We start from the raw sequence: 167,008 nt of genomic DNA on the forward strand, positions 1-167,008 counted from the left end.
GAATCTAAAAACGGCGTTAGAGACGTGCAAAGTGTGAATGAAAGGGGAAATTTAGGTTTCCATAAAGATCTTAAAAAAGGGGTTGAAACCAACACGCGCATTCAAAAAAATAGCCTTAATCCTCACTATAAACTCAATCTCAATACAAAATCTAGAGTGCGCATTACTCCTCTTGGAGGATTGGGTGAGATAGGCGGGAATATGATGGTAATGGAAACTGAAACTTCTGCAATCATCATTGATGTGGGGATGAGTTTTCCTGAGGAGAATATGCACGGAGTGGATATCTTGATACCTGATTTCAGCTATCTATATGCAATTAAAGATAAAATTGCTGGCGTTGTGATCACTCACGCTCACGAAGATCATATTGGGGCAGTCCCTTATTTGTATAAACAAATGCAATTTCCTTTGTATGGTACTCCTCTTGCGCTTGGAATGATAGGGAATAAGTTTGATGAGCACGGGTTAAAAAAATACCGTTCATTTTTTAAAATTGTCGAAAAACGTCACCCGATAAAAATAGGCGATTTTGAAATAGAATGGATCCATATAACCCACTCTATCATTGACGCCTCTGCTTTGGCAATCAGAACTGAAGCTGGGATTATTATCCATACAGGAGATTTTAAAATCGATCATACCCCGATTGATAATCTCCCAACTGATTTGCACCGATTAGCACATTATGGAGAAGAGGGTGTGATGTTATTGCTTAGTGACTCTACCAATTCTCATAAGCCTGGTGTTACTCCTAGTGAAGCAAGCGTAGGACCTACGTTTGATGCTTTATTTAAAAGTGCAGAAGGCAGAGTGATTATGAGTACTTTTTCTTCTAATATTCATCGTGTTTATCAAGCAATTACTTATGGGATCAAATACAATCGAAAGGTTGCCGTTATTGGGCGTTCGATGGAAAAAAATCTTGATATAGCAAGAGAATTGGGTTATATTGATTTACCTCATAATATATTTATTGAGGCTCACGAAGTGAGTAAATATCCCGATGAAGAAATTCTTATTGTTACAACAGGTTCTCAAGGAGAAACAATGAGCGCGCTTTATCGAATGGCGACTGATGAGCACCGTCATATCAAGATTAAGCCTACGGATATGGTGATTATTTCAGCTAAAGCGATCCCAGGAAATGAAGGTTCGGTTTCAACCGTTTTGAATTTTTTGATGAAATCAGGGGCACGAGTAGCTTATCAAGATTTTAGCGAGATTCACGTTAGTGGTCACGCCGCTCAAGAAGAACAAAAATTGATGTTAAGGCTTATTAAGCCAAAATTTTTCTTACCTGTTCACGGAGAATACAACCACGTTGCTAAACATCGCGATACTGCTATTAAATGTGGGGTACCTGAAAAAAATATTTATTTAATGGAGGATGGGGATCAAATTGAGGTGAATCCGAGCTATATCCGAAAAGTACGTACCATCAAAAGTGGCAAGACCTACATAGATAATCAGGTAAATAGGCAAATTGATAACAATGTTGTTTTAGACAGACAAGGGTTGGCAGAATGCGGTATGGCTGTAGTTACGGCTTTTGTTTCCGCACAAGAGCAAAAACTCCTTAAAGATACCAGAATAATAACCTTAGGGATTGCGAATTTCAAAGAAGAAAAAGAACTTGCCAAAGAAATCGAAAATGCTTTGGAAATGTATATAAAGACAGCTAAAAGAGAAGTTTTGACAAATCAAAAAACTTTAGAAAACGAAGTGAGAAATCTAACTAGAAAGCTTTTGTTTAAAAAACTTAAAAAATATCCGACAATTGTAAGTAATGTGTTTGTATCTTGAGGAGGTGCTATGAAATTTGCGCTTATTGCCAAAGAGGTTCTTGAGATTGAAGCTAAAGAATTGCTTGATGGAGCTTGCCATTGTTTGGAAACAGATTGGGATGGCATTGTTTCGATGATTTTTGAGTCGAAAGGAAAGTTGATTGTTTGTGGCGTAGGGAAAAGCGGGTTAGTGGGAGCTAAAATTGCAGCTACTCTTGCTAGCACGGGAACACCTAGCTTTTTTTTGCACCCTACTGAGGCGATGCACGGGGATTTGGGTATGGTAGAGAAAGAAGATATTGTGCTTGCTATCAGCTATAGCGGGGAAAGTGAAGAGCTTATAGCGATTTTACCTCATTTGAAACGTCTTGGCGCGGGGGTGATTACTATGAGTAAAGATGCACACAGTTCAGTTTCAAGAATGGGCGATTATTTTATTCCTATTAATATTTCTAAAGAAGCTTGCCCATTGGGTATCGCCCCGACAAGTTCAACCACTTTGACTCTTGCACTTGGGGATGCTTTAGCTGTTTGCTTGATGAAGAAAAAAGGATTTTCCAAAAATGATTTTGCCTCTTTTCATCCAGGTGGGAGTTTGGGGAAAAGATTGTTTGTAAAAATAAAAGATTTAATGCAAACAAAAGATTTGCCTTTTATTGAACCTGAAATGAGCCTCAAAGAGGCAGTGATTAAAATGAGTGAAGCAAGACTTGGGAATGCTATTATTGTTAAAGATGGGAAGTTAGTTGGGGTGCTGAGTGATGGAGATTTGCGTCGGGCAATGATGCGCGAAAACTTTAGTTTAAATGATCCTGTTATTTTGTATGCTTCAGAAAATCCAAAGTATTGTGATAATGCGGATTTGCTTGCCATAGATGCGCTTACATTTGTTGAAAACAATAAAATTCAATTGCTTGTGGTTACAGATAAAAACAAGAATGTGCAAGGTGCTCTTCATCTGCATACCCTCATCAGTGCGGGAATCAAATAGGAAAAAAAATGTTTGAAAAGATAGATGAGATTTTTAGAAATATTGAATCCATTAGGGATGAGATTCAAATTTTGCTCAATATGGCAAAGATCACTTTAGTTGATTATATTATGATTAAAAGAGGTTCGCAGGATATGCCTGAAGGTTTGAGTATTGCTTTATTTTCTCAAATCAATGAACAAATCGATGCCCTAAAAAAGCAGATTGATGCTTTAAATAAGCTCAAAAGAGAATTGCTTGTGTTTTGATTAAAACAACCTCTTTATTTCTTTTTTAAATCGGGTATTTTGACTTCATCAGTATTAAAACCACTGCCAAGAGCGTGATAAAGATTGACGAGTGATTCAATATATGCAGCTTTGAGATTGATGATTTGAACTTCAAGCTCTAAAAGCGAGCGTTCCGCATCAACAACTTCAAGATAAGAGGAATAGCCGCTGCTATATCTGCTGTTTGCATATTCCAAAGTTTTTAGTGATGCTTTATGTTCTTCATTTAGGGAAATCTGTTGTTTTGCAATCCATTCAATTCCAGCTTGTGCATCTTTTATTTCTTTGAGAGCATTCAGGACAATTTTTTTATAGGTGTAGGCAGCCTCATCTCTTTGTGCATTTGCTACGGCAAATTCTCCCTTAAGTTTTCCTCCTTCAAAAATAGGTGCTAAAATGCTTGCTCCCAAAGCACCTACAGGAATCAGAGCTGAAGTTCCCGTAAAACTTGAAACCATAAAGGCTCCAATATTGGCAATTAGATTAAAATCGGGTAAAAAATTTGCTCTAGCTTTGGAAAGAGCTGCACTGCTTGCAGCTAGTTCAAATTCTGCATAAGCAATATCAGGTCTGTTTCTCAAGATTGAGGAGGGAATTTTATCAGGCAAGGTAGGCTGATTGATTTGTTTGAGGCTTTGAGCTGTTTTTAAATCCTTTGCACGCACGCCTGTGAGTTCTTCGAGGGCATCTTCAGTTTCGATAATTGCGAGTTGCGTGGGGGCTATTTGAGATTTTGCTGCTTCGTATTGGATTTTTGCTTGTTGGCTGTCATACCCGCTAGTATAACCTGCTATTACTTTGTCTTGAGAGATTTCCAATTGAATTTTTCTTGCTTTCAAGGTATCTTCTAATAGCTTAAGGCGATCTTTAAGTGCGACTAAATTGATGTAGGTTTTTGCCACTATTGCGTCAATGGATAATTTTGTTGCATAATTTTGTGCGATTATAGCTTGTGTCTGATAAAGTTTATTTTTTCGTTCATTGGCATCTCTTTTGAAAAAATCAAAATGATAAGAAATATTCAATGAAGGATCCAAAACTCCAATAGGAGTGGTGAAACCAAAAAGTGGGGTCATAGGATTTTGAGTATATTGAGGGTTTGCACTGAAGCTCAGACTTGGAAATAGGGTTGATTTAGCAATTTTAAGCGCTCCAAGAGCCTGTTGTATATGTGTTTGAGAAATTTGGTTATCGCTGTTGTAGCCTCTTGCTTTCTCTATTAAAAAGAGTAAATCTTTATCTTCAAAGTTTTTCCACCAATCTTTATTGATTTTTTCATTTGCAGTCTCATCAATCTCAATGCTGACTTTAGCATCTTTAGGAATTTCAGGAATTTTTAGGGAACAAGAGCAGAGCAAGATGCCCAGTCCTAAAATCCTAATGATTTGCTTGGAGTGCATTTTAATCCTTTTGCACGTGGATTGTGGCTATGACACTCATACCCGGCTTGAGTCTTTTTGAGAGTGGATTGTTCTCATCAATCCGGATACGAACGGGGATTCTTTGAATGACTTTGATAAAGTTACCTGTGGCGTTATTTACTTTAATCGGACTAAATTCACTTCCAGTTGCGGGAGAAATTCTCTCCACTACTCCTTGCAACACTGCTCCTCCTAGTGCATCGACACTAAAGGTTGCATTCTGTCCTATTTTGACATTTTTCATTTTGGTTTCTTTAAAATTTGCTTGTACCCATTTTAGATTTGGTATTAAAAAGGTTAAAGGGGTGCCTTGTGCGACAAATTGCCCCAATCTTGCCCCAACTTGGCTGAGTTGGCCATCAACAGGCGCTTTAATCAATGAATAACCCAAATCGATTTTGGCTAATTCCAAAAGTGCGCTAGCTCTTTTTACATCGGCTTCAAGAGCAGATTTGCTGATTTGATAAGCTTCTAAATCTTGTACAGCTTTGTTATATTGAGCTTTTGATTCTTCTAGGGCGTATTGCGCTTTTTTGAGAGCTGTTTGAGTATCTTCATATTCTCTTTGGCTTAATGATCCGTTTTTGACGAGTTTTGCCACACGTTCGTTTTGGGCAAAGGCATTATCATAAGTGGCTTCATTGGTGCCAATGATGGCTTTTTTTTCATTCACATTTGCTTGACGCAATTGATAATTTTGCTTATAGCTCATTAGAGCAGCTTCCGTACTTTCAAGATTAGCTTGGGCTTCATTAACCTTTTGAACAAAGATCTGTTTATCGATTTGTAAAATCGGTTCCCCAGCCTTTACCATTTCAAAATCTTTAACATATATTTCAGTCACATAGCCACTCACTCGTGGAGATATGAGCGTTACTTTAGATTGGATATAAGCATCATTAGTACTGATGATGCCTCTAAAAAATGGAGGCAATTCCCAAGCATATAGGATGGCTAAAATTGCACAAATTAAAATAAAAGCAGCGATGATGGCAGTGAATAAAGTCGGTTTTTTTGGTCTCCATGGTTTTGAAAATGGCATAAACTTTCCTTTAAGACTGATTTTTATGCGTTTTAGTTTCCAATTCTTGCATAAAAACTTGTGTTTTTAAATTTTTATTAACACTTCTGCGGGCTAAAATATCTAATTCTCGATCAATCGGCGTTGTTTTTAAAAACATATAGTAGATCCAATGGATTGTCAATAGGACAAATATTGCTCCAGCACTCAAACCTATAATATAAAATAAATCATTATAAGCAAGCACGCCAGCTTGTTTATTTAGCTCTGCAGACAGGTTTGGAATGAGTGTGTTTAATGCACTTGTATCAGGAGAATGGTTGATGAGATTTTGAAGATGCGTTGAGGTTGAAACTTTTATAAAATACCCTATAAGTGCTGAACCTAGCAAGCCAAATACGCTTTGAGAAAAGCCGAATATAACAATAAATGTAATAACATAATTTCCTCCCCGTGGCAGTGAAATAGTCATACCTTCTGAAAATAATGGCCCGATAAAAAATACACTTGAAGCAGCAATTAAAAATTGAGAAAAGTAGAGATTGGAGGGCATAACTGATGGAGAAAGCCCTGTTGAAGCAAATGAGCCGACAATTAGCATAGCAAAAGAAATGACCATAATCAGACCGGTTCGTTTATAACTCATTACAGCAATGCAAGACAGACCTCCAAATAACGCTCCAAGTGTAATGACTCCATAATAAGGTATGAGTTGATAATCCGTATAGCCCAATACATTTTTGAATAAACCTGTGGCACCTGTAGTTTGTTCTGCTAAACACATACGAGCAAATGCAGCAGCTAAACAAAGTCTGAGAACTTGAAATTTACCAATGAAAGAAAAATTAATTAAAGGCTTTTCCCGATAGTGCTCTAGGATAAAAAATAATATGAAGCAGGATATTGCTATACATAAACCATAAGCTATCCAAGGCTGATTCCACCAGATGGTATTACCGATACTGAAAATCAGACAAAGTATTGCAGTTCCAGTTGCATAAAAAAGAATTGAAGGTGCATCTCTTAAAGAAAAGGATTTTCCTGTTTGAGATGGAGGAAGCTCAATGAGCAAATAAGTAACCAAAACAAATAGAGTTGTGCCCATATCGATAAAAATTGCTAGGTGGGCATTTTCATTGATCATTAAGTAGGGTAGCATCCATCTTGCACCAGAAGATCCAACTTGTATTAAGCCGATGCTCAAGCACATTGTAAGGTAACTTTTTTTAGGAGGAAGCATTTGAAGAACATAATAAACACATAAAGTAGTCAGGCTACTGCCCACTAGACCATTTAAAAATCTCGTGATAGCAGCTATATAAAAATCTTCATAAAGGATCTGTATCCCGTGGACTACCACTAAAATCGTGAGGGCAAAACTAAAAAATATTTTCATCCCAAATTGTTGGCGCATTTTAAAAAGAACGACACTCATCCAAGCATATCCCATATAATAGGCAGCTGTGATGATGGTTCCTTGTGCGGGAGTGAGCCCTAAATTTCCCTGAATTTCATAAATATTAGCAATCACCATATTGTTTTGCAGTCCTGCAGCAAAAAGTACAACAATCCATCCGAGTGCATAAACTAAGCGTATTTTAGGAGGTAAATCGGGTTTTGCCAAAGAACCCCAGAACATTGGCATTTCATTTGGTCTAAGAATCTCATTGAGATTTTGAGAGTATTTCATCGTTTTGGTACCTGTTATTTTGCCTTAAAGCTTTATTTATAAGTGCGAAGCTCTGTGAAAATTTCTATACGATCATTAAATCTGTAGTTTGATTTTTCTTAATACCATTATCGGGCAATTTTTATTGACATCATAAAAGCAAACTGACTTCCAACCGGTCTTAAAAGATATTTGAAATTGATTGAGAGTCTTTAAGTTTTGCATTATTATATATTTTTATTGCTAAATAATTGCAAAATATCAGAGATTTTTTAATAGAAATTATATTTATTATTTACAATAAAGATTACAGAGGTATAAAATATATTTTATGGATTATAAGAGAGTTGGCGCTGATTTTATTTTTCTTTTGACAAACCTTGCTGTTTGTTCAAAAAATAAAATTCAGATAGGTTTAAAAAATAATAAACCCAACCTTAATCAAGGCAAACAATAGTCGTTTAAAAGTATCAGATTTCTGTTTTTAACACAGCTCCACAAGAGGCATCGCTGACTAAAAGGGCATATCTTTTTAGCCATTTTCCCTCAATTTCTTTTGTCTTTGGTTTAAAATTTGCCTTTCTGGCTTCGAGAGTTTGTGCATCAAGGAGCAATTCTAAAATCCCATTATCCACGTCAATTTTGATTTTATCGCCATTTTCAATCAATCCGATTTCACCACCTTGGGCAGCTTCTGGACTGATATGCCCTATGCAAGCTCCCCTAGTGGCACCACTGAATCGTCCATCTGTGATCAGTGCTACGCTTTCTCCTAATCCCATACCGCTGATAAGGCTTGTAGGGCTTAGCATTTCAGGCATTCCCGGACCACCTTTTGGACCTTCATAACGGATAACTACAACATTTCCGGCTTTGACTTTTCCATTAGAAATTCCTTTAATGGCCTCTTCTTGGGAGTCAAAAACAATTGCACTTCCTGTAAAATTTTTCATATTTTCAGCCATTGCACCAGCTTTGATAACAGCCCCATCTTTTGCGATATTGCCATAAAGAATTTTTAACCCGCCTGTTTGAGAGAAAGCGTTTTCATTATTGTGAATGATGCTAGGGTCTGTAATTTTAGCATCTTTGATGCGCTCAAGTATCGTTTTTCCCGTAATGGTTAGCGTGTCTTTAATGGTATTTCCTCTCTTATTGACTTCAGCCATTACTGCATCCACTCCGCCTGCGCGGTTAATGTCTTCCATAAAGACATTATTCACTGCAGGGGCGATTTTAGTTAAATGGGAAACATTTTTTGCGATTGCATTGATATCTTTAAGATTGAAATTAACACCAGCTTCTTTGGCGATAGCAAGCATATGCAAGACTGTATTGGTGCTTCCTCCCATTGCCATATCCACAACAAAGGCATTGTTAATGGCATTTTGGTTGATGATATTTTTTATTTTGTATTGTTCGCTTTTTTCTTTATCAAGCGCAATTTCTACAATCTTTTTTGCCGCCTCTCTTAATAGAGCTTCCCTTTCTTTGGTTTGGGCTACAATTGTGCCATTGCCACTGAGTGCAATCCCCATTGCTTCACAAAGTGTATTCATTGAATTTGCCGTAAACATACCACTGCAACTTCCCCCGCTCGGACAAGCTCTGCATTCAATTTCATAAAGTTTGTCCGCACCGATTTTTTTGGCTTCATAAGCGCCGACTGCTTCAAAGACTTGCGACAATCCTATCCTGCTTCCATCTTCTAGTGTGCCAGCAAGCATAGGACCTCCACTTACAAAAATAGTCGGGACATTGACCCGTAATGCTCCCATTATCATACCTGGGACGATTTTGTCGCAGTTGGGAATGCAAATCATTGCATCAAGCTTATGGGCATTCATCACCGTTTCAATACAATCAGCGATGAGTTCTCTGCTTGGTAGGCTGTAAAGCATTCCGCTATGCCCCATTGCAATCCCGTCATCTACGCCAATGGTATTAAATTCAAAGGGGACAGCACCGGCTTTTTTAATTTCCTCTTTGATGATTCTAGCATAATCATTTAGGTAATAATGTCCAGGAATAATGTCAATATAGCTGTTAGCGACTCCGATAAAAGGCTTATCAAAATCTTCATCTTTTAGCCCGACTCCTCTGAGCAAACTCCTGTGTGGGGTTCTTGAAAATCCTTTTTTAATTGTGTCGCTTCTCAATCTTTCGTCTCCTAGGGTGGCTTTGAGTCTTTTAGTTGTTTAAAAATCCATATCTAGATATTATACTTTAAAAATTTGAACCCGTCTTTATTTTGTTATAATTGAACATAAGTTTTGAAATCATTTATAAGGCTTTGAATGTGCGGGATTGTTGGATATATCGGCAAGCAGGAAAAAAAAGAAATTTTAATTAACGGCTTAAAAGAACTTGAATATAGGGGTTATGACAGCGCAGGAATTGCTGTTTTAAAAGACGGAGAATTAACAACTTTTAAGTCTGTGGGAAAGATTTATAATCTTGAAAATAAATGTGCGGATTTTTTTTCAGAGGGTTTTGGTTTAGGCATAGCTCATACAAGATGGGCAACTCATGGTAAGCCCACTGAAATCAATGCCCATCCTCAAAGTGCAGAATTCAGCAATGTTGTTCATAACGGGATCATTGAGAATTATCAAGAAATCAAAAAAGACCTTGAGAAAAAAGGGCATCAATTTTTGAGTCAAACTGACACTGAAGTTATTGTGCGTTTGTTTGAGGAGCATTTAAAAGATACGAAAAATCCTTTCAAAGCGTTTCAAAAGACCATTGCATCTCTTAAGGGTGCTTATGCGATTTTACTCATAAGTAAAGAATCTCCCGATAAGATTTTTTATGCTAAAAGCGGATCGCCACTCATTATCGGAAAAGGTAAAGAAGATGTATTTTTTGCGAGTTCAGATGCCCCTTTGATTGGTTATGCAGATAAAGTGGTTTATCTAGAAGATGGGGCGATGGGGTATATGGATGCTCATAGCTTTGACTTGCTTCAAAATGCCAAGCCTTTAGCTAAAAATAAGGCTTATGCTCAAAAAGAAGGCTTTAGGTATTTTATGGAAAAAGAGATTTATGAACAGCATAAGGTTTTGCTTGAAACAATGATGGGGAGAGTCAGTGAGGAAGGAATTTTTTTAGAGTCGATTGCGCCTGATTTTTTTGAAGGGATTGAAACGATTACAATTTGTGCGTGCGGGACGAGCTATTATGCAGGAATGAGTGCAAAATATTTGCTAGAGCGCTTTGCAAAAGTCAGAACTCAAGTCGTGATTGCTAGTGAATTCAGATATGCTCAACCGGTTATGGGTAAGGGCGAACTTTTTATCGTAATTTCTCAAAGTGGTGAGACTGCTGATACGCTTGAAGCTCTCAAGCTTGCTAAAAAAAATTCACTCAAAACATTAGCAATTTGCAATGTTGATAATTCTTCAATTGTGCGTGAAAGCGATGGAGTGATTTTAACCCGTGCAGGGATTGAAAAAGGTGTGGCTTCCACAAAGGCTTTTGCAACTCAAGTGATGGTACTTTGGATATTGAGTGTTTATTTGGCACATCAAAGAGGACTTTTGGATAAAAACGCTTTAAAAAATCAGATTGCCTCAATGCTCAAAGCTGCCAAAGCTACGGAAGTAAATGCCAAACTTCACGAGAGGCTAAAAAGGCTTTCAAAAAGATATTTGCACGGACACGGATTTTTCTTTATCGGAAGAGATATTTTCTATCCGCTTGCTCTTGAGGGAGCATTGAAGCTCAAAGAAATTAGTTATTTGCACGCTGAGGGTTATCCTAGCGGGGAGATGAAGCACGGACCCATTGCACTTGTAGATTCTTTGCTTTTTACATTTGCACTTTTACCCAAGCATCTTTTGTATGATAAGGCAAAAGGTAATATTGAGGAGCTTAGTGCAAGAGATGCTACCATTTGTGTCATCAGTTCAGAGGATTTTGAGAGTGCTGATGATATGATTTATATCAAGCCTGCTGATGACTATATGGAGGAATTTTTTTCAATGATGGTTGTTTTGCAACTTTTGGCATTAGAAATTGGTATCAAGCTTGGGAATGATGTGGATATGCCTAGAAATTTGGCAAAAAGCGTTACGGTAGAGTGATTTAGAATTTATAGTTATACATCACATAGGGCATAATGCTAGTCTCAAATTTTCTGCTATTGAGGAGTTCTTTGGCAGTTGGAAGTATCTTGAAGCCAAATTCAATGCGGTGTTTGACAAACATACTCAAGGTCACGCCTCCTTCTATCATAATGCCGGCAGTATAAATAGCTTTTTTAAATAAAGAAAAATCTTGATTGTCTGCATAAATTGTGGCACCACCACCAATACCTGCAAAAGCTCCTAAAAAATGCTTATAGGTTTTGCTTAGGGGAAACTCCCCGATAATATCAATGCCCAAAGAAAGCATTGAATAAAATGAGTGGCTTGGATCTTTTATAAAATTATAGTTAATAAATCCTGTTGCAAGGTCTAATCCAAAAAATCCCCTTATAGCGATGTTTTTATTAAAAAATGTTTGAACCCCACCTTTTAAGGATAGGATTGCTGGTAGGCTTATTTGATTTTCTTCTTTGTAGTTTTTTTTAACTTGAAATCCTCCGATTCCAATTCCAATGTATTTGCCACTTTTTTTTCGGATCAACTCTTGTCTTTCTCGGATTTGAGCGATTCCATACTCTTCGTTTTCTTTTTTTGGAATTGAAATATTGACAGATTTAGAGTTGTTCCAAGTATCATCTTGTGCGCTTAAAATGACAGCCAAAAATAATGTGCATAAAAAAAGCTTTTGAAGTTTTTTCATCCTTTTGCCTTACAAGCGACATAGTTGTTATGCAACTCTTTTTTGTTATAATATTTAATAAAAATGTCGAGGAAGGACAATGCCACAAACCTCTTTGAGAATTATACAAGATTCTCAAAAAACAATTGTTTCTCTTGAGGGGAATTGGAATTTTCAGACAAACTCCAAGTATTTGGAGGCGCTTAAAGTTTCTTTAAAAGATGTTAAAAAAACACCTTTGGTGATTGATTTTGGCTCAGTTGTTCATCTTGATTTTGTTTTTGCTGTTTTTTTACTCAATCTTTTAAAATCTTTTTCCCTTCATCCTGAATTGATAAATGTTTCTGACAAGATGGAGAGGATTTTAGAAATCGTTCGTGCTTGGATTTCTAAAGAAAATTTAGATCAAAAAAATTTCAGACCAAATCGATTTGGGAATATTTTTGAAAAGATGGGTAAGCATATCGAGAGATTTTACCAGAATTCTTTGGATTTTTTAAATTTTTGTGGGATGACGCTTTATTTTTTTGGTCAATCTTTACGCCATCCATCAAAAATACGCATTGCTCCTTTGTTTTATCACATCAATGAATCTGGTTTTAAGGCTTTGCCAGTAAGTATTTTGACAGCTTTTATCGTAGGTTCTGCTGTTACACTTCAAGGAGCAATGCAACTTCAAGGGATGGGCGTTCCTCTGATGAGTATTGAGACGACTGCTAAACTTTCTTTGCGCGAAATGGGTCCTTTTATTTTGGCTTTAGTGATAGCAGGTAGGAGTGCTTCGAGTTTCACAGCACAAATTGGGGTGATGAGGATTACTGAGGAGCTTGATGCGATGAAAACAATGAGTTTTAATCTTTTTGAGTTTTTGGTTTTACCCCGTGTTCTTGCACTTGTAGTCGCAATGCCTCTGTTGGTATTTTTGGCAGATGCATTTGCTTTGTTTGGCGGAATGGTTGCAATTAAATACCAACTTGGAATTGGTTTTGGTCATTATATTGAACGTTTCTATGAGACGGTGAGTTGGAATCATTTTTGGGTAGGAATGCTGAAGGCTCCTTTTTTTGGTTGGGCAATCGCAATGGTTGGTTGTTTCAGGGGATTTGAAGTTAAGGGCGACACTGAGTCGGTAGGAAAGCTTACGACAATCAGTGTCGTGAATGCTCTTTTTTGGATTATTTTTATTAACGCCGTTTTTTCAGTTATTTTTACAAAGTTAAATATATGAAACCGATTATCCAAGTCAAAAACCTTCATAACGCTTATGGAAATGAAATTATCCACGATGGGATTAGCTTTGATGTCAAACCTGGAGAAATTTTTGCCATTTTGGGCGGGAGCGGGAGTGGAAAAAGCACGCTATTGCGTAGTATGATACTCTTAAATCGTCCAAGTGCAGGAGAAATCAATTTGTTTGGTTATGATATTTGGAATCTGCAAGATAAAGACAGGTATAAGGTTCTCAATCGTTGTGGCGTATTGTTTCAATTTGGAGCCCTCTACAGCTCTTTGAATGTTTTGGAAAATGTTGGCATTATGCTTGAGGAGCATAGCGCTTATCCCCAAGAGAGTATTGAAGAAATTTCAAAGATGTGGTTGGATATGGCAGGATTGGACAAAAAGACCTATTATCTTTATCCCTATGAGCTTAGTGGAGGAATGAAGAAAAGAGTTGGTTTGGCTAGGGCAATGGCATTGGGTCCTGAGATTTTATTTTTGGATGAGCCTACTAGTGGGCTTGATCCTGCAAGTGCAGGTAAATTTGATTCTTTGATTATGAAACTCAAAGAGACTTTGCATTTAACAATTGTAATGATCACACACGATTTAGATTCGATCAAAGACGTTGTGGATCGGTTTATTTTGTTAAAGGATCGCCATATTGATTTTGAGGGAAATTTGGATGAATTTATTTTGGAGGCTCGCCAAAGAGGTCTTCCAAAAGATAATTTATTTAACTCAAAACGAGGAGAAAAATTTTGGAAAGACATATAAACTACACTATCATCGGAGGAATATTTTTTGCCGTGATCGTGTGTATGGTAATTTTTATACTTTGGATAGGACGTATCGGTGTTGATGAAAGTAAATATCGCACTTACTATGTCTATACCGATAAAGAAGTATCTGGAATTGGTCCAGATACGCCGGTGAAATACAAGGGGATAACGATTGGAAGCGTGACTAAAATCGGTTTTGATAAAGATAAGCTTGGAATGGTAAAAATTGATCTTGCCATTAATGCTTCTATCCCTATTCGCAAAGGATCGTCAGTTATGATTGATTCTCAAGGACTTGCGGGTTTGAGCTATCTTTCTCTCAAACAAAGCGATAATCCTGAATTTATTGATGATAAAGATCTGCGAGTATTGGAGTTTAAGCAGAATTTTTTAGGCAGGATAGCTTCCAATGCCGATGAGGTTACTAAAGAACTTTTAATTGTTCTTAAAAATGTTAAAGAACTCACAGATGCTAAAAATGTGCAAAATGTTTCAAATATTATCAAATCGCTAGACTCACTTACAGAGGGACTTGCCAAGACAAAAGATAATATTACAGCGTTATCAAAAAATTCCAATATGTTATTATTGAATCTTAACCATAAAATTGAAAATGGAGATTATGATTTGAAAAAAATCTTAAATCCGGTTGTGATGGAGCTTGAAATGAGTCTAAAAAGTATGGATAGGGTTTTTCAGAAAGGTTCGAATTTGCTTGATAAGTTTGACTCTGACCCTTATAATACAATTTTTGGAGAGAAAAAATGAAAAAAGCAGGAATTGTTGTTTTCGCTTTAATTTTAGGGGGATGTGTGAGCTTGAAGATAAAGTCAGAGTCGCCTAAAATTGAAGAGTATGATTTAAATGGTAAATTTCAGACCTCTATAAAATGCGAAAAGTATAAAAATCTTGCTTTAATTGGAGTTGATAGTGCTCCAAGTTATGATACAAAAAATATTTTAAAACGCTTTGATGATGGTAAGATAGAGGCTTTAGAGGGAAAAAAATGGATTGATTTGCCTAAAAATATGTTTGTAAATTTATTGGTTCAAGAGGCTTCAAAACATTGTGTGTTGGTTTCTTTACCACCTTTTGGAGTTTATAATCCGCAAAAAATACTTAAAGTTAATATTTTAGCTTTTGATGTCAGTGGGAGCGAAGCACCTAAAGCAAGGATTGCTTTGAGTTATGAGTTTTTTGTATCAGGGAAGAAAATAGAAGGTATTTTAGCAGATCAAGAAGCGATAAAAGGGAATGATATTAAAGCATTACAAGAGGTTTCAAAACGCGTTGCAGATAATTTAGTAGAATTATTCGGATTTTGAAAATGAAAATATTTATTTATTGCTTGATTTTATTATTTATTGCTTGTTCTGATAAGCAAAGTAGTGATGTTGGTGAAAAGGAGCTAAACGAAAATTTTAAAGGGGATTTTGTAAATTCCAAATATGTGATGAATCTAGGCGATGCTGCTTGGGAAGCATTGTATTTGCAAAGACTTAAAAATGGGAAATATGTTTTGACTTTTAGCATCATTACTCCCAATCAAAGCAAAGATTGCATACTTGAGGGCGAAGGAAGACAAAAAGGGAATCGATTTTATTTTAAAAGCTCTCCAAATTCTTTAGAAATTTTGCTCATCCAAAAAGATGAGGAACTTGTAATCAGTGGAGATAAAGTCAAAATAAGTCAAGTTTGCGGGAAAGATCATCACGCATTAGGAACTTATGAGCTTGCACAATAATTTAGATGCCAAGATATTCTTTAACTTCAGAAAGAATTTTGGCATCTGTTCGCATATCAAAAAATTCAAACTCTGCCCCGCTTTGTCTCTCACCATTGATTAAATCTCCGCTATTGCGGTATTTAAGATCGATTTCGGCGATGTCAAATCCACTTAGATTTTTACAAAATTCTTCCAAACGCTTGGATTCTTTTAAATTGGTGTATAAAAAACAATAACCTTTTAATCCGTTTCGACTCACTCTGCCACGTAATTGATGGAGTGTGGCAAGGCCGAGTCTTTCAGGAGCAACGATAACTATCGTAGAAAGTCTTGGTAATGAAATACCCACTTCTATGAGTGTTGTGGCTAAAAGAATGCTTCCCTTATCTCTAAAATTTTCTAAAACTTGCTCTTTGTCTTTGTCCTTACCTGAAGTGACATAGACATTTTTAAAATGTTTTTGCCAAAATTCCTGCCCCTCTTTTAGGGAGAGATAATCAAAATTTTCGCTTTCTTCTACCAATGGATAAACGACAACAACTTGCCTGTTTTGAGCGACTTCGTTTTGAATATGGTAGATGAGATTAGGAAATTTTGATTTGTTGATGATTGTGGTTGTAATATTTTTTTTGAATGGAAGATCTCTAATGAAACTAAAGTCAATCAAGCTTGAATTCAGCATTGCCATTGTTCGAGGTATGGGGGTGGCAGAAAACTGCAATACGTGAGGTTTTTTTGTGGAATTTGAGGTTTTTTCTTCGGTAAGCTTTTCAAGCTGATGGCGTTGTTTGGTGCCAAAGCGATGTTGTTCATCTGTCATAATGAGGGCAAAATCTTGAGTTTTAAATTCTCGGTAGAGTAATACCTGAGTTCCGATGATAAAATGTTCCTCTTCTTTAAAGAACCCTTCTTCTGCTTCTTCTTTGGAATTCCCGATAATGAGTTTGGTGCGGATATGTTTGGGGAGGAATTTTTGTGCTTCTTCATAAAGTTGTTTGGCTAAAATTGTTGTGGGTGCCATCAATAAGGATTTATAGGGATATGCCATTGTGACTGCACTTAGAATTACAATTGTTTTGCCACAACCCACATCGCCCATAATGAGACGTTTAGCTGCTACAGATTTTTTAAGATCGGATGCGATGGTTTCTATTGCTTTGGTTTGAGCATTTGTAAGCTTAAAGGGCAAGGAATCAATAAAGGGTTTATAATCGCTTTTGCAGATATATTTGCTTTCAAAATATCTTCTTTTTTTTGAGAGGCGTTTCAAATATGAATAAATTTCAATCCATTTGAGAGCCTTTAAATGAGGCGCAGGTAAGGAGGCATTTTTTTGATATTCTAAAAGAAATTTTTTGGAAGGATTGAAAATCTCTTCAATAAGAATTGCAATTTTTTGAGGTAATCCCTCTGCGATGAGGTTTTCTTGAATTAAGAGTTTTTGGGCAAGTTCAGAAATGCTTGAAGATTTTATTGCCGTGCTTTTGAAATTCAGAATGATTTGACCTTGCGTTTGAATTATTTTTGGTTGGTTCATAAAGTATTTGCCAAATTTTTGTTCAATTTTTCCCAATACAAAAAGCTCTTTGTTTGTTGTATAAATAGTTTTATGGAAACTTTTGGCGTTAAAAATCATTATTTGAAGCGGTTTTTGAAATTTGACCATCCAAGCTTGCAGTTTAAGAATATTTTTTCCTCTAATAAAATCAACCTGATTGATTTGTATTTCAACTGCGCCTTCAAAAGGGGAATTTAAAGATTCTATCAGGGAGGTATCAGTGTAAGATTTTGGAATATAAGTGGCGAAAGAGAGGAGGTCTGGACGACCTAATTTTTGTAACTTCGCATAATCGGCATCAGATATTTTCATAGGCGCATTTTATTATAAAATTTGTATAATCACAAATTATAGGAGAAAGAAATGGACAAAAATAAATTAAGTCTTTTGGGAAATCAAAACGTTGCATATGATTTTAATTATAATCCTGATATTTTAGAAGTCTTTGAAAACAAACATCTTGAAAATGATTATTTTGTCAAATTTAATTGTCCGGAATTTACAAGCCTTTGCCCAATAACTTCCCAGCCTGATTTTGCTACTCTTTATATCAGCTATATCCCCCAACTTAAAATGGTCGAATCTAAATCTTTGAAACTTTATTTGTTTAGTTTCCGTAATCACGGGGATTTTCACGAGGATTGTATGAATATAATTTTGAAAGATTTAGTAAGAGTAATGGAGCCTAAATATATTGAAGTTTGGGGAAAATTTACCCCAAGAGGAGGGATCAGCATTGATCCTTATGTAAATTACGGCATTATGGGTACAAAATATGAAAAAATGGCAGAGTATCGCCTTTTAAATCACGATCTTTATCCTGAAAAAATTGACAATCGTTAAGTTCGAAAAATATCAGATAGATTGCAAATAAATGAAGAAATAGCATTTTTTATTTCGTATTTTTTTAAATCATCATAAAATATTTATTTTATAAAATATTTTATGATGATAAGAATTTTATTTTTAATATTTATTTCCTATTGTCTTCTTAAAGCTTTTTCATCTGTTGCAACATCAGATAGAATAAATGCACAAGAAAAACCCTTATGCTTTCTGATCAAGCAGATTGATTTTATTCTCTTAGGTGCTGGTACGTCAGATATTAAGAAAATACTAAAAAAATTTTCTTTTACACGTTCTGTTTCCAAGCCTTATGTAAATACCTGTATGGATTCTAAACAAATCAAAACAATGAAACAAGCAGCCTTATCAAGAGAAAGAAAATGATAAAAGTAATCAGAGAAATAAACAAAAAGATAAATAAAATCAATCCAATAAAGATGTTTATAAACAAAATAATTCTAAGATAGCTAAAACGCAAGAAGATAGTCAAACGAAATCAGCACTCAAAAAAGAGGGACCCCAAGAGAAAGGCAAGAAAATTTGGAGAAAAAAAGAGGGAAAAACAACCGACTTCAGAAGATCGGGCTAAATGGATGGCAAATGAGTTTGGCAAGACAAAAGGAAAAGATGCTCAACGAAAAGCACACGATAAAAAGTTTGGCAGGAAAGATAGAACTAAAAAAAGAACTGAAAGAAGATTATAATCCCAATGATTACTGATAATCAACTTAAAAATTCACTATGCAACAATGATATAGAATTCTTAGAGACATATAAAGACCAATACAACATCAATCATTGTTTTATTGATGAAGATGAAGATTCCTTGCTTTTGTATGCTATTAGTGATGGAGGTTCTGAAGTTTATCAATATCTTTTAGATAGAGGAGCAGATATTTTTTATAAGAATATTTTAGGAGAGAATATCTTGCACGCAGTTGTTTTTAGTAATGATATTTTGAGATTAAATTATTTATTGCAGAAATATCCCGATGTAATTTCACTGCTAAATATTCCAGATAATAATGGAACTACCCCTTTATTTTACTCCATTATGATGAAAAAAAAGTATTTTTTGAGAAATTTTTAGAACTTGGAGCTGATATTCATTTGACCGATAAAGATGACAATACACCTTTACATATGGCGTGTTGGGTTTTATTTGATGATCCGAAAGATAATCTGATGATTGTAAATGCCTTGATAAAAGCAGGAGCAAATCCAAGACTAAAGAGTAAAAGAAGAAATTATCCTTTGGCTTTAGCTGTTAATGCCGACTTAGATGATGTTGTCCGTTATTTATTTCATATTATGTATGGCTATCCAACAGGAAAACCAGGTTTAAGACCTGAAACCCATATTCCATTGCCTGAAATTAAGGAAAAAAATGAATAGTAATTTTTCAGCCATTGAAACTGATTTTTCAAATATAGATACTCATCAAATTAGCATCACTTCGATAAAAATCGAAAAAGAATATAATTATAGTATTCTTTTTCGATACGGGTGCTTATGATTGTCTATGCTCTTATTCTCCTATCATTTATCATTATTTTTGATTCTAATCAAAACTACATTGATACTCTCCATTATGCAAGCAAGTCGGAAAATTTTGATTTTCTTCAAAACAAAATGCTCCACAAATCAAAAAATTGATGTTAGTAATCCCTATTTTGTAAAGATCTTTTTGCAAGATTTTATTTTTTATTATTCCCGTAGAAGTCAGCTTCTACGAAAGTTTAAATATTGAAATAGGAGGAAATGTATAGATTTTTAGTTTTGATTTGATTGAAAAAAAGAATGAGATTATTGATCTGAAATGAAAAGATCTATTTTTATCTTTGCCTTGATTGCTTCTATATTTGTAAATTTTATATTCATCTTGATTGTAATTTTTAAGGCACCTTTTGTGATCTTTATATTTATTCTTTGTTGTCTGAAAAAAATAATCATAGATATAAATAAGATTTACAAATAAACACTAAAAGTAATCAGAAAAATAATATAGATAGATAAGCAAAATCAATCCGATAAAGATGTTTATAAACAAAATGATTCTAAGATAACTAAATCACAAGAAGATAGTCAAACAGAAATCAGCACTCAAAAAAAGAGGAGCCCCAAGAGAGAGGCAAGAGAAGGATCAAAAGAGGCAGACAAACAAAGAAAAGGAACTCCTAAAAATAATCAAGATCAAAATCAACAAGTCGATCACATAACTAATAAATTAGGATTATCAAAAGAGCAAAGAAGACAATTACATGATTACATTAGAAAAGAAGGAACACAATCAACCTATCAAGAATTACTAGACACCGCCAAAGGACTTTTTAATAAATGAATCAAATAACAAATATTCTCATCAATCAAAAATTAAATAACATCAAGAGAGTAGCTGCAATGCTTTGTTTAGGATATGGAGGCTTTATTTTAGATAAAGACAAAGATAAAATTCCTCTTTATTCTTTTCATATTCAATGCCCTTATAGATTTATTTTAAATAATAAAATCATTCTGGCAAGCTATGATATATCTAAGAGATTTCAAAAAAATTTTGATGATGCCGCAGAAAATACAATATTTGATGAAATCGTCAAAAAGATTTTCTTACCATTGCTTCCTCTAAAAATTATCCATATAAAAATAAGTAATTTTGGAGACATAGAAATTATATTTGAAAATAAAATGATTTTTCAAACTTTTATTGATTCGAGTCAGGAAGTAGAGCATTGGAGATTTATAGATTCTCTAGAACAAAAACATATTGTATTTTAGAGAAAATTTAAAATGATTTCCATTAATGCTATAATTAATAAAAATTTAACTGATATTTATTATTATAAAAATATATTTTGTTTAAATTTTGGTTTAAATGTAATATCAAAATATGATAATAATTGTGAAATGTTCTCTAAATATTCATTAGATATTCAATGCCCTTATAGATTTATTTTAAATAATAAAATCATTCTGGCAAGCTATGATATATCTAAGAGATTTCAAAAAAATTTTGATGATGCCGCAGAAAATACAATATTTGATGAAATCGTCAAAAAGATTTTCTTACCATTGCTTCCTCTAAAAATTATCCATATAAAAATAAGTAATTTTGGAGACATAGAAATTATATTTGAAAATAAAATGATTTTTCAAACTTTTATTGATTCGAGTCAGGAAGTAGAGCATTGGAGGCTTTCTGATGAAACAAAAGATTTTAAAGAGGATTTAGTTTTCTTTAAAGAAGAAAAAAAATTTGCGGAAAAATCAAAAAATTACACTTGGATAGAAGCTCATCTGCCAAGAAACTTGTAATATAAACCCTATGCAGTCTTCCTTATTCTTCTTTATATTCCGAATTTTTACCTACAATTTTCAATTTGTGTCTTGTTAAAAATAAATATTTTATGCCTCATTAATAGTTTTTATCTGCTCAGCCTATTTTTTGGCTTTTTCGAATTTATTTGATTATTGCAATCTTCAAATTCTGCTTGATATTTGCCTCTCCCATCATATTTTTTCATCTTGAAATGCCTACAATATTTTATAATCCATTTTATCTATATTATAACTGACATTGAATAGTAGTTGGGGTCAAATTATTTATTATTAAGAGTCGGCTTAAAAATAATCTCTTCTTGAAGTATTCCATAATTGTAGTTCATAATACTCTTTAGGTACTCATCTTGATTAAATATTTTTTGAATACCGTACTTGATAGAAGTTTCTTTAATAAAACATTCTTCAATTATTTCTCCATCTCGAAATATTTAGTGGCAGATTGCGTCATAATGTTTCTTGTTGGAATGATAAAATAATTCAATTTTATCCATACAAATATCCACAATACCCCTTTTCCACCATAAGTACAAAAATAATAATTGCAATTGATTTTAATATTTGGGGATAACATTTTATTTATCACATCCATTCATCTTGAAATATAAATTTAAAGGGCTTAATAATCATAAACCTGAAGGGATTGAGAGTCCAAATAGTTCATTGGGATTCGTGATATTAATAACAGCAACGCCGCTATCTGTTTTATCTAAGGAAGGAGCATATTGAGGGAGGGAAGTATCTGCAATAAGTGGAAGTTCAATAACTTCACTTGCAAAAATGCTTTGAGAAAAAATCAAGCAAAAACAAATCAAAAAATGGAGTAAATATTGATTCAATTTGATTTTATATTGCATCAAATACCTAAAAAATTATTTTTAATAAATAGTGATTTTATAATAAATAATTTTAATTAAATATTAAATTTAGCAATTAATACCTAAGGAAAAAAATAAATTTTGCGTGGGGGCGGGGGTTAAATGAAAAACTTTGAAAGCAAATCAGTTTTTAGTTACTACATTTCCATTGATATAAAGAATCTTTACTTTTTTGGAATGGAGTAGGAATTGTAAGGGTGCTTGAGTGCTTTGGGAAATTTCAGGGCATTCAAAGACGCTGATATCTGCCCATTTGCCTGCTTCAAGTATGCCGTTATTGAGTCCTAGTGCTTTGGCAGGATAAAAACTTGCTCCCAAAATAAGCATTTTACTCAAGGCTTCTATTTCAATATCAGGGTAAGAAAAAAGTGCGCACCTGAGTTCATCAAGTAGGTCAAGGTTGTTGTTAGAGCTTTTTCCATCGGTAGCAAAAATTGGTTTTAATCCCACAGAGCCCAAGAGATTCAAGTTAAGATATGTCCCGCATAGCAAGCGATTTGAACGAGGACAAGAAACGACATTGCTATTCTTAGCGATTTTGGTAAGATCGTGTTGATTTGCAAAAAGACAATGTGTGAATAAAGTTTGCAACCCTTCAAAGAGGTCTAGAAATTCCTCAATAGTATAAAGTGGCTTAGGGGAATTGACTTTTAAAATTTCTTGATAAAATTTTTTGAACCAACCTTGAGAATTTTGAAGCCATTCCCGCTCAGCGTTTGATTCCAAAAAATGAGTTGAAACAATGCATTGGTCTTTTCGAGCGATTTCTAAGATTTTTTTTGCCAATATGTGATGAACCGAATAGGGCGAATGTAAAGCAATTGCAGGGGTAAATTTATGCGATTTGAGGGCTTTAGAAGCGTGGTATCTGACAAGAAAATTATTGTATAAAAAATCTAGTGCTGTAGGTGCAGAACCGATTGCTTCATTGAAATATATGACGCGCAATGGGGAATTTGCCAAGATAGGCATATCTTCACCATAGCTGCTGATTGCTCCCACGCTTCCTACCCCGCTTTGCAACTGTTCATTGATGGAAGATTTGACTGAAGATGTTATATCTGAGAGAACATCATCACGCTTTTCCATCACGCTTTTAAGCCATTTTTCAAATCCTCCGTAAGCAAAACTTGAAATATTGTTTCCAAATTCGAAGTGAATATGGGCATTAATGAAAGCGGGAAGGATGATTGCATTTTCATAAAAAATTGCGTTTGAATATTTGTTTTTTAAAATTTCATATTTTCCTACTTCAATGATTTTATTTTGGTCGTTTTGAGAGGTTTCAAAAGCTATCGCTCCATTTGAGAGGATTTCAAATGTTTCGTTACAGACAAAAACCTTGCTGGCTCCAATAAGTTTGACATTTTGACTCATTGATTTCCTTCAAATCGGGTTAAAAAAGTGATATCAAGCTTTTGAGGAGGTATTTCGATTGCAGCCTCATCAAGGGCTTCTTTAGTTTTTTCTATCAGTTCGCTTCGGAGAGCAAAGACATTATCCTCTATTTTTGCCCATACTCTGATCGTGAAATTTAATGAATTGGATCCAAAATCTGTAACACCGACAAATGGTGCGATTTTTGAATCTATTTTTTCCATTTTTGCAATAACATTTTTTAAAATCCGACGAACTTTTTGTATATCGCTGCTGTATTTGATTCCAAAAATCCACTCTATTCTTCTTTTATCGCTGTTGGTACAATTGATGATATTAGCATTGACGACATTACGGTTTGGCAATATGACAAGTTTATCATCGGGCATTCGAATCATTGTATTAAACAGATTGATGGCTTCGACATTTCCACTTATATTCCCAATTTCTATGGTGTCATTTTTTTTAAAAGGTCTTAAGATAATTAGAACAATACCTCCAGCAATGCTTGAAAGCGAATCTTTCAAAGCTAAAGCAATTGCTACCCCTGCAGTTCCTAAAACCGTGAGGATAGAAGTGGTTTGCACCCCAATATTCCCAAGCATTGTTACAATAGCAATGATAAGAATCCCAATGAATACAATTTGAGAGACAAAATTCCCTAGAATTTCATCTTTTTTACTGATAATCTTGTTGATTTTGGTTTGCGTAAATTTTGCAAGATAAAAACCGATAATCAAAATAACTATCGCTTTAAATAGTGTCAAAGAGGTTTCTTGAAGGAAAGGAAAGATTTTTTCAAAAAAATTTGAGAATTTATCCATAAATTTTCCCATTGATAATGATATGTTCTATTTTTGAATCTAGTGTTTGCCCGCAATAAGGAGAAAAACTATCCGTTATGAGCATATGAGCATTTGGATCGATAATCATCAAATCAGCATCTTTTTCTATTGCAATCTCGCCTTTATTTAAAGAGAGAAAATCGGATTGATTTTTAGAGGCGAGGCGCAAAAAATCTTCCATATGCAGATGAGAGGGTTTGATTAAATAGGTATAAGCAAGTGCGAAGTAATGACCGATCGAATCAATTCCAAAGCTTGCCAACTCAAAAACTTGATCTTTTTTGGAATTGTAATCAGCGCATTGAAGGCTTGTAAGCATATCTATTTCCCCTCTTTTGAGTGCTTCTAAAAGCTTTTCTTTAGAAAAACAATCTTTTAGGGGTGGATTGAGCTTGGCTTTTGTGTTGTAATGATCGCAAGCATTTTCATCTAAAATAAGATGATGGATTGGGGTTTGTGCAACTATGGGGGTATTTTTGGATTTAAAATAGCCAATAATTTCAAGTGCTTGTGGTTCTGTCACTGCATTGAAAAGGATTTTTGCTTTAGTGTGCCTAGAAGTTTCGGAAAATTTAGCTATTTCTTTGGTTTGTGATAATGGCGAAATACTTGGAAGCCCTAAGACAGAGGCCAACTCTCCTTCATTGATAACCCCTTTTCCAAGCTCTATATCTTGAGCGAAGCAAATAACAGGAATTTGAAGCATCAAGGCGTATTGCATAATTCGTAAAAGATTGTTTCCATCAGTTGTGCTGTCGATATAGATAACTCTTCCGCCTTGAGCACACAGGATGGAAATATTATTGATTTTATTTTCAGAATTTGTGGGCTTAATGCTTGGAATGAGAGTAATTTCAGTTGTAGAATCAATACTTTTGATTAATTCTATCATTGCTTCATTTTCACAAGCTGGTATCGTATCGGGCAAAATCAAAGCAGTTCCTACCCCTCCTGTGAGAGCTTTTTTAGATAAAGAGGCAAGGGTTTTTTGCGAAAGAGATTTGCTTTTGGGATAAACATTTAGGTCAATCAAAGCTGGGGCAATGATTTTATCTTTGCAATCTATTTCTTCCTCTTGTTGTCTGATGGAAAGTTTTGGTGCAATTTCTGTGATTTGTCCATTTTGGATTCGAATATCTGCTCTTATAGTCTGGGAATAATCGCAGACAAGCCCGTTTTTTAGTAACATTTTTGTCCTTTTAAGCTGACATTTCTATTTGTAATTGGACTTTTTTGAATTGTAGCAAACTCCTTGTAAAAATTTGCTTGCCTAATTGTTTGATTTTTGACTTTCTAAAGAAGAATTTAAGAATGCTTTCAAATCTTTTAGATTTTTATTTTCTTTGATAGCATTTGTTTCAGGAGTAACGGGATGGTTATCACAAAATTCTCCTTCTAGCTTGCCTTTTTTGAGAAAACTTCCCTTTAAGGCATTGCCTGATTTTTCTTGTTCATTGCAAGCCTGAACAGATAATTCTTGCGCATTTAAAAAAATTCCCACAATTAGTATTGCTAAAGTCAGTTTCATCCGATTCCTCCAAGGTTTTGCAATAAGAATGCACTCACTCCTCTCATTGAGCCACTAATGATAATAATCCCGATTAGAATCAACAATAAGCCAGATATGATTTCAATAATGCGAGTATATTTTTTGATTTTATTGAGTATGCCTAAGGCTTGATTCAGCATAATTGCTACTATGAGGAAGGGTATCCCAAGCCCTAGTGTATAGACGATCATCAGGCTTATTCCATAGCCTTCCTGTGTGCCACTTAGCATAACGATGCTTGTAAAAATTGGTCCGATGCAAGGTGTCCAGCCTAGAGAGAAGCTTACGCCTAAAATAAAAGGAGCAAGAAAGCTTAAGAATTTATTGGTAGGCTTGAGGGCAAAGTTACTTTTTTTGCTTTTATATAAAAAATTGATTCTAAAAATGCCTAAAAAATGTAAGCCAAAAACAATAATAATACCCCCAGCGATATAATTGAGCCAACTGCTTGCTAGATAATCTTGAATGAGTTTGGCCATTGAAGCGCCTAAAAGAATAAAAATAATTCCAAAGCCCAAAATAAATAGAAGGGATTTTATAATAACAGACATTTTACTAGCTTGACCTGATTTGATATCCTCTAAAGAAACTCCTGAAATATAAGACATATACGCTGGAATTAAAGGTAGAATACACGGACTTAAGAAGGTTAAAATTCCTGCTAGAAGAGAAGCCGTTAAGGGTGCGGAAGAGAAAATTTGCATTAAAGCATTATCAAACATAAAAAATCCTCAAATATTTTTTTATTCTTACAGTTTTATAAAAATCCATAATAAAATCTATAAAGACCAAAGTAAAACATAAAAATTTAAATCAACAGATATCCCTGAAAGCATTCTACTCAAATCAAGCTTTATTTTAACCCCTCGCTTGTGAAAAAATAAATCCCAAATACTCTGTTATAATACGAATAGCAAAAAGTCTGATTGAAAGATTTTTGGCTTTTTGCAATTTAAAATATTAAAGTGAGCAAAAATGCCAAAAGAAAAATCAGATTATCAGCCAAGTCAGGAAGAGAAAGGTTTTGATCAGCTTGGATTGAAATCTCAAGTTCTCAAAGGGGTTATTGAAGCAGGATTTACTTCTCCAAGCCCGATACAAATCAAAGCCATACCTGCTGTTTTAGAGGGTAGAGATGTGATTGCTCAAGCCCAAACAGGAACAGGGAAGACAGCTGCATTTGCCTTGCCTATTATCAATATGCTTAAAAATGATAAAACGATTGAAGCTTTAATCATTACACCTACAAGAGAGCTTGCGATACAAATCAGCGATGAAGTTTTTAAGCTTGGAAAGTTTGCAAAGACTAAGACGGTGTGTGTTTATGGCGGTCAAAGTATCAAAAGACAATGTGAATTTATGCAAAAAATGCCACAAGTGATGATTGCAACACCCGGACGACTTCTTGATCATCTCAAAAATAACAGAATTGAAAATTTTGTCCCCAAAGTGGTTGTTTTAGATGAAAGCGATGAAATGCTAGATATGGGTTTTTTAGATGATATAGAAGAAATTTTTAGCTATTTGCCTAGCAATGCCCAAGTTTTGCTTTTTTCAGCTACGATGCCTGAACAGATACGATCTTTGGCAGATAAGATTTTGCAAGATCCCATCAATATCAAAATCACGCCTACAAACATTACAAATGTAGATATTTCTCAAAGATTTTATGTGATCAATGATTCTGAAAGAAATGATGCGATAATGAGATTGCTTGATACCCAATCGCCCTTAAAAAGCATTATTTTTACACGGATGAAAAAAGAGGCTGATGAACTCAATGGAATTCTTAAAGCTAAAGCTTATAAATCCGTAGCTTTGCACGGAGATATGGAGCAGAGAGAAAGGAGGGAAGCAGTCAATGCTTTTAAGGCAGGTAAGGCAGATATTTTGGTTGCCACTGATGTAGCTAGCAGAGGCCTTGATATCAGTGATGTCAGCCATGTTTTTAATTACCATATTCCTTTAAACCCTGAAAGCTACGTTCATCGTATCGGAAGAACCGGCAGGGCAGGAAAGAAAGGGATTGCCATCACGCTTGTAACACCTTTGGAGTATAAAGAGCTCCAAAGAATCCAAAAAGATATTGGTTCTAAACTTGAGCTTTATGAAATCCCAATGGCAAGTACTAATGGGGATAAAATGCTTGAAAGTATTTTAAAGGCTAAAGTAACCGATGAGGTTGTTAGTCTTTATGAGAGTCTTAAAGATAAGATTGAACTTTCCCAACTCTCACTCAAGCTTTTGGCTCTGCAGTTCAAATCAGGTAAGATTGGTTTGAGCAAGCAAGAAATTCTCAAAATGGAGCAACAAAAATCTGAAAAAGAAAGTAGATCAAATACAAAAAGACCCCTTAGAACAAATAAAAAATATTCCAAACCTCAAACGGGATCACGGGGGAAATCTTTTTCAAGCTCTAAGTCTAGGGGAAGTAGGCAAAGGTAGCTGTTGTGATTAAATCAGCTTTGATAGAATACTTTTGATTTTATTTAAGAAATGGAGTTTTAATGATAAAAGAAGCACAATATATTTGGAAAGATGGGAAGCTTATTCCTTGGAAAGAAGCCACAACACATATTTTGAGTCATACACTGCATTATGGAAATGCGGCATTTGAAGGCACGCGTGCTTATGCGACAAAAAAAGGTTTAGCGATTTTTCGTTTGAGTGATCACGTCAAAAGATTGCTTAATTCTGCCAAAATTGTGGCAATAAAGTCTCCTTATGATCAAAAAGAGCTTGAAAAAGCCCATATAGAGCTTTTGAAAGCGAATGTTTATAATGGCAATGTATATATTCGCCCAATCATTTTTTTGGGTTATGGGGTGATGGGTGTCAGTCACGTTCAAGCTCCTGTGAATGTTGCTATCGCAGCTTGGGAATGGGGAGCTTATCTTGGCGAAGAGGGGATTTTAAATGGTATTAAGGTTAAAACAAGTTCTTTTGCTAGAAATTCCGTAAAATCAACGATGGGAAAAGCCAAAATTGCTGCGAATTACTTAAACTCTCAAATGGCAAAACACGAAGCTTTGGAATGCGGATGTGAAGAAGCTTTATTGCTTGATGAGAGTGGATTTGTTGCCGAAGGTAGTGGGGAGTGTTTTTTTATTGTCCGAGATGGAGTATTGATCACCCCTTCTTATGATAATTCTTTGGAATCAATTACTCAAGCCACAGTTATTGAACTTGCCAAAGATCTTGGAATTGAAGTCGTTCAAAGACGCATTACTCGTGATGAAGTTTATATTGCTGAAGAAGCTTTTTTTACAGGAACGGCAGCTGAGATCACGCCGGTTAAAGAATTGGATTTTAGAATGATTGGAGCGGGAAAAGCAGGACCTGTAACTCAAAGACTTCAGAAAGAATTTTTCAATCTTGTAATGGGAGAAAATCCTAAATATAGTCATTATTTGACTTACATTGGCTAAAAAGGAGAAATATGCCGATTGATTTGAATGAGCATTTAAAAAGAAAAAATCAGCAGCTTGGAAAAGATGAACCTCCTAAAGGGAATGATGAAAAACCAAACAGGAATACGAGATTTCGACCTCCAAATATTCCGCAGAATTTTTTTACAAACAAAAAAATTTCCACTTTAATTGGTGTGATTGTTATTGTCGTTATTATTTTGCTTGCTAAACCTTTTGTTGTCATTAATTCTGGGGAAGTTGGTATCAAGGTAACTGCGGGTAAATATGACAATACCCCTTTGCAGCCTGGAATTCACTTTTTTGTTCCCATCATTCAAGATATTATAGTTGTGGATACGCGTGTCAGGACAATCAACTTTTCTCGCACTGAAGATATGGGGGTTGTGGGTAAAAATCAGGGAATTTTCAGAAATGATGCGATCAATGTTATGGATTCTAGAGGATTGACTGTTTCAATTGAATTGACGGTTCAATATAGACTCAACCCTCAGACTGCCCCACAAACTATCGCAACTTATGGTCTCAGTTGGGAGCAAAAAATTATCAATCCTGTTGTAAGAGATGTGGTGAGAAGTGTTGTAGGGCGCTATCCGGCTGAAGATCTTCCAACAAAACGAAATGAAATTGCTACGCTTATCAGTTCTGATATCAGTAAAGAAATGTCGAAATTTCCCAATTCTCCTGTTGAACTCAGCTCAGTCCAACTTAGGGAAATCGTTCTTCCTCAAAACATTAAAGAACAGATTGAAAAAGTTCAGATTGCTAGGCAGGAATCAGAGCGTGTGAGATATGAGGTTGAGCGTTCAAAACAGGAGGCTGAAAAGGTTGCTGCATTGGCCAAAGGCGAAGCAGATGCCAATCGTATTAAAGCCAAAGGGGTTGCTGATGCGATTGTGATTGAGGCAAAAGCAAAGTCTGAAGCAAACAAAAGTATCGGACAGAGTTTGACAGATAAACTTTTGCAGTTGCGTCAAATAGAGACTCAAAGCAAATTTAATGAAGCGCTTAAAGAAAATAAGGATGCTCAAATTTTCTTGACTCCAGGTGGAGCTGTGCCAAATATTTGGGTCGATTCTAAAAGCAAACAAAAGAGTACTTCAGCTAATGGAAAATAAATGAATCCGACTCAAAGACAAGCATTGATTAAGAAGCTTGATTGGGATAAATCCCCCTTAATCCCTGCTATTATCCAACAATATAGTGATAATCGTGTTTTGATGTTGGGGTTTATGAATCAAGAAGCGCTAAATCTTACTTTAGAGACGGGTTTGGTTCATTATTTTTCCCGCACGCGCGGACGCATATGGAAAAAGGGTGAAACAAGCGGTCATATTCAAAAATTAATCGAAATGTTTCTAGATTGCGATAATGATACGTTGCTTTTGAAAGTGGAGCAGGAGGGAAATGTTTGTCATACAGGCGCACAGAGTTGTTTTTTTCAACGAATAGATATCGATCCTGTCAATACCTTAAGAGAAACAAGTGATTTTGATATTCAATTTAGCGTTATAGATACTTTGTACCGCACTTTGCAAGAAAGAAAAACCCAACTTCCGGACAAATCTTATACCGCTTCTTTGTATGCGAAAGGTGAAAATGAGATTTGCAAAAAAATTATAGAAGAGGCGGGAGAATTTGCTTTTGCAATCAAAGATAGTGAAGAAAAACAGATTGTTTATGAATGTGCGGATTTAATTTATCATATTCTTGTCGGACTGAGTTATAAAAATATCACCCCTGATCTCATCAAGCGCGAGCTTAAAAGAAGATTTGGAATGAGCGGGATTGAAGAGAAAAATAATCGAAAATGATAGGCATAATACAGGAAATAAAAGCCTTATTTTTAACGGTATTCCATCGTTTGGGTCCTATCGAAATAGTTTTATTTCTTAGTATATTTGTCGTTTTTATTTTTGTTTTTACACTGGGATTGATTTGGCATTCCAAGAGGCTGTTTGCACAATTTTGTTTTTTACTATCTTTTGTGATTTTGTTCTCTTCCCCTTTTTTGATTAAATATTTGATGCAGGAAAAAATCTATAAAATCCAAATTTCTTATTATCGCTCTTCACCATTGCAGTATGCCGATACTTTTTTGGTTGATATGGACATAAAGAATCTAGGAAAAAAAGATATCAATAAGTGCATAGTCAAAGTGGATATTTTTAGAAAAGGAACGGATTTTATGAACCGTTTAAAGAATATTTTTTATCCTGAAAAAAGTTTTACGCATTTGATTGAAGAAAAAATTCGCATCAACCAAACGCATCATTTTTTGATTATGATTGATGATTTTTATTATAAAACAGCCCCTTATAAGGTCGGCACAGATTGTTTTTAACTTGCAGCACCAGCAAGAATTAAAGCAGCACATTCGCTTTTGAGTGTAAAATTTTCGTTTATGCTATAAATGTCTGAATTTTTAAACATCTCTTTTTCCTGCGGATCAAATCCCCCTTCAGGTCCGATAAAAATACCCTCTTTGAGACTTGGAAAATTTTGATATATATTTTTGCCTCCAAAATCAAATACACAGGATTTTGGGTAGCATTTTAAGGCTTCTTGTGTATTTGGAATCATCTCTATACACATTAAGGAACTTCTGCCACATTGTTCGCACGAGCAGATCAAGATTTTTTTCAATCTCTCCAGAAGGATTTTTTCATTTTTCTGACTTCGATTGGCATAAAAAAAAGTGATTTTTGCGACTCCCATTTGATTGAGATAAGGCAAAGTTTTCTCAATGATTTTATTTTCGATAATAGCCCAAATGAGATGGATTTCTTTCTTGGGAATAACGGGTTCAAAGAAACTTTCACATAGTTTGAGTTCAGAATGATTGCGGGAAATTTTGGTTTGTTCATAGGTATAAAGATTGCCATCCATAAGGTTTCTAAAGAAAAGTTTTTTTTCAATTTTTGTGCGTCTTGATTGATAGATATGGTTATACAAGCTCCCTTCTATTTTTAAAAACTCTTCTCCTGCATTTGGGGAATAAGTAAAACGCATCAGAATTTACCCATTAAAATGATTAAGATACATAAAATTAAATCAGCACCATAGAGGATTTTGCAGAATTTTAAATAACCTTGCATTAATTTTTCATTCGTCTTTGAGATTTTGAGTTTTTTGATTCTGATGATTTCACCGACAAAGATAAAAAGTGTTGTAACAATCATTAAAATGATCTTTGCATTGATGTGGAAATGTTGCATTGCCATTACGAATATACCGCTAAAAAATGCAACGGCAACTAGAAAAAATATCATTGGCATTACAAACCAAATTTTGCGATTGATTTGTGTGTAGTTTTTTTTGGCAAAAAGCGTATAAAGGTTGATGAGAAAAGGAATTGGCATAAAATACATAAAAAAGGAATGAAAAAATACCGAATCATTGAAAGCTTTGGCAACCATATCTATTTCTTGCATATTAAACTCCTTTTCAAAGTGATGTGGAAATTTTAGCATTATTAACTTTATTTCAATATTATAAGCCAGCATATCAACTAGACAAAGGATCACGAATAAAAACATCCAAAGAGGCTGTAATGCTATTGAATATGGGGGGGCCAAGTAATCTTTATGAGATAGAAGTATTTTTGAACAATATGTTTAATGATCCCTATATTCTGCCTATAAAAACTGCGTTTTTAAGGAAATTAGCAAGCAATTTTATCGTATCTAGAAGAATTGAAAAATCAAAAGAGATTTATTCTGCTATCGGCGGAAAATCTCCAATGACAGAGCTTACCTTTTCTTTGATTCAAAAATTAAATCAGGCTGATCCGACAAGGTTATACACTTATGCAATGAGATATACCCCTCCTTACGCTCGACTCGTTTTGGAGGATATTCAAAAGCAAGGTGTTGATTCCATTATTTTATTCAGTATGTATCCGCAATATTCGACTACAACCACTCTTTCTTCTTTGAATGAAGTTTATAGCTTATTGAAAGAATTGAATTATAAACCTACCCTTAAAACAATAGAGAGATTTTATCAGAATAAGACGTTTAATCTTGCCGTTGTTTCTGAGATCAAGCGTTCGATTCAAGGTCTTGATCCAAAAGATTTTATTTTGATATTTTCTGCACACGGTCTTCCTCAAAGTGTTATCGAAAAAGGAGATCCTTATCAAAAAGAATGTGAGGAAAATGTCGAGATTTTAAAAGAGATTATCCATCAAGAAGGTCTTGATTTTGAAAAAATCGTTTTGTCTTATCAATCAAAAGTTGGTCCTTTAAAATGGATAGGTCCAAATACTTGTGATATTGTGGCAAAATATAGGAATAAAAAAATCATTATTTATCCATTAAGTTTTACGATTGACAATTCTGAAACAAAATATGAGCTTTGCATTCAGTATAAAGAGTTGGCTTTGAAAGCGGGCGTTAAAGATTATATCGTATGCCCTTGTTTAAATGATTCTCAAGGATTTGTGGAAACAATTTTAGAACTTGTAAATTCTTTGAAAGGATGATGAATGAAAAGAATATTTTTATTTTTGATGTTTTTTGTAACTTCTCTCATTGTGGGAATAGGGGTTTCTGGGTGTAAGAGTGACAATAAAATTGATTCGAGTTTGATTTCAACAGGGACAAATATATCTCAAGAGGTTCAAAACGAGAATGACAATATGGATAAAAAAAGCTATGCAGGTTTGGAGGATGTTTTTAAAGATACAAAGGTAATCACTCCTGATGGTAAATATATGATGATTGTTTTTGGATCAAATGGATGTCCATATTGTGAAATGCTTAAAAAAGACATTAAAAATACTCCAGAGCTTAAAAGCTATATTCAAAATCATTTTAGTGCTTATTATGTGAATTTAAGTTATTCAAAAATTCACGATTTTAAAGTGGGTACCAAAGCAGATTTAAAAGAAGTAAAAATTCCTACTGCCCAACTTGCCCAAATGTATGATGTTCGTCCTACTCCAACGATTGTACTTACCGATACTACAGGCAAACCGATTCTTGTATTTCCGGGTTATATGCCTGAGAAACAGTTTATGGCTATGCTTGAATTTATTGGGAATGGGGAATGGAAAAAGGCAAAAGATCAAAAAGAAGTCAATAAACTCCTTCGTAATTTTATTTTAAATCAAACTAAATCCTAAGGGTATTGATGAAAATTTTTAAATTATTTTTCTGTTCTTTTTGGGCAGCAATTCCTTTGCTTCTTTTGTATGCCATTGCTTGTGCAGTCGCTACTTTTATTGAAAATGACTATGGAACCTCTGCTGCAAGAGCAATGATTTATAATACTTGGTGGTTTGATGCTTTGCATCTTTACTTGCTGGTCGTTTTGATTGGAACTTTGGTGGTTTCAAAGGCGTGGCAAAGAAAGAAATATGCAAGTATCTTATTTCACGCTTCTTTGGTGGTGATTATCTTAGGAGCAGGAATCACAAGATTTTTTGGTTTTGAAGGCATGATGCATATTCGAGAGGGTGAGAGCAGTTATTCAATTACGACTGCTGAGAGCTTTCTTAATATTACTGCAGTTTCATCTGATGGTAAGGTTCAAAAAGAGTTTATTTCAAGCCCTCTTTCTCCTTTTTCGCATTATCGACTTAAAAAAAGTATTGAGATTTTTAACAAACCTTTAAAATTGGAGTCTCTTGAAGTTTATAAAAAGGATTTGAATAAAAATAGTAACACTTCTTTTTTGGTTTTGAATGCAGTTTATGATGGCATTGAACGCGTATATAACATCACAGGAGGACCTGGAGTTCAAAGTGCAAATGTTGAAGCCGAATTTAATGGGGTGCGAATTTTCATTAACTGGGGGGTAAGAAAAATAATGCTTCCTTTTGGTCTTAAGTTGGAAAAATTTGATTTGCAACGTTATCCAGGTTCAATGAGTCCTTCTTCTTATGCTTCTGAAGTGGAGGTTTTAGATTTGGATGGAAAAGTTATAGAACCTTATAGAATTTATATGAACCATGTTCTTGATTATAGAGGATACAGATTTTTTCAATCTTCTTATGATGCTGATGAGCAAGGCACGATTCTTTCAGTCAATAAAGATCCTGGAAAAATTCCCACTTATATCGGGTATGCGATGTTGATTTTGGGAGCAATTTGGTTGTTGTTTGCCAAAAAAGGAAGATTTAACAAACTTGCTAATTTTTTAAGATCCCAAAAAATCGCAGGTTTGATTTTTGTTATAGCATTTAGTTCTAGTATATGGCACGTTGCTTACGCTGAAGAAGGAAAAATAGATACTCATGGTCCTGCAAAAGAGCAGACGGTTCCTGAAGGTTCAAATCCGCATATTGATAATGTAATGCCCACAAGCTCCAATGAGGAAATCATTCAGAGAATGAAAAATCTGAAAAAGAATTCCAAAAAACATATCAAGAAGTTTTCTCAACTCCAGCTTCAGGATTTTGGGGGTCGTATAAAGCCTTTGGATACAATGGCAATGGATGTTGTCCATAAAATCACAAAAGAAGATGATTTTAAGGGATTGAGTAATGATCAGGTATTTTTAGGAATGATACTTTATCCAAATGATTGGAGAGATATTAAAATCATTTATACTGCAACCCCAAAATTAAGAGAAATTTTGGGAGTTCCTAAAGATCAAAAGAGAATCGCTTTTTCAGACGCGTTTAGTCCCAATGGTTATAAACTCCAAAATTACGTTGAGGAAGCTAATCGTAAAAAGCCCAATGAAAGAGGAACCTTTGATAAAGATGTTTTGAATGTCGATGAAAGACTCAATCTTACTTTTATGGTTTTTACTGGGCAAATATTGAGAATTTTTCCTGATGAGAATTCTAATATTTGGTTTGCGCCTAGTGATGCATTGGAAAATGCAACACCAGCTAGAGACAAAGAAATTCGAACAATTTTAGACGATTTTTTTAAAGGTTTTGATATAGGCATTACTTATAATCATTGGGATCAAGCCGATGAAGCTTTGGATAAGCTTGGTGATTATCAAAAATTGCACGGAAAAAGCCTATATTTGTCAAAGTCAAAAATAGATTCTGAAATTTTTCTGAATCATATCAATTTTTTTGATCAATTGACCTTGCCTTATATTTTATTGGGTTTAATTCTTTTTATTGCCGTTCTTGTGAGTATTTTACGTGATAGAGTGGTAAATGTTTGGTTTGGAAGAAGCATTTATGCACTGATTCTTCTATGTGTTCTTGTCCATACGATAGGACTTGCGTTGCGTTGGTATGTCAGCGGGCATTCTCCTTGGAGTAATGCTTATGAATCAATGCTTTATATTGCTTGGGCTGCAGGGGTAGCAGGGGTAGTATTTTTCAGGAAATCCAATCTTGCTTTGTGTGCTGCAAGCTTTTTGGCAGGTATAGCACTTTTTGTAGCCCATCTTGGTTTTATGGATCCCCAAATTGGTAATCTTGTTCCTGTCCTCAAATCTTATTGGCTTAATATTCATGTCTCTGTAATTACTGCAAGTTACGGATTTTTAGGGTTGTGTTTTATTGTAGGGGTTATCACTTTGGTAATGTTTATTTTCAGGAATCCAAATCGACCCAATATTGATCATACGATCCTTTCTTTGAGTGCTATTAATGAAATGAGTATGATTTTAGGGCTTTTAATGCTCACAGTCGGTAATTTTCTTGGAGGAGTCTGGGCAAATGAATCGTGGGGGCGTTATTGGGGTTGGGATCCCAAAGAAACTTGGGCGTTAATTTCGATTGGCGTGTATGCAGTGATTTTGCATTTGAGGTTTATGAACTTTGCTTTTATGCCTTATATTTTTGCAAGTGCAAGCGTGGTAGGATTTTATTCGATTTTGATGACTTATTTTGGTGTGAATTATTATTTATCCGGAATGCATAGTTATGCCGCAGGCGATCCTTTGCCCATCCCTGTTTTCTTGTATTATTTTGTTGCTTTTAGCGTGATTTTGATTGTATTGGCGGGCTTGAAGCGAAAATTGGAGATGCCTAAACTTTAGTTACAGGGAAATGAAGTGAAAAAGATTATGCTTTGGTTTATTGGAGTTTTGATTATTTTATTGGCATTGATTTATATTTTGTTATTCACTCAAATAGGAAATAACCTTTTAAAGCCATTAGTTCAATCTGAAATCAATAAATATTCTCCTATTGAATTAGAGGTTCAAAAATTTTCCTTAAGGCCTTCTAATTTTAATATTTCTTTAAAACATAAAGATGTCATTTTTGCTCGTTTAAACGGTATTTTCTCTCTTTTTTCACAGAGAATTGATGCGAAATTAAATATTGCATTTAATGATTTGTCTGTTTTAAATAAGAGCGTTGAAATGCCTCTTAAGGGAGCATTTAAAATAAATTCCAGTATTCAGGGTAAGTTTCAAGATTTTCTTTTCCAAGCTAAAAGCAATATAGCAGATTCAAAAACCAAAATTGAAGCAAGATTAGTGAAATTTTCTCTTGCAGGATTTAAGGCTGATATTCAAGATTTGGAGCTTCAAAATTTATTGCCGATAATAGGTCAAAAATCTTATGCAAATGGTTTTCTTAAAATAAGAGCAGACATAAAAGAAAATGCGAGCAAAGGATATGATGGAAAAATTGTGGCTGTTATTCAAGATGGAACTATCAACCAAAATTTGATAAAAAATGATTTTAAAATCGTAATTCCAAAAACAAATTTTTTATTTAATTTACAGGCTGATTTCAAAGATAAATTGATTGAAAACCATTTGAGTTTGACTTCAGATGCTGGAAGTTTGATTTCAAGTGGAACGATTCAAATTCCAGACTTAAATATTGAAAATATATATAAATTAAGTTTTTCTGATTTAACCCCCTTAACCCCTCTTTTAAAAATACCTCTTAGGGGCACACTAGAATCTGAGGGGAAAATCAAAGGCGACAAAAAATTCTTTGCGATTGAAGGGAAAAGCAACATAGCAAATTCTCAAAGTCTTTATAGAGTAAGCTTGAAAAATTTTGAGCTTGAAAAGGTTGATTTTGATGTCAAAAAACTTTCTGCTAACAAGATATTGTGGATGTTTTATCAACCTGAATATGCCAAAGGATATGCGGATTTTAAAGGAAATATTGATGATTTTAAAAATGCTCCTTCTCTAAAGGTAATGGGAAAAATCAATGGGGTAATCTTAAATGCTCCGATTAAAAAATATTTTGGTCTTAATATGCCCGATACAAATTTTGATGCTAAAATTGGAATTTTTTCAAAAAATGGTGCAGGCAAATTGGATTTTGACTTTGATTCTCCTTTAGGATGGATTAAGTTTAAGCAAGCTGATTTTAAGATTTCAGAGCCTTTTTTTGATGGAAATTACGTTGTTTCTTTGCCTGATTTAAAAAAGTTGAAATTTATTACCGGAGTCGATCTTGCAGGACATTTTGATTTTAATGGTCAAATCCGATATTCTAAAAACTTGCATTTAGATTTTTATTCAGATACTTTTGGGGGTGATATCCGAGGTCTTCTTGAGAATACTCAATTGAAGGGTGATTTTAAGGGAATTGAGATTAAGAGAATATTTGGTTTATTTGAAATGCCACAAGTTTTTGATACTATGGCTTCAGGGAATTTTAATTATGATTTTTTTAGTCAGAAAGGGAAAATTTTTGCTTCTTTTGAAAAAGGAGCGATTGTCCCTAATGATTTTACAAATATGCTTAAAAAGTATGCTAAATTTGATATTACTCATCAGGTTTTTGAAACAGGGAATTTTTCAAGCTCTATTGAGAAAAAAGTTTTGAATGCAAAATTCAATATGCAGAGCAAGCAAGTTCATATTGATTCTGAACATACAAAGATAGATTTAGGAAAAAATAAGATTTCTTCAAAAATCAAGCTTTCTCTTAAAGATGATTATGTCAATGTGAATTTAAATGGAAATTTAAATTCACCCCAGATTCAAATCGATGCAGGTGCGTTGCTAAAGAAACAAGCAATTCAATCTATTGATAAAGGTGCAAAGGATGTAATTAGAAAATATATCCCTAAGAAAGATCAAGAAAATGCTAAAAGGCTTCTTGAAGGGGTTTTAAAAAATTTCTAATTTAACTTTATTTTAAGATTTGCAATGAGTAATGTTGCAATCATTTCGATCTCTAGAGTGACACTTATATTAACTTTTCTTTGAGTAGTTCATTAACTCGATTGGGATTTGCGCCTTTTACATTTTTCATTATTTGCCCTACAAAAAAGCCAAACATTTTTTCTTTTCCATTTTTGTATTCTGCCACTTTATCTGCATTGGTATCTAAAACATTCTGAATTGCCTCTAAAATTGCGCCATCATCATTGACTTGAGCAAGTCCTAAAGATTGTATCAGAGAATCAACATCGCCCCCTTTTTGTTCCACCAATACATCTAAGATTTCTTTAGCACTTTTTCCGCTAATTTTTCCCTCTTCAATTCGTTTTACTAGAGTACTTAAAGTTTGGGCAGGTATGCCACAATTTTGAAGATTTATTTCTCCTTTGAGTCTTCCGAGTAATTCAACGCTTAACCAAGTCACACTACCTTTAGGGCTTGCTCCATTCTCAATCATTGTTTCAAAATATGTTGCCATTTCCAAATCATTTGTAAGGACAATTGCATCGCTTTCTTTGATCATTAACTCTTCTGCATATCGCTTTCTTTTTTCATCCGGGAGCTCTGCAATCTTGCGCCCTTCTTCAAAGAGTGCTGCATCAATATGCACAGGCAAAAGATCAGGATCGGGGAAATATCGATAATCTGCTGCCTCTTCCTTGCCTCTCATTGAACGTGTGATACCTTTTTCAGTGTCAAAAAGCCTTGTTTCTTGGACGACTTCTTGATCATATTGTTTGTCTTCCCACGCTTGAACTTGGCGATCGACTTCATATTCAATGGCTTTTTGGATAAATTTGAAACTATTGAGATTTTTGATTTCAACCCTTGTGTAGAGCTTTGTATCTCCTTGTGGTCTGATGGAGACATTGGCATCGCATCGGAAACTTCCTTCTTGCATATTCGCATCTGAAATCCCAATGAAGCGAACGATTGAATGGAGTTTTTTTAAATACGCGATAGCTTCATCACTGCTTCGCATATCAGGTTCAGAAACGATTTCAAGCAAAGGTGTGCAGGCACGATTGAGATCGACTTTGGAATATTCATTTTCGTGAATATTTTTTCCCGCATCTTCTTCCATATGTGCCCGCGTAATGCCGATGGATTTTTTTTGACCATCAATTTCTATATCAAGCTTTCCTTTGCCTACAATAGGGATTTCAAATTGAGAGATTTGATAGGCTTTGGGTAAATCGGGATAGAAATAGTTTTTTCTTGCAAAGATAGAATCTTGATTAATTTGGGCTTGAATCGCAGTTCCAAATTGAATGGCTTTTTTAACTACTTCTTTATTGAGTACTGGGAGAGCTCCGGGCAATCCCAAACAAGTTGGGCATACATTGGTATTGGGCGATTCTCCAAAACTCGTCGGACAAGAACAAAAAATTTTTGTTTTAGTATTGAGTTGGACATGGACTTCAAGTCCAATAATCGTTTCAAACTGACTCATTTAGCCCCCTTTTTTGTCACAATGCTAAAGCTGAGATTTTTGATTTCGGGATGAGATTTGATATATTCATTGAGTTCTTTGAGCGTAAGATTTTTAATCTGTTCAAGTTGGATTTTGTCAAAATCCAGAGGCAACCCCAAATAGAAATTATAAAATTTTGCATATAAGCGTCCTGAGAGTGTTTCGTTTCGGAGTGGTTCTGATCCCAATAAGAAATTTTTTGCACCATTTAGTTCATCTTGTGTCACGCCTTTTTCTACAAAATCTTGCACTACTTTTTTTATCAGTTCAATACTTTGAGTTTGATTTTGAAGTTGGGTTTGCAAATAGCCTGTGGTATAACTAGCAATGTTGCCTGTAACAATTCTCATATATGCTGAATATGCCAACCCTCTTTTGACGCGAATTTCTTCCATAAGGCGAGAGCCAAATCCACTTGAACCAAGTATAAAAGCCATTACTTTGGCTTTATAAGCATCTTTTTCAAAATTGTTGATATTAAAAGGGGAGCCAAAATAAATATAGGCTTGCTGCGTATCTTTATAGAGGATTTTTTCCTGTGGCTTGGGGTTTGCATTATAATGGTGCATTTCTGTTTTTTTACCTGTTTGCAACATAGATAATATGGGCTTGAGGGCAGCGAGGGTTTTATCTGTGTTGATGTCTCCTCCCATAATGATCACAAGTCTAGAAAGTGAAAGATTTTTTTCCAAGTACGCTTTGATATCGGCAAGTTTAATGTTTTCTACACTTTTAATAGTACCTAAAGGAGGGTAGGCTAATGGAGTATTTTTAAATAACAGACTCGAAAGAGTTGTGCTAGCAATATAATCAAAGTCTGTTTCTTTGTTTAAAAGACTGGCTATGGCTTTGGTTTGAATTTTTTTTAAAGCATTTTGGGTAAGATTGGGCGATTTGAGTAAATCACCAAGGAAATTGATTGCATCTTTTTCCTGATCTTTGAGATAATTTAATTCGATATTTAAGGTCTCTAGTCCTGAACTTGCACTGATATCAATGGCTTTTTGTTCAAGTTTTTCAGAGAATTTTGTAGCCCCAAGTTCTTTTGTACCCTCATTTAAAATGCTTGCCCCAAGCCTAGAAAGTCCATTTTTATCACCATCATTGATACTTCCTCCGCCTATAAATACAAGCTGTATGGAACCTATTGGCAAAAGATTGGATTCTTCATAAATAACAGGAATTTTAATATTATTTACTTCATAAAATTTAATGGGTTCTTTAGATGAATTTGCGTTCATATGGACTCCTAAAAATAATAGTAATAGTGCGATTAGATTTTTCATTCAATACCTTTTGAGGATTTCATAAGCGGTGTTTCGTTTTGCAGGGTATTCACCGATATCTTTGATGAGTTTTATCATTTCACTTTCATTCATAGAATGGCTTGCCCCAGCTGCTGAAACGACATTTTCTTCCATCATCGTGCTACCCAAATCGTTGGCTCCAAAAAGAAGCGCTAATTGTCCGATGTGGGAACCTTGTGTGACCCAAGAACTTTGAATATTTTGGATGTTATCCAAATAAAGACGACTGCAGGCCAAAAGTCTTAAATAGCGATTGCTAGAAGCTTTTTTGATCTCAGGCATTTCTTTTTGGAGAGGGGTGTTATCGGGCTGAAAACTCCATAAGATAAAAGCCCTAAAACCACCTGTTTCATCTTGGAGAGACCGAATTCTTTCCCAATGTTCGATGACATCTTCATCTTTATCAACACTTCCAAACATCATTGTTGCTGTACTTTTGATATCTAATTTATGAGCTTGTCTATGAACTTCTATCCATTCATCAGAATCTAATTTTTTTGGTGCAATGATATCTCTAACCCGATCGCTTAAAATTTCTGCTCCAGCTCCAGGTATAGAACTTAGTCCCGCATTTTTAAGCCTTTGAAGAACTTCAGGAAGACTGAGCTTTGAAATTTTAGCAATATAATTGATTTCTATGGCAGAAAATCCGTGTATTGTAATATTTGGATATTTTTGACGGATATGGGCTACTAAGTCTTCATAATAGTCGATTTTGAGTTTTGGATGCACGCCTCCTTGAAAGAGTATCTGTGTGCCTCCTATAGCAATGAGCTCATCAATTTTTCTATCAATTTCTTCAAAACTCAAGATATATTCGCCTGCTTCATTGAGTCGTCTTTTAAATGCGCAAAATTTGCAATCTACCCAACAGATGTTGGTATAGTTGATATTGCGATCAACGATAAAAGTTGTGATTTTATCAGGATGAAGCTCTTGTTTTTTTTTATTTGCCATTTCTCCCAATTCTTTGAGAGAGGCATTTTTCATCAAATCAAGTATTTCATTGTTACTCATTCGTTCCATTTCTAATCCTTTAGAATCTTGTGCCCATTGTGAATTCGAAATTTGAAGTGTAATCGCCGGGCTGCTTATTGAAAACCTTGATAGGGAATACTAACACAATCGGACCAATAGGGGAAACCCATTCTAATGCTACGCCAGTAGCTGCCCTCCATTCAAGCATTTCTTTGCCGTGAGAAGGGATACCGTAATTGATAAAATCAGCTTGTTTTGGATTGGAAGATAAACCTTTATAAGTGATAAAGCCATAATCAAAATAAGCAGAAACTCTCATTTTCGCCGCTTCTAAAAGCCCATAGCTGAGTTCGACGGAGTTGGTAAAAAGTCCATCACCTCCAACCCATAATCCAAATTGATCCCTTGGAGAGACAGAACCGCTTTGGAAACCTCTGATGGTAGTTACGCCTCCCATATAAAAAGTACTATTGATGGCTAAAAAATCTTGAGGATTGTAACGGAATATATATCCTCCTTGAGCTTTGTATCTAGCAATCAAATCAAGCCCGATAAGATTTTTTAGGTGATAGTAACCTGCGAACTTTGCATAAAGCTTTGCATTTTTGACATTTCCGCCAATGCCATTAAATTGGGCATAAGCTGAAGCGATAATGCCATTTTTGGGGAAATAGTAGTCATCTGTATTGTCAAAACTAATGCTTGGAGTGATGGAACTTGCAACAGGGATATGATGGTCTGTGTTCCAAATCCCATAAACAGGTGTTCCAGCCTCTGTGGTACCTATAACTTGGGTGTTAGAAGCATAATATCTTTCATAAAGAGGAGAGGAAAAATTAAAAGTTTTTGTTACATTGATATCATATCCTAAACTTGCTCGGAGCGTATTGGTAAGGAGTCGTCCCACTGTAAATCCAAAGCCCCCAGATTGCTCAACATATTGATAATTTACGTAGTAATTGGCATATAGGTTGGCCGAAGTGCTGTATCGGCTGTCAAAAATTCTAGGATTGCTCAAAGAAATATTGCCCGAAAATTGTCGTCCGCTGTTCCTAATTCCATTATAACTTTGTCCTGTTCCGGTTGAAATATTGGCATAAATACTTCCATTTTGCCCCGTTCCAAATAGGTTTCTTTCGCTTACTGAGCCATTAATCATCAATCCTCCATAGCTCCCATATCCAAGTCCGAATTGAAGTTGCCCCGTCCTGCCTTCTTGAACATTTACAAGCAGATCCATTGAATCTGCACTGACACGTCTTTCTTCGATTTTGACATTGTCAAAAAAGCCAAGCCTCCTAAGGGCATTTTCAGAATTGGCAACTTCGCTAAGGCTGTATTGATCCCCAGGAGCAAGAAGAATTTCTCGGCGGATAATACGATCACTTGTACGCGTGTTGCCTGAAATAATAACGTCGTTAATATGGACTTTTTCACCGACTTGAATATGGTAGATGACTTTGACTGTTCCTTTAGCCTCATTTTTATCAAGATCTGGTTTTACAACTGCAAAAGCATAGCCCTTATCGGCTATTTCACGCTTGAGTATTTGAGTATCGGCACGTAGATTTTCGATATTAAAAATATCTTTTTTACGTACCTTGATTGTCTTGAGGAGCTTAGAGACTGGCACGACTTCATTATCAATATCGATTTCTATGCCTGAGACTTTATATTGTATTCCTTCGATAATTTTGTAATAAAGATTTGCGGTATAAGTCGAAAAATTGGCGTCCAAGAAAGGTGAAGAAATATTTGCATCTAAGAAACCGTGCCTCATATAAACATCTTGAATTCTTAAGCTATCGTATTCGAGTTCGTTTAGATGGAGTTTGCCATCGTTCAATCCCCACATCCAACCCATAAAATCACGTTCTTTATTTGCACTTAGAGATTCAATATCTTTGACCTTAAGTTTTTCCCTGCCATCATAAGAGGCTTTTTTGATGATGATATTATCTCCGCGATTGACGTTGAGAATGATGGCGTAAGCCCCATCGGAACTAACTGGAGTAATATCGGTTTCCACTACTGTGCCGTAATAGCCTTGGTATTCAAGGACGGTCTTTAGGATAGTTTTTGCTTTTTCAAGTTTTTGTTCATCAAAAGTGTCGCCTTTTTTGATGCCCATTTGAGTATAAAGAGTTTCTTTTTCTTGTTCGGTTCCATAGCCTTTGATCTCAATACTTGCCACTCGTGGCTTTTCGGTGAAATGAAATGTCAATACGCCTGAATCAAATGTGGCATAAACATCTTTGAAATACCCTTGATTATAGAGTGCAAGTATTGCTTTATTCAGTTTGGCCGCATCTAGCTGATCGCCTTCTTGAATATTGGTAACTTCACCAGCTAGCATTGGAGACATATATAGAAGACCATCGTATTGAATGGAAAGGATCTTTTCTGCATAAAGAACAGAAGATCCTAAAAATAGGAATAAAATTATGAGTTTTTTGATATACAACTTCTCAATGCCCTTAGAAAATTTATATTTTTAGCAAAATAATTTAAATCTACGCTATTAGATTATACTCTGATTTGTCTTAAAATAAAATATTCTGAAATATTTTTAAACTATTGAATATTTAAAGGAATTAAAAATTTTCAAAATTATTAATTGATTAGTTAAATCAAAATTTTCATTTTATTACCATTCTTTCAATTCATTATAAAGACTATCTCTTTCTATGGCTCTAAAACCTGCATTTTTGATTTGAAAAACCATATCGTCTTTTTCCATTCCTGATTTGCTTTTAGCTCCTCCTGCAGATTGTATGGATTCAGCTTGGATTGTTCCATCCATATCATCGGCTCCAAATTCTTGAGCGACTAGTGCAAGATTCATACTCAATGTTGCCCAATATGCTTTAATATGAGGAACATTTTGCAAAATGATTCTAGCAATGCTGATAGTTTTGAGAATTTCTTGACCGCTGGGAAAATCATCGACTTTTAAATAATTGTTTTGTTTTTGATAAAGCAGGGGAATGAAAGCATTAAAACCACCTTTTTTGGCTTCAACAATGTTAAAATCCTGTTGAGCATTTTTGATTCTTAGCATATGATCAATTCTGTTTTCACGATTTTCAATATGCCCAAAAAGCATTGTACAATTGCTCATTTTTCCCAATGAATGCCAATATTGATGAATTTCGATCCATCTTTGAGAGCTTACTTTTCCATTGCAGATGTGCTTTCTGACTTTTTCATCAAAAATCTCAGCCCCGCCTCCGGGCATTGAATTTACTCCTGCCTTTGCCATATCTTCCAAAATTTTTTGATAACCAACACCAAACTTTCTATCCAGATAATCGACTTCTGCTGCTGTCATTGCTTTGAGATGGACATCAGGAAGACTTTTTTTGACTTCGCTAAAAAGTTCTAGATACCAATTGTAGCTCCAATTAGGATTGTGCGCACTTACGATATGGATTTCTTTAGCTCCTCTTTTATATGAACTGATTGCTTGAGAGAGGATTTCATCAATACTCATTTCATAAGGATTTGGATTTTTTCTGCTTGCTGAGAATGCACAAAATTTACATACATCTGCACAAATATTGCTAGGATTAATGTGGCGGTTCATATTGAAGAAAACTTTATTGTCATATTTTTTTCTTCGGATTGTATCGGCTGCTTTACCTAAGGTAAAAATATCATATTCATAGAGCTTTGAAAGTTCATTTGCATTGAGATTGTCTCCTTTGAGGGTTTTGTCTAAGAGATCCATTGCAGTTCCTTCGTTTGTATGTATTGGATTGTATCACAAAAATAGTTAAGCAAAAATTTATCCTCCGGTATAGTAGAATGCCCTTGCAGATATTTCTTCAAGGATACCTTCTTCGTTCCATTGATTTTTTTCAGGTTTGTTTAGAACTGATTGATGCAGGACTTTTTTCATTTCTTCAGGATCTTTGTTTAGCATTGCTTTTTTCGCATCTACGGAATCTTGATAATAAAGGCAAGGACAAATTGTGCCTTCTGAGGTCAATCGAATGCGATTGCAGCTTTTGCAAAAATCGTCGTTATGCGGCGCAATAATACCAAAAGCGTAATTATCTGCTATTTTATAGATTTTGGCAGGTCCAAAATTTTCTTTTTCCAGAAGTTTGGCAGGATATTTTTGATTGATACAATGGAGTATCTCATTTTCTTTAAGACCTATGAGTTGCTGCTTTGCGTGTGTATTTTCCATATATTCGATGTAGCGAATCAAAATACCTTTATTTTTGGCAAATTCAAGCATATCAATAATCTCATCATCATTAATTCCTTTCAAAGGTACCATATTGAGTTTCATTTTCAAGCCGACTTTTAATGCTTCTTCTATTCCTTCTAAAACGGCATCCAAAGCGTCTTTTTTGGAGATTTTCAGAACCCGATCCCTTTTTAAGGAATCTAAAGAGATATTTATGCGTGTAAGTCCTGCTTCTTTGAGTGAGAGGGCATATTTTTTGAGTAAAAAAGCATTTGTTGTAAGAGCGATTTGAATGTTTGGATCGTATTGGTGGATGGAGGCAATAAATGCGCTTAAGTCTTTTCTTAGAAGGGGTTCTCCGCCAGTAATTCGGATTTTTTTGATCCCCTCATCAATGGCAATTTTCAAAAACTCTAAAACGTTTTCTAAAGGAATATAATTTTCGTTTTCAAAAAAGTCTATCGGTGTCTCAGGCATACAATATTGGCATCTGAAATTGCACTGCTTGGTCACAGATACGCGGATATAATCAATAGTTCTTCCAAAACTGTCTTGCAACATCATTTCACCTAGATATAAAAAAATATATAACGCTTTATACTCTGAAATATAAATGAGATTTTAAACATCGCAATCATACAATAAACTTTTAAATCCGATTTTGAAAAGGAATAAAGTGCCTGAAATTGAAGCTGTCCAATGTGTGATTCTTGCAGGAGGAAAAAGCTCAAGAATGGGGGTTAATAAAGCTTTACTTCCATTTGATGGCGAAAAGAGTCTCATTGTTTATCAATATAAAAAAATGAGCAAAATTTTTAAAAATGTTTGCATTTCTTGCAAAAAAGAGGGAGTTTTTGATTTGGACGCAGTTTTTTTATATGAAAAAAGTGATATTTTTTCACCTCTCATAGGGATTGAAAATGCTTTTAACACGCTTGGAGCGTCCAAAATATTTTTTGTCAGTGTGGATACCCCTTTTTTAAAATCGGTCACGATTGAAAAATTATGTGATGTTTGGAGCGGATATGATATTGTTTATCCTAAAACAAAGGAAAAATCTCATTATCTCATTGGCTTATGGGATCAAAATGTGTGCAAGGCTTTAAGTCAAGCCATTCAGAACAAGGAATACAAAGTGGGCAGAATGATTTCAAGATTAAACTCTTTTGGTATAGAGTTTCAGGATAATAAAGAGTTTAGCAACCTTAACACATATGGAGATTATCTCAAAGCATTAGAGATGATAAGGAAACAAAATGGCTGAAGAACAAGAGAAAACCGAAGCTCCTTCCTCGCATAAAATTCAAAAAGCTAGAGAGGAGGGAAATGTTGCTAAAAGTCCTGAAATAGTAGGTTTTAGTGGGCTTTTAATTGGATTATTAAGTATTTTTGTTATTTTTCCTTTTTGGCTCAAGCATTTTGAAGAGATTTATAAGCAGGCTTTAGAATGGATGCGAATGGATTTTACAACGGAGAATGTTTTCAATCTTTTTTTAGGATTATTGGGAAATATTTTGATGATGATTTTGCCTGTATTTTTAGTTTTAATAATTGCTGGGATTGTCGGCAATATTGCTCAATTCGGATTTTTGCTCAGTACAAAAGCAATTGTTCCAAAATTGAGCAAAATCAATCCTATCACTGGGATGAAGAATCTTTTTTCTGTTAAAAAGCTTTTGGATGGAATGATGATCACTCTAAAGGTTTTTGTGGCTTTTGGGGTTGGGTTTTTTGTCTTTGCGGGATTTTTGGGAGATTTAGAGCATATTGCTCTTTTTAATTTGTTTGACCAAATGCTTTGGTTTCGAAATAAAGCACTGATTCTCATTGCTGTATTGCTTTTTTTGTTTTTTGTGATGGCAATGGCGGATTTTATCATCAAAAGACGCCAATATATCAAATCTTTGAGGATGAGCAAACAAGAGGTAAAAGATGAATACAAACAACAAGAGGGGAATCCGGAAGTACGTGCAAAAATTCGTCAAATGATGCTAAAAAATTCAATGAGCAAAATGATGGGTGCCATACCAAGTGCAAATGTTGTGGTCACAAACCCAACGCATTATGCCATTGCTCTCCGTTTTAAAGAGACCGATCCTGCACCTGTAGTTGTAGCTAAAGGGATTGATCATTTAGCCATTAGGATCAAAGGCATTGCAAGGGAACACGATATTGAAATCATCGAAAATCCTAAACTTGCTAGAGAACTTTATAAGGAAGTTGATATTGATGCACCTATCCCGAAAATTTTGTTTGAAGCTGTTGCAATTGTGTTTGCACAGGTGGCAAAAATCCAACAGACAAAAGGAAAAAAGTTTTTATAAATTGATTTTTGATTGGCTTTGATTGTGGGTGATTATTACGATGGGATTTAAAATTATCCATAAAACTATAAATTTTTATCTTTGAGCCATTGGAATGTAAAATCAAGATACTCCATCTTAAGCGGTTCATTAAAAATTTCATGCCGTGCGTCCTGAAAGATTTTCAGACTAGTATTGTTATAACCTTGAGATAAAAGATGATTATAGGCTTTTTGAACCCCTTTACCAAAATTACCGCAAACATCTTCTGAACCGCTTATAAACAATATGGGCAATTCAGGTTTGGCAGGCTTATGCGGGTAGGGGGAAAATACCTTTTTCATTCCTTCAAACAGATTGGCAAAGCTGTTTAGAGTGAAGCGGAATCGGCATTTGGGATCTTCCAAATAAGCTTTCACAACGTTTTCATCACTACACGACCAATAGTTTTTTAAAGGATTATTTTTATTTTTGTAGAGCGCTTTAAATTTTGCATTGAAAGAAAATAAATCCCCAATTTTTGGGCTTGAGCGCACGCCAAGTTTATCCATTATCCTAAAAAGAACCACTCCAAATCCCAAAAAAGGATTGGGAGTGGGTGTGCCTGAGAGGATTAGAGCATCGATTTTATCCTCATAAAGTTGAAGGAATCTTCTTGAGAGCAATGATCCCATACTATGCCCAAGTAGTACAAGTTTATAGGAAGGAAGTTCTTTGCTGATAATCATACGCAAATCCAACATATCTTTAACAGCTTTTTCAAAACCATTTTGACCCATTTCTCCCCAAGTGACTTCACCTAGGATACTTTCCCCGTGCCCGCGATGATCATTGATAAAAACGTGATAACCCGCTTGGGCAAAAGATTTGCACAGCCATTCATATCTTTCTTTGTGCTCAATCATTCCGTGGGCAATTTGTATTACAACCCCTTTGGGAGTGTCGGGAATATATTTATCATAAGCAATACAACCAAAATCACTTTTGAAAGTTAAATTTTTTATCGTTTTCATTTTTTAGTCCGAATTTGATACACTATTTGAAAGTCTGTAATTATAACAAAGGATTTATGATGAAAATTCTTACTTTTAAACAAACTTTAAATGCTCGCCAACAAGTCGGAATTTTGAACCTTGATGGAGAAAAAATTATCCCCTTAGAGGATTTGGGTTTGAGGATTGATTGTGTGGAAGATTTAATCAAACATTGGGATAAATCTTTGGAAGAGAGGCTTAAAAAAACCCTTATTTCTTATAAAGATGGTTTTTGGCTTGAAGATGTTTTTAAGCTTGCCCCGATACCTCATCCCTCTCAAGAGATCATTTGTTTAGGCATTAATTATCTTGATCACGCCAAAGAATCAGCAAAGTTCAAAAAAGAGGAGTTTGGAGGCAAAAGAGAAGAGGCTGTCTATTTTGGCAAACGGGTGAGCGAAGCTACTCCTGATGGGGGAATCATCCCCTCTCACGCTCATTTGACTCAAAAGTTGGATTATGAGGTCGAATTGGGTGTGATTATAGGCAAAGATGCTCGAAATGTGAAAAAAGAGAATGCCTTTGATTATGTTTTTGGCTATACGATTATCAATGATATCAGTGCTAGAGATATTCAATTGAAACATAAACAATGGTATTTTGGTAAAAGCTTGGAAGGCTCTGCGCCAATGGGTCCTTGGATAGTTACAAAAGATGAGTTTTCTTGCCCGTTAGCGTTAGAAATTTCAAGCTATGTTAATGGCGAACTTCGTCAGAAAAGTTCTACGGACTTGATGATTTTTGATATTGCTTATGTGATTGAAGAGTTGAGCGCAGGAATGCTTTTAAGGGCTGGGAGTATTTTATCAATGGGAACGCCTTCAGGCGTAGGAATGGGGTTTGAACCCCCAAAATTTCTTAAAAGTGGTGACAGAGTGGAATGCCATATTGAAGGAATTGGCAGTTTGAAAAATACAATTGGGGAATGAAGATTATCCTTCAATTGCCTTTGATAAATCTGCAATCAGATCTTGTGCATTTTCTAATCCGACACTCAATCGAATTGTATTGGGCAAGATGCCTACCTCTTTAAGCTGTTTTTCATTCAGTTGGGAATGCGTTGTTGAGGCAGGATGGACAATTAAAGATTTAGTATCTCCGATATTGACCACAACGCTAAAGATTTTTGTGCTATCACAAATTTTTTTAGCCCGCTTTAAATCCCCTCGAATTTCAAAACTTACAAGACCGCTACACAATCCTTCTTTGAAATATTTTTTGGACAATTCGTGATAGGCATTATTTGGCAATCCTGGATAATTAACAGACAAGACTTCTTGATGGGATGAGAGGAATTTTGCAATTTTGAGTGCATTGGCACTATGTTCATAAATGCGAACCTTAAGTGTTTCAAGTCCTTGTAAAACCAACCACGCATTGAATGGGCTTAATGTCGCCCCGATATCGCGTAATAGAGCTGTTCGAATTCTGAGGTTGAAGATAGGAAGCGGAACATCAGCATAGATCAATCCGTGATAACTAGGATCGGGTGTATTAAATTGAGGGTATCGTGGATTTTCTTTGATGAGGTCATTAAGCCCTTCTCTATCAATAATTCCGCCCGATATTGTACTTCCTTGACCACTGGCGTATTTGCTCAGGCTATGTACTACAACATCTACACCCCATTTTATTGGATTGAAAAGTATCGGAGTGGCGACGGTATTATCACAGATTGTGACAATGCTATATTTTTTGGCAATTGCAGTAATTTTTTCTATAGGAGCGATGGCAATTTGAGGATTACTTAAGCTTTCAAAAAAAATCGCTTTAGTTTTAGAATCAATCAGAGGTTCTAAAGTGTCAGGATTATCAATGGAGAAAACCCTTGCTTCTATCCCAAAATTTTTTAGCGTATGAAGAAATAAATTAGCTGAACCACCATAAATTTTGTCTGCTACGGCGATATTATCACCAGAACTCGCGAGGTTGGTAATTGCATAAAAGATCGCAGCACTTCCGCTTGATGTAACAAGCCCGCTTGCCCCACCTTCTAAAGAAGCGAGACGCTTTTCAAGAACATCGTTGGTTGGGTTAGTCAATCGGGAATATATGTTCCCGAGTTCTTGGAGTGCAAAACGCGCTCCGGCCTGATCGGAATTTTCAAACGCATAGGCAGTAGTTTGGTAAATAGGTACGCTCATTGTTTGTTGAAAATCTTTGGTATAGCCTTTATGAATTGCTAAAGTTTCTTGGTGAAATGATGTGTTTGGCATTTTTTATCCTTTATAGAGTTATTTTCATCATCGAGAAGAACTTTATCAAATTTAAAACAAACACGATATGTGTTTATCATAAATAAATATATAAAATAATTGAAATGTTACTATAATAAACACATATCGTGTTTATTATAAATTTAAGAATAGTCAATAGCTTTTGATTGTCGTATTTAAACAGCAGCATATAAGCCAAATAATTTTTCATTTGACTTATGAGCTCTTAGTTTATGCTCATAAGATTAGAGTAATAATGGTTGTTGTTAGGATTCAAGATGTTTTAAATCTTTGTTTAGATTGAGATAAAGGCTGTGTTTGCTTGATCTTTATTTTGGTTTTTAATCATTGTTTTTAAGTATTTCTTCTGCTTTTTTTAAAATATATCTCCCAATCGGAATACTTGAGGTTGCTGCAGGAGATGGCGCGTTGCAAACATTGATGGTTCTTTGTGTGCAAACAAACAGAAAATCCTCAATTAACTCTCCCTCATTACTTACAGCTTGGGCTCTTACACCTGCAGGATAGGGAAATAAATCTTGGGTTTGGAGTTGCGGACAGTATTTTTGAATCAAATGCAAATAACCTTTTTTAAAAAAGGAGTTTTTCATTTCACGCACACCGGTTGTAAAATTTTTTTTGATGACTTTTAAAATTCCTTTATGTGTGAGCATTTCAAACAGATCTTTGAAATTTATATCCGTTTTTTTATACCCTTCGCGCTTGAAAGCTAAAACTGCGTTGGGTCCAACCGTAACATACCCATCAATCATTTTTGTCAGATGGACGCCCAAAAATGGTACGTCAGGTTCTGGTATCGGATAAATCAAATGTTGCACAATATCATTGCAGGAGTCTGCAAGTTGGTAATATTCTCCCCTGAAAGGGCAGATCACAAAATCTCTTTTTGCCCCTATCATTGAAACGATTTTATCAGAATATAACCCTGCGCATGAGATCATATATTTTGTTTCAAATTTTTCAGAACGGGTATGAAGGGTTACTCCTGAAGAGTTTTCTGCAATCTGAACGACTTCACTTTTATAAAAGATTTGTCCGCCATTATTTTGAAAAATTTTTGCCATTGCATAAGCAACCTCAGAATAATTTGTAATGCCACTAGCGGGGAAAAATATGCCTCCAAGACCTGTGATCTTTGATTCTTTTTCCTTTAGTTCTTTTTCATCTAGCCAGTATCTTTCTAGTCCGTTGGCTTGAGTTCTATCCCACAAGGCTTTCATTCGCTGCATTTCAAGTTCAGTGGTAGCGACAAGTATTTTGCCACAAACATCAAATTTGATTTGATTTTGAGTACAGAATTCTTTGATCAATCTGTTACCCTCAAAACAAAATTGAGCCTTCAGACTTCCAGGCGTATAATAAACTCCGGCGTGAATGACGCCACTGTTATGACCGGTTTGGTGTCGGGCTAAAGCGTCTTCTTTTTCCAATAGAGCAACTTTTAATCTAGGATATTTTTCTAAAAGCTGCATAGCTGTAGAAACGCCTATGATACCCCCTCCGACAATGATAAAATCATACATTTTAAATTCCTTTAACTTCTAGTAGCAGACTTAAATGGATTGGTGGCAAAATTGAAATAACCTCTTTGCCTCATTAGTTCTCTTCTGAGGTTTGGATGGGGTTCAAATTTTTCTCTACCATGGAGCCAAAAAAGATTATTTATCAATAAAAAGCTTCCTATGGGAACAGGAAAAGAAAGTTTTGCCTTGCTATTCTCAAGACTTTCTCCCATATCAGCTAAATAAATGCCCTCTTCATAATCTTTTGGTTGAACAAATTGATCAATATAAAGCATAACGGGTCTTCCTTGGGTATCAGTCTCAAAAACGGGGTGGAAAATAGTTTTGGGGACATTTTTGCTAGGGGGTGATTGCCATTTCATTGTTCTTTTGGCTAAATGGTGGTTAAAAAATTTCTCCAATTCTTCCCAATCATCCAAGTGCAAAAGTGTAGAATTTCCTCCAACCATATTTTGTTCATCAATTTTATACATCAACACATAGTCTGTTATTTCATCGACATATGTTCCGTCGTTATGAAGCTCTAAAGGTTTATGAGGTTTTCTGAGGTAACTGTCGGAATTGTCTGTGTTAACTACTGCCCATCTGGCGTAAAATTGACCACTCATTGAGTCAAAATTTGATCTACCCACAAGATGCACAAAAGCTGTAGCGATTTTGACCATATCATCAGCTTGTTCTACTTTGTTAATCCCTTCAGGATTTACCAATAAGGCTCCTGTCTGTCTGTCAGAGAGGCAGTCTTGAATGGCTTGTTTTAATTTTTGATCGCATAAATCGTTCAGGATTTGGGCAGCACGAAATCTTAGAAAAGATTTGTATTCGAGTGCTTGAATCGGGTAGATTTCCATTACTTTTAAGAATTCAAAAATAATGTTTTCATTTAAACATACATCAAGAAGGCGAGGGGAATATTTAGATGGTGTGAAACTAAAATTTTTGCCTTTGGTTGTTGTGATTTTTTTCATTCTATCTCCTTTGTTGTGAATATGGCTAATATGATGGTATTTAATAAATTAAATCAAACTTAAAAATAATTTTAATCATTTCAAATATAAATTTGATTATATTAACCAAAATAAAAAATAATTATTTACTTTTTTAGGCTATAAATTGACAATAAATTGAAAAATTATTGATTAAAAATTGAAAAATATGCTTGATTTTAGTTGAAGTAAAATAAAAAATATTTTTTTTGATTTTTAGGATATTTTAGAATATCATAAAGGGAAACAGCTTAAAACTTAAAGGAGATTTGATTATGTTTGGTTGGAATAGAAAACAGTTTTTTACTGCTTCTGCCTGTTTTGGCGCTTGGACATTAGATGCGTTTGATTTTTTTATTCTAGTATTTGTTTTAAGCTATGTTGCCAAAGATTTTAACGTAGAGATTTCGCTTGTAAGTTATGCTTTGGTTTTAACACTTGTTTTTCGATCTTTGGGAGCTTATTTGTTTGGAAAATATGCAGAATCACACGGTAGAAAACCTGTTTTAATGATTAATATTTTAGTATTTTCAATCATTGAAATTTTAAGTGGTTTTACCCCGAATTTAACTATTTTCTTTGTGCTTCGGGCATTGTATGGGATTGCGATGGGAGGGGTTTGGGGCGTTTCCTCATCATTGGCGATGGAGAGTGTCCCTGATAAAGCTAGAGGATTTATATCTGGAGTTTTTCAAGCTGGGTATCCTTTTGGATATTTGATTGCAGGCGTGGTATATGGGTATTTTTTTGAGTATTTGGGTTGGAGAGGAATGTTTTTTGTAGGGGCAATTCCTATTTTGCTTATTCCTTATATTTATTTTCTTGTTGAAGAATCCCCTGTATGGAGAGCAAACAAAAACCAAAACAAGAAATTTGATTTTTTAGGCAGTATCAAAACGCATTATAAACTTGTTATTTATTTGGTTGTTTTGATGGTAGTTTTTAATTTTTTGAGTCACGGTTCTCAAGATTTGTACCCGACTTTTTTGAAAGAAGAAAAACATTTTGATACAAAGACGATCGGAAATATTGCGATTGCTTATAACATAGCTGCAATATTAGGAGGTATTTTCTTTGGAAGCTTGTCAGAAAAAATAGGGCGAAAAAAAGCAATCTTGATTGCTTGTTTTTTAGTGATTCCTGCGACCTATCTGTGGGCATATGGGGATACAGTTATTTCTCTTACAATTGGGGCTTGTATTATGCAGATTATGGTGCAGGGGGCTTGGGGCGTTATTCCGACTTATTTGAATGAAAATGTTCCTTCTCATACTCGCTCTACCCTTCCGGGATTGGTTTATCAGTTAGGAAATCTTATTGCTTCGGTAAATGCTCCCATACAGACCAAAACAGCAGAGTCAATGGGAAATAATTATGCAGTTGTTATGTCTGTAATAATGGTCGTTGTTGCCATTGCTATCATCATTTTGATTCCTTTTGGGAAAGAGACAAAGGGAACGGATTTGCATTGATCTAAAATCAATGCATTTTTAAGAGTTTTTCATTCTATTTTTAATTTCTTTAACAATCTCATGTCCGTGATTTAAAGCTGTTGCAATTGAGCCTCCGGATTTAAATAGAATATCTCCGGCTACGAATAAATTTTTTACAGAACTTTCAAGTTTATCTGTAATGATAGGAATATTGTTTTCATCTAGTTTTATATGACATTTTTTGAGAAAATCAACAGGTGCCAAACCCCCAATGGCATAAACAATTCTGTCAAAAATATCAGTGCTTCCATCTGTAAAAAGCACTTTAATTTTTCCTTCGAAATCTTCAAGTCCTGTGATGTCAATACCAAATTTTGTTTTAAGTTGTTTATTTTGAATGACTTCCTTCAGATTATGGGCATTTGAGTCATTGATACGTGTGAATTCGTTTCGCCTGTAATTAAGGGTCGTGTCTCCAACAGTGGCTAAATAACACGCATATTCTACTGCTGAATTCCCGCCTCCAACAACAAGAATTTTTTCATCCTCTTTACAATCGTTGATATTGTAATTGACTTTTTTTAATAATGTGATGGGGATTTTGTAGGAAGGCTTATTGGGTTGTCCCATTTTTCCGATGGAGACGATGATGTATTTGGCCTGATAGATTTGATTATCAGTTGTGGTAAGTGTAAAGATGTCTTCAGATTTTTTAATGGATTCAATTTCTGTTTTGAAGCAGGTGTGTATGTTGTGGTTTTTTAGGATTTCATCAAATAGTTCTAAAGTGCTTTCTTTGGTGCCATCATCAAAGAAAATATTCCCGTTAAGTTCAACTTTTTGACCCTTATAATCTTTATCAACGCGCTTGTTGTCTTTATAGAATTTTCTGATAGTAGTGGAATGCTCTTCCCCTTTTTCAAACAGGATAGTTTTTTCAATGCCGATGGTAACGCTTTCGATGGCAGATGCTATTCCTCCAGGACCTGCCCCGATAATAGCTACGTCATAGATTTTGTTCATCTTTGCTCCTTTGGATATTCTTTTGTTTTTCTTCTTTTTTTGCCGCTTCGTTTAAATCATCAATACCATCAAATAAAACCCCTTGCATCATTTTTTTTTCATCATCAAATTGTCCTGTTTTTAGCCCCCATAGAAAAGCCACAAGTCCAAGAAAGCCTATCATAATTGAAACAATCAGCATTACAATCAAAATGCTTGTGTTCATATTATCTCTAAAAAAGGTAAAATTTTTTCCACAGAAAGTCCCATAGCGGTGCTTTCAAGACCAATTTGGGATTTTATGTAACTTTTGTGAAATCCTTCAACCATCACACAACCTGCTTTGCCAATCCATTCTTGAGAATCTAAATAATCGTTTAAATTCTTTGGGTTAAAAGCACTAAATTGATATTTAGTCGATGAGATGTCTATAAATTCAAGTTTGGAAGATTGGTACATCATACAAGTAAAGATTTCAATTGCGTGATTGCTTTGTGATTGTAAAAACGATTCGGCTTCGAGTTTGTTTTGTGCTTTTCGCTGTAATACCCCTGACACACTGACTACAGTATCTGCAGCCAAAACAGGTTCTTGGAGTCCAAAATTTTCCAATGCATTTTTAAACTTTCCTATTGTTGCTTGGAAGACAAATTCTTTAGGATCAGTTGCTTGAATGGAGTCTTCATCAAAATTTAGAGGTTTTTGGGTAAATTTAATCCCGAATTTTTCCAATAGTCTTGCTCGGACAGGAGAAGCAGATGCTAAAATAATCAAAAATTCTCCTCAATCTTTTTCTGGACAAAGTTTTGTGCAAATTCCAGTGCTTGAGGGATTTTTGAGGGATTTTTGCCTCCGGCAGTGGCAAAATCGCTTCGTCCCCCACCCCCACCTTCAACTATTTTCGCGACTTCTTTAATCCACCCATTTGCTTGGATTGGGGCATTTTTAACCCCGCACGCCAAATAGAGGTTTTGATTGTCTTCACAGATCAGTAAGATAGCGATTTTCTCATACTTATTTTTGGCATTATCGATGATTTCTTTGATATTGTTTGTATCTATTTTTTGGATAATGATTGTGATATCTTTAAGGGTTTGATTTACTTTTAGATCACTGCTTGAAGTGGTTTTTGAAAGCTTATCTTTGAGTTCTTTGATTTGACTTTTGAGTTTTGAAATCCCTGATGCAATGTCTTGATTTTTGAGTAGTTCTTTGGTTTGAAAAAGGGTTTCAAGAGCATTTTTGCCGTATTCATAAGCAGCTCTTCCACATACTGCTTCAATTCTACGTACGCCACTGCTTACCCCAGATTCTTTAGTGATGTAAAAACTTCCGATAAGTCCGGTATTTTCCACGTGAATTCCCCCGCAAAGTTCGCAGGATTCGTCTGCAAAATTTACCACTCGCACAATGTCACCGTATTTTTCCCCAAAAAGTGCCATTGCACCTTTTTCTTTGGCTTCTTGGATAGGTAAATGTGTGATGGTAGCAGGAATATTTTTTAATATGATGGCATTGACTTCTTCTTCGATGGTTTGGATTTCTTTTTGACTTAAGGCTTTGGGGTGAGAGAAGTCAAACCTTAGGCGTGTAGGTTCTACAAGGCTTCCAGCTTGTGCAATGTGTGTTCCTAAAATTTTTCTTAAAACTGAATGCAACAGGTGAGTGGCGCTATGGTGTTTGATGGTTTCAATGCGATTGGGATTAACCAGTATTTTTAAAATGTCGCCGACTTTGATGGTCTCAAAAGGGTGAATGAGAGAAATATTGAGCCCGAAATATTTTTTTGTATCTATCACTTCAGCGATTTTTCTCTCCCCTTGATACAATTCCCCGCTATCACCTATAGCGCCTCCGGATTCTGGATACAATGGCGTGGTGTCAAAAACTATAAAGCCTTCTTCAGATAGACTCTCAACCTTTTGATAAGAACTATCTAGTAGAGCAATAACCTTGCTTGTGAAAGCATTGTACTCATAGCCATTGAATGTATTTTCTCCAAATGTGTTTAATATTTCTAAGAAATCCCCGCTTTTAATCTCATCCCCACTTCCTTTCCAAGAGGCTTTAGCACGAACTTTTTGCTCTTGCATACAAGTTTGAAATGCCTCCATATCAATTGCTATCCCTTGATCTCTAAGCATATCTTGAGTGAGATCTAAGGGGAAGCCATAAGTATCATAAAGCTTAAAGGCTGTTTGACCACTAAAAGGCACTCCTTTTTTTAGAGACAGAAGTTCTTTTTTAAACATCTCCATCCCTGATTCTAAGGTTTGAAAAAATCTTTCTTCTTCAGCTCGACATTGTTCCATCAAGGTTATTTTTTTCTCAATGAGATAGGGATAATGCGCACCCATTTGCTCACAGACTTTTTGAACAATTTTATATAAAAAAGGTTCATTCATTCCCAGTAAATACCCGTGACGAATGGCGCGTCTTAAAATTCTTCTAAGCACATAACCTCTGCCTTCTTTATCAAAATTTACGCCTTGTGCCAATAAAAAAGCCACTGCCCTTGCGTGGTCAGCAATGACGCGAAAACTTGCCCCGCTATCATAAGTATAAGGCTTTTGAGTAATTTTAGAGACTTCTTCTATTAGGGGCATAAAGATAGAAGAATCAAAATTATTTCTTTTACCCTCTAGCAACGCTTGCACTCTTTCTAAACCCATTCCTGTATCAATGCTTGGTTTGGGCAAAGGAGAGAGTGAGCCATCAGCATTCCGTTCATATTGCATAAAAACAAGATTCCAAATTTCTAAAAACCTATCGCCTTCGCCGCCGAAATAATCTTCCTTGGAATGAAAGAATTCCTCGCCTTGATCCACAAATATTTCGCTACAAGGTCCGCAAGGTCCTGTGTCTCCCATCTGCCAGAAGTTATCTTTGTCGCCCATTCTTTTGATTCTATCAGGTTCAATGTAATTACACCAAATTTCAAAAGCTTCATCATCTTTTTCGTGGATGCTTACATAAAGTGAATTTTTTGGAAATCCAAGCTCTTTGGTCACAAATTCCCACGCATAAGCAATTGCTTCTTTTTTGAAATAATCCCCAAAAGAAAAGTTACCCAGCATTTCAAAAAGAGTGTGGTGCCTAGCAGTGTAACCGACATTTTCAAGGTCATTATGCTTGCCCCCAGCACGGATACAAAGTTGGGATGATGTGGCTTTTTTTACAATCGGAGCAGGAATCTTACCTGTAAAAATATCTTTGAATTGCACCATTCCTGCGTTTGTAAAAAGTAGGCTTGGGTCATTCGGGACTAAGGGCATACTTTCATAGATTTGATGTCCTTTGGACTTGAAAAAATTCAGAAATTTTGTTCGGATATCAATATTCATTCAGATCCCTAGTTTGCCAGATGATGTTTTGGCAGTTAATCAGGTCAAAATTCTATCTAAAATGTCTTTATGAATCTAGACAAAACGTGATATTTTCAAGTAAATTTTTAAAATATTTTAAAACCAAAGTGTTATAATTAGTACAAATTTGTCAAAAAGGTGCTAGATGTTTTCGAAGCTATTATTAAAACTTGCATTGAAAAAATGGAAAATCGGAGATTATATGGTGAAATTTTGGGATGGAGATACTTACCAAAATGGGTCAAATCCCCCTAAATTTACTATCAAAATCAATCGTCCCTTGAAATTGAGTGATTTGAAAAAAGATATGTCTTTAACAATTGCAGAAGCTTATATGGATGAGGTAATTGACATTGAAGGTTCTATGGATGAGGTCGCTAGAGTATTGTATCTACATACTAATTACGAAGATTTGCATAAGCACGATAATGCTACGCCGATGCAAAGTAGTGCAAAGGAGAAGTCGAATATTTCAAGCCATTACGATTTGGGAAATGATTTTTATTCTATTTGGCTTGATGAGACTTGGAGTTATTCGTGTGCTTATTTCAAGACCCCTCAAGATTCTCTCTATCAAGCCCAAATTCAAAAGCTTGATCATACTCTTAAAAAACTTGATTTGAAAAGTGGTGAAAAACTTTTAGATATCGGTTGTGGTTGGGGATGGTTGTCTATACGTGCGGCTCAGACTTATGGGGTGAATGTGACAGGTGTAACTATCAGTGAGGAGCAGTATAAGGCTGCCACACAGCGGGTTAAAGAAGCAAAACTTGAAGATAAGGTAAGTATCAAGCTGTTAAACTATCAGGATTTAGATGGCAAACAATATCAATTCGATAAAGTGGTAAGTGTAGGGATGTTTGAGCACGTTGGAAAGGCAAATATCCCGCTTTATTTTAAAAAGGTAAAAGAGGTTCTCAAGCCTGGGGGGATGTTTTTGTTGCATTCAATTATGTGTTGTTTTGAAGGCGATACAAATGCGTGGATAGATAAATATATTTTTCCTGGTGGCTATTTGCCTTCTTTAAGAGAAGTGATTTCGATTATGTGTGAATCAGATTTTCATCTTTTGACGGCTGAAAGCTTGCGAATTCATTATGCTAAGACCCTTGATATATGGTATGAGAATTTTAATCGCAATATGGACAAAATTCCTCAAAAATATAGGGATGACAAAAGATTTATTCGTATGTGGGGTCTTTATTTGAATAGTTGTGCCTCTGCATTTAGAGTTGGTAGTGTAGATTTGTTTCAGTTACTTTTGACAAATAGTGTGAATAACGATTTACCATTGACAAAAGATTATATTTATTGCTAAAAGTAGAATTGAATATTTTTATGTTTAGATGTCTCTTGAGCTTGTATCACTATTAAAGAGACTTAAAGAAAGCCCAAAAAGGGATTTTATCTCTCGATAACTTTCCAAGGTAATCCTTGTTTATTTAATTCTTCCATAAAAGGATCGGGATCAAGTTCTTCCATATTAAAAACTCCCGAACCTATAGAATTGATTCCCCATTTGTCTTCACAGATAAGCTTTGCGCCTATCATCGCAGGTACGCCTGTGGTGTAGCTGATAGCTTGAGAATTGACTTCTTGATAGCATTTTTCGTGATCGCATACATTATATATATATATCGTTTTTTCTTGCCCGTTTTTAGTTCCTTGAATATAGCAACCTATGTTGGTTTTGCCTTTTGTTCTGCCTGCAAGACTTGCAGGGTCGGGTAAAAGTGTTTTAAGGAATTGAATGGGGATAATTTTTGTTCCATTATGCTCTACTTCATCAATTCTAAGCATCCCAACATTTTCAAGGCATCGCATATGGTTCAGATAATTTTGTGAAAATGTCATAAAAAATCGGATGCGACGCAGACCTTTGATGTTTTTTACTAACGATTCAAGTTCTTCGTGATAAAGCAAGTAAGAATCTTTTTCCCCAATTTCAGGATATGCCCATACTTGCATAATTTCCATTGGTTCGGTTTCTATCCACTTGCCATTTTCCCAGTATCTACCTTTGGAGCTAACTTCTCTGAGATTGATTTCAGGATTAAAGTTTGTTGCAAAAGGGTAGCCGTGATCCCCTGCGTTACAGTCTAAAATATCAATCGAGTAGATTTCATCAAAATAATGTTTTTGAGCGTAGGCACAAAATACATTAGTCACACCCGGATCAAAACCCGACCCCAAAAGACCAAAAATTCCGGCTTCTTTGTAGGATTTCCCAAACGCCCATTGTTCTTTGTATTGAAATTTTGCTGTGTCAGGGTGTTCATAATTGGCAGTATCAAGGTAGTGGGTTTTAGTCTGAAGACAGGCTTCCATAATGGTGAGATCTTGATAAGGTAGGGCAACATTGATGACGACCTTGGGTTTGTATCGGTTGATCAACTCAATCAGTGCTGCAACATTGTCTGCATCCACACTTTCACAGATAATATCTCCATAACCCTTTGAATGAACGCTTTGAGCAATTTCTTGGCATTTTTTAAGTGTTCTACTTGCTAAAATAATTTTTGCAAAGACCTCTCGATTCATTGCAAGCTTATGGGAAACAACTCCGCCTACGCCACCTGCTCCTATTTGTAAGACTGTATTCATAATATTAACTCCTGAATATTGAATAATTTTTGTAATTATAAGATTAAAATGCTTGAATCTAAGTAACTTTTTATTTGAAAGAAAATTTTATGTAGTTTAAGCTAAAGTTTCATAGAATTAAGATCAATTTTAGTTTATGGTGAAGAAGGAAAAATAATGCAGATAATGAATTTTAATGTTTATGCGACTTTAGTATGTATGGTAGCAGTGTTGCTTTTAGGACGCTTGATTATTAAAAAGGTCAAGTTTTTGCGCGATTATGACATTCCTGAACCTGTGGTTGGGGGCGTTGTGGCAGCACTTCTTGTATTGGTTTTTTATAAGTTTTGTCATTTTGAATTAAAATTTGATTCTTCTCTAAAAGATCCGTTGATGTTGGCATTTTTCACCTCTATTGGCCTGAGCGCTGATTTTGCTTCTTTAAAAAAAGGTGGCAGGATGTTGGCGGTATTTTTAGTTATTGTTGTAGGGCTTTTATTTTTGCAAAACATCATTGGCGTGGCAGTGGCTGAAGCAATGGGTGTGAATCCTTTGATGGGAATGCTTGGAGGCTCTATCACAATGAGCGGAGGTCACGGAACCGGAGCAGCTTGGGCAGAGGTATTTAAAGCAGCTCCTTACAATTTTTCTCCGGCAATGGAGGTGGCAATGGCGTGCGCGACTTTTGGACTTATCAGCGGAGGAATTATTGGCGGACCAGTAGCAAGATATTTGATTAAAAGATATCATTTAAAGACTCCTGGAAATTCTGAAGCTGATGGGAAAGAAGACGTCCATCCAGTTGGATTTGAGTCGCCTAAAAAAGAACGCTTAATAACAGCTTCGAGTTTTGTGGAGTCTTTAGCATTGATTGCAGTCGCATTGCTTTTAGGGACAACTATTTCTGAATGGGTCAAAAATTATTCGAGTTTTACATTGCCAACTTTTGTTTGGTGTCTTTTCGTGGGGGTTATTCTAAGAAATATGCTTTCTGCTCTCAATATTCATAAGGTTTTTGATCGTGAGGTTGCTGTGCTTGGGAATGTGAGTTTGTCTTTATTTTTAGCATTTGCATTGATGACTATCAATCTTTGGGAACTTGTGGCTTTGGCATTACCAATGGTGGTAATTTTGGTATGTCAAGTGATTGTAATGGTTCTTTATGCGGTGTTTGTAACTTTTAGATTTTGTGGCAAAGATTATGATGCAGCTGTTTTTGCAGCCGGACATTGCGGATTTGGGCTTGGAGCGACGCCTACAGCTATGGTAAATATGCAGACTATCACCAATCATTATGGGTATTCTCACGTAGCTTTTATTGTCGTGCCTTTGGTAGGGGCATTTTTTATCGATCTAGTCAATGCTTTGGTTATTAACGGATTTTTATATCTTCCTTTTTTTACTCACTGAATTTGATAGTGTTTTAGAATGCTCTAGATGTATTCAGTCTAGAGCGACTTTATAATCAGGGTCATCAAGTTCATAAGTGCAGTATTTTTGCGCTAAATGCAAGGTTTTTTTACAATCTTGGCTTAAATGGCGAAGCTTAAGTTTTTTGCCTTCTAAAATGTATTTTTTTGCGACTTTATCAATCGCTTCAACCCCGCTGCTATCCATTACTCTAGTTTTACCAAAATCAATCACGACGTTTTGAGGGTCATTTTTAGGGTCAAAAAGATCATTTGCAAAACCTGTGCTTGAGCCAAAAAATAGAGGACCTTCAAGCTCATATACTTTTGTCCCATCTTCTTGAATCTTACACACAGATCTGATTTTTGCGTTTTGATAAGCAAACACAAGTGCAGAAATAATGACCCCGATAATCACAGCAATAGCCAAATCGGCAAAAATAGTGATGATGGTGACGGCAATAAGCACAAAAGCATCAGGTTTGCCCATTGTTTTTAACCTAGAGAGGCTTGCCCATTCAAAAGTTTTGATTGAGACCATAAACATAATTCCTACCAAAACACCAATAGGAATTTTGCCAATAATTCCAGGAATGCTGACTACAAAGACAATCAGTAAAATTGCTGCTGTAATTGAGGAAAGCTTGGTTGTTCCCCCAGAAGTAGAATTGATAATGCTTTGACCGATCATTGCACATCCTGCCATCGCGCCAAAAAACCCGCAAGTTGTATTCCCTATACCTTGTGCAATGCATTCTTGATTGCTGTTTCCTCGTTTGCCTCCAAGTTCATCAAGGACTGAGAGTGTCAATAGCGCTTCAATCAATCCGACTAATGCCAAAATAATCGAATAGGGCAAGATGATTTTAAGGGTTTCCCAATTAAGTGGAGCTTGCGGGATTCCAAAATGCGGGAGTGTGCCACTCATATTCCCTAAATCTGCAACACTTTTAGTATCTAAATGTAAAAAATAAGAAATCAATCCCAACCCGACAATTGCAACCAATCCTGCTGGAATGATTTTGCTGAAGCGTGGAAGAATAAACATTATTGCCATTGTAATTCCAACTAGCACATACATAGATATGCCTTCTCCTTTAAAAAACTGCAATTGACTCATTGCAATGATGATGGCTAATCCATTTACAAATCCAAAAATTGCGGGTTGGGGGACAAAACGGATGAATTTACCCAGTCGAAAAATACCGATGAGGATTTGAAAAATACCTGCTAAAATGCTTGCCCACAAGACATATTGCAACCCGTGGCTGAGCGAAAGGCTTGCTATAACAACAACCATAGAGCCTGCAGCCCCGCTAATCATTCCAGGCTTACCACCAAGAATAGCTGTGATAAGTCCCAAAATAAAAGCCGTATAAAGCCCTATGATGGGATCAAAATTTGCCACAAGAGCAAATCCGATGGCTTCAGGGATGAGGGCAACGGCTACGACTGCTCCGGAGAGCATATCGTTTTTTGTTCGGATCAATCGATAATGCATTTATCTTCCTCTCAGATTTTAAATTTGTCATAATTGATAATTCGAGTGGGAATTTGCTGAATAACCACGTGAAGAAATTTTAAAGGCGGTATTATATCACGATTCAAAAATGTAAAAAGTTTATTTTTCTTTTTTGAATTCAAAAATCCAAACCTCTGCAATCCATAGGGGAGTTTATGATAAAATTATTTTATCGAAGGAGATGAATGTTTGGTGATGAACGGTTGATGTCAATATGCCTTGAAGAAGCTTGGAAATATCAGACTCTTACGCTTCCTAATCCTGCTGTAGGTGCAATGGTAGTCGAAAAAAATACCGAAGTGCTTTCAGTTTGTGCTCATACCAAAAGCGGTACGGCTCACGCTGAAGTGAATGCCTTAAAAGTCGCCTATGAAAAATTGAGCAATCAAGTTTGTCCCGCCAAAACTTCAAATGATATTCATTATTTTTTGGCGAAAAATCATCGGGGTATTTTTAAAGATTGTAGTCTTTATGTTACGCTTGAGCCGTGCAATCATTATGGAAAAACGCCTCCGTGTGCAGAACTTTTAGAAATTATCAGACCCAAAAGAGTCATCGTGGGTGCTATGGAGAGACAGGCGGAGGCATTTGGAGGTGCTAAAAGGCTTTTAAATGCTGGTATTGAAGTGAGACTAGGGATTTTAGAAAAGGAATGCAATGCAATGCTTTATCCTTTTTTGTGCCAGAAAGAAAATGGGCGTTTTAATCTTTTTAAAATTGCTCAACGTCTTAATGGGGATTACAAAAGCGGGATCATTTCAGGATTGAGTTCTAGGGAATTCACTCACAATCAACGCAGTGTAGCAAATGCATTGATAGTTTCTGGAGCAACGCTTAGAGAGGACAGACCGACTTTGGATTCAAGATATGCACTAAAAGATTATGGAAAAAAGGCGCCTAATGTGCGGATTTTAACCTCTCAATCTGAGTTTGATCTTGATATCCCACTTTTTAGTGTTCCTGATCGTGAAGTAAAAATATGCCATAGCATATCGGATTTGGGATTGGAATCTGGTTTTAATATTATTGAGGGCGGTTGGAGGCTTTTTAAAAGTTTAAATTCGCAAATAGATATGGTTTTGGTGCATTTTTCCCCGACCTTAAAAATGGGTGTGCATTCAGCGGGTTTTGAATGGGGAGGGGAACTTCTTTATACTCAAAAATTGGAAAATGATGCATTGTTATGGATAAAAAGATGCTGAAAATTTATCAGCTCCACGATGGGTATTGCTACAATAGTGACAGTTTGTTTTTGTATGATTTTGCTAGAGGTTTTTTGAAAAAATCTTTTTGTATTTTGGAGATAGGATCAGGAAGCGGGGTTATTGGATTGCTTTGTGCGAAAGAAAGTGGGGCTAGCCTTGTGATGGTGGAAGCTGATGAGGCGAGTGCTAGTTTATCTCAAATCAATGCAAAAAGTGCAGGGGTAGAAGCAAGAGTTATTTGTGAGGATTTTTTGCAATATAAAACTTCTGAAAAATTTGATGTTGTAATATCTAATCCTCCATTTTATAGAGCTGGTGTAGTGGCGCCAAAAAATCCTCGGATTCAGATGGCTAGAAATGAAGAATTTTTACCTTTTGAAAAACTTTGCAAGCAGGTAAAAAGAGTTTTAAAACCCAATGGAAGCTTTATATTTTGTTACGATGCTAAGGAGTCTCATCGGGTTTTTTATACTTTGAAAGCAGTGGGATTTAATGCTGAAGTGATGCGGTTTATACATCCCCGTCTTGATAAAGGGGCAAGTTTGATGTTATGTAGAGCTCGTATAAATACAAAATCAAGCTTGAAGGTTCTACCGCCTTTATTTACGCATAATTCCGCACTCCAAACAGACAACACCAAAGAGGTTAAGGAGATTTATCAGAGAGCAAATACGCATAGCATTAAGGTATATTCTAGGGATTTACCGCAAAATTTGAGCGGAAAAATTCAATGAAACGTTGCTCACATTGTCATTTAGAATATCCTGATAGCGCATTAAAGCATTCCAAGATCGGGGAAGAAGATTTGTATTTTTGTTGCAATGGATGTGAAAGCGTGTATTTTTTGCTCAAACAAAGTGGTTTTGATGGGTTTTATGACAAGTTGGGACAAAATACGCTTGCGCCTGTAGGGGAAAAAGCTCAAAGGGAAGATTTGACTTCTTTTGATACTCCTGCTTTTGCAAAAAAATATATTTACACAAAAGATGGACTTTCTAGAATTTCTTTAATTTTGGAAGGCATTCATTGTGCAGCTTGTGTTTGGCTCAATGAAAAAATTCTGAATGCCCAAGAGGGTGTTTATGATGCAAGCGTTCATTATACAAACAATCGAGTGAAAATTACTTTTGATCCTTCAAAAATAACTCCTTCAAAAATTATATCTCTCATTCGTTCTATCGGTTATGATGCCTATGCATATGATCCTAAGATTCAAGAAATCAAATCTAAAAAAGAACGCAGGCGTTATTATATTGCTCTCATTGTAGCGATTTTTTGCACGATGAATATTATGTGGATAGCTGTAGCCCAATATGCGGGGTATTTTTTAGGTATTACCCAAGAGATGAAAAATGCTTTGAACTTAGTTTCTTTTTTTCTTAGCACACCGGTGTTGTTTTATACGGGCAAGGTTTTTTTTGTCGGGGCGTATTATGGTTTGAAAAATCGTTTTGTTGGGATGGATTTGCTGGTATGTGTGGGGGCGAGTTTGACTTATTTTTATTCTGTTTATGCAGCATTAAGCGGGATTGGTGAAACGTATTTTGAATCAGTGGCGATGATTATTACCATTGTGTTTGCGGGAAAATTTTTAGAAATCAAATCCAAAAGAGCTGCTGGAGATGCTTTAGACAAACTCAATTCAAAAATACCAAATAGCGTGATTATCCTAGAAGATTCTCAAAGGATTGCTAAAATGCCTCAAGAGGTAAAAGTGGGAGATATTGTTGAGGTATTGCCTGGAGAATCTTTGGCACTAGATGGATATTTAATAGGGGAAGAGGTATTTTTAGATACGAGGGCTTTAAATGGAGAATCGTTGCCTCTGAAAGTACAAGCTGGAGAGGAAATTTTTTCGGGTTATGTAAATACAGATAAAAGTTTTATTTACAGGGTTTCTAAACCATTTGAGGATTCTTTAATGAGTCGTTTAGTAAGGCTTTTAGAAGATTGTATTGCTCATAAGCCTCATATCCAAACACTTGCGAATTCGCTTTCGCAGCATTTTTCAAAAGCTGTTTTAGGTATAGGTGCATTGAGTTTTCTTGGTTGGCATTATCTTGGAGGTGCTTCGTTTGAGCATTCTTTGATCATAGCAATTTCTGTTATTGTGATTTCGTGTCCCTGTGCTCTTGCTTTGGCTACTCCGATAGCTACAGTTGTAGGTCTTGGGGAGGCTTATAAAAAAGGCTTGGTATTTAAAGAAGCCTCTTTTTTGGAAAGTATGGCAAAGGCACATAAGGTTCTTTTGGACAAAACAGGCACTCTGAGTGCAGGAGAACCCGGTGTTGTTAATATTTTAGGATTTAAGGCATTTGACAAAAAGCTTTTGAGTGCTTTTGTATCTCAAAGCAAACACCCTATTTCTCAAAGTATCGCTAAATTTTTGGGGAAGTCAGATTGTTCAATCAATGATTTTTCTCAAAGTTGTGCAAGGGGGATTCAAGGGATTAGCGGAGGAAAAAGACTATATGGCGGGAGTTTGGAATATCTACATTCAGAGGGTGTGAAAATTCCTAAAATCGATGGACTTGATGAAAATATGGTGTTTGGATACGCCATTGAAAGAGAGTTGATGGCAGTATTTTTACTTCGGGATGAATTGAAAAAGGGAGCCAAAGATTTTATTGATGCATTAAAAAAGCTTGGAGTGGGAATTGAGATACTCAGCGGAGATAGGGAAGCGGTTGTAAAAAAGGTTTCTAGAGAACTTGGAATTGAAAATTATCAAGCTTCTTTAAAGCCTGAAGAAAAAGGTCAGGTTGTGGATAACTGCCATCAGAAAGGGGAAATCGTGATAATGGTTGGAGATGGTATTAATGATACTTTGGCTTTAGGTAAAAGTGATGTAGGGATTTCTATGGGGGCGGGCAGTGATATTGCCATTGCCTCTTCAGATGTTGTTGTGCTTGATGATAAACTTTCCACACTTTTAGAAGCGTTTAAAATTTCCAAAAGAACTTACAAGATCATTAAACAGAATATTGCTTTAAGTATTATTTATAATGCATTGATGATTCCTTTGGCAATAGCGGGATTTGTGATTCCTCTTATTGCTGCACTCAGTATGAGTGCGAGCTCTTTTTTGGTTGTTTTAAACAGTTTGCGCATTCGAAAATAGATTTTTTAATTAATAAAATGATAATAATTACTATTTTTTATATTTATTTAAGTTAAGATGATTTATAATTCTTCAATTTAAAAACAAACGTTAAAGTATCGGTCATTAAAAACCGAAGGAGAAAAAATGGAATTCCAAAGTGTGATTAATCATATGAATGACCATCATCAGTCAGAATTAGTAGGACTTTTAAAAAAATTTGGTCAGATTACCGATCCGAAAAATACCAAGCTTTTAAACGTTGATGCTATGGGTATGGACATTGGTTATGATGATGGTAAAAGTTTCAGGGTTGAATTCCCTCAAAAAGTTTCTGATATGAAAGAGGGTTTGAGAAATGCCATCATAGAGCTTTGTCAAAGTGTTCCAAAAACACTTGATATTGCTTCTGTAAAAAAAGAAATTGAAGCATTTATAGATGGTTTTGGTTCAGTTGTGATTTCAAGTCTTCATCCTTCAGGCAAGGTAGTCTGTTCTTATGCTCCTCTTTTGAAGAATAATGGAAAATATTATATTTATATCAGCGAAGTGAGCGAACATTATGAGAGTTTAAAAGCAAATCCAAAAAATGTTGAGGTGATGTTTCTTGAAGATGAATCCAAAGCAAAATCCGTTATTTTAAGAAAACGCTTGCGTTATAAAACAGAAGTGAGTTTTGTTGCACGCGGTGAAGAATTTGAAAAAGTTTTTGATAGCTTTGTTGCAGATACCGGCGGAGCCGGAGGCATTAAAACAATCAGAAATATGATGGATTTTCATCTTGTCGCTCTTCATTTTGGGAACGGCAGGTTTGTCAAAGGATTTGGACAAGCCTATGATATTCTTGATGGTAAAATTTGCTATATAGGAGGTGAAGGTAACCCACATAAATTTAAAAAATAATTCTTAATTGTTTAGTTGTTTCGTTAAAAATTAAAGGAGAGTAGGTGTGGTTGTGGTGAGGGTCTCCTTTAGTTTGGTTGTTTAGTTTGTAAATCGTGATTTTAGTTAGAGCAATGTCTCCCATTGCTTTAACTTCGCATTATCTTCCTTTTAATAAATGCCAGGCTTCTTCTACCTGAGCATTTATTTTTATTTCCGCTATAAATATTGATGAAATATGATGAAATTTTAGCTAAGTTTTTTCTTCAAAATATTTAAAAATAGACTAAAATTTTAAGGCTCAAAAATAAAAAAATGTTTTATACTTTGAATAGTTTTTTTCAAGGATAGTGATGAAATATTCCCAAACCAGTCTAGGGATTTTTTATATGGCGGCATCATCGTTTAGTTTTGCTTTGATGAACGCTTTTGTCAAGGTTTTATCTCCCCAACTTTCGCCGATGGAAAATATCTTTTTTCGATCTTTTGTGATGGTAATTTTTGTACTTGGAATTTTTAGTGTTTCTCCCCCGAACAATAAAGGAAAGAAAAAAGGCGGATGGGGAAAGTTAATATTTCGTGCCGTTATTGGGGGTTTGAGTATGCTTGCTTTGTTTTATAACATCGCTACCATTCCTTTGGGAACAGCTACGGCATTTGCTCAAAGTGTCCCTATTTATACGGTAATTTTTTCAATTATTTTTTTAAAGGAGCGACCCAAGATTGGGGTAATATTTGCCACAATTATTGGTTTTATTGGGGTAATCTGTATTTCTAATCCAAGCGTTGGAGGGTTAGAAGCCAAAAATATATTTGCAGGAATTTTTAGTGGCGTGAGTGCAGCTTTGGCATTTATCACATTAAGAAGTTTAAGAGATTATTTTGATGAAAAAAGCGTTGTATTTGCCTTTGGGATTACGATGACTTTGATTGGAGGTGTGGGTATTTTTATCAATATCCCTCATCTCTCAAATGGTTGGAGTTCTCCAAGTGGGTTAGAATGGATTTATATTGTAGCAATGGGATTGGCAGGTACATTTGGGCAGCAGTTTTTAACGCGTGCTTATATGCTTGCACCAGCTGGAATTGTGGCGCCGATTGATTATAGTCGTATTGTTTGGGGGGTATTATTGGGATTATTTTTAGGAGATCGTTTTCCAGACTTGATGAGCGGGATTGGAATAATTTTGATTTTAATCTCAGGAGTTTTAATTGCTCTTCCGGTGTTTTTGCGCGATATCAAAAGGATAAAAAATGTTTGATATGAAATCAATCTTAGAAGAAACCAAAAAAATTGCAATTATTGGTTTGAGTCCTAATGAAACCAAAGACAGCCATCAGGTAGGAAAATATCTCTTGGAAGCAAATTATTGCATTGTTCCAATTTATCCCAAAGAAGAAATGATTTTAGGGCAGAAAGTTTATAGAGAGATTAGCTTGGCTTTAAATGAAGAGAAACCAGATATGGGTTGTCGTGTTTCGAAAAAGCGAGTCGTGTGTTCAAATTGCACGCGAAATTTTAATATCGGGATTTTTGCCAAAGATCTTTTGGATGCAGTTAGGAATTTCAAATCAAGAAGCAAAAGATATGCTAGAATCCGAAAGTATCAGTGTGGTCGAAAACAAATGCATTAAAATTGAACACCAAAGATTAGTAGGAGGCAAAATATGATCCCTTTAGAAAAAATCAAACAAGCTCGCTCAAGAATAGAGTCCGTTATTGAGGCTATCCCGCTTTCTTTTGCTCCTCGATTGAGTCAAGAAGTCGGCGCTCAGATTTATTTAAAAAAGGAAAATCTTCAGCGAACAGGTGCATTTAAGATACGTGGCGCATTCAATAAAATAGCAAGTATGTCCAAACAGGATCGTGAAAAGGGTGTCATTGCTTCATCTGCGGGAAATCACGCTCAAGGCGTGGCCTATTCTGCGGGTTATTTTGATATTCGATCTGTCATTGTTATGCCTGAAGCCACTCCGTTGCTTAAGGTCATTGCAACAAAGAGATTGGGCGCAGAGGTTATTTTGGCTGGCGATAATTATGATGAAGCCTATGCTTATGCACTCAAGTTATCTCAAGAACAAAAGCTTCAGTTTATCCATCCGTTTGCTGATGATGAAGTGATGGCAGGTCAAGGAAGTATTGCCCTTGAGATGATGGAAGAGGAGGCTGAACTCAATATGATTTTAGTCCCTATTGGAGGCGGAGGGTTGATAGGAGGTATTGCAAGTGCTTATAAAGCGTTGAAACCTGATGTTAAAGTGATTGGTGTTACAGCAAAGGGCGCTCCAGCAATGAGGGAGAGCTTCAAACAACGAAATATTCAAAAGACAGATTTTGTCCGTACAATTGCTGATGGAATAGCTGTAAGAGATGTGAATGAAAAAAATTTTCACTATATTTGCGATGGAGTGAGTGATATTCTTGAAGTCGATGATGAGGAAATAGCTAGTGGCATTTTATATCTGCTCGAAAATCAAAAATTAGTCGTAGAAGGTGCAGGGGCTGCGTCTGTTGCAGCTCTTTTGCACAAAAAGATTGATCTCAAGCCGACAGATAAAATCGGCGTAGTGCTTAGCGGGGGAAACATTGATGTAACGATGTTGAATCTGATCATTGAAAAAGGATTGTTGAAATCAGATCGCAAGATGAAATTTAAAGTGATTTTAATTGATAAACCCGGCAGTCTTCAGAAACTCACAGATATTTTGACCCAAGTGGGAGCAAATATTGTTCAAATTGATTATGATCGAGTGAGTACCAATTTAGATTATGGAGATGCGAGTGTAACGATGGCTTTAGAGACAAAAGGAAGAGAACATAAGGAGCAAATTCGATTCAAGCTTTTGGAATGTGGGTATAAATTTAACGAGATTTTTTGATGGGTTCAGAAACGCTTCAACGGATTGTTTTGTATTTGAGATTTTGGCTAGAGAGGCACAGTCAAACCAAACGTGCTTTTGATATTGTTGATATTTTCTTTTTAGTGATTGCTTTTTGCAGTGTTTGTCTGCAATTTTTGATGATCAGCCAAATGTCTGTGAGTTATAAGGAAGCTTACGGGTTTTTTTATGAAAAAAATTTTGTTTTTGATTTGGTCAGGCTGAGTACGGGGATTTTTGGACAAAATGATTATGCCTTAAGAGGACCTTTTGTTGTTATCCATTTTTTAAATATGCTTCTAGTTTATGCCATCAGTAGAAATTATCTTAAAAAGCCTACTGATAGCCTTTTTGCTGTTTTGGTTTATGCAATGCTTCCTGGAATCAACTTCAGTGCGGTTTTATTGGTAAAAAGCGGTTTGATTATTTTTGTTTCGCTTTTGATTTGCTATATCAATATCAGATATAAAAAAATCCCCTATATTCTATTATTTGTGAGTATTTTTACAGATAGCAGTTCAAGTGTATTATTTTTGGCAGTGACATTTTATGCCATAAAAAATAAAATGCCAAAGACAATTATTTATTGCTTGTGCGGATTTGCTATCAATATGCATTTGTTTGATTTGGATATCAGAGGTAGGCCGCAGGGTCATTTTTTAGATATTTTGGGTGAAATGGCAATGCTTTTCTCTCCTTTTTTGTTTGTTTATTATAATTACACGCTTTATTGGGCCATTACCAAACATCAAAATAATTTGATGACTTATATCAGTGTGACAAGTTTGATGTTTGCTTTGTTGCTTTCGATTCGCCAAAATATTGATTCTGAGATTTTTGTTCCTATGAGTGTCGTGGGGCTACCTGTTATGATTAAAAGTTTTTTTAATGATATGAGGATTCGTTTGCCTCGTTTTCGAACACGCTATAAGATGAGATTTTTTCTAGTCTTTGCGGTTTTGCTTTTGGAAACGCTTTTTTTGTTTGGAAATAAATGGAGTTATTTTTTTAGTGCCAAAGATAACTTTGCTTCTAGCTATTATGTGGTTAAAGAGCTTGCGAATGCATTAAAAAAATACGGGATCAATGCTATTTATACAAAAGATGAAAGACTTGCGCTTCGACTCCAATTTTATGGTATTAATAAGGGCAAGGAATTGAGGTTGATTAAGATTCCAAATGGCGCTAAAGGAGATATTGGGATAGAGTATATGGGAAGAAATATCCGTTCATATAATATTATCAAGATAAATAAATGAGGGCAGCGTTTAGTTTGCTTGAAATTATGGTTGTTTTATTATTGGCAAGCATTCTTGCTTTTTTTGCTTTTCCAAAAACAGATGCAACGCTTTTGATGGCTGCAAATTCTTTGCTTGAGCATATATCTTATACCCGTCATTTGGCTTTAAATGATAATTTGATTTATACCCATATCAAGCAGACTCATTCGCTTGTAAGCCGATTTAGAAGTATTAATCCCAATGCTTTGATACAAAAAAATCCGATGTGGCAGATACAATTTCATTTGAGTGGGAAATATACTTTCATTAGTTACAGTATTTATGTGGATACCCCACGCTTTGCTCCCACTACTGATTATGATGGGAGACCTATGGATGGAGATATTATAGCGATTGGAGGCGGGGATAGAAAATGTTTGAGCGGCTATAATAATACGAATATTTCAGATGAATGTAAAAATAATTCGAGTGTTTTTGTTCGGCTTCACGAGGTCTATGGGTTGGAAAATTTGCGCATAGAATCAGATGGTTTTTGCAAAGAAAAAAGAGGAGCCAGAATTTATTTTGATCGTTTTGGAATCCCTTATTGCAACAAGGAAAGAATAAGATTGGCACATTCTTTCAAAATTATTTTAGAAAAGAGAGGGAAAAGTAAGTCTATTTGTGTTTTGCCAAGCGGGTATGCTTTTTTGCTTCAAAAAGGAAATGATTGTGAAACGAAAAATAGCTATTCTTTGTGATTTTGATGTGATGAAGCGTCCTAGACCATTTCGACTTGTCCAAATGTTGCAAGAAAAGTATGAAATTTTTTGTATTGCTAAAGAATGTGCAACAATAAAAGGCGTCAAGTGTTTTTCTTTCCCAGCATCCAAAACATCTAAAGAACGCACTAAAGAAGAGAATGAGGCGATTTTAAATCATTGCCGAAATAAAAATTTTGATGCATTGATTGATACCTCTAATCGCAAGATCATTACAGAAATTTTGGCGAACTTGCCCGATCTTGATTTGATTGTGGTTGAAGATATTCCGCTCTTGCCTTTTGCAACGCGGTATGTTCATAGGCATTCAAATACTAAGATTTTGGTTGATTTGCGGGAGTATTACCCGCTTGAATACCAAAATGATGCTTTATGGATGGAAACTTTTGGGGTATTTTTTGCTCATTTATGTGAAGAGTATTTGCCAAAAGTTGATTATGCAATCAGTGTGAATGAAAGAATCGCTAAAAAGTATCAAGAAGTGTTTGGAATTTCTTGCGAAGCGTTTTACTCTCTCCCACCTTTTTATCCTCTTTTGCCTTCTAAAACCTCTCATAAGATTCAGATTATTTATCACGGATTTTTAAGTTTTGATAGAAATTCGGAGAATTTACTTGAAATTGCTAAAAGATTGGATCCAAAATTTTGTTTAAATATAATGGGGCTTAGCAACCAAAAAGGTTTTTTGGAGAGTCTTCAAACTGAAGCGAAAAAATTACCCAATGTGAATTTTTTACCGCCTGTAGCAATGGAGGATATCATTCCTTTTTGCAATCGTTTTGATATTGGTATTATTACTTTGCCCCCAAACGGCTTTAATAATATTAATGCTTTGCCCAATAAATTTTTTGAATATATCCAATCCCGATTGTGCGTGGTTTCCTACCCATCACCTGAAATCAAAGCTTTGATTTCAGATAAAGGGATTGGGAAGAGTGCCTTAGATTTTGACCCTCAAAGCATAGCAAGCGTTTTAAATGCGATGGACAAAAAAAGTATTTGGAATTACAAACTTGCTTCTTCTCAAAGTGCTTTAGAGTTAAGTTTGCAGACCAATAAGCCTAAAATAATTAGGATTATCGAATCTGTTTTAGGGATTTAGGATCAAATGATTGAACAATAAAGTTTTTGTTATAATTTAAAACCTAAAAATTTCCGAAGGAAAAGAATGAAGACGTTTATCTCCACGCCGATCTATTATGTCAATGATGTCCCGCATATAGGACACGCTTATACGACTTTGATCGGGGATATGTTGAAAAAATACCATCAACTTTTAGGGGAAGAAGTATTTTTTCTCACAGGAACAGATGAACACGGTCAAAAAATTGAGCAATCTGCTCTTGCGAAAGGAAAAACACCAAAAGAATACGCCGATGAAATTAGTGCCAAATTTAAAAATCTTTGGGATGAGTTTGGGATTGATTATGATTGTTTTATTCGAACTACTGATGATTATCATTGTCAAAGCGTTCAAAAAGCATTTGAAAAAATGTATCAGAAAGGTGATATTTACAAAGGTGAATATGAAGGTCGTTATTGTGTGAGTTGTGAAAGTTTTTTTACAGAAACTCAAGCAGTGCAAGGAAAATGCCCTGATTGTGGAAAAGATACGATTATATTGCGAGAAGAAAGTTATTTTTTTGCTCTTAGCAAGTATCAGGAAAAATTGCTTCAGTGGTATGAGGATAATCCTGATTGTATCTTGCCTTTGCATAAAAAAAACGAAGTGGTGCGTTTTGTGGAAAATGGACTCAATGATCTTTCTATTACAAGAACAAGCTTTGAATGGGGCATTAAATTACCTGAGAGTATTGGGGATTTTAAACACGTGATGTATGTTTGGTTGGACGCTTTGCTGAACTATGTGAGTGCTTTGGGTTATGGGGGCGATGAGAAAAAAATGGATTTTTGGAAAAACCCAATTCATATTGTAGGAAAAGATATCTTAAGGTTTCACGCTGTTTATTGGCCTGCTTTTTTGATGAGTTTGGGATTAGATTTGCCTAAACATATCTATACGCACGGGTGGTGGACTAGAGATGGCGTGAAAATGAGTAAAAGTATCGGTAATGTGATTGATCCTAAAGAGGTGGCACAAGCTTATGGGGTTGAAGTTTTGAGGTATTTTTTGATGCGAGAAGTTCCTTTCGGGCAAGATGGTGATTTTTCGCAAAAAGCCCTTGTTGATCGGATTAATTCTGATTTGAGCAATGATTTGGGAAATCTTGTGAATCGTCTCATAGGAATGAGTGAAAAATATTTTAATTTAAAAATCTCTTTAGCTGATACTACCAAATACTATCAGGCCGAACTCAAATTTTTAAACGATATTTTGGGAAAACTACCTCCTTTGATGGAACAAATGCAGCTTAGTAGGTATCTTGAAGAACTTTGGAGAGCGTTTGTGCTTGCTAATGGGGTAATCAGTAAATACGAACCTTGGAGTCTTATCAAGCAAAATAGAGAAGAAGAATGTTTGGCACTTTTGGGATTGGTGGCTACTATTCTTGGGAAGGCAAGCCTCTGTCTTTATCCGATAATGCCTGCTACAGCTCTTAAAATTGCCCATTGTTTGAAAATAGAAATTTCACATCAAAGTTATCAAAAATTGATTTTAAATCAAGAATTGCCACAAGATTTTACCATTGAAAAAATCGATCCCTTATTTCCAAAAATTGATTCTTTTAAGATGGAAGAGGCCAAGATTGAAAAGTCAAAAACAATAGATGTGCAGACTTTAATTAACATAGAGGATTTTTCTAAGCTTGATATCCGGATAGGAACTATTATAGAAGCTACCAAGATTGCCAAAAGCGATAAGCTTCTCAAACTTCAAGTTGATTTAGGTGAGGGTAGGCTTAGACAGATTGTTTCAGGCATTGCTAAATTTTATGCGCCACACGATTTGATTGGTACTCAAGTGTGTGTGCTTGCCAATCTTAAAAGTGTTAAGCTGATGGGTGAAATGAGTGAGGGAATGGTACTTGCTACTAAAGATGAGAAAGGGCTTTCCCTTCTTTGTACATCAGATAAAAAAACGAACGGGAGTAAGGTGAGTTAGTGAGAGTCAATGAAGCCGTCGAAATAATCAATGGAGAATTGGCAACTACGCCTGCGATCAGTTCTTTTAATGGCGTAGCGACAAAAATTTCAGAAGTCAAAAGAGGTTGTTTGTTTATCGCCAAAAATCCTGATGAGATTGATGGTGCTATTGCTTTGGGGGCTTATGGAGTTGTTTATGACAAATATGTCCAGATGGTTGATGGGGAGATTGCTTGGATTAAGGTGAGTTCTATTCAGGATGCGATAGTTCGCTTGATCCGCTATCGATTTTTAAGCGACAAAATAGAAGTTTTTTTCGTTTCTGAAATTGAATATGAGATCGCTTTTCAAATCGTTACGGATACTTCAATTGATTTTTTCGATGGTGATTTGGAAGGACTTTTGAGTCTTGTAGGTAGTAATTCTAATTTGAGAGGCATTGTGATTAGAAATGAAGCCTTTTTGGGATTATTGTTCCAATACACGCAGACGGTTTTACCTCAAGAACAACCTTTTAAGGTAGTTGTGGCGACTTTGTTTGATACCAAAATCAATTATAAGCTTGCACAATATGATTTGAAGCTTCCAAGTTTATTTTTACCCGAACTCAGTAGCGTCATTGAAATGTGTGCGATTCATAAAATAGCCTTTGAATTAAAAAATTTCTCTTCCATATCTTATATGCAACCTAATTTTATCAATGCCCGTGCTAAATTGGTTGCTTATGGTCAAACTGATCGTGTTGTGATTGCTGAAAATGATATTGAGAAATTTAAAAAATATGTCGCTTATATTGCGCTTAATGCAAAATGGGGAAAAATGATTTTGTTTTTGCCAAAAGGTTATGAAGGGGTTTTTGATGTGATGGCTCAAAATGAAATTTACCACGAACAAGCTGAGCTTAGTGATTTACTTAGGATGCAAAATTATAATTTTGCTCTTATTTTGGGGTTAAATAAAGCCGATTTGCAAGAGATTTTAACGGCACCTCATATTGACCCTGTATTGCCCTTGTTCTAAAGAAAATCCAATGCTTGGGCTTGCTAAAGAAAATGCTTCTAAACTCCTTTTTTCAAAAACCATTGCTCCCATCATTCAAAAAATTTATTCTTTATCCAAGAAACTCCCTCAAGATCAAATGTCTTATACTTGCAAAGAGGGAATTAGAATTGATTTAAGTGTGCTAAATTCAGTGGAGACTTGTGCTTTTATCAGAGAAATTGCACTTGATTTAAAGCCTTGGCGAAAAGGACCTTTTTATTTGGGGGATCTTTTTATTGATGCGGAATGGAAAAGTTATATCAAATGGAATCTGCTCACCCCTTTTGTGGATTTGAAGGATAAAGATGTCGCTGATATCGGATGCAATAATGGGTATTATTTGTTTGAAATGGCTAAATTTTCTCCAAAAACCCTTGTTGGCTTTGATCCTAGTGGTCTTTATAAAACCCAATTTGATTTCATCAATCTTTTTTTGAAGCAAAATATTGTTTATGAACTTTTGGGGATTGAACATCTTAGGATTTATGATAAGAAATTTGATGTTATATTTTGTTTGGGTGTTTTGTATCATCGCAGCGATCCTATTTTTGCCTTAAAATCTCTTTTTATGGGTCTAAAAGAAGGAGGAGAGCTAATTTTGGATACTTTGATTATAGATTCTGAGCTTGAAATCGCACTTTGCCCTAAGAAATCTTATGCGAAAATGCCTAATGTGTATTTTATCCCCTCTATACCAACGCTAAGAGGTTGGTGCGAAAGAGCAGGATTTACGCAAATGGAGATTTTGACCATCTCTGAAACAAGTGTGAATGAACAAAGAAAAACTGAATGGATAGAAGGACTGAGTTTGGAGTCTTTTCTTGACCCCAAAGATCCCAAAAGAACTATTGAGGGTTATAATGCTCCTAAAAGAGGATATTTTAGATTAAAAAGGATGAAAAATGGATGAGCAAACCAAGCAAAATGAACAAGAACCTATAAATGGTGAAGAACTCATTATTTGCAATAAAATTGACAGCTCAATATGCGGGGAATTACTTACTTTATCCCAAAACAAAGCCGAGATATTTTTTGTCCCCACAGAATCAATGGTTTGTGATGAGGAATTCATTCACGCAGGCTTTGTTTTTAATGCCGCAGCTTATGCTGCACTCTGTGCCATTAATAAGAAGAATAGCATTATCATTGGTTCAGAAACGAAGTTTTTAGCTCCGATTGAATTGGGGTATGAATTGGTCTTTAAGGCAAATGCTTTACAGAGTGAAGCAAAAAAATGCGAAGTAAAAGTAGAAGGTTTTTTGTTTGATATTAAGGTATTTGATAGCATTTTTTATGTGGCGATTTTTGACAGAAAACTTTTTAAACTCAAACTCAAAGATGAAAAAGGTTCTTAAATGATTATAACTCTTGTGATAGATAGTTTTGCTGATAAGAGCAATGGGACATCAATGACAGCCTTTAGATTTGCAAATGCTTTGCGTGAGAGAGGACATCAAGTGCGCGTCGTAGCACCTTATGTGCAAGGAGAGGGGTATTATCCTGTTCCTGAGCGCTATATTCCTTTGGTCACTGAAATTTCTCGCAAACAGCATATGATTTTTGGGAAACCTGTTGAAAAAACTCTCAGAGAGGCTTTTAAGGGTGCAGATATTGTCCATTTGTTTTTGCCTTTTAAACTTGAAATAAGGGCGATTAAAGTTGCCAAGGAGATGAATATCCCTTATATGGGTGCCTTTCATCTTCAGCCTGAACATATTACCTATAATGTTGGATTGGAATCGTGGAGTTTTTTAAATCGTTTTATTTTTTGGCTTTTTAAATTTCGTTTTTATCGCCATATTTTTCATATCCATTGCCCCTCTGCCCTGATTGAGCGTGAGATTGTAAAAAATGGTTATGAAGGCAAAAAATACGTAATTTCCAATGGGTTTGACAAGCTTTATTCCCCTCCTGTATCCAAACCCTTGAGTGATGGTTTTATTCATATCGCAATGGTAGGGCGTTATTCGAATGAAAAACGTCAAGATGTTTTGATTGAAGCCATTAAGATTAGTAAATATGCTTCTAAAATCAAGCTCCATCTAAAGGGTATCGGTCCGACACAAAAAAGACTCAAAAAGATGGCAGAGACTTTGGAAAATGAAGTTGATTTTGGATTTGCACAACCTCAAGATTTGCTTAAAATTTTACATATGACTGATATCTATGTCCATACTGCAGATGTTGAGGGTGAAGCCATTGCTTGTTTGGAAGCCATTTCTTGCGGTGTTGTGCCTATAATCTCTAATAGTAGGATATCAGCTACGGGTCAATTTGCCCTTGATGATCGTTCTTTGTTTGAGGCAGGAAGCCCAAAAGATTTGGCTTTAAAGATTGATTATTGGATAGAAAATCCTGATGAGCGTGAGCGTATGGGGAAACTTTATGCTCAAAGTGCATTCAATTATACGTTGGAGAGTTCCATAAAAAAAGCCGAAGAGATGTATTTGGAAGTCATCAAGGATTTTGGCCATCAGAGTCAATGACTCAAAGTGCTAAAGTGTCGTATTGAATGATTTAAGATAAAATATTTTTTTAAAATTGTACTTATTTTTAACATTTTAATTAAAATAAAATATTATAAATTTGGATCTTTATTTAAAGTGTATTCTATTAGGAATGTATTTTTTATTGTATAATTTTTAAATTATACAATTTGAAAGGAACCTATCTAATATGGATACAAAAAATTACACAACTGACATTGATTATACTTATGATTATTGTCAAGAATTGAGTTCTTTAAGGTTTAAATTTGCCTGTTTGCTTCAAGGAATCAAGCCACCCAAAATAGAGAGGGCTTGCGAACTTGGATATGGTAATGGGATAAGCATAAATATCAATGCTGCTACTTCAGGTGTGGAGTGGTGGGGGACTGATTTTAATGTTTCACACGCTAATTTTGCATCAGATTTAGCTTTAGAATCAGGGAATGGAGCTAAGTTATATGCAGATTCTTTTGAAGATTTTTTAAATCGTTCGGATTTACCTGATTTTGATTTTATTGTTTTTCACGGCATTTATAGTTGGGTTGATCAAAATAATCGGGATTTACTCTTAAAGTTTGTTGATAAAAAACTCAAGATAGGTGGAGGGGTTTATGCAAGCTATAATATTTACCCTGGTTTTTCAGAGTTAGTTCCTTTTAGAAATCTTTTAAAAAAAGTTTCTGATTATCTGCTTCCAAAAACAACTGATCCTATCAATAAAATTGATTCGGGTTTTGAGCTTTTTGATAAGCTTGCAAGTGCGCAAGCACGATTTATCCATCAAAATCCAAATTTGACACCTAGGGTTGAGGAACTCAAAAAATTATCTAAAACGTATTTGATTCACGAATTTTTGAATGATACTTGGGAAATTATGGATTTTATGGATATTTCTAAATCGTTTAGCGAGGCAAGATTGAAATTTGTTTCTTCTGCAGATGTTTTTTCTGTATTGAGTGATGTTGCTTATACGCCCGAACAAAAGGCTCTTTTAAATTCAGGTTCTAGCGTCTTTTTTAGAGAATATATGAAAGATTTGATCGGCAACAATTCATTTCGTAGAGACTATTGGATAAAAGGGTCACAAAAACTTAGTATATGGGAATCAGAGAAATTGCTCAAGGAAATGAAAGTAGTTTTGATAATTCCTAAAAGTGAAGTTAAATTTTCTATAAGTTTGGGTTTTGGAACCATCAATCTCTCAAAAGAATTTTATAGTATTTTAATTGATATTTTGGGTGATAACGAACCTAGAACCATTGGGCAAATCCAAGAAGAAGCAAAAGGCAAATTTAAGGAATTGGGGGAGCTTGTTGAAGGCATTGCCATTTTATATATGATGGGGGCTTTGTATGAAGTTCAAGATGAAGTAACCATCAGGAACATTTTGCAAAAAACCCACCAGCTTAACAAACAGATTTTAGAAAAAGTTAAGGCGGGTGTTCAAATTCCAATACTTGGAAGTGCTCTTATAGGTAAGGGGATTGCAATGGGGCGTTTTAAACAACTTTTTTTCATCAGTCGTTTGGAGGGAAAAACAAGTCCTGAAGATTATGCTAAAGATGCTTTAGAGATTCTTGAGCGTAGAAATGAAAAGATTATTAAAGATGGAAAAATTCTTGAAACTAAAGAAGAAAATTTCAAAGAGCTTCAAACTCAAGCCATTGAGTTTGAAAAGAATTTAAGCTTTTATAGAAATTTAAAATTTTTTCAAGGGATTTAAATTTTTACTCTCGGATTATTCTTCGATGATAACCCGATTATTGCTTGGCTGAAGAGGTCTGTTATTTGTTCCTCCGATAATCTTTTTAAATTTTTCTAGTTGGGCTTTTGAAATTTCAAGAGGTTTTTTAAGCACAATCCAAGTTACACCCTCAGTGCAAGGAGGAGTTGTAAGAGAGCCGTTGAAGTGATAAAAATAAGTTTTTTTAGGTATCAAATCTTGCAGGGCGATTTTTTTAGGGTAGGAAGTTTCACCTGATTTTTCAGGCATTGCTTCCCATATAGGGGCTAGAATTTTATTTTCTTTACCGATTTTGAATTCTATGCCTACAACAACAAGTTGTTTATTTTTATCTTGATGGACAAGATGCATTGCGAGAGGATATTGTTTATCGTTGATACGGAATTCAGCTGGTGCGTGAAAATGAAATTGTAGCAATTCATATTCTTGATTGCCGATTTTGATATAATTTTGGGTTCCGGTATTGAAATTCACTTGAATGGTGTGTCCGTTATTAATTTCGGATTTGATATCTTGTCCGTAATGGAAAGTTATTTTTTCGGGATTTTTTACTTTGAGATAGCTTGTGATATTGATGGGAGATTGATTTTTGCCTGTTTGACAAGTTGAAAATTCTTGAGCGATTCTGCCCCAATTTTCAGGAGAATTTTCACCTTTATAACTCCATTTGGCATCATTAGCCAATAATGCGTTTAAAATCAGACTGCAGACCAAAAAAGATAATGTTGCAAGTTTCATCGTTTTGTTTCCTTATGTTTAAAATTTTGTAATTATATATATCTTGGGAACAAATGATAATCAATTTTTATTGATCAATTTTCTTTTATATTTTTTAATTTTAGAGACGTTTTGGTGCATTATTGTATAATATTTGCTTATGAATTCTTAAAAAATTGGAGAAAGAAATGTTACTTTTTACACCTGGGCCTACTCCCGTTCCTGAAAATATCAGGATGGAGATGGCAAAGCCGACCATTCATCATCGAACCCCTGAATTTGAAGCTTGCTTTATGCACGCAAGAGAGGAATTAAAAAAAATACTTGAGATGCCTGAAGTTTTAATGCTTGCAAGTAGTGGTAGTGGGGCAATGGAAGCTTGCGTGAGGACATTTTGTTCCAAGAAGCTTTTGAGTATTAATAGTGGTAAATTTGGAGAAAGATTTGGAAAAATCGCAAAAGCTTACAATATACCGAATTTGGAAATAAAAAATGATTGGGATACACCTGTAAGCGTTGAAGAGATTATCAATGCGCTTAAAGCACAACCTGATATTGATGCGGTGTGCCTACAAGTTTGTGAGTCTTCAGGCGGTTTGCGTCATCCTGTTGAAAAGATAGCCCAAGCCATCAAACATTTGAATTCAGAAATTGTCGTCATTGCTGATGCGATTACGGCAATGGGGGTGGAAAGTATTGATATAAGCCATATTGATGTTCTTATTGGAGGCAGTCAAAAAGCATTTATGCTTCCTCCGGGGATGAGTGTTATTGGGTTGAGTCAAAAAGCAGTTTCATTGGCTGAAGAAAGAAATATCGGGTTTTATTTCAATCTGAAGACTGAACTTAAGAATCAAAGAAACAATACGACTGCTTGGACTGCACCCACGACGATCATTATCGGGCTTGTGAAATATTTTGAGGAAGTCAGAGCTTTAGGAGGTATCCAAGAAGTCTATCGACAGACTCATCAAAGAGCTTTGGCTACACAGAATGCTCTAGGTGCTATTGGGCTTAAAATTTATCCAAAAACCCCTGCTTTAGCGATGACAACCATTATTGATGAGGTGAATGCACTCAATATTCGTAAAATCTTAAAAGATGATTTTAAGCTGCATTTAGCTGGTGGTCAAGATCAACTAAAAACTTCAATTTTTCGTATCAATCATATGGGTATCATTCCTATTAATGAATCTTTATGGGTGGTGAATGCTATTGAGTTGGCTTTGGAAAAATTGGGGTTGAGGAAGTTTGATGGGAGTGCAAATAAAATATTTTTACAAAACTATTACGCTTAGGAGGGCGGATGTATTATTCTTATAATGATTTTTTGGGCGATTTGAAAGAACTTCGCGCTAAGATTGAGGAAAAAATCAGTGTTCCAGATGCGATTGTTTGTATTGCTAGAGGCGGAATGGTGATGAGCCATATGCTCGCATTGGCTTGGAATTTGAGAGCTGTTTATACACTCAATGCAATTTCTTATAGCGATTGTAATGTCCAAAGTTCTTTGATCATTGAAAATATGCCTCATATTAGAGGGGAATACCAAAAAATCTTAGTCGTTGATGAAATTGTTGATAGTGGGAAAAGCTTGGAAGTGATTATGCAAAAGTTTCGATCGGCTCATCCTGAAAAATCTTTTTATTCCGCAGTTATTTTTCAAAAACCCACAGCAAAGGTATATGCTGATTTTTATCTCAAGCACGCGGTTGAATGGATCGACTTCTTTTGGGAAGTGGATATGTTGGAGAAAAAATCTTGAGTAAAAAACTCCATTTGATCTCTTTGGGATGTACTAAAAATCTTGTAGATTCTGAAGTAATGTTAGGGAAACTTAGGGATTATGAGATAACAGAAAGTCCTGAACTTGCCGATGTGATTATCATCAATACGTGCGGGTTTATCCAATCAGCTAAAGAAGAGAGCATTCAAACCATTTTGGAAGTATCAGAACGTAGAAAACAAGGAGCTTTACTTGTGGCAAGCGGGTGTTTGAGCCAGCGCTATAAAAATGAGCTTCAAGAGCTTATACCTGAAATTGACATTATTACAGGTGTGGGAGATTATGACAAAATTGATTCGATGATTGCTCTTAAAAATGGGAAGCTTTCTTCAGAGGTGTTTTTAGCCGATGAAAGGGTCAAAAGAGTAATCACAGGTTCAAAAATTCACGCTTATATAAAAATTTCTGAAGGATGCAATCAAAATTGCAGTTTTTGCGCTATCCCAAGCTTTAAGGGTAGGCTTCAAAGCAGGTCGATTGATTCGATTTTGCAAGAAATACAAGATTTAAGTGAGCAGGGCTTTTGTGATTTTACTTTTATTGCTCAAGATTCAAGTTCTTATTTGTACGACAAAAAGCAAAAAGATGGGTTAGTATCTCTTATAGATGCCATTGATAAGCAAAATATTGCTAAGAGTGCGCGGATTTTATATCTCTATCCTTCAAGTACAACTTTGGCGTTGATAGAAAAAATCGCAAATTCCAAAATTTTTCAAAATTATTTTGATATGCCCATCCAGCATATCAGCGATACAATGCTTAAAAAAATGCGACGAGGTGCCAATAAGGCTAAGCACATCGAACTTTTAGAAGCAATGCGTAAGGTACCTAATAGTTTTATAAGAAGCACTGTGATTATTGGACACCCACAAGAAACTCAGGAAGAATTTGAAGAACTTTGTATGTTTTTAGAAGAATTTTGTTTTGATAGGCTTAATATCTTCGCATTTTCTTCAGAAGAAGGCACAATTGCTCAAAAAATGGAGGAAAAGATACCGACCCAAATCATCAATAAGCGAATGAGTGCGCTTAATAAAATCGTTTTGAGCCAGCAAAAATGTCTTTATAAACAAATGCTTTCCAACCCTTATCTGATTATTTTGGAGGGCAAAAGTCAAATAAGCGAATATTTTTACAGTGCTAGGGATATCAGATGGGCTCCTGAAGTCGATGGAGAGATATTGATTAATGATAGCGATTTAGATGATTTGATTCTTGAGACAGGCTATTATGAAGCAGTCCTTAGCGAATTTAAAGATAAGCTTTTGTTTGGAAAAGTCACAAGAAAACTTTAATGCTAAAGCTTGAGTTTTTAGGCGAACTTAGAAATCGAAAAAATCTTTTAGGATTTTCGGGGGGTTCTGATTCTGTAGCGTTGTTTTATGCCTTGATTCAAAATGAAGTTTATTTTGATATTGCAATTGTGGATTATGGGATTAGGGAATCTTCAAAAGATGAGGTTTCTTATGCTTTGGATTTAGCTCATCAGTACCAAAAAAAATGTTTTGTATTCAAAGCACCACAGATTGCATCAAATTTTGAAGCAAAGGCGCGTGAAATTCGCTATGGATTTTTTGAGAGAATCATTGATTTGAAAGGGTATGAAAATTTAGTGTTGGCTCACCAGCTCAATGATAGGTTGGAATGGTTTTTAATGCAGTTATCCAAAGGCTGTTCATTGGCGACACTTTTAGGCTTTGATGGCATAGAAATCAGGGAGAATTATCGAATTATCCGCCCGTTAATCAACACTCCTAAAAAACTTATTTATGCTTATTGCCATTCTTATAAATTTTTTGAAGACAGCAGCAATCAGGATATGTCTTATAAACGCAACGAATTTCGCCTCAAATACACTCAAGAATTGGTAGAAAAATATTGTACGGGGATTGCAAAGTCTTTTGAATATTTGAGGGAAGAGAAGTCTTTTCTTTATCCGAATGTTGCAGTTTTGCGTTTGGGAGAAATTCGTTTTTTTGAGCGTGGCGGGAGTCTTTCAGATATTTATCAGACAGATAAAATCCTTAAAACGATGGGCTATGTACTTTCAGCTTCACAGAGGCAAGAAATATTTAAGATGGATTTTTCTTTGGAAATCGGGCAAAAATATATTATTGAGAGTAATGAAGAATATATTTTTGTATCAAAATCATATAGTTTTCCTTTTGCGATGCCAAAAAAATTTAAAAACATTGCCAGAATTCTCAAAATTCCCAGAAGAATTCGCCCTCAAATTCATTTTTATCTAGATAGCAGGGGAATGAAACCAGAAGAAATGATGGCTTATTTGAGAAAAAAACTTTGCAAATGTGAATAGATCGTCAATATTTGATTCATTTTTTATTATTTTGGCCGTATTTTTAAGTTATAAATCAACGAAAAAGGTTAAAATTAAACTATTGCTTCTAAAAAAAGAAGAAATAGCAAAATAAGGAGAAAAAATGCGCAATGATGCTACTTTGGAGTACGATTACTCTATTGCCAAGTTGTTTTTGTATTCAACGATGGCATTTGGGTTTATAGGAATGCTGATCGGTGTTGTGTTGGCATTTCAATTGGCTTTTCCGGATTTGAATTATATTGCGGGGGAATACAGTATATTTGGAAGGTTGAGACCTCTTCATACTAATGGCGTTATTTACGGCTTTACTTTGAGCGGTATATGGGCGGCTTGGTATTATTTGGGGCAAAGGGTGCTTAAAATTACTTATTACCAGCACCCTTTTTTGAAGTTTATCGGGTATTTGCATTTTTGGCTTTATATTGTTTTGCTTGTGTTGGCCGTTGTGAGTTTATTTGCCGGTCTTACTCAGTCAAAGGAATATGCGGAATTGATTTGGCCTCTAGATCTTTTAGTTGTTGTTGTATGGGTACTTTGGGGAATTAGTATGTTTGGAAGTATGGGGGTTAGACGAGAAAAAACCATTTATATTTCTTTGTGGTATTTTATTGCTACATTTACAGCGATAGCAGTTTTATATATATTCAATAATCTTGCCATTCCGACTTATTTGGTTTCTGGTGTAGGGAGTATATGGCATTCCATTTCAATGTTTTCAGGTAGCAATGATGCGATGATTCAATGGTGGTGGGGGCATAATGCAGTTGCATTTGTTTTTACTTCTGGGATTATTGGGATTATTTATTATTTCTTGCCCAAAGAATCAGGACAACCTATATTTTCCTATAAACTGACATTATTTTCCTTTTGGAGTTTGATGTTTGTTTATATTTGGGCAGGCGGGCATCACGTGATTTATTCAACCGTTCCAGATTGGGTTCAAACACTTGGATCGGTTTTTTCAGTTATCTTGATTTTGCCTTCTTGGGGAACGGCTATCAATATGTTGCTTACAATGCGCGGTCAATGGCATCAACTTAAGGAATCTCCACTCATTAAATTCCTTGTACTGGCTTCTACATTCTATATGCTTGCGACACTTGAAGGTCCAATTCAGGCAATTAAATCCGTAAATGCTTTGGCTCACTTTACTGATTGGATTATCGGTCACGTTCATGATGGCGTTCTTGGATGGGTTGGATTTACAATCATTGCAGCTTGCTATCATATGCTTCCTAGAATGTATAAGAGAGAGATTTACTCTAGAAAGATTATGGATATTCAGTTTTGGATTATGACTATTGGCATTGTGCTTTATTTCTCTAGTATGTGGATATCAGGTATCACACAAGGGATGATGTGGAGAGATGTTGATCAATATGGCAATCTTACTTATCAATTTATCGACACCGTCAGAGTGTTGTTCCCTTATTATGTGATTCGAGGAATCGGGGGTTTGATGTATCTGATAGGATTTATTCTGTTTATTTACAATGTTGTGATGACCATCACCGCGGCAAAAGAGCTAGAGCGAGAGTCAAACTATGCTTCGCCTATGGCTGCTTGATAAGGGGGTAGTTTATGTTTAGTTGGTTAGAAAAAAATCCGTTCTTTTTTACAGTGGCATTTTTGGTTGTCTTTTCCATCGCTGGACTTGTGGAGCTTTTGCCAGACTTTATTAAGTCCTCTAGACCGATTGAGGGTCTTCGCCCTTATACTGTGCTTGAGACTGCAGGTAGGCAGATTTATATCAATGAGGGATGCTATAACTGCCATTCCCAGCTCATCCGTCCTTTTCAGGCTGAGACTGATCGTTATGGAGCCTATAGTCTGAGTGGAGAATACGCTTATGATAGACCTTTTCTATGGGGTTCTAAACGAACTGGTCCGGATTTACACAGAGTGGGGGATAGCAGGACTACAGATTGGCACGAAAATCATATGTGGGAACCTACTAGCGTAGTTCCTGATTCAATTATGCCTGCTTATCATCATTTGTTTAAAAAAGATGCCGACTTTGATACTGCTTATGCGGAAGCCTATACACAGAAAGTAGTTTTTGGTGTTCCCTATGATACTCAAGGTGGAGTTTCTCTAGGCAATATAGAAGATGCCAAAAAAGCTTATATGCAAGAAGCTGGTGAGATTGTCAATAATATGAAAAACCAGAAAATTAAAGATGCTTTTGAGAAAGGAGAAGTCAAAGAAATTGTTGCTTTGATTGCTTATCTCAATAGTTTGGGTCAATCTAGAATGACCAAATAATAAGGAGCAAAATTATGAATCTTGAATCTTTAGAATCAATCAGGGCGATTGCTTATATCGTCACTACTATTTTGCTTGTGATATTTTTATATACATACATCGCAAGTATGTATATAAAACAAAAAAAAGGCATTGTTGATTATGAAAAATATGCAAACTTAGCTTTGAAGGACAACTTAGATGATGAGATTATTGAGTCTAGAGAAAGCAAACAAAACAAATGAAAGGAGAGAGTATGGGATGGTTGAGTGATAATATAAACTTATTCGGCCTGATCGCCGCAATAGTTATTTTGGTATTGACGGTGTATGTGGCAGGGGTTTTAATTAAAAAAATGCGTGATGCCAAAGCAGATGGCGAACTAACCGATCATAAATGGGATGGTATAGCTGAATTTAGGAATAATTTACCCATTGGTTGGGTTGTAAGTTTTTTGGTGTTGATCTTGTGGGGATTCTGGTATTTATTTTTTGGCTATCCAATGGATGCTTATTCCCAAATTGGCGATTACAACCAACAAGTTCAAGTTCATAATAAAAAGTTTGAGGAAAAATGGAAAAGTCTTAGTAGTGAAGATATGATCAATATGGGGCAAGGAATATTTTTGGTTCAATGCTCTCAATGTCACGGTATCACTGCTGAAGGGATGCACGGAAAGGCACAGAATCTAACGCGGTGGGGCAAGGAAGAAGGAATTATGGATACCGTTGAGCACGGTAGTGTTGGATTGGGGTATGATGGGGGAGAAATGCCTCCTTTAGGCTTAAGCAAAGAAGATGCTAAGGCTGTAGCTTCTTATGTTATGGCAGATATTTCAGATCTCAAGCATACAAAATACCCCGCTGATGTCCAAAAGGGTAAGGAAGTTTATAATAATGCAGGGTGTGCAGGATGCCACGGTCCTGATGGAAAAGGAATGCCAGGAATGGATAATTTTGCTCCAGATTTGAGCAAATATGGCACTTATGATTTCCTTAAAAGGGTTTTAGATCACGGCAAGAAAGGACACATTGGACAAATGCCTTCTTTTGCTTACAGAAATTTTAATGATACTCAAATCAAGGCGCTTGCAGAATATATAGGTTCTTTGCAGCCTTTGAGTGAGGATTAAGGAGTAAATGATGAATGGACTATTTGGAATCAACGGATTATTAGGATATTTGATTGCAGTTCTTTTGGTTGTTGGAGCTGCAATACTTTTTAGTATCGCAGCTATCAATATACAAAAAACTCAAGCTGTCAGTTATTATAAGATTGATAATCAAGATGCTATCAAAATGAAAAGTATCGGAAATGAGAAACATTACGAATTAATGCAGGAAAAATAAAGGAGAAATTATGCGATTCACTACGCTTGAAAAAGTTTTGGCATTTTTTATTGTTTTAACCATTATTATGACGATTGTGATCCCTTTTATTCCTAATCTCTTTTTGTTTTTGGTATAAAATGGTTTTTTGTTTTAAGAGGTTGGTTTTTTGCCTCTTTCTGCCTATATTATTGTTGGCAGATTCTTTTGTTTTGGATAATCAAAGCGGTCTTTTGATTCCCAAAAGTGCTGCATTTGTACAAAGAGTTTCAAGCGAACTTAAATATAAAACAGGTTTTTCATTTTATGTTGATGTTGTAGATAAGGCTTCTTTGAATTCCAAACAAGAGCGAAAGGATTACAAGAACAACGTTATTTCAAAGTTTTCTCCTCCTTATGGGGTTTTGTTTTTTTTCAGACAGGCTAAGAAAATTGATATTGTCTTGAGCGAAGATTCTAAAGATCTTTTTAATACAGACCAAATATTTTTTGACTATATAGCCCCTCTCTTGCCTGAAAAAGACGTCGATTTAACTCCTCAAAGAATTTCGGCCATTATTTTGAATGGTTATTCTGAAATTGCCGATAGAATTGCGGATAAATATGGCGTTAATTTAGAAAATAATTTTCCTTCCGAAAATCAAAATTTGTTTGTGCGGGTAATTTTATACCTGATGTTGTTTAGTTTGGTGGGATTATTTATCGTAGTTTATTTTTTTAAAAGGCATAGAAGATGAAAAAAAATAGGAATTTTTGGCCATTAGGTATTTTAAGCATTATCATTATTGGGATTATTTTGTTATTTTTGCTTGTAAAGTTGTCTATGATGAATCCGATTATTGACGATAATGCTTATTTTGAAAAATACAGTGAAGTTGATAAAGATATCAATAAGATTATTAAAAATACAGAAGAATTTGAAAATTACTATACGCTTTATATTGGTGCTAATCAAAAACCTCTTAAGAATTCTCTTTCTCGACCATTGTCTCCTTATTTTGTAAAAGGACATCGGGATAAGCTTAAAGAGGAGCCAAAAATTGAGCTTTTTACCAATGCACCTAATTATATTTATGTCACAATCGTTCCAAAAACCCTATCCTCTCCCATATCGGATTTAAATATCAAGCTTTTTATGACGCGTTATCATATGAATACAGAACATTTAGATCTTGGAAGTTTGCAATGTTCAACCGAAGATTTTTGTTCGAGTCCTAAGTTTGAATTAAATATTAAAGGCAGATGGAAAGCAATTTTACAAGTTGAATACACTCAAAACAATGAGCATAAAAAAATATTTTTTGAAAAAGAATTTTTTGCTTCTAGGCTTCCATAAAGGTTTTGCCAGCGTTGAATTATTAATGGCGCTTGTGATTATGATGGGGGCATTTAAGATTTTTTGGAAAATTTATGAAGAGAATGAGCGTTATCGTTTTTTCTCTCAAGAAAATCAAAAAATATTTCTTGCTCAAAAACATATCAGTGAAAAAATTTATTTTAATAGCACTCAAGAAACTTCCAAAGGTTTTTTTGTATTGTCTCAAAAAGGTTTTAGTTACGATGGCAAACTATTGGAAGACTATAGTGAAGAAGGGTTGGGGTACCATTATTTTTACCCCCAAAAGATAAGGAAAAATGAAGAATAGAAATGCTTTTGTTTTGCTTGATTTTATTATTGCCATATCGGTGATGGCAGCAATAGGAGTGTTGGGAATAAAAATGCTTTTGAATCTTCAAAGTCAAAATTACCTCAAAGCAAAGCATACTCAAATCTCTTTGGAAGTTCAAAATGCTCTTGATATGATAGAAAACTATGTATTGGAGGCACAGAGAGATTCAATTGTTTTTGAGCAGAATGTTCTATCGTGGCGTATGTTGGAGGGGGATCAAAAAATCCATCAAGTGGTTTTAAAAAACAAGGCATTGTATCTAGATGGATTGATGGTTTTAAATGGAGTGAATGATTTTTTTGTCCATAGAGATAGAGAAAAATTTGAAGTTTCTCTTTGCACTAGGGGTAAAAATTCGTCTTGTTATCAGAAATTAATATGGATAATAAAAGTTTGATGAGAGGTGCTTATATTTTTCTTTCTGCTTTGATTGTGTTTTTAGGAATTGTCTATATTGTGATGAATACTCTACGCCACAACGAAACAGAGCTTGATCGGATCAGTAATTCGCATTTAAAATTCCAATCCTTGCTTGATGCTCGCAGCATTTTAGAAATGGCGAGGTTATGCTTACAAAAATACGGCGTTCAAGCGTGCGATTTTGATGAATTTATGCTTGGAGATTCTTTAGGGGGCTATCATTTGATGGAAGATAAAAATGGTGACTATTGGATTGATATTTATGTGGAGAGAAAAAATTTAAGAACCTCTCAAATTTTAAGAAATCGAATCAAGGTGCTTTGGGAGAGCAAGAATGATCAATAAAAAAAATATATTTAAAACTCTTTTATCTAAGGCTTTGGAAAAAAATGCTTCAGATTTACATATTTTGGGTGGTGGTGAGGTATTTTTCAGGGTTGGCAAAAAGATTGTTCCTTCTGAATTTGTCTTGGATAATGAAATGATTTTAGCATTGGAAAAAGAAATTTTTGATGATGGGCGTGTAAAAAAATACGTTGCAGAGACTGAGATAGACATTTCTTCAGATATTGAAGGCGTTCGTTTGCGACTGCATTGTTATTTAACCCGTTCGTTAAGGTCTTTCAGCATTCGAATATTGTCTCAGATTATCCCGAGTATGGAGGAATTGGGTCTTCCTCAGATATTGAAGGATATTTTTATTCAAAATGATGGGTTGATTTTGGTCAGCGGTCCTACAGGGAGTGGAAAATCAACGACGATTGCAGCAGCTTTGGAATATATCAATCAAAATTTTGGCAAGCATATTGTTTGCATTGAAGATCCGATAGAATATCTCCATAAGAATAACAAAAGCTTTTTTTCTTACCGCGAGGTCGGGAAAGATACCCTAAGTTTTAATGCTGCAATACAAGCAAGCTTACGAGAAGATCCTGATATTGTTTTTATCGGAGAGCTTCGGAGTCTTGATTCAATAAAGTCGGCTCTTTTGTGTGCTCAAACAGGGCATTTGGTAGTAGCAAGTACGCACGCTAAAGATGCGGCTGCTACTGTAGCAAGGATCGTTTATAGTGCGGGAAATGATAGAAGTGAGATTGCAGCCGAATTAGCTTTTTGCTTACGTGCAATCATCTCTCAAGAGCTTCTTTGCGTGAATGAAACGGATCTAAGAGGTATTTATGAAGTTTTGGTTGCTACCCCTGCTGTTAAAACTCTGATTCGTGAGCAAAAATTTCATCAAATTCCATCTCAGATTGCAATGGGAAAGGAATTTGGAATGATTAGTTTTGAACAAAGCAGGGCTGCTTTGAAATGATAAAAGTTTGTTTTAGCTATTTTTTGTATTTTTTCTACTATGACATATTATTAAAACAATGAATGCAAAGAGAAATTATTTAAGTTCTGCCCAATTATTTCCCGTTGTAACCCCACACTTCAATGGTACATTAAGCGTATAAATGCCATTCATCATCACTTCGATTTCTTTTGAGGCTTGAGGTAGCAGTTCTTTAGGAAGTTCAAATATCAATTCATCGTGGACTTGGAGCAGCATTTTGACTGCAGAGTTTTTAAAATGGTGGTGAATTTTAAGCATTGCCAATTTGATTAAATCCGCAGCACTCCCTTGAAATATAGAGTTGATACCTTCCCTTAGATAGTTGGCTTTCATAAAATCTGTAGCAGTGCTGAAATCAAAATATCTTCGATGTCCTAAAAGGGTTTGAGCATAGCCATTTGCTAAAATCTCTTCTTCTTTTGATTTTAGAAAATTTTTTACCGTCGGGAAGGATTCGAAATAACTTTCAATATAACCTTTTGCTTCTTTTGGAGAGATTTTGAGGGTTTTGGCGAGTTTTCTTGACCCCATTCCATAGATCAGCCCGAAATTAATAGATTTTGCAATGGCACGCTTTTCTTTAGCGGAGTCAGAACCAAAAATTCTAATGGCGGTTTCGGTATGAATGTCTTTATCTTGCACAAAAGATTCTACTAAATTTTTATCCATACAGAAGTGCGCAAGCAAGCGGAGTTCTATTTGGGAGTAATCAACGCTCAAAAGTGTATTTTTTTTGTCGCTGATGATAAAACCTTCTCGTATTTGTTTGCCTGCTTCGGTGCGAACAGGGATATTTTGGAGATTGGGAGATTTGGAGCTGAGTCTGCCTGTGGCTGTACCGGTTTGTAAGAATGAAGTGTGGATTTTATTTTCTTGATTGTGGAGTTTTAATAGAGGTTCAATGTAGGTATTTTTAAGCTTGAAAGTTTCGCGATATTCCATTATTTCAGGGATGACAGGGTGGGCGTCAATCAGGCTTTCAAGCGTCTGCTCATCAGTGCTGTAGCCGCCTTTGATTTGTCTTACTGCTTTTAATCCTAGTCTTGTAAATAAGACTTCAGCAAGCTGTTTTGGGGAGTTGAGATTGAAGTCATAACCTATGTGCTTATAGATTCTGTTTTGGATTTGAGCGAGTTTAATAGAAAGCTCTTCTTTAAGTTTTTCAAACCACGACACGCTGATTGTTATGCCGTTGCTTTCCATATCTTTAAGGACTTCAATTAAAGGAAATTCAAGTTCTTCAGCGATTTTTATCACAGAATCCAAACCCTTACTTTTAAGTTCTTCAATCAGGCGCCAATATAAATTTATACTTGCTACTGCGTCTTCAGCAGCATATTTAGCAGCAATTTCAAGATTGACATTGGAAAAATTTTGATTTTTAGGAACAATATCTTCAAATGCAATCATTTTATGTCCAAACCATCTTTCCATTTGGCTATCTAATCCCACGCTCATCACACTATCTAGTAACCAAGCAAGAACCATCGAATCTTTGATAGTTTTTTGGGGGGAAAGACCAAAATTGTTTTGCGCAATGAGAATATCAAATTTGAGGTTATGCCCAATCAGGGGATGAGAAAAGATTTTTTCAATTGCCTTTTTTGCGTTTTCGTGAGATATTTGCGGCTCAATTCCTAGATAGTTGTGGGCAATAGGGACATAATAGCCATTTTCTCTATCGACACAAAAGCTAAAGCCTACCATCAAAGCATTAGCAACATCAAGAGAATTTGTCTCACAATCATAAGCGATTTCTTGATCGGGTGCTAAGGAGTCAAGAATTTTAAAGAGTGTTGCTGCATCGTTTAGAAGATGAGAGATGCATTTGAATTGGGATTTTGAGGAGGCATTCAATCCGCCCAATCCCTTGGATTTAGACTTAAAGGTTTTGGCAGGTTGGCTCATTGGCATACCTTTGAGTCTTTGAGCTATTTTAATGAATTCATATCGTTCTAGTTCATCTACGATAGTTGAAAGAGGATTTTGAACGGGCATTTTGCACGATTGTAAGTCAAAATCTTGCAATAAATCTGTTTTTAGGGTCACAAGATCTTTGCTCAAATAAGCCGATTCTTTTCCAGCGATAATTAAATTGCAAATTCGAGGGCTTGTGATTTCAGAGATTTTATCAAGATTGGCATAAATATTATCCAAGCTCCCAAAAGTTTCAATGAGTTTTTGAGCTGTTTTGGCACCTATGCCCTTAATGCCAGGTACATTGTCGCTACTATCTCCCACTAAACTTTGATAGTCAGTAAATGCACTAGGAGGAATGCCATATTTATCAATGCATTCTTTTTCTCGGATATCTTTTTTGTTGATCGGATCATAAAGGTAGGTGTTTCCATCAATTAATTGATAAAGATCTTTGTCGTGGCTGATGATTCGGACATCGACATTATTTTTGTTGGCGACCTTATTTAAAGAAGCGATGGCGTCATCGGCCTCATAGCCTTCAAAGCTCAAATTTAAAAAGCCCATTTTTTTTATCCACTCAATCGCAATAGGAAGTTGCATTAGCAAATCTTGAGGGGCTTGGACTCGTGTCGCTTTATAGGCGGGATAAAATTCTTTTCTTTTGTTTAATCCTTGACCTTCTAAGGCAAAGACAATATAGTCAGAAATCCCTTCTTTATGTAGATTCATAATTAAGTTTGCAAAGCCCATCAAAAGACCTGTGGGGAAACCTTCTGCGTTTTTTAGTGGGGGGAGGGCGTAAAAACTGCGAAAAAAGAATCCGAACGTATCAACAATCGTTAGGGTTTGCATCGCTGTCCTTATTTTTTTCATAGGGTTGGGTGATTTTTTCTTCAAAAATAAATCGGTGCTCCTGAGGTAGGGCTTCATAAATGCTGTGAGCAAGTTTTTGGATCTCCCAAAGGGCGGCTCTAGAGGTGCGTAGTTCTAAAAAGTTTTGAAGGCTTCTAGCGTTGATACTCCAATGAAGTTCAGTTTTATAAGATTCGGGCATCGCATATTTGGCGATATCATTGTGAGTGTTTTCGCATAGAATTTCGCGGAGATTTTCAAGAGCTTTGAGTGAGGCAATATTGACATTTTTATTCGAGGTAAAGACGAGATATTTTTCTGCTCTGTTTAGGTTTGCTTCATTTGGAGGTAAAAAAGTGGCTTCCTGCTTGATTTCTTTGAGCGTGTAGCGGGAGGATTTGACACTATAGCTTGCCATTCGATGTCTAGCAAGTTCTTGGAGGCAAGCTCTACTGATGCCTTGGATATAAAAATTGTAATATAAATGTTCGAGCGTACTAGAATGTTTGAATTTATTGCCGACACGATCAATGAGGGCAAGGTCTTTTTCGCCCCCGTTATCAGATTTTTCAAAGCTTTGCCAACAGGTGCGAATCGCCATTGAGCAGACTTCAAGAGGGGTAAAATGTTTTAATGTCACTTTCATTGTCGGGATCCTTTATAGGAATTTTACAAGTTTGTGGATTAGATTTTTATTAAATTTTCAAACGAGTCTAGAAATGATGTAACGATAAGACCAAAGCCATCTGTAAAATCATCGAGATTTTTTTGTTTGTGGGGGGGGGGGTGTGAATTTATTGCTTGAAATATCTTGAGAGCTTGGTGTATATTCGCCTATATCTTTGAATGTTTCATATCGTTTTTTTGAGTAAAGATAAGATTTCTTCATACTGAAAACCCAACATCACGCGTTTATAAAGTTCAGGCTTATTTTTGCGCCAATTTCTCAAGGTTTTAGGGTCAATATGAAGCTTTGTAGCTATGTCTTGTTGGGTGAGTTTCATTTATATTTCCGAATATATTTTTTTAAGATAGTTTAATGAAAAAATATTTTAAAACAAATTGAGCAATAATTACTTTTATAAAACTATTTTTAAGCAAATATTACCTAAAATTGAATGAAATTAATTTTAACATAGGAGTAATGGAATGATTGAAAGAGAAGTGACAAATATCGTTCGTAAAGAATTGGACAAGATGATAAAAAACTTCGCAGAGATTATAGAGGCTCAGATCAAAAAGAGTAAAGATGAGATTATAAGAGAGGTTGAGAGGAAGATAAAAAAATGAATCGAAAATATACAGATGAAGAGCTCAAAGAAATCCTTATAAAAGTCTTGAAAGAAGCCTCAAAGCCGTTAAGAAAAGTAACAATTGCAGAAAAATCCGAAGAAATGGGATTAAGAGATAAAAATCAAAACGACAGTTTTTACAATAGAATAGCTGGGATTGCCAAAAGCGATACAGAAACTTTTATCGTTTATGGGGAGAAGAGAATAAAATCTTATTGGCTTAAAAGCAGGGGGGAATATCAAAAAGGGGAATATCAAAAAACCTTTGATAAAGATGTTGAAAATACTTTAGAGGACGGATCTTTCAAGAGAAAGATAGAGGAATTGGCAAGTAAGATCAATGATGAGAAACTTGTAGAAATAGTAAAAACAAATGAAGCCCAGACGAGAAGTTCTTTGATCGATGTGTTTTTAGGTGCTTTAGGTTATGACGTCTCAGATATTAATAAATGTAAGGTTGAAGATAGGGCGGGTTCAAATAATCGGGGTGGCAAAAAAGTGGATTATACGTTATTGAAAAATGATAACCCTGTTCTTATCGTGGAAGCGAAAAATTATCAAGCTTCTTTGGATGGATCTACGGAGCAACTTAGTACTTATTTTACTAATAAAGCTGGTAAAACTGGTGAAAAATGTTATCTTGCTTTGCTGAGTAATGGGCATAAGTATTTGTTTTTTTCTGATTTGGATGATGACAATAAGATAGATAAGGATTCATTTTTTACTTTTGATCTCAAAAATTATAACGATGAAGATTTAAAAAAACTTGAAAAATTTTCTTATAACAAAATCGATGTCGATCATATCAAAAAATGGGGGAAGAAAGAGAAGAATTATCAAAAAATATTAACCGCACTTAAAGCAGAAATTAATGAGCCAAACGCATTAATTTATCATTTCGGTCAAGTATTGAAAGATAAGAATAAACAAATAACCTCAGCTATCAAAACAGAATGCAAGGAGCATCTCAAAAGAGCTTTTAGAGAGCTTTGTAGTTCTTCAAAAGAGTCAAATTCTAATGAAAGAACCCCTTTTTCTGCAAACACTCAAGATTCTACAAAAATAAATAAATCTAGTAGTTCGATTCGCAATGAATTTAAAGATTTGATTCGTAAGGTCTTACAAACTGCACAAACTTCTTTGGATAAGCACGAAATCTATAACATTGCCGAGCAGAAAGGATGGCTCCAAGATTTATCTTCAAAAAGCAAGGACATTAAAAAAAAGCTGTCTGAAGTTGCAATGTATGAAATGAAAGATGAGATCATTGTGGAGAGAAGTGGCGGTAAAAACGGAGCCAAATATTGTCTCAAATCAAAAAGATAATATTTTATTAAGATTTCTTTTCATACGGACTTTTGGGGTAGATTTGGGTTATTTTTTCTTCGTTTTGTAGTTGATTTTTTTGCATAACGGGTTGGAAAGCTCACAAAATATTTTAGGATTAGATGAAAAATCTTTTGGTGAAATGCGTAATATTGTGGCTTGAGAGTGTGATTTAGCCAAAATAGTCAGATTTTGAGGATTAAATCTTAAAAAACATTCATTTGTTCCATCTTTGTCCAACGCGCCTAGAAGTGCAAAAATTTCGGATCGATTGATTTTTTGGTCGGACAAATGTGCTTTAGTAAAAAGAAGTGAGATTTTGCTTTGGAGTATGCCGAGTTTAGAGCTGAGTGCAAGTTCGCAGATTTTGGAGTCTGAAGAGAGTCTTGGGATTGCCACTGAAACAAGAATACCAAGAATCACAATCCCAAATACAATCTCAATCAGGCTGAAAGCCTTAGAAATTGATAGAGCCATTGCTTAGAGGTATGGAAATTTTTTTCGTATAGATTTTGGCAAGCTTTTTGCAAAGGGGAGAGGTGATGGCTGGGTTAATGGAAAAATGAAGCGAAGAGTCGGCTGAAAAATCAATGATAACGCAATTATTGAGCGTGTCTATAGCCCCATTTTTAGCCAATCGAACGCCATTTGGCGTAGGGATCCATTTGGTAGGGTTTAACCCTGCTGTTTCCATAATGAAATCCCCATTTAAATCCGAAGGGGCGATCTCTTCAGTGAGGCTTTTGGCTTGAATAGAGCTTAAGATTGTCTGTATGTCACTTTGAACGGCGACATATTGCGCATCGCCTCTAGTGATGGAAAGCCTAGGTATAGCGATGGCAGCGATGATTCCTATGATAACAATAACAAATACTAATTCAATCATACTGAATGCATTTCTCATAAATTATCCTGTTGCAATAGAGTATCCACCATATTTTTGACAAAATTTGCTGATATTCTCGCAGAAGAATCTAAGAATTCATCAAAGCTTACATCTGCTTGACCATCTGCACTATCGCTGATGGAACGGAATATGCAAAAAGGTACTTGCAGCAGATCGCATACTACTGCCACTGAAGCCCCTTCCATTTCAACCGCATCGGCATTAAATTTTTCAATCAGCCATTGTTTTTTTTCAGCGTTGTTAATGAATTGATCACCTGAGGCAATGATCCCTTCTTTGAGGTCAAATTCATATCGTTTGGCTACAGATTTTGCGATTTCATTAAGCTTGGGATCGGATTGGATATAAATTTTGCTTTCAGGTATGAACCCTAAGGGATGCCCAAAAGCACTAATATCCACATCGTGTTGGCAAAGCTTTGTGGCAATCATCAAATCCCCTACTTTCAGATCTTGTCTCAAACCTCCAGCAACACCACTGAATATGATTTTTTCACATTTGAAGTATAAAATCATACTTGAAGCCGTCAGGGCGGAATGAACCTTACCTATTTTGCTATAAGCGATATAAATTTCTGAGTCTTTATAAGAGACACAATAAAAAATATTGCCTCCTAAAGAAATTTCTTCATATTTCCCAAAAATCTCAAGCAAGGGAATAATTTCTTCGCGCATAGCGCCAATGATGCCGATTTTCATTTGATTTTCCTTTATTTTTGAATTTGTGAAATTGTTTCGCCTAAAGAAGAAAGATTTGCGATATTGTAAGTGGGTTTTTCGCTTAGGCGTTTATTGAGTCCTTTTAAAACCCCACCGTGACCAAATTCAATGAATCCATCGACTTTGTCTTCAAGTTTTTGAATGGATTGTTTATATAAGACAGGTTTTACAAGTTGTTCAGTGAGCAATAAAATTGCGTCTTGCTTTGTATTATAGGGTTGTAAGGTTGCATTTGAAAGGATACTGATGGAAAATTTTTCTCCGATTAATCCTGCTACAAGTTCTTTGAATTCTTCACAAATTCCTTGAAGCATCGGACAATGGCTTGCTACTGACATAGGTAACAAAAGTGCGCGTTTTGCGCCCATTGCTTTGATTTGCTCTTGAGCTTCTGAAAGGTCAGTTTTTTTTCCTGCAATCACAATTTGCCCTTCGGCATTGTAATTGGCACACCAAAGGCTTTTACCTTTTTCACGTTTTTCTTCGCAAAAATCTTGAAGTTTATTATCTTCCAACCCGACAACAACCATCATACCGGCATCTTTGCCTTCACAAGCTTTTTGCATAAGTTCGCCTCTTTTGTGTGTGAGAATCATTGCATTTTCAAAAGAAAGCGCTCCTGCGATACTTAAAGCTGTGATTTCTCCGAGTGAATGTCCAAGTGCAATTTCGGGGAGCAATGGGGATTCTTCTTGGAAAATATTATGGGCAATGTAGCTGATTAGAAAGATTGCTGGCTGGGTGTATCGGGTTTGATGGATTTGATCGTTTTCTTCAAAAAGCAATTGCTTCATATCGGTTTTAATGGCTTCGCTTGCTTTTTCAAAAAGTTCTTTGGCGGTACTGAAATTATCGTAAAATTCTTTTCCCATACCAATGCTTTGGGATCCTTGCCCAGGAAAAATAAAAGCATATTTCATAGATAAACCTTTAGTTTGTAGTAGTTTTTGCGTTATAAAAGTGGGATTTTAACATATTTTAAGCTGATTTTTCAGGGCGTTAAGTTGTAATTTATGATTTTTAATTTACAATACACTTTCCATTTTGGAAGTAATAAGGACCGGTGGGTGAGTTGGCTTAAACCACGTCCCTGCTAAGGACGCGTAGTCGCAAGATTACCGAGGGTTCGAATCCCTCCCTGTCCGCCATATTTTTAAATCTGCAGTTTTGATAATCCTTTTTAAAAATTACTTTATAATCGATATTTTATAGACCTAATTTGTTTTGCAAAAACCATCATAAAATTATAAAAATAACAATGTAAAAAATTTACTTAAACCGCAGGAATAGCAGAGTCTGTAAGCGTTGGTGATTATGATAAACTAAAAAGAGCATAAATAATAAAATAAAAAATCAAAGAGATAAACAATTACTATGATGGGATATCTAGCATATTGGGTTTTTCAATGATTGTGATATAACCTTGAGAAGAAACATTAATCAATCAGGGTTTGGAGACAATCCATCGTCCATCAAAAAGAATAGATCCGATTGAAAATCTAATTTTTAATACATCGAATGTAGTTTTCATAGAGGTGTTGCAATTCGGTTTCTTCCTCTGTAGTTTTTGGATTGGCTTGTATGGATTGTTCGATGAGACTGATTTTTTTGATCAGATATCTAAAAAGTTCTTTGTCAATATCGGGAAGTTTTTGGATCGGGATATTTTCTTCTTTGGATTTTTCTTTGTCGATCACGCGTGCAGGAATTCCCACGGCAGTTGCATCAGGGGGAACATTTTTAACAACAACAGAGTTTGCACCGATTTTTGCATTTTCTCCGATAGTGATATTGCCTAATATTTTTGCACCTGCTCCTACGACAACTCCTTTTTTTAGAGTCGGGTGGCGTTTGATTTTTTCTAGACTTACCCCGCCTAAACTCACTCCTTGATAAATTGTAACATTATCGCCTATTTCAGCTGTTTCCCCAATAACGACGCCAATTCCGTGATCAATAAAGACCCTGCGACCGATTTTGCAAGCAGGGTGGATGTCGATATTTGTGAGGAATTGCGTAAATCCCATCAAAATTCGTGCAATCACTTTAAATCCGAGCAAATGAAGCTTGTGGGCAATGCGATAATGCACGATGGCAACGACTCCAGGATAATTAAAGAAAAGCTCTATTTTTGAATTAATGGCAGGATCTTTTTGAAAAGGAACACTGAAATCTTCTTTTATAAGGCTAAAAAACCCGATTTGTTTTGTTTCCATAATCTAGTTTTTCTCACTGCTTGCAATCGTTCGGAGATAGCCATTTTCACTTAGCATAACATAGAGTTGCCCCAACACTTCTTTTTTGGTCTCTTCATCAATATCTTGATTATCTTCAATTCTTTGTTTTAAAATACGCTCAATTTCTTTGGTGTCATAATCCAAATCATCGAGCACATCCAAGATAGTTTGGGCTTCCAAAAGATTTTGAATTTCATAACCTTTATTGAGATCATCATCAAATACGACACTAAATTCAGTCGGGTGAGTGAAAAGATTGTGGCGCATTCCAAGTACCTCTTGATAAGCTCCTACAAGGAAAAATCCTAAAAAATATTCTTCTTTGGTTACATCTACATCGTGCAAAAACAAAGGCTTATTGGAATCAAAAGCGATCTCTCCATCACTATCGCAGGTAATATCCCATAGACTCGCACTTCTTGTGGGGCGTCTGTTGAGTCTATCTAGAGGCATTACAGGAAAGTTTTGCCCCAATCCCCAGTAGTCAGGGAGGCTTTGGAAAAATGAGCAATTTAACAGATATCTTTCTTGCACTTGTTCTTGGATGCGGATAATGTCGTTATGGTTTTTGTATTTGAGGAGTTTGATGACTTTTTTGATGATGAGATGAACCAAAACTTCCGTATTACTCCTGTCTTGCAGGTCGATATAACCCAAATCAAAAAGAGTAAGTAGGGATTCCATATGATCAAAACTATCGTGCAGGTATTCAATGGCATTCTTTTCGCTCATACTTTGATAGAGATCGATCATTTCTTCAATCAATGGAGGATTTTTTTCTTTGAGTTTGAGAGCTTTTTCATCATATTCTTGTGAAAATAATTCCAAAACAGGTGCTATCAATACGGCGTGATTGGCTGAGATATAGCGTCCTGATTCGATGAAAATATCAGGTTCGAGTTCTTTTTTATTTTTAACAATTTCTTTGAGCAAAAATACCACATCCCCGCTGAATTCGCTCAAGGTATAATTGCGGTTGTTGCTTCCTTCGTGTTGGGTATATTCCACTGCTAATCCCCCGCCGATATTGACGCAAGTGAGATTGTTTGCCCCCATTTTCCTAAGTTCTGCATAAATGTTGCCAACCTCGCGAATCGCTTTTTTTAAAGGAGAAATATCGCTGATTTGGCTCCCAATATGGAAATGAATCATACTAAATTGCCCCAGTAGTTTTGAATCTTCTAGCAGTTTGATGGCTTCAAGTAATTCTGTACTTGTAAGTCCGAATTTAGAATTGATTCCCCCGCTTTTTGCCCATATGCCTATTCCGGTGCTATGCAATCGAATGCGAAGTCCAATTTTGGGATAGGGGGCACCCATTTCTTTGGCGACTTCGATAATGGTTTCAAGTTCATTGAGACCCTCAATGGTAAGTGTGATATCGTGTCCCATATTGGCAGCAATGAAGCCAAGACTGATCATTTCTTTGTCTTTGAAGCCATTGACAGTGATAGGTGAATGTTTATTTGTGTAAGCCATTGCCACGATAAGTTCAGATTTGCTCCCTGCTTCCAAGCCATAGCATTGATCTTGGCTACAGGCCACCAAGGGAAGAACAAAATTGGGCATTTGATTGACCTTGAGAGGAAAAACAGCTTTAAATTTGCCTTTGTATTTGTATTCTTGAATCGAATTTTTGAAAGTGGAGAATATTTTTTCGATCTGTTTTTGAATCAGATGAGGAAAACGAATCAATAGAGGACCTTTGTAACCTTTTTCTCTAACTTCATTGACAATATCAATAATGGCAGGCTTGTTCTTGTGGTTGACTTTGACTACGCCATCATCAATGATAAAATCGTCGTTTGACCAGAATTTGATTCCATAATCAACCATAAAAGTAATCCTTAGATAATTTTGCTTTTTTTGGGGAAAATTATATCACTTATTTAGATTTTAACACGTAATTTGTATAATCGAAGAAATCAAATCAGGAAGAATGTAAAGAATGTTAGAGATCAGCAATGAAACAGATGATATTTTTGAATATGAACTCTTCAATAAAATAGCTGATTTTCTAAGCCCTAGAAATGTCGAGCTTATACTTACTTATGATGAAGAACTTTTGGACTTAAACCTTAAATTTCGTTCTCAAAATAAAACGACAGATGTTTTGAGTTTTCCTTTTGGAGATATGGGAATTGTTGGGGTAGATTTGCCTTTAGGGAGTGTGGTGATCAATGTTGATATGGCAAAAAGAGTCGCAAAGGAATTGGGGCATTCTATAGATTTTGAGATTGCTTTATTATTGGCACACGGAATTTTGCATCTTTTGGGTTATGATCACGAAATTGATAATGGCGAACATCGTTGTAAAGAAGAAGAAGTAATGCATTTTTTCGGATTGCCAAAAAGTTTGATTGTCAGAAATGATCCGTAATTACATTTTATTTTTAATCTTTAAATGCAATTTGTACTAATAATGTTACTTTTTTACAATGAATTCACTATTTTTCCATATAATTTATATGGTTTTTTAGTAAATCATTAACATAATGAGAAATAATCTAGAAATTTTAATAATTTCGCACGAGGTAAAGAATGGAAGTAGCACAATCCGTATTAGACATCATTGGCAATACACCCCTTTTAAAATTGCAAAGAATTTCTGCAAAATATGGGGCAAACATTTTTGGTAAATGCGAATTTATGAATCCCAATAGTTCTGTGAAAGACAGGATTGCTTTGAATATGATTAAAAAAGCTTTGGATGAAAAAAAGATCACTTTAAATACAACGCTGATTGAGCCTACAAGTGGGAACACAGGTATCGGACTTGCTTCTGTTTGTGCTTCTTTGGGGATCAAGCTCATTCTTACAATGCCAAGTTCTATGAGTATAGAACGTCGCAAGCTAATGCAGGCATTAGGTGCCCAACTTGAATTGACTGCTCCTGAAAAAGGAATGAATGGGGCTGTAAAAAGAGCATTTGAGCTTTCTGATGAAATTGAGGATTCGTTTATTTTACAGCAGTTTGAAAATCCAGATAATCCTGAAGCGCATCGACAAACGACTGCGAAAGAAATTATTGAGGCATTGGATGGAGAAATTGATGTTTTTGTCGCAGGCATTGGTACAGGCGGAACTTTTACGGGCGTAGGTGAGGTGCTTAGAGAAAGAAATCCAGATGTGAAGCTTTTTGTCCTTGAACCCTCTTTATCTCCTGTTCTTTCTGGTGGGAATGCAGGACCACATAAGATTCAAGGAATCGGCGCAGGTTTTATCCCTAAGAATCTAAACACAAACCTTTATGATGGGATTATGCAGGTTGAAACTCAAGACGCCTACAGATTTGTTTTAGAAGCTGCTAAGAGTGAAGGTATTTTGGTGGGTATTTCTTCAGGGGCAAATCTTTGGGCAGCTACCCAATTGGCTAAAAAATTTCCGGGTAAAAATATCGTTACAATGCTGTGTGATACTGCAGAAAGGTATCTAAGCACTGAATTATTTGAATTTGAAAATTAAATTGATTTTAGGGGGTTGGCAATCATAATAGAGATTCTTCAAAAAGTTGTGCCATTTTGCACAAAACTTGAAGGGAAGAAATGCAAACCTTAAATATCTTTGATGGGGTTTGATTCACTCAGGCAAACTCCAATCAAGCGGCTCTTTGCCAAATTTTTTAAGCGCTTCTTGGGCTTTAATAAACACTCCGCTCCCCACAAATCCTTGTGCAAGAGGGCTTGGATGGGGAGCAGTGATAATTGCGTGTTTATTGGGGTCAATAAGAGAAGCTTTCTTTTTGGCATAATTTCCCCAGAGCATAAAAACGATATTTTGGTAATGATTGGAAACGCTTTGGATGATTGCATCGCTAAAATTTTCCCAGCCAAAATAAACGTGCGAACCTGCCTTTCCTTTTTCTACACTAAAAATTGCATTTAGAAGTAAAACACCCCTTTGGCACCAAACGGACAAATCGCCGTGATTTGGAATGCTAATACCAAGAGATTGATGGAGTTCTTTATAGATATTTTTGAGGCTTGGTGGGATGGGTACTTTTTTGGGTACAGAGAAACTTAAACCCATCGCTTGAGGAATTTCTACGCCATTATGCAGAAATCTTCCGTGATAGGGATCTTGCCCTAGAATCACTACTTTTACCTTTGAAGGAGGTGTCAGATTGAGGGCGTTAAAAGTGAGTTTACCTGGGGGATAGATACACACACCTTTCTTTTTTGCCTCCAAATAATAAGATTTGATGGAAGAAAAATAAGGTTTTTCAAACTCTTCTTTGAGCAATTCTTTCCATTCGGGAATGATTTTGATCGTATCATAATTCATTGTTGTCTCCCTATTTATTTTTGATTTGATGCTGTAACATTTTATATTTATACAGGCAATTATTGACTTAAGTAGTTCGAATAATTATGATTTTGAAATGATTTCAAGGGCTTGAATCACTCTTAGAGTATGCTCTTTTTGATTTAAATCGGGTGCTTTGTTTTTTATATTTGTAAAAAATGCAGCAATTGAAGCATCTAATGCCATAAAATTTTCTAAAATGGGGATTTCTTCTTGAGCAAGCTTGTATGCAACCATCTTTTGATACAAGCTGTTTTTATCAAATTCGTCCTTGATGATGACGCCGGTGTCAAAAAGTGTGATTTTGTCTCTCTTTGTGTCATCATAGACAGCAGTTTTTTTCTCCCCGCCAATGATCATTTCCCGCACTTTTACAGGAGAGAGCCAAGAAACATTAATAGTGATAATGATCCCGTTATGTAATTCTAGGTTAATATTGGCAAGAGCATCGTTGGGATAATTTTGATATTTTTTAGAAAATGTTTTTGATTGTTTGATGTCTAGCCCGACTAGATAATCAATGATGGAGAGATCGTGAATGGCCAGATCCCAGATCACATCGACATTGCTTTGAAAAAGCCCTAGATTGATACGGCGAGAATTGATATAGACGATATTGCCAAATGAAGCAATGTTTTGCTTGAGCCATTTGAGCGCAGGAGAATATAAAAAAGTATGATCGCAGTGTAAAACACATTGATTTTTGGTTGCAATTTCATAAAGTGCATAAGCTTCTTTGAGGTTTGTGGTGAGAGGTTTTTCAACAAATGTGTGTTTTTTGGCTTCTAAAGAGCGTTTGGCAAGATTGAAATGCGTGTGGGGTGGGGTGATGATAAAAACAGCTTGAATTTCTTGATCATCAAGAATGGCTTCAAAATCTTTATAAGAAGTAAAGTCATAGAGCTTGTGAGCCTCTTCAATGCGTTCTTTATCTTCATCAAAAATGGTTTTTATGCTGAAATTCAGACTTTTTTGGAGGCTTTTGGCGATATTGATACCCCAATATCCATAACCGATAATTGCACTTTTCATTAAAGGTTTTAAAGGGATCGTAGTTTTTTAGCAGGGTTACCCGCATAAATTCCAGATTCTGTGATATCTTTGGTAACCACGCTTCCAGCTCCAATCACGACATTATCACAAATCTTTACTGGAAGAATGGTGGCATTACTCCCGATAGAGACATTATTGCCAATGAGTGTGCTTTTCCATTCTTTTTCATTCAAAGACGGGTATCCTTTCTCAAAAAGATCGTTAATGAACATCACACCATGAGCAATAAAGCAGTCTTTCCCGATATTTACCAAAGAACAGATGAAGCTATGGCTTTGAATTCGTGTGTTTTCCCCGATAAAAACATCTTTCTGAATTTCTGTGAAAGGTCCGATAAAGACATTGTTAGACAGCGTGCAACCATAGAGGTTGCAAGGAGTGATGACACGAACATTTTCTCCATAAATAACGTTTTTGATACCAGATGAGATAGTTGTCATTTTAAGACCCTTTCAGATTTTTTATTTTATTTTCAATCATTTCGAGTTCTTTGCCCAATTTTTCGAGGGTGGTGAATATTTTTTTGGAGTCCTTGCTGTAATCTTTAGGAATATTGAGGCGGTAAAGGTTTTCAATATTAACCGTGTTTTCCCCGCTTTGTTCATAGATTTTTTTCAAAGCAGTTTCCCCAGCAGAGCGGAAAAAATAGCAATAAAGGGCGATGGCTGTTTGTTTATTTTTAGCTCTTAGGGTAATGATACCTGCATTAGCAACGCAACGGCTTTTGACTTCTCCTAACAAGGCAATTTTTGGTGAGATTCCTCTAAGAGAAAGCAAAATATCATAAGACTGCAAGGCGTATTTTTTAATTTTTACCTTGTCGCCGCGATTTTTTTTATTTTCAAAAATTTGGGTTATTCCATAGGGTTTAAAGTCTGCAATGCCCACGTCATAATATTCTATCGACTCATCTTTGGGACTGCCATAGACTCTTTGTCCTCTAAAAATTTCAACCCCTAAAGATTGAAGCGTATCGCTATGGGTTAAGGGAGAGTTTCTATTTACATAGCTTTGGGCTCTGAGGTCGTGAATTTGGATCTGCTCTAAAGGAGTAAGGGTAGAATAAGGGGTTTTAAGTTTTTTCTTGAAAATATTTGCAAGTTCTTCAATATGGATAAGTCGATTGTATTTCCCATCTTTTTGATAGAAATGTTCATTATTGGCATTGATATGTAAAATATCTTCGTTTTGCGGTGAAATCACAAGAATGGAAAATTCGTGATTTTGATGGGGAAAGATATTTTTTGGCAATTCAATGATGGCTTCAATCATTTTTTCTTTGCAAAGTCTTTCGCGCAGTTTTTCTTCCAAAGAAGATTTTTGAAGCGTTTGATTGCGGATGATAAAAACTCCTCTTTTTTTCAAGTGAGCTAGAGCGTGGGTTAAAAACACAAGTTCGGGATAGTTTTTTACCAAGATTCCCATCTTGCCAAAACGTTCATCTTCTTTCAGGTATTCGATTCCCATATGTGCATATAAAGGCGGATTACACAATACTTTGTCAAATTTTTCAAAGCCATTTTTTGATTTAAAAATAGGTTGTTTTAAAATATCATTCACGCAAAGCTTGGTATCTTTTATTTGAGCAACTTGAGCAATGAGATGAGCAATGTTTGAGAGTTTTTCATCTAGCTCTTCGCCATAAAGCTTGATGTCTTTTGTTGCATTCCCTATGCTTAAAAATACGCTTCCAATGCCATAGCACGGGTTGTAAATTTCATCTCCAGGCACTATTTCTAAAAGTGAGATTAAAAGCTGGTTGATTTCTGAAGGAGTGGAATAATAATAGAGCTTATTGGAGGTCTTTTTTTGGGTAATGGTGTGAAGAAATTGTTCAATGATTTGATTGCCCAAGGGGGTTTGATCAATGATTTTTAGGACTTTTAAAATATTGACATTGGGATTTATTTTCACATAAAAAGAGGGTTTGATGAGACTTTGGATAAGAGTTTCGAGTTCTTGATAAATTAAATTTTTTTTCATTTCGTTTTGAATCAGAGATCGAAGAGCTTTTAGCTTTTGGCTTTTGAGAATAAAAAATTCTAGCATAATGCTGATTGTGTCAAGTACATCAATATGATAGCGTTTTAAGTATTCAAAACAATCTAGTAATTTTTTCATTTAGAATCCTAATTTCCAATTCTAAGGAGGTTTATGACCATATGTCAAAATTTTATCATAATCTCTTTGAAAAATGCTTTTTGAAATTATGCTGGGCTTTCTAAATATGTTATGTGGTAGAATTTTGGACAGACTAAAGGGTAAAAATAAAATAGGGTTGGATTTGAAATGTTAGAGATATTCCCTGCAATTGATTTGAAAGAAGGTAAGGCTGTCAGGCTTTATAAAGGAGAGATGGCAAGTGCGAAAATTTATGGAAGTGCTAGAGATTTTGCTAAAAAGTTTGAAGATTTAGGAGCTAGGTGGATTCATATCGTAGATCTTGATGGGGCGTTTTGTGGTGAGCCTAAGAATCTGAATGAAATAGAAAATATCCGCAAATCCTGTAATCTTAAAATCCAACTCGGGGGCGGAATACGCAATGAGGAAATAATAAAAACCTATAGCCAAATCGGAATAGATCGTTTGATATTAGGTTCAGTAGCGATGAAAAATCCTGTTTTTGTCAAAGAGATGGCAAAAAAATATAAAATCGCAGTCGGCATTGATTCTAAAAATGGAAAAATCGCTGTTGATGGGTGGTCAAAGACAGGAGAAATAGAAGATGTCGATTTGGCAGCAGAGTTTAAAAACAGCTCTATTGATGCAATTATTTGTACTGATATCAGCAGAGATGGCGCTTTGAGTGGGGTTAATGTTGAATTTACCTTGAAAATTGCGCAAAAAAGCGGGTGTTTTTGCATTGCTAGCGGTGGGGTTAAAGATGAAAACGATTTGCATATCTTAGCGCAGGAGTTCCAAGAAAAACATATCAGTGGAGGTGTTATTGTCGGAAAGGCATATTATGAAGGACACATTGACTTGGGATTAGTTTTAAAAAGATTTGCATAAGAATGATTGGAATTTTTTCTTAGTGATTTATAATCGAAATGTGTTATCATTCTAAAAGCATCTTTTCTAAAGAAAGTCTTATGTTGAAGTATTATTATAAATTATGTATTTATTTTTCGAGGAGTAAAAATTGAAACTGCTAGTAGTAGATGATAGTTCCACGATGAGAAGGATTATAAAAAATACACTTCAACGATTAGGTTATGAAGATATTTTGGAAGCTGAGCACGGCGTAGAGGCGTGGGGACTTTTAGATTCGACTGAAGATATCAAAGTCTTGATAACTGATTGGAATATGCCTGAAATGAATGGTCTTGAGCTTGTTAAAAAAGTCCGTGCAGATCAAAGATATACCGATATACCGATTATAATGGTTACGACTGAGGGAGGAAAGGCCGAAGTCATCACAGCCTTAAAAGCGGGAGTGAATAATTATATCGTTAAGCCTTTCACGCCTCAGGTTTTGAAAGAAAAGCTTGAAGTTGTTTTAGGTATGAATGATTAAAGGTTTTTATGCAGGAGCATTATTTTGAAACAATCATAATTCCGAGTGATTGCGAGGAAGTTTTTGCTGATTTTTTGCTTGAAACTACTCAGAATGCGATTGAAGAGAGAAATATTGATCTAGATATTTCAAAGATTATTAACAACCCGTTGTATTTAAACGCTGGCGGGACTTTTTCCTCTGCAAAAGCATTTGTAGTTTATTCTTCCAATGACACTCAAGACACTTTAATACCTTTTTTGAAAGATTTTTGTACTGAGCTTTCAGATCGGTTGGAACAAACTATAAGCGTTGCTTATCAAATAAAGCGCTATAAAAATCAAGATTGGATACAAAATTATAAAGACAGTGTTACTCCTGTAAAATGTGGAAAATTTTATATTCGACCCAGTTGGTATGAAAGTGTAGAAGGATCAATTGATATTTTGATCAATCCTGCTTTAGCTTTTGGTTCAGGACATCACGCCAGCACGGCGATGTGCTTGCAAATGCTTTCAGATATGTCTTTAGAGGGCAAAGATGTGCTTGATGTAGGTTGTGGCAGTGGGATTTTATCAATTGCAGCTAAAAAATCAGGTGGAAATGTCCATTTATGCGATACAGATCCTTTAGCAGTCAATGAAAGTCGAAAAAATTTTGCTTTAAATGCTTTGAAAGTCGATAAAATTTGGGAGGGTTCCATTGATAAAGCCCCTCAAAAATACGATGTCATTATTGCTAATATCCTTGCTGAGGTGATAAAAATGCTTTATCAGGATTTTATCAAGGCTCTCAAACCCCATTCAGTACTGATTTTATCAGGAATTTTGGAAGATTATTACCAATCAGTTTTAGAGACCTTTAAGGGTTTTCAAATTCTTGAGATTTTACACAAAGACGAGTGGGTAGGAATAAAACTTACTCAAAAAGAATATAATTGATTCAAAAATTCAAAAAACGAGGAAAAAATGGCACAAAATAACAACCAGAATCCAAATAATCCAAATAATAAAAAACCATTCACTCAAAATCCGGTGATATTGTTTATTATCTTTATCGTGGTTGCTTTGGTTGCCTTTCGTATTATGAGTTCTGAAGAAGGTGGAATTGCCGATCGTTTTGGAACAAGTAGTACGAAAAATATTAATTATTATGAATTCAAAGAACTCATTAAAAATAAAGAAGTCAGTTCTGTCAGTATCGGTCAGACCATTGTTAAGGCTGTGGGCAAAGGAGAAAACGGGCAAAAGATAATTTATGTTGCCAAAAAAGTTCAAGATCCCTCTTTGGTCCCTTTATTGGATGAGGAGAAAATTGATTATAGCGGCTTCAGTGAATCTAATTTTTTTACTGAGATTTTGAGTTGGTTGCTTCCTGTGTTTATCATTTTGGGATTATGGATGTTTATGGCCAATCGAATGCAAAAAAATATGGGTGGGGGCATTTTTGGAATGGGAAGTTCTAAAAAACTTGTCAATGCCGAGAAGCCCAAAGTTAAATTTGATGATATGGCAGGAAATGAAGAGGCTAAAGAAGAGGTTGTTGAGATTGTAGATTTTCTGAAATATCCTGACAGATATGCTTCTTTGGGGGCTAAGATTCCTAAAGGTGTTTTGCTTGTAGGTCCTCCAGGAACAGGTAAAACTCTTTTGGCAAAGGCAGTGGCAGGAGAGGCAAATGTCCCATTCTTTTCAATGAGTGGGAGTAGTTTTATTGAAATGTTTGTAGGTCTTGGAGCTAGTAGAGTCAGGGATTTATTTGAAATGGCCAAAAAAGAAGCACCTAGCATCATATTTATTGATGAAATTGATGCTATCGGAAAGTCACGGGCGGCAGGGGGTATGATCAGTGGGAATGATGAACGTGAGCAGACGCTCAATCAGCTTTTGGCTGAAATGGATGGATTTGGTTCAGAAAATGCCCCTGTAATTGTTTTGGCTGCTACAAATAGACCCGAAGTTTTAGATCCTGCACTCCTTAGACCAGGTAGATTTGATAGACAAGTGCTTGTAGATAAGCCTGATTTCAACGGGAGAGTGGAAATTTTAAAAGTCCATATCAAATCAGTAAAATTAGCTAGAGATGTTGATTTGCAAGAAATTGCCAAACTCACTGCAGGGCTTGCGGGTGCTGACTTGGCAAACATCATCAATGAGGCGGCTTTGCTTGCAGGGAGAGCCAATCAAAAAGAGGTCAGTCAAAAACATCTTAAAGAAGCTGTAGAGCGTGGAATTGCAGGATTAGAGAAAAAATCTCGTAGAATTTCCCCCAAAGAAAAGAAGATTGTTGCTTATCACGAAAGTGGGCACGCCGTTATTTCTGAAATGACTGAGGGTTCAGCAAGGGTTAATAAAGTATCCATTATTCCAAGAGGGATGGCAGCTTTGGGCTATACTCTCAATACTCCTGAAGAGAACAAATATTTAATGCAAAAACACGAATTGATTGCTGAAGTCGATGTTTTACTCGGGGGACGTGCGGCGGAGGAAGTTTTCTTAGGAGAAATTTCTACAGGCGCAAGCAATGATTTGGAGAGAGCTACTGATATCATCAAGTCGATGGTCAGTTATTATGGAATGACTGATGTAAGTGGTTTAATGGTGTTGGAGAAACCTAGAAATGCATTTTTAGGTGGAGGCTTAGGCAGTGCGCGTGAATTTAGTGAAAAGACAGCAGAAAATATGGATAATTTCATTAAAAATATGCTCAATGAGCGCTATATTCACGTAAAACAAACATTGAGCGACTATAAAGAAGCAATCGAAAAAATGGTTCAAGAGTTGTTTGAAAAAGAAGTGATTGATGGGGCAAGGGTTAGGAAGATCATAGAAGATTATGAGATTGAAAATAATCTTCCTACGAGATTGGTAAGTACTGAAGAGAGCTAAGAATGACAAGCACGCAATTTATCGCAAAAGAGGGTTATAAAGGCCTCATTGTTATCATCATTTGCGTTTTGTTTTTTTTATGGCTTGGTTGGGGATTTCTGATTTTTTTGTCTTTTCTATCTGCAGCTTTATGGCTTTTTGCATTTAGAAATCCCGAAAGACTTCCTGAGGATCGTTTGAATTCGATTGTTCTTGCCCCCATTGATGGAAGGATTATAGGGATTGATGCACAAGGGGATTTTATCTGTATTATGATTGAAGTTGATTGGCTTGATGTAGGAATTTTAAGGGCTCCTGTGGATGTTTTGAGTTCTGAAACTTCAAAAAAGAACGGACTTTTTCTAAAATTTTCTAAAGAAAGCATTAAAAATATTTTAAATACAAAGATAACATTTTCTTCCAAGTCGAATTATTCTTTTAATATAGAACTTTTTCCAGAGATTTTTTCTTCAGCAAGTATCTATGAAAAAACTGATTTTTGCGCCAATGACAGGATGGGATTTATGAAACTTGGACGTCTTGATTTTAAATTCCCATCTAAATTTTTAGATCTAAAAATCGACGTCGGTGATAAAATCAAAGGCGGACAAACTTTAATAGGATATATCAAATGAATATCAATCCCTTATATGCACTTCCAAATCTTTTTACGGCAGGAAGTATTTTTTTAGGCGTTGTGAGCATAATGTTTTCTTCCAATGCAATGTTTGAGTGGTCTTGTTGGTTGATTGTAGCTTCAATGGTCTTGGACGGATTAGATGGGCGTGTTGCTAGGATCACGCATACTTCTAGCAAGTTTGGCGTGGAGTTCGATTCGCTTGCTGATGTAGTCTCCTTTGGAGTTGCCCCCGCAATGCTTTTATATTTTTACATAGGTGGGGAGTACGGCAGGTATGGAATTGTTGTATCAGCTATATTTGTTATTTTTGGAGCCATTAGGTTAGCACGATTTAATGTTGCTACAGCCGACACTGAGCCTAATTCTTTCATCGGTCTGCCTATACCCTCAGCTGCCGTTTTGGTAGTGCTTTGGATACTTGTGGATATTAAATATGGCATTTTTGGAATTGAATACGGCTATATGATACTCATAGCTACTTTTGTTTTAAGCGTTTTGATGGTTAGTAATATCCGCTATCCAAGTTTTAAGAAAATCAAGTGGAATCTTAAATCGTTTGTTGTACTTTTGATATTTTTGGCTGTTGCATTTCTCAGGCCTAGAGAAGTTTTGAGTATTTGTATGACATTTTATGCGCTTTATGGCATTTTGCGGTGGGTATTTTTAGTTGGCAGAATGTTTATTAAAAAAATTTGAATTTTTGTTTTAAACTTTAAAGCCATTTTTAAGAAAATAAAAGATAGACTTAAAAAATACAGGAGTGTTGAATGAGGATATTTATACAGATCACCTATCATTGCAGCAAAAAAATTCACTCCAATCTTCTTCTGAGTTTTTAACAGCTTTACACAATCAATACACATCGAGTTAATTTATCGGTAATAAAATGCAAACTAAAGGATATGCAATGTCTGAAATGATTAAAATTTTTGATACAACTTTAAGAGATGGAGAACAAAGTCCGGGCGCCTCAATGAATATTGAGGAAAAAATAAAAATAGCAAAGCAACTTGAAAAATTGGGCGTAGATATCATTGAAGCAGGTTTTGCCGCTTCAAGTCCGGGAGATTTTGAAGCTATTGAGCGGATTTCTCAAGTTGTGCGAAAAAGCACGATTTGTTCTTTGTGTCGTGCGGTTGAAAAGGATATTTTGAGTGCCAGCGAGGCTTTAAAATCTGCTGATTCTAAGCGAATCCATACATTTATAGCCACTTCAGCAATTCATATGGAATATAAATTGAAAATGAAGCCTGATGAGGTAATCAAAAGAGCAGTGAATGCAGTGGCTTATGCTAAAAGCTTGGTTGGTGATGTGCAATTTAGTTGCGAAGATGCCTCTAGGAGCGACATAGGATTTTTGAAAGAAATCCTAGCAGCTGTGATTGAAGCAGGTGCTACAACACTAAATCTTCCTGATACGGTTGGCTATGCGTTGCCTGAAGAAATGGGAAAAATAATCGCCGAACTTTCTTATTTTGCTAAAAATGGGATTGTTTTATCGGTGCATTGCCATAATGATTTAGGTTTGGCGGTTGCAAATTCAATATATGGAGTTCAAAATGGCGCCAGACAAGTTGAATGCACGATCAACGGACTTGGAGAGAGGGCGGGGAATACAGCACTTGAAGAAATTGTTATGGTTTTAAAAACCAGAAAAGAGCTTTTTAAGGGATTAGATACTCAAATCAAAACTCAAGAAATTTATTCTTCATCTAAATTGGTAGCTGATATTACAGGTATTAGACCCCAGCCCAATAAGGCCATTGTGGGGCAAAATGCCTTTGCCCACGAAAGCGGTATCCATCAAGATGGAATGCTTAAAAATCCTGAAACTTATGAAATCATCAAACCCGCAGACGTAGGAATTTTCGAAAACAATGCGTTAGTTCTTGGAAAGCATTCTGGAAGAGCGGCTTTTAGGGATAAAATCAAATCATTAGGGTTTAGTGTAAGTGAAGAGGAGCTAAATAAAGCATTTGAAAGCTTTAAAGTTCTTTGTGATAGTAAAAAACAAGTTTTTGATGAGGATATTCGAGCGATTTTGAATGAAGAGACCACGCATATCCCGCAAGTCTTTACTCTTGAGCTTACCCAAATTAGTGCCAGCTCTTCAGGAAAGTATTGTGCGGCTTTGAGTATTATGCGTGATGGTATTGAATATAGCGATTGTGCTTTAGGTAATGGAAGCGTGGATAGTATTCTTAAGAGCATTGATCGTATCAGTGGTATCAAGGGGAACTTGAAAGATTATCGGGTTGAGGCTATCAGTAGCGGAAAAGACGCTTTGGCAAAAGTAGTCGTAAAAGTCGAATTTGAAGCAGGAAAACCCGCCATTATTGGTCACGGAATCCATCTTGATACAATGAGTGCGACTGCTAAGGCCTATGTTTCTGCTTTAAATAGCTATTTGAGTATGAAAGATTTAATGACAAACAAAATGGGCGCAATGTGTTTGTAAAAATTTATTGAGAGTTATAATGAAAACAGAAAGATTTTATATTGAAGGTATGACTTGCACTGCGTGTTCAAGCGGTATTGAACGCTCACTTAAAAGAAAAGAATTTGTATCTGATATTGAGGTAAATTTGCTCACAAAAACAGCAAAAATTACTTATGATGAAAGTAAGGGTAGTTTGGAAGATGCTTTTGCTCAGGTTAAAAAATTGGGCTATATTCCAAGTTTGAAAAGTCAAGAGAAGCGAGAAAAAATATTTTTAACACCCAAAAGAAAGATGATTTTAGCGATTGTTTTTACACTTGCAACTCTTTATCTTTCAATGTTTGCGATGTTTTTTCACTCTTTGGTTCCGGAGTTCTTGCTTGAACCTAGAATCAATGGGATTTTGCAGTTACTTTTTACGCTTGTAGTGATGCATATGGGGAGGACTTTTTATTTTAGAGGTATCGGTACGCTGATTCACGCCCACCCCAATATGGATACTTTGATAGCCATTGGAACGGGCAGTGCCTTTATTTATAGCTTTTATCTTGTAGTTAAGGTGTTTATGGGATTAGAAGTTGAGGGGCTTTATTTTGAGAGCGTGTGCGTAATCATTGTGTTTGTGTTATTGGGAAAAATGATTGAGGATCGTTCTAAAGTAAATGCTACTGATGCGATTAAAAGATTGATTTCTCACGTGAGCAAAACTGCTTTAAAAGTAGAAAATAATCAAGAAGTAGAAATCAGTATCGATGCAATTGTTTCAGGCGATGTAATCAAAGTGCTTCCAGGAAGTCATATTCCAGTTGATGGTGTGATTGTTGAGGGGGAGGCTAATATTGATGAGTCGATGCTTTCAGGCGAAGTATTATCGGTTTTTAAACGTTTTGGTCAAGAAGTTTATTCTGGTACCATCAATACAGATAGGGCATTTTTGATGCGAGCTTCCAAATCAACTCAAGACAGCACATTAAATCAAATTATCCGACTTATTCAAAGTGCTCAAGAAAGCAAAGCACCGATTGCAAGGATTGCTGATAAGGTTTCTGCGATTTTTGTGCCTATTGTGATTATGATCGCTATTTTGGCAGGAGTTTTTTGGTGGGTTTATCAGGGGAATTTTGGATTTGGATTGGAGATTTTTGTTTCGGTATTAGTGATCTCTTGCCCTTGTGCGCTTGGTCTTGCAACGCCTATGTCAATAATGATAGGCGGGGGCAGAGCAGCATATGGAGGGATATTTTTCAAGAATGCAAAATCTTTAGAAAATGCTCAAAAAGTCACTGCAGTAGTTTTTGATAAAACGGGGACTTTGAGCGTTGGGAAGCCTTTGGTGCAAGAAGTTTTGATTTTTGATGAAGATAAAAATGAAGAAGAAATCATTGCGCTTGCAAGTGGTGTCGAACTCGGGAGCGAACACATAATTGCCAAGTCCATCATTGGATATGCCAAAGAGAACCATATCCAACCCAAAATAGCTAAAGATTTTAAGGCTAAAGCGGGTTATGGGATCACTGCAGTGATTGGAGAAAAGATAATCAAGCTTGGGAATGAAGAAAATTTTCGCACAAAAAAAGCACTCAATTTACCTCAAAATAATGGTATTGTCGTTTTGGTTGGAGAAGAAGGGCAGACCCAAGATAAGATTTTAGGAGCCATTATTTTAAAAGACGAGCTTAAACCTAACGTCAAAAAATACGTCGCCGATCTTAAAGAGATGGGGATAAAAACCATTCTTTTGAGTGGCGATAATCTATCAAGCGTGCAAGCTATTGCTGAAGAACTTGAAATTGATGAGGCGATTGCTCAAGCCAAACCTGATGATAAACTTGAAAAAATCAAATCCTTAAAAAATCAAAACGAGATTGTAATGATGGTGGGAGATGGAATGAATGATGCCCCTGCATTGGCTTTAGCTGATGTTTCTTTAGTAATGGGGAAAGGGAGCGATGTGAGTATTCAAGCTGCTGATATTGTTGCTTTTAGTGATGATGTTAAATCTGTCATCAATGCAATTTTTCTAAGCGGGGCGACCATTAAAAATATCAAAGAGAATCTGTTTTGGGCTTTTTGCTATAATGTAGTCTTTATACCTTTAGCGTGTGGGGTTGCTTATGGGGAGGGCATTTTGCTCAATCCAATGATAGCTTCTTTAGCAATGAGTTTGAGTAGTTTGAGCGTTGTGCTAAATGCCCAAAGGCTTAGGAATTTTAAATTTAAGGAGTAACGATGAAAAAAGAATTCAAAGTTTCAGGGATAACCTGTTCTCATTGTGTGGATAAGATAGAAAAATTTGTCGGTGAGATTGATGGTGTGAATCAAATCGATGTGGATTTAGACAAAAAAATTGTAAGTGTTGCATTTGAATCCCCTGCTAATGAGAAGGAAATCGTTGAAGCGATTTGTGATGCGGGATATGAAGTGGATTGATGAAAAGGTTTTGGAAAAGATTTTCGCCCTATATTAAAGATTACTACGTTTATTTTTTTATCGCCCTTTTGGCGACTGCTTTAACAGCTGCTTGCACGGCTTGGGGGACCTATTTGGTAAAGCCCGTTTTAGATGATATTTTCATCAAAAAAGATACTCAAATGCTTGTAGTATTACCATTTTTGGTTGTCGCTGCTTATTTGGGAAAAAGTTTGGGGATGTATGTTCAGGCTTATTTTATGAGTTATATCGGTTTGGATATTGTCAGAAAAATTCGTGATCAGATGCTTTTCCATCTTTTAAGATTGGAAATGGAGTTTTTCAACAAAATACGTAGTGGTGAGCTGATTGCTCGGATTACTAATGATATTGGTTTGATTCGGGCAAGTGTGTCTAACTATTTGGCTGAATTTGTACGCGAACTTCTTACAGTTGTGGGTTTGATTGGGGTTGTTATTTATCAAAGTCCCAAACTTGCATTAGTGGGGCTTGTAATTATGCCTTTAGCGATTTATCCCCTTGCTAAGATCATAAAAAAGATCAAAAAAATATCCCGATTAAATCAGGAAAAAAATTCCGATATCACCGCAAAACTTTCTGAAATATTTAATAATATTGAAATTATCAAAGCCAGCAATGGTGAAAAATTGGAAACTGAAAATTTCAAGGAAGAAAATCACAGATTTTTTAAGCTTGGGCTTAAAAATACGATAATTGGGCAACTTTCTTCACCTTTGATGGAGTTTTTGGGTTCGATTGCGATTGCCTTTGTGATTTATTTGGGTGGCAGTGAGGTGATCAATGGAAAAATGACTGCGGGAGCTTTTTTTTCTTTTATCACCGCTCTTTTTATGCTTTATACTCCAATCAAGCGTTTAGTGGGAATCACTTCTTCTTGGCAGGAAGCCTTAGTTGCAGGGGATAGAATCTTTGAGATTCTTGATAGAGCCCCCCGCATCAAAGATGGCAAACAAAACCTAACCCCCCCGATTGAAAATATTTCTATTGACAATATTTTTCTTAATTATGGGGATACACAGGCTTTAAACGGAGTAAGCCTTGAAGTTTGCAAGAATCAAATCATCGCACTTGTAGGCAAAAGCGGTAGCGGTAAAAGTTCTTTGGTGAATTTAATATTGAGGCTTTATGAGCCTTCAAGGGGGAGCATTCGAATAAATGGGATCGATCTAAATGATTACACTCAAGAAAGTGTGCGGGATAATGTGGCTATTGTGACTCAAAGAATTTTTATTTTTAATGATAGCATTGCTGCAAATGTTGCTTATGGCAAGGAGATTGACGAAGAAAAGGTGATTATTAGTCTTAAAAAAGCTCAAGCTTGGGATTTTGTTTCTTCATTGCCGCAAGGCATACATACTATTTTAGATGAATTTGGAGCAAATTTAAGTGGGGGACAACGCCAAAGAATTGCGATTGCTAGAGCGATTTATAAAAATCCTGATGTCCTTATTTTGGATGAGGCAACTTCGGCTTTAGATGCTAAAACCGAAGAAGCTATTAAAAATACAATCGAAAATATCAAAGAAAATAAAATCATTATTTTGATTGCCCATCGTCCCAGCACGATTGAACTTGCAGACAAAGTTTATCATTTTGATAATGGGAAAATAATCCAAGCCCTTTAAAAGGCTTTAACCCATCCTATCTTGTAAAATCATTCAAGTGACTCAAAAGGAATTTGATGAAAAATATGAAATTGCTGAATTTTTTATTAGCTTTTGCGTGTGGCGCGATGGTTGCTAATCTTTATTATACCCAACCTATTTTGGCCAATATCGCTGATTCTTTAAATATTCCTATCAAAGACATTGCAATGATCACTACAATCACTCAAATCGGGTATGCGTTGGGGATGTTTTTTGTTGTGCCTTTGCTAGATGTTTTAGAAAATAAAAAACTGATTATTTTTGTGATGATTTTGTGTATAGTTTCATATAAAATAGAAGTGAGAAAAAATTTAGAAAAAGAGTTTAGAAGTGCCTAAGGGATATTGATTGATCGTTATGAGTGATAAATCTAAGTGAGAATTGAAACTGCACATCATCTATAATTTTACTGCATTTTCGCTACAAACATACTGCAGATCGCCTACAATTTAAACGCTAGAGCTTCGATTTTAAAGGGTTTTAAAGACTCTCAAATTCTTAGCCTTTAAATTTTAAAAGTTGTCTCCCAATCTAATTTTGAGAGGCTAGAAGCCCGCATTCATCGTTTAAGGTTTGAGGCGATTGGGAGACACTAAGGACAAACTAAGGACAATATTGGGAGACACTAAGGACACAATAATAGGTTAAAAAATATAGTTAAGCGTTATCTATTTATAAAGAGTTTTTTAATTGTCCAACTACAGCACCTATAAATTCAAAATCATCGTTCTTATCAATAATAATAGGATCATAATCTTTGTTATCGCTGATTAGTTTTATTTTAGGTCTCTTCTGAAGTCTTTTTACATAATATTCATCTCCAATTCTCGCTACACAGATCTGATTTTCTCTAGCTTCTCGTTTTTGAACTAAAAGCTGACATCTTGTGGGAATGGTTGGAGACATAGAATCGCCATTTGAATTAACGATAAAAAGGTCTTTCGTTGTAATGAGTCCAAAATATTTTTTTAAAAAAGAATCTTCAAGCTCAATATGACCAACTGCGACATCTTGGTTATTTGAGTTAATAAGTCCGTGTCCTGCAGATACATCCAAATCAAAAATAAGAATCTTTGATTTTTGCGTGTTTTGAGAGCCATTGCAGAAACTCTCTTCTTTTTCTAACAAGAAGCCTATATCCACGTCAAGCGTTTGTGCGATTTTTGTCAATTTTGAGATCTTGATGTCAGGGCTTTCGCCATTTTCCCACCTCTGTATTGTCCTATAAGGAACTTCTATTTTATCGCCAAGCTCTGTTTGGCTCAATCCTCGTTCTTCTCTGAGCTTTTTTATTCTATAACCAACGTTTTTGATTTGTTCCATTTTTGACGTATTCCTCTTGACAATATGATAAAAATGTCGTATAATTCTATCAATTTCATTAGAATTATTGCATATAAAAAATAATTGCTAACTGAATTTACGTTTTTTGACTTTCTGGCGGCGAGACTTCCAAGCCGTTTTTAAATTTCTATCGCCAAGCAGGCGGGCTTTCTCCGATATGAGTTACCTCATAGAAGACTTGAGTCTGCCAGCCGTTGCGAAGCTGTCAATTGGGACAGAAGCGGGATAGAAAAACAAAAATTCCCTTAGCAGAGGGGGTTGTATATCATTACTGCAGTTTCTCCTTATTTGTATGCCAACCCTCTCTTTTAAGGGAATAAAACACTAAAACAAAGGAGTAAAATGAAACAAAACAAGAATAAAAAAGAAACTCCTATTAGCAACACCTTTGAAAAAAAAGGAATGCGGCTGGCAACTTGGGCGAGAGCAAAAGGCTTATCTGAGGAGGATGTTCAGATTATTCGAAATATGAGCTTTGGACAAACTAAAGGCAAGAGAGGCAGAGCAAAAGAACTCAAAGAGCTCTTGATAAAAGAGAATCTTTGGTGGGGAGTGGCGTGATGAGAGAGTGGTTAAACGCAGAAAATTTTTTAAAAAATCTAAAAAAATTTAATCCTAAATACGACATAAATATCGTATCAATAAGAACGATAAGAAGAAAAGCAAAAGAATCTAGTTCTTCTTTTTTTGTCTTAAATGGTGATTTTTTTTATTTTCGTTATATTAAAGGTATCGGACGTGGCGGCAAAGTCCTCCAAATTTGGAGCGAACCCATCGATCCTGCTGATTTAGAGGCCTTTGAAAACAACATTATTAATACAAATACAGGAGAAAGCAATGAAAGAAATACTCATCGCAATGTTATTTGCGCTCATTCCCACAGCTACGCTGATGATAGGCTTGTGGAAAGCCCAACGACTCTATCAGGACGTAATCGACACATTCGAGGAGGAGGAAGAAGAGAACCCCACCCCCAGCCAAAAAGACAAGGAGTAGAAAATGGAGATGTTTCTTATCTTCTTCCTGATACTTGCAACGATGATTTATGGCTTTCTAGTCCTAGCAGTAGAGTTTTGGGATTAAAAGTAAAAAATAACCAAAATAAAAACGACCTCCCCCTCACCCCCTTTGCCAAAGCAAGTATTCAAGTCCAAGAAAAGGCGATGTTGCGGGCTAGAGTCGTGAAAGAATGGGAATCTGCTAAGGTTAAAGGTATCAAGGAAGGCGATTTTATTCAGAGTATTAACAGCTCTCGGCTCTACTCTTTCATACTCACCCCTGCCAAACTCTATAGCTGGCAGAGGGCTTACAGGGACTTTGGCATTGATGGCCTCATTGATGAGCGGGGCAAACACAGGGAAAACGCAGGCATTATTCAAAGCAACCCCACAATTCAAGACTTGGTTGTTCGCTTGATTTTGGCTTCTAAGGCAAGGTTCAATCTCGCCCTGATCTATGAGAGCGCTCATTTTAATCTTTGGAAGATGGGCTTGTTTGAGGATCTAGAGGGTTTTTTAAAGAAACAATCCTATCTATTTTCTTATAACACCCTTAAGAGATTCATTGACTCCTATCTGGGCGACCACAGAGAGGTCAAGCTCTTAGTGGAGGGCGGGGAAACAAGATTAGATTCTCAGATGTTGCCTGCAGTTGGAGATGCCTCTTGGGCTGCAAGCTCTATTAATGAGATCGTCGAAATTGACGCCTCTCCGATTGATGTGATACTGGACGTGCCTCGCCTCTGTCGTGATTATAACTACGATATCGACACGATGGAAATGGTTCAGGCTAGATACAGCCTCATTTCTTTGATTGACGTGTATTCAAGAGTTTGTATCTTTCACGTCTGTGAGAGTGAAAACTCACTAGGGGTTGCACGGGCGATTGCTAAATACATTTTGACCTATGGGAAACCCAAGACAATCAAGGGAGACAACGGCAGGGCTTTCAAGAGCAAATACGTGCAGGAAGTCTGTCTAAAACTAGGCATCGACTTTACCCACACCGCTCCTTATAGCGGTTGGCTAAAGCCCTACGTGGAGAGTAACTTCAAAAAGCTCCAGCACAAGGCCGTTGAATTGATGGCAGGTTATATCGGGCATAACGTGGGGCAGAGAAAGTCTATTGAAGAATTTAATAGTCGTAAGGAACGCAGGCTTTTAAAGGGCGAAAAAACGCATCTTAAAGGACTTTTGACCCTACAAGAGTTTGAAGGACAGATTGAGGTCTATAACAAGATTGCGCTGAGTAAAATCAACGCCAAGCTCGGTGACTCCCCGATTAATGTTTATAACCAAAGGAGCCACGAAGCAGTCGGAATGAGTGAATATGAACTCACGTTCTACCTCTCTCATCTAGAAGAAAGACGCGTTGGCAAGGGCGGGGTGATGCTAAACAACACCCTTTATCAACTCCCTGAGCTTTATGAACACTCTAGAGTGTTTGCGGGAATCAATATTAACAACGTGGCTCAAGCCTTTATCTACGACAAAGACAAGAAATTCTTAGACGTTGCTTTAGCACAAGGCACATATGAGGATACGCTGGAGGTTGCCAAACAAAGCCGTAAGGTCTTTGAAAGGGCTAAGAAAAAGGTCAAAGAAGAGATTGTTAAGGCAAGAGCAAAAGTAGAGAGCGAAACTCCTGAACTTTATAAAGAAGTTGCAAGCAAGCTCACTTCTGTTAAAAAACCCAAAGTCACCCCCATTAACTCAGAGCTGGAGCATTCAAGAATCAGATCTGAAGTTAAGAGAGCAGCAGGGAGTGAGTATATGGAGTTAATGATTTCAAAAAAGGAGAAGAAAAAAGAAAAAAAAAAAAAAAACAAAAAAGAGTTAAAAAAGCTCACTTGGGAACAGATTGCAGGGATCAAAACATAAAAAAACCCGCCACCTTGATTCAAAAAGGGCGGGTTAATGAATCAAAATAAAAAAACAGAGAAGGAATTATATGAAAAAAGAATTTGAAAATCAAGGAATAAAGGAACTCAAAGAAATGAAAAAAGTCCAAGAGATAAAAACACTAGCAAATAACGACAATTTGGAAGTCTTAGAACTCAACGAGTTACTAAAACTCCCCGCTAGAGAGCAAGAGTTTTATGTTCAAAAAATTAGAAGTTTGACAGAGGACTTTCTAAAAAAAGAAAGAATCTCACAATCTGCTCTTGGCAAAGCCATCGGCAAGCGTGATGGTTCGGCACTTTCAAGCTTCAGGAAGGGCGAATATAAGGGCAAAAATTTAGAACTCGCTCACGATTTGGAGCTTTATATTAAAAATTATCTTGTGAAAAAACAAATTAAGGGCAAGGTTACAACAGAGCAAGCAGAGACAGGAAGCGTATTTGCAAGCAAGGACAAAAAGATGGCAGAACTTGTCATTGATATCGCTGTGGATGAAAAAGAAATGGGCATTGTCTATGGCAGTCCCGGAACAGGCAAGAGTGTGATTGCTAGCGAATACACCAAGAGTCACCCCAACGCTATTTTGATTGAAGCCACGCTCCACACCACAGCTAAAACGCTTTTGGGAATATTGAGCGAGAAATTGAGACTTCAAAAGAGTTCCAATTTAGATGAAAACGTGCGACTGATTGCAAAAGAGCTTTTTAAAAGAGACGCTGTGCTCCTCATTGATGAGGGGGAACACCTGCCTATTAAGGCGTTGGAGGATTTGAGACGAATTCAAGATTTCAGTAGTGTGCCTGTCATTTTATTTGGCACGCAGATCTTGATGAAAAATTTGCTCGGAAAAAATGGCGAACTCGCCCAACTCAGCTCTAGAATCGGCAGTCGCTATGAAATGCGGGGATTAGATGAGGCTGAGTGTCAGAGTTTTTTTGGTGAGCATATTTTTACTTTCACCAAAGGCAATTTTAGAAAGTCTGCCAAACTCAAAAAAAGAGTCGCAAAGCTTGCGCTTCATGGGGGCGATCCTAGAGATAGAGAGAGCGTGATGGAGGCGGCCAAGATGATGTTCTTATAAAGGAGAAAGTGATGGAATACAACGATTTTTTGATAACTTGTCCCTATTGTAGGAGCGAGTGGGAATTCAAAAAAGATTTTTGTTTTTATGTGCGGCATTTTTTTAATTCGAGAAAGAAGAGCTACTACAGCGTTCCTAAGAACTGCTTGTATTGTAAAAAAGCCCTGATTATCACATTCAGACAAGAAATTAGAATTCAGAATGTTGCGATAGATGAGCGTTTTTAACTTAAAAAGGAGCAAACAATGAAAAAAACTAAAAAAACAGCTAATTTTCGCCTGATTGGCACAAGCGGCATTTCTTATGATTCAAGATTCTATTTTGAAGATAGAGGATTGATTAGGAGCAAGGTCAAGGTTGGAACAAAGAGAGTTAAAGGCGTGTTGTCGCCTTTTATAGAGAGCTTGCATAGAGTTGAAATTATTAAATAAGGAGTAAAAATATGATTGATTTTTTAGGAAATATCGTTTCAGTCGTCGTTATCTTCACGCTCATTAGCTGGGTGGTGACTTGGTTCTTAATGTGGAATGAAATGAAAAAAGTAATGAATCTCTGAGAACTAAGGTGGAAGAGTTGCAAGATAGGGTCAAGGGCCTAGAAGCCCACAAAGAGGTTGAACGCTTAGAGATGGTCATCAAGATGGCCAAATCTGTAGGAGCGGAAATTGAAGTTAGGAATAAAGAGGAGGTCAGACAATGATAGTGGATGCAAAAGTTGAAGTCACTTTAGAAGATGTGCTTGAAGAGGAAGACTACTACTTTCAGGACGCACTTGAGATTCTCTGCAATCATTATGACAGGGAAGATGTTCTAAAACTTGTTGCGCTCAAAGAAGACAGGAGTCTTGAGGCGATAGCAGGAGAGCTGAATGAGCTTATAAACGAAGTTTTAATTCTTCACACCAAAGCTAAGGAAATCGTTTTAAAAAACTTGGATTTTGAAAAATTTAAAGCCTTCAGCAGTGTTTTTGAAGGTTTGAAAGAGAGCAGTCAATGAGAACTTTTTGCTACGTTGCCTCACCTTATGCGAGTGTCAGGCGAGCACTAGAGCCGATGGATTGGGTCAGTATTGTAAGGGGCTACGCACTCAAAGGAGCCAGACACGCCAAGATGATGGGTTTTATCCCCATATCCCCGATTCTGTGCTTTGATGGGGTGTATAACGAAGAGAGCGAACGCTTGGAAGTCTTGGCAGACGGGTTGGAATTTTTAAGAAACTGCCAGAGCATCATAGAAATTAAAACTCCCTATTCAAATAATTCTGAGGGAATGAAAAAAGAGTTGGCTCTAGCAAAGAGTCTAGGGCTTTCGCATTATTGCATTGAAATCAAATAAAAAATAAATAAAAACAAGGAGTAAAAAAAATGAATATCAAGAATTATGACGATGTCGATATGGCGTTAAAAAGAGTTTGTGAGTGTGAGGTGGGCATCGCTCAAATTGAAGGTGAAGTGACTCTGAAGTGCAATCAGATCAAAGAAGAGGCAAAACCCCAAATCACTGAGTTGCAAAACGAACGCAACTTCTTAGAGCAAGAGATTGAAAATTTCTGTAGCGCTAACAAGGCTGATTTTGCAGAAAAAAGAAGCAAAGATTTGGTCTTTGGAACGATTGGGTATCGACTTTCAAAAAGCGTGAGTCTGCCAAGAGCGAAAGCAAAGATAGAGAGCTTGATTGGAGCGATTAAGAAATTTGGTTTTAAGGACTGCATTGTGTATGAAGAAAAGCCCAACAAAGAAGCCTTGTGCGAACTTGATGACAGCGCTTTGGTGAAGCTAGGAATCACAAGAGTTGTCAAAGATAACTTTAGGGTTGAGCCTAAGATTGAAAGTTTGCAGAGCGTCTCTTAAGAGATTCTCTGAGCGTTTAATTCTTTTTGAAAGTCGTTTAAAGATTCTTTAAAGGGCTTTGAAACAGGGTTTAAAAGTTTTAAAAAGGGTATGAGGCTTCGCCTTATTAGAGGGGATAAAGGCTTGTAAAAGCCAAAGCCTCTAAAAACAAACTCTACAAGGGCAGATATTTAAAAGGAGCAAAAATGACAAAAAAACAAGCGTTTTTAAGAAAGCAACTGATTATAAAAATCCATACCCACCCCCGATACAAAGAAATCAAAGCAAACGGGGCTTGGGAAGATTGGCTCTATCTGCGTTATAATGAAAAAAGCTCCGCCCTCCTTTCTATCACTGAACTTCAAGAGGTTGTTTCTATCCTTGATGACATCGGCAGAGATAGAGACTTTGCTCTAATCGACCCTGATAGAAAACTCTATGTTAGAAAGACTGCTCTTTCTTACGCCCAAAAACAAAAGATAAAAAGACTGCAAGAAGAGTTAGGTTGGAGTGGTGAAGATTTGAGCGGGTTCATTCAAAGACAAATTAAAGCCTCTAGAAAAGTCCCTGACCTCACCTCCAAAGAAGCCACTAAAGTGATTACAGGGCTAGAGCGCACGCTGAGCTACAATCTCAAGCAACTCAAAAGCTCTGAAATCTACAGCAGAGCTTTTAAAACAGCAAATAATCCAAATTACAAACAATAAAAGAGGTCACAATGACAAAGCACAAGCTGCACAAGATTTGCGAAGATTATAAAGCGGGGATGAGCTTTGAGAAGATCTGCAAGAAATATGGAGGATTAAGAGTCTATATCCCTCAAGTCATTCCTGATGTGAGGGAGCGAATCACTGAGGAATTTAACGGCTATAATTATGAACTTTTAGCGACTAAATTCAACCTCTCTGTAGAGAAAGTCAGAGAGATCATTCGAGAGCACAAAAGAAAACAACAAGAACTTCCCTTGTTTGCAGAAAAACCAGCAAAAGACTCGAAAACAGAGAGTTCAAATGATTAAAAATATCAACGGCAGACTCAAAAAAATCAATACAGATACCACCCCATTATTCTTCAAAACCCCCGCTCAAGTCTTGCGCAAAAAGACAGGGGAGGCAAGCGGCATAGACCTACTTGGCGAAGAGTTAGCCTTGAGGGCTGCTCTAAAGAATTACGTTAAAAAAAGCTTGGGCGAGGAATTGGCTAGACACGTTACCTACTGCTCTATCAAGAATAATACGCTCTTTATTGTCTTGAACCATATCTCTGCTCTCAGTCTTTATAGACTCAAAGAAAAAGAACTCTTAGATAATCTAAGAAAATGGTATAGGGATCTTAAGAAAGAAGCCCCTAAGGCTTATTGGACAAGAGTGAAAGTCCAGCTAGAAAATGATTTTAAGATATTCTCCAAAAAGCCGCCATTGATAGAAGAGAACACCTTTGAAGAAGTCTCAAGCGGGGAGTTTGAAATCGAATGTCAAGACCCTAAACTCAGGGAGAGTTTTGAAAGAATCAGAAAAAGCATCAAAGCAAACATCAATAAGAATCACGACAAAAGCCCAGAGAGCACCAATGGCTCTGAAGTGGTGGTGATGGGGGAGTTAGGGATTTTTGAAGACTGATTCTTTGATTAAGTTAAAATGATTTCTTTGTCTTTAAATTAAAAACAAAGATTTATTTTCTATAATTTTTAGATTTTTATAATAAGGCAGAAGAATGAAAAATTTGGCTTTTTTTCTGATCGTTTTAATTTTTACAGGATGTTATGTGAATCCTCAAATAGCTACATTGGGAAATTTTTACAATGGCGAGAAAAAGACTGGCTATGAACTCATTGAAGGAAAACATCTTGTCGCAATTCCTAGAGGCTTGGCGGGTCATTTTGAGAGGGGTATCAAGATGAATATGCCTACTTCAATAAAGGAAAAAGATCCTGCAGATAAGACTTTAGTTATTGAGTATTTCTTTACAAAATTCAACAAGGGAAATCACGCTGCACGATTTTGGAAATGGTGGTTTGCAGATCAAGATGAGCGGGGGTTTATAGAAATAAAAATTTTATTCAAAGACAAAAACGGCAAAATTCTGGAAACTACTTATTTTTCCATCCCAGCTACCAGAGGTTTTTTTGGAGGAAGCGTGACGTCAAGTTCTTATTTGCTGGGAGAAAGCGTTTCTTCTTATATGAGAAATTATTTCTTTTCTAATCAACCTTATAAAGAAAATCAATGTACTGCTATCTTTTGCCCTAAACACCCAAATACTTCCAAATAAAACCCTCTATCTGTTTCTCTAAGACTTGAGGCAATTCTCCTTTGTCATTGATAGGCAGATAAGGGCGAGCGGGTATTTTTACTTTTTTGTTTTTGCCTGCGTAGCCCCCAAATTGATGGATAGCTGCATACCCCTTAGAAACATTGGTGCCTAGTATCACAGAGTTGCTTGTTGTCTTAGTCCCGATAGAGCGTCTTAAATGCCCACTGACTTGCAAGATATCGCTTTGGCTAAGCTTTCTTTCTCTTAAAAGTTTAAGTTTAGTCGCAGGAGCTCTGTCTTTCCAAGCTTCTCCAAAAGGACTCTTTTTATTTTCAAAGCTTTCATCAGATACAGATTCTAATGTTTGAGCAGTAGTTTTTAAAAGCTTTGCCATCGCTTCAGACTTTTTAAAGTCTTGCAGGGCTTTGATATCCTTGATAAGTTTTTGGAATTCTTTGAGATTTGGCATTAAAATCCTTTATTATTTAATAATGATATGGTAGAATGATACCAACGTTTGAATGCCATTTGTGCGAGGCATAGGCGAAGTCTTGGGGCTAAGATGGAAAGGTAAAAGTGGGAGTTTTCGCACCCCACACATTCAAACAAGGGGCTAGCCCACCCCTAACCATCTATCTCTTCTTTTGAACTTTTTAGTTTTCTTATCTGTGCTTCAAAATCCTTATCATCCCTGCTATATTTAACCAAACTGGTTACATAAATCTCATTTCTATCTCTTGTCACCTTATAAACAATACGATACCTTCCGCCTAGCTTCTCTACAAACACCACGCTATAATCCCTATCTTTAAACTTATATAAAGGCTTGTTTCCCATATGGGCAATTAAATAATAATCGAATGCTCCTAATTCAGGGTGTTTGTTTTTTTGCTTTCTTATTGTATATGCAGACAAAAGAATATTTTTTGATTGTGTTTGCAAAAAAGAGCTTAATATATCGCTTGTCTGGGCAATTACAATACTTCTATCTTTGCTCGGATCTTCATACAACCCCTTTATCTCCTTCCATCTCCTTCTATTTTCTAAAATACTTTGATAATCACTAAAGATTAGGGACTTTAACAACTTAGAAGGCTCATTAATTCCAATGATTCTCTTTGCTTTTTCTAGATAGATTTTATCTAGCTCTTTATCTTGGTTCTCTAAAATATTACCCCTAAAACTTTTATCAGCAATATCAGGAAGCTCCCCCTGATGCTCGCTCCACCCTCTTTGCTCCAACTGCTCTCTTGTATAGGCAAACACTCGACATTGGCAGTTGTAGCCGTTTGGCGGGTAATTCTCTTTCCAGAACGGGTCATCTCGGTGTTTGATAATCCCGTGTAAAACCTTGTGATTTTCTCGCCTGTTGCCATAGAGCAAACTCACATAACGCAGATAGACCGCGTCGTTATCAGGGTCAAACTGGGCTTGCTTCTTGCCTTTGGCATAAGCGCTTGCCATATTGGTTTCAAATATCGTCTTAAGGCGTGAAGAGCCGATGACTATATTCTTGATTTCGCCTGTTTTTGGGTTTGTGATTTGCTTTTCGCCCCACCAACCCTGCTTCTGCAATCTCGGCACAATCCCTGCCTGCCACTGCTCAAATCCCTCTCCTTTGGCTTGAGCTTTTATGAGGCTTGCTTGGATATCTGCCAATAAATCAATTTGCATCATCTTTGCTACACTAAAAGCTCTTTGGTGGGCTTGAAATTTCAGTTCATCAAAGTTAAAACTGATTTTGGGTTTCTTGGCTAAGAGATAAGCGATATTCTCTTCTAGGGGAAGATTAAAGTCAATTTTAATCATTAAAACTCTCCCTCACTGCTCCCCTCTAGCTCTCCTTTAAGTGTTGCATTGCTGATGAGCTCAAACAGAACATCTTCAGCCATATTAAAATCTGCCCCTTTAAAGACTCTTAAAATCTTATTATAAGCCCCTTCAAAACTTCTAGACTTTTTAGTAATCGCTAAAACTTGAGTTTTAATAGTTTCTGTTTGAGATTGAAGCTTTTTATCACTCAGTGCTAAATCACTCAACGGCTTATCTAGGGCATAGGTTTTAAGAGTTTTATTGAGAGCTCCCTCTTCTGTATCACTTCTTGAGTTTAGAGCAAGATTCTCACTGCTGCCACCATAGTCATCACTAAAGCTCTGCGAGCGTTGCAAACCTTTGATCTTAAAGGTTTGCTCCAGATGCTCAATCGGCACATCGACACCGATTTGTTTGAGTTTAACAAAGACGTCCATCTGCTCGTTCTCATCCGTTTCCGTGTTTGTATCCATCTCAAAGCTAAAGGCGGCGGGCGTAGCAAAATTAAATTTTAAAGCTTTTTCTAAAAGACCTTTGATACTCTCCGATAGCAAAGCAGCATCGTATTCCTCAGTATTCTTCCGTATCTTATCGTGAATATTCCCTAGTGCCTGCGTGCCATTTTGCGTGGAGTTGCCTGCTAGGACTTGTCCTGTGATAACTTTAGAGATCGCCTCATCGCAATATTGAATAAAATCCAAAAATGTGCCTTTATCCACATTCCCGCTTAAAAGCTCAAACACAGAGTTTTTATCAAAGATTCCGATGCTATTACTCCTGAGGTTGAAGAGCATTTCCATCATCTTCTCAACGTCTTTTTCACTGTTGATGTCTTCTGTTTTGACCACTAGCGGAGGAATGGAAAGAGAGTCTAGATAGTTCATATATTTGGAGAGGGCGATATACTTGAGGGAAGCGATGGAAATCACTTTGTAAAACAAGCCTTGCTGGATGAGTTCGCCGCTATCAGTCGGGTGAAAATGCACCCAAACATCTTCCCTCTCACCTAAAAAGACTTGGCTAGAACCCATTGAGATAAAGAGTCTGTCTTCTTTAGAAGAGATGAATTTGGTAGAGATGTAAGAGAGGGAGGGAAAGACTTGATTCTCTCTTAAGTCCCAGTTTAATATAAAAGGGGCAAAGCCATAGGCAATCGCTGAGCTCGCATCAAATAAGAATCGTCTGAAGTTGGGTTGAGAGCAAAGTTTCTCCAAGAACTCTTGCTGGGTCTTATCCTCGCTCTCCACCATAAAAGGGAGGCGAGAGAGGGATATGCGGCGTTTTTGAAATTCGCTTGAGATTTGAGCATCAAACCTGAGAAAATGAGAATAGATGCCAAGCAGGTCAGCGATATTGTCGCTTTGCAACGCTCCTTTAATGCGTTCATACGGCACAATGGCGGGGATTGCGTTTTTATAACGAGGATTCAGGTCTAAGTTTGAGAGCTTGGGGGGTTTGGGGTTTTTTTGGTTCATTGGTAATCTCCTTTTGTTTTAATTTTTTTAATATCTTATTGTCTGCCCTTGCGGGGTTTGTTTTAAGTGAGGCTTCGCCTTTTAAGGGATAAGGGGGCTTAAATTGCGAAGACTGCCCCCTTATGTCCCTTAACAACCCTTTATCCCCCGTCACGCTTTCTAAAACGGAGAGCGATTTGAGTTTTAAAGACTTTTTAAAAGCCATTTAAAACCTCTGCTTGAGGCTTTTGAACTTCGAGCCGCTCCTGCCCATTGCCTTAAGGGCTAAAGAGTAATCGAGTCTTGCTCCCCCTCTTGCAATGCGCACGGCAAACTCCACGCTGTCCAATAAGTCGTCGTATTTGCTTTTTGGGTAAGTGTCTAGCTCCAGTATGAGTTCGTGGCAACTGCCATCAATCACCAAGACTTCTTCAGAGAGCAAGGGAGCGAGCGTGTCCAGACGCAATTCTTTGTTCTGTGTATTCTTCAACTCAATGACAGGAATGAGCCCCAAGCCTCTTTCTCTTGCTGTTCTCATTAAAATCTGTTTAAAAAACTGCTGGTAAGCTACGACCTCAATGGCCAAAGTGACAAAGGGGCAGATGGTGAGATTCTTGAGATAGGTTTCTAAAATCACTTCAATCATCACTTCAGGATTGACTTGATAACCCGTTGCTTTGGCATAGTATTTTTGATTTTCTTTAGAATGATAGAGAGAGCAGACGCCAAACAAATCGCCTCTAGTTTTGCCAAGCGAGGGGTCGATCCCCATATAGATGGCATCAATCTTTGCAGGCAGAATCTCAAAAGTTCTATACCTTGAAAGGGGTGCGTTCTCTTTGGAGAGCGGGGTGTTTTGGTATTCGGAAAAGAAGGAGTCTTTATCTTCTAAAAACTCTAAAAGCACGCTCTTTTTATCTAAGCTCTCATCATCAAGAATCATTATCTGATAAGGTTTCTCTCCATTCTCTTCAATCGCCACTAAAGATTGCTTGGACAAGCCTTCAATCTTACTGCCAAAATCAAGCACAAGCGGAAAATTGAAACTCTTCACATCGCTGCGCTCTTCCAGTCTGGCTAACAGCGAGTCGTGATGCAGGGTTGTGCCAACAATCAGAATGTTATAGCTCTGCGTCCTCGCAGGGAGTTTTAACACAGCCTTTAAAAACCACGAATGCAGCTTATCCCTTTGATTTTTACTCTGAATATTCTCATCATTTTCAATGTCGTCACACACAATCCAATCAGGGCGTTTGCCTAAAAAATTCGTGCCTCTAATCTTTTTCGCTGCTCCAAAAGCTTTCACCTTTACAGAGGCCTCCCCAACCTTTAAGATAAACTCTTCCGCACTCCAGACTGACCCTATACTCAAACTAAAATCTGCGATCAGATTGGCATTGTCTTCGCACTCGACTTTTAAGGTTTCAATGCTCTCCTTAGCAATATCTAGAGTGGATGAAATGATGAGGGCGTAGCTCTTTTGATTGGAGAGTAAGAGCCAAAGGGTGAGAAGGCGAGAGAGAATCGTTGTTTTTGCTGCTCCTCTGTAAGCTTTAAATAAGAGAAGCTTGTGTTCTTGTAATAGCCCTCTGATATTATCATAAACAAAGTTTCGAAAGATTGAGGTTTCAGGCTCTTGGATATAGTGAGCAAAATAGGTTTTCACAAAGAATCTAAAGTCCTTCTTAGCTCTCTCTATCCTTGCTTCTCTGTCTGTATCACTGAGCGCTGGGAGGGATTTTAAGAATGTGCGGAGTTCATTAAAAGCTTGGGGCTTCATTTGACCCCCATTTTATAACATAGAAACAAGCTGTTCTTTTTATTAGGAGGGGGCGGGGTTCTACTTGCGAAGCGTCGCCCGCCCCCTCCCTTAGACCTACCCCCACCCACTGCACGCTTTTTAAAGAAACTAAAGTTTTAAAAAGTCGAAGCAAACAAAAAAATACCCCAAAAATTAAACCCTTTACCCCCTTTGAAAAACCCTTTAAAACCCCTTTAAAAATCTTTAAATTTTTTTGGGAGTAGGAAGATGGCTTAAAGATAAAAAAATAGCTTAAAAGGCTTAAAAATGAGTTTTTGTTTTTTTGAGAGATTTCAAACATTTTAAACCCTCTTTTTTAAGATGGTCTCTATTAATAGATCAGCATTTTCAGAAAGGAAGTTAGCCACTTCTTGTTTATTCTGCTCTAGGGCAAGATGAGCAATGGTTGCGATGGTTTCTTCCGCACTCTTTTGAATCAGAAATTTTGCATCAAACGTTTTAGGCGAAACGATCTTATAATAAGCATTGGCGAAATCTTGCAGCAATCTAGGCTCTAACGGTTCCCCTCCTGAGCTTTTAAGAATCTCTTCAAACGCGTCAATCAGTTTTTTTAAAAACAGATCTTTCTTCCTCTCCAAATCGCTCAAGTCTCTCTTATTCTCATTTCTAAGAGCAATCCAATCGACCCCTGCTTCTAGATCTCTCTTTCTATGATAATGAATATTGGAGGGACTCATATCAAAGGCGAGGCAAATATCGCCAATAGACTGACCACTGATATAGGCGTCTTTAATTTCTTCCCTGCTCACCCCTCTTTGAGGTTTTTTAAAAGGTTGTTTTTTAAATTCTTTTTTCACATCTTCCCCGTTATTTTTTTCAAATCTTGCCCAAACCAAGACCTTTTTTTTGACAAAAGTTTTGTCAAAAGAGCCTCTCAGCCTCTTTTATACTTCCTCTCAAATTTCAAAAACAAGGAATTTGGATAATGAAGCTAGAAAAAGAGAATCTCTTTTTAGAACTCAATTTTAGAAATGAGTCTCAAGGAGAATCTGTCAGCAAAGAAGTGAAAATCCTGCCAATCGGAAAAGAAGTCCAAGGCATTGATGGGCGAAAGTTTGAAGTTGATGGGGAAAAAGTCCTAGAGAGTCTAAAAAAAGAGCCTGCAGACTTGATGTTAGATCTCAATCACGACTCTAAGGGTGAAGCGATGGGCTGGTTCAAAAACCCCAAACTTAAAGAAGATGGGATCTATGCAGAGCTTGAAACCACTCCAAAGGGAAAAGAACTCATCGAGAATAAACTCTACCGCTATCTTTCCCCTGCAATCTTTGTGCAAAAAGATGGGGAGATTGCAAAGGCAACCCGCATTCATTCTGTGGGGCTCGTGAATCGTCCTAATCTAGGCGGACTTGCCTTAAACACTCAAGAAGAGTCCAATCCAAATCAAAACAAAGGAAAAAAAATGGCTGAAGAAAAAACTGAAGACAATAAAAAAGAAGAGACAATAAAAGAGGCTCTCAATAAGAAAGAAAAAGAAGTCGCGGATCTTAAAGAGCAGTTGGAAGCCCTTAAAAAAGAGAAAGAGAAGCTCAATAAAGAAAAAGAAAACCTAGAAAAAAATGCCAGAGAAGAGAGAGTGGAGCGAGCCATTATAGCGGGAGAGTTACTTCCCAAAAGAAAACAAGAGGCCTTAGAGCTCAATAGCTCTGATCTGGACAAGCACCTTGAAATCTACAAAATCGAAGCGCAGAACACACTCAAGGCTTCAGAGCTTGAGAAAAATAAAATAGAACTCGCTGCAATAAGCGATTCGGAGCTATCTCTTGAAATCAAACGCCAACTCGGAATCAATGACAATAAATTAGAAACTTCAACACAAAAGGATAAGAAATGAAACTCGACACCACAACGATTGCAGAAATCTCCAAACAACTGAGCACTCTTTTTAATGGAGCTCTTGAAACTCAAAAAGGCGATTGCAATAAGATCGCTATGGAAGTGGTTGCAAAAACCATCAGCGTGGATTATCGCTGGCTTGCCGCTCTCCCGTCTATGAGGGAATGGGTCGGCGACAGAGTTTTAAAAGACATCTCAGGCTATAAATATGAAATCTCTAAGAAGAATTTTGAAAGCACTATCAAGGTTGATAGAGATGTCATCACTTATGATTCTTTAGGAATTGTCGCCCTTCAAATCAAGAATATGGCAGAGCTTGCTGTGCAGCATTATGATGAGCTCGTGTTTCCTCTATTAGAAACCAATGGCATCTGTTATGACGGGCAAAATTTCTTCTCCGATTCTCATATGGTGGGCTCTAAGAAATTCACCAATATCGGCACCAAAGCTTTGAGCCAAGCTTCTTTTATGGAGGCAAGATCGCAAATGCGAGGTGTGGTCAATGAGGAGGGCAAGCCCTTAAGAATCAATCCCTCACTCCTCATCGTTCCGCCCGAACTTGAATACAAAGGAATGGAAATCTTGCAAAAGAGCCCGCTTGCAAACGGCGAAGGAAATATCACCTTTGGAATGGCAGAGCTCTATGTTTGTCCATTCTTGACCGATCCCAAAGCTTGGTATTTGCTGGATACCACCAAGTCGATTAAGCCGTTTTTGGTGCAAAAAAACAAAGAAGTGGAATTCACTGCTCTAGACAAACCTGATTCGGATGCGAATTTTATGAGACGAGAGCTGATTTATGGTATTGACACAGAAGATAATGCGGGGTATGGTCTATGGCAACAAGCCTTCAAATCTGATGGCACAGCGTCTTAAGAGGAGAAAAAGAATGAGAAACAACAGAGATCAAGCCAGAGAACTCAAGACGGAGCTGGAGCTAAAAACAGAAGCTTCTATCGCTCTGCAAAATGAAGAGCATATCAATAAAGTCATAGAAACTCTAGAGAACATTAGGGTTGCAGTGGAGGCTCTGGGAAGAAAAATAGAGTCTTTAGAGCTTAAAACTCAAAGCGAAGATTTTAGAGATAAAACAAAGAGTAAATAATGGATACATTCACTCCTTCTTTGGAAACTTCTAATGAAATAGAAGCGAAACACCCTCTGCTCACAGAGCTTTTAGAGCGAGCCAAAGGGAGTTTGGAGAATGAAGAAGAGGTGAGCGAAGCAGTTGCGACTCGGGCGCTCAAAGAAATGGAAGAAGCAGTTCTGAATAAAAAGGTTCCGAATTTCATCAAGCTGGATTTCGCAATGGTGCGACTCAAACTCTGGCTAAAGATCGGCCTTTCAGAAGAAGATGAAATGCTTTTAAATAAGGCTTTAAAAGCCATTGAAAACGCCCCGCTCATTCAAGAAGAAGGATTAGAGAGCGCGAAGTGCTATCTTGTTAAAGAAAGAGAGTTTTTAATATGAGAGTTGGAGAAATTATTCAAAAATTTGAAGCAACCTTCAAAGGGCTCAAGCCCCTAAGCTCCAGCACTCTGACGCAAAAAGGCAAGTATTACGTCTTAGAGGGGGTTGCAAAGGGGCAAAATCAGGTTTTTGAAGCCGACTTTAAGGTCTTGGTCGCTTTTTATTCTTTGAATAAGGATATCGCCGCAGGCTCTGAGTATCTGGATTTAGAGCTTGAAGAGATTGAAAAGGCTCAAGCCCCTGATGCCCAAACTCGGATTGTTTTTGAGAGCTTAAAGCTCTCCAGCATCAATGAGGGCTTGTTTGTGTATGAAATCGCATTAAAAATGAAGGTGTCTGAATGAAAGAAGCGATTCTAAGAGCAATAACTTTAATTAAAACCCACGAGGGCTTTAGCTCTCAAATTTATTTAGATACTCAAAAAATTCCCACCATTGGGTATGGGAGGAATTTGAACGCCTACCCCTTGAACGAGGCTGAAAAAGAGGCTTTGATAAATGGGGAGTGGAACAAAGAGGAGGCGGAGGCTTGGCTTGTAGATAGGGTCGAGGAGCTCTATGAGCGACTTTTAGGCTTTGGTTGGTTTGCCCATCTAAACGAAGAACGTCAAGCCATCTTACTGGATATGGCTTACAATTTGGGCGTAAAAAAACTCTTGGGTTTTAAAAAGATGATTGAAGCTCTAAAAGCTCACGACTATGAGAATGCGGCCAAAGAGATGAGTGAGAGTCTTTGGGCAAAACAAACTAAAAGTCGAGCGATTAAGCTCTCTGCACTGATGGAATCCAAAGAAGGAGGTTTGAATGTTTGAATACCTGAAATTAAAGTTCTTGATGATTGGTATTTTAGTTCTGCTAGCTCTCTTTGGGCTTGCAGAACTTTATGTGCAGCACCAAATCAAAGTCGGCATCAAAGCGGGCTTGGAGCTAGAAAATCTTAAAAACGCCCTCACTTCTCAAAATCAAGTCCTTTTAAAAAAGAGCTTAGAGACCAAGCAGTATCTGGAGAAGATGGAGACTATGAAAGAGAGAGTTATCACCAAATACAAGACCATTCATATCAAAGATCAAAGCTGTGAGGCGGAGTTGGAAGGAGTAAAAAATGCGCTGGATTTGTTCTATGCTGCCCATCCTGATTCTACTTGAGGGCTGTAGCTACCCTGTCTATCAGAAGGTCTATATTCCCACTCATTGTGAAATCCCCTTGCGGGAGAGACCGCAAAAGAGCGAGGATTTGGTGGAGAGCATTAAGAGTCTCTTGGGGTATGCGGAATTATTGGAAAAAGATTTGCGGTTTTGCACGGGCAATGAGATAAAAAAATAAGGAAGCCTCTTTAGGGCAAAAGAAGAGAGAGATTAGAAAAAAATGGAAAAAGATTTGGTGTTTTTGGGAGTGTCTTTAAGAGAGTATGTTCCTTATTTGTTCATCTTAATTTTAGGGGTGTGCGTGGGTATCTTGTTTGTCTTAAGAACAATCAAAGAAGTCTCTATTGACACTAAAAGCAAGATGATCCAGTATGTGATTTATGGTGTGGGGAGTTCAATGCTCACCACTTGGATCGCCTATGAGCTCCTGAACTATTACACACACTTCCCGCTTTCTCTCTCTTCTGCACTCAGTGGGGGCGTGGGCTTTATCGGGGCTGAAACCGTATCAAGATTGGTTATCAGACTATTTGAAAATAAATTCAATATAAAGGAAAAATAAATGACAACTGGGACAAATAAACAAAAAGAAAACCTCTACTTCAGTGGGGGTCGGGTCGAGATTGAAGTTTTTAACAAGGACGGGAGCCTAGAAGCTCCTTTTAATCTGGGCTGTATTGAACTCACCCTCAATCGTGAAATCACAAAGGCATCTGCCTTTAGTAGAGAGTTTGGCTCTAAGCAAAAGATCGCTGAAGTCATCACTGATGAGAGCGTGACTCTTAAAATGAAATGCAATGACTTCTCTGCTCAAAACTTAGCTTTAGCACTAGGGGCAAAAGTAGAGACTCTAGAAATTAAGGCAGGCGAGTCGCTGCCTTTTAGAGGGAATGCCCTCAAAGATACGACCCTTTCTGTTTTGAAAGCAGGGAGCGTTGGGATTGTCAAAGCAAAAATCACTTTTATCGGAGCCCCTGTCCTCAATAAAAAAGTGGCTGCTGTGATTCACGAAGCCAATATCTCAATGAGCGGCGATCTGCCATTAATGAATGATGGGGATTTTACGACTTTGGAGCTTGAGGGCAGCGCAAACGCAACCGATCAGGGTTATTACACACACTACATCATTGAGGCAGAAAAAGAGAATGCAAAAGCCCCTAAAGCAAACTCAGGAGCAGCAGGCGAAACCACCCCATCAAATTCAGTATCAAGGAGTTAAAAATGGGAAATTTTGTTTATAAAATCAAGCGTAATCACGTCTTTTTCCAAAATGAAAAGGGAATTCTTTTTAAATATTACCAACCTAATCAGAGGCAAGTCTTAGAAATCTCTAAGGCAAATGGCCTAGAAGAAGTGCTCAAAGCCAATGAAAAGTTGCTCAGAGAAAACTTGGAAGCTTGTTTGACCTTAGCTGATGGAAAAACCCACCTCGGTGAGGAAAAAGCCATAGAAGCCAAAGAGAATTTTATCAACGAGCTTTTAGAAAATTCTACCTTAGAGGAATTTTTCTCTGCAATGGCAGAAGAGTTCAATAAAGCAAAGGAATCCAAAAGAAAAAACTAAGGGTGTGGGCAAAGGAGCAGGCATATCTTTCTAAAGATAAAAACTCTGTTCCTTTAGCTCACGAGTTAGAAGACTTGGAAGAAATACTCATCGCTTCTTGTTTTGTGCTTTCTCAAAAGATGAATGGAGGAGGGATGAGTCTATGGAGTGAGATTGATTATTTGATTGTAAAGGACTTTTCTAAGAAATATGATTTAGATTCAATAGAAGTCTATGGAGTCTTAAAAGAAATGAATGCAGAGATGGAAAGGATTAGAGGTGAATAAGGAATTAAGCTTTTTTACTCAATTCAAAATTATAAATGCCGTTGCCTGCATCCGTGATTTTTTGATTTCATAGCCTTCTTGGAGATAAGCCTTTGCCTCTTCATTTTGAAGGAATTTGTTTTTGGCGTCTTCCATAGCTTGCTTGGCTTGTTTTTTTTCTTGCTTAGGGAGTTTAATAAAAAAATAATAAAAAATATAAATCATCACCAAGAAAGAAAAGAAGCCAAAGATACCGCTTGGGGGAGCATAAATCATTTGCAACCTTTAATAATTGATAAGGTCATTATATGACAAAGAATGTAAATGTCGAATTAAAATTTGACGCTCAAGTTGGGAAGCTCAAAAAAGCCAATGAATTATTGGAAGAAACACAAGGAACAACCAGTAAAGCTTCCAGAGGCTTTAATACCCTCAAAGATAAGATTGACGGGTTTGCTCATTCTTTGCAAGCTTCTTCTATCGCCTTATCGGGATTGAAGACTGCTTATAATTTTCTTTCAGCCCCCATCAAAGAATCCATCCATCTCAATTCTGTCCTTGAACAACAAAAGCTCTCTTTAGCTTCTTTGGTGACTCTCAACCATCAAAATGTTGATTCCTTAGGCAATGCCATCAATGCTACAGACAAATGGTCTCTCTCAATGCAAAAGGCAAATGCCATCATCCTTGATATGACAAGAATCCATCAAAGCTCTATCTATGCCGTAGCAGACCTCACTGCAATGTTTAAAAGCTTTTATTCGACTGCTTCTGCTTTTATGAGTTTAGAACAAGCCCAGAATGTTTTTAAAGGCATTGTCTATGCAGCACAAACTTCAGGGGCAAGCGTGGATTCTTTAAAGAATACGCTCGACTCTTTGGGGAGTGGGGTGGCTCAAACTGTAACCGACTTTGGCAGATTTGTTGCAGCGCAAGGCTTAACCACTGAAGCGATGAGCAAGGCTAAAAAAGAGGGGAATCTTTATCAATTAATGCTAGAGAAACTCGGAGTTTTTTCTGAGCTTGCATCTAAATCTGCCACCACTTATGAAGCAGCGCTTTCTTCTTTGCACACTTCCATTGATACGCTTAAACAGAAGGCATTGGAGCCTTATTTTAAGAATTTGACTGCTGCTATCAAAGAGGCGGGGGATTTTATCAACGAGCACACCGATGAAATCTTAGAATATATTGATGTAACAATCGAGGCGGGCAAACACATCGCTCTTTTTGCAGGAGCTTTTATCTTAGCCAAGCCCGCCATCGCAGGAGTGAATGTTGCCATCAGTCTCACTAGAGCTTCTATTGCGATGTTCAGTTCGGGAGTTACAGCAGCGACCATTGCGACTAAAACTTTTGATTTCTCTTTGAAAGCCTTAAAACTGACTTTAAAGAGTTTCGTTGTGCCTGCGATTCTATTTACAATTGCAGAGGTCTTTTTAGCTTGGAAAAGCGATACGGAAGACACCCTTAAAAATCTCAAAAAGATTAGCGACAAAACCCTTGATTCAAGATTAAAAGAAGCCAAAGAGAACTATTTGGAACAAAAAAGAAAATACGAAGAAAAGGACTATACTTTCTCAGAGCGTTTCTTCACCGCAGGGGAAAATCCTCTAATCACCGCTCAAAAAGAATACCAAAGGCTTTTAAGTGAAAAAAGACGCAGAGATAGAGAATTTACAGAGGGAGAAAAAGCCAAAGGTGATCTCATTGCCAATCCCCACCAGCCCAAACTAGATTCCAGCGCGATTTCTAATCTCAACAGAGCCTATCTAGAGCTTGCTCAAGTGGGAATGAGTGAATACGACAAGGAGGTTCTCTCCATTGCTCTTAAAACCCAATCTTGGATTGATGCAGGCGTGAGGGTTAATGACGCCTTGGACGCTCAAAGCTCTCTTTTAGCAGAGCTTGATTCCAAATATCAAACCGCCAATCTCCAAAAATATTTCAAAGCCGAGTTTGAAATCCAAGAAAAGACTCTCTCTTTGATGAAAGAAGGCACTACTCAAAACATTGCCCTAGAAAACCTAAGGTTCGAACAAACCATTCAAAACTTGAATTTAGAACTCGAAGAGAGACTTAAAAATGGTGATCTTAGCCTAGAGCAAGCTAATTGCCTCTATGATACTGAAACAAAGCTGCACCAAAAAAGAATCGCTGATATCAAAGAACAAGCCATCAAAGAGAACGCTTTTTATGCAGAATTCAATAATAACCTCAATACCGCTTTAAATGAACAATTCTTTAACGCCTTAAGCGGGAAATTCACAAACTTACAGAATTGGGTCAGCGATATGAGTAGCTCCCTCTCCACTGCTCTCACCCAAGCCTTCAGCAGAAGTTTGACGCAAGCAGTCTTAAACTCTGCTGTGGGAGAAGCGTTTAAAAGGACGATTGCAGGGAGTTTTGATAAGATTTTTGGCGATGGGAGTTTGTTTGAAAGCTATGGGGAGGACTTTGGAGAGAGTGCGGGGGCAAAAATAGGCGGCGCTTTAGCAGGAGCAGCTGCAGGCATTGCAGCCAGCGGGATTTTTGCTTCAATTTTTGGAGACAGCTCCAATGCTCAAGCCAAAAAAGATATGCAGACAGGCGGGATGATTGGGGCAATTGGGGGAGCAGCATTAGGCTCTTTTGTTCCTGTATTGGGGCCTGTACTAGGAGGAATTATCGGAGGGGTTGGCGGGAGCATATTAGCGGGCTTTAAGACCTACACCGAAAAAACTTCCAAGCAAAGCGTGCAATTATGGAGCGATGCGACCAAAGATGCTGTCAAAGCAAGTAATCGCACCGATTGGACAGAAACGAAAAAGAATGGCTTTGGGATGGAGCTTGGAAACAAAGAGTGGGTGGAATACAGCCAAGCTAACACGCAGGCTTTAAGGGCGCTACAAGAGAACTTAAGATCGTTTAATTATTTGCTTCAAGACATCACGGGAACCACACAAGAAATTAAGGCAAATGCCGGAAAATATAAAGATTTTACAGAAATTACTAACGAAGGTGTAAAAAATTTTATTGAAAAATTTATGGGGCTTTCAGTTGCTTGGAAAATTAAAGGCAATAGTAATGATGAGTTTGCCACCAAAGATCAAGCCTTTGATTGGTTTTATAATTATGCCATCAATCACGGCTACTCTTCAAAAGATAGAGATTGGCTTTATGGTCAAGCTTTTGGTAGAGATTCAATTTATGGAAATAACGATTATTTAAAAGTTGAATCCATTTTTAAAAATTGGAGCGACTACGCAGCTTCAGTTTCTAAAGACACTGCAGAGGCAATGAAAGAAGTACTAGGAAATTACGTCAGCGGGGGAGAGAAGTTTCAAAGTTGGCTCTTTAGTTTTAAAGGCGATGACACGGCAACACTCGCTTATCAAAAGCAACTCGCTGATCAAAATATTCAAAGACTCCAAGAAAGTCTGGGGGTTAATGGCATCACCATTGACAACTATCTTTCTTGGCGTGAAAAGGCGATCAAGAACAGCTTTGACCCCAACACGATCAATACTATTAACAGCTTGGGTGAAGCGTTAAGAAATGGGGCGGAAGCTTCTAAAAAATATGAAGAAGCCTTAAAGAATGAAAATAAGACTAAGTTAAAAATGATCGACCCCTACCTCAAAAAAACAAAGAGCCTGCAAGATCTGAGCGAAGATAAGAACGATGCAAATGAAAGATTAAATTTAGAGAGTCTTAAAACTCTGAAAAGTTTGCTATCTACAATGCAAGAAGTCGCCAACGCTCTTTCAACTCCTTTAAAAACTGCAGGAGCCCTTAAATGAAAATCATCAAACGATCTGACATTGTCATTATCTCTTCAAATTTGACCGATGACACCCCCACCTACAATAAAGATAACACTTATAAAAAAGACGATGTCATTCAAAACAATCACGTGCGCTATAAAAGCCTTTTGGATAATAATCAAGAAAGTCTGGACAAAGAAGCTTATTGGGAAAATCTCGGAGCAACCAACGATTACGCCGCTTTCGACTTCTTTTTAAACACCCAAAGCCAAAAAGAAGAAAAAATTGAGATTGTTTTGAGTGCTAAGGAAAACAATGCTCTGTATTTAGCCAATCTTTGGGGAGAACGCATCAAGGTTGAAGTCATTGAAATTAAGAGCGCAAGAGTCTTAGAAGATAAAGAATGGCTGCTGTTTGGGGAGGAAATCACAGATTGGAGAGAGTATTTCTTTGGGGATTGGCAGGAAAGAAGAAGAAAGGATGTCTATTTTGAAAGAAGCACGCTAGGAAGAGATGCGGCTTATAGAATCACCCTTTTTGCTTCGAACGACACTGCCAAAATCGGGCATATCGTGTGCAGTAAAGCCAGAGAGCTTGGGATCAGTCTTTATAAAAATTCCTTGTCTGCTATTGATTTTTCAAAGATTGAAACCGATGAGCAGGGCAATACGAGTCTGACTAAGGGTAATTATAAGAAAACTAATTCTTTTGATGTTGCAATTCCTAATAACCAGCTTGATTTTTGTGTGAATGCCTTTATTGAACTTAGGGGCGAACCCTGTGTGTTTGTGATTACGCAGGCTTATAAAAGTCTTATCAATTATGCCATCTTGAAAAAATGGGAGGTCTTGTTAGAAAAGAGAAATATGGCGATCGCCTCACTAGAACTGGAGGGGCTTGTATGAGTTTTGAAACGCTTTTTAAAGAGTATTTAAACAGAGTTTTAAAACAAAAATCAAATTTTAATCAAAGGAGAAAAAATGATAGAAATTAAAATCAGCCCGCTGCCCACCCCACCCAGCACAAAAGATGCTTTGAATTTTGCTGAGCGTGCGGACAATTTTGTAGAAGCTCTGCCTCAATTTCAAGAAGAGCTCAATAAGTTTGCAGAGGAGGGCAATGCCTTAAAAGATGAACTCAATGCAGCAACCCAAAGCTTGATTGCAAACTTAAACGACACGAAAGACGCAGGCGTTCAAGAGTTACAGGCTAAGACTCAAAGCTCAAAAACAGAAATAGAGACTAAGCTTTCAGATGTCATTGACACCATTGAAAAAAAAGTAAGCGAGACTCGACTTGATGAGCTTTTGAATGCCTACGATGAAGCCAAAAATAGTTCCATCACAGCCATCAAATCCCAACAAGAAAAATCTGAAGAGAGTTTGGAAGCTTTCAAACAAGAAAGCTTAGAGAGTTTTCAAACCTCAAAAGAGGCGGTTATCGGTGAAATTTTAGCTCAACAAAAAAACCCTCAAGATCTAGAATGGAAACTCCTGACAGCGATTGCATCATTCTTGAGAGAGCAAATCAAGAGCCTTAAAGATGATTTTGAAGAGCGTCAAAGGATTGGCAGAAAAGATTATTTCTTTAGAAATGTTTTGCCTGAAAATTATGTTCCGATGGGCATAAAGCTCAAAGCCCAAGATTATCCGCTGTTGTGGTATTACACGATCGGGACTGCAGGAAATGATAGAAGAAACTATTTTGAAATCCCCAAGTCCAATCAATACTCCAAGGGTACCGATATTACAAAAGAAATAGGGACTTTTGGAATGTGTGGGCTTCCGGAAATTGAAATAAATATCAATGCCCTTTTAGCAGGAGGGAGTGGGAACGCTTTTAAAACCTCTTGGACAAACAACTATATCACAGGAAGCGGGGGAAGTTACCCCGACAACACTCTTGCATTTTCTGCATCCAAAGCTAGCGAGGTTTATGGTAGGAGCTCTGAAGTGGAGGTGAATCGGGTGCATTATCTTGAGGGCGTCTATGCAGGCAAAAAACAAAAGAGTGACCAAAATAAGTTTAGAGATTTTATAGAGCAAATCAGAAAAAAAGACGAACAGAGGCTGGAGCTGCCCGAACAAGAACCTCCCTTGGAGGTAAAACCAGTGTATATAAGAGGGCTTCCGAGTGTTCAATATTAAAAAGGATAAAAAATGACAGAAGATCAATACAGCGAACTAAAAAATAAGTTTGAAGAGCTGCTTTCACTTAAAGGCGCCAACATCACAGAAAATACCCAGATTCTGGGTGAATATACCAATATACTAAAGGGAGACCTCAAGGATTTAGTGAGGGATTTTGAAAGAGCTCACAGCCAAAAGAGTATTCGACTCTTAAAAAACGTGAATGCTTATCGTTCCATCCTTTATCAAGAGGTCTATAAGGACGCTATTGGAAAAATCTCCAGCTATGGGGATATCTTTATCAGCGGCGGGGATATCAATCGCAGCGGTTCGGGCAGGGGGTTGATCCCTTCGGGATTTTCACGTCTTCCCATCCCGCTTGGGGTTGAGATAGAAGATGTGATCGGGGGACATGGGAGCTTTTATGCCAAAGAAAAAGATTCCAGCTCTATGTGGGTGTGGGGCAACAATTCTCAAGGCTGTCTTGGACTTGGGCACAATCTGGTTGTTCCTATCCCCAAAGAGGTGAGCTTCGGCTTTAAAATCAAAAAAATTGTGAGCAAAAGTTACTCAGCTTCTTTTCAGTTCGTCTTGGTACTTTTAGAAGACGGGAGTGTTTGGGGAGCGGGCAGAAACACCGAAGGGCAGCTTGGAATCGGCAACACCATCGATTCCAATCGTTTTGTTCAGATTTCTACTATCAGCAACATTGTGAATATCTGGGCGGGTAGCAACTTTGTGAGCGGGGCTTTTGCGCTTGATAACACAGGCAAACTTTACGCTTGGGGGTGGAATGGGAACGGCTGTCTGGGATTGGGACACAACAGCACTCCCGTGCTCAAACCCACGCTTGTTTCAGGTCTTGAAGATGTAACCGAAGTCTATCACTACACAAAAGACGATTCAGGGTGGCGTGGCAATACCTTTGTGCAAAAAGGAAAAAAAGAGATTTATGGTTGTGGCTATAACGGACAGCGCCAACTCAACCAAGATGATCTTAACGACAGGAGTGCTTTCACTAAAGTCATCGGTTTGGGTGCGGAAATCGCCAAGTTCATCGGGGGAACCTGTTATAACACCTGCTTTATTGTTTCAACCGACGGCTATGTTGTGGCTTGGGGACACGGCAATTATGGCTTTGGGGATAATCGAAGCGGGAATAACCTAAAGAATGGGGATTCCCCAATCAGTATTAAGAATATTGAAACCCAACCCTATAACTATCAAGCCTTTTTTGCGCAAGATTTTTATAACTTTTTTTATAGCTTTGGCTATAACAACAACGCCTTGGGCTTGGGTCATAATAATAATGTAAGAACTTTTGAAAGAATGCAAATCCCTCAAAATATAGAGGACTTTATGCTCGCATCCGTTTGGGAGAGCGAGCGAGCATTTATAGCCACTGATGGGAAGAGACTCTATGCTTGTGGCACTGCCTATGATGGCAACATTAATTACACCACCAGTGTGGCTCAACCCCAACTAATCGCTCAGCTTTGAGTCAAAAAAAATTAAAAAATAAAGGAGTTTTTATGAAAATCTATTGCTTGGAAAATGAAAAGATTACAGAAGTCAGCGGCGAATTCAAGGTGCTCACTCAAGACGCTGATTTTACCTATGTGGGCAGCGAGAATGAACTTCCTGAGCCTTTTAAAGAAGGAGAGTTGCCCCAATCATTTTTAGAAACTCAAGAAAGAGAGCTTACTGAACTTAAAAACAAAAAGATTGAAGAGTTGAATAAAACTTGCGACGCTTCGATTTTAAATTTTACTTCAGATGCTTTGGGGTCTGAGCATATCTATGATGCCAAGCTTGAAGACCAGCTCAACCTCTTGGGGCTTGTGGCAGCAAACATAGACAGCTTTTTTCGCTGTGCTCCCATTGATAACCCACTGGATAAACAGAACCTTCCCCACACCAAAGAACAGCTCAAAGCTGTCTATAACGACGCTCTGAAAATGAAGAGCGAGGCAATTTTTAAGTGTGGGGTTCTTAAGGATAAGGTCAAAAAAGCTTCAGGTAAAGAGGAGGTTTCAAAGATTGTTTGGGGAATAGAGCTTACAGATAAAGAAACAAAAAAACAAACAAAATAGGCAGTCCAAACAAAATCTCAAGCTGAGAACAAAGGAACTCAACAATGACTACTCATATTACTGAAAATAACAATCTTCGCTCCTCTTTAAAGGCTGAAATTTATTGGAGGCACAAGGATGGGATGATGGTCATTCTTTTAGAGCCGATTGAATACGCTGCCAAATCGGGAAAAAACATCGTTGTCCCCAAAGGATTCAGGAGTGATGGGGCAACCATTCCTAAGATTTTTTGGTGGCTGCTCTCCCCATTTGAGGATTACAGCAAGTGCTGCATTCTGCACGATTATTTGTGCGATAAATTCCATCAGGGAGAGCTTAAAAGGAGCTATTGCGACAAAATATTTTTAGAAGCGATGGAGTCTGCAGGGATCAAAAAAAGCACGAGAATCACGTTGTATTTAGCTGTTAGGCTGTATGCAAAAATTAAAAGATATAAATAAAAATAAAGATAAGAGTATCAATAAAGGCTCCAAGAGTGCTCACCTCCCCGTAAGCCACCTTAGAGAAAAGAATTTTAGTTTATTTTGACAAAAAAGCTAAAAATATTATTTTTTATAAGGAGGGGAAATGAACCCAAATCACAAGTCGTTATTTTTGCCTGCAAAACTCAAAGCTCCATTTGGCTGGATTGGAGGCAAGAGCAAACTGGCTAAAACAATTATTGAGAGAATGCCGCAACATCGCTCTTATGTAGAAGTTTTTGCAGGAGCACTCAGCGTTCTTTATGCAAAACCAATTCCTGACAACAAATGCACAGAAACGATCAATGACGCAAATGGCGATCTGATCAATTTGCACCTGATTATTCAAAAACGCCCACAGAGCTTCAGAAATATGCTCCAGCATATGCTTTGTTCCAGAAGGTTGTTTGATTTGATTGCAAAAGGAGTTTTAAAACCCAAAAATGACCTAGAGAGAGCGGTTTTTTATTATTACAGGCTTGTTATGAGCTTTGGCTCAAAGGGGGATAGTTTTGCAATGTCCAAAAAAAGAAAGCCCAAAAATATTTTTAGAGATTATCAGGTCTATAGCGATCGATTGAAGCGAGTCAGTATTGAAAATATGGATTTTAGAAAGCTCATCAAAGAATACGATAGCCCTGAAACTCTTTTTTATGCAGACCCGCCCTATGTGGGGACTGAAAGCTATTATAAGAACACGGGAGGGTTTGGAATAAAAGAACATCAAGATCTTTATGAGTTGCTTTCTTCAATTCAAGGCAAATTTATTCTGAGCTATAATGATTGCGAAAGAGTCAGAGAGCTCTACAAAGGGTTTAGAATCGAAGAAGTTGGGGTGAGATATACGCTAAACCAAGCGCATTCAAAAATTAAGAGCGAGTTACTCATCTTTAATTTTTAAAGATCTTCAATGCTCTTTAAAGGGTCTTTTAACCCTCTTTAAACAGAGGGGAGGCTTAAAAAATCATTGCAAAAATTATCGCCTTCTTCAGAAATCCCACAATAAAACCAAAACGCTTCAGAACCAAAATCAAAAAGCTCATCAAAAATAAAAGGTAGCTCTTCTTGAAGCTCTTTTTTATCCAAAAGTTTTTTTTCTTTGCATCTCTTTTTGAGTTCAGTAAGGATTTTTTTGATTGACTCATCTCTCACATCTTTCATTAGAAAACCGCTCTTGCTTTCTTTTATAAAAAGTCCTAATAGGGCGTCTTTGAAGCTAAAGAAGCTGTTTGCAATCACTCTGAAAAAATCTAAAAACTCCGTTTTATTTTCTGAAAGAATCAGATTGCAAGAAGACATTCTTTTTAAGACTTCAGGGAAATCAGAGCAGGCTTTATAAAGCTCTTCTTGTTTGGCTTGACTTAAAGGCAATCCTTTGATGGTTTTTCTAAATTCATATATGCTCCTTTATTTTTTATAAGATGATGTTAGCTCCACTCAGCTGTGTGTTGGCTGTGGTTGGATTTAATTATTTATAAATAGTAATATTTTTTCTAAAAGAGAGAAAAACTCTTATAATTTGTAAATAAAAAATTAAGGAGCAAAAATGATTTATTTCGAAGCACACGAAATTTTTGAGAAAATAAAAGACATCTTGGCGACTGATGGTATTTTAACCCCTAAAGACGTCGATGTTGCAAAAGCTTTGGGAATCAATGCAAACAGCTTTTATCAAAAAAAGTTTAAAAACTCAATCCCCTATAAGGAAGTGATGAACTTTTTGCACGGCAGGAGAATTTCCATCAACCATTTCTTTTATGGGACTGATCCGAACGATTGTCTTGAATCGTTTGAGCGTTATAAAATATTAAAGCTTTATACGGCAAACGGGAGTTGTGGATATGGAAGCGAAAACGAGAGGATTGAATATAAGGAGCTCCTGTTTGATGAGAGGGCTTTAGAATTGCTGGATTCCAAAGGCTTTAGCGAAATCATTTATGCAGTGGGCGATTCGATGGAGCCTGAAATCAAAGACAGGGGGTTGTGTTTTTTAGACAGAACCGATCGCCATATCAAACAGGGAAAAACCTATGTTATTAGCACCATAGACGGACTTTTTATTAAACGTTGTTTTAAAAGAGAGAAAGAGTTGGAGTTGGTGAGTTTTAATGAAGCTTACGAATCAATGTTCTATGACTTTAAAGACGTTTCGATACTTGGCAGGGTAAAAGGGGTCTTGCAACGAGTGTGAAGAATTTTAGAAATCCATAAGCCGATTCGTTTAGGCAAAATTAAGTTGTAAATTTGCCACATAAAACAAAAGCGGTGGGCGTCACTTTGATTTTAAGCTGCAAATGACTTTTATTTTATGTGGCGTTTTACATTTTGAATGTGGGCGTGTTGTTTTTGATGAGCTTTTCACAAACCTTTCAAGGTCTTTTGATGATGTCGTTGTTGGTCGGGTTGTGTGCATCTGCTATTCAAATGATTGTGCCTTTTGGCGCTTCGATGGCTCCTGAAAATGTTCGTGGGGCAACTATTGGAACAATTATGAGTGGGTTGCTTTTTGGAATTATGCTTGCCCGTCCTTTATCAAGCTTTTTTTCAGGTTTTATCGGTTGGAATGGGGTGTTTCAGATTTCAGGTGGATTGATTTTTGTATTGGCGATTATTTTTTTATTTGCATTGCCTCTAAAATCCCCCTCGGGCAAAATGAGTTATCCTAAATTGCTTGCTTCGATGTTAGGTTTGTTTGTTGCCACACCGATTTTGAGACAAAGGGGATTTTATCATTTTTTAGCTTTTGGAGCATTTTGTTTGTTTTGGATCGTTTCTCCTTTAGTTTTGATAGAAAAATTTGGCTTTGGAGCAAATGCTGTGGCTTTATTTACCCTCGTAGGCGTTACGGGAGCTTTGTGCGCGCCCATTGCAGGCAGGCTTGCGGATGCGGGAAAAAGTCGATGGACGACAAATATTGCACTTTTGTGCGTGGGTTTTTCGATGTTACTGGCTGCTTTGCCGATTCAAAATGCTTGGGGGGCGTTCATTTGGCTTGCAATTTGTGGGATTGTACTTGATTTTGGTGTTTCCTTAAACCTTGTGGTAGGGCAAAGAATGATTTATGCTTTAGCCCAAGAGATTCGAGCTAGACTTAATGCTCTTTATATGGTAATGTTTTTTATAGGCGGGGCTTTAGGGTCTTATTTGGGTGGTTATGTGTATGCTCATTGGGGCTATGAGGCGGCTTTTTGTCTTGGAGGCCTGATGGGCTTGATTGCATTTTTTACGTTTAGGTGGAATTTAAGAAAAAACCATTAAAATATTACAATCTTATTTAAAAGACAAAAATAATGAAGTTTTGCCTAAATATGGATACTTTTGTAATTTCAGACACGCATTTTGGACACAAGGCTATTTTAAAAAAAGAGCCTTTGCGTAAAACCTTTGCCAAAGAAAGAGGCTTCAAGGATTTTGATCTTTGTAGTGTTATGTTATGGAATTCTGCAGTGGGTAAAGATGATTTTGTGCTGCATTTAGGCGATTTGTATTTTAAGGAGGGTTGGCAACATCTTCCAAAACTTGCAGGTAAAAAGAGACTGCTTGTAGGCAATAACGACTTGAAAAAATACGTCCGCTTAAAGAAAATTGAAGATTGGAGCATTTGCAAAAAAGTTAAGCTCAAAATCGAAAATAAGAAAAAGATTTTTAGCAAGCTTGAAGCCAAATGGGGTAAAAGTGCGTTAAAAGATGAATTGCTCAATGCTGTTGTAATTGATTTGGGGGCTGAGAGGATAATGTTCAGCCATTTTCCTGTGATGGATAGAAAGAAAAATGATCGTTATGCTCCCACTAGAGATGTGCTTGATGATTTATATCGACTTTGTGATTGTTCGCTTAATATTCACGGCCACACACATTCTAGAAATACAAAAAACCCTTTTTGCCTGAATATGAGTGGGGAAAACGTAGGTTTTGTTCCTATAAGAATCAGGGATGTACTTTCAATACGCCCTTAAAGCTGATTTTTAACCCATTTTTATCTGCACTTATTTTTGCATTCCCGCCGTTTTTTAGCGTTCCAAACAATATCTCATCACTAAGCTTAATCTTGATTTCATTGTCGATAATTTTACGGATTTCTCTTGCTCCTAGAGCATTTTCAACGCTTCGTGAAGCAATGTTTTGGAGGGCTTTTGAATCGATTTGAAGCAAAATATTTTTTTCTTTGAGTTGGTGGTTGAGTTCTTCGATATATTTTTTGGCGATTTTTTCAAACTCGTTTTTACCAAGAGGGTAAAACGTGATGATGCTATCAAGGCGACTGCGAAATTCGGGGTTAAAAATATTTTTTAAAGCATTTTCGTGTTTGTTTTCATAGACACTGCTAAACCCTAAAGGATTGCTTTCCTTACTCCCAGCATTAGAGGTCATAATCAAAATCACATTTTTAAAATCAGCCTTATTTCCTGCATTGTCGGTTAAAGTTGCACTATCCATTATTTGCAGGAGAATATTGTAAATATCAGGATGGGCTTTTTCAATTTCATCAAGCAATAAAACGCAATGAGGGTGTTTTTTGATCGCATCAATCATCAAGCCCCCTTGTTCAAAGCCCACATATCCTGCTGGAGCACCGATCAGTCTTGAAACGCTGTGACTTTCCATATATTCGCTCATATCAAATTTCTCAAAATGCAATCCCAACGCTTTGGCAAGCTCTTTACTGAGTTCAGTTTTCCCCACCCCGCTAGGTCCCACAAATAAAAAATTTCCAATAGGGCGATGGAGTGCCCCCAAACCGGCTTTGTTGGTTTTGATGGCTTGAGTAAGTGCATCAATAGCTTTATCTTGGGAGAAGATTTTTGCTTTAAGTTTGGAAGCAAGATTTTTTAACAATCCTCTCTCATCGCTACTCACTTGAGATTTTGGGATATTGACGCTTTTTGAGATGATATTTTCTATGTCTTGTTTGCTGATTGTCCTGCTTTTTTTATGAGATGATATTTTTTTGTTCGCCCCGACTTCATCCATCAAATCAATCGCCTTATCAGGTAGGAATTTGTCGCTGATATAGCGTTCTGAAAGATCCACGCACGCCTTGAGGGCTTCAGGAGTATAGGCAATGTCGTGATATTTCTCATAAATGGGAGCCAAACCTTTGATGATTTCATAGCAAGATTCCAAACTCGGCTCATTGACTTCGACTTTTGAAAAACGCCTTGATAATGCCTTGTCTTTGTCAAAGTAGTTTTTGTATTCGCTAAATGTGGTTGCTCCAATACATCGAAGCGTTCCGTTTGCAAGCATTGGCTTGAGTAGATTGGAAGCATCCAAGCTACCCCCTGATGTCGCACCTGCTCCCACTATGGTATGGATTTCATCAATAAAAAGGATGGCTTGAGGCATTTGCTCAATCTCAGAAAGAATGCCTTTAAGGCGTTTTTCAAAATCCCCTCTGTATTTGCTTCCTGCGACCATACTCCCTAAATCAAGAGCAAATATCTGGCAGTTGTGCAAGACTTTAGGGGCTTTTTTTTGTGCGATTTCTAAAGCGATTCCCTCCGCGATGGCTGTTTTTCCCACACCAGGCTCACCTACAAGGATAGGGTTATTTTTTTTGCGGCGGCATAAGATTTCACTCACGCGTGCTGTCTCATTCTCTCTCCCGATAACCGGATCGATTTTACCGCTTTTGGCTAGTTCAACGAGATTTTTGCTGTATTTTTTCAGATAACTTTCTGCATTTGGCGAAGTTTGAGATTTATCTTCATCAGTAATTTTTTCAAGAATATCCAAACGAGTGATTCCTTGAGAAGCCATCAATTTTGCTGTATAGCTGTTTTCTTCCTGCAATATAAAAGCGAGTAAATCACTCACTTCTAAGATTTTTTGGTTTGAATTGCTAGCGTGTTCGATCATTGATGTGAAAACCCGATCAAGCGCGGGAGTTTGAGAGGGAAGAGAGATTTCTTGGGCTTTAGAAACAGGGATGTGATTGGCCAAGTAAATCCGCACGATTTTTTCCATCTGCAAAATATCTGCACCGCAAGCCTTAAGTAACTCTTCCCCTTTCTGATTGCCCAATACGGCTAAAAAAAGGTGTTCGATAGTGAGAATTTCGTGTTTCATTTCTCTAGCGGTTTCAACGGCTTCATTGATAGTTTGGGTTAAATTCGGGCTGATGAGGTGATTCAATTTTCTCTCCTAATTCAGATCTTGAGTGATGATTTTAAGAGGAAAGCGATGTTTTTGGGCTCTCTGCTTGGCAGTTTTGGCTTTGAATTCAGCAATATCATAAGGATAGATACCACATACCCCACTCCCGTTTCGATGAACGCTGAGCATAATTTCTGTAGCCTCATTGTAGGATTTCTCAAAAATATCCATCAAGATTTTTATTACAAACTCCATTGTCGTATAATCATCATTCAATAAGACCACTTTGGACATTTTAGGTTCTTGTAAAAAAAGTTCAATTTCTGCTTGTGTATTGATCTGTGCCATAAAATTCCCAAAAAATATTTTCTATTGATTGTCTATAATTTTACCAAATTTTATTAACTGAAAGGAGCGGTTTTTGAAGACCCTATTCATCAGTGCCACTAACACAAACATTGGCAAAACTTATACAGCAACCTTATTGAGCGATTATTGCAATCAGATGGGGATTAAAACCCTTGTAGCCAAGCCTATTGAGACGGGCGATGAGGGGGGGATTTTACCAGATTGTCATATTCATTTACACAGAGGAAAAAAAGTTTTTCCTGATTTGTCTTTGGATGACATTAATTTTTATCGCTACCATCTTCCTGCCTCTCCTTTTGTAGCGCAATTATCACAACCCCAAGCCCCAAAAGTGGATTTTGAGTATATTAAGCAAAAGATTGGAGATTTGGGTTTAAAATGTGATTTTTTGATCATTGAGGGGGCAGGGGGTATAATGGTCCCTATTGATGGGAAGCGTAATATGTTTGATTTAGCCCAATATCTAGAGTCTCCTATGCTTCTTGTAAGCGGGGATAGACTTGGAATGATTAATGATTTGCTTTTAAATCGGGCATTTTTAGAATCAAAGGACATTTTTTGCACGTATGCAGTGAATACATTTGATTTTAAGAGCTATGAGAAAATCAGCAAGCCCTATATAGACTATCTCAATCAGATTTCCCAAAATCAGATTTACCATCTTCAATCTGATATTTCCCAAATCGTTTCAAAGATATTTTCTTTTTATGGGAATTAGCAAGAGAAAAACGATATGACAAAAACAATTAAGAATCATAAATCTATCTCTTTAAAATTTGCAATCAGCCAACAATAGAAATTAATAAGAATGATAAAGCCCAGAATAATCATTGGGCTTAATAATGTGCAAGCGAGAGAAAAAACAATCATAGAGGGTAGGTTTGCTTGCCAACCTACCCTAATAACAAAAATCAACAAACTTTTGTTATTATTAAGCAAATTAATGCTATAATAATGATTGTTTTTAACATTATTTGAACCTCCTTTCGGAAGCTCAAATTCTCTCTGTGAAGCTGGTGACTTCAAAGAGAGTACGAGCTTCACAATCATATTCTATACAAAAATCATTTAAATTTCACTGATTTGTTATTTTTTTATTTAATGTATCCAATGGAGTCAATCAAGAATATATATAGTATTTTTGATTTAAGAATGCAAGCGAGAGAAAAAACAATCATAGAGGGTAGGTTTGCTTGCCAACCTACCCTAATAACAAAAATCAACAAACTTTTGTTATTATTAAGCAAATTAATGCTATAATAATGACCGTTTTAATCATTTTAAGCCTCCTTTCGGAAGCTCAAATTCTCTCTGTGAAGCTACGGACTTCAAAGAGAGTACGAGCTTCACAATCATATTCTATACAAAAATCATTTAAACCTCACTGATTTGTTATTTTTTTATTTAATGTATCCAATAGAACCAATAATAAAATAGTCTTTAAAAGATTGATAAATTCTTATTAAAGATATATCCGGTTAAAAATGACTATTGGATTTTTGGAGCTTGTTTATTCATCTGGGGATTGGTATGTGTAGCCATTGGCTACCTTTTCTCACAAATAGCTGCCCCCTGTTTCACACGCTTTAAAAGAAAATATAGAAATTTTCATCTCTTTTTTGAGTTGGGTTTATTAATCATTCTTTGATATTTTGGTAAAAACAAACTTAAGGATGCCATTGCCAACGCAAAGCCCAAGTAAAAAATATCGAAAAATCAATGTTTATGAAGCCTCCCAAGAGAGATTAGATTTCATATTCTCAAATTTCGAGCGTATTATCCTAAGTTTTTCAGGCGGCAAGGATAGTGGCGTGATGTTAAATTTAGTCTTAGACTACCTCAAAGCCCGTAAAATAAAACAAAAGATTATCCTACTTTTCATCGACCTAGAAGCCCAATACGCCTATACCATCGAATACATCAAGCGAATGATTGAGGCCAATAAAAAATATTTGGAAGTTCATTGGTGCTGTATGCCCTTAAACTTGCGAAACGCCACGAGCGTGTTTAGCCCGTTTTGGACTTGTTGGGATAGTGAGAATGTCGATAAATGGGTGCGCGACTATCCCAAACTACACAATCCCAAAAAAGGCATTTATGTCTGGACACTGCACAACCACCGCTTTGATTTTTTCAGCTATAAAATGGAGTTCGAAGATTTTACGACTGCTTTTCTTTCCCACTTTGGTGCTGATGGTAAAATGACGGTATGCCTTGTAGGGATCAGAGCTGATGAGAGTTTCAATCGTTTTAGAACCATCGCTTCCCAAAGCAAAAGAACCTTAAAAGGCAGGCAATACACCACGCAAGTCGGCAAAGATATTTATAATATCTACAATGCCTATCCCATCTATGATTGGACGACTGAAGATATATGGATTGCAAACCACCGCTTCAAATGGGATTACAATGAGATTTACGATCTATTTTACAGATCTGGCGTCCCGCTTTCAATGATGCGGATCTGCCAACCTTATGGGGATGATCAAAAAAACGGACTGAATCTTTTTCGCATTATTGAGCCTAAGACTTGGCTGGGCGTAGTCAATCGAGTGAGCGGGGCAAACTTTGGCAACATTTATTGCAAGGATAAAATTATGGGCTACTACGATGTGAAGCTTCCACAAGGACATACGTGGAAAAGCTACACGAAAATGCTTTTAGCCACACTCCCTAAAGAGCTGCGAGATCATTATGTCCAAAGATTTATCAAATTCATTCGCTATTGGAATAAAAAGGGCTGCCATATCAGTGAGACAAGCAGGAATCTTGAAGGGGTGAAATCGATGAAAAAACTCAATACAAGAGGCAAAGAGCTTTTTATCTTCACCAAAATCCTTGATTTTGCCCCTAGAAAGATCGAATCTGCAAGAGAAGCCTTAACTTGGCGACGTATGGCAGTTTGTATCATCAAAAATGATGTGCTTTGCAAAGGATTAAGCTTTGCACAGACCAAAGAGCAACGCCATAAGATTGCTAAAATAATGGAAAAATACAAAGATTTCTAAGTCCAAAGGAGATACGCAAATGCCCTCAAAAACAAATCCTATTTTCAAATCCCCAGTTTATCAAGTGACCCCTGTGCCTTTTGAAAAAATACGATCCAATGCCTACAACCCCAATCATATCGCTACCCCTGAAATGGTTTTGCTTTATCAGTCCATCTTAAACGATGGCTATACAATGCCCATCGTGTGTTATTACATCAAAAAAGAGGACATCTATGAGATCGTAGATGGCTTCCACAGATACGTAATTATGCGCGAACACAAAGATATTTATGAACGCGAACGCGGACTTTTGCCTGTGGTTGTGATTGATAAAGACATTTCCCATCGGATGGCATCCACAATTCGCCACAATCGCGCACGAGGAAGCCACGCCGTAGAGCTAATGCAAAAGATTGTAAGCGAGCTAATCGAATGTGGCAAAAGCGATGAATGGATTATGAAAAATATCGGGATGGACGCTGATGAGCTTTTGCGTCTGAAACAAGTGAGCGGGTTGAGTTCTCTTTTTGCAAACAAAGAATTTAGCAAAAGTTGGTCTGTTTGAATTTTTAAATTTCTATAATTTTGATGGTTTTTCCCCTTTTTTCTCAGTAAAAATCTTTTTTTAACCCTCTTTTCCTCCTTATTTTATTTTTTTTCTAAAATTTTTAATAAATATTTATACTTTATTTATTAAAATATTAATTATCTAAGTAAATCATTGAGACAAAATATACCAATAAAAATATCAAATATTATGAATTTAATTGTATTCAATCGAAAAAAATAAAATCAGTAATATAAAAATTAAATAATTTTATGTTAGAATGGAGCAATATGAAATTATGCAACATAATTTCTATTAATAAATATCTAGAATCACTTGAAAAGGAGATCATTACAATGAATAAGAAAATAAAAATAACCCGTGGGGGGGGGGGGGCAATAATTCTTTCCCTATAAAGCTTTCTAAAAAGTTTCTCGTTCCTACTTCGCTCATTCTTTCTTCCGTTCTTGCACCTCAAGCCTTTGCGCAACATCTTGGTTCGGCTACCTGCGACCTTTCTGCAGCCAACGTTTGCATAAGTGCAGATATTGTGGATAGTGCAATGAGTGGAACAATAAAAGATGTTGATGGAGTTTCTGATAAAAAAGAAATAGATTGGACAGGTGTATTTTCAAATCCTGCAAGAAAACTCACTATCAATGCAGATAAAGAAATTGTTATCATAAAACCTGAGTTAAAAATGTGGAACGGCTCTACAGCAACCTTTAATTTCAAAGATTCTGTCTATAGCGGAAATTTTACACTCGGGAGTACAAAGCCTAGCGAAATCGGAGGTTTTAATAATTATACATCAACATTTACTTTTGATGGAAGCTATCAAGGAAATAGTGATGCTAGTTTAAAGGGTTATGCTTGGGTTGGGGACATCCATAATTATGGTCAGATTAATAATTACACTTTCAAAAACGATGCCAATTTCAAAGGCAATGTTTCTCAAGGCTTATGGCGTGATGGAGTTGGTCACAGCACGTTTACTTTTACCAATTCTTCGATGGAAGGCGATATTTCTGATTATGCCTACACCTCTATAAATGGATACACTGATGGAGTCAGAGAAGAATATCAAACCTTTAGTTTTAGTGGAAATTCATCCAAAGGCTTTGCTCTCAAAGGTAAGGATGGTAAAAATTCACAAATCAAGATCGATCAAGGAACTGCTAACCTGATTCTTGATAATGGCGCAAAAGCTTATGCTGATCTCAGCACTGATCTGAACGGTGTGTCTCCTTATGCTTTACCTATAATCAATATCACTGCCAAAAATAAGTCTTATTTGGAGGGAAGTATCAAGACTATATACGAACAATATGATAAATACAACGAAACTATTCAAGGAACTTTTGATTCTCAATCAACCTTTAAGGGGAATGCCAATAATATTTATGGAAACCTCAAACTTGATTTCACCAATAGTTCTAAAATGTTAGGGACTGTGACCAATATGCAAAACGACAATGATAGCGTTGTCAATACAATCTTGAATTTTAAAGATTCTTCTTTGACTGCCACTGATAATACAAATGCAATTCAAAGCCTACACGCAGCATTGATGCCTGATAAGCCTGTGCTGACTGCAACATTTGATGGGAACAACACCACAGATGGCTACGCCCTCAAAGGAAATGTTTTAAATGAGGTCTCTACAGTGAATCTGACCTTTAAAAACGGTGCTATTTGGCAAGGAGACTATAATGATGGCTTTAAAAAAGCAAACGGAGAGTACATCATTACCAGTGCAGGAACCTTTGCTACTCTTGCTTTTGATAATGCTACAATGAAAGGAGATATCAACGGCAACGTTAGCAAAATTACCCTAAATGCGACTAATGGTTCTCAATTGGAAAATATTAATATCAACGGAAGCGCAACATTGAGTGCGACCTTGACAGATTCAAATGTTGGCAATGTCGTTTCCATAGGCGAAAATGGCACTAATTCCACTCTAACCTTTGCCACTGCTTCTGATACTGCTCCTACTGATAAAACAGGAGAAGTTTCTTCTGAGGATAAAAAAATCACGATTGGTGATATCACTAATTTTAGAGGAACCATCACAGGAACCATTGCCAATGCTGCTTCAGTTGGTAATATCACTTTGCAAAAAAGTGGAAGTGACTTAAAGATTAAGAATGCTGATAAGGTTGGCCATATCAATGTCACAGGTGGCGCTTCCTTTACTTTAGACAACACAGATCCCTTGACTCAAACCAAACTTGAATCTTTGAATGTCTCAGGCAATGGCAGTAAAGCAGAAGTTGATCTAAATAATTCGGCATTAACAACACAACAAATTCAAATCCAAGAAAATACTACAGGGACAATGAAGTTTTCCAATCATTCCAAATTTATCGGTAAGATCTCCAATACAGGTACTCTTAATGCCACTGCAGACCAATCTTTCCTTTTTGGTGGAATCCAAACCACCAAAGGCACAACCAATATTGCCTTTAGTTCCACTCCCTCTAGCATTAATTTTGACAATACAAAATTACAAAATCTCATCACAACTCTGACTCCAAAAAAAGATGAGACCTCCCAA

171 protein-coding genes, 1 tRNA gene and 1 pseudogene (1 of these 173 running past the window's edge) are annotated in these 167,008 nt (G+C 36.4%); 118 read left to right on the plus strand and 55 right to left on the minus strand.

All coding sequences use genetic code 11. The annotated features are described in order from the left end of the window. The 3 genes in view from BKH41_RS02090 to BKH41_RS02100 are tightly spaced (at most 9 nt apart) and all read left to right on the plus strand, a layout consistent with a single transcriptional unit that may run on beyond the window. On the plus strand, positions 1-1,806 hold the 3' portion of the coding sequence (locus BKH41_RS02090; protein WP_095296779.1) for a ribonuclease J. It extends 210 nt beyond the left edge of the window; 1,806 of the gene's 2,016 nt are visible here — the last part of the coding sequence; the start codon falls outside the window, past its left edge; it ends in the stop codon at positions 1,804-1,806. Positions 1,807-1,815: 9 nt separating this feature from the next. Next, entirely contained in the window at positions 1,816-2,778 is a 963-nt protein-coding gene (locus BKH41_RS02095; protein WP_095296780.1) for a KpsF/GutQ family sugar-phosphate isomerase, read from the plus strand. 8 nt (positions 2,779-2,786) lie between these two features. Further along, positions 2,787-3,026, plus strand: a complete 240-nt coding sequence (locus BKH41_RS02100) for a DUF2443 family protein (protein WP_095296781.1) — start codon at positions 2,787-2,789, stop codon at positions 3,024-3,026. A gap of 14 nt (positions 3,027-3,040) precedes the next feature. On the opposite strand, the gene BKH41_RS02105 is transcribed toward BKH41_RS02100, so the two are convergent. The 4 genes from BKH41_RS02105 to ilvD all read right to left on the minus strand — a co-directional run bounded on the left by BKH41_RS02105 (position 3,041) and on the right by ilvD (position 9,317). Next, positions 3,041-4,447 (minus strand): efflux transporter outer membrane subunit, encoded by a 1,407-nt coding sequence (locus tag BKH41_RS02105; RefSeq protein WP_095296782.1) that lies wholly within the window; start codon positions 4,445-4,447, stop codon positions 3,041-3,043. 1 nt (position 4,448) lies between these two features. Then, a complete protein-coding gene (locus BKH41_RS02110) occupies positions 4,449-5,510 on the minus strand; it encodes an HlyD family secretion protein (RefSeq protein ID WP_095296783.1) in 1,062 nt (353 codons plus the stop codon). A 10-nt stretch (positions 5,511-5,520) separates the two neighbouring features. Then, positions 5,521-7,179 carry an MFS transporter gene (locus BKH41_RS02115; protein WP_095296784.1) on the minus strand — a complete coding sequence of 553 codons (1,659 nt, stop codon included), beginning with the start codon at positions 7,177-7,179 and terminating at the stop codon, positions 5,521-5,523. A 449-nt stretch (positions 7,180-7,628) separates the two neighbouring features. Beyond that, complete coding sequence (ilvD, locus tag BKH41_RS02120) at positions 7,629-9,317, minus strand: dihydroxy-acid dehydratase (RefSeq protein ID WP_095296785.1); 1,689 nt, start codon at positions 9,315-9,317, stop codon at positions 7,629-7,631. 138 nt (positions 9,318-9,455) lie between these two features. On the opposite strand from ilvD, the gene glmS reads away from it, so the two are divergent. Beyond that, positions 9,456-11,243, plus strand: a complete 1,788-nt coding sequence (gene glmS, locus BKH41_RS02125; RefSeq protein WP_095296786.1) for a glutamine--fructose-6-phosphate transaminase (isomerizing) — start codon at positions 9,456-9,458, stop codon at positions 11,241-11,243. 1 nt (position 11,244) lies between these two features. On the opposite strand, the gene BKH41_RS02130 is transcribed toward glmS, so the two are convergent. Beyond that, on the minus strand, positions 11,245-11,946 hold the full coding sequence (locus BKH41_RS02130) for an outer membrane beta-barrel protein (RefSeq protein ID WP_095296787.1): 702 nt from the start codon (positions 11,944-11,946) through the stop codon (positions 11,245-11,247). 79 nt (positions 11,947-12,025) lie between these two features. Between BKH41_RS02130 and BKH41_RS02135 the strand changes: the two genes are divergently transcribed. The 5 genes from BKH41_RS02135 to BKH41_RS02155 are packed head-to-tail and all read left to right on the plus strand — an operon-like array spanning position 12,026 to position 15,669. Continuing rightward, positions 12,026-13,153, plus strand: coding sequence for an ABC transporter permease (locus BKH41_RS02135; protein WP_095296788.1), 1,128 nt, complete (start codon positions 12,026-12,028; stop codon positions 13,151-13,153). Next, the gene (locus BKH41_RS02140) at positions 13,150-13,920 is read left to right on the plus strand and encodes an ATP-binding cassette domain-containing protein (protein ID WP_095296789.1); all 771 of its coding nucleotides are present in this window, start codon (positions 13,150-13,152) and stop codon (positions 13,918-13,920) included. Before BKH41_RS02135 ends, BKH41_RS02140 begins: the two co-directional genes overlap by 4 nt. Beyond that, complete coding sequence (locus BKH41_RS02145) at positions 13,905-14,693, plus strand: MlaD family protein (protein WP_095296790.1); 789 nt, start codon at positions 13,905-13,907, stop codon at positions 14,691-14,693. The genes BKH41_RS02140 and BKH41_RS02145 overlap by 16 nt, the downstream gene beginning before the upstream one ends. Next, the gene (locus tag BKH41_RS02150) at positions 14,690-15,250 is read left to right on the plus strand and encodes a hypothetical protein (RefSeq protein ID WP_095296791.1); all 561 of its coding nucleotides are present in this window, start codon (positions 14,690-14,692) and stop codon (positions 15,248-15,250) included. The genes BKH41_RS02145 and BKH41_RS02150 overlap by 4 nt, the downstream gene beginning before the upstream one ends. A gap of 2 nt (positions 15,251-15,252) precedes the next feature. Continuing rightward, positions 15,253-15,669, plus strand: coding sequence for a hypothetical protein (locus BKH41_RS02155; RefSeq protein ID WP_095296792.1), 417 nt, complete (start codon positions 15,253-15,255; stop codon positions 15,667-15,669). 1 nt (position 15,670) lies between these two features. On the opposite strand, the gene recG is transcribed toward BKH41_RS02155, so the two are convergent. Then, positions 15,671-17,521, minus strand: a complete 1,851-nt coding sequence (gene recG / locus BKH41_RS02160; protein ID WP_095296793.1) for an ATP-dependent DNA helicase RecG — start codon at positions 17,519-17,521, stop codon at positions 15,671-15,673. 51 nt (positions 17,522-17,572) lie between these two features. Between recG and queF the strand changes: the two genes are divergently transcribed. The 8 genes from queF (at position 17,573) to BKH41_RS02195 (ending at position 21,367) form a co-directional block, all read left to right on the plus strand. Further along, positions 17,573-18,052: a preQ(1) synthase gene (gene queF / locus BKH41_RS02165; RefSeq protein WP_095296794.1), complete on the plus strand. Its 480-nt coding sequence runs from the start codon at positions 17,573-17,575 to the stop codon at positions 18,050-18,052. A 105-nt stretch (positions 18,053-18,157) separates the two neighbouring features. Continuing rightward, the gene (locus tag BKH41_RS02170) at positions 18,158-18,439 is read left to right on the plus strand and encodes a hypothetical protein (RefSeq protein ID WP_143428682.1); all 282 of its coding nucleotides are present in this window, start codon (positions 18,158-18,160) and stop codon (positions 18,437-18,439) included. A gap of 156 nt (positions 18,440-18,595) precedes the next feature. Continuing rightward, positions 18,596-18,775, plus strand: coding sequence for a hypothetical protein (locus BKH41_RS02175; protein ID WP_095296796.1), 180 nt, complete (start codon positions 18,596-18,598; stop codon positions 18,773-18,775). After that, positions 18,765-19,145, plus strand: a complete 381-nt coding sequence (locus BKH41_RS02180) for an ankyrin repeat domain-containing protein (protein ID WP_095296797.1) — start codon at positions 18,765-18,767, stop codon at positions 19,143-19,145. Before BKH41_RS02175 ends, BKH41_RS02180 begins: the two co-directional genes overlap by 11 nt. A 20-nt stretch (positions 19,146-19,165) precedes the next feature. After that, positions 19,166-19,450 (plus strand): ankyrin repeat domain-containing protein, encoded by a 285-nt coding sequence (locus BKH41_RS02185; protein ID WP_095296798.1) that lies wholly within the window; start codon positions 19,166-19,168, stop codon positions 19,448-19,450. Next, positions 19,443-19,571, plus strand: coding sequence for a hypothetical protein (locus BKH41_RS10055; protein ID WP_257875383.1), 129 nt, complete (start codon positions 19,443-19,445; stop codon positions 19,569-19,571). The genes BKH41_RS02185 and BKH41_RS10055 overlap by 8 nt, the downstream gene beginning before the upstream one ends. An 821-nt stretch (positions 19,572-20,392) precedes the next feature. Beyond that, a complete protein-coding gene (locus BKH41_RS02190) occupies positions 20,393-20,830 on the plus strand; it encodes a hypothetical protein (protein ID WP_095296799.1) in 438 nt (145 codons plus the stop codon). A gap of 12 nt (positions 20,831-20,842) precedes the next feature. After that, positions 20,843-21,367: a hypothetical protein gene (locus tag BKH41_RS02195; protein ID WP_095296800.1), complete on the plus strand. Its 525-nt coding sequence runs from the start codon at positions 20,843-20,845 to the stop codon at positions 21,365-21,367. Positions 21,368-22,017: 650 nt separating this feature from the next. Here BKH41_RS02195 and BKH41_RS02200 read toward each other — a convergent pair. The 6 genes from BKH41_RS02200 to BKH41_RS02225 form a co-directional block, all read right to left on the minus strand. After that, on the minus strand, positions 22,018-22,248 hold the full coding sequence (locus BKH41_RS02200) for a hypothetical protein (RefSeq protein ID WP_095296801.1): 231 nt from the start codon (positions 22,246-22,248) through the stop codon (positions 22,018-22,020). Positions 22,249-22,392: 144 nt separating this feature from the next. Beyond that, positions 22,393-23,646, minus strand: coding sequence for a metal-dependent hydrolase (locus BKH41_RS02205; RefSeq protein WP_095296802.1), 1,254 nt, complete (start codon positions 23,644-23,646; stop codon positions 22,393-22,395). Next, positions 23,643-24,470 (minus strand): mechanosensitive ion channel family protein, encoded by an 828-nt coding sequence (locus BKH41_RS02210; protein ID WP_095296803.1) that lies wholly within the window; start codon positions 24,468-24,470, stop codon positions 23,643-23,645. Before BKH41_RS02210 ends, BKH41_RS02205 begins: the two co-directional genes overlap by 4 nt. Continuing rightward, entirely contained in the window at positions 24,463-25,680 is a 1,218-nt protein-coding gene (locus tag BKH41_RS02215) for an amidohydrolase family protein (protein WP_095296804.1), read from the minus strand. Before BKH41_RS02215 ends, BKH41_RS02210 begins: the two co-directional genes overlap by 8 nt. Positions 25,681-25,761: 81 nt before the next feature. Continuing rightward, positions 25,762-26,019, minus strand: coding sequence for a hypothetical protein (locus BKH41_RS02220; RefSeq protein ID WP_095296805.1), 258 nt, complete (start codon positions 26,017-26,019; stop codon positions 25,762-25,764). After that, on the minus strand, positions 26,016-26,762 hold the full coding sequence (locus tag BKH41_RS02225; RefSeq protein ID WP_095296806.1) for a cytochrome c biogenesis protein CcdA: 747 nt from the start codon (positions 26,760-26,762) through the stop codon (positions 26,016-26,018). Before BKH41_RS02225 ends, BKH41_RS02220 begins: the two co-directional genes overlap by 4 nt. Positions 26,763-27,015: 253 nt before the next feature. On the opposite strand from BKH41_RS02225, the gene BKH41_RS02230 reads away from it, so the two are divergent. The 5 genes from BKH41_RS02230 to BKH41_RS02250 all read left to right on the plus strand — a co-directional run bounded on the left by BKH41_RS02230 (position 27,016) and on the right by BKH41_RS02250 (position 31,812). Beyond that, positions 27,016-28,485, plus strand: coding sequence for a DEAD/DEAH box helicase (locus tag BKH41_RS02230; RefSeq protein WP_095296807.1), 1,470 nt, complete (start codon positions 27,016-27,018; stop codon positions 28,483-28,485). Between the two features lie 65 nt (positions 28,486-28,550). Beyond that, positions 28,551-29,468 carry a branched-chain amino acid transaminase gene (locus BKH41_RS02235; RefSeq protein WP_095296947.1) on the plus strand — a complete coding sequence of 306 codons (918 nt, stop codon included), beginning with the start codon at positions 28,551-28,553 and terminating at the stop codon, positions 29,466-29,468. A gap of 11 nt (positions 29,469-29,479) precedes the next feature. Next, positions 29,480-30,586, plus strand: a complete 1,107-nt coding sequence (locus BKH41_RS02240) for a prohibitin family protein (RefSeq protein WP_095296808.1) — start codon at positions 29,480-29,482, stop codon at positions 30,584-30,586. Beyond that, a complete protein-coding gene (gene hisIE, locus BKH41_RS02245) occupies positions 30,587-31,282 on the plus strand; it encodes a bifunctional phosphoribosyl-AMP cyclohydrolase/phosphoribosyl-ATP diphosphatase HisIE (protein ID WP_095296809.1) in 696 nt (231 codons plus the stop codon). Then, the gene (locus tag BKH41_RS02250; protein WP_095296810.1) at positions 31,279-31,812 is read left to right on the plus strand and encodes a DUF2393 family protein; all 534 of its coding nucleotides are present in this window, start codon (positions 31,279-31,281) and stop codon (positions 31,810-31,812) included. The genes hisIE and BKH41_RS02250 overlap by 4 nt, the downstream gene beginning before the upstream one ends. Here BKH41_RS02250 and BKH41_RS02255 read toward each other — a convergent pair. Then, a complete protein-coding gene (locus tag BKH41_RS02255; RefSeq protein WP_095296811.1) occupies positions 31,809-32,480 on the minus strand; it encodes a 16S rRNA (uracil(1498)-N(3))-methyltransferase in 672 nt (223 codons plus the stop codon). The genes BKH41_RS02250 and BKH41_RS02255 overlap by 4 nt on opposite strands. Continuing rightward, positions 32,480-32,902: a hypothetical protein gene (locus tag BKH41_RS02260; RefSeq protein ID WP_095296812.1), complete on the minus strand. Its 423-nt coding sequence runs from the start codon at positions 32,900-32,902 to the stop codon at positions 32,480-32,482. The genes BKH41_RS02255 and BKH41_RS02260 overlap by 1 nt, the downstream gene beginning before the upstream one ends. Before the next feature lie 95 nt (positions 32,903-32,997). On the opposite strand from BKH41_RS02260, the gene hemH reads away from it, so the two are divergent. The 4 genes from hemH to BKH41_RS02280 are packed head-to-tail and all read left to right on the plus strand — an operon-like array spanning position 32,998 to position 39,491. Next, positions 32,998-33,954, plus strand: a complete 957-nt coding sequence (gene hemH / locus BKH41_RS02265; protein ID WP_257875388.1) for a ferrochelatase — start codon at positions 32,998-33,000, stop codon at positions 33,952-33,954. A gap of 3 nt (positions 33,955-33,957) precedes the next feature. Continuing rightward, complete coding sequence (locus BKH41_RS02270; RefSeq protein WP_095296814.1) at positions 33,958-34,596, plus strand: thioredoxin family protein; 639 nt, start codon at positions 33,958-33,960, stop codon at positions 34,594-34,596. A gap of 8 nt (positions 34,597-34,604) precedes the next feature. Continuing rightward, positions 34,605-37,427, plus strand: a complete 2,823-nt coding sequence (ccsA, locus tag BKH41_RS02275; protein ID WP_095296815.1) for a cytochrome c biogenesis protein CcsA — start codon at positions 34,605-34,607, stop codon at positions 37,425-37,427. Positions 37,428-37,442: 15 nt separating this feature from the next. After that, positions 37,443-39,491 carry a hypothetical protein gene (locus BKH41_RS02280; RefSeq protein WP_095296816.1) on the plus strand — a complete coding sequence of 683 codons (2,049 nt, stop codon included), beginning with the start codon at positions 37,443-37,445 and terminating at the stop codon, positions 39,489-39,491. Between the two features lie 64 nt (positions 39,492-39,555). On the opposite strand, the gene gatB is transcribed toward BKH41_RS02280, so the two are convergent. The 6 genes from gatB to moaA all read right to left on the minus strand — a co-directional run bounded on the left by gatB (position 39,556) and on the right by moaA (position 48,048). Then, positions 39,556-40,983, minus strand: a complete 1,428-nt coding sequence (gene gatB, locus BKH41_RS02285; RefSeq protein WP_095296817.1) for an Asp-tRNA(Asn)/Glu-tRNA(Gln) amidotransferase subunit GatB — start codon at positions 40,981-40,983, stop codon at positions 39,556-39,558. Then, positions 40,980-42,290 (minus strand): pitrilysin family protein, encoded by a 1,311-nt coding sequence (locus BKH41_RS02290; RefSeq protein ID WP_095296818.1) that lies wholly within the window; start codon positions 42,288-42,290, stop codon positions 40,980-40,982. The genes gatB and BKH41_RS02290 overlap by 4 nt, the downstream gene beginning before the upstream one ends. Further along, on the minus strand, positions 42,291-43,337 hold the full coding sequence (locus tag BKH41_RS02295) for a dehypoxanthine futalosine cyclase (protein ID WP_095296819.1): 1,047 nt from the start codon (positions 43,335-43,337) through the stop codon (positions 42,291-42,293). 10 nt (positions 43,338-43,347) lie between these two features. Then, positions 43,348-45,654 carry an outer membrane protein assembly factor BamA gene (gene bamA / locus BKH41_RS02300; protein WP_095296948.1) on the minus strand — a complete coding sequence of 769 codons (2,307 nt, stop codon included), beginning with the start codon at positions 45,652-45,654 and terminating at the stop codon, positions 43,348-43,350. A 282-nt stretch (positions 45,655-45,936) separates the two neighbouring features. After that, positions 45,937-47,019 (minus strand): aminofutalosine synthase MqnE, encoded by a 1,083-nt coding sequence (gene mqnE / locus BKH41_RS02305; RefSeq protein ID WP_095296820.1) that lies wholly within the window; start codon positions 47,017-47,019, stop codon positions 45,937-45,939. 57 nt (positions 47,020-47,076) lie between these two features. Then, a complete protein-coding gene (gene moaA, locus BKH41_RS02310) occupies positions 47,077-48,048 on the minus strand; it encodes a GTP 3',8-cyclase MoaA (RefSeq protein WP_095296821.1) in 972 nt (323 codons plus the stop codon). A 115-nt stretch (positions 48,049-48,163) separates the two neighbouring features. Between moaA and mobA the strand changes: the two genes are divergently transcribed. After that, complete coding sequence (mobA, locus tag BKH41_RS02315; RefSeq protein WP_180762704.1) at positions 48,164-48,751, plus strand: molybdenum cofactor guanylyltransferase MobA; 588 nt, start codon at positions 48,164-48,166, stop codon at positions 48,749-48,751. Then, on the plus strand, positions 48,744-49,811 hold the full coding sequence (gene flhB, locus BKH41_RS02320; protein ID WP_095296823.1) for a flagellar biosynthesis protein FlhB: 1,068 nt from the start codon (positions 48,744-48,746) through the stop codon (positions 49,809-49,811). The genes mobA and flhB overlap by 8 nt, the downstream gene beginning before the upstream one ends. Positions 49,812-49,876: 65 nt before the next feature. On the opposite strand, the gene BKH41_RS02325 is transcribed toward flhB, so the two are convergent. Continuing rightward, positions 49,877-50,803: an alpha/beta fold hydrolase gene (locus BKH41_RS02325; RefSeq protein WP_095296824.1), complete on the minus strand. Its 927-nt coding sequence runs from the start codon at positions 50,801-50,803 to the stop codon at positions 49,877-49,879. Between the two features lie 59 nt (positions 50,804-50,862). On the opposite strand from BKH41_RS02325, the gene BKH41_RS02330 reads away from it, so the two are divergent. Next, complete coding sequence (locus BKH41_RS02330; RefSeq protein ID WP_095296825.1) at positions 50,863-51,753, plus strand: fumarylacetoacetate hydrolase family protein; 891 nt, start codon at positions 50,863-50,865, stop codon at positions 51,751-51,753. A gap of 3 nt (positions 51,754-51,756) precedes the next feature. Here the strand turns inward: BKH41_RS02330 and BKH41_RS02335 are convergent, their stop codons facing one another. From BKH41_RS02335 to glaH, 3 genes are all read right to left on the minus strand, one after another. Continuing rightward, on the minus strand, positions 51,757-53,040 hold the full coding sequence (locus BKH41_RS02335) for an aminotransferase class I/II-fold pyridoxal phosphate-dependent enzyme (protein WP_095296826.1): 1,284 nt from the start codon (positions 53,038-53,040) through the stop codon (positions 51,757-51,759). A 341-nt stretch (positions 53,041-53,381) separates the two neighbouring features. Then, a complete protein-coding gene (lhgO, locus tag BKH41_RS02340; protein ID WP_095296827.1) occupies positions 53,382-54,584 on the minus strand; it encodes an L-2-hydroxyglutarate oxidase in 1,203 nt (400 codons plus the stop codon). Positions 54,585-54,595: 11 nt separating this feature from the next. Continuing rightward, positions 54,596-55,552: a glutarate dioxygenase GlaH gene (gene glaH, locus BKH41_RS02345; protein ID WP_095296828.1), complete on the minus strand. Its 957-nt coding sequence runs from the start codon at positions 55,550-55,552 to the stop codon at positions 54,596-54,598. Positions 55,553-55,845: 293 nt separating this feature from the next. On the opposite strand from glaH, the gene BKH41_RS02350 reads away from it, so the two are divergent. After that, a complete protein-coding gene (locus BKH41_RS02350) occupies positions 55,846-57,042 on the plus strand; it encodes an MFS transporter (RefSeq protein WP_095296829.1) in 1,197 nt (398 codons plus the stop codon). 18 nt (positions 57,043-57,060) lie between these two features. Here the strand turns inward: BKH41_RS02350 and BKH41_RS02355 are convergent, their stop codons facing one another. From BKH41_RS02355 to alaS, 4 genes are read right to left on the minus strand one after another with little or no spacing between them, the layout of a single operon-like run. After that, positions 57,061-58,026: an NAD(P)-binding domain-containing protein gene (locus tag BKH41_RS02355; protein ID WP_095296830.1), complete on the minus strand. Its 966-nt coding sequence runs from the start codon at positions 58,024-58,026 to the stop codon at positions 57,061-57,063. Then, positions 58,010-58,231, minus strand: a complete 222-nt coding sequence (gene ccoS / locus BKH41_RS02360; RefSeq protein ID WP_095296831.1) for a cbb3-type cytochrome oxidase assembly protein CcoS — start codon at positions 58,229-58,231, stop codon at positions 58,010-58,012. Before ccoS ends, BKH41_RS02355 begins: the two co-directional genes overlap by 17 nt. Beyond that, a complete protein-coding gene (gene maf, locus BKH41_RS02365) occupies positions 58,228-58,779 on the minus strand; it encodes a septum formation inhibitor Maf (protein ID WP_095296832.1) in 552 nt (183 codons plus the stop codon). The genes ccoS and maf overlap by 4 nt, the downstream gene beginning before the upstream one ends. Beyond that, complete coding sequence (alaS, locus tag BKH41_RS02370) at positions 58,776-61,349, minus strand: alanine--tRNA ligase (protein ID WP_095296833.1); 2,574 nt, start codon at positions 61,347-61,349, stop codon at positions 58,776-58,778. The genes maf and alaS overlap by 4 nt, the downstream gene beginning before the upstream one ends. Before the next feature lie 166 nt (positions 61,350-61,515). On the opposite strand from alaS, the gene BKH41_RS02375 reads away from it, so the two are divergent. Further along, entirely contained in the window at positions 61,516-62,688 is a 1,173-nt protein-coding gene (locus BKH41_RS02375) for a class I SAM-dependent methyltransferase (RefSeq protein ID WP_095296834.1), read from the plus strand. 86 nt (positions 62,689-62,774) lie between these two features. Here BKH41_RS02375 and BKH41_RS02380 read toward each other — a convergent pair whose 3' ends face one another. After that, positions 62,775-63,974, minus strand: coding sequence for a saccharopine dehydrogenase family protein (locus BKH41_RS02380; protein WP_095296835.1), 1,200 nt, complete (start codon positions 63,972-63,974; stop codon positions 62,775-62,777). A gap of 156 nt (positions 63,975-64,130) precedes the next feature. Between BKH41_RS02380 and gltS the strand changes: the two genes are divergently transcribed. Next, positions 64,131-65,363: a sodium/glutamate symporter gene (gene gltS, locus BKH41_RS02385; RefSeq protein ID WP_095296836.1), complete on the plus strand. Its 1,233-nt coding sequence runs from the start codon at positions 64,131-64,133 to the stop codon at positions 65,361-65,363. A 33-nt stretch (positions 65,364-65,396) separates the two neighbouring features. Here gltS and BKH41_RS02390 read toward each other — a convergent pair whose 3' ends face one another. After that, on the minus strand, positions 65,397-66,863 hold the full coding sequence (locus BKH41_RS02390; protein ID WP_095296837.1) for a SulP family inorganic anion transporter: 1,467 nt from the start codon (positions 66,861-66,863) through the stop codon (positions 65,397-65,399). Positions 66,864-67,069: 206 nt separating this feature from the next. Here BKH41_RS02390 and ribD point away from each other — a divergent pair, with 206 nt between their 5' ends. The 17 genes and pseudogenes from ribD (at position 67,070) to BKH41_RS02470 (ending at position 85,251) form a co-directional block, all read left to right on the plus strand. Beyond that, complete coding sequence (gene ribD, locus BKH41_RS02395) at positions 67,070-68,086, plus strand: bifunctional diaminohydroxyphosphoribosylaminopyrimidine deaminase/5-amino-6-(5-phosphoribosylamino)uracil reductase RibD (protein WP_095296838.1); 1,017 nt, start codon at positions 67,070-67,072, stop codon at positions 68,084-68,086. Next, positions 68,068-68,823 (plus strand): methyltransferase, encoded by a 756-nt coding sequence (locus BKH41_RS02400; RefSeq protein ID WP_095296949.1) that lies wholly within the window; start codon positions 68,068-68,070, stop codon positions 68,821-68,823. The genes ribD and BKH41_RS02400 overlap by 19 nt, the downstream gene beginning before the upstream one ends. Further along, positions 68,820-71,210: a heavy metal translocating P-type ATPase gene (locus BKH41_RS02405; protein WP_095296839.1), complete on the plus strand. Its 2,391-nt coding sequence runs from the start codon at positions 68,820-68,822 to the stop codon at positions 71,208-71,210. The genes BKH41_RS02400 and BKH41_RS02405 overlap by 4 nt, the downstream gene beginning before the upstream one ends. A gap of 126 nt (positions 71,211-71,336) precedes the next feature. Next, the gene (locus tag BKH41_RS02410) at positions 71,337-72,092 is read left to right on the plus strand and encodes a HugZ family heme oxygenase (RefSeq protein WP_095296840.1); all 756 of its coding nucleotides are present in this window, start codon (positions 71,337-71,339) and stop codon (positions 72,090-72,092) included. A gap of 332 nt (positions 72,093-72,424) precedes the next feature. Further along, a complete protein-coding gene (locus BKH41_RS02415; protein WP_095296841.1) occupies positions 72,425-73,333 on the plus strand; it encodes a DMT family transporter in 909 nt (302 codons plus the stop codon). A gap of 1 nt (position 73,334) precedes the next feature. Further along, positions 73,335-73,478 (plus strand): annotated as a pseudogene (locus BKH41_RS10060) (CoA-binding protein); the annotation flags it as partial. 40 nt (positions 73,479-73,518) lie between these two features. Beyond that, positions 73,519-73,743, plus strand: a complete 225-nt coding sequence (locus BKH41_RS10065) for a CoA-binding protein (protein WP_257875384.1) — start codon at positions 73,519-73,521, stop codon at positions 73,741-73,743. Next, entirely contained in the window at positions 73,740-74,951 is a 1,212-nt protein-coding gene (gene ilvA, locus BKH41_RS02425; protein ID WP_095296842.1) for a threonine ammonia-lyase, read from the plus strand. Before BKH41_RS10065 ends, ilvA begins: the two co-directional genes overlap by 4 nt. After that, a complete protein-coding gene (locus tag BKH41_RS02430) occupies positions 74,951-76,210 on the plus strand; it encodes a glycosyltransferase family 39 protein (RefSeq protein WP_095296843.1) in 1,260 nt (419 codons plus the stop codon). The genes ilvA and BKH41_RS02430 overlap by 1 nt, the downstream gene beginning before the upstream one ends. Continuing rightward, positions 76,207-76,932 carry a prepilin-type N-terminal cleavage/methylation domain-containing protein gene (locus BKH41_RS02435; protein ID WP_143428684.1) on the plus strand — a complete coding sequence of 242 codons (726 nt, stop codon included), beginning with the start codon at positions 76,207-76,209 and terminating at the stop codon, positions 76,930-76,932. The genes BKH41_RS02430 and BKH41_RS02435 overlap by 4 nt, the downstream gene beginning before the upstream one ends. Next, the gene (locus BKH41_RS02440) at positions 76,904-78,055 is read left to right on the plus strand and encodes a glycosyltransferase (RefSeq protein ID WP_095296844.1); all 1,152 of its coding nucleotides are present in this window, start codon (positions 76,904-76,906) and stop codon (positions 78,053-78,055) included. The genes BKH41_RS02435 and BKH41_RS02440 overlap by 29 nt, the downstream gene beginning before the upstream one ends. Before the next feature lie 66 nt (positions 78,056-78,121). Then, a complete protein-coding gene (metG, locus tag BKH41_RS02445) occupies positions 78,122-80,017 on the plus strand; it encodes a methionine--tRNA ligase (protein ID WP_095296845.1) in 1,896 nt (631 codons plus the stop codon). Then, positions 80,017-81,018: a hypothetical protein gene (locus BKH41_RS02450; protein WP_095296846.1), complete on the plus strand. Its 1,002-nt coding sequence runs from the start codon at positions 80,017-80,019 to the stop codon at positions 81,016-81,018. The genes metG and BKH41_RS02450 overlap by 1 nt, the downstream gene beginning before the upstream one ends. Before the next feature lie 10 nt (positions 81,019-81,028). Beyond that, positions 81,029-81,949, plus strand: a complete 921-nt coding sequence (cmoB, locus tag BKH41_RS02455) for a tRNA 5-methoxyuridine(34)/uridine 5-oxyacetic acid(34) synthase CmoB (protein ID WP_095296847.1) — start codon at positions 81,029-81,031, stop codon at positions 81,947-81,949. After that, positions 81,942-82,394: a thioesterase gene (locus BKH41_RS02460; protein WP_095296848.1), complete on the plus strand. Its 453-nt coding sequence runs from the start codon at positions 81,942-81,944 to the stop codon at positions 82,392-82,394. The genes cmoB and BKH41_RS02460 overlap by 8 nt, the downstream gene beginning before the upstream one ends. Further along, positions 82,395-83,525, plus strand: coding sequence for a glycosyltransferase (locus tag BKH41_RS02465; protein WP_095296849.1), 1,131 nt, complete (start codon positions 82,395-82,397; stop codon positions 83,523-83,525). A gap of 190 nt (positions 83,526-83,715) precedes the next feature. Further along, positions 83,716-85,251, plus strand: a complete 1,536-nt coding sequence (locus BKH41_RS02470) for a methyltransferase regulatory domain-containing protein (protein WP_095296850.1) — start codon at positions 83,716-83,718, stop codon at positions 85,249-85,251. Positions 85,252-85,266: 15 nt separating this feature from the next. Here BKH41_RS02470 and BKH41_RS02475 read toward each other — a convergent pair whose 3' ends face one another. Continuing rightward, positions 85,267-86,010 (minus strand): carbonic anhydrase family protein, encoded by a 744-nt coding sequence (locus tag BKH41_RS02475; RefSeq protein WP_095296851.1) that lies wholly within the window; start codon positions 86,008-86,010, stop codon positions 85,267-85,269. A 167-nt stretch (positions 86,011-86,177) separates the two neighbouring features. Here BKH41_RS02475 and BKH41_RS02480 point away from each other — a divergent pair, with 167 nt between their 5' ends. The 15 genes from BKH41_RS02480 to BKH41_RS02550 all read left to right on the plus strand — a co-directional run bounded on the left by BKH41_RS02480 (position 86,178) and on the right by BKH41_RS02550 (position 97,093). After that, positions 86,178-87,287 carry an alanine--glyoxylate aminotransferase family protein gene (locus tag BKH41_RS02480; RefSeq protein ID WP_095296852.1) on the plus strand — a complete coding sequence of 370 codons (1,110 nt, stop codon included), beginning with the start codon at positions 86,178-86,180 and terminating at the stop codon, positions 87,285-87,287. A gap of 8 nt (positions 87,288-87,295) precedes the next feature. Then, positions 87,296-87,754: a phosphoribosyltransferase family protein gene (locus BKH41_RS02485; protein WP_095296853.1), complete on the plus strand. Its 459-nt coding sequence runs from the start codon at positions 87,296-87,298 to the stop codon at positions 87,752-87,754. Next, on the plus strand, positions 87,706-89,070 hold the full coding sequence (gene rimO, locus BKH41_RS02490; RefSeq protein ID WP_095296854.1) for a 30S ribosomal protein S12 methylthiotransferase RimO: 1,365 nt from the start codon (positions 87,706-87,708) through the stop codon (positions 89,068-89,070). Before BKH41_RS02485 ends, rimO begins: the two co-directional genes overlap by 49 nt. Next, positions 89,070-90,092, plus strand: coding sequence for a tRNA lysidine(34) synthetase TilS (gene tilS / locus BKH41_RS02495; RefSeq protein WP_095296855.1), 1,023 nt, complete (start codon positions 89,070-89,072; stop codon positions 90,090-90,092). Before rimO ends, tilS begins: the two co-directional genes overlap by 1 nt. 124 nt (positions 90,093-90,216) lie before the next feature. Then, positions 90,217-91,683 (plus strand): cytochrome-c oxidase, cbb3-type subunit I, encoded by a 1,467-nt coding sequence (ccoN, locus tag BKH41_RS02500; protein ID WP_095296856.1) that lies wholly within the window; start codon positions 90,217-90,219, stop codon positions 91,681-91,683. A 14-nt stretch (positions 91,684-91,697) separates the two neighbouring features. Next, positions 91,698-92,381, plus strand: a complete 684-nt coding sequence (gene ccoO, locus BKH41_RS02505) for a cytochrome-c oxidase, cbb3-type subunit II (RefSeq protein WP_095296857.1) — start codon at positions 91,698-91,700, stop codon at positions 92,379-92,381. Between the two features lie 14 nt (positions 92,382-92,395). Continuing rightward, positions 92,396-92,605: a cytochrome c oxidase, cbb3-type, CcoQ subunit gene (locus BKH41_RS02510; RefSeq protein ID WP_095296858.1), complete on the plus strand. Its 210-nt coding sequence runs from the start codon at positions 92,396-92,398 to the stop codon at positions 92,603-92,605. Positions 92,606-92,616: 11 nt separating this feature from the next. Then, entirely contained in the window at positions 92,617-93,492 is an 876-nt protein-coding gene (ccoP, locus tag BKH41_RS02515) for a cytochrome-c oxidase, cbb3-type subunit III (protein ID WP_095296859.1), read from the plus strand. Between the two features lie 10 nt (positions 93,493-93,502). Beyond that, on the plus strand, positions 93,503-93,709 hold the full coding sequence (locus BKH41_RS02520) for a DUF4006 family protein (protein WP_095296860.1): 207 nt from the start codon (positions 93,503-93,505) through the stop codon (positions 93,707-93,709). A gap of 170 nt (positions 93,710-93,879) precedes the next feature. Next, the gene (locus BKH41_RS02525; RefSeq protein ID WP_180762705.1) at positions 93,880-94,425 is read left to right on the plus strand and encodes a hypothetical protein; all 546 of its coding nucleotides are present in this window, start codon (positions 93,880-93,882) and stop codon (positions 94,423-94,425) included. Beyond that, the gene (locus BKH41_RS02530) at positions 94,422-95,024 is read left to right on the plus strand and encodes a hypothetical protein (RefSeq protein ID WP_095296862.1); all 603 of its coding nucleotides are present in this window, start codon (positions 94,422-94,424) and stop codon (positions 95,022-95,024) included. Before BKH41_RS02525 ends, BKH41_RS02530 begins: the two co-directional genes overlap by 4 nt. Continuing rightward, the gene (locus BKH41_RS02535; RefSeq protein WP_180762706.1) at positions 95,005-95,334 is read left to right on the plus strand and encodes a hypothetical protein; all 330 of its coding nucleotides are present in this window, start codon (positions 95,005-95,007) and stop codon (positions 95,332-95,334) included. The genes BKH41_RS02530 and BKH41_RS02535 overlap by 20 nt, the downstream gene beginning before the upstream one ends. Beyond that, positions 95,324-95,755: a hypothetical protein gene (locus BKH41_RS02540; RefSeq protein ID WP_095296864.1), complete on the plus strand. Its 432-nt coding sequence runs from the start codon at positions 95,324-95,326 to the stop codon at positions 95,753-95,755. Before BKH41_RS02535 ends, BKH41_RS02540 begins: the two co-directional genes overlap by 11 nt. Continuing rightward, positions 95,737-96,123 carry a hypothetical protein gene (locus tag BKH41_RS02545; RefSeq protein ID WP_095296865.1) on the plus strand — a complete coding sequence of 129 codons (387 nt, stop codon included), beginning with the start codon at positions 95,737-95,739 and terminating at the stop codon, positions 96,121-96,123. Before BKH41_RS02540 ends, BKH41_RS02545 begins: the two co-directional genes overlap by 19 nt. Then, entirely contained in the window at positions 96,113-97,093 is a 981-nt protein-coding gene (locus BKH41_RS02550) for a PilT/PilU family type 4a pilus ATPase (RefSeq protein WP_095296866.1), read from the plus strand. Before BKH41_RS02545 ends, BKH41_RS02550 begins: the two co-directional genes overlap by 11 nt. Before the next feature lie 75 nt (positions 97,094-97,168). Here BKH41_RS02550 and polA read toward each other — a convergent pair whose 3' ends face one another. The 3 genes from polA to BKH41_RS09735 all read right to left on the minus strand — a co-directional run bounded on the left by polA (position 97,169) and on the right by BKH41_RS09735 (position 100,890). Beyond that, positions 97,169-99,886, minus strand: a complete 2,718-nt coding sequence (gene polA / locus BKH41_RS02555; protein ID WP_095296867.1) for a DNA polymerase I — start codon at positions 99,884-99,886, stop codon at positions 97,169-97,171. Beyond that, positions 99,864-100,532, minus strand: a complete 669-nt coding sequence (gene thyX / locus BKH41_RS02560; protein WP_095296868.1) for an FAD-dependent thymidylate synthase — start codon at positions 100,530-100,532, stop codon at positions 99,864-99,866. The genes polA and thyX overlap by 23 nt, the downstream gene beginning before the upstream one ends. Positions 100,533-100,737: 205 nt before the next feature. Further along, positions 100,738-100,890, minus strand: a complete 153-nt coding sequence (locus tag BKH41_RS09735; RefSeq protein WP_180762707.1) for a hypothetical protein — start codon at positions 100,888-100,890, stop codon at positions 100,738-100,740. 145 nt (positions 100,891-101,035) lie between these two features. Here BKH41_RS09735 and BKH41_RS09740 point away from each other — a divergent pair, with 145 nt between their 5' ends. Continuing rightward, positions 101,036-101,176, plus strand: coding sequence for a hypothetical protein (locus tag BKH41_RS09740; RefSeq protein WP_180762708.1), 141 nt, complete (start codon positions 101,036-101,038; stop codon positions 101,174-101,176). After that, a complete protein-coding gene (locus BKH41_RS02565; RefSeq protein ID WP_095296869.1) occupies positions 101,173-102,504 on the plus strand; it encodes a type I restriction endonuclease in 1,332 nt (443 codons plus the stop codon). Before BKH41_RS09740 ends, BKH41_RS02565 begins: the two co-directional genes overlap by 4 nt. A gap of 48 nt (positions 102,505-102,552) precedes the next feature. Here BKH41_RS02565 and BKH41_RS02570 read toward each other — a convergent pair whose 3' ends face one another. The 4 genes from BKH41_RS02570 to fabD are packed head-to-tail and all read right to left on the minus strand — an operon-like array spanning position 102,553 to position 105,050. Further along, entirely contained in the window at positions 102,553-102,981 is a 429-nt protein-coding gene (locus tag BKH41_RS02570; protein ID WP_095296870.1) for a prepilin-type N-terminal cleavage/methylation domain-containing protein, read from the minus strand. Then, the gene (locus BKH41_RS02575; RefSeq protein WP_095296871.1) at positions 102,962-103,408 is read right to left on the minus strand and encodes a prepilin-type N-terminal cleavage/methylation domain-containing protein; all 447 of its coding nucleotides are present in this window, start codon (positions 103,406-103,408) and stop codon (positions 102,962-102,964) included. Before BKH41_RS02575 ends, BKH41_RS02570 begins: the two co-directional genes overlap by 20 nt. Next, complete coding sequence (locus BKH41_RS02580) at positions 103,405-104,109, minus strand: 5'-methylthioadenosine/adenosylhomocysteine nucleosidase (RefSeq protein WP_095296872.1); 705 nt, start codon at positions 104,107-104,109, stop codon at positions 103,405-103,407. Before BKH41_RS02580 ends, BKH41_RS02575 begins: the two co-directional genes overlap by 4 nt. 11 nt (positions 104,110-104,120) lie before the next feature. Next, positions 104,121-105,050 carry an ACP S-malonyltransferase gene (gene fabD / locus BKH41_RS02585; protein ID WP_095296873.1) on the minus strand — a complete coding sequence of 310 codons (930 nt, stop codon included), beginning with the start codon at positions 105,048-105,050 and terminating at the stop codon, positions 104,121-104,123. A 137-nt stretch (positions 105,051-105,187) separates the two neighbouring features. On the opposite strand from fabD, the gene BKH41_RS02590 reads away from it, so the two are divergent. Next, positions 105,188-105,278: transfer RNA gene (locus BKH41_RS02590), tRNA-Ser, on the plus strand. 351 nt (positions 105,279-105,629) lie between these two features. Here BKH41_RS02590 and cysE read toward each other — a convergent pair. Together cysE and speA are read right to left on the minus strand one after the other, a co-directional pair. Further along, on the minus strand, positions 105,630-106,346 hold the full coding sequence (gene cysE, locus BKH41_RS02595; protein ID WP_095296874.1) for a serine O-acetyltransferase: 717 nt from the start codon (positions 106,344-106,346) through the stop codon (positions 105,630-105,632). Positions 106,347-106,349: 3 nt separating this feature from the next. Next, positions 106,350-108,203, minus strand: coding sequence for an arginine decarboxylase (gene speA / locus BKH41_RS02600; protein ID WP_095296875.1), 1,854 nt, complete (start codon positions 108,201-108,203; stop codon positions 106,350-106,352). Positions 108,204-108,315: 112 nt separating this feature from the next. On the opposite strand from speA, the gene ybeY reads away from it, so the two are divergent. Beyond that, complete coding sequence (ybeY, locus tag BKH41_RS02605; RefSeq protein ID WP_095296876.1) at positions 108,316-108,747, plus strand: rRNA maturation RNase YbeY; 432 nt, start codon at positions 108,316-108,318, stop codon at positions 108,745-108,747. Positions 108,748-108,908: 161 nt separating this feature from the next. After that, positions 108,909-109,832, plus strand: a complete 924-nt coding sequence (gene cysK / locus BKH41_RS02610) for a cysteine synthase A (RefSeq protein WP_095296877.1) — start codon at positions 108,909-108,911, stop codon at positions 109,830-109,832. A 114-nt stretch (positions 109,833-109,946) separates the two neighbouring features. Here the strand turns inward: cysK and ung are convergent, their stop codons facing one another. The 4 genes from ung to BKH41_RS02630 form a co-directional block, all read right to left on the minus strand. Continuing rightward, complete coding sequence (gene ung, locus BKH41_RS02615) at positions 109,947-110,651, minus strand: uracil-DNA glycosylase (RefSeq protein ID WP_095296878.1); 705 nt, start codon at positions 110,649-110,651, stop codon at positions 109,947-109,949. An 84-nt stretch (positions 110,652-110,735) separates the two neighbouring features. Beyond that, positions 110,736-111,704: a Gfo/Idh/MocA family oxidoreductase gene (locus tag BKH41_RS02620; RefSeq protein WP_095296879.1), complete on the minus strand. Its 969-nt coding sequence runs from the start codon at positions 111,702-111,704 to the stop codon at positions 110,736-110,738. Between the two features lie 8 nt (positions 111,705-111,712). Next, complete coding sequence (locus BKH41_RS02625) at positions 111,713-112,165, minus strand: acyltransferase (RefSeq protein ID WP_095296880.1); 453 nt, start codon at positions 112,163-112,165, stop codon at positions 111,713-111,715. Between the two features lies 1 nt (position 112,166). Beyond that, the gene (locus tag BKH41_RS02630) at positions 112,167-113,846 is read right to left on the minus strand and encodes an N-6 DNA methylase (protein WP_095296881.1); all 1,680 of its coding nucleotides are present in this window, start codon (positions 113,844-113,846) and stop codon (positions 112,167-112,169) included. A 168-nt stretch (positions 113,847-114,014) separates the two neighbouring features. Between BKH41_RS02630 and hisA the strand changes: the two genes are divergently transcribed. The 11 genes from hisA to BKH41_RS02685 all read left to right on the plus strand — a co-directional run bounded on the left by hisA (position 114,015) and on the right by BKH41_RS02685 (position 125,603). Further along, a complete protein-coding gene (hisA, locus tag BKH41_RS02635; protein WP_095296882.1) occupies positions 114,015-114,737 on the plus strand; it encodes a 1-(5-phosphoribosyl)-5-[(5-phosphoribosylamino)methylideneamino]imidazole-4-carboxamide isomerase in 723 nt (240 codons plus the stop codon). Positions 114,738-114,867: 130 nt separating this feature from the next. Then, positions 114,868-115,242: a chemotaxis response regulator CheY gene (locus tag BKH41_RS02640; RefSeq protein ID WP_095296883.1), complete on the plus strand. Its 375-nt coding sequence runs from the start codon at positions 114,868-114,870 to the stop codon at positions 115,240-115,242. An 8-nt stretch (positions 115,243-115,250) separates the two neighbouring features. Then, entirely contained in the window at positions 115,251-116,162 is a 912-nt protein-coding gene (locus BKH41_RS02645) for a 50S ribosomal protein L11 methyltransferase (protein WP_095296884.1), read from the plus strand. Positions 116,163-116,189: 27 nt separating this feature from the next. Then, the gene (ftsH, locus tag BKH41_RS02650; protein WP_095296885.1) at positions 116,190-118,109 is read left to right on the plus strand and encodes an ATP-dependent zinc metalloprotease FtsH; all 1,920 of its coding nucleotides are present in this window, start codon (positions 116,190-116,192) and stop codon (positions 118,107-118,109) included. A gap of 2 nt (positions 118,110-118,111) precedes the next feature. Beyond that, positions 118,112-118,723 carry a phosphatidylserine decarboxylase gene (locus BKH41_RS02655; RefSeq protein WP_095296886.1) on the plus strand — a complete coding sequence of 204 codons (612 nt, stop codon included), beginning with the start codon at positions 118,112-118,114 and terminating at the stop codon, positions 118,721-118,723. Further along, entirely contained in the window at positions 118,720-119,424 is a 705-nt protein-coding gene (gene pssA / locus BKH41_RS02660) for a CDP-diacylglycerol--serine O-phosphatidyltransferase (RefSeq protein WP_095296887.1), read from the plus strand. The genes BKH41_RS02655 and pssA overlap by 4 nt, the downstream gene beginning before the upstream one ends. 211 nt (positions 119,425-119,635) lie before the next feature. Then, the gene (locus BKH41_RS02665) at positions 119,636-121,186 is read left to right on the plus strand and encodes a 2-isopropylmalate synthase (RefSeq protein WP_095296888.1); all 1,551 of its coding nucleotides are present in this window, start codon (positions 119,636-119,638) and stop codon (positions 121,184-121,186) included. 19 nt (positions 121,187-121,205) lie between these two features. Then, the gene (locus BKH41_RS02670; RefSeq protein WP_095296889.1) at positions 121,206-123,395 is read left to right on the plus strand and encodes a heavy metal translocating P-type ATPase; all 2,190 of its coding nucleotides are present in this window, start codon (positions 121,206-121,208) and stop codon (positions 123,393-123,395) included. A gap of 2 nt (positions 123,396-123,397) precedes the next feature. Next, on the plus strand, positions 123,398-123,598 hold the full coding sequence (locus tag BKH41_RS02675) for a copper ion binding protein (protein WP_095296890.1): 201 nt from the start codon (positions 123,398-123,400) through the stop codon (positions 123,596-123,598). Beyond that, complete coding sequence (locus BKH41_RS02680; protein WP_095296891.1) at positions 123,598-125,244, plus strand: ABC transporter ATP-binding protein; 1,647 nt, start codon at positions 123,598-123,600, stop codon at positions 125,242-125,244. Before BKH41_RS02675 ends, BKH41_RS02680 begins: the two co-directional genes overlap by 1 nt. Before the next feature lie 56 nt (positions 125,245-125,300). Further along, entirely contained in the window at positions 125,301-125,603 is a 303-nt protein-coding gene (locus tag BKH41_RS02685; RefSeq protein ID WP_095296892.1) for an MFS transporter, read from the plus strand. A 334-nt stretch (positions 125,604-125,937) separates the two neighbouring features. Here the strand turns inward: BKH41_RS02685 and BKH41_RS02690 are convergent, their stop codons facing one another. Further along, positions 125,938-126,588, minus strand: a complete 651-nt coding sequence (locus tag BKH41_RS02690; protein ID WP_095296893.1) for an XRE family transcriptional regulator — start codon at positions 126,586-126,588, stop codon at positions 125,938-125,940. 363 nt (positions 126,589-126,951) lie between these two features. Here BKH41_RS02690 and BKH41_RS02695 point away from each other — a divergent pair, with 363 nt between their 5' ends. The 13 genes from BKH41_RS02695 (at position 126,952) to BKH41_RS02745 (ending at position 134,688) form a co-directional block, all read left to right on the plus strand. Continuing rightward, complete coding sequence (locus tag BKH41_RS02695; protein ID WP_095296894.1) at positions 126,952-127,170, plus strand: hypothetical protein; 219 nt, start codon at positions 126,952-126,954, stop codon at positions 127,168-127,170. Continuing rightward, positions 127,170-129,488: a DDE-type integrase/transposase/recombinase gene (locus BKH41_RS02700; RefSeq protein WP_095296895.1), complete on the plus strand. Its 2,319-nt coding sequence runs from the start codon at positions 127,170-127,172 to the stop codon at positions 129,486-129,488. Before BKH41_RS02695 ends, BKH41_RS02700 begins: the two co-directional genes overlap by 1 nt. 70 nt (positions 129,489-129,558) lie before the next feature. Beyond that, positions 129,559-130,590 carry an AAA family ATPase gene (locus BKH41_RS02705; protein ID WP_095296896.1) on the plus strand — a complete coding sequence of 344 codons (1,032 nt, stop codon included), beginning with the start codon at positions 129,559-129,561 and terminating at the stop codon, positions 130,588-130,590. Positions 130,591-130,601: 11 nt separating this feature from the next. Then, complete coding sequence (locus BKH41_RS09625; RefSeq protein WP_143428688.1) at positions 130,602-130,817, plus strand: hypothetical protein; 216 nt, start codon at positions 130,602-130,604, stop codon at positions 130,815-130,817. An 18-nt stretch (positions 130,818-130,835) separates the two neighbouring features. Next, the gene (locus tag BKH41_RS02710) at positions 130,836-131,021 is read left to right on the plus strand and encodes a hypothetical protein (RefSeq protein WP_095296897.1); all 186 of its coding nucleotides are present in this window, start codon (positions 130,836-130,838) and stop codon (positions 131,019-131,021) included. 142 nt (positions 131,022-131,163) lie between these two features. Then, on the plus strand, positions 131,164-131,289 hold the full coding sequence (locus BKH41_RS10070) for a hypothetical protein (RefSeq protein ID WP_257875385.1): 126 nt from the start codon (positions 131,164-131,166) through the stop codon (positions 131,287-131,289). After that, the gene (locus BKH41_RS02715; RefSeq protein WP_095296898.1) at positions 131,286-131,585 is read left to right on the plus strand and encodes a hypothetical protein; all 300 of its coding nucleotides are present in this window, start codon (positions 131,286-131,288) and stop codon (positions 131,583-131,585) included. The genes BKH41_RS10070 and BKH41_RS02715 overlap by 4 nt, the downstream gene beginning before the upstream one ends. Continuing rightward, positions 131,582-131,923 (plus strand): hypothetical protein, encoded by a 342-nt coding sequence (locus BKH41_RS02720; RefSeq protein WP_095296899.1) that lies wholly within the window; start codon positions 131,582-131,584, stop codon positions 131,921-131,923. The genes BKH41_RS02715 and BKH41_RS02720 overlap by 4 nt, the downstream gene beginning before the upstream one ends. A 29-nt stretch (positions 131,924-131,952) precedes the next feature. Further along, positions 131,953-132,438 (plus strand): host-nuclease inhibitor Gam family protein, encoded by a 486-nt coding sequence (locus tag BKH41_RS02725; protein WP_095296900.1) that lies wholly within the window; start codon positions 131,953-131,955, stop codon positions 132,436-132,438. A 185-nt stretch (positions 132,439-132,623) separates the two neighbouring features. Beyond that, positions 132,624-133,124: a phage protein GemA/Gp16 family protein gene (locus BKH41_RS02730; RefSeq protein WP_095296901.1), complete on the plus strand. Its 501-nt coding sequence runs from the start codon at positions 132,624-132,626 to the stop codon at positions 133,122-133,124. A gap of 11 nt (positions 133,125-133,135) precedes the next feature. Further along, positions 133,136-133,435 (plus strand): Mor transcription activator family protein, encoded by a 300-nt coding sequence (locus BKH41_RS02735; protein ID WP_095296902.1) that lies wholly within the window; start codon positions 133,136-133,138, stop codon positions 133,433-133,435. After that, complete coding sequence (locus tag BKH41_RS02740; protein ID WP_095296903.1) at positions 133,428-134,036, plus strand: DciA family protein; 609 nt, start codon at positions 133,428-133,430, stop codon at positions 134,034-134,036. The genes BKH41_RS02735 and BKH41_RS02740 overlap by 8 nt, the downstream gene beginning before the upstream one ends. Positions 134,037-134,130: 94 nt before the next feature. Beyond that, on the plus strand, positions 134,131-134,688 hold the full coding sequence (locus tag BKH41_RS02745) for a hypothetical protein (RefSeq protein ID WP_095296904.1): 558 nt from the start codon (positions 134,131-134,133) through the stop codon (positions 134,686-134,688). On the opposite strand, the gene BKH41_RS02750 is transcribed toward BKH41_RS02745, so the two are convergent. The 6 genes from BKH41_RS02750 to BKH41_RS02780 form a co-directional block, all read right to left on the minus strand. Next, positions 134,663-135,139: a phage virion morphogenesis protein gene (locus tag BKH41_RS02750; protein WP_095296905.1), complete on the minus strand. Its 477-nt coding sequence runs from the start codon at positions 135,137-135,139 to the stop codon at positions 134,663-134,665. The two genes, BKH41_RS02745 and BKH41_RS02750, sit on opposite strands and share 26 nt — an antisense overlap. A gap of 155 nt (positions 135,140-135,294) precedes the next feature. After that, positions 135,295-136,479: a phage minor head protein gene (locus BKH41_RS02755; protein ID WP_095296906.1), complete on the minus strand. Its 1,185-nt coding sequence runs from the start codon at positions 136,477-136,479 to the stop codon at positions 135,295-135,297. Continuing rightward, positions 136,479-137,957, minus strand: coding sequence for a DUF935 family protein (locus BKH41_RS02760; RefSeq protein ID WP_095296907.1), 1,479 nt, complete (start codon positions 137,955-137,957; stop codon positions 136,479-136,481). The genes BKH41_RS02755 and BKH41_RS02760 overlap by 1 nt, the downstream gene beginning before the upstream one ends. 205 nt (positions 137,958-138,162) lie before the next feature. Continuing rightward, positions 138,163-139,716, minus strand: coding sequence for a hypothetical protein (locus tag BKH41_RS02770; protein ID WP_095296909.1), 1,554 nt, complete (start codon positions 139,714-139,716; stop codon positions 138,163-138,165). Further along, on the minus strand, positions 139,697-140,038 hold the full coding sequence (locus tag BKH41_RS02775; RefSeq protein ID WP_095296910.1) for a hypothetical protein: 342 nt from the start codon (positions 140,036-140,038) through the stop codon (positions 139,697-139,699). The genes BKH41_RS02770 and BKH41_RS02775 overlap by 20 nt, the downstream gene beginning before the upstream one ends. Before the next feature lies 1 nt (position 140,039). Continuing rightward, positions 140,040-140,555: a DUF1804 family protein gene (locus BKH41_RS02780; RefSeq protein ID WP_180762709.1), complete on the minus strand. Its 516-nt coding sequence runs from the start codon at positions 140,553-140,555 to the stop codon at positions 140,040-140,042. Positions 140,556-140,683: 128 nt separating this feature from the next. Between BKH41_RS02780 and BKH41_RS02785 the strand changes: the two genes are divergently transcribed. From BKH41_RS02785 to BKH41_RS02840, 11 genes are all read left to right on the plus strand, one after another. After that, complete coding sequence (locus tag BKH41_RS02785) at positions 140,684-141,592, plus strand: phage protease (protein WP_095296912.1); 909 nt, start codon at positions 140,684-140,686, stop codon at positions 141,590-141,592. Next, on the plus strand, positions 141,589-142,470 hold the full coding sequence (locus BKH41_RS02790; RefSeq protein WP_095296913.1) for a Mu-like prophage major head subunit gpT family protein: 882 nt from the start codon (positions 141,589-141,591) through the stop codon (positions 142,468-142,470). The genes BKH41_RS02785 and BKH41_RS02790 overlap by 4 nt, the downstream gene beginning before the upstream one ends. Positions 142,471-142,483: 13 nt before the next feature. Continuing rightward, positions 142,484-142,699: a hypothetical protein gene (locus BKH41_RS02795; RefSeq protein ID WP_095296914.1), complete on the plus strand. Its 216-nt coding sequence runs from the start codon at positions 142,484-142,486 to the stop codon at positions 142,697-142,699. Continuing rightward, positions 142,699-143,064 carry a hypothetical protein gene (locus BKH41_RS02800; RefSeq protein WP_095296915.1) on the plus strand — a complete coding sequence of 122 codons (366 nt, stop codon included), beginning with the start codon at positions 142,699-142,701 and terminating at the stop codon, positions 143,062-143,064. Before BKH41_RS02795 ends, BKH41_RS02800 begins: the two co-directional genes overlap by 1 nt. Beyond that, positions 143,061-143,408: a hypothetical protein gene (locus BKH41_RS02805; RefSeq protein ID WP_095296916.1), complete on the plus strand. Its 348-nt coding sequence runs from the start codon at positions 143,061-143,063 to the stop codon at positions 143,406-143,408. Before BKH41_RS02800 ends, BKH41_RS02805 begins: the two co-directional genes overlap by 4 nt. Further along, the gene (locus tag BKH41_RS02810; protein ID WP_095296917.1) at positions 143,405-143,875 is read left to right on the plus strand and encodes a glycoside hydrolase family protein; all 471 of its coding nucleotides are present in this window, start codon (positions 143,405-143,407) and stop codon (positions 143,873-143,875) included. The genes BKH41_RS02805 and BKH41_RS02810 overlap by 4 nt, the downstream gene beginning before the upstream one ends. Then, positions 143,868-144,209, plus strand: coding sequence for a hypothetical protein (locus BKH41_RS02815; protein WP_095296918.1), 342 nt, complete (start codon positions 143,868-143,870; stop codon positions 144,207-144,209). The genes BKH41_RS02810 and BKH41_RS02815 overlap by 8 nt, the downstream gene beginning before the upstream one ends. Before the next feature lie 220 nt (positions 144,210-144,429). After that, positions 144,430-144,771, plus strand: a complete 342-nt coding sequence (locus tag BKH41_RS02825) for a phage holin family protein (protein WP_095296920.1) — start codon at positions 144,430-144,432, stop codon at positions 144,769-144,771. Next, positions 144,772-145,428, plus strand: a complete 657-nt coding sequence (locus BKH41_RS02830) for a hypothetical protein (RefSeq protein ID WP_095296921.1) — start codon at positions 144,772-144,774, stop codon at positions 145,426-145,428. A gap of 2 nt (positions 145,429-145,430) precedes the next feature. Continuing rightward, complete coding sequence (locus BKH41_RS02835) at positions 145,431-145,772, plus strand: hypothetical protein (protein ID WP_095296922.1); 342 nt, start codon at positions 145,431-145,433, stop codon at positions 145,770-145,772. A 2-nt stretch (positions 145,773-145,774) separates the two neighbouring features. Further along, positions 145,775-146,038, plus strand: coding sequence for a hypothetical protein (locus tag BKH41_RS02840; RefSeq protein ID WP_095296923.1), 264 nt, complete (start codon positions 145,775-145,777; stop codon positions 146,036-146,038). 18 nt (positions 146,039-146,056) lie between these two features. On the opposite strand, the gene BKH41_RS02845 is transcribed toward BKH41_RS02840, so the two are convergent. Beyond that, the gene (locus BKH41_RS02845) at positions 146,057-146,293 is read right to left on the minus strand and encodes a hypothetical protein (protein WP_095296924.1); all 237 of its coding nucleotides are present in this window, start codon (positions 146,291-146,293) and stop codon (positions 146,057-146,059) included. Between the two features lie 32 nt (positions 146,294-146,325). Here BKH41_RS02845 and BKH41_RS02850 point away from each other — a divergent pair, with 32 nt between their 5' ends. The 7 genes from BKH41_RS02850 (at position 146,326) to BKH41_RS02880 (ending at position 155,347) form a co-directional block, all read left to right on the plus strand. Continuing rightward, on the plus strand, positions 146,326-149,799 hold the full coding sequence (locus BKH41_RS02850) for a hypothetical protein (protein ID WP_095296925.1): 3,474 nt from the start codon (positions 146,326-146,328) through the stop codon (positions 149,797-149,799). Next, complete coding sequence (locus BKH41_RS02855) at positions 149,796-150,668, plus strand: hypothetical protein (protein ID WP_095296926.1); 873 nt, start codon at positions 149,796-149,798, stop codon at positions 150,666-150,668. The genes BKH41_RS02850 and BKH41_RS02855 overlap by 4 nt, the downstream gene beginning before the upstream one ends. Before the next feature lie 75 nt (positions 150,669-150,743). After that, positions 150,744-151,910 (plus strand): hypothetical protein, encoded by a 1,167-nt coding sequence (locus tag BKH41_RS02860; protein WP_095296927.1) that lies wholly within the window; start codon positions 150,744-150,746, stop codon positions 151,908-151,910. Between the two features lie 12 nt (positions 151,911-151,922). Then, entirely contained in the window at positions 151,923-153,392 is a 1,470-nt protein-coding gene (locus BKH41_RS02865) for an RCC1 domain-containing protein (RefSeq protein WP_095296928.1), read from the plus strand. A gap of 32 nt (positions 153,393-153,424) precedes the next feature. Continuing rightward, positions 153,425-153,985, plus strand: coding sequence for a hypothetical protein (locus tag BKH41_RS02870; protein WP_095296929.1), 561 nt, complete (start codon positions 153,425-153,427; stop codon positions 153,983-153,985). Between the two features lie 44 nt (positions 153,986-154,029). Beyond that, a complete protein-coding gene (locus tag BKH41_RS02875; protein WP_219350013.1) occupies positions 154,030-154,425 on the plus strand; it encodes a DUF1353 domain-containing protein in 396 nt (131 codons plus the stop codon). A 127-nt stretch (positions 154,426-154,552) separates the two neighbouring features. Next, entirely contained in the window at positions 154,553-155,347 is a 795-nt protein-coding gene (locus BKH41_RS02880; protein WP_095296930.1) for a DNA adenine methylase, read from the plus strand. 38 nt (positions 155,348-155,385) lie between these two features. On the opposite strand, the gene BKH41_RS02885 is transcribed toward BKH41_RS02880, so the two are convergent. Next, complete coding sequence (locus tag BKH41_RS02885) at positions 155,386-155,817, minus strand: hypothetical protein (protein WP_095296931.1); 432 nt, start codon at positions 155,815-155,817, stop codon at positions 155,386-155,388. A 175-nt stretch (positions 155,818-155,992) separates the two neighbouring features. Between BKH41_RS02885 and BKH41_RS02890 the strand changes: the two genes are divergently transcribed. From BKH41_RS02890 to BKH41_RS02900, 3 genes are all read left to right on the plus strand, one after another. Further along, on the plus strand, positions 155,993-156,637 hold the full coding sequence (locus BKH41_RS02890) for a S24 family peptidase (RefSeq protein ID WP_095296932.1): 645 nt from the start codon (positions 155,993-155,995) through the stop codon (positions 156,635-156,637). Positions 156,638-156,756: 119 nt separating this feature from the next. After that, complete coding sequence (locus BKH41_RS02895) at positions 156,757-157,704, plus strand: MFS transporter (RefSeq protein WP_143428690.1); 948 nt, start codon at positions 156,757-156,759, stop codon at positions 157,702-157,704. 32 nt (positions 157,705-157,736) lie between these two features. Further along, entirely contained in the window at positions 157,737-158,402 is a 666-nt protein-coding gene (locus BKH41_RS02900; RefSeq protein WP_095296934.1) for a metallophosphoesterase, read from the plus strand. On the opposite strand, the gene BKH41_RS02905 is transcribed toward BKH41_RS02900, so the two are convergent. Together BKH41_RS02905 and BKH41_RS02910 are read right to left on the minus strand one after the other, a co-directional pair. Then, positions 158,374-160,581: an AAA family ATPase gene (locus BKH41_RS02905; protein WP_095296935.1), complete on the minus strand. Its 2,208-nt coding sequence runs from the start codon at positions 160,579-160,581 to the stop codon at positions 158,374-158,376. The two genes, BKH41_RS02900 and BKH41_RS02905, sit on opposite strands and share 29 nt — an antisense overlap. Before the next feature lie 9 nt (positions 160,582-160,590). After that, the gene (locus BKH41_RS02910) at positions 160,591-160,890 is read right to left on the minus strand and encodes an ATP-dependent Clp protease adaptor ClpS (protein ID WP_095296936.1); all 300 of its coding nucleotides are present in this window, start codon (positions 160,888-160,890) and stop codon (positions 160,591-160,593) included. Between the two features lie 73 nt (positions 160,891-160,963). Between BKH41_RS02910 and bioD the strand changes: the two genes are divergently transcribed. From bioD to BKH41_RS02935, 4 genes are all read left to right on the plus strand, one after another. Continuing rightward, complete coding sequence (gene bioD, locus BKH41_RS02915; protein ID WP_095296937.1) at positions 160,964-161,629, plus strand: dethiobiotin synthase; 666 nt, start codon at positions 160,964-160,966, stop codon at positions 161,627-161,629. Between the two features lie 961 nt (positions 161,630-162,590). Beyond that, complete coding sequence (locus tag BKH41_RS02925) at positions 162,591-163,919, plus strand: DUF3440 domain-containing protein (protein ID WP_180762710.1); 1,329 nt, start codon at positions 162,591-162,593, stop codon at positions 163,917-163,919. A 19-nt stretch (positions 163,920-163,938) separates the two neighbouring features. Beyond that, entirely contained in the window at positions 163,939-164,466 is a 528-nt protein-coding gene (locus BKH41_RS02930; RefSeq protein ID WP_095296940.1) for a ParB/RepB/Spo0J family partition protein, read from the plus strand. Positions 164,467-165,010: 544 nt separating this feature from the next. Beyond that, positions 165,011-167,008: hypothetical protein (locus BKH41_RS02935; protein ID WP_143428691.1), on the plus strand; the 1,998-nt coding region annotated here is incomplete at its 3' end.

Source organism: Helicobacter sp. 12S02232-10 (assembly GCF_002272895.1).
Taxonomy (GTDB): domain Bacteria; phylum Campylobacterota; class Campylobacteria; order Campylobacterales; family Helicobacteraceae; genus Helicobacter_J.

Bases quoted from the DNA above. Each gene is read 5' to 3' on its own strand.
- moaA (WP_095296821.1), bottom strand. From the start codon at position 48,048: ATGTTGCAAGACAGTTTTGGAAGAACTATTGATTATATCCGCGTATCT.
- BKH41_RS02380 (WP_095296835.1), bottom strand. From the start codon at position 63,974: ATGAATACAGTCTTACAAATAGGAGCAGGTGGCGTAGGCGGAGTTGTT.
- BKH41_RS02130 (WP_095296787.1), bottom strand. From the start codon at position 11,946: ATGAAAAAACTTCAAAAGCTTTTTTTATGCACATTATTTTTGGCTGTC.
- BKH41_RS02215 (WP_095296804.1), bottom strand. From the start codon at position 25,680: ATGTTACTAAAAAACGGGCTTGTCTGCGATTATTCCCAGACTATAAGA.
- flhB (WP_095296823.1), top strand. From the start codon at position 48,744: ATGGCTGAAGAACAAGAGAAAACCGAAGCTCCTTCCTCGCATAAAATT.
- BKH41_RS02435 (WP_143428684.1), top strand. From the start codon at position 76,207: ATGAGGGCAGCGTTTAGTTTGCTTGAAATTATGGTTGTTTTATTATTG.
- BKH41_RS02230 (WP_095296807.1), top strand. From the start codon at position 27,016: ATGCCAAAAGAAAAATCAGATTATCAGCCAAGTCAGGAAGAGAAAGGT.
- BKH41_RS02855 (WP_095296926.1), top strand. From the start codon at position 149,796: ATGAAAATCATCAAACGATCTGACATTGTCATTATCTCTTCAAATTTG.
- BKH41_RS02430 (WP_095296843.1), top strand. From the start codon at position 74,951: ATGGGTTCAGAAACGCTTCAACGGATTGTTTTGTATTTGAGATTTTGG.
- BKH41_RS02415 (WP_095296841.1), top strand. From the start codon at position 72,425: ATGAAATATTCCCAAACCAGTCTAGGGATTTTTTATATGGCGGCATCA.
- BKH41_RS02140 (WP_095296789.1), top strand. From the start codon at position 13,150: ATGAAACCGATTATCCAAGTCAAAAACCTTCATAACGCTTATGGAAAT.
- cysE (WP_095296874.1), bottom strand. From the start codon at position 106,346: ATGGAAACAAAACAAATCGGGTTTTTTAGCCTTATAAAAGAAGATTTC.
- lhgO (WP_095296827.1), bottom strand. From the start codon at position 54,584: ATGTATGATTTTATCATTGTCGGAGGGGGTATCATAGGCGTTTCTACA.
- metG (WP_095296845.1), top strand. From the start codon at position 78,122: ATGAAGACGTTTATCTCCACGCCGATCTATTATGTCAATGATGTCCCG.
- BKH41_RS02830 (WP_095296921.1), top strand. From the start codon at position 144,772: ATGACAACTGGGACAAATAAACAAAAAGAAAACCTCTACTTCAGTGGG.
- BKH41_RS02510 (WP_095296858.1), top strand. From the start codon at position 92,396: ATGAATCTTGAATCTTTAGAATCAATCAGGGCGATTGCTTATATCGTC.
- BKH41_RS02835 (WP_095296922.1), top strand. From the start codon at position 145,431: ATGGGAAATTTTGTTTATAAAATCAAGCGTAATCACGTCTTTTTCCAA.
- BKH41_RS02850 (WP_095296925.1), top strand. From the start codon at position 146,326: ATGACAAAGAATGTAAATGTCGAATTAAAATTTGACGCTCAAGTTGGG.
- BKH41_RS02485 (WP_095296853.1), top strand. From the start codon at position 87,296: ATGTATTATTCTTATAATGATTTTTTGGGCGATTTGAAAGAACTTCGC.
- ccoO (WP_095296857.1), top strand. From the start codon at position 91,698: ATGTTTAGTTGGTTAGAAAAAAATCCGTTCTTTTTTACAGTGGCATTT.
- BKH41_RS02745 (WP_095296904.1), top strand. From the start codon at position 134,131: ATGAAAAATTTGGCTTTTTTTCTGATCGTTTTAATTTTTACAGGATGT.
- BKH41_RS02105 (WP_095296782.1), bottom strand. From the start codon at position 4,447: ATGCACTCCAAGCAAATCATTAGGATTTTAGGACTGGGCATCTTGCTC.
- BKH41_RS02645 (WP_095296884.1), top strand. From the start codon at position 115,251: ATGCAGGAGCATTATTTTGAAACAATCATAATTCCGAGTGATTGCGAG.
- BKH41_RS02375 (WP_095296834.1), top strand. From the start codon at position 61,516: ATGTTTTCGAAGCTATTATTAAAACTTGCATTGAAAAAATGGAAAATC.
- BKH41_RS02260 (WP_095296812.1), bottom strand. From the start codon at position 32,902: ATGCAAGAAATAGATATGGTTGCCAAAGCTTTCAATGATTCGGTATTT.
- BKH41_RS02730 (WP_095296901.1), top strand. From the start codon at position 132,624: ATGACAAAAAAACAAGCGTTTTTAAGAAAGCAACTGATTATAAAAATC.
- rimO (WP_095296854.1), top strand. From the start codon at position 87,706: ATGGATCGACTTCTTTTGGGAAGTGGATATGTTGGAGAAAAAATCTTG.
- BKH41_RS02710 (WP_095296897.1), top strand. From the start codon at position 130,836: ATGAAAAAAACTAAAAAAACAGCTAATTTTCGCCTGATTGGCACAAGC.
- ccsA (WP_095296815.1), top strand. From the start codon at position 34,605: ATGAAAATTTTTAAATTATTTTTCTGTTCTTTTTGGGCAGCAATTCCT.
- ilvA (WP_095296842.1), top strand. From the start codon at position 73,740: ATGATCCCTTTAGAAAAAATCAAACAAGCTCGCTCAAGAATAGAGTCC.
- BKH41_RS09625 (WP_143428688.1), top strand. From the start codon at position 130,602: ATGGAATACAACGATTTTTTGATAACTTGTCCCTATTGTAGGAGCGAG.
- BKH41_RS02405 (WP_095296839.1), top strand. From the start codon at position 68,820: ATGAAACGTTGCTCACATTGTCATTTAGAATATCCTGATAGCGCATTA.
- glmS (WP_095296786.1), top strand. From the start codon at position 9,456: ATGTGCGGGATTGTTGGATATATCGGCAAGCAGGAAAAAAAAGAAATT.
- BKH41_RS02575 (WP_095296871.1), bottom strand. From the start codon at position 103,408: ATGAGAAATGCATTCAGTATGATTGAATTAGTATTTGTTATTGTTATC.
- queF (WP_095296794.1), top strand. From the start codon at position 17,573: ATGGACAAAAATAAATTAAGTCTTTTGGGAAATCAAAACGTTGCATAT.
- BKH41_RS02880 (WP_095296930.1), top strand. From the start codon at position 154,553: ATGAACCCAAATCACAAGTCGTTATTTTTGCCTGCAAAACTCAAAGCT.
- BKH41_RS02210 (WP_095296803.1), bottom strand. From the start codon at position 24,470: ATGGATAAATTCTCAAATTTTTTTGAAAAAATCTTTCCTTTCCTTCAA.
- BKH41_RS02825 (WP_095296920.1), top strand. From the start codon at position 144,430: ATGGAAAAAGATTTGGTGTTTTTGGGAGTGTCTTTAAGAGAGTATGTT.
- BKH41_RS02725 (WP_095296900.1), top strand. From the start codon at position 131,953: ATGAATATCAAGAATTATGACGATGTCGATATGGCGTTAAAAAGAGTT.
- gltS (WP_095296836.1), top strand. From the start codon at position 64,131: ATGCAGATAATGAATTTTAATGTTTATGCGACTTTAGTATGTATGGTA.
- glaH (WP_095296828.1), bottom strand. From the start codon at position 55,552: ATGAAAAAAATCACAACAACCAAAGGCAAAAATTTTAGTTTCACACCA.
- BKH41_RS02735 (WP_095296902.1), top strand. From the start codon at position 133,136: ATGACAAAGCACAAGCTGCACAAGATTTGCGAAGATTATAAAGCGGGG.
- BKH41_RS02870 (WP_095296929.1), top strand. From the start codon at position 153,425: ATGAAAATCTATTGCTTGGAAAATGAAAAGATTACAGAAGTCAGCGGC.
- BKH41_RS02755 (WP_095296906.1), bottom strand. From the start codon at position 136,479: ATGATTAAAATTGACTTTAATCTTCCCCTAGAAGAGAATATCGCTTAT.
- hisIE (WP_095296809.1), top strand. From the start codon at position 30,587: ATGAATCCGACTCAAAGACAAGCATTGATTAAGAAGCTTGATTGGGAT.
- BKH41_RS02630 (WP_095296881.1), bottom strand. From the start codon at position 113,846: ATGAAAAAATTACTAGATTGTTTTGAATACTTAAAACGCTATCATATT.
- BKH41_RS02190 (WP_095296799.1), top strand. From the start codon at position 20,393: ATGAATCAAATAACAAATATTCTCATCAATCAAAAATTAAATAACATC.
- BKH41_RS02180 (WP_095296797.1), top strand. From the start codon at position 18,765: ATGATTACTGATAATCAACTTAAAAATTCACTATGCAACAATGATATA.
- ccoP (WP_095296859.1), top strand. From the start codon at position 92,617: ATGGGATGGTTGAGTGATAATATAAACTTATTCGGCCTGATCGCCGCA.
- thyX (WP_095296868.1), bottom strand. From the start codon at position 100,532: ATGAAAGTGACATTAAAACATTTTACCCCTCTTGAAGTCTGCTCAATG.
- BKH41_RS02795 (WP_095296914.1), top strand. From the start codon at position 142,484: ATGAGAAACAACAGAGATCAAGCCAGAGAACTCAAGACGGAGCTGGAG.
- BKH41_RS02110 (WP_095296783.1), bottom strand. From the start codon at position 5,510: ATGCCATTTTCAAAACCATGGAGACCAAAAAAACCGACTTTATTCACT.
- BKH41_RS02470 (WP_095296850.1), top strand. From the start codon at position 83,716: ATGGATACAAAAAATTACACAACTGACATTGATTATACTTATGATTAT.
- BKH41_RS02800 (WP_095296915.1), top strand. From the start codon at position 142,699: ATGGATACATTCACTCCTTCTTTGGAAACTTCTAATGAAATAGAAGCG.
- BKH41_RS02705 (WP_095296896.1), top strand. From the start codon at position 129,559: ATGAAAAAAGAATTTGAAAATCAAGGAATAAAGGAACTCAAAGAAATG.
- BKH41_RS02720 (WP_095296899.1), top strand. From the start codon at position 131,582: ATGAGAACTTTTTGCTACGTTGCCTCACCTTATGCGAGTGTCAGGCGA.
- tilS (WP_095296855.1), top strand. From the start codon at position 89,070: ATGCTAAAGCTTGAGTTTTTAGGCGAACTTAGAAATCGAAAAAATCTT.
- BKH41_RS02910 (WP_095296936.1), bottom strand. From the start codon at position 160,890: ATGGCACAGATCAATACACAAGCAGAAATTGAACTTTTTTTACAAGAA.
- recG (WP_095296793.1), bottom strand. From the start codon at position 17,521: ATGAAAATATCTGATGCCGATTATGCGAAGTTACAAAAATTAGGTCGT.
- BKH41_RS02690 (WP_095296893.1), bottom strand. From the start codon at position 126,588: ATGGAACAAATCAAAAACGTTGGTTATAGAATAAAAAAGCTCAGAGAA.
- BKH41_RS02115 (WP_095296784.1), bottom strand. From the start codon at position 7,179: ATGAAATACTCTCAAAATCTCAATGAGATTCTTAGACCAAATGAAATG.
- BKH41_RS02770 (WP_095296909.1), bottom strand. From the start codon at position 139,716: ATGAAGCCCCAAGCTTTTAATGAACTCCGCACATTCTTAAAATCCCTC.
- BKH41_RS02520 (WP_095296860.1), top strand. From the start codon at position 93,503: ATGAATGGACTATTTGGAATCAACGGATTATTAGGATATTTGATTGCA.
- alaS (WP_095296833.1), bottom strand. From the start codon at position 61,349: ATGAATATTGATATCCGAACAAAATTTCTGAATTTTTTCAAGTCCAAA.
- BKH41_RS02325 (WP_095296824.1), bottom strand. From the start codon at position 50,803: ATGAAAACGATAAAAAATTTAACTTTCAAAAGTGATTTTGGTTGTATT.
- ybeY (WP_095296876.1), top strand. From the start codon at position 108,316: ATGTTAGAGATCAGCAATGAAACAGATGATATTTTTGAATATGAACTC.
- BKH41_RS02465 (WP_095296849.1), top strand. From the start codon at position 82,395: ATGATTATAACTCTTGTGATAGATAGTTTTGCTGATAAGAGCAATGGG.
- BKH41_RS02095 (WP_095296780.1), top strand. From the start codon at position 1,816: ATGAAATTTGCGCTTATTGCCAAAGAGGTTCTTGAGATTGAAGCTAAA.
- speA (WP_095296875.1), bottom strand. From the start codon at position 108,203: ATGGTTGATTATGGAATCAAATTCTGGTCAAACGACGATTTTATCATT.
- BKH41_RS02155 (WP_095296792.1), top strand. From the start codon at position 15,253: ATGAAAATATTTATTTATTGCTTGATTTTATTATTTATTGCTTGTTCT.
- BKH41_RS02805 (WP_095296916.1), top strand. From the start codon at position 143,061: ATGAGAGTTGGAGAAATTATTCAAAAATTTGAAGCAACCTTCAAAGGG.
- BKH41_RS02740 (WP_095296903.1), top strand. From the start codon at position 133,428: ATGATTAAAAATATCAACGGCAGACTCAAAAAAATCAATACAGATACC.
- BKH41_RS02100 (WP_095296781.1), top strand. From the start codon at position 2,787: ATGTTTGAAAAGATAGATGAGATTTTTAGAAATATTGAATCCATTAGG.
- BKH41_RS02570 (WP_095296870.1), bottom strand. From the start codon at position 102,981: ATGGCTCTATCAATTTCTAAGGCTTTCAGCCTGATTGAGATTGTATTT.
- mqnE (WP_095296820.1), bottom strand. From the start codon at position 47,019: ATGGATCTCTTAGACAAAACCCTCAAAGGAGACAATCTCAATGCAAAT.
- BKH41_RS02700 (WP_095296895.1), top strand. From the start codon at position 127,170: ATGAGAGAGTGGTTAAACGCAGAAAATTTTTTAAAAAATCTAAAAAAA.
- BKH41_RS02335 (WP_095296826.1), bottom strand. From the start codon at position 53,040: ATGCCAAACACATCATTTCACCAAGAAACTTTAGCAATTCATAAAGGC.
- BKH41_RS02620 (WP_095296879.1), bottom strand. From the start codon at position 111,704: ATGAAAAGTGCAATTATCGGTTATGGATATTGGGGTATCAATATCGCC.
- BKH41_RS02890 (WP_095296932.1), top strand. From the start codon at position 155,993: ATGATTTATTTCGAAGCACACGAAATTTTTGAGAAAATAAAAGACATC.
- ung (WP_095296878.1), bottom strand. From the start codon at position 110,651: ATGAATTATGATACGATCAAAATCATTCCCGAATGGAAAGAATTGCTC.
- cmoB (WP_095296847.1), top strand. From the start codon at position 81,029: ATGCTTGGGCTTGCTAAAGAAAATGCTTCTAAACTCCTTTTTTCAAAA.
- BKH41_RS10065 (WP_257875384.1), top strand. From the start codon at position 73,519: ATGAAGAGAAACCAGATATGGGTTGTCGTGTTTCGAAAAAGCGAGTCG.
- BKH41_RS02715 (WP_095296898.1), top strand. From the start codon at position 131,286: ATGATAGTGGATGCAAAAGTTGAAGTCACTTTAGAAGATGTGCTTGAA.
- BKH41_RS02685 (WP_095296892.1), top strand. From the start codon at position 125,301: ATGAAAAATATGAAATTGCTGAATTTTTTATTAGCTTTTGCGTGTGGC.
- BKH41_RS02530 (WP_095296862.1), top strand. From the start codon at position 94,422: ATGAAAAAAAATAGGAATTTTTGGCCATTAGGTATTTTAAGCATTATC.
- BKH41_RS02815 (WP_095296918.1), top strand. From the start codon at position 143,868: ATGTTTGAATACCTGAAATTAAAGTTCTTGATGATTGGTATTTTAGTT.
- BKH41_RS02255 (WP_095296811.1), bottom strand. From the start codon at position 32,480: ATGCGTTTTACTTATTCCCCAAATGCAGGAGAAGAGTTTTTAAAAATA.
- BKH41_RS02665 (WP_095296888.1), top strand. From the start codon at position 119,636: ATGTCTGAAATGATTAAAATTTTTGATACAACTTTAAGAGATGGAGAA.
- BKH41_RS02170 (WP_143428682.1), top strand. From the start codon at position 18,158: ATGATAAGAATTTTATTTTTAATATTTATTTCCTATTGTCTTCTTAAA.
- BKH41_RS02580 (WP_095296872.1), bottom strand. From the start codon at position 104,109: ATGAAAATCGGCATCATTGGCGCTATGCGCGAAGAAATTATTCCCTTG.
- BKH41_RS02865 (WP_095296928.1), top strand. From the start codon at position 151,923: ATGACAGAAGATCAATACAGCGAACTAAAAAATAAGTTTGAAGAGCTG.
- BKH41_RS02400 (WP_095296949.1), top strand. From the start codon at position 68,068: ATGGATAAAAAGATGCTGAAAATTTATCAGCTCCACGATGGGTATTGC.
- ftsH (WP_095296885.1), top strand. From the start codon at position 116,190: ATGGCACAAAATAACAACCAGAATCCAAATAATCCAAATAATAAAAAA.
- ribD (WP_095296838.1), top strand. From the start codon at position 67,070: ATGTTTGGTGATGAACGGTTGATGTCAATATGCCTTGAAGAAGCTTGG.
- BKH41_RS02330 (WP_095296825.1), top strand. From the start codon at position 50,863: ATGAAAATTCTTACTTTTAAACAAACTTTAAATGCTCGCCAACAAGTC.
- BKH41_RS02810 (WP_095296917.1), top strand. From the start codon at position 143,405: ATGAAAGAAGCGATTCTAAGAGCAATAACTTTAATTAAAACCCACGAG.
- BKH41_RS10055 (WP_257875383.1), top strand. From the start codon at position 19,443: ATGAATAGTAATTTTTCAGCCATTGAAACTGATTTTTCAAATATAGAT.
- ccoN (WP_095296856.1), top strand. From the start codon at position 90,217: ATGCGCAATGATGCTACTTTGGAGTACGATTACTCTATTGCCAAGTTG.
- BKH41_RS02860 (WP_095296927.1), top strand. From the start codon at position 150,744: ATGATAGAAATTAAAATCAGCCCGCTGCCCACCCCACCCAGCACAAAA.
- BKH41_RS02775 (WP_095296910.1), bottom strand. From the start codon at position 140,038: ATGTTTGAAATCTCTCAAAAAAACAAAAACTCATTTTTAAGCCTTTTA.
- BKH41_RS02195 (WP_095296800.1), top strand. From the start codon at position 20,843: ATGATTTCCATTAATGCTATAATTAATAAAAATTTAACTGATATTTAT.
- BKH41_RS02200 (WP_095296801.1), bottom strand. From the start codon at position 22,248: ATGCAATATAAAATCAAATTGAATCAATATTTACTCCATTTTTTGATT.
- BKH41_RS02250 (WP_095296810.1), top strand. From the start codon at position 31,279: ATGATAGGCATAATACAGGAAATAAAAGCCTTATTTTTAACGGTATTC.
- BKH41_RS02750 (WP_095296905.1), bottom strand. From the start codon at position 135,139: ATGCCAAATCTCAAAGAATTCCAAAAACTTATCAAGGATATCAAAGCC.
- BKH41_RS02270 (WP_095296814.1), top strand. From the start codon at position 33,958: ATGAAAAGAATATTTTTATTTTTGATGTTTTTTGTAACTTCTCTCATT.
- BKH41_RS02785 (WP_095296912.1), top strand. From the start codon at position 140,684: ATGAAGCTAGAAAAAGAGAATCTCTTTTTAGAACTCAATTTTAGAAAT.
- BKH41_RS02290 (WP_095296818.1), bottom strand. From the start codon at position 42,290: ATGAAAAATCTAATCGCACTATTACTATTATTTTTAGGAGTCCATATG.
- hisA (WP_095296882.1), top strand. From the start codon at position 114,015: ATGTTAGAGATATTCCCTGCAATTGATTTGAAAGAAGGTAAGGCTGTC.
- BKH41_RS02205 (WP_095296802.1), bottom strand. From the start codon at position 23,646: ATGAGTCAAAATGTCAAACTTATTGGAGCCAGCAAGGTTTTTGTCTGT.
- BKH41_RS02295 (WP_095296819.1), bottom strand. From the start codon at position 43,337: ATGGAACGAATGAGTAACAATGAAATACTTGATTTGATGAAAAATGCC.
- BKH41_RS02390 (WP_095296837.1), bottom strand. From the start codon at position 66,863: ATGCATTATCGATTGATCCGAACAAAAAACGATATGCTCTCCGGAGCA.
- BKH41_RS02480 (WP_095296852.1), top strand. From the start codon at position 86,178: ATGTTACTTTTTACACCTGGGCCTACTCCCGTTCCTGAAAATATCAGG.
- BKH41_RS02625 (WP_095296880.1), bottom strand. From the start codon at position 112,165: ATGACAACTATCTCATCTGGTATCAAAAACGTTATTTATGGAGAAAAT.
- BKH41_RS02930 (WP_095296940.1), top strand. From the start codon at position 163,939: ATGCCCTCAAAAACAAATCCTATTTTCAAATCCCCAGTTTATCAAGTG.
- BKH41_RS02240 (WP_095296808.1), top strand. From the start codon at position 29,480: ATGCCGATTGATTTGAATGAGCATTTAAAAAGAAAAAATCAGCAGCTT.
- BKH41_RS09740 (WP_180762708.1), top strand. From the start codon at position 101,036: ATGATTGAAAGAGAAGTGACAAATATCGTTCGTAAAGAATTGGACAAG.
- fabD (WP_095296873.1), bottom strand. From the start codon at position 105,050: ATGAAATATGCTTTTATTTTTCCTGGGCAAGGATCCCAAAGCATTGGT.
- gatB (WP_095296817.1), bottom strand. From the start codon at position 40,983: ATGAGTCAGTTTGAAACGATTATTGGACTTGAAGTCCATGTCCAACTC.
- BKH41_RS02150 (WP_095296791.1), top strand. From the start codon at position 14,690: ATGAAAAAAGCAGGAATTGTTGTTTTCGCTTTAATTTTAGGGGGATGT.
- BKH41_RS02460 (WP_095296848.1), top strand. From the start codon at position 81,942: ATGGATGAGCAAACCAAGCAAAATGAACAAGAACCTATAAATGGTGAA.
- BKH41_RS02350 (WP_095296829.1), top strand. From the start codon at position 55,846: ATGTTTGGTTGGAATAGAAAACAGTTTTTTACTGCTTCTGCCTGTTTT.
- BKH41_RS02545 (WP_095296865.1), top strand. From the start codon at position 95,737: ATGGATAATAAAAGTTTGATGAGAGGTGCTTATATTTTTCTTTCTGCT.
- bamA (WP_095296948.1), bottom strand. From the start codon at position 45,654: ATGTCTCCAATGCTAGCTGGTGAAGTTACCAATATTCAAGAAGGCGAT.
- BKH41_RS09735 (WP_180762707.1), bottom strand. From the start codon at position 100,890: ATGAAACTCACCCAACAAGACATAGCTACAAAGCTTCATATTGACCCT.
- BKH41_RS02675 (WP_095296890.1), top strand. From the start codon at position 123,398: ATGAAAAAAGAATTCAAAGTTTCAGGGATAACCTGTTCTCATTGTGTG.
- BKH41_RS02680 (WP_095296891.1), top strand. From the start codon at position 123,598: ATGAAAAGGTTTTGGAAAAGATTTTCGCCCTATATTAAAGATTACTAC.
- cysK (WP_095296877.1), top strand. From the start codon at position 108,909: ATGGAAGTAGCACAATCCGTATTAGACATCATTGGCAATACACCCCTT.
- BKH41_RS02220 (WP_095296805.1), bottom strand. From the start codon at position 26,019: ATGAAACTGACTTTAGCAATACTAATTGTGGGAATTTTTTTAAATGCG.
- pssA (WP_095296887.1), top strand. From the start codon at position 118,720: ATGAATATCAATCCCTTATATGCACTTCCAAATCTTTTTACGGCAGGA.
- BKH41_RS02875 (WP_219350013.1), top strand. From the start codon at position 154,030: ATGACTACTCATATTACTGAAAATAACAATCTTCGCTCCTCTTTAAAG.
- BKH41_RS02475 (WP_095296851.1), bottom strand. From the start codon at position 86,010: ATGAAACTTGCAACATTATCTTTTTTGGTCTGCAGTCTGATTTTAAAC.
- polA (WP_095296867.1), bottom strand. From the start codon at position 99,886: ATGCAAACCCTAACGATTGTTGATACGTTCGGATTCTTTTTTCGCAGT.
- BKH41_RS02550 (WP_095296866.1), top strand. From the start codon at position 96,113: ATGATCAATAAAAAAAATATATTTAAAACTCTTTTATCTAAGGCTTTG.
- BKH41_RS02670 (WP_095296889.1), top strand. From the start codon at position 121,206: ATGAAAACAGAAAGATTTTATATTGAAGGTATGACTTGCACTGCGTGT.
- BKH41_RS02900 (WP_095296934.1), top strand. From the start codon at position 157,737: ATGAAGTTTTGCCTAAATATGGATACTTTTGTAATTTCAGACACGCAT.
- BKH41_RS02135 (WP_095296788.1), top strand. From the start codon at position 12,026: ATGCCACAAACCTCTTTGAGAATTATACAAGATTCTCAAAAAACAATT.
- BKH41_RS02565 (WP_095296869.1), top strand. From the start codon at position 101,173: ATGAATCGAAAATATACAGATGAAGAGCTCAAAGAAATCCTTATAAAA.
- BKH41_RS02655 (WP_095296886.1), top strand. From the start codon at position 118,112: ATGACAAGCACGCAATTTATCGCAAAAGAGGGTTATAAAGGCCTCATT.
- BKH41_RS02540 (WP_095296864.1), top strand. From the start codon at position 95,324: ATGAAGAATAGAAATGCTTTTGTTTTGCTTGATTTTATTATTGCCATA.
- BKH41_RS02695 (WP_095296894.1), top strand. From the start codon at position 126,952: ATGAAACAAAACAAGAATAAAAAAGAAACTCCTATTAGCAACACCTTT.
- BKH41_RS02355 (WP_095296830.1), bottom strand. From the start codon at position 58,026: ATGAACAAAATCTATGACGTAGCTATTATCGGGGCAGGTCCTGGAGGA.
- BKH41_RS02760 (WP_095296907.1), bottom strand. From the start codon at position 137,957: ATGAACCAAAAAAACCCCAAACCCCCCAAGCTCTCAAACTTAGACCTG.
- BKH41_RS02790 (WP_095296913.1), top strand. From the start codon at position 141,589: ATGAAACTCGACACCACAACGATTGCAGAAATCTCCAAACAACTGAGC.
- BKH41_RS02410 (WP_095296840.1), top strand. From the start codon at position 71,337: ATGGAATTCCAAAGTGTGATTAATCATATGAATGACCATCATCAGTCA.
- ccoS (WP_095296831.1), bottom strand. From the start codon at position 58,231: ATGAACACAAGCATTTTGATTGTAATGCTGATTGTTTCAATTATGATA.
- BKH41_RS02225 (WP_095296806.1), bottom strand. From the start codon at position 26,762: ATGTTTGATAATGCTTTAATGCAAATTTTCTCTTCCGCACCCTTAACG.
- BKH41_RS02845 (WP_095296924.1), bottom strand. From the start codon at position 146,293: ATGATTTATGCTCCCCCAAGCGGTATCTTTGGCTTCTTTTCTTTCTTG.